The 223,373-nt window shown below is 71.7% G+C and carries 212 protein-coding genes and 4 tRNA genes (2 of these 216 cut by a window edge); 100 read left to right on the top strand and 116 right to left on the bottom strand.

Going from position 1 to position 223,373, the window contains the following annotated elements:
- Nucleotides 1-266, bottom strand: partial view of a DUF7344 domain-containing protein gene (locus E3328_RS10730; protein ID WP_135364552.1) — the 5' portion only. It extends 55 nt beyond the left edge of the window; only the first 266 of its 321 coding nucleotides appear in the window; its start codon is at nt 264-266; its stop codon lies beyond the left edge, outside the window.
- Nucleotides 267-472: 206 nt separating this feature from the next.
- On the opposite strand from E3328_RS10730, the gene E3328_RS10725 reads away from it, so the two are divergent.
- Nucleotides 473-1,243 carry a nucleotide-binding protein gene (locus tag E3328_RS10725; RefSeq protein WP_135364551.1) on the top strand — a complete coding sequence of 257 codons (771 nt, stop codon included), beginning with the start codon at nt 473-475 and terminating at the stop codon, nt 1,241-1,243.
- Nucleotides 1,240-1,833 carry a DUF8054 family protein gene (locus E3328_RS10720; protein WP_135364550.1) on the top strand — a complete coding sequence of 198 codons (594 nt, stop codon included), beginning with the start codon at nt 1,240-1,242 and terminating at the stop codon, nt 1,831-1,833. Before E3328_RS10725 ends, E3328_RS10720 begins: the two co-directional genes overlap by 4 nt.
- An 87-nt stretch (nt 1,834-1,920) precedes the next feature.
- Here the strand turns inward: E3328_RS10720 and E3328_RS10715 are convergent, their stop codons facing one another.
- The 3 genes from E3328_RS10715 to E3328_RS10705 form a co-directional block, all read right to left on the bottom strand.
- A complete protein-coding gene (locus tag E3328_RS10715; protein ID WP_135364549.1) occupies nt 1,921-3,312 on the bottom strand; it encodes a glycosyltransferase family 2 protein in 1,392 nt (463 codons plus the stop codon).
- 141 nt (nt 3,313-3,453) lie between these two features.
- Complete coding sequence (locus E3328_RS10710; RefSeq protein WP_135364548.1) at nt 3,454-3,897, bottom strand: DUF302 domain-containing protein; 444 nt, start codon at nt 3,895-3,897, stop codon at nt 3,454-3,456.
- 102 nt (nt 3,898-3,999) lie between these two features.
- Nucleotides 4,000-5,433 (bottom strand): FAD-dependent oxidoreductase, encoded by a 1,434-nt coding sequence (locus E3328_RS10705; protein ID WP_135364547.1) that lies wholly within the window; start codon nt 5,431-5,433, stop codon nt 4,000-4,002.
- Nucleotides 5,434-5,662: 229 nt separating this feature from the next.
- Here E3328_RS10705 and E3328_RS10700 point away from each other — a divergent pair, with 229 nt between their 5' ends.
- On the top strand, nt 5,663-6,058 hold the full coding sequence (locus E3328_RS10700; RefSeq protein ID WP_135364546.1) for a DUF7993 family protein: 396 nt from the start codon (nt 5,663-5,665) through the stop codon (nt 6,056-6,058).
- A gap of 40 nt (nt 6,059-6,098) precedes the next feature.
- On the opposite strand, the gene E3328_RS10695 is transcribed toward E3328_RS10700, so the two are convergent.
- Nucleotides 6,099-6,362, bottom strand: a complete 264-nt coding sequence (locus E3328_RS10695) for a DUF8075 family protein (RefSeq protein WP_135364545.1) — start codon at nt 6,360-6,362, stop codon at nt 6,099-6,101.
- Between the two features lie 124 nt (nt 6,363-6,486).
- Between E3328_RS10695 and E3328_RS10690 the strand changes: the two genes are divergently transcribed.
- Nucleotides 6,487-7,089, top strand: a complete 603-nt coding sequence (locus E3328_RS10690) for a sulfite oxidase-like oxidoreductase (protein WP_135364544.1) — start codon at nt 6,487-6,489, stop codon at nt 7,087-7,089.
- Nucleotides 7,090-7,128: 39 nt separating this feature from the next.
- Here E3328_RS10690 and E3328_RS10685 read toward each other — a convergent pair whose 3' ends face one another.
- Nucleotides 7,129-8,169, bottom strand: a complete 1,041-nt coding sequence (locus E3328_RS10685) for a DHH family phosphoesterase (RefSeq protein ID WP_135364543.1) — start codon at nt 8,167-8,169, stop codon at nt 7,129-7,131.
- Between the two features lie 149 nt (nt 8,170-8,318).
- Complete coding sequence (locus E3328_RS10680) at nt 8,319-9,629, bottom strand: hypothetical protein (protein ID WP_135364542.1); 1,311 nt, start codon at nt 9,627-9,629, stop codon at nt 8,319-8,321.
- Between the two features lie 223 nt (nt 9,630-9,852).
- Between E3328_RS10680 and E3328_RS10675 the strand changes: the two genes are divergently transcribed.
- The 8 genes from E3328_RS10675 to E3328_RS10640 all read left to right on the top strand — a co-directional run bounded on the left by E3328_RS10675 (nt 9,853) and on the right by E3328_RS10640 (nt 17,103).
- Nucleotides 9,853-10,860 (top strand): FkbM family methyltransferase, encoded by a 1,008-nt coding sequence (locus E3328_RS10675; RefSeq protein WP_135364541.1) that lies wholly within the window; start codon nt 9,853-9,855, stop codon nt 10,858-10,860.
- Nucleotides 10,861-11,109: 249 nt separating this feature from the next.
- Nucleotides 11,110-11,958, top strand: a complete 849-nt coding sequence (gene nadE, locus E3328_RS10670; protein WP_246022965.1) for an NAD(+) synthase — start codon at nt 11,110-11,112, stop codon at nt 11,956-11,958.
- Between the two features lie 156 nt (nt 11,959-12,114).
- Nucleotides 12,115-13,131: a DUF4129 domain-containing protein gene (locus tag E3328_RS10665; RefSeq protein WP_135364540.1), complete on the top strand. Its 1,017-nt coding sequence runs from the start codon at nt 12,115-12,117 to the stop codon at nt 13,129-13,131.
- On the top strand, nt 13,128-13,724 hold the full coding sequence (locus tag E3328_RS10660; protein ID WP_135364539.1) for a DUF7269 family protein: 597 nt from the start codon (nt 13,128-13,130) through the stop codon (nt 13,722-13,724). Before E3328_RS10665 ends, E3328_RS10660 begins: the two co-directional genes overlap by 4 nt.
- The gene (locus E3328_RS10655) at nt 13,717-15,273 is read left to right on the top strand and encodes a DUF58 domain-containing protein (protein ID WP_135364538.1); all 1,557 of its coding nucleotides are present in this window, start codon (nt 13,717-13,719) and stop codon (nt 15,271-15,273) included. The genes E3328_RS10660 and E3328_RS10655 overlap by 8 nt, the downstream gene beginning before the upstream one ends.
- On the top strand, nt 15,270-15,773 hold the full coding sequence (locus tag E3328_RS10650; protein ID WP_135364537.1) for a DUF7519 family protein: 504 nt from the start codon (nt 15,270-15,272) through the stop codon (nt 15,771-15,773). The genes E3328_RS10655 and E3328_RS10650 overlap by 4 nt, the downstream gene beginning before the upstream one ends.
- A gap of 89 nt (nt 15,774-15,862) precedes the next feature.
- The gene (locus E3328_RS10645; RefSeq protein WP_135364536.1) at nt 15,863-16,453 is read left to right on the top strand and encodes a hypothetical protein; all 591 of its coding nucleotides are present in this window, start codon (nt 15,863-15,865) and stop codon (nt 16,451-16,453) included.
- Nucleotides 16,450-17,103, top strand: coding sequence for a DUF2238 domain-containing protein (locus tag E3328_RS10640; RefSeq protein ID WP_135364535.1), 654 nt, complete (start codon nt 16,450-16,452; stop codon nt 17,101-17,103). Before E3328_RS10645 ends, E3328_RS10640 begins: the two co-directional genes overlap by 4 nt.
- Before the next feature lies 1 nt (nt 17,104).
- On the opposite strand, the gene E3328_RS10635 is transcribed toward E3328_RS10640, so the two are convergent.
- The 3 genes from E3328_RS10635 to E3328_RS10625 all read right to left on the bottom strand — a co-directional run bounded on the left by E3328_RS10635 (nt 17,105) and on the right by E3328_RS10625 (nt 20,533).
- Entirely contained in the window at nt 17,105-18,682 is a 1,578-nt protein-coding gene (locus E3328_RS10635; RefSeq protein ID WP_135364534.1) for a cryptochrome/photolyase family protein, read from the bottom strand.
- A gap of 156 nt (nt 18,683-18,838) precedes the next feature.
- Nucleotides 18,839-19,831, bottom strand: coding sequence for a DUF7972 family membrane protein (locus E3328_RS21980; RefSeq protein WP_167837363.1), 993 nt, complete (start codon nt 19,829-19,831; stop codon nt 18,839-18,841).
- Nucleotides 19,832-19,939: 108 nt separating this feature from the next.
- Nucleotides 19,940-20,533 carry an HdeD family acid-resistance protein gene (locus tag E3328_RS10625; RefSeq protein WP_135364533.1) on the bottom strand — a complete coding sequence of 198 codons (594 nt, stop codon included), beginning with the start codon at nt 20,531-20,533 and terminating at the stop codon, nt 19,940-19,942.
- Between the two features lie 399 nt (nt 20,534-20,932).
- On the opposite strand from E3328_RS10625, the gene E3328_RS10620 reads away from it, so the two are divergent.
- Complete coding sequence (locus E3328_RS10620) at nt 20,933-22,258, top strand: metallophosphoesterase (protein WP_135364532.1); 1,326 nt, start codon at nt 20,933-20,935, stop codon at nt 22,256-22,258.
- An 80-nt stretch (nt 22,259-22,338) separates the two neighbouring features.
- The gene (locus E3328_RS10615; protein ID WP_135364531.1) at nt 22,339-23,211 is read left to right on the top strand and encodes an amidohydrolase family protein; all 873 of its coding nucleotides are present in this window, start codon (nt 22,339-22,341) and stop codon (nt 23,209-23,211) included.
- A 15-nt stretch (nt 23,212-23,226) separates the two neighbouring features.
- On the opposite strand, the gene E3328_RS10610 is transcribed toward E3328_RS10615, so the two are convergent.
- The gene (locus E3328_RS10610; RefSeq protein ID WP_135364530.1) at nt 23,227-24,219 is read right to left on the bottom strand and encodes a hypothetical protein; all 993 of its coding nucleotides are present in this window, start codon (nt 24,217-24,219) and stop codon (nt 23,227-23,229) included.
- A gap of 185 nt (nt 24,220-24,404) precedes the next feature.
- On the opposite strand from E3328_RS10610, the gene E3328_RS10605 reads away from it, so the two are divergent.
- The 5 genes from E3328_RS10605 to E3328_RS10585 all read left to right on the top strand — a co-directional run bounded on the left by E3328_RS10605 (nt 24,405) and on the right by E3328_RS10585 (nt 30,569).
- Nucleotides 24,405-26,420 carry a hydantoinase/oxoprolinase family protein gene (locus tag E3328_RS10605; protein ID WP_135364529.1) on the top strand — a complete coding sequence of 672 codons (2,016 nt, stop codon included), beginning with the start codon at nt 24,405-24,407 and terminating at the stop codon, nt 26,418-26,420.
- Nucleotides 26,421-26,490: 70 nt separating this feature from the next.
- Entirely contained in the window at nt 26,491-28,107 is a 1,617-nt protein-coding gene (locus tag E3328_RS10600; protein WP_135364528.1) for a hydantoinase B/oxoprolinase family protein, read from the top strand.
- Nucleotides 28,108-28,832: 725 nt separating this feature from the next.
- Nucleotides 28,833-29,291 carry a DUF7109 family protein gene (locus E3328_RS10595; RefSeq protein WP_135364527.1) on the top strand — a complete coding sequence of 153 codons (459 nt, stop codon included), beginning with the start codon at nt 28,833-28,835 and terminating at the stop codon, nt 29,289-29,291.
- 81 nt (nt 29,292-29,372) lie between these two features.
- Nucleotides 29,373-30,011 (top strand): NUDIX hydrolase, encoded by a 639-nt coding sequence (locus tag E3328_RS10590; protein ID WP_167837362.1) that lies wholly within the window; start codon nt 29,373-29,375, stop codon nt 30,009-30,011.
- Nucleotides 30,012-30,107: 96 nt separating this feature from the next.
- Nucleotides 30,108-30,569 carry an MGMT family protein gene (locus E3328_RS10585; protein WP_135364526.1) on the top strand — a complete coding sequence of 154 codons (462 nt, stop codon included), beginning with the start codon at nt 30,108-30,110 and terminating at the stop codon, nt 30,567-30,569.
- On the opposite strand, the gene E3328_RS10580 is transcribed toward E3328_RS10585, so the two are convergent.
- The 3 genes from E3328_RS10580 to lonB all read right to left on the bottom strand — a co-directional run bounded on the left by E3328_RS10580 (nt 30,570) and on the right by lonB (nt 34,293).
- A complete protein-coding gene (locus E3328_RS10580; RefSeq protein ID WP_135364525.1) occupies nt 30,570-30,968 on the bottom strand; it encodes a hypothetical protein in 399 nt (132 codons plus the stop codon).
- 43 nt (nt 30,969-31,011) lie between these two features.
- Nucleotides 31,012-32,043 (bottom strand): CPBP family intramembrane glutamic endopeptidase, encoded by a 1,032-nt coding sequence (locus tag E3328_RS22530; protein ID WP_246022963.1) that lies wholly within the window; start codon nt 32,041-32,043, stop codon nt 31,012-31,014.
- 87 nt (nt 32,044-32,130) lie between these two features.
- Entirely contained in the window at nt 32,131-34,293 is a 2,163-nt protein-coding gene (gene lonB / locus E3328_RS10570) for an ATP-dependent protease LonB (protein ID WP_135364524.1), read from the bottom strand.
- 348 nt (nt 34,294-34,641) lie between these two features.
- On the opposite strand from lonB, the gene E3328_RS10565 reads away from it, so the two are divergent.
- The gene (locus tag E3328_RS10565) at nt 34,642-35,181 is read left to right on the top strand and encodes a nicotinamide-nucleotide adenylyltransferase (protein WP_135364523.1); all 540 of its coding nucleotides are present in this window, start codon (nt 34,642-34,644) and stop codon (nt 35,179-35,181) included.
- Nucleotides 35,182-35,203: 22 nt separating this feature from the next.
- Here the strand turns inward: E3328_RS10565 and E3328_RS10560 are convergent, their stop codons facing one another.
- The 4 genes from E3328_RS10560 to thsA all read right to left on the bottom strand — a co-directional run bounded on the left by E3328_RS10560 (nt 35,204) and on the right by thsA (nt 39,479).
- The gene (locus E3328_RS10560; protein ID WP_135364522.1) at nt 35,204-35,563 is read right to left on the bottom strand and encodes a 2Fe-2S iron-sulfur cluster binding domain-containing protein; all 360 of its coding nucleotides are present in this window, start codon (nt 35,561-35,563) and stop codon (nt 35,204-35,206) included.
- Nucleotides 35,564-35,643: 80 nt separating this feature from the next.
- Nucleotides 35,644-36,300, bottom strand: a complete 657-nt coding sequence (gene dps / locus E3328_RS10555) for a DNA protection during starvation protein (protein WP_135364521.1) — start codon at nt 36,298-36,300, stop codon at nt 35,644-35,646.
- Nucleotides 36,301-36,417: 117 nt separating this feature from the next.
- Nucleotides 36,418-37,764, bottom strand: a complete 1,347-nt coding sequence (locus E3328_RS10550) for an APC family permease (RefSeq protein WP_135364520.1) — start codon at nt 37,762-37,764, stop codon at nt 36,418-36,420.
- 158 nt (nt 37,765-37,922) lie between these two features.
- Nucleotides 37,923-39,479: a thermosome subunit alpha gene (thsA, locus tag E3328_RS10545; protein WP_135364519.1), complete on the bottom strand. Its 1,557-nt coding sequence runs from the start codon at nt 39,477-39,479 to the stop codon at nt 37,923-37,925.
- A 598-nt stretch (nt 39,480-40,077) separates the two neighbouring features.
- Here thsA and E3328_RS10540 point away from each other — a divergent pair.
- Both E3328_RS10540 and E3328_RS10535 read left to right on the top strand, forming a co-directional pair.
- Nucleotides 40,078-40,506, top strand: coding sequence for a hypothetical protein (locus E3328_RS10540; protein ID WP_135364518.1), 429 nt, complete (start codon nt 40,078-40,080; stop codon nt 40,504-40,506).
- A gap of 89 nt (nt 40,507-40,595) precedes the next feature.
- Nucleotides 40,596-41,417 (top strand): amidohydrolase family protein, encoded by an 822-nt coding sequence (locus E3328_RS10535; protein ID WP_135364517.1) that lies wholly within the window; start codon nt 40,596-40,598, stop codon nt 41,415-41,417.
- Nucleotides 41,418-42,089: 672 nt separating this feature from the next.
- On the opposite strand, the gene E3328_RS10530 is transcribed toward E3328_RS10535, so the two are convergent.
- The 3 genes from E3328_RS10530 to E3328_RS10520 form a co-directional block, all read right to left on the bottom strand.
- Nucleotides 42,090-42,992 (bottom strand): glycosyltransferase family 2 protein, encoded by a 903-nt coding sequence (locus E3328_RS10530; protein ID WP_135364516.1) that lies wholly within the window; start codon nt 42,990-42,992, stop codon nt 42,090-42,092.
- Between the two features lie 81 nt (nt 42,993-43,073).
- Complete coding sequence (locus tag E3328_RS10525) at nt 43,074-43,784, bottom strand: class I SAM-dependent methyltransferase (RefSeq protein WP_135364515.1); 711 nt, start codon at nt 43,782-43,784, stop codon at nt 43,074-43,076.
- Between the two features lie 106 nt (nt 43,785-43,890).
- Nucleotides 43,891-44,301, bottom strand: a complete 411-nt coding sequence (locus tag E3328_RS10520; RefSeq protein ID WP_135364514.1) for a pyridoxamine 5'-phosphate oxidase family protein — start codon at nt 44,299-44,301, stop codon at nt 43,891-43,893.
- Nucleotides 44,302-44,505: 204 nt separating this feature from the next.
- Between E3328_RS10520 and E3328_RS10515 the strand changes: the two genes are divergently transcribed.
- Nucleotides 44,506-44,778 (top strand): MarR family transcriptional regulator, encoded by a 273-nt coding sequence (locus E3328_RS10515; protein ID WP_135364513.1) that lies wholly within the window; start codon nt 44,506-44,508, stop codon nt 44,776-44,778.
- 132 nt (nt 44,779-44,910) lie between these two features.
- On the opposite strand, the gene psmB is transcribed toward E3328_RS10515, so the two are convergent.
- The 3 genes from psmB to pth2 form a co-directional block, all read right to left on the bottom strand.
- Nucleotides 44,911-45,666: an archaeal proteasome endopeptidase complex subunit beta gene (psmB, locus tag E3328_RS10510; protein ID WP_135364512.1), complete on the bottom strand. Its 756-nt coding sequence runs from the start codon at nt 45,664-45,666 to the stop codon at nt 44,911-44,913.
- Nucleotides 45,659-46,405 (bottom strand): archaeal proteasome endopeptidase complex subunit alpha, encoded by a 747-nt coding sequence (psmA, locus tag E3328_RS10505; RefSeq protein WP_135364511.1) that lies wholly within the window; start codon nt 46,403-46,405, stop codon nt 45,659-45,661. The genes psmB and psmA overlap by 8 nt, the downstream gene beginning before the upstream one ends.
- Before the next feature lie 110 nt (nt 46,406-46,515).
- Nucleotides 46,516-46,854 (bottom strand): peptidyl-tRNA hydrolase Pth2, encoded by a 339-nt coding sequence (gene pth2 / locus E3328_RS10500; protein ID WP_135364510.1) that lies wholly within the window; start codon nt 46,852-46,854, stop codon nt 46,516-46,518.
- Between the two features lie 108 nt (nt 46,855-46,962).
- Between pth2 and E3328_RS10495 the strand changes: the two genes are divergently transcribed.
- The 4 genes from E3328_RS10495 to E3328_RS10480 all read left to right on the top strand — a co-directional run bounded on the left by E3328_RS10495 (nt 46,963) and on the right by E3328_RS10480 (nt 50,770).
- Nucleotides 46,963-48,462: a glycoside hydrolase family 43 protein gene (locus E3328_RS10495; RefSeq protein WP_135364509.1), complete on the top strand. Its 1,500-nt coding sequence runs from the start codon at nt 46,963-46,965 to the stop codon at nt 48,460-48,462.
- Nucleotides 48,463-48,593: 131 nt separating this feature from the next.
- Nucleotides 48,594-49,181: a dCTP deaminase gene (gene dcd, locus E3328_RS10490; RefSeq protein WP_135364508.1), complete on the top strand. Its 588-nt coding sequence runs from the start codon at nt 48,594-48,596 to the stop codon at nt 49,179-49,181.
- Nucleotides 49,182-49,211: 30 nt separating this feature from the next.
- Complete coding sequence (locus E3328_RS10485) at nt 49,212-50,108, top strand: thiamine-phosphate synthase family protein (protein WP_135364507.1); 897 nt, start codon at nt 49,212-49,214, stop codon at nt 50,106-50,108.
- The gene (locus tag E3328_RS10480) at nt 50,108-50,770 is read left to right on the top strand and encodes a class I SAM-dependent methyltransferase (RefSeq protein WP_135364506.1); all 663 of its coding nucleotides are present in this window, start codon (nt 50,108-50,110) and stop codon (nt 50,768-50,770) included. Before E3328_RS10485 ends, E3328_RS10480 begins: the two co-directional genes overlap by 1 nt.
- 10 nt (nt 50,771-50,780) lie before the next feature.
- Here E3328_RS10480 and E3328_RS10475 read toward each other — a convergent pair whose 3' ends face one another.
- The 3 genes from E3328_RS10475 to E3328_RS10465 form a co-directional block, all read right to left on the bottom strand.
- Nucleotides 50,781-52,043 carry a glycosyltransferase family 87 protein gene (locus tag E3328_RS10475; protein WP_135364505.1) on the bottom strand — a complete coding sequence of 421 codons (1,263 nt, stop codon included), beginning with the start codon at nt 52,041-52,043 and terminating at the stop codon, nt 50,781-50,783.
- Between the two features lie 171 nt (nt 52,044-52,214).
- Nucleotides 52,215-53,321: a chemotaxis protein CheW gene (locus E3328_RS10470; protein WP_135364504.1), complete on the bottom strand. Its 1,107-nt coding sequence runs from the start codon at nt 53,319-53,321 to the stop codon at nt 52,215-52,217.
- Nucleotides 53,318-54,208: a ParA family protein gene (locus tag E3328_RS10465; RefSeq protein ID WP_135364503.1), complete on the bottom strand. Its 891-nt coding sequence runs from the start codon at nt 54,206-54,208 to the stop codon at nt 53,318-53,320. Before E3328_RS10465 ends, E3328_RS10470 begins: the two co-directional genes overlap by 4 nt.
- A gap of 229 nt (nt 54,209-54,437) precedes the next feature.
- On the opposite strand from E3328_RS10465, the gene E3328_RS10460 reads away from it, so the two are divergent.
- A complete protein-coding gene (locus tag E3328_RS10460) occupies nt 54,438-54,962 on the top strand; it encodes a FlaD/FlaE family flagellar protein (RefSeq protein ID WP_135364502.1) in 525 nt (174 codons plus the stop codon).
- A 46-nt stretch (nt 54,963-55,008) separates the two neighbouring features.
- Here the strand turns inward: E3328_RS10460 and E3328_RS10455 are convergent, their stop codons facing one another.
- Both E3328_RS10455 and E3328_RS10450 read right to left on the bottom strand, forming a co-directional pair.
- Nucleotides 55,009-55,791, bottom strand: coding sequence for a TrmB family transcriptional regulator (locus tag E3328_RS10455; protein WP_135364501.1), 783 nt, complete (start codon nt 55,789-55,791; stop codon nt 55,009-55,011).
- Nucleotides 55,784-59,650 carry an MMPL family transporter gene (locus E3328_RS10450; protein WP_135364500.1) on the bottom strand — a complete coding sequence of 1,289 codons (3,867 nt, stop codon included), beginning with the start codon at nt 59,648-59,650 and terminating at the stop codon, nt 55,784-55,786. Before E3328_RS10450 ends, E3328_RS10455 begins: the two co-directional genes overlap by 8 nt.
- A gap of 314 nt (nt 59,651-59,964) precedes the next feature.
- On the opposite strand from E3328_RS10450, the gene E3328_RS10445 reads away from it, so the two are divergent.
- Nucleotides 59,965-60,999 carry an actin-like salactin gene (locus tag E3328_RS10445; protein ID WP_135364499.1) on the top strand — a complete coding sequence of 345 codons (1,035 nt, stop codon included), beginning with the start codon at nt 59,965-59,967 and terminating at the stop codon, nt 60,997-60,999.
- On the opposite strand, the gene E3328_RS10440 is transcribed toward E3328_RS10445, so the two are convergent.
- On the bottom strand, nt 61,000-61,209 hold the full coding sequence (locus E3328_RS10440) for a hypothetical protein (protein WP_135364498.1): 210 nt from the start codon (nt 61,207-61,209) through the stop codon (nt 61,000-61,002).
- 164 nt (nt 61,210-61,373) lie between these two features.
- Between E3328_RS10440 and E3328_RS10435 the strand changes: the two genes are divergently transcribed.
- Both E3328_RS10435 and E3328_RS21975 read left to right on the top strand, forming a co-directional pair.
- Nucleotides 61,374-62,714, top strand: coding sequence for a hypothetical protein (locus E3328_RS10435; RefSeq protein WP_135364497.1), 1,341 nt, complete (start codon nt 61,374-61,376; stop codon nt 62,712-62,714).
- A gap of 150 nt (nt 62,715-62,864) precedes the next feature.
- On the top strand, nt 62,865-63,035 hold the full coding sequence (locus tag E3328_RS21975; RefSeq protein ID WP_167837255.1) for a hypothetical protein: 171 nt from the start codon (nt 62,865-62,867) through the stop codon (nt 63,033-63,035).
- Between the two features lie 138 nt (nt 63,036-63,173).
- Here E3328_RS21975 and E3328_RS10430 read toward each other — a convergent pair whose 3' ends face one another.
- Nucleotides 63,174-64,265 (bottom strand): M24 family metallopeptidase, encoded by a 1,092-nt coding sequence (locus E3328_RS10430; RefSeq protein ID WP_135364496.1) that lies wholly within the window; start codon nt 64,263-64,265, stop codon nt 63,174-63,176.
- A 76-nt stretch (nt 64,266-64,341) separates the two neighbouring features.
- A complete protein-coding gene (locus E3328_RS10425) occupies nt 64,342-65,808 on the bottom strand; it encodes a methyl-accepting chemotaxis protein (RefSeq protein WP_135364495.1) in 1,467 nt (488 codons plus the stop codon).
- Between the two features lie 227 nt (nt 65,809-66,035).
- Here E3328_RS10425 and trpD point away from each other — a divergent pair, with 227 nt between their 5' ends.
- The 5 genes from trpD (at nt 66,036) to E3328_RS10400 (ending at nt 71,482) form a co-directional block, all read left to right on the top strand.
- Nucleotides 66,036-67,061 (top strand): anthranilate phosphoribosyltransferase, encoded by a 1,026-nt coding sequence (trpD, locus tag E3328_RS10420; RefSeq protein WP_135364494.1) that lies wholly within the window; start codon nt 66,036-66,038, stop codon nt 67,059-67,061.
- A complete protein-coding gene (locus tag E3328_RS10415) occupies nt 67,058-67,753 on the top strand; it encodes a phosphoribosylanthranilate isomerase (RefSeq protein WP_135364493.1) in 696 nt (231 codons plus the stop codon). Before trpD ends, E3328_RS10415 begins: the two co-directional genes overlap by 4 nt.
- On the top strand, nt 67,750-69,486 hold the full coding sequence (gene trpE, locus E3328_RS10410) for an anthranilate synthase component I (protein WP_135364492.1): 1,737 nt from the start codon (nt 67,750-67,752) through the stop codon (nt 69,484-69,486). The genes E3328_RS10415 and trpE overlap by 4 nt, the downstream gene beginning before the upstream one ends.
- Complete coding sequence (gene trpG / locus E3328_RS10405) at nt 69,483-70,106, top strand: anthranilate synthase component II (protein ID WP_135364491.1); 624 nt, start codon at nt 69,483-69,485, stop codon at nt 70,104-70,106. The genes trpE and trpG overlap by 4 nt, the downstream gene beginning before the upstream one ends.
- Before the next feature lie 515 nt (nt 70,107-70,621).
- Nucleotides 70,622-71,482: a mechanosensitive ion channel family protein gene (locus tag E3328_RS10400; protein ID WP_135364490.1), complete on the top strand. Its 861-nt coding sequence runs from the start codon at nt 70,622-70,624 to the stop codon at nt 71,480-71,482.
- Nucleotides 71,483-71,493: 11 nt separating this feature from the next.
- Here E3328_RS10400 and E3328_RS10395 read toward each other — a convergent pair whose 3' ends face one another.
- From E3328_RS10395 to proS, 12 genes are all read right to left on the bottom strand, one after another.
- Nucleotides 71,494-71,688, bottom strand: coding sequence for a DUF8029 family protein (locus E3328_RS10395; protein ID WP_135364489.1), 195 nt, complete (start codon nt 71,686-71,688; stop codon nt 71,494-71,496).
- A 123-nt stretch (nt 71,689-71,811) separates the two neighbouring features.
- On the bottom strand, nt 71,812-72,879 hold the full coding sequence (locus E3328_RS10390) for a Gfo/Idh/MocA family protein (RefSeq protein WP_135364488.1): 1,068 nt from the start codon (nt 72,877-72,879) through the stop codon (nt 71,812-71,814).
- 62 nt (nt 72,880-72,941) lie between these two features.
- A complete protein-coding gene (locus E3328_RS10385) occupies nt 72,942-74,132 on the bottom strand; it encodes a DHH family phosphoesterase (protein ID WP_135364487.1) in 1,191 nt (396 codons plus the stop codon).
- Nucleotides 74,133-74,282: 150 nt separating this feature from the next.
- Complete coding sequence (locus tag E3328_RS10380) at nt 74,283-75,188, bottom strand: SDR family oxidoreductase (RefSeq protein WP_135364486.1); 906 nt, start codon at nt 75,186-75,188, stop codon at nt 74,283-74,285.
- Nucleotides 75,188-75,610, bottom strand: coding sequence for a DUF5791 family protein (locus E3328_RS10375; protein ID WP_135364485.1), 423 nt, complete (start codon nt 75,608-75,610; stop codon nt 75,188-75,190). The genes E3328_RS10380 and E3328_RS10375 overlap by 1 nt, the downstream gene beginning before the upstream one ends.
- Nucleotides 75,611-75,689: 79 nt before the next feature.
- Nucleotides 75,690-78,845 carry a DUF7286 family protein gene (locus tag E3328_RS10370; RefSeq protein ID WP_135364484.1) on the bottom strand — a complete coding sequence of 1,052 codons (3,156 nt, stop codon included), beginning with the start codon at nt 78,843-78,845 and terminating at the stop codon, nt 75,690-75,692.
- On the bottom strand, nt 78,842-79,729 hold the full coding sequence (locus tag E3328_RS10365) for a DUF7284 family protein (protein WP_135364483.1): 888 nt from the start codon (nt 79,727-79,729) through the stop codon (nt 78,842-78,844). Before E3328_RS10365 ends, E3328_RS10370 begins: the two co-directional genes overlap by 4 nt.
- Nucleotides 79,720-80,112, bottom strand: a complete 393-nt coding sequence (locus E3328_RS10360) for a DUF7285 family protein (protein ID WP_135364482.1) — start codon at nt 80,110-80,112, stop codon at nt 79,720-79,722. Before E3328_RS10360 ends, E3328_RS10365 begins: the two co-directional genes overlap by 10 nt.
- A complete protein-coding gene (locus E3328_RS10355) occupies nt 80,090-80,566 on the bottom strand; it encodes a DUF7283 family protein (RefSeq protein ID WP_135364481.1) in 477 nt (158 codons plus the stop codon). Before E3328_RS10355 ends, E3328_RS10360 begins: the two co-directional genes overlap by 23 nt.
- Before the next feature lie 34 nt (nt 80,567-80,600).
- Nucleotides 80,601-82,376, bottom strand: coding sequence for a type II secretion system F family protein (locus tag E3328_RS10350; protein ID WP_209452153.1), 1,776 nt, complete (start codon nt 82,374-82,376; stop codon nt 80,601-80,603).
- Nucleotides 82,376-84,328 carry an ATPase, T2SS/T4P/T4SS family gene (locus E3328_RS10345; RefSeq protein WP_135364480.1) on the bottom strand — a complete coding sequence of 651 codons (1,953 nt, stop codon included), beginning with the start codon at nt 84,326-84,328 and terminating at the stop codon, nt 82,376-82,378. The genes E3328_RS10350 and E3328_RS10345 overlap by 1 nt, the downstream gene beginning before the upstream one ends.
- Nucleotides 84,329-84,622: 294 nt before the next feature.
- Complete coding sequence (gene proS / locus E3328_RS10340; protein WP_135364479.1) at nt 84,623-86,077, bottom strand: proline--tRNA ligase; 1,455 nt, start codon at nt 86,075-86,077, stop codon at nt 84,623-84,625.
- A gap of 470 nt (nt 86,078-86,547) precedes the next feature.
- Here proS and pdhA point away from each other — a divergent pair, with 470 nt between their 5' ends.
- The gene (gene pdhA / locus E3328_RS10335; RefSeq protein WP_135364478.1) at nt 86,548-87,684 is read left to right on the top strand and encodes a pyruvate dehydrogenase (acetyl-transferring) E1 component subunit alpha; all 1,137 of its coding nucleotides are present in this window, start codon (nt 86,548-86,550) and stop codon (nt 87,682-87,684) included.
- A gap of 12 nt (nt 87,685-87,696) precedes the next feature.
- On the opposite strand, the gene E3328_RS10330 is transcribed toward pdhA, so the two are convergent.
- Nucleotides 87,697-88,248, bottom strand: a complete 552-nt coding sequence (locus tag E3328_RS10330) for a DUF7984 family protein (RefSeq protein ID WP_135364477.1) — start codon at nt 88,246-88,248, stop codon at nt 87,697-87,699.
- A 248-nt stretch (nt 88,249-88,496) separates the two neighbouring features.
- Here E3328_RS10330 and E3328_RS10325 point away from each other — a divergent pair, with 248 nt between their 5' ends.
- Nucleotides 88,497-90,416, top strand: a complete 1,920-nt coding sequence (locus tag E3328_RS10325; RefSeq protein ID WP_135364476.1) for a beta-CASP ribonuclease aCPSF1 — start codon at nt 88,497-88,499, stop codon at nt 90,414-90,416.
- A 94-nt stretch (nt 90,417-90,510) separates the two neighbouring features.
- On the top strand, nt 90,511-90,924 hold the full coding sequence (locus E3328_RS10320; RefSeq protein ID WP_135364475.1) for a disulfide bond formation protein B: 414 nt from the start codon (nt 90,511-90,513) through the stop codon (nt 90,922-90,924).
- Between the two features lie 77 nt (nt 90,925-91,001).
- Here E3328_RS10320 and E3328_RS10315 read toward each other — a convergent pair whose 3' ends face one another.
- The gene (locus E3328_RS10315) at nt 91,002-91,595 is read right to left on the bottom strand and encodes a response regulator (RefSeq protein WP_135364474.1); all 594 of its coding nucleotides are present in this window, start codon (nt 91,593-91,595) and stop codon (nt 91,002-91,004) included.
- A 186-nt stretch (nt 91,596-91,781) separates the two neighbouring features.
- On the opposite strand from E3328_RS10315, the gene E3328_RS10310 reads away from it, so the two are divergent.
- The 4 genes from E3328_RS10310 (at nt 91,782) to E3328_RS10295 (ending at nt 96,982) form a co-directional block, all read left to right on the top strand.
- Nucleotides 91,782-92,759 (top strand): aldo/keto reductase, encoded by a 978-nt coding sequence (locus E3328_RS10310; protein WP_135364473.1) that lies wholly within the window; start codon nt 91,782-91,784, stop codon nt 92,757-92,759.
- Nucleotides 92,760-93,008: 249 nt separating this feature from the next.
- Nucleotides 93,009-94,631 (top strand): alkaline phosphatase family protein, encoded by a 1,623-nt coding sequence (locus E3328_RS10305; RefSeq protein WP_246022961.1) that lies wholly within the window; start codon nt 93,009-93,011, stop codon nt 94,629-94,631.
- The gene (locus tag E3328_RS10300) at nt 94,628-95,722 is read left to right on the top strand and encodes a GNAT family N-acetyltransferase (RefSeq protein WP_135364472.1); all 1,095 of its coding nucleotides are present in this window, start codon (nt 94,628-94,630) and stop codon (nt 95,720-95,722) included. The genes E3328_RS10305 and E3328_RS10300 overlap by 4 nt, the downstream gene beginning before the upstream one ends.
- Nucleotides 95,723-95,794: 72 nt before the next feature.
- The gene (locus E3328_RS10295; protein ID WP_135364471.1) at nt 95,795-96,982 is read left to right on the top strand and encodes a carboxylate--amine ligase; all 1,188 of its coding nucleotides are present in this window, start codon (nt 95,795-95,797) and stop codon (nt 96,980-96,982) included.
- A gap of 47 nt (nt 96,983-97,029) precedes the next feature.
- On the opposite strand, the gene E3328_RS10290 is transcribed toward E3328_RS10295, so the two are convergent.
- Nucleotides 97,030-98,463, bottom strand: a complete 1,434-nt coding sequence (locus tag E3328_RS10290; RefSeq protein WP_209452152.1) for a hypothetical protein — start codon at nt 98,461-98,463, stop codon at nt 97,030-97,032.
- Between the two features lie 114 nt (nt 98,464-98,577).
- Nucleotides 98,578-99,825, bottom strand: a complete 1,248-nt coding sequence (locus E3328_RS10285; protein ID WP_135364470.1) for a glycosyltransferase — start codon at nt 99,823-99,825, stop codon at nt 98,578-98,580.
- A gap of 466 nt (nt 99,826-100,291) precedes the next feature.
- Between E3328_RS10285 and E3328_RS10280 the strand changes: the two genes are divergently transcribed.
- From E3328_RS10280 to E3328_RS10260, 5 genes are all read left to right on the top strand, one after another.
- Nucleotides 100,292-101,548, top strand: coding sequence for a nucleotide sugar dehydrogenase (locus E3328_RS10280; protein ID WP_135364469.1), 1,257 nt, complete (start codon nt 100,292-100,294; stop codon nt 101,546-101,548).
- Complete coding sequence (locus tag E3328_RS10275; protein ID WP_135364468.1) at nt 101,549-102,628, top strand: DUF354 domain-containing protein; 1,080 nt, start codon at nt 101,549-101,551, stop codon at nt 102,626-102,628.
- Nucleotides 102,629-102,734: 106 nt separating this feature from the next.
- Nucleotides 102,735-104,243, top strand: coding sequence for a right-handed parallel beta-helix repeat-containing protein (locus E3328_RS10270; RefSeq protein ID WP_135364467.1), 1,509 nt, complete (start codon nt 102,735-102,737; stop codon nt 104,241-104,243).
- Nucleotides 104,244-104,612: 369 nt separating this feature from the next.
- A complete protein-coding gene (locus E3328_RS22525; RefSeq protein WP_246022960.1) occupies nt 104,613-106,916 on the top strand; it encodes a right-handed parallel beta-helix repeat-containing protein in 2,304 nt (767 codons plus the stop codon).
- Nucleotides 106,917-107,257: 341 nt separating this feature from the next.
- A complete protein-coding gene (locus E3328_RS10260; protein ID WP_135364466.1) occupies nt 107,258-108,673 on the top strand; it encodes a right-handed parallel beta-helix repeat-containing protein in 1,416 nt (471 codons plus the stop codon).
- Nucleotides 108,674-108,841: 168 nt separating this feature from the next.
- Here the strand turns inward: E3328_RS10260 and E3328_RS10255 are convergent, their stop codons facing one another.
- Nucleotides 108,842-110,158: a sulfatase family protein gene (locus tag E3328_RS10255; protein WP_135364465.1), complete on the bottom strand. Its 1,317-nt coding sequence runs from the start codon at nt 110,156-110,158 to the stop codon at nt 108,842-108,844.
- 368 nt (nt 110,159-110,526) lie between these two features.
- Between E3328_RS10255 and E3328_RS10250 the strand changes: the two genes are divergently transcribed.
- The 4 genes from E3328_RS10250 (at nt 110,527) to E3328_RS10235 (ending at nt 116,464) form a co-directional block, all read left to right on the top strand.
- The gene (locus E3328_RS10250; protein WP_135364464.1) at nt 110,527-111,951 is read left to right on the top strand and encodes an oligosaccharide flippase family protein; all 1,425 of its coding nucleotides are present in this window, start codon (nt 110,527-110,529) and stop codon (nt 111,949-111,951) included.
- Nucleotides 111,952-112,285: 334 nt separating this feature from the next.
- Nucleotides 112,286-113,260, top strand: coding sequence for a glycosyltransferase (locus tag E3328_RS10245; RefSeq protein ID WP_135364463.1), 975 nt, complete (start codon nt 112,286-112,288; stop codon nt 113,258-113,260).
- The gene (locus E3328_RS10240; RefSeq protein ID WP_135364462.1) at nt 113,257-115,266 is read left to right on the top strand and encodes a hypothetical protein; all 2,010 of its coding nucleotides are present in this window, start codon (nt 113,257-113,259) and stop codon (nt 115,264-115,266) included. Before E3328_RS10245 ends, E3328_RS10240 begins: the two co-directional genes overlap by 4 nt.
- Before the next feature lie 4 nt (nt 115,267-115,270).
- Nucleotides 115,271-116,464, top strand: a complete 1,194-nt coding sequence (locus tag E3328_RS10235; protein WP_135364461.1) for a DUF1616 domain-containing protein — start codon at nt 115,271-115,273, stop codon at nt 116,462-116,464.
- 79 nt (nt 116,465-116,543) lie between these two features.
- On the opposite strand, the gene E3328_RS10230 is transcribed toward E3328_RS10235, so the two are convergent.
- Complete coding sequence (locus tag E3328_RS10230) at nt 116,544-117,371, bottom strand: endonuclease III domain-containing protein (protein ID WP_135364460.1); 828 nt, start codon at nt 117,369-117,371, stop codon at nt 116,544-116,546.
- A gap of 87 nt (nt 117,372-117,458) precedes the next feature.
- On the opposite strand from E3328_RS10230, the gene E3328_RS10225 reads away from it, so the two are divergent.
- Nucleotides 117,459-118,505: a methyltransferase gene (locus E3328_RS10225; RefSeq protein WP_135364459.1), complete on the top strand. Its 1,047-nt coding sequence runs from the start codon at nt 117,459-117,461 to the stop codon at nt 118,503-118,505.
- Nucleotides 118,506-118,550: 45 nt separating this feature from the next.
- Here E3328_RS10225 and E3328_RS10220 read toward each other — a convergent pair whose 3' ends face one another.
- Nucleotides 118,551-119,051 carry a DUF371 domain-containing protein gene (locus E3328_RS10220; RefSeq protein WP_135364458.1) on the bottom strand — a complete coding sequence of 167 codons (501 nt, stop codon included), beginning with the start codon at nt 119,049-119,051 and terminating at the stop codon, nt 118,551-118,553.
- A 58-nt stretch (nt 119,052-119,109) separates the two neighbouring features.
- Nucleotides 119,110-119,271 carry a hypothetical protein gene (locus tag E3328_RS21970; protein ID WP_167837361.1) on the bottom strand — a complete coding sequence of 54 codons (162 nt, stop codon included), beginning with the start codon at nt 119,269-119,271 and terminating at the stop codon, nt 119,110-119,112.
- Nucleotides 119,272-119,533: 262 nt separating this feature from the next.
- Here E3328_RS21970 and E3328_RS10215 point away from each other — a divergent pair, with 262 nt between their 5' ends.
- From E3328_RS10215 to E3328_RS10205, 3 genes are all read left to right on the top strand, one after another.
- Complete coding sequence (locus tag E3328_RS10215) at nt 119,534-121,396, top strand: glycoside hydrolase family 2 protein (protein ID WP_135364457.1); 1,863 nt, start codon at nt 119,534-119,536, stop codon at nt 121,394-121,396.
- 247 nt (nt 121,397-121,643) lie between these two features.
- Nucleotides 121,644-122,534: a coiled-coil protein gene (locus tag E3328_RS10210; RefSeq protein ID WP_135364456.1), complete on the top strand. Its 891-nt coding sequence runs from the start codon at nt 121,644-121,646 to the stop codon at nt 122,532-122,534.
- 135 nt (nt 122,535-122,669) lie between these two features.
- Nucleotides 122,670-124,082 (top strand): outer membrane protein assembly factor BamB family protein, encoded by a 1,413-nt coding sequence (locus E3328_RS10205; RefSeq protein ID WP_135364455.1) that lies wholly within the window; start codon nt 122,670-122,672, stop codon nt 124,080-124,082.
- 37 nt (nt 124,083-124,119) lie between these two features.
- On the opposite strand, the gene E3328_RS10200 is transcribed toward E3328_RS10205, so the two are convergent.
- On the bottom strand, nt 124,120-125,013 hold the full coding sequence (locus E3328_RS10200; RefSeq protein ID WP_135364454.1) for a MaoC/PaaZ C-terminal domain-containing protein: 894 nt from the start codon (nt 125,011-125,013) through the stop codon (nt 124,120-124,122).
- A 485-nt stretch (nt 125,014-125,498) separates the two neighbouring features.
- Here E3328_RS10200 and E3328_RS10195 point away from each other — a divergent pair, with 485 nt between their 5' ends.
- The gene (locus tag E3328_RS10195) at nt 125,499-126,590 is read left to right on the top strand and encodes a molybdopterin-dependent oxidoreductase (RefSeq protein WP_135364453.1); all 1,092 of its coding nucleotides are present in this window, start codon (nt 125,499-125,501) and stop codon (nt 126,588-126,590) included.
- A gap of 32 nt (nt 126,591-126,622) precedes the next feature.
- On the opposite strand, the gene E3328_RS10190 is transcribed toward E3328_RS10195, so the two are convergent.
- From E3328_RS10190 to E3328_RS10180, 3 genes are all read right to left on the bottom strand, one after another.
- On the bottom strand, nt 126,623-127,255 hold the full coding sequence (locus E3328_RS10190; protein WP_135364452.1) for an HAD family hydrolase: 633 nt from the start codon (nt 127,253-127,255) through the stop codon (nt 126,623-126,625).
- Between the two features lie 103 nt (nt 127,256-127,358).
- Entirely contained in the window at nt 127,359-127,778 is a 420-nt protein-coding gene (locus E3328_RS10185; RefSeq protein ID WP_135364451.1) for an RNA-binding domain-containing protein, read from the bottom strand.
- A 19-nt stretch (nt 127,779-127,797) separates the two neighbouring features.
- On the bottom strand, nt 127,798-128,403 hold the full coding sequence (locus tag E3328_RS10180; protein WP_135364450.1) for an AAA family ATPase: 606 nt from the start codon (nt 128,401-128,403) through the stop codon (nt 127,798-127,800).
- 141 nt (nt 128,404-128,544) lie between these two features.
- Between E3328_RS10180 and E3328_RS10175 the strand changes: the two genes are divergently transcribed.
- From E3328_RS10175 to E3328_RS10165, 3 genes are all read left to right on the top strand, one after another.
- Nucleotides 128,545-129,987 (top strand): cytochrome P450, encoded by a 1,443-nt coding sequence (locus tag E3328_RS10175; RefSeq protein ID WP_135364449.1) that lies wholly within the window; start codon nt 128,545-128,547, stop codon nt 129,985-129,987.
- Between the two features lie 547 nt (nt 129,988-130,534).
- On the top strand, nt 130,535-131,101 hold the full coding sequence (locus E3328_RS10170; protein WP_135364448.1) for an FxsA family protein: 567 nt from the start codon (nt 130,535-130,537) through the stop codon (nt 131,099-131,101).
- Between the two features lie 153 nt (nt 131,102-131,254).
- Nucleotides 131,255-131,328: transfer RNA gene (locus tag E3328_RS10165), tRNA-Ile, on the top strand.
- A 91-nt stretch (nt 131,329-131,419) separates the two neighbouring features.
- On the opposite strand, the gene E3328_RS10160 is transcribed toward E3328_RS10165, so the two are convergent.
- Nucleotides 131,420-131,965: a type IV pilin domain-containing protein gene (locus E3328_RS10160; RefSeq protein ID WP_135364447.1), complete on the bottom strand. Its 546-nt coding sequence runs from the start codon at nt 131,963-131,965 to the stop codon at nt 131,420-131,422.
- 408 nt (nt 131,966-132,373) lie between these two features.
- Between E3328_RS10160 and E3328_RS10150 the strand changes: the two genes are divergently transcribed.
- From E3328_RS10150 to E3328_RS10140, 3 genes are all read left to right on the top strand, one after another.
- Nucleotides 132,374-133,051: a hypothetical protein gene (locus E3328_RS10150; protein WP_167837254.1), complete on the top strand. Its 678-nt coding sequence runs from the start codon at nt 132,374-132,376 to the stop codon at nt 133,049-133,051.
- Nucleotides 133,052-133,141: 90 nt separating this feature from the next.
- Nucleotides 133,142-133,387 (top strand): DUF7120 family protein, encoded by a 246-nt coding sequence (locus E3328_RS10145; protein ID WP_006885692.1) that lies wholly within the window; start codon nt 133,142-133,144, stop codon nt 133,385-133,387.
- A 163-nt stretch (nt 133,388-133,550) separates the two neighbouring features.
- Nucleotides 133,551-133,625 (top strand) — tRNA-Val (locus E3328_RS10140).
- A 188-nt stretch (nt 133,626-133,813) separates the two neighbouring features.
- Here the strand turns inward: E3328_RS10140 and E3328_RS10135 are convergent.
- Nucleotides 133,814-134,761 (bottom strand): nucleoside hydrolase, encoded by a 948-nt coding sequence (locus E3328_RS10135; protein WP_135364444.1) that lies wholly within the window; start codon nt 134,759-134,761, stop codon nt 133,814-133,816.
- Nucleotides 134,762-135,053: 292 nt separating this feature from the next.
- Here E3328_RS10135 and E3328_RS10130 point away from each other — a divergent pair, with 292 nt between their 5' ends.
- From E3328_RS10130 to E3328_RS10120, 3 genes are all read left to right on the top strand, one after another.
- The gene (locus tag E3328_RS10130; protein ID WP_135364443.1) at nt 135,054-135,371 is read left to right on the top strand and encodes an RPA12/RPB9/RPC11 RNA polymerase family protein; all 318 of its coding nucleotides are present in this window, start codon (nt 135,054-135,056) and stop codon (nt 135,369-135,371) included.
- 892 nt (nt 135,372-136,263) lie between these two features.
- Nucleotides 136,264-137,427 (top strand): acyl-CoA dehydrogenase family protein, encoded by a 1,164-nt coding sequence (locus E3328_RS10125; protein ID WP_135364442.1) that lies wholly within the window; start codon nt 136,264-136,266, stop codon nt 137,425-137,427.
- Between the two features lie 219 nt (nt 137,428-137,646).
- Nucleotides 137,647-138,087 (top strand): DUF485 domain-containing protein, encoded by a 441-nt coding sequence (locus tag E3328_RS10120; RefSeq protein ID WP_246022958.1) that lies wholly within the window; start codon nt 137,647-137,649, stop codon nt 138,085-138,087.
- A 72-nt stretch (nt 138,088-138,159) separates the two neighbouring features.
- Here E3328_RS10120 and E3328_RS10115 read toward each other — a convergent pair whose 3' ends face one another.
- The 4 genes from E3328_RS10115 to E3328_RS10100 form a co-directional block, all read right to left on the bottom strand.
- Nucleotides 138,160-138,585 carry a universal stress protein gene (locus E3328_RS10115; RefSeq protein ID WP_135364440.1) on the bottom strand — a complete coding sequence of 142 codons (426 nt, stop codon included), beginning with the start codon at nt 138,583-138,585 and terminating at the stop codon, nt 138,160-138,162.
- A gap of 60 nt (nt 138,586-138,645) precedes the next feature.
- Nucleotides 138,646-139,809: an inorganic phosphate transporter gene (locus E3328_RS10110; RefSeq protein WP_135364439.1), complete on the bottom strand. Its 1,164-nt coding sequence runs from the start codon at nt 139,807-139,809 to the stop codon at nt 138,646-138,648.
- 120 nt (nt 139,810-139,929) lie between these two features.
- Entirely contained in the window at nt 139,930-140,223 is a 294-nt protein-coding gene (locus E3328_RS10105) for a DUF5789 family protein (protein WP_135364438.1), read from the bottom strand.
- An 84-nt stretch (nt 140,224-140,307) separates the two neighbouring features.
- On the bottom strand, nt 140,308-141,393 hold the full coding sequence (locus E3328_RS10100) for a tubulin/FtsZ family protein (protein WP_135364437.1): 1,086 nt from the start codon (nt 141,391-141,393) through the stop codon (nt 140,308-140,310).
- 80 nt (nt 141,394-141,473) lie between these two features.
- Between E3328_RS10100 and E3328_RS10095 the strand changes: the two genes are divergently transcribed.
- From E3328_RS10095 to E3328_RS10085, 3 genes are all read left to right on the top strand, one after another.
- Nucleotides 141,474-142,313: a DUF7310 family coiled-coil domain-containing protein gene (locus E3328_RS10095; RefSeq protein ID WP_135364436.1), complete on the top strand. Its 840-nt coding sequence runs from the start codon at nt 141,474-141,476 to the stop codon at nt 142,311-142,313.
- Nucleotides 142,314-142,315: 2 nt separating this feature from the next.
- Complete coding sequence (locus E3328_RS10090; RefSeq protein WP_135364435.1) at nt 142,316-142,804, top strand: DUF7311 family protein; 489 nt, start codon at nt 142,316-142,318, stop codon at nt 142,802-142,804.
- A gap of 139 nt (nt 142,805-142,943) precedes the next feature.
- Nucleotides 142,944-143,402: a plastocyanin/azurin family copper-binding protein gene (locus E3328_RS10085; protein ID WP_135364434.1), complete on the top strand. Its 459-nt coding sequence runs from the start codon at nt 142,944-142,946 to the stop codon at nt 143,400-143,402.
- Between the two features lie 43 nt (nt 143,403-143,445).
- Here E3328_RS10085 and E3328_RS10080 read toward each other — a convergent pair whose 3' ends face one another.
- From E3328_RS10080 to E3328_RS10065, 4 genes are read right to left on the bottom strand one after another with little or no spacing between them, the layout of a single operon-like run.
- Entirely contained in the window at nt 143,446-144,096 is a 651-nt protein-coding gene (locus tag E3328_RS10080; RefSeq protein WP_135364433.1) for a 30S ribosomal protein S3ae, read from the bottom strand.
- The gene (locus E3328_RS10075; protein WP_135364432.1) at nt 144,093-144,380 is read right to left on the bottom strand and encodes a KEOPS complex subunit Pcc1; all 288 of its coding nucleotides are present in this window, start codon (nt 144,378-144,380) and stop codon (nt 144,093-144,095) included. Before E3328_RS10075 ends, E3328_RS10080 begins: the two co-directional genes overlap by 4 nt.
- Nucleotides 144,377-145,516 carry a hypothetical protein gene (locus E3328_RS10070; RefSeq protein WP_135364431.1) on the bottom strand — a complete coding sequence of 380 codons (1,140 nt, stop codon included), beginning with the start codon at nt 145,514-145,516 and terminating at the stop codon, nt 144,377-144,379. Before E3328_RS10070 ends, E3328_RS10075 begins: the two co-directional genes overlap by 4 nt.
- Entirely contained in the window at nt 145,517-145,981 is a 465-nt protein-coding gene (locus E3328_RS10065; RefSeq protein ID WP_135364430.1) for a 30S ribosomal protein S15, read from the bottom strand. It abuts the gene before it with no gap.
- Nucleotides 145,982-146,404: 423 nt separating this feature from the next.
- Here E3328_RS10065 and E3328_RS10060 point away from each other — a divergent pair, with 423 nt between their 5' ends.
- Complete coding sequence (locus E3328_RS10060; protein ID WP_135364429.1) at nt 146,405-147,796, top strand: DUF7289 family protein; 1,392 nt, start codon at nt 146,405-146,407, stop codon at nt 147,794-147,796.
- A gap of 110 nt (nt 147,797-147,906) precedes the next feature.
- On the opposite strand, the gene E3328_RS10055 is transcribed toward E3328_RS10060, so the two are convergent.
- The 5 genes from E3328_RS10055 to E3328_RS10035 form a co-directional block, all read right to left on the bottom strand.
- Complete coding sequence (locus E3328_RS10055; RefSeq protein ID WP_135364428.1) at nt 147,907-148,743, bottom strand: DUF7289 family protein; 837 nt, start codon at nt 148,741-148,743, stop codon at nt 147,907-147,909.
- On the bottom strand, nt 148,740-149,270 hold the full coding sequence (locus E3328_RS10050; RefSeq protein WP_135364427.1) for a DUF7266 family protein: 531 nt from the start codon (nt 149,268-149,270) through the stop codon (nt 148,740-148,742). Before E3328_RS10050 ends, E3328_RS10055 begins: the two co-directional genes overlap by 4 nt.
- On the bottom strand, nt 149,263-150,219 hold the full coding sequence (locus E3328_RS10045) for a DUF7261 family protein (protein ID WP_135364426.1): 957 nt from the start codon (nt 150,217-150,219) through the stop codon (nt 149,263-149,265). The genes E3328_RS10050 and E3328_RS10045 overlap by 8 nt, the downstream gene beginning before the upstream one ends.
- Nucleotides 150,207-150,770 (bottom strand): DUF7288 family protein, encoded by a 564-nt coding sequence (locus E3328_RS10040; protein WP_135364722.1) that lies wholly within the window; start codon nt 150,768-150,770, stop codon nt 150,207-150,209. The genes E3328_RS10045 and E3328_RS10040 overlap by 13 nt, the downstream gene beginning before the upstream one ends.
- Nucleotides 150,771-150,853: 83 nt before the next feature.
- Nucleotides 150,854-151,465: a DUF7287 family protein gene (locus E3328_RS10035; RefSeq protein WP_246022953.1), complete on the bottom strand. Its 612-nt coding sequence runs from the start codon at nt 151,463-151,465 to the stop codon at nt 150,854-150,856.
- Nucleotides 151,466-151,697: 232 nt separating this feature from the next.
- Here E3328_RS10035 and E3328_RS10030 point away from each other — a divergent pair.
- Nucleotides 151,698-151,769: transfer RNA gene (locus E3328_RS10030), tRNA-Ala, on the top strand.
- A 61-nt stretch (nt 151,770-151,830) separates the two neighbouring features.
- Here the strand turns inward: E3328_RS10030 and E3328_RS10025 are convergent.
- A complete protein-coding gene (locus E3328_RS10025) occupies nt 151,831-152,079 on the bottom strand; it encodes a hypothetical protein (protein WP_135364425.1) in 249 nt (82 codons plus the stop codon).
- An 88-nt stretch (nt 152,080-152,167) separates the two neighbouring features.
- On the opposite strand from E3328_RS10025, the gene E3328_RS10020 reads away from it, so the two are divergent.
- Nucleotides 152,168-153,145, top strand: coding sequence for a hypothetical protein (locus E3328_RS10020; protein ID WP_135364424.1), 978 nt, complete (start codon nt 152,168-152,170; stop codon nt 153,143-153,145).
- A 49-nt stretch (nt 153,146-153,194) separates the two neighbouring features.
- Here E3328_RS10020 and E3328_RS10015 read toward each other — a convergent pair whose 3' ends face one another.
- The 5 genes from E3328_RS10015 to E3328_RS09995 all read right to left on the bottom strand — a co-directional run bounded on the left by E3328_RS10015 (nt 153,195) and on the right by E3328_RS09995 (nt 159,924).
- A complete protein-coding gene (locus tag E3328_RS10015) occupies nt 153,195-153,437 on the bottom strand; it encodes a DUF7127 family protein (RefSeq protein WP_135364423.1) in 243 nt (80 codons plus the stop codon).
- A gap of 109 nt (nt 153,438-153,546) precedes the next feature.
- Complete coding sequence (locus E3328_RS10010) at nt 153,547-155,643, bottom strand: type II secretion system F family protein (RefSeq protein ID WP_135364422.1); 2,097 nt, start codon at nt 155,641-155,643, stop codon at nt 153,547-153,549.
- Complete coding sequence (locus E3328_RS10005; RefSeq protein ID WP_135364421.1) at nt 155,640-158,159, bottom strand: type II/IV secretion system ATPase subunit; 2,520 nt, start codon at nt 158,157-158,159, stop codon at nt 155,640-155,642. The genes E3328_RS10010 and E3328_RS10005 overlap by 4 nt, the downstream gene beginning before the upstream one ends.
- A gap of 134 nt (nt 158,160-158,293) precedes the next feature.
- Nucleotides 158,294-159,439, bottom strand: a complete 1,146-nt coding sequence (locus E3328_RS10000; protein WP_135364420.1) for a pyridoxal phosphate-dependent aminotransferase — start codon at nt 159,437-159,439, stop codon at nt 158,294-158,296.
- Nucleotides 159,436-159,924 (bottom strand): Lrp/AsnC family transcriptional regulator, encoded by a 489-nt coding sequence (locus E3328_RS09995; RefSeq protein WP_135364419.1) that lies wholly within the window; start codon nt 159,922-159,924, stop codon nt 159,436-159,438. The genes E3328_RS10000 and E3328_RS09995 overlap by 4 nt, the downstream gene beginning before the upstream one ends.
- A gap of 244 nt (nt 159,925-160,168) precedes the next feature.
- On the opposite strand from E3328_RS09995, the gene E3328_RS09990 reads away from it, so the two are divergent.
- The gene (locus E3328_RS09990; protein ID WP_135364418.1) at nt 160,169-160,504 is read left to right on the top strand and encodes a hypothetical protein; all 336 of its coding nucleotides are present in this window, start codon (nt 160,169-160,171) and stop codon (nt 160,502-160,504) included.
- A 92-nt stretch (nt 160,505-160,596) separates the two neighbouring features.
- Here the strand turns inward: E3328_RS09990 and E3328_RS09985 are convergent, their stop codons facing one another.
- From E3328_RS09985 to E3328_RS09970, 4 genes are all read right to left on the bottom strand, one after another.
- A complete protein-coding gene (locus E3328_RS09985; protein ID WP_135364417.1) occupies nt 160,597-160,812 on the bottom strand; it encodes a hypothetical protein in 216 nt (71 codons plus the stop codon).
- Nucleotides 160,813-160,845: 33 nt separating this feature from the next.
- Complete coding sequence (locus tag E3328_RS09980) at nt 160,846-161,778, bottom strand: alpha/beta fold hydrolase (RefSeq protein ID WP_135364416.1); 933 nt, start codon at nt 161,776-161,778, stop codon at nt 160,846-160,848.
- 110 nt (nt 161,779-161,888) lie between these two features.
- Complete coding sequence (gene meaB, locus E3328_RS09975) at nt 161,889-162,971, bottom strand: methylmalonyl Co-A mutase-associated GTPase MeaB (RefSeq protein WP_135364720.1); 1,083 nt, start codon at nt 162,969-162,971, stop codon at nt 161,889-161,891.
- A 68-nt stretch (nt 162,972-163,039) separates the two neighbouring features.
- Nucleotides 163,040-163,459, bottom strand: a complete 420-nt coding sequence (locus E3328_RS09970) for a cobalamin B12-binding domain-containing protein (protein ID WP_135364415.1) — start codon at nt 163,457-163,459, stop codon at nt 163,040-163,042.
- 138 nt (nt 163,460-163,597) lie between these two features.
- Between E3328_RS09970 and E3328_RS09965 the strand changes: the two genes are divergently transcribed.
- The gene (locus E3328_RS09965; RefSeq protein WP_135364414.1) at nt 163,598-164,263 is read left to right on the top strand and encodes a DUF420 domain-containing protein; all 666 of its coding nucleotides are present in this window, start codon (nt 163,598-163,600) and stop codon (nt 164,261-164,263) included.
- Nucleotides 164,264-164,278: 15 nt separating this feature from the next.
- Here E3328_RS09965 and E3328_RS09960 read toward each other — a convergent pair whose 3' ends face one another.
- The 10 genes from E3328_RS09960 to E3328_RS09920 form a co-directional block, all read right to left on the bottom strand.
- Complete coding sequence (locus E3328_RS09960) at nt 164,279-166,264, bottom strand: sensor histidine kinase (RefSeq protein ID WP_135364413.1); 1,986 nt, start codon at nt 166,262-166,264, stop codon at nt 164,279-164,281.
- Nucleotides 166,265-166,401: 137 nt separating this feature from the next.
- Nucleotides 166,402-168,072: a helix-turn-helix domain-containing protein gene (locus E3328_RS09955; protein WP_135364412.1), complete on the bottom strand. Its 1,671-nt coding sequence runs from the start codon at nt 168,070-168,072 to the stop codon at nt 166,402-166,404.
- Between the two features lie 201 nt (nt 168,073-168,273).
- A complete protein-coding gene (locus tag E3328_RS21965; RefSeq protein ID WP_167837360.1) occupies nt 168,274-168,423 on the bottom strand; it encodes a hypothetical protein in 150 nt (49 codons plus the stop codon).
- Between the two features lie 35 nt (nt 168,424-168,458).
- Entirely contained in the window at nt 168,459-168,848 is a 390-nt protein-coding gene (locus tag E3328_RS09950; RefSeq protein ID WP_135364411.1) for a hypothetical protein, read from the bottom strand.
- Nucleotides 168,835-170,178 carry a signal peptidase I gene (locus E3328_RS09945; RefSeq protein WP_135364410.1) on the bottom strand — a complete coding sequence of 448 codons (1,344 nt, stop codon included), beginning with the start codon at nt 170,176-170,178 and terminating at the stop codon, nt 168,835-168,837. The genes E3328_RS09950 and E3328_RS09945 overlap by 14 nt, the downstream gene beginning before the upstream one ends.
- Complete coding sequence (locus E3328_RS09940) at nt 170,171-171,124, bottom strand: hypothetical protein (protein WP_135364409.1); 954 nt, start codon at nt 171,122-171,124, stop codon at nt 170,171-170,173. Before E3328_RS09940 ends, E3328_RS09945 begins: the two co-directional genes overlap by 8 nt.
- A gap of 148 nt (nt 171,125-171,272) precedes the next feature.
- Nucleotides 171,273-172,055 (bottom strand): hypothetical protein, encoded by a 783-nt coding sequence (locus tag E3328_RS09935; protein ID WP_135364408.1) that lies wholly within the window; start codon nt 172,053-172,055, stop codon nt 171,273-171,275.
- Nucleotides 172,056-172,266: 211 nt separating this feature from the next.
- Nucleotides 172,267-174,321: a vWA domain-containing protein gene (locus tag E3328_RS09930; RefSeq protein WP_135364407.1), complete on the bottom strand. Its 2,055-nt coding sequence runs from the start codon at nt 174,319-174,321 to the stop codon at nt 172,267-172,269.
- Between the two features lie 93 nt (nt 174,322-174,414).
- A complete protein-coding gene (locus tag E3328_RS09925) occupies nt 174,415-175,248 on the bottom strand; it encodes a hypothetical protein (protein ID WP_135364406.1) in 834 nt (277 codons plus the stop codon).
- A 175-nt stretch (nt 175,249-175,423) separates the two neighbouring features.
- The gene (locus E3328_RS09920) at nt 175,424-176,320 is read right to left on the bottom strand and encodes a SipW-dependent-type signal peptide-containing protein (RefSeq protein WP_135364405.1); all 897 of its coding nucleotides are present in this window, start codon (nt 176,318-176,320) and stop codon (nt 175,424-175,426) included.
- A 468-nt stretch (nt 176,321-176,788) separates the two neighbouring features.
- Between E3328_RS09920 and E3328_RS09915 the strand changes: the two genes are divergently transcribed.
- On the top strand, nt 176,789-177,322 hold the full coding sequence (locus tag E3328_RS09915) for a DUF7344 domain-containing protein (protein WP_135364404.1): 534 nt from the start codon (nt 176,789-176,791) through the stop codon (nt 177,320-177,322).
- Nucleotides 177,323-177,389: 67 nt separating this feature from the next.
- Here E3328_RS09915 and E3328_RS09910 read toward each other — a convergent pair whose 3' ends face one another.
- Nucleotides 177,390-177,977: a DUF7344 domain-containing protein gene (locus E3328_RS09910; protein WP_135364403.1), complete on the bottom strand. Its 588-nt coding sequence runs from the start codon at nt 177,975-177,977 to the stop codon at nt 177,390-177,392.
- 231 nt (nt 177,978-178,208) lie between these two features.
- Here E3328_RS09910 and E3328_RS09905 point away from each other — a divergent pair, with 231 nt between their 5' ends.
- Nucleotides 178,209-179,444 (top strand): RAD55 family ATPase, encoded by a 1,236-nt coding sequence (locus E3328_RS09905; protein ID WP_135364402.1) that lies wholly within the window; start codon nt 178,209-178,211, stop codon nt 179,442-179,444.
- A gap of 15 nt (nt 179,445-179,459) precedes the next feature.
- Here E3328_RS09905 and E3328_RS09900 read toward each other — a convergent pair whose 3' ends face one another.
- From E3328_RS09900 to E3328_RS09885, 4 genes are all read right to left on the bottom strand, one after another.
- On the bottom strand, nt 179,460-180,242 hold the full coding sequence (locus E3328_RS09900) for an ABC transporter permease (RefSeq protein WP_135364401.1): 783 nt from the start codon (nt 180,240-180,242) through the stop codon (nt 179,460-179,462).
- A complete protein-coding gene (locus E3328_RS09895) occupies nt 180,239-181,198 on the bottom strand; it encodes an ABC transporter ATP-binding protein (protein ID WP_135364400.1) in 960 nt (319 codons plus the stop codon). The genes E3328_RS09900 and E3328_RS09895 overlap by 4 nt, the downstream gene beginning before the upstream one ends.
- A gap of 351 nt (nt 181,199-181,549) precedes the next feature.
- Complete coding sequence (locus E3328_RS09890; protein WP_135364399.1) at nt 181,550-182,728, bottom strand: bactofilin family protein; 1,179 nt, start codon at nt 182,726-182,728, stop codon at nt 181,550-181,552.
- A gap of 85 nt (nt 182,729-182,813) precedes the next feature.
- Nucleotides 182,814-183,044, bottom strand: a complete 231-nt coding sequence (locus E3328_RS09885) for an Rdx family protein (protein ID WP_135364398.1) — start codon at nt 183,042-183,044, stop codon at nt 182,814-182,816.
- Nucleotides 183,045-183,262: 218 nt separating this feature from the next.
- Between E3328_RS09885 and E3328_RS09880 the strand changes: the two genes are divergently transcribed.
- Nucleotides 183,263-183,616, top strand: a complete 354-nt coding sequence (locus tag E3328_RS09880; RefSeq protein WP_135364397.1) for a DUF5789 family protein — start codon at nt 183,263-183,265, stop codon at nt 183,614-183,616.
- A 21-nt stretch (nt 183,617-183,637) separates the two neighbouring features.
- On the opposite strand, the gene E3328_RS09875 is transcribed toward E3328_RS09880, so the two are convergent.
- Complete coding sequence (locus tag E3328_RS09875) at nt 183,638-184,585, bottom strand: AAA family ATPase (protein ID WP_135364396.1); 948 nt, start codon at nt 184,583-184,585, stop codon at nt 183,638-183,640.
- A 125-nt stretch (nt 184,586-184,710) separates the two neighbouring features.
- On the opposite strand from E3328_RS09875, the gene E3328_RS09870 reads away from it, so the two are divergent.
- Nucleotides 184,711-184,795, top strand: a tRNA-Ser gene (locus E3328_RS09870).
- A gap of 57 nt (nt 184,796-184,852) precedes the next feature.
- Here the strand turns inward: E3328_RS09870 and E3328_RS09865 are convergent.
- The 4 genes from E3328_RS09865 to E3328_RS09850 all read right to left on the bottom strand — a co-directional run bounded on the left by E3328_RS09865 (nt 184,853) and on the right by E3328_RS09850 (nt 188,612).
- Nucleotides 184,853-185,323: a hypothetical protein gene (locus E3328_RS09865; RefSeq protein ID WP_135364395.1), complete on the bottom strand. Its 471-nt coding sequence runs from the start codon at nt 185,321-185,323 to the stop codon at nt 184,853-184,855.
- Between the two features lie 79 nt (nt 185,324-185,402).
- Nucleotides 185,403-185,924 (bottom strand): hypothetical protein, encoded by a 522-nt coding sequence (locus tag E3328_RS09860; RefSeq protein WP_135364394.1) that lies wholly within the window; start codon nt 185,922-185,924, stop codon nt 185,403-185,405.
- A gap of 64 nt (nt 185,925-185,988) precedes the next feature.
- Complete coding sequence (locus E3328_RS09855; protein WP_135364393.1) at nt 185,989-187,863, bottom strand: DUF2070 family protein; 1,875 nt, start codon at nt 187,861-187,863, stop codon at nt 185,989-185,991.
- 200 nt (nt 187,864-188,063) lie between these two features.
- Complete coding sequence (locus E3328_RS09850; protein ID WP_135364392.1) at nt 188,064-188,612, bottom strand: GMP synthase subunit A; 549 nt, start codon at nt 188,610-188,612, stop codon at nt 188,064-188,066.
- Between the two features lie 143 nt (nt 188,613-188,755).
- On the opposite strand from E3328_RS09850, the gene E3328_RS09845 reads away from it, so the two are divergent.
- Entirely contained in the window at nt 188,756-189,850 is a 1,095-nt protein-coding gene (locus tag E3328_RS09845; RefSeq protein WP_135364391.1) for a lysylphosphatidylglycerol synthase transmembrane domain-containing protein, read from the top strand.
- Between the two features lie 233 nt (nt 189,851-190,083).
- On the opposite strand, the gene E3328_RS09840 is transcribed toward E3328_RS09845, so the two are convergent.
- Nucleotides 190,084-190,968, bottom strand: a complete 885-nt coding sequence (locus E3328_RS09840; RefSeq protein ID WP_135364390.1) for a winged helix-turn-helix domain-containing protein — start codon at nt 190,966-190,968, stop codon at nt 190,084-190,086.
- 88 nt (nt 190,969-191,056) lie between these two features.
- Here E3328_RS09840 and E3328_RS09835 point away from each other — a divergent pair, with 88 nt between their 5' ends.
- Both E3328_RS09835 and E3328_RS09830 read left to right on the top strand, forming a co-directional pair.
- Complete coding sequence (locus E3328_RS09835) at nt 191,057-191,485, top strand: hypothetical protein (protein ID WP_135364389.1); 429 nt, start codon at nt 191,057-191,059, stop codon at nt 191,483-191,485.
- Between the two features lie 90 nt (nt 191,486-191,575).
- On the top strand, nt 191,576-192,523 hold the full coding sequence (locus tag E3328_RS09830; protein WP_135364388.1) for a universal stress protein: 948 nt from the start codon (nt 191,576-191,578) through the stop codon (nt 192,521-192,523).
- A gap of 6 nt (nt 192,524-192,529) precedes the next feature.
- Here E3328_RS09830 and mvaD read toward each other — a convergent pair whose 3' ends face one another.
- A complete protein-coding gene (gene mvaD, locus E3328_RS09825) occupies nt 192,530-193,510 on the bottom strand; it encodes a phosphomevalonate decarboxylase MvaD (protein WP_135364387.1) in 981 nt (326 codons plus the stop codon).
- Nucleotides 193,511-193,636: 126 nt separating this feature from the next.
- On the opposite strand from mvaD, the gene gfo6 reads away from it, so the two are divergent.
- Together gfo6 and E3328_RS09815 are read left to right on the top strand one after the other, a co-directional pair.
- The gene (gene gfo6, locus E3328_RS09820) at nt 193,637-194,707 is read left to right on the top strand and encodes a D-xylose 1-dehydrogenase Gfo6 (protein ID WP_135364386.1); all 1,071 of its coding nucleotides are present in this window, start codon (nt 193,637-193,639) and stop codon (nt 194,705-194,707) included.
- A gap of 77 nt (nt 194,708-194,784) precedes the next feature.
- The gene (locus E3328_RS09815) at nt 194,785-195,981 is read left to right on the top strand and encodes a sialidase family protein (protein WP_135364385.1); all 1,197 of its coding nucleotides are present in this window, start codon (nt 194,785-194,787) and stop codon (nt 195,979-195,981) included.
- 24 nt (nt 195,982-196,005) lie between these two features.
- On the opposite strand, the gene E3328_RS09810 is transcribed toward E3328_RS09815, so the two are convergent.
- Together E3328_RS09810 and E3328_RS09805 are read right to left on the bottom strand one after the other, a co-directional pair.
- Nucleotides 196,006-196,572 carry a thioredoxin family protein gene (locus E3328_RS09810; protein ID WP_135364384.1) on the bottom strand — a complete coding sequence of 189 codons (567 nt, stop codon included), beginning with the start codon at nt 196,570-196,572 and terminating at the stop codon, nt 196,006-196,008.
- 90 nt (nt 196,573-196,662) lie between these two features.
- Entirely contained in the window at nt 196,663-196,965 is a 303-nt protein-coding gene (locus tag E3328_RS09805) for a DUF8011 family protein (RefSeq protein WP_135364383.1), read from the bottom strand.
- A gap of 180 nt (nt 196,966-197,145) precedes the next feature.
- Here E3328_RS09805 and E3328_RS09800 point away from each other — a divergent pair, with 180 nt between their 5' ends.
- The gene (locus tag E3328_RS09800) at nt 197,146-197,952 is read left to right on the top strand and encodes an HpcH/HpaI aldolase family protein (RefSeq protein ID WP_135364382.1); all 807 of its coding nucleotides are present in this window, start codon (nt 197,146-197,148) and stop codon (nt 197,950-197,952) included.
- A 34-nt stretch (nt 197,953-197,986) separates the two neighbouring features.
- Here E3328_RS09800 and E3328_RS09795 read toward each other — a convergent pair whose 3' ends face one another.
- The 3 genes from E3328_RS09795 to E3328_RS09785 form a co-directional block, all read right to left on the bottom strand.
- On the bottom strand, nt 197,987-198,373 hold the full coding sequence (locus tag E3328_RS09795) for a Zn-ribbon domain-containing OB-fold protein (RefSeq protein WP_135364381.1): 387 nt from the start codon (nt 198,371-198,373) through the stop codon (nt 197,987-197,989).
- Nucleotides 198,370-199,536, bottom strand: a complete 1,167-nt coding sequence (locus E3328_RS09790; RefSeq protein WP_135364380.1) for a thiolase domain-containing protein — start codon at nt 199,534-199,536, stop codon at nt 198,370-198,372. The genes E3328_RS09795 and E3328_RS09790 overlap by 4 nt, the downstream gene beginning before the upstream one ends.
- Nucleotides 199,537-199,669: 133 nt before the next feature.
- Nucleotides 199,670-200,281: a hypothetical protein gene (locus E3328_RS09785; protein WP_135364379.1), complete on the bottom strand. Its 612-nt coding sequence runs from the start codon at nt 200,279-200,281 to the stop codon at nt 199,670-199,672.
- A gap of 74 nt (nt 200,282-200,355) precedes the next feature.
- Here E3328_RS09785 and E3328_RS09780 point away from each other — a divergent pair, with 74 nt between their 5' ends.
- On the top strand, nt 200,356-201,129 hold the full coding sequence (locus E3328_RS09780) for a methionyl-tRNA formyltransferase (protein WP_135364378.1): 774 nt from the start codon (nt 200,356-200,358) through the stop codon (nt 201,127-201,129).
- Nucleotides 201,130-201,168: 39 nt separating this feature from the next.
- On the opposite strand, the gene E3328_RS09775 is transcribed toward E3328_RS09780, so the two are convergent.
- Nucleotides 201,169-201,444 (bottom strand): DUF7111 family protein, encoded by a 276-nt coding sequence (locus E3328_RS09775; RefSeq protein ID WP_135364377.1) that lies wholly within the window; start codon nt 201,442-201,444, stop codon nt 201,169-201,171.
- Between the two features lie 126 nt (nt 201,445-201,570).
- Between E3328_RS09775 and E3328_RS09770 the strand changes: the two genes are divergently transcribed.
- Nucleotides 201,571-201,852, top strand: coding sequence for a PadR family transcriptional regulator (locus E3328_RS09770; RefSeq protein WP_135364376.1), 282 nt, complete (start codon nt 201,571-201,573; stop codon nt 201,850-201,852).
- A gap of 47 nt (nt 201,853-201,899) precedes the next feature.
- Here E3328_RS09770 and E3328_RS09765 read toward each other — a convergent pair whose 3' ends face one another.
- Complete coding sequence (locus E3328_RS09765) at nt 201,900-203,234, bottom strand: DUF6298 domain-containing protein (protein WP_135364375.1); 1,335 nt, start codon at nt 203,232-203,234, stop codon at nt 201,900-201,902.
- Nucleotides 203,235-203,329: 95 nt separating this feature from the next.
- On the opposite strand from E3328_RS09765, the gene E3328_RS09760 reads away from it, so the two are divergent.
- Entirely contained in the window at nt 203,330-204,421 is a 1,092-nt protein-coding gene (locus E3328_RS09760) for an aldo/keto reductase (protein ID WP_135364374.1), read from the top strand.
- A gap of 40 nt (nt 204,422-204,461) precedes the next feature.
- Here E3328_RS09760 and E3328_RS21960 read toward each other — a convergent pair whose 3' ends face one another.
- Nucleotides 204,462-204,632, bottom strand: a complete 171-nt coding sequence (locus E3328_RS21960; protein ID WP_167837359.1) for an HVO_0758 family zinc finger protein — start codon at nt 204,630-204,632, stop codon at nt 204,462-204,464.
- 164 nt (nt 204,633-204,796) lie between these two features.
- On the opposite strand from E3328_RS21960, the gene E3328_RS09755 reads away from it, so the two are divergent.
- The 4 genes from E3328_RS09755 (at nt 204,797) to E3328_RS09740 (ending at nt 210,345) form a co-directional block, all read left to right on the top strand.
- Nucleotides 204,797-205,972, top strand: a complete 1,176-nt coding sequence (locus tag E3328_RS09755) for an MFS transporter (RefSeq protein ID WP_135364373.1) — start codon at nt 204,797-204,799, stop codon at nt 205,970-205,972.
- Between the two features lie 96 nt (nt 205,973-206,068).
- Nucleotides 206,069-207,169, top strand: a complete 1,101-nt coding sequence (locus E3328_RS09750) for a glycosyltransferase family protein (RefSeq protein ID WP_135364372.1) — start codon at nt 206,069-206,071, stop codon at nt 207,167-207,169.
- 145 nt (nt 207,170-207,314) lie between these two features.
- Entirely contained in the window at nt 207,315-208,037 is a 723-nt protein-coding gene (locus E3328_RS09745) for a sugar phosphate isomerase/epimerase family protein (RefSeq protein WP_135364371.1), read from the top strand.
- 124 nt (nt 208,038-208,161) lie between these two features.
- Nucleotides 208,162-210,345, top strand: a complete 2,184-nt coding sequence (locus tag E3328_RS09740; RefSeq protein ID WP_135364370.1) for a hypothetical protein — start codon at nt 208,162-208,164, stop codon at nt 210,343-210,345.
- 28 nt (nt 210,346-210,373) lie between these two features.
- Here E3328_RS09740 and thiD read toward each other — a convergent pair whose 3' ends face one another.
- The gene (thiD, locus tag E3328_RS09735; RefSeq protein WP_135364369.1) at nt 210,374-211,732 is read right to left on the bottom strand and encodes a bifunctional hydroxymethylpyrimidine kinase/phosphomethylpyrimidine kinase; all 1,359 of its coding nucleotides are present in this window, start codon (nt 211,730-211,732) and stop codon (nt 210,374-210,376) included.
- A 139-nt stretch (nt 211,733-211,871) separates the two neighbouring features.
- Here thiD and E3328_RS09730 point away from each other — a divergent pair, with 139 nt between their 5' ends.
- Nucleotides 211,872-212,117 carry a DUF5789 family protein gene (locus E3328_RS09730; protein WP_135364368.1) on the top strand — a complete coding sequence of 82 codons (246 nt, stop codon included), beginning with the start codon at nt 211,872-211,874 and terminating at the stop codon, nt 212,115-212,117.
- A 128-nt stretch (nt 212,118-212,245) separates the two neighbouring features.
- Entirely contained in the window at nt 212,246-212,413 is a 168-nt protein-coding gene (locus E3328_RS21955; protein ID WP_167837358.1) for a DUF7331 family protein, read from the top strand.
- A 15-nt stretch (nt 212,414-212,428) separates the two neighbouring features.
- Here E3328_RS21955 and E3328_RS09725 read toward each other — a convergent pair whose 3' ends face one another.
- Complete coding sequence (locus E3328_RS09725; RefSeq protein WP_135364367.1) at nt 212,429-213,322, bottom strand: EamA family transporter; 894 nt, start codon at nt 213,320-213,322, stop codon at nt 212,429-212,431.
- An 87-nt stretch (nt 213,323-213,409) separates the two neighbouring features.
- Nucleotides 213,410-213,769 (bottom strand): hypothetical protein, encoded by a 360-nt coding sequence (locus tag E3328_RS09720; RefSeq protein WP_135364366.1) that lies wholly within the window; start codon nt 213,767-213,769, stop codon nt 213,410-213,412.
- A gap of 98 nt (nt 213,770-213,867) precedes the next feature.
- Between E3328_RS09720 and E3328_RS09715 the strand changes: the two genes are divergently transcribed.
- On the top strand, nt 213,868-215,568 hold the full coding sequence (locus tag E3328_RS09715) for an acyl-CoA mutase large subunit family protein (RefSeq protein WP_135364365.1): 1,701 nt from the start codon (nt 213,868-213,870) through the stop codon (nt 215,566-215,568).
- Nucleotides 215,569-215,616: 48 nt separating this feature from the next.
- On the opposite strand, the gene E3328_RS09710 is transcribed toward E3328_RS09715, so the two are convergent.
- Nucleotides 215,617-216,474, bottom strand: coding sequence for an ABC transporter permease (locus tag E3328_RS09710; protein WP_135364364.1), 858 nt, complete (start codon nt 216,472-216,474; stop codon nt 215,617-215,619).
- Nucleotides 216,471-217,433 carry an ABC transporter ATP-binding protein gene (locus E3328_RS09705; protein WP_135364363.1) on the bottom strand — a complete coding sequence of 321 codons (963 nt, stop codon included), beginning with the start codon at nt 217,431-217,433 and terminating at the stop codon, nt 216,471-216,473. Before E3328_RS09705 ends, E3328_RS09710 begins: the two co-directional genes overlap by 4 nt.
- Nucleotides 217,434-217,761: 328 nt before the next feature.
- On the opposite strand from E3328_RS09705, the gene E3328_RS09700 reads away from it, so the two are divergent.
- From E3328_RS09700 to E3328_RS09675, 6 genes are all read left to right on the top strand, one after another.
- Entirely contained in the window at nt 217,762-219,093 is a 1,332-nt protein-coding gene (locus tag E3328_RS09700; RefSeq protein ID WP_394345908.1) for a substrate-binding protein, read from the top strand.
- Between the two features lie 162 nt (nt 219,094-219,255).
- The gene (locus tag E3328_RS09695) at nt 219,256-220,245 is read left to right on the top strand and encodes a branched-chain amino acid ABC transporter permease (RefSeq protein WP_135364361.1); all 990 of its coding nucleotides are present in this window, start codon (nt 219,256-219,258) and stop codon (nt 220,243-220,245) included.
- Nucleotides 220,242-221,363, top strand: coding sequence for a branched-chain amino acid ABC transporter permease (locus tag E3328_RS09690; RefSeq protein ID WP_135364360.1), 1,122 nt, complete (start codon nt 220,242-220,244; stop codon nt 221,361-221,363). The genes E3328_RS09695 and E3328_RS09690 overlap by 4 nt, the downstream gene beginning before the upstream one ends.
- Nucleotides 221,360-222,121 carry an ABC transporter ATP-binding protein gene (locus E3328_RS09685; protein ID WP_135364359.1) on the top strand — a complete coding sequence of 254 codons (762 nt, stop codon included), beginning with the start codon at nt 221,360-221,362 and terminating at the stop codon, nt 222,119-222,121. The genes E3328_RS09690 and E3328_RS09685 overlap by 4 nt, the downstream gene beginning before the upstream one ends.
- Entirely contained in the window at nt 222,118-222,861 is a 744-nt protein-coding gene (locus tag E3328_RS09680) for an ABC transporter ATP-binding protein (RefSeq protein WP_135364358.1), read from the top strand. Before E3328_RS09685 ends, E3328_RS09680 begins: the two co-directional genes overlap by 4 nt.
- Before the next feature lies 1 nt (nt 222,862).
- Nucleotides 222,863-223,373: the 5' portion of a thioredoxin domain-containing protein gene (locus tag E3328_RS09675; RefSeq protein ID WP_342775080.1), read on the top strand. 227 nt of this gene lie beyond the right edge of the window; the window shows 511 of its 738 coding nt (coding positions 1-511); its start codon is at nt 222,863-222,865; its stop codon lies off the right edge, out of view.

Below are 223,373 nucleotides of genomic sequence, written 5' to 3'. Positions count from 1 at the left end.
GCGTAGCGGACGGTCCCCGACCGGGGGTCGAACACCACGATCCCCGCGTCGGCCAGTTTCGGCAGGTGGACGTGCTGGGCGCTGACGCGGAGCTGGTCCCGCTCGGCGGCCGTGTCGCAGCCGTCCGCCAGTGCGTCCGTCAACTCCTCGACCGATATCGCTTCCCCGTCCGTGTCCCGGAGGTAGCGAAGTATCCTGCGCCGCCTCGGATCAGCGACGGCAGTGAGTAGTTCTTCGGTCGTGGTGACCGCACTGTCGGTTTGCATTGGGTACTCTCCACATTCGCTGTGAAGTCCACCGCGGACGAACGTGGATCTAAATGTGGGTGCCGACCACGGAAGACGGTGGTGTTGACTCACATCGTCACACTGTCTTGGAGCGCGGACCGCTGTTCGAGTGCTGTCCGAACTGGATCGCCCGTACCTGTCGCCGGTCCGAACGTTTTTGAGGGAGGGGGAACCACCCCGGGATGATGGTCGAGGCGTTCGCGGTCGCCAGCGGGAAAGGGGGGACCGGCAAGACCACGAGCACGCTCGCGCTGGGGATGGCGCTGGCCGAGGAGTACGACGTGACGGTCGTCGACGCCGACATGGGGATGGCGAACCTGCTCTTCCACGCCGGCCTCGCCGACGTGGAGACGACGCTGCACGACGTGCTCGTCGAGGGGGGCGCGCCCGTCGAGGCGGCCGTCTACGAGCGCCACGGGATGGATGTCGTCCCCTGCGGGACGAACCTCGCGGACTTCGAGGCCGCCGACCCCGCACGCCTGCGCGAGGTGGTCGCGGCGCTGGCGGCCGACACCGACGTACTCCTGCTGGACTCGGCGGCCACCCTCTCCTCCCGGGCCGCGGTCCTCCCGGTCGTGCTGGCCGACCGGGTCGTGGTCGTCCTCGAACCGACGATCCCCGCGCTGTCGGACGGGCTGAAAGTCCAGGAGTACGCCAGTTCCTACGGGACCGAGACGGCGGGGATCGTCTTCAACAAGGTGCGCGACGCGGACGCCATCGAGCGCATCGCCCCGAAGGCCGAGCGCTACTTCGAGGGGCCGACGCTGGCGACGGTGCCGGCCAGCGAGCGGGTGCGGGCGGCCCGGCGGAACGGGCGGCCCCTGCTCGCCCACGCCCCGGACAGCGAGCCCGCCCGCGCCTACCGCGAGGCGGCGGCGACGCTGTCGGTCCGGGACGGCGACTCGGGGGCGGTCGCCGACCGGTTCCGCAGCGCGGTCGTCCCCGAGTCGCCATGAAGCTGCCAGAGGGCCGCCTGCTGCGGTCGCGGGTCGTCGCGGACCCGCGGACCGTCCTCGTCGACGCCCTGGACCGGGAACTCACCGGCTACGCCGTCTTCGAGCCCCAGGACGCGCTCCTGCTCGACGGGCGCGGCCGGGGCGTCCTCACGTTCCGCGCGGGCGTCCCGGTCGTCGCCTACCACACCGGAACCGACCGCGCGGGCCCGCCGGCGCTGGCCGACCTGGCCGCCGAGGGACCGTACCGGCTCGAACTGTTCGCGCTCGCGCCAGCGGACCTGGCCCCGGTCCACGACCGGACGAGCTTCCGCGTCCCGCCCGGCATGGCCGCGGAACGGCTCGCCGGCGACCAGGCGCTGGCCGACCGGACCCGCGACGCCGCGCCGCCCGCTCGCCTGTCGGACGGGCGCGGCGGGGATGCCGCCGAGGCGACGAACGGCGACGACGCCGGTGGCGACGCCGGCGAGCGCCAGCAGGGCGCGGTCGAGGCGTTCCTCGACGACGCCGAGAAGATCGAGGCGATCCGCGAGCAGGCCCGCGAGGAGGCCGCCGAGCGGGCCGACGAGTGGGGGTTCGACGACGTGGCATAGCCGCCGGACCGCGGGTGTCGACCGGCGACTCGCAGCCGCCGGTGGAGCGGTGGCCGGTTCGGCCGTGGTCGGCCGCCGTCCGGGCGGTCAGACGCCCTTGGCGACGCTGTACCACTCGCCGTCCCAGGTGAACAGGTAGGCGACGGCGGCGCGGATGCCGACGAGGCTGTACAGCGGGAGGACGAGCGGCGTCGCGAGCCACGCGAGACCCACGTCGTCGACCCGGTCGCGGCGGGCGTCGCTGACCCGCAGCGCGAGCGCGGCGCCGGCCAGCGTCGCGACCGGCAGCGCGAGCCAGGTCGCCGCGCCGCTGACGACGAGGACGGCCGCCTTCGAGACCAGCGAGAGCATGAAGACGTTGCCCAGCACCGAGCCCGCACAGAGCAGCGGGGCGAGCAGCGTCCGGTAGTTGCGCGGGGAGCGACACTCGGCCACGAGGTCGTGGAGCGTCTGGGCGTAGCCGGTCATCCAGCGCTTGCGCTGGCCCCACCAGTCGGCGACGGAGTGGGCGCCCTCGATGGTCGAGGCCTGCGAGAGCACCTCCTCGACGTCGAGGCCGGCCTCGTAGCAGTCGAAGGCGAAGGCGTAGTCCTCGGTGAGCATCGCGGGGTCGTAGCCGCCGACGGCCTCGAAGGCCGACCGGCGCATCACGACGGTCCGGCTGGCGGCCATCGTGAAGTCGGTCACCAGCGTCAGCAGCCGCTTGCTCAGGTCGCCCAGCACGACCGACTCGTAGTAGGCGACCGTCTCGACGAGGCCGTCGGGCTCGGGGACGGTCCGGCCCTGCACCACGTCGCAGTCGTCCAGCCGGGCGACGGCCGTCGAGACGAATCGGGGGTCGACCCGCTCGTCGGCGTCGAAGACCGCCAGGTACTCCGAGTCGGTCGCCTCGGCGGCGTAGTTGATGGCGCCGGCCTTGCTGCCGGGGTAGCGGGTGTTGACCAGCAGGTCGACCCGTTCCTCGCGGGCGGCGTACTCGCGGGCGCGCTCGATCGACGCGTCGTCGTCGGGCTCGGCGACGACGACTACCCGCAGGTCCTCGTAGCGGCCGGCGAGCAGGCTCTCGACGCTGCGGTCGAGGACGGCGGCGTCGCGGTGGACGGGGACGACGGCCGTGACGGTCGGGCCGGTCGCCGGGCGGCGGTCGTCGCACTCGACGGCGCGCTGGCCGAACAGGGCCAGCGCCGAGCAGCCGAACATGCCCGAGACGGACAGACAGGCCATCACGGCCTGGAGGACGGCGATACTGCCCAGCCCGATCCCGAGGACGGTCGGGACCGCGACGACGACGGTCATGCCGCCCTGGAGGTAGCCGGCGACGACGACGGCGGCGACGAGAGCGACGTACGCCGCCGCGTCGGCCGCCTCGCGGGCGGAACGCGGACGGAGACTCCCGGCCACGGCGCCGAGGCGGCGGACCGCCCGGCGAAGACGGCCGAGGCTGGGGCTATCGGAGGGGAAGGCGTTTCGGGGACGCATCGTATCTCGACGGTCGCACGCCGCTCACATAAAAATGTTCTCACGGCTTCAGGTTCGGCAACTCCGCGAAACCAGCGGGACACGGAGCGGTCGGTGTCCCCGGTCGGCGCGGTGGCCGTCGCCGCGGACGGGCCGTCGCGGTCACCCGAGGTTCTCGAAGGCCTCGTCGACGATCGCGCCGGTCTCGGCCACGATGTCCGCCATCTCCTCGTCGTCGGGGGCCATCCCGACGAGCCGAGCGATGCGCATGATCGAGACGTGGTAGACGCGCTGGACGCCCGGCTCTTCCTCCCAGACGACGACGTTGCAGGGCATCAGTGCGCCGAGCTTGCCGTCCGTCGCGTCGAGCGCTCTGTCGGCGATCGCCGGGTTGCAGGCGCCCAGCACGTGGTAGGGGTCCCGGTCCGCGTCGACCTTCTCGTTGAGCAGCTCCGACGGCGAGAACTCGACGGGGACCCCCATCCCGGCGTCGGTGAACACCTCGCGGACGTGTGCGACGGCCTCGTCGTGGTCCATCTCTAGCGTGGCCTGTGCCTCTCCGATGTCGTCCGGGTCGATCGCCGCCGGATCGATTGGAAGGGTCATCGTCGGGGCTTCGGGCGCTCGGGAGGAATACGTTCCGGCGATCGCTCCTCGGCTCCGGCAAACGGGCGGGCGTTCGCTTCCCACCCTGTAACTCGGCGGGCCTCACCCCAGGTCGCCGTCGACGGCCTTCGCCGCGGTGAGCACTGGGTCCCAGACCGGGCCGAACGGCGGCGAGTAGCCGAAGTCCAGGTCCGCGAGCTCCCCGACGGTGAGGTCGGTGTGCAGCGCCGTCGCGACGGCGTTGACCCGGTGGGCACACCCCTCCTCGCCGACGAGGCCGGCGCCGAGCAGCCGGCCGTCGTCGGCGCCGGCGGCCATCTCGACGACGATGCGCGACCCGCCGGGGTAGTAGTGGGCCCGCGAGATGGTCGTGACCGTCTCCGTGACGGGGTCGAAGCCGGCCTCGCGGGCCGTCTCGGCGTCGAGGACGCCCGAGCAGGCCACCTCCAGGTCGAACACCTTCATCACCACCGTCCCGACGACGGGGCCGACGCGGGTGGGCGTCCCGGCGACGGTGGCGCCGACCGCCCGCCCCCCGCGGTTGGCCGCCAGTCCGAGCGGCAGGTGGACCGGCTCGTCGAGCAGGTGGTGGTGTTTCTCCGCGCAGTCGCCGGCGGCGTAGACGTCCGGCGCGCTCGTCCGACCGTAGGCGTCGGTCGCGATAGCCCCGGTCGCGCCCAGTTCGATCCCGGCCCCGGCGGCCAGCTCCGCGTTCGGTTCGACGCCCTCGTCGACGAGCACGGCGTCGACGGGGATCCGCTCGTCGCCGGTCTCGACCGCGGTCACCGCGCCGTCCGCGCCGACGAACCGCTCGACGCGGCTGTCGAGGTGGAGCTCGACGCCGCGCTCGCGGAGCCGCTCCTCGACGATCCCCGCGGCGGCGGGGCCGAACGGCGGCAGCGTCAGCGGCCCCCGCTCGAAGACGTGGGCGCCGTCGTCGACGACGTGGACCGCCAGCCCGCGCGCGTCGAACGCCTCGACGAGTTCGAGGCCGATCTTGTTCGCGCCGACGACGGCGACGGCCTCGACCTCGCCGAGGTGTTCGTGGAACCGGTCGGTCGGCGGCGTCGGGACGCCCGGCCGCGTCCCGGCGCCCGGCGTCAGGTACTCCCGGAGCGCCCGCCCCTCGTCGAGGCTCCGGACGGTGAACACGCCGTCGAGGTCCCCGCCGGGGGCGTCCGGCGTCGCCCCGTGACCGCCCGTCGCCAGCAGCAGGTCGTCGTAGGCCAGCTCGTAGCGCTCGCCGCCCCCGTCGACGGTCACCCGACCCGCTTCGGGGTCGACGGCGGTGACCTCGTGGTGGCGCCGGAGGTCGATCCCGTACTTGCCGACGAGTTTCTCGGGGCTGGTCACCAGGAGGTCCTCCAGCTCGGGGATCTCCCCTTTCACGTAGTAGGGGATGCCGCAGGCGCCGAACGAGACCCACGCCCCCCGTTCGAGGACGACCACCTCCCGGTCGGGGTCGGCGCGACGGGCCTTCGCGGCCGCGCTCAGCCCCGCGGCGTCGCCCCCGACGACGACGAACCGCTCGCTCATCGACTCCTCCCGGTTCGCGACCGCCGTTGCTCCGCCGCGTCGGCCGTCCGCAGGTCGTCGATCATGGTCTCGGTCCTTCGCCCGGCGCCCGGAAAGAACCGGCCGACGGCAAACGAACGTAACCGGCTCCAGACGGCGCCATCCCGCACGTACTCGGCCCGTATCGCGCAGTCAGTCGGCGTGCTAGCCGAGCGGGATCGTTTTCCGGCCGCCGGACGGAGACGCGGATATGTCGGACGCTCCGGACGGACGGGACCTCGCCCGGCGACTCGCGGACGCGCTCGCGAGCGCGGAGGGCTCCGCAGGTGCGGACAGTCCCGCGGGCGCGGACAGTCCGTCGGTCGTCGACGAGCGGGCCGATCCGGCACCGACGGCCGACGGGACGGTCGCCTACGCGGTGGCCGCCGGGTCGCGGCGACTCGCGGAGGTGTCCGTCCACCCCGACCGGGCGCGTATCGAGTTCCGCGCGGCGCCCGACGAGGCGGCCGCGGCGGCGCGGGACGCGGGCCTGCGCGTCCGGCCGAAAGCGGTGCGGCCACCGCGGACGCTCGCGTTCGTCGAATCACCCGAGGAGGTCGAGCGAGCGCTGGACGTGGTCGAGGCCGTCGTCGCCGCCCTCGACTGACCGGCCGGTTCCCCCGGCTGTCGTCGGTGCCGCGCGCCGCTCACTCGCGCTCGGCGCGGGCGGCCGCGGCGGCCTCGTCGACGTGGTCGAGACAGCGGATCTCGCCGGACTCGGTGTCGAAGGCGAACGGGTCGCCGGGGGCGATCCGGCGGCCGTCGACGGCGCAGCCGTCGTCGTGGCGGAGGAAGTACCGCCCCTCCGCGCGGCCGGTCTCCAGCCGACCGGCCTGGACGGCGAACTTCACGAGCCCCTCGCCGATCTGCGTGCGCTCGGGCGAGTCGGCTTCGAGTCTGATGACCGGCATCGATGGTCGCCGAAGTGTACCGCCGGCGGACCGATAAATCGTCGGCCGGCCCGCGCAGGCGCCGCGGGCGGCGGGCGGCACTCTCAGACCGGTCGCTTACGGGTCGGCTCGCCCAAGGGGGCCCATGGGCGTCAGAGACGTGACCGACATCCACGAGGAGTTCGACGGCGAGCGGCTCCCGCCGGGCCAGCGCGAGACCGAGCGGTTCCCCGTCCTCTCGCTGAACCAGACTCCCGACTTCGACCCCGACGACTGGGAGTTCACCGTCCGGGGCGCCGTCGACGAGGAGCTGACCTACTCCTGGGCGGAGTTCCGGGACCTGCCCACCGAGACCCAGCGCCAGGACTTCCACTGCGTGACGGGCTGGAGCCGCTTCGACAACGAGTTTGTGGGCGTCCCGTTCCCCGAGATCGCCGAGCGTGCGGGCGTCGACGACGACGCCGTCCACGTCATGTTCGGCGCGATGGACGGCTACTCGACGAACCTGCCCCTGGAGGAGTGCATGCGCCGCGAGGTGCTGTTCGTCCGCGAGTTCGACGGCGACCCGCTCCCGTCGGACCACGGCGGCCCCCTGCGGGTGGTCACCCCGCACAAGTACGCCTACAAGGGCGCCAAGTGGGTCGACGGCGTCACCTTCCTCACCGAGCCCCAGCGGGGCTACTGGGAGAAACGCGGCTACTCGAACACGGCGAACCCGTGGGCCGAGGACCGGTACACGACCGTCTGAGCGGCGGGCGGGAGGGTCGACCGGCAGCGAGCCGCCCGCTCACCCCGACGAGTCGTCGGACAGCCGGAGTTCCGCGACGAGGCGGTCGCTGACGACCTGTTCGACCATGGCGAGCAGGTGCTCGTCGTCGTCGGTGTAGTCGGCGAAGACGCCGAGCGGGATCTCGCCGCCGGCCATGTCGCGGTGGCCGCCGGCGGTGCCTACGTCGCCGAAGGCGTCGTCGAGCGCGTCGCCGAGGTGGACGCGCGAGTCGACGGTCCGCCCGCTGAGGTGGATCGACCGGCCGACGATGCCGAAGACGATGGCGGTCTCGACGCCCTCCAGCGTCCGGAGGTAGTCGGCGGCCTGCGGGAGGGCGTCCCGCTCGGTCGTCCGGCCGACGTTGGAGATGAGCACCGCGCCGCGGGTCCGGCGGTTCTCGATGGCGGTGGCGATGGCGTCGAGCGTGGCGCCGGTGACCGACGGGCTGGCCAGCTGGCGGAGCAGGTCGGTGTCGGCCCGCTCGTGGAGGTAGCCGGCGGCCTCGTACTCGGCGCGGGTCGTCCCGCGGAGGAACTCCAGGGTCTCCCGGCGGATGGCGAACAGCAGCCCCGTCGCGAGCGCCTCGTCGGGCTCGGCGTCCAGCTCGCGGACGTACTCGGTGAAGATGGTGGCGGTGGCGCCGACCGCCTCGCGGTGGTCGACGAAGCGGGCGTCGATCTCCTCGGCGGGGTGGTGGTCGACGACGATGTCGACCGGCGTCCCCGGGGGGACCCGGTTGTTGCGGCCGGGGACCGAGTGGTCGACGAACGCGAGCAGCGACCCCGCAGGCCGGTCCCGGACTCGCTCGGGGTCGAACCGCTTCAGGTCGATATCGAGCAGGGTGACGAGCGCGCGGTTCTGCTGGTGGGAGATCTCGCCGCTGTAGCAGATGCGTCGCTCGTCGATGCCGGCCGCGGCCGCGAGTCGCCCGAGCGCGAGCGCGCTCGCGAGACAGTCCGGGTCCGGGTTGTTGTGACAGACGACGGTGATCGCCTCGCCCTCCTCGAGGAGGGCGCGGAGCTCCCGGGCCGGCCGCGCGGACGGCGATGACTGGCTCATCCGTCTGGATCGGGCGTCGTAGGGGACCGGCCGGCAAAACGCCCCGGCCGGCACACGCCACGCGGTCGGCCGGTCGCCCCCTCGACGCGCTACCGCCGGAGCGACGACGCGGACGAACGCGGGTCTCTCGCCGCGGGACGGGCGGCGAGCTACGAGCCGCCGGGCGCGAGCCGCGAGAGGTTCCGGTAGACCGGGTACAGCGACGCGTAGACGGGATACGGGAGGTGCCGCGCGACGGTCCGGGCCAGCCGCTCGCTGCGCCGCGGGCCCGCCTCGCTGGCGACCGCGGCCACGTCGACGCCCGCCAGCCACCGGAAGAACTCGGTCGCGCCGTCGACGGGGAACGTCCGGTCGATGTCGACGTGAGCCTGGATGTCCTCCCAGTGGAAGCGGGTGTGCTCGTCCATCACGAACGCCCGACGCTCGAAGGCCGCGCGGATCTCGTCGAACGTCCGCTCGTCGGCCTCGTAGCCGAACTCGTTGGGGTCGAGCCCCGCGAGGACGAGCCCGGCGATCGTCCGGTAGCACTTCTCGCAGTCGTTGCAGTTCCCGCCGGCGTCGTCGTGGATGCAGGTCCGCAGCGGGAACCGCTCGCCCGTCTCCGCGACGTAGCCGGCGATGCGCTCGACCTTCTCCTGGCGGGTGAGCCCGAACCCGTCGTGGTTCCCGCGGCAGTGGCCCCAGCGGACGCGGTCGTCGATCGCCGGGTGCGAGCCCCACGGCTCGTCGAACGCCGCCGTGTGGCTGGCCGCGATGTGGACCGTCCCGAGGCCGAGGGCGTGGGCCAGCGGCGCGCACAGGCCGAGCAGCCCCAGGCCGTGGCCGACCGAGCTGTACCAGGCGCCGTCGACGTAGCGCTTGTAGTGGGCCTGCAACATCGGCGTGTCGAGCACCGAGAGGGCGTTGGACCTGACGTAGCGACAGTCCAGGCCCCGGCGGTCGGCGAACGGTTCGACGTGCTCGCGGAACCCGCGCCAGCGGTCGTCCTCGTCGGGACCGACGACCCACCCCTGGACGCCGATCAGCGTCGGCTCCGCCTCGCGGTGGCGGACGTAGCTGGCGACGGAGTCGACCCCGCCGGTGAACAGCAGGCCGCTGTCGTCGAACGCCTCGGCCGGGTTCTGGTCGGCGGTCGGGACGACCTCGTCCGGCCGGATCTCCCCGGGGTCGACGAACTCGGGGTACATCCGCGCGAGCGTCTCACCCACCTCGTCGAGGGCGTCGAGGAACGCCCCGTCGACCGCCGGCGCCGCCACGTCGGCACCGCTGGCCCAGGCGACCGGCGCGACGTGGGCCAGCGCCGGGATGGCGGCGATCGCGGGCGGCACGTCGGAGACGTCGGCGTCGTAGTCGACGCGGACGGTGTCGCCGGCGAAGAACCGCCGGAGGTCCCGCGACGGCGTGACCTCGCACTCGATAGTCGACCCCTCGACGGTCGGTTCCCCGACGACGACGGTCATCGGCGTCCCCGCCGGCCCGGCTCGCCGCCGGCGCCACGGGGCCGCCTGACCGACTGATTCGCGTACATGCTCGTCGTACCCTTCGACGGTGTGGCGAAATAGTAAGTTCGGCGCTACCCGTCCGCACCGGCCGGTACGGTTTGCTGAACGGAGAACGTAGTCGTATAGAGCGGGTGTAAGCCATATATACTCATACGGACCTGCGCGGTGGACACGACCACAGATGCAGCGGGTGGTCTCCAAGCTACGAACGGCCCTGTCGAACCCGCGTGCGGCGCTGCCGTACGTCAGGTCGCGGCTGCGGGTGGCCCGCGGCCTGGCCGCGCTCTCGCGGTACCGCCTGGCGTCGCTGTACGTCACCGACCTGCTCGGGGGGACCGACCGGTTCCGCACCCGTCTCCGGGACAACGACGAGGAGCGCTACCTCGAACTCGACGTGCTGGACTTCCGGATGCGGGTGGACGCCCTCGACGAGGGGCTGTCCCGCGAGCTGCTGCGCGACGGCGTCAGGGAGCCGCTGGCGACGGAGGCCTACCGGCGGGAGCTCGCTCGACTCGAGGACGACCGCGGGCCGCTGACGGTGGTCGACGTGGGCGCGAACATCGGCTACTTCGCCCTCCAGTACCCGGCGCTGAGCCGGCGCGACGGCGAGGTGATCGCCGTCGAGCCGCTCCCGGACAACGTCGCGCTCCTGGAGGAGAACGTCGCGCTCAACGGGTTCGAGGGGTCGGTGTCGTGTCACCGGTGCGCCGTCGGGTCGTCGTCGACGCGGACGACGATGCACGTCTCCACGCACAGCAACTGGGGCACCGTCGGCGACACGATGGGGATGGACCACTTCGTCGACGAGGTCGAGGTGCCCGTCCGGCGGCTCGACGACCTGCTCCGCGACCGGGGGGTGGCCCTCGACGCCGTCGACGCAGTCCGGATGGACGTGCAGGGCTACGAGTACGAGGTAGTCCGGGGGATGTCGGAGCTGCTCGACCGCGGGGACCTCGGGGTGCTCTTCCTGGAGATCCACCCCTGGTACCTGCGGGAGACCGGCGAGTACGAGGAGTTCCTCGAGACGCTCGACGCGGCCGGCTTCGAGCCGGTCTTCGTCGCCGACGGCCGCACCGGCGTCCTCCGCTCGGAGAAGGCGAGCTACACCGAGCGGGAACTCGACGTCGACAGCCTCGACGAGCTGCGGTCGGTCGAGTTCACCACCGAGGTCGTCCTCCGGCGGGACTGAGCGTCGAAGCGGTCGCTCCCCGTGGAGACCAACCGGCGGTAGGGACACGCTATCCCGCCGGGAACCAGCCCAACGCTCCCACCCAGGCGACCAGCGTGCGGTGGACCGTGTATAAGGAGTATCAGGGGTGCAGGGGTTCCATAATAGGTATGTAGGTAACCGCTAAGGGCGGTCGGCGGCGCGGATCGAGTGTGACCGACCGACGCCACGCGAACGACGCGAACCGACCGACGCCGGCGGTGGTACGCCGTGAGTGACGCGGCCAGGCACCCGCGCGTGCTGGACCTGCCCCGCGACGAGACCGGGCTGGCGACGACGGCCGTCGCGCTCAGGCGGCTCCAGGAGCTGCTGCCGGAGTTTCTCGTCGACCTGGTCGCCGACGCCGACGCCGAGGGGCTGGTCGTGCCGCTGGACGGCGGGGTCGCAACCGCGACGGCGGCGGCGCTGGCCGTCGACGCGGTCGGCGCCGACGACGTGCTCGGGCTCGCGATGCCGGCGGGGCTGACCGACGAGGCGACCGCCCGGACCGCCGAGACGGTCGCGGAGATGCTGGGGATCGACCACCGGCGGCTGCAGCTGCAGCCCGTGCTCGCGGCCTTCCAGGAGACGGTCGGCGCGGCGGGCGGCCCCGCCGACGACCTGGTCGCGGCGGACAACGCCGTCGAGCGCTTCCGGACGGCGACGGCCTACTACTTCGCCAACCGCCGGGGGGCGCTCGTCGTGGGGCCGGTCGACCGCACGGCCCGGCTGCTCGGGTCGGCGACGAAGTACGGCGAGACCGGCGTCGACTGCCTCCTGTTCGGCGACCTCTACCGGACGGAGGTGCGCGCGCTCGCCGGGGCGATGGACCTGCCGGTCGACGTGCTCGACGGCGAGGACCGCGCGCCGCCGGGCGACGCGACCGACACGGAGCGACTCGACGTCGACGCCGAGACGGTCGACCGGGCGCTGCGCCTGCACGTCGACGAGGGGCGGGAGCCGCGGGCGGTCGCCGACCGCCTGGGGATCGACCGCTCGGTCGTGACCCGGCTGCAGGAGTGGTGCGCGGCGACGCGACACAAGCGACACATGCCGCCCAAACCGTCGACGAACCGCTGAGCGGACCGCTGGGCCGCGGCGGACGACGGCGGGTCGGCGGGCGCGACCCGTCGGACCGCGGCCGACGCCGGCGGGTCGGGGCCGGCGCTCGTCGAACCGGCCGTCACCGGTCGCCGCGCCCGGTACCCCTAAGGGTCGGAATCCACTAGAGCGGGTGTGGATCCGTCACGTCTGAGTCCCCGGACGGTCGCCCTCGCGGTCCTGTGCGTCGCGGTGATCGCCTTCGCCGCGGCGACGCTGGACTCGACGACGAACCCGGACCCGTCGGCCGGCGCCGGCTACACCGGCCCGGTCGACGAGCTGGGCGGCGACCGCACCCCCGCCGAGGAGTCGACCGGCGACAGCAGGAGCCGGTCGAACTCGCCGCTGGACCTCGACTTCGACTTCGAGGAGGGGACGCCGTTCCAGCTCTGCCAGCCGTGGCTCAAACAGCCGCTCGTCCAGCTGCTGTTGCTGTTCGGGGTCTTCGGGGTGTTCTCCGTCGGGCGCTGGCTCGACGACGCGGCGACGGGGCTGGCCGCCGTCTTCGTGGTCGGCTACCCCGGCTTCTTCCTCTACCTGCTCTTCACGACCTGCCGGACGGACCCGGGGCTGCTCTCGCTGGCCGACGGCGGGCGGCCCGCACAGGAGGGCGGCGGGCTGTTCGGCGGCCAGAGCACGGTCGCGGCGCCGTCGTTCTCGACGGCCGCGCTGCTGGTGCTCGTGGTCGCCACGCTGGTCGCCGTCGCCGCGCTGGTGCTGACCGGCAACCACGACCAGCGCGAGGAGTACGAGTCCGGCGGCGAGGACGAGGACCCCGAGCCGGAACCGTCGGCGGACGTGCGGGCGGTCGGCGCGGCCGCGGGGCGGGCGGCCGACCGCATCGAGGAGACCGACGAGTTCGAGAACGAGGTCTACCGGGCGTGGGCGGCGATGACCGAGCACCTCGCGGTCGACCGGCCGGAGTCGAGCACGCCCGCGGAGTTCGCGACGGCCGCGACGGCCGCGGGGATGGACCCGGCGGACGTGGCCCGGCTCACCGACATCTTCGAGGAGGTGCGCTACGGAGGGGCGGAACCGACCGCCGATCGCGAGCGGGCGGCCGTCGAGACGCTGCGGCGGATCGAGGCGACCTACGCCGACGCGGACGCCGGCGGTGACGCGGACGCCGGCGGGAGGGGCGACGGCGGATGAGCCGGAGCGTCACGGCGACGCTGGGGGTGATCCTGGGGGTCGTCGGGCTCGCCGCGCTCGCCGTCCCACAGATCACGACGCCGCTGCCGACCGGCGACCCGTTCGTCCTGGTCGTCGGGCTGGTCCTCCTCCTGGGGGCGGTGGCGCAGGTCCAGCGCCGGCGCCACACCGACCTCGACTACGCGGAGACGCCGGACGCGGAGCTGGCCGTCGACCTGCCGACGCCGGGCGACGACCTGGACCGGCGGCTCGGCCGGCTGCGGCTGACGCGGTTCAACGAGTCCGAGCGCCGCCGCATCAGCGACGAGATCGGCGACGTGGCCGCGGAGACGATCCGCCGGCGCGAGCGCTGCTCGCCGGAGGAGGCCCGGCGGGCGCTCGACGAGGGGACCTGGACGGACGACCCGTTCGCGGCCGCCTTCTTCACCGGCCGGGTACCGGAGGCGCCGACGACCGACCGCCTGCGCGAGCTGCTCGACCGGGAGTCGCCGTTCAAGCGCCGCGCCGTCCGGGCGGTCGACGCCATCGAGCGGCTGCTGGAGTCCGACGACCGGCGGGACGCCGGCGAGCGAACGGGGGACGACGATGAGTGAGGACGAGCCCGGACGGCCGGACGGCGAGCGGCCGGATCCGGAGGACTGGGACCCCGAGCGGGCGGCCCCGGAGCGGCCGGACGGCGGCCGTGCGGTGATGGACGAGGCCGGCGAGCCGTCGGTCGACGCTGGCGACGGGACCGAGTCGCCGTCGGCGGGAGCGGGCGGAAGGGACGGAGCGGGGGCGGAGACGGGAACGGCGGCCGCGGCGACAGCCGGGGGAGCGGCGGGCGCGGACGCGGAGACGCCGGGGCCCTCGGCGGTGTCGGTCCGCTCCTCGCGGGTCCGCTCGACGAACCACTGGGTGGGGTTCGCGGCGCTGGTCTTCTGCTCGGCCGGGCTGGGCGCGCTCGTCCGCTCGCGGCCGCTCATGCTCGCGGCCGTCGCCGGCGTCGGCTACCTCGCGTACGCGAACACGACGGAGGCGCCCGAGCCGGCGCTGGCCGTCGAGCGGCGCCTCTCCGAGGACGAGCCCGAGCCGGGCGACCGTGTGGAGGTGACGGTCGTCGTCGAGAACGTCGGCGAGGCGGTCCTGCCGGACCTGCGGGTCGTCGAGCAGGTGCCGGAGGCGCTGGCGGTCACCGACGGGCCGGCGCGGGCGGCGACCGCGCTCCGGCCTGGCTCGCGGATGACGTTCTCCTACGAGGTGCTCGCGCGGCGGGGCGCCTACCGCTTCGAGGGGCTGACCGTGCTCGCGCGCAACGCCAGCGGCAGCCGCGAGCGCGAGCTCGACGTCGAGACGGAACGGGCGGCGATCACCTGCCTGGCGCCGGTCGACGCGACGGACACGGTCCCGCTGCGGGGGCTCACCTCGCCGTACACGGGTCGGGTCCCGACGGACTCCTCCGGCGAGGGCACGGAGTTCGCGTCGCTGCGGGAGTACCAGCACGGCGACCCCCTCTCGCGGATCGACTGGAACACCTACGCCCGCGACCGGACGCTGACGACCATGGAGTTCCGCGAGGAGCGCATGGCGACGGTGGTCGTCGTCCTCGACCTGCGGCCGGAGGCGTACCTCCAGACCGGCGACGACGGGCCCCACGCGGTCGACCGCGGCATCGACGCCGCCCGGCGGGTGTTCAACTCGCTGCTGGACACGGGCGACCGCGTCGGGATCGCGGCGTTTTCGGCCGAGAGCGTCTGGCTGTCGCCGGGGTCGGGGCCGACCCACCGCGCCCGCGCCCGGGAGCTGCTGTCGACCCACCCGGCGCTGTCGCCGCTGCCGCCCGACGGGCGGGTGTACGTCCGGCTCCGGCTGCGCCGGCTGTCCCAGCGGCTCGACGACGACGCCCAGGTCGTGTTCGTCTCGCCGATGCCCGACGACACGAGCGCGGTGATCGCCCGCTCGCTGCACGCCCGGGGCCACGCCGTCACCGTGCTCAGCCCGGACCCGACGGCGTCGGACACGCCGGGGCGGCGGCTGGCGGCCGTCGACCGGTCGAACCGGCTGAACGACCTGCGGGGCAGCGACGTGCGGGTCGTCGACTGGGGCGGCGACGAGCGGCTGGCCGAGGCGCTCGAACGCGCGCGCAGGCGGTGGTCCGGATGAGCGGGACGGAGGTCACCCGCCGCCCGGGCCGGCACTCGCTGGTCGTCTCGGGCGTCGCGGGCGCGACGGCGGCGGCGATGGCGCTGGTCGCGAGCGCCGCGGGCGCGGCCGTGGCGGCGCTCGGGACGGCCGTGTTGCTCGCGGGAGTTCGGCGGGCGAACCACCGCGCCGTCGACGCCGGCGGGGCCGTCGCGTTCGTCGGCGTCGCGCTCGCGGCGCTGTCGGAGGCGCCCGCGGCCGCGGTCCTGTTCGGGACGGTCGCCGCCGTCGTCGCCTGGGACGCCGCCACCAACGCCGTCTCGCTGGGCCGCCAGCTCGGCGCCGAGGCCGACACAGTCCGCGCCGAGAACCTCCACGCGATGGTCGGCGCCGTCGTCGGCCTCGTCACCGCGGCCTTCGGCCTCGTCCTCTTCGCGGTCGGCCCGACCGGCCAGCCCGTCACCACGGTGTTCGTCCTCCTGATCGCCGCGACGCTGCTCGTCGTCGCGCTGAACCGGTAGCCGGACGCCCGTCCGAAACGTCGAACCGTCGCGCTCGACCCGGCAGGTTCCGGCCGCCGGCTTTTGCCCCCCGACCGCCAACAGCCCGCATGACACGACTCCGTTCGCTCCGCCAGGGTGAGCGAGCGAACGCCGCGCTCGCGTGGCTGCTGGCGGGCGCGCTGGTCGCGGTGGCGGTCGCGAGCGCGCTCGCTGGCGACCTCGCGTGGGCGCTGCTCGCCCTCGCGCTCGCGGTGCCGGTCGCGGCGCCCGCGGTAGCCGCCCGCGACCCGACGGCCACGGTCCCGTGGCCGCTGGCGCTGACGGCTGTCGCCGCGGTCGCCGGCCCGTGGGTCGGCCTCCCGTCCGAACTCGCTGGATATCTCGCGGTCGCGGCGTTCGCGACGCTCGCGGTCGTCGACCTGGTCGCGTTCACGAGCGTCGACCTGAGCCGGCGGTTCGCGGCCGTCTCGGTCGCGCTGACGACCATGGCCGCCCAGGCGGTCTGGAGCGTCGCGCAGTTCTACTCGGACGTGTGGCTCGGGACGGCCTACATCCCCTCGAAGGCCGAACTGCAGTGGGACTTCGTCGCCGCGACCGCCGTCGCGGCCGCCGCCGCCGGTGCGTTCCTGTGGTACGCCGGCCGGTTCGAACGCGCGGGACCCCGCGGGGACCCGCCGCGTCGGACGGGGGCACCATGACGCTCGGCGAGGCTGTCGGACTCTCGGACGGTCAGGAGCGGCTGCTGACGCGTGGGTTGCAGGCGGCGCTGGCGGCGCTGGCGGCCTACGGGGTTGCGACGGGCAGCTGGGGGACGGCCGTCAACGGCGCGGCCGCGCTGGCGGCCACGTTCCTCCCGGCGCTGATCCGCCGGGAGTACGGCTACGCGATGGACCCGGGGCTGGTGCTGTGGATCGCCGTCGCCGTCTTCCTCAACGCCCTCGGGTTCGCGGGGCTGTACGAGCAGTACCAGTGGTACGACGAGATCACCCACACCGTCTCGGGGACGATCATCGCGGGGATCGGGTACGCGTCGTTCCGGGCGGTCGAGGAACACTCCGGCGAGGTCGACGCGCCGCCTGCCTTCCGGGCGGCGTTCGTCGTCGTCTTCGTGCTCGCGGCCGGCGTGGTCTGGGAGCTGCTGGAGTTCGCGTCCGAACAGCTCGCGGGCGCTCTCGGTGCCGACGCGCCGCTGGTCGTCTACGGGGTCGACGACATCGTGACCGACATGATATTCAACGGGGTCGGCGGACTGGTCGTCGCGCTGTGGGGCAGCGACTACGTCGGCGGGTTCACCGGCTTCCTCCGGGACCGGCTCGGCGGGGGCGAGGACCCCCCGGCCGACGGGTGAGCTACAGGTCGCCCTCTCCTTCCATCGTGCGGAGTTCGCTGACGCGCTGGTAGACCTCGTCCATCTCGCAGTCCTCGCGCTTGTCGTCGACGTGGCCGTAGACGAGGCCCATGCGGTGGTTGCTCCGCAGCTCGTCCTCGTTGCGCGCGAGGAAGTCCCAGTACAGCGCGTTCAGCGGGCAGGCGCCCCTCCCGGTGGTCCGGTCGGGGTCGTAGGCGCAGCCCTCGCAGTAGTCGCTCATCCGGTCGACGTAGTTGGCGGAGGCGACGTACGGCTTGGTGGCGAAGACGCCCGAGCCGTAGGCCCCCATCTCGACGACGTTGGGCGTGGTCACCCAGTGGTAGGCGTCGACGTAGGCCGCGTGGAACCACTCGTTGAGGGCGGCGGGGTCGACCCCCCACAGCGTCGCGAAGTTCGAGAGCACCATCAGCCGCTGGATGTGATGCGAGTAGCCGCGCTCGCGTACGTCGCCGACGCTGCCGCCGACGCAGGCCATGTCGGTGTCGCCGCTCCAGAACAGGTCGGGCAGCGACCGGTCGGCGCCCAGCCGGTTCGCCTCGGCGAGGTCGGGCATCGTCCGCTCGTAGACGTGGCGCACGAACTCCCGCCAGCCGAGGAACTGGCGGACCGCCCCCTCCGCGGAGTTGAGCGGCACGTCCTCGCGGGACTCGTAGGCGTCCTCGATGGCGGTGACCGCTTCCCAGGGGTGGACGAGCCCGACGTTGACCGCCGGCGAGAGCAGGGCGTGGGCCATCGCCGGGTCGTCGGCCCGCATCGCGTCCTGGTAGGGGCCGAACTCGGGGAGCCGTTCGGCGACGAACTGATCGAGGGCGGCCAGCGCGTCCGCCCGGGTGACCGGCCAGGCGAAGCCCTCGGTCGACCCCCAGGTGTCGAACTCGTCGGCGACCCACGCGGCGACTTCGCGCGTGAGGTCGTCGCGTTCGGGCTCGTAGACCGGCGGCGCCTCCCAGTCGTCCGGCGGGAACTCGCGGTTGTCCTCGTCGAAGTTCCACTCGCCGCCGACGGGCTCGCCGTCCGCCATCAGGACGCCGCTCTCGCGGCGCATCCACCGGTAGAAGTCCTCGTGACGGAACTGGTCGCTCTCGCCCTCGCCGTCGGTCCACTCGTCGAAGGCCTCGGGGGTCGAGCAGAACAGCTCGTTGGTGACCAGTTCGAGGTCGCCGCCGGCGGCCTCGACGAGGTCGCGGAAGCGGTCGCCGCTGCGGTGGCTCGGCGAGCGCATCGCGACGAGCGTGTCGTCGGGGTGGCGGTCGAAGTACGTCGCCAGGCCCTCGCGGAACGTCTCGGCCCGCACGTACTCGACCTCGTAGCCGGCCTCGCGGAGTCCGTCCCGGAAGTGGCGCATCGCGGCGAAGACGAGCGTGAGCTTGTGGTGGTGGTAGGGCTTGCGCCGGGCGAACCCGCGGGCCTCGATCATGCAGACGCGCGACCCCTCGGGGGCGCGGTCGAGCGGGCCGACCCCGGGGTGGAGGTGGGTCCCGAGGACCCAGGGGACCCGGTCCGGGTCGTCCGTGTCGTACTCGTCGGGGGTGCCGACGACCGGGCGTGGCTGTGTCATGGCGGAGGGGGAGCCGATAGTTGCTCTAGCGGGACTCACATCATAGAGGCGGTACCCACACAGTTCGATCCCCGGCGGTCGACCGTGTGGGCTCCGCGACTGCGGGCCCACGCCGCAGGTCTCCGGGCCGCAGGTCCGCAGGCCGCGGGTCGCCGCTCACCCGTCGGTGATGAAGGAGTTGCGCAGCGGCGGGTAGCTCATCAGCGTCGACAGCCGGAGCATGTACGACAGCAGGAAGGCCAGCGGGCTGAACACGAGGGCGCCGAGGAGGGCGAACCCGAGGGCCGTCTCCACGTCCGACAGCGACTCCTCGACCGGACCCGCGTACCCGAGCATCACCAGCGAAGCGGCGAGCACGGCGACGAAGCCGACGTACAGCAGCAGCCGCGAGAGGGTCGCGATCTCCTTTTGCCCGTACAGCGTCTTCGCGTACTGGCGGGTGACGTTGAACAGCCGCAGCGTCTCCTGGAGCCGGTCGAACGGCTCGTCCGGCGCCCCCTCGCCGCAGTCGTGTTCGAGGTACTGGACGGTCTCGACGAGCCAGGCGCTGTTGACGCGCATCAGCGCCGCCAGCAGGTCGTAGGAGCCGAACTCCGACGCGTCGACCTCCCGCAGGACGCCCTCGGTGCTCTCGACGACCTCGTCGCGGAGGAGGTCGCCGCGTCGCGCCAGGTCCGGGTCGCCCGTGTCGGCGGCCGCCTCGGCGACGGCGTCGGCGCCCGCCCGGAGCGTCTCGACGAGCGTCCGGACGAACGCCGACGGCTGGGGCGGGATCAGCCCGATGTCGGCCTGGGTCTTGAGGTCGTCGCGGAGCTGTCTGATGCCCTCGTCGCGGCCGCGGAGCTCGTGGGGTTTGCCGAACTCCCGGGAGAGGACGAGCTGGTTGATCGTGATAGTGATCGGGACGAGCGTCAGGTTGCCGGAGATCAGGACGCTCAACAGCAGCGTCGCCGGGTCGTCGGAGCCGGGGTCGACGAGGCCGCTCAGGCCCGAGACGAGGAACGCGGCGAACGCGACGGCGACGAACAGGCCGGCGACGAGCCACCGGTTCGCGTCGAGCAGGAGCCAGCGGTTCGCCGACGAGTGGACGATCCCCTCCGGGAGGGGGCTCGTCGTCGACGCCTCGACGGAGTGGTCGGAGTGACTCACGGGCGGACTTGCGGCCCGACCGGCGAAAGCGGCCGCCCTGAAACTGCCACCGGACGGGCCGGCGCTCGACCGCCGCGGTCGGCCGTGGCGGTCCGCCCGGGTGTCCGTTCACCCGCTCCGGGGCTCGCCCGCCGACCGGCCGCTCGCGACGCCACTCCGGCGGCCCGCGTAGCCGACGTACGTCAGCAGGAGTCCGGTCGACAGCAGGTGGATCCCCGTGAGCAGTCCGACCGCCCACGCGGCCGTGCTCGGGAACCCCGCCCAGAGCAGGGCCGCCAGCAGCACCGAGACGGTCCCGCTCACGACGTACCAGGGCCAGCTGGGGTCGGACCGCGTCCCGAGCCCCATCGCGACCTCGATGACGCCCTCGATCGCGAAGTAGGCGATGAGCAGGATCGTCACCGTCGCCAGGCCGAGGACCGGATTGACCAGCAACGAGATCCCCGCGGCCGCGTAGAGGGCCGCGAGCGCGACCTGCCAGACCGTCCCGGTGGCTCCCTCGGCCGAAAACGCGTTGACGGCGTGTCCGAGCCCGCCGACGACGAGCAGCGCACCGAGCAGGATCGAGATCGCCACGCCGGTGACGAACGGCGCGGCGATCGCGAGCAGCCCGAGGAGGGTGATCAGGAGACCGGCGCCCATCAGGTAGCGCCAGCTCCGCCGTACGTCCGCCGAGACCGCCGAGGAACTGTCTGTGCTCATCGTCTCTCGGTCGAGCCTACGTCGACGCACGGCATAACCGTATTCGTGATGTTGTGTTGATATTGATACTGTCACACACAGTGTTGCGGACAGTTGAATAGGTCTACCGTGGAACGAGGGAGCTTACTCGACCGTCGGCGGGTCCGGTCGGCGGCAGGCGGGGGTCGCGGCGCGCCGAATTCGGACCGGCCGATGGTCCGTCTCGGCCGCTGGTCGCGGGGCTGGCCACGGACCCGCTTCCAGGTGGGAACAACCGACTTGCCGGCGCCGGCCCTCTCCCGGAAACGAGATGAGGCGGGGACGGTCGCCACCGGCGAGTTCCGCGGTGGTCCGGCGGTGGGCGGGCGCAGCCGTCGGAGACGGCGTTCGTTCGGCGGCCGAGCGGAGGGGCGCGGGCGAGTGACCGACGCGTACTACCTCGTCAGCGACCTCCACATCGGCGGCGACGAGCAGTTGCGCCACGTCGACTTCCGCGAGGAGCTGATCGGCTTTCTCCGGGAGCTGGAGCGGGGCGACGAGGACGCGGAGCTGCTGATCAACGGCGACGCGTTCGGGCTGTGGGAGTTCACGGAGGTCGACGGACCGGCGAAGCTCGACGCGCTGGTCGCCGACTATCCGGACCTGTTCGCACAGCTGCGGGCGACCGGCGAGCGGATCCCGATCACGCTCATCCCGGGCAACCACGACTACGAACTCGCCGCCCACGACGAGTACGTCGAGCGCCTCGCCGAGTACAACGTGACGCTCGACCAGTCGGTGTCGATCACCCGCGACCTCGGCGATTCCGTCGTCCACGTCGAACACGGGATGCAGGAGGACCCGAACAACCGGATCCCCGACTTCGGGAACCCCTACGCGAACCCGCCGGGCTACTTCGTGAACCGACAGATCACGAGCCGCGCCGGGCGGCTCTCGGACCGGGGCAAGTACAACTGGCTCAGGGACATCCAGGCGGTGACGCCGATGACCCAGATCCCTGACTGGCTCGTCTCCAACTACTTCTACCGGGAGATGAGCGCCTGGCTGCGGTTCGTTGTCCTCCCGTTCCTGCTCCTGTTCAACGCGGCGCTGTGGTACGTCGGGGTCGTCGCCCTCGACGCGACCGGGATCTGGTCGCTCCCCATGACCCTCGTGCAGGACGCGCTCGCGCTGTTCGGCCCGGTCGGGTATCTGGTCGACATCGTCCTCGCGGCCAACCTGGTGCTCGTCGGTCTGCTCGCCGCGGTCGCCGTCCCGCTGTACGTCTTCTTCAGGGACGTTCGGAAGACGCTCCGGCGGTTCGGGCTCGTCCGCGAGGGCGACGGCGAGGACCCCGTCGAGAAGTACCTCGACCGGGCGAGGGAGGTCTTTCGGACCGACCCCGCCGTCGCCGTGTACGTCTACGGTCACACCCACCGGCCGTCGACGACCGCGATGGACGGTCGGCTCGTGATCAACACCGGCACCTGGCTCAAGCGCCTCCATCGCGTCGATCCCCCCGTCGGCCTGCTCCCACCTGTGTACTACTCGTCGTACCGGCTCAACTACTTCCGGCTCACCGCGGCCGACGACGGGGGCGTCCGCGTCGACTACGAGGTGATCGACAAACCGGACCCCGACGACGAGACGCTCCTCCAGCGACTGCTCACCCGCCCGCCGGACCCCGAGGAGCCGATCCCGGAGACGACCGTCGTCGACCCGCCCGGCCCGCCCGACGCGCGAGTGTCCGAACCCGCCGAGGAGTGAGCGCCTGCGCGGACCGGTCACCGCCGCGACCGACTCGGTCCGGGCGACCGACCTATACCTGTGGCGTGCGAAGGACTCGCATGCCGATCGACGTTCTCGACGGGGAGGCTCGCGCCGTCGACACGCACGCCCACCAGCCGACATCGGTGTTCCTGGAGGACGCGGGCGGACAGCTCATGCGGGACGCCGCCGAGCGGTTCGGGACCGACCTGGAGACGTGGAGCTACGCCGAGATGGTCGAGGAGTACCGCGAGGCGGGGGTCGGGCGGGCGGTCCTGCTCGGGTGGGACGCCGAGACCAACACGGGCAACCCGCCGGTCCCGAACGAGCACGTCGCGGAGGTGCGCGACGACTACCCCGACTTCTTCGTCGGGTTCGGGAGCGTCGACCCGCGCAAGGACGACTGTGTGTCGGAGGCGCGCCGCTGTATCGAGGACCTGGACCTGTCGGGGTTCAAGTTCCAGCAGATCGCCCAGGGGTTCGACCCGAGCGACCCCGCCCACGACGAGCTGTGGGCGACTATCGAGGAGCTGGGCGTGCCGGTGGTCTTCCACGGCGGCAACACGACTCTCGGCGCGGGCGCGCCCGGCGGTCGGGGCCTGCGGATCGAGTACGGGAACCCGATGCTGGTCGACGACGTGGCGGCGCGGTACCCCGACCTGCAGATCCTGATCGCCCACCCCGCGTTCCCGTGGGAGAAGGAGCAACTCGCGGTCTGTCAGCAGAAGGGCAACGTCTACATGGACCTGTCGGGGTGGCGGCCGGCGTACATCGACGACCAGGTGCTCCAGTACGCCCGGACCGTGCTGCAGGACAGGGTGATGTTCGGGACGGACTACCCGATGATCCGGCCCGGCGAGTGGCTCGAGGGGTTCGCCGAGCACTGCGACTTCCCGGCGGCGGTCCAGCGGAAACTCCTCTGGGAGAACGCCGAGTCGTTCCTGGGGCTGTGAGCGGCGGCCGGGGCCTTACCCCGTCGGGGAGCTGGTGGGTTCGGCGTCGGTCGCCGTCGGTTCGGTCCCGGGGGTGGTCGCCGTACCGGGTGCGGCCGTGGCGTTCGGCGACTGGGCGGTCCCGACGGTCGCGTTCGCGTCCGGGGTGGTTGCGGTGACGACCTCGGGGCCGGGGACGCAGAACGCATCGGGGCGGCGGACGGTGACGCCGCCGACGCGGTCGACGGTGAACGTCTCGATCTCGGTGGTGTTGACGATCCCGTCGATGGTGTCGCGCTGGAGTGTCCGCTCCTGGCGGACGTGACGGACGACGCCGCGGCGGTCGACCAGGACGGTCGACTCGACGGTCAGCGCCTCGCCCGACCCCACGAGGATCTCGATGTCGCGGGCCTCCTCGAAGACGCGTACCTCGGTGCCGTTCCAGGTGCGCGTGCCGACCCGCGTGTAGTTGTACGAGCCGATCCGGTCGTCGAGCCAGTTCACGCCGGTCAGGGCGTCGCGGTACCAGGTCGACTGCGGCGAGTCGGGGTCGTACGGTTGGCGGTCGACGGCGACGCCGTCCTCGACCTGGCGGAGCCGGTAGACGGTGCCGGCGACGGCGAACACGTGGACCGACTGGAAGCCGAGCGTCACCCCCTCGTAGGCGAACGCGCCGGCGCCGGGCGTGGCCCGTACCCGCGTGCCGTCCATCCGGAGGGCGAAACTGTAGTTGTCCAGCGCGGCGCCGTGGCTGGCCACGAGGTCGGTGCCGGCGACCGTCCCGTCCGTCGTCGGGAGGGAAACGGGGCTTTCGGGGGTCGGCGGCGGGGTCCGGTCGTCGGCCGCCACCCGCGGGGCGAGACACTCCGTCGGCGTCGGCGTGGCCGTCCGCAGCGACTCCGCGGTCGGGACCTCGGCGGGCGTCAGCGTCGGCGTGTCGGGATCCGCGGTGTCGTCCGCGGGACCGCCGAAGGCGTTACAGCCCGCGAGGACGACCACCAGCGCGACGACGACGGTACGTCGATGCACGCTCGCCACTGAGGATTCGACCCGCAAAAACCTACGCACGGCAGTTCCGGGGGCGGGTTCGATCCCGGGGAGCGGGTCCGATTCCATGGCCGGGGATGCTGGTCGGCCGCCACCGCCCGATGGACGCGCGTCCACGCGCCGCGGCGACGGGGCAGGCTTATCGGCGCGCCGCCGCAGGGTCCGGTATGGACGCAGCCGACGCCGACGACGACCGCGACGCCCGCCTGGGCGTCGACGTGGGCGGCACCTTCACCGACGTAGCGCTGGTGGTCGACGGCGAGCTGACGACCGCGAAGGTCCCGACCACCGACGACCAGTCCCGCGGGGTCGTCGCCGGGATCGAGGCGGCCTGCGACGCCGCCGGCGTCGACCCGGGCGCAGTCGTCGAGTTCCGCCACGCCACTACCGCCGCCGTCAACGCCGTGCTCGAAGGGGCGGGCGCCGAGACGGCGCTCGTGACGACCGAGGGGTTCGCCGACGCCGTCGCGATCGGGCGCCAGGACCGCCCGGCCCTGTACGACCTCTCGGCGGAGAGACCCGCGCCGCTCGTCCCGGCCGAGCGCCGCTTCGAGGTCGACGAGCGGGCGACCACGGAGGGGATCGAGCGGCCCGTCGACCCGGCGGAAATTCGGGCGGTAGCGGACGCCCTCGACGGGGACTGCGAGAGCGTGGCGGTCGCGTTCCTCCACGCCTACGCCCATCCCGACAACGAGCGGCGGGCGGCGGAGGTCCTCCGCGAGGAACTCCCGGTTCCGGTCTCGGCCAGCCACGAGGTGCTCGCGGAGTTCCGCGAGTACGAGCGGACGGCGACGACCGTCGCCGACGCCTACGTGACCCCGGTCGTCGACGACTACCTCGCGCGGCTCGACGAGCGGGCCGCGGACCTCGGTCTGCCGCCGGTGCGCGTGATGGGCTCGAACGGCGGGATCGCCGACGCCGGGACGGTCCGGGAGCGGGCGGTCACGACGCTGCTGTCGGGGCCGGCGGCGGGCGTCGTCGGCGCCGGGCGCTTCGAGCGGGGCGGGGACGCCGGGCTCGTCACCTTCGACATGGGCGGCACGTCCTCCGACGTGAGCCTCGTCCGCGACGGCCGTGCCGAACGGACGACCGACGCGGAGATCGGCGACCACCCCGTCGGCGTCCCGATGGTCGACGTGCACACCGTCGGCGCCGGCGGCGGGTCTATCGCCCGCGTCGACGAGGGGGGTGCGCTCCGCGTCGGTCCACAGTCCGCGGGCGCCGAACCCGGCCCGGCCTGCTACGGGAAGGGCGGCGACGAGCCGACGGTCACCGACGCGGCCGTGGTACTGGGGTATCTCGGCGCCGACACGACGCTGGGCGAGGGGCTCGACCTCGACGCCGACCGCGCGGAGGAAGTCATGGAGGACCTGGCCGACGAGGCGGGACTCGACACCGTGATCGACGCCGCCCAGGGGGTCTACCGCGTGGCGAACGCGACGATGGCCCGCGCGATCAGGGGAGTTACCGTCGAGCGCGGCCACGACCCCCGGGAGTTCGCGCTCGCGGCGTTCGGCGGCGCCGGGCCGATGCACGCCGCGACGCTGGCCGACCGTCTGGGTATCGAGACGGTCCTGGTCCCGCCCGGCAACGGCGTCCTCTCGGCGCTGGGCCTGTTATCTGCCGACGAGCGCCACGACGCGACGCGGACCTACCGGACCGGCCTCGCCGACGCCGACCCCGAGGCGGTCGAGTCGGTGTTCGACGACCTGGCGGCGGACGCTCTCGGGAACGCCAGCGAGCCCGAAGCCGCGACGGTCGAGCGGGAGGCCGAGTGTCGCTACGCGGGCCAGAGCTTCGAACTCGCGGTGGACGCGCCCGAGCCGTTCGACGCGGCGACGGTCCGCGAGCGGTTCCACGACGCACACGAGCGCGCCCGCGGCTACCGCATGGACGAGCCGGTCGACCTGGTGACCTGCCGGGTGACGGCGACGGTCCCGGGCGAGCCGCCGGACCTGGCGTACGAGCCCGAGGGCGACCCCCTGCTCGGCAAGCGCGACGCCTTCTTCGAGTCGGGGTTCTACCGCGCGCCGGTCTACGACCGCGCCCGCGTCCCGGTCGACGTGACCGTGGAGGGCCCAGCGATCTTCGCCGGCGGCGAGAGCACGGTCGTCCTCCCGCCGCAGTGGACCGCGCGCGCCGACGAACAGGGAACGCTCGTGCTGGAGGCGAGCGAGGAATGACCGTGACCGAGACCTCACCGACCAACCGACACGCCGCCGACCGATACGACACCGAAGGAGGAGGCGACGAATGGTAGACCTCGACCCGGTCGAACTGGAGATACTGCGGAACCAGCTGGAGAGCGTCGCCGAGGAGATGGGACGGGTCCTCATCAGGGGCGCCTACTCGCCGAACATCACGGAGCGGCGGGACTGCTCGACGGCGGTCTTCGACGCCGACGGACGCATGATAGCCCAGGCCGAACACATCCCGGTCCACCTCGGCGCGATGCCCGAGGCGGTCGACGCCGTCCTCGACCGCGACCCCCGACCGGGGGATGTGTTCGCGCTGAACGACCCCTTCGAGGGGGGGACGCACCTCCCCGACGTGACGCTGGTCTCGCCGATCGCGCCCGAACGGGATCCCGACTCAGAGGACCCCGAGATACTCGGCTACGCGGTCTCGCGGGCCCACCACGCCGACGTGGGCGGGATGGCGCCGGGGAGTATGCCGGCCGGCGCGCGGGACATCCACCAGGAGGGGCTCCGCATCCCGCCGGTTCGGCTGGTCGAGGGCGGCGAGATCCGCGAGGAAGTCGAGTCGGTCCTGCTCGCCAACGTCCGCAACCCGGAGGAACGCCGCGCGGATCTCAGAGCCCAGATCGCCGCCAACGAGCGCGCCGAGGAGCGGATCGCCGACCTCCTCGCCGACCACGGCGACCGCCTGCTCGCCGCCTTCGACGCCGTGATCGACTACTCCCGCGAGCGCGTCGAAGCGGAACTCCGCGAGCTGCCCGACGGCACCTACCGCGCGACCGACGCCATGGAGGGCGACGGTGTCACCGACGACGACATCCCCGTCGAGGTGACGGTCACCGTCGACGGCGCGACCGTCGACGTGGACTTCGCCGGCACCGCCGACCAGGTCGCCGGCAACGTCAACGCGCCCCTCACCGTCGCCAAGAGCGCAGTATACTTCGTGATCAGGTGTATTACGGATCCGGAGATACCGCCGAATCAGGGCTGTTACGATCCGGTTACGGTCGAGGCGCCGGAGGGATCGCTGTTGAACCCCGAGCCGCCGGCGGCGGTGGTCGGCGGGAACGTGGAGACGAGCCAGCGGGTGACCGACGTGGTCTTCGCGGCGCTGGCGGAGGCGGCGCCCGACCGCGTCCCCGCGGGCGGGCAGGGGACGATGAACAACCTCGTCGTCGGCGACGCCGACTTCGCCTACTACGAGACCGTCGGGGGCGGCGCGGGCGCCAACCCGGACGGCGACGGCCTCTCGGGCGTCCAGGTCGGGATGACGAACACGCTGAACACCCCCGTCGAGGCGCTCGAAGCGGCCTACCCGCTCCGGGTCGAGCGCTACGCGCTCCGCGAGGGCAGCGGCGGCGACGGGCAGTACCGCGGCGGCGACGGGCTCGTCCGCTCGGTGCGGGTCGAGACCGACGCGACCGTCTCGCTGCTGACCGAGCGCCGCCGGCACGCCCCCCAAGGCATCGCCGGCGGCGCGGACGGCGAGCCCGGGATCAACCGCATCGACGGCGAGCGCGTCCCGGCGAAGGTCACCCGCGAGGTGTCGGCGGGCACGACCGTCACCGTCGAGACCCCCGGCGGCGGCGGTCACGGGCAGCCGGCGAGCGGGTCGGACGACGCCTCCGGCGGAGGCGGTGCCACCGACGACGGTTCGAGCGACTCGGCGTGAACAGTCGCGACTGGTCGGGTGAGGGCCGGCGCTGAGTGCAGGGGGACTGCCGCGGTGCGGTCGGCGCGCGCTAGAGCGTGCGTTCATGCGCGCGACCGTAGCCGCACGAGGTCTTCGTGAACTGTGTGAACGAAGGCTCGTCGAGCTTGCTCCAACGGTGGATTCGCGACTCGCGAGTCGCGAATCGGCTGGGGAGGCTCGTGGCCGTCTGCGGTGCTGTGCGGTCGTGGTGCGGTCGCTGTGTGGTTGCGGTTCCTGGTGGACTGAAAGGGCGAGGCGCGCTCGCGCCGATAGTCGCCTGAGCGACCCCTATCCGCGCGGGCAGTGCGGAGAGCGCGGATATGTCGCTTGGTTCGAGAGAGCTCCGCTCTCTCGTCACTGAGCGAATCGGAGATTCGCGAGGTCCGCAGGAGCTCCGCTCCTGCGAGATCCCGAAAATCTTCGATTTTCGGAGACAGCGACCGCGAGCGGGCCGAGGGCTTTCATCGCCTGCTGTCAGTTGCGGTCGCGTCCCCTGCGGTACCGACTCCAGCTAGCGAGCGGACCGAGGGCGTTCACCGCTCACCGTCGAGTGCGGTCGAGACGAGTACGGCCGAGACGAGTACGGGCACAGCCGTCCCCACTTCCCACGACAGATCGGCCGGAACCGCCCCCTCGACACACCCGTTCGAACACACGCGACGAGGAGGCGAACGCTGAAATGGGGCGGCGTCGTGACCCCGGGTATGAGTCTCGTCGCCGACGAACTGGCGGGCGTGGTCGACCTGTTCGGGGGGTTGACCCGGGCGGAACTCCACCGCGCGCTGGAAGAGCTGGCCTACAAGCGCGGCGAGGAGCCCGACGCCGACGCGGTCGCCGCGGCCGTCGACGCCGCCGTCGAGAGCTACCACCTCGTCCCCGTCGAGCGCGACGACGCGACGCTGCTCGTCGCCGGCCCGACCGCCTTCCCGACGCTGCCCGAGGGCGCGGAGGACCTCCCGCACATCATGGACGTGGAGGCGCGGTCGGTCGACCGCGAGACCGCCGCGGCCGCCGCCCGGGACCGCCTCGACGCCCAGGCGGTCGAGGTCGCCAAGGCGGGCGAGGCCGACCGCGCCGACGAACTCGTCGAGGTCTGCTACGACCTGGAGACGTGGGCCGCCGTCGACACCGCCGAGCTGCGCGAGCGACTCGACGACGTGTGAGTGCTCGCCCGGGCCGCCGTCCGCTGTCGTTCCTTCGAGGGTAACCCGTCAGTTAAGACCGCCCGGACCGTTCGGCCGGGTATGGACCTGTCGCGGCTGCGGGAGCGCGACCCGGTCGAGCTGACGGCCGAGGGGTCGCGAGCGGAGGGGAGCGACCGCCTCACCGGCGAAGAGCGCGAGGCGGCGGTCCTGGCGCCGGTCGTCGCCCGCGACGGCGCCGACCACGTCCTGTTCACGAAGCGCGCCGACCACCTCAGCGACCACCCGGGCCAGATGAGCTTCCCCGGCGGCGGCCGCGAACCGGAGGACACGGACCTGCTCGCGACCGCGCTCCGCGAGGCCGGCGAGGAGATCGGCCTGCGTTCCGAGGAGGTCGAGGTCGTCGGCCGCCTCGACGACATCCGGACGATCACCGACTACCTCGTCCGGCCGTTCGTCGCGCGCATCGCCGACCGGGAGTACCGGCCCAGCGACGAGGAGGTCGCGGAGGTGGCGGTCCTCCCCGTCGCCGGGCTCGTCGACCCCGACAACTACGAGAGCGAGCGCCGCGACCACCCCCACTACGGCGAGATCCGGCTGCACTTCTTCCGCGTCGACGGGTTCACCGTCTGGGGCGCCACCGCCAACATGCTCGTCCAGCTGCTCGAACTGGCGACCGACTGGGAACTGCCGCCCGAACCCGACCGGACCGTCGACGCCGACGCCGACCTGCCCGGATAGCGGACACCGGTCCGGAGCCGCCCGGCGCCGCCGGTTCGAGCCGGCCCGGCACGCGCGGAACAAATCTTCAAGTTCCGACCGGACGGACGGACCAGTATGAACGAGGACGCGGGGATCTACGCGCGCGAGTCGTCGTATCTCGACCGACACGTCCAGTTCGGGGCGGCACAGGGGCGGGTGCTCTCCGTGAGCTTTCCCGCGGAGCCCGACGACGAGGCGGCGGCCGACCACGAGCTGCTCGACCGGATCGAGGAGTACCTCACGGGCGCCGAGGACGACTTCGCCGACGTGACCGTCGCGCTGACGGTCCCGACCGACCGGCGCGGGGTGCTGGAGGCCGTCCGGGAGGTCCCCTACGGCGAGCAGGTGAGCGTCGCCCAGCTCGTCCGGATGACGCCCGACGGCGACCCGGACGACGAGGAGGACGTGCGCACCGCACGGAGCGCGCTGGCCGACAACCCCGCGCCGCTGCTGATCCCGGACCACCGCGTCCGCGACGGCCCCAGCGCCGCCCCCGCGGAGGTCGAGCAGCGACTGCGTTCGCTGGAAGGGCTGTAGTCAGGCCGCGGCCCCGTCCGCGTCGTCGCTCCAGTTCGCGAGGACCAGCAGCATCGCCGCGAGGATGGCGAGGTCCGACAGCAGCGAGAGCGTCTCCGCGGTGACCGGCGACCACCCGGCGCCGGCAGGCACCCGCCCGGAAACGACCGTCGAGGCCACGAGCGCGGTCCCGCCGGCGACGAGCAGGCCCCCGGCGAGCAGACGCGCCTGCGCGTCCGTCCCGGCGACGGCCACCGCGCCGACGCCCCCGAGGACGAGCGCCAGTCCGACCGCGAGGTCGGCCGGCGCGAACGCGAGGTCGCCGGTCGAGTCGGTCACGGCCACCGCGAACCAGCCGACCGCGAGCAGCGCCCAGCCCGCGAGGGTCGCGCGACGGACGAACGCGTCGTCGACGTTCATGCGCGACCGATCGAACGGCTGTCAGAAAACGCCACCGCACCGCTCACGACCAGACGGGGTCGGGCAGGCCGAGTCCCTCGTGGACGAGAAACTCCAGGGCGTTGACGAGGTAGTGGGCGACGACCACCATCAGGAGACTCTCGGTCAGGACGAACCCGGCCGCGAGCGCGAAGCCGAGGCCGCCGGTGACGAGGACGCCCACGCGGCCCTGGGCGCCGTGGCCGAGCGCGAACGCGGCCGACGAGACGACCGCCAGCAGCCACGGCGAGGCGTCCAGCGCGGGCGTCACCGCGCCGACGACCGCCGCGCGAAAGATAAATTCCTCGACGACCGCGATGGTCGGCAGCGTCGCCCCCAGCAGCAGTCCCCAGCCGCGGACGCCCTCCGGTGCGAGCAACTCCCGTAGCCCCTCGTCGTAGTCGGCGCCCGAGGCCGCCGCCAGCCCCGAGGCGAGCTCGTTGCCGACCCAGAGGACGAGACCGAAGCCCACGCCGACCGCCACCGCCGGGAGCCCCGTCGAGAGGGGGTCGCCGCTGACCCCCAGCACGTCGAGCGGGACGCCGAAGTACCAGGCGCCGCCAGCGAGGATCGCGCCGAACAGCCCCTGCGTGAGCGCCACGTTCAAAAGCAGGAGTCCGGGCGACATCGCCGGGTCCTCCCGGGCGTCGTGCGCGACCGCTGGTTCGAGCGGCTCCCTCGCCCGGTCGTCCTCGACGGTGCCGGGACGGTCCGCGTCCCCGTTCGGTTCCAGCGCCCCGTCGGGCGCCAGCGGGTGTGCGACCGGCGACGAACCCTGGGCGTCCCCGTCGTCGGGTTCGCCTGCCGCGTTCCGTCCGGTCGCGACCGGGTCGCGGCCGTCGAACCCTGACCGTCCCGCCGGACGCGGCCGCTCGGGAGTCGCATCCTCCCTGTGGTCACTGCTCGCCCCGTCGTCCCCGTCGCCGTCGACGACCCCCTGCGAGAGCCGCGCGAGGATCAGAAAGCCCGCGAGGACGGCGGCGACGAGCCAGGCGAACCCCGCCAGATCCGTCTCGGGGGCGGGCAGGGTCTGCGCGACGGCGAGCGGGGGACTCACACACGGAGTTGGGACTCGGCGGTCGAAAGTCGTTTCGAAGAAAGCGGGTTCGCGGTTCCAGCGGTCCGTCGAGTCGCCGAGGGGCGGTTACTGCGGGCTCGGCGAGCCGCCGGTCTGGCCGACCTCGCGCTGTTCGAGCGCCTTGCCCGTGATGGACTTGAGGCGGTCGACCAGCGAGTCCTTCTCGGGCTCGCCGGCCAGCGCGACCTCCAGCACCTCGGAGATGTGCTGGACGGGGACGATCTCGATCTCGTCTTTGAACTCGTCCTCGATCATCACGTCCTGCTCGTTGGCCTTCGGGATGATGACCGTGTCGAGGCCGGACTTCGCGGCGGCCTCGATCTTGTGGGTGACGCCGCCGACCGGGAGCACGTCGCCCCGGACGGACAGCGAGCCGGTCATCGCGAGGTTCTGCTCGACGGGCACGTCCTCCAGCGCGGAGATGACCGCCGTGGCGACGGTGATCGAGGCGGAGTCGCCGTCGACGCCGCCCTCGCCGGCCTGCACGAACTGGATGTGGACGTCCTTCTCGGAGATGTCCTCGTCGCTGAACTTCTTGATGATGGCCGAGACGTTCTGGACCGCCTCCTCGGCCATCTCCTGGAGCTGCCCCGTGGCGATCACTTCGCCCGGGCCCTGCGAGGGCGTGACCTCGGCCATGACCGGGAGGACGATCCCGCTGTCCTCGCCCATGACCGCGAGGCCGTTGACGCGGCCGACCACGTCGCCCTCGTTGACGGTCAGCTCGTAGTCCTTGCGCCGTTCGATGTAGTTGTCCGCGAGCTGCTGTTCGATCGAGCGGGAGCGGCGCTTGGCCTGGAGCACGTCCTCGCGCTCGGTGAACTCCTTGTCCTCGGCGCGGGCGATGTCGCCCGCGACGCGGACCAGCCCACCGAGGTCGCGCAGCTTCAGCGAGAGGTGGCCCTTGCGGCCCGAGCGGCGACGGGCCTCGAGGATGACCTCCTCGACGGCCTCCTCGTCGAAGTGGGGCAGGCGGCCGTCCTTCTCGACCTCCTGGGCGACGAAGCGGGCGTACTTCCGGCGCATCTCGGCGTCGTCCTCGATGGTGTCGTCCATGTACACCTCGTACCCGTAGCCCTTGATGCGCGAGCGCAGGGCGGGGTGCATGTTCTCCATGGCGTCGAGGTTGCCGGCCGCGACCATGATGAAGTCGGTCGGGACGGGTTCGGTCTGGACCATCGCGCCCGAGGAGCGCTCGGACTGGCCCGTGATGGAGAACTCGCCCTCCTGGATGGCCGTCATCAGCTTCTGCTGGCTGCGGATGTCGAGCGTGTTGATCTCGTCGACGAACAGCACGCCCTTGTTGGCCTTGTGGATGGCGCCGGCCTCGACGCGGTCGTGGCTGGGCGTCTCCATGCCGCCGGACTGGAACGGGTCGTGGCGCACGTCGCCCAGCAGCGCACCGGCGTGGGCGCCGGTGGCGTCCTCGAAGGGGGCGGTCTGCTGGTTGGCGTTGTTGACCAGCAGGTTCGGGATCATCGCGTCGTTGCCCCGCGAGCCGTAGCGGAAGGCGAGATAGACGACGCCGGCCGCGAGGATGCCCAGCAGGACGGAGCCCTGGATGAGCAGCGCGTACCCGATGATGATCGCGATGATGATCCACATCAGGAACGACCGCATCTGGTTGCGCTTGCGCGCCTCCTCCTTGTGCGCGTCGACGATCTGTTCGCCCTTCCCCGCCGGCACGGTGCGGATCTTAGGCTCGTTGCCGTCGTCGGGGTTGTGGTAGACGAGCACGTCCTGCAGCTCCTCCTTGGGGAGCAGCTGGCTCATCGCCTTCGCCAGCATCGACTTGCCCGTCCCGGGCGAGCCGATCATCATCACGTGGCGGCGCTGCTTGGCCGCCTTCAGCACCACGTCGCGGGCGTGGTCCTGTCCGATGACCTGGTCGACCAGCCGGTCGGGCACCTCGATGTCGGCGGTGGTCTCGACGTCGAGTCCCCCGAGCAGGTCCTCGTCGGCGTTCTCGACGACGGCCTCGTCGGCGTCGATCTCGACGGCGCTGCCGAGGTCGTCGTCCCCGGCCTCGTCGTCCTCGACCTGGACCGTCCCGCCGCTCCCGGACTCGTCGGCGGCAGGCTCGTCGCCGCCCTCGGCGTCGCCCGGCGACCCCGGCTCCTCCCCTCGCTCGTCGGGGGCGGAGTCCGGCGCCTCGTCGGCCACGCCGACCTCCTCGGTCTCGTCCGCCTCCTCGGCGGACGGATCGTCGGTGTCGATATTCTCACTCATATAAACGATTCTGACATCAGAAGCCAAGGGCTGTTTATTGATATACTTTCTCCCCTGACGCGTCCCGATAACGCCCTCAAACCGCCGGACGTGAGCGGTATCGGCGACTTCGGGGTACACGCCGCCTACCGGTCGGACTCAAAAAATCAGGGTGTGTCTAGATGTGGCACACGACGGGTGAGCGCCGGCCGGTCAGCGGCGCTCGTCCGTCGATGCCGCCGGTCGGCCGACCAGTACTGCTCGCCGTCGGTCGGGCTCGTCGGCCGGCGTCGTCCGGGCGGGGTCGGCACGCGCGGGTCGGCCGGCGAGACACGGGGGTTAATGTGGCCGCTCCGCACACCGTGGGGTATGACGCGCGGGTTCTACATCGGGCGCTTCCAGCCGTTTCACAACGGCCACCGGGCGATGGTCGAGCACATCGTCGACGAAGTGGACGAACTCGTCCTCGGTATCGGCAGCGCGGACGCCTCCCACACGGTCCGCAACCCCTTCACCGCGGGCGAGCGCGTGATGATGGTGAGCAAGGCCGTCCAGGACGTGGACGTGCCGACCTACGTCGTCCCCATCGAGGACATCGACCGCAACGCCGTCTGGGTCAGCCACATCCAGAGCATGTCGCCGAGCTTCGACGTGGCCTACTCGAACAATCCCCTCGTCGTCCAGCTGTTCGAGGAGCGGGGCATCGAGGTGCGCCAGTCGCCGATGTTCGACCGCGAGCGCCTGGAGGGCAGCGACATCCGCGCGCGGATGCTCGCCGACGACACCTGGACCGACCGCGTCCCCGACGTGGTCGCCGACGTGATCGACGAGTTCAGCGGCGTCCAGCGCCTCCAGACCGTCGCCAAGGACGACGTGTCCGAGCGGTGGGAAGCCGAAGAGGACGGCTGAACCGGCGGCTCCGGGGGCCGACCTACGGCGTCGGCTGCAGCCCGTTGGCCTCGCGGTGTTCCTTCATCGCGATCTCCGCGCAGGCGCGCAGCCGCAGGTCCGAGCGGGGCGTCGCGACGCAGGTGAGCGCGAACCCCGCCTGTGCGTCGACGGCGTAGTACCGCTTCGCGTCGCTGTGGTCCAGGTCGCCGTCCAGCACCTCGGCCGCGCAGGTCGTACACCACCCCTGCTGGCAGAAGGCAGGCAGCCAGACCCCCTGGTCGCGGGCGGCCGCCAGGACGTACTCCGACTCGTCGACCTCGACGGTGACGCTCCCGCCGGGGTCGACGCCCTCGATGTCGTGTTCGTCCGGCACCTCGATCTCGACCGAATAGGTGGTCACGGGCACGGTTGGGCCCGCACACCGTTGAGGGTGGCGGCCGCCGTGGAGGGGCAGTGGGACCGCCGTGGACCGTCGGTCGCTCAGGCGCTGTCGTTGATCCGGCGGTTCGTCGAGTAGGGCGCCTCGCCCGGCTCGCCCCGGACGAAGTGGCCGGCGGGGTTGATCTCGCCGTCGCGCTCCATCGAGAGGAGCTCGACGAACCACGCCTCGTGTTCGATCTCCTCCTGGAGGATCCGCTGGGCCATGTCGAAGGTCCGGCGGTCCTTGCCCTCGGTCATGTCACAGATCTCGTTCCACGTGCGGATCGCGCACCGCTCGGCCTCCAGCAGGACTTCGAGGGTGTCCTCGGCAGTCAGGTCCTCGGTGTCGGGGATGTCGCCCTCGTAGGGGACCGGGAGTTCGGCGTCGGGACAGGACGCGCCGTTCGCGAACTCGCGGATGTCGTTGGGCAGGGCGCCGCCGAGCTCGTAGATCCGCGGCGCGACGAGTTCGAAGTGCGCGCGGTCCTCCAGGCGGGCGTCCTCGGTGATCTCCTTGTAGTCCTCGTGGCCGGCGAGGTGCATCCGGAGGTTGGTGTAGTAGTAGTAGGTCGTGAACTCGGCGCCCGCGGCGGCTTTCAGCTTGTCGATCAGTTCGTCCACGTCGAGGCCCCGCTCCTCGAGGGTCGTCACGCCCACTCGCTGCGAGGTGTCTCCGGGTTCGATGCTTCCGCCGGCGTGGGGTTTGTCGTCGGACATACACGCCCCCACTCGGAGCGGCGCCACTTGGGTCGGTGTCCGGCGTTCGCAACCCACTCTTAGGTGGCCCGCTCGCGGGCGCCGCCGCGTCGACCCGGCCCGGGGAGTGCCCGGCGGTCAGACGAAGTCGGGGCCGACCGACTCGACCTCCTCCTCGATGGCGTCCCGTTCGAAGTAGAGCAACTCGACGGTGACGGCGACGACCGCGAGGACGACCACGACGTAGAAGGTGTGGCGCTGGTTCGTGAAGAGGTGCCAGAACAGCAGCGGCAGGAACGCGGCGGTGCCGACCAGCCCGACCGCGGGCGGGACGGGGTTGACCCGGTCGCGGTCCCGCTCCCGGAGCGCGAGGTAGCTCATCGACCCGAAGACGACGAGGAAGGCGACCGAGGCGAAGGAGGTGATCCCGCCGAGGCTCCCGACCGCCGCGAACGCCGCCGTGACGACGCCCAGGAGCAGGAGCGTCCGGGTCGGGATCCCCTCGGCCGCCGAGTCGCCGATCCGGTCGGGCAGCAGGTCGTCGGAGAGCATCCCCTTCGCGAAGTGGCCCGTCGAGAATAGCGTCGCGTTGATGGCCGACCCGGTCGAGAACAGCGCCGACAGCGAGATGGCGAGCATCCCCGCCCGGCGCAGGCCCAGCGGCTCGGCGATCGCGCCGGCGGCGTCGACCAGCGCGGTGTGGGGATGCGAGCGCAGCGCCTCGGGCGCCAGCGCGATGGTGACGACCGCGACCAGCGCGTAGACGGCCACCGCGACCGGGACGGAGACGTACACCGCCTTCCTGATCGTCTCGACCGGGTCCTCGATGCGCTCCTGGTCGTAAAAGAGTAGCTGCCACCCCTGGAAGGCGACGAACGAGACCGCCGCGGCGACGACCGGGCCGAAGGAGGTGAGCCGGGAGAGGCCGAGCGAGAGCGCCGCGCCGCTCGCCCCGGTGGCGACGTAGGCGACGCCGCCGACGCCGAACGCGACGAGGACGCCCACCTTCGCCGCGACGAGGACGTTCTCGGCGCTGCCGGTCGCCTGTGCGCCCAGCAGGTTCAGCCCGACGAACCCGGCGACGGCGAGCACGGAGACGACCGGTCGCAGCGGGACCGCCGCGACCGAGTCGGGCACCCCCCGGAGCGCGACCGTGAACTCGCCGAAGGCGAAGGCGTACATCGCCATCGACCCGACGTAACCGAACAGGAGCGTCCAGCCGACCATCCCCGCCAGCGTCGAGTTGCCGACGAACGACTGGACGAACGAGACCGACCCGCCCTGGTTGTCGTCGTCGATGTCGTTGAGGGCGTTGTAGGAGTAGCCCGCGCAGCCGGCGACCAGGCCCGCCAGCGCGAACGCCGCCCAGGTGGCCGGGCCGGTGATGCCGGTGACGACGCCGAGGACGGCGTAGATCCCGCCGCCGATCATCCCGCCCAGCGCCATCGACACGCTCTCTTTCAGCCCGAGTTGTGCTCCGGACACGACTGGGTCGGCGTTCGAGTCTCAGCCCGTTGAAGGTGGCGCCGGTGGTCCCGGGGGCGGACGGGAACGGCGGGCGGCTGCGCCGCTGTCCGGCGGGATCGGGCGGCGAAAGAATTCGCGGATTCGGGAGCCGGACGGCGAGCGTCCCGTGGTCGGCCCTAGCTCGCGGAGATGACGTCGTCGATGCGGACGATCATCGTCGCGGCCTCGGCGGCGGACTCGACGGCCTCGTGCTTGACGGCGACGGGGTCGAGGACGCCCAGCTCGACGGGGTCGTCGATGACGCCGGTCTGGCCCTCGGAGATGATGCCGGCGATGCCCTCGCTCTCGTACTCGGCGCGGAGGTCGACCAAGGCGTCGATGGGGTCCATGCCGGTGTTCTCCGCGAGCGTGCGCGGGAGCACGTCGACGGCGTCGGCGAAGGCCTCGACGGCCAGCTGCTTGCGGCCCTCGACGCTGGCGGCCTCGCTGCGGATGTGGTCGGCGACGGCGATCTCGGTGGCGCCGGCGCCGGGGACGACGCCGCCCTGGTCGAGCGCGGCGGTCACCACGTCCAGCGCGTCGCCGAGGACGCGCTCGAGTTCGTCGGTGACGTGCTCGGTGCCCCCGCGGGCGAAGACGGTGACCGACTGGCCGGCCGCGCCGTCCTCGACGAAGGTGACGTACTCGTCGCCGAACTTCTCGACGCCGATGGAGCCGGCCGAGCCCAGGTCGTCGGCCTCCAGCTCCTGGACGCCGGCGGCCCGCGAGAGGCCGGTCGCGTGGGCGAGCTCCTCGCCCTCGTCGTCGCCGACCTCGAAGGCGGCGACGCCGTTCTTGGCGAGGATGGCGGCGACCTGGTCGGCCACGTCGCCGTCGACGAACAGCACGTCGACGCCGAGGTCGAGGACGTGCTCGGCGTAGCCGCGGAGTTCGTTCTCCTCGGCCTCGATGGCGGTGTTGAGGTCGTCGACGCTGGAGACGTTGTACTCGGCGTCGATGGAGGCCTCGCGGACCTCGATGTCGTCGTTGACGAAGGCGATCTGCGGGTCCTCGAAGCTGCGCGGCATGTTGTCGTGGACCGGCTCCTCGTCGACGAGGACGCCGTCGACCAGACGGGTGGCCGACGAGGACGAACCCGTCTGCGTGTAGACGGAGATGTTGTCGCGGACGACGCCGCCGTCGCTCTCGACGCGGCGGACGGCGTCGACGACGACTTCGGCGAGCCGTTCGGCGGAGACGTCGCCGGTGCCCTTGCCGGTCATGCTGGACTTGGCGACCGTCTCCAGCAGGTCGTCGTCGAGCTCCTCGTCGAGCTTGATCTCGTCGACGGCCTCGTGGGCCATCGAGAGGGCCTCGTAGTACCCCTCGACGATGGTCGTCGGGTGTACGTCGTCGTCGAGCAGGTCCTCGGCCTGGCTGAGCAGTTCGCCGGCGAGCACCGCCGCCGTGGTCGTGCCGTCGCCGACCTCGCTCTCCTGGGTCTCGGCGACCTCGGAGATCATCTGGGCGGCCGGGTGCTCGATGTCCATCTCGTCCAGGATGGTCGCGCCGTCGTTGGTGATGACGACGTCGCCGCTGTCCGAGACGAGCATCTTGTCCATACCGCGCGGACCGAGTGTGGTCCGGACGGACTCGCTGACGGCCTTCCCGGCCGTGATGTTGGAGCTCTGGGCGTCTTTTCCTTGCGTGCGTTCACTGTCCTCGTTGAGGATGAACATCGGCTGTCCACCCATGCGTCGCTGGCCAGATGACATGGTTGAGTTTCATCTATTCATCGTTAGCGGTTCTATATAAAATTTTCCAAGCCAACCCCACAACCACCGCCAGCGGTGTGTGAGGAGTCACCACTCGCCCGCCCGGGAAGCGTTTATATACGATGAGTGTGGCCGGGGCGACACCACCGGATTCGGGCGGGGAGGCCGGGGGCAGTGCGGTCGGCGCGCGCTGTCGTCCCGGAATCGCTTGCGATTCCGATGGGCCGTCAGAGCTTGCTCTGACGTTGGCGGCCTCCGTGCCGCGACGACAGCGCGCGAGGGATGAGCGACGCTAGGAGCGAATCGGCTGGGGAGGCTCGTGGCCCGTTGCGGTGCTGTGCGGGGCGGTCGCGGCGCTGTTGCGGTCCTGGCGGAGTGAACGGGCGAGGCGCGCTCGCGCCGGGAGTCGCCTGAGCGACCTCTACCCGAGCGGAGCGAGAGTATGTCGCTCAGCGACCACGAGCGCGTCGAGGGTGTTCGCCGCTCGCTGTCGGCTGCAGTGGCGGTCACCGCGACCGAGTGTTCCCGGTCGTGATGCACAGAAGAACTACAACGAACGGGTGGAATCACACCGTCCGTGTCCGGCCGGATCCTCCCGTCCTGGGTGTTCGAGACCGACGAGCGACACAGCCGCCAGCTCTGGAACGCCACGATCTGCGCGGCGGTCGCCATCTGGCTGGTGCGGAGCGCGACCGTCTCACCCACGTTCCGGTCGGGACTGCGAATCCCGCTCGTCGTGGTCCCTGGGTCGTTCCCCGTCGAAGGGCTCGTAGCGGTCTCGGTCGGTCTGGTCGTCAGCTACTCCGGATTCGGGCTGGCGAGCTGTATCGGGGTCGAGTTCGTCCTCGTCACCGCGTACGTCGTTCCGCACTCCCGCCCGGGGATATTCGCGGGCCATATGTGGGTCATCGTCGGGGGCTACCTGCTTCTCGCCGGCGTCTACGCGTGTCTCGCGGGGACGGCCGGATTCGCTCTCGGACGGCTCTCCAGACGGCTCACCGGGTGACGCGACCAGGACCGGTCCGAACACCGATCCGACCACCGCCTCGCTCGCTCCGACAACCGTTTTAACCACGTCCACACATGGTAGGGTGAATGCTGGAGCTGGAGCACGGGTTCCGGGTGGTCGACGTGCACGCGCGGCTGGAGCCGGACGAGGACCGGCGCCAGCGGGAGGGGCTGGGCGACCCCGAGCGGCTGGAGCGGGAGATGCACCAGGCCGGCGTCGTGCGGTCGCTCGTGTTCCCGAGCGCACGCGAGGGCAACTACCTGCCGGCGAACAACGCCGTCGCGCGGATGAGCGTCGGCCGGCCGTTCGTCGCGGTCGCCCGCATCAACGGCGCCCGCGACCCCGCCGACACGACCGCCGCGAAACTGCGGAACCTCACCGCCCGCCGGGGGGACCACCACACCTCCCCCGGGGACGTCGAGCAGTACGCCTACGACGACCGCTTCGTCGGGTTCAAGCTCCACCCCGCCCGCGACGGCCTCCCCGACGAGGAGGTGCTGGCGCAACTCGACGAGGTGGGGCTGCCGACCGTCGTCCACGGCGGCCGCGGATTCCCCCCGGAGGCCGTCGAGGCGACGCTGCTTGAGTACGACTTCCCGGTCGTGCTCGCGCACTTCGGCGGCCACCCGCTCGACCGGGAGCTGATGGAGCGCAGCATCGACCTGCTGGACGCCGCCTCGTCGCTGTACCTGGACACGAGCTTCGTCCGCTACCGCGACCCGCTGGAGCGGGCGATCATGGAACACCCCGACCGCGTCTGCTTCGGCAGCGGCTCGCCCGCCGCCCACCCCAACGTCGCCGTCATGGAAGTGCTGACCCTCGACGTGCCCGAGGACGCCATGACCAAGGTCTTCTCGAACAACCCCGGCCGCGTCTTCGACGCGCTCGCACCCGCCGGCGACGGATAGGGAGTTTGGGTGATTGTCCCGGAGCTGACTTGCTGAGCGTCGGTCGTGTCCCCCGCAGGAGACGGCAGGCGATGAACGCCTTCGGCGCGCTCGCTAGCTGGAGTCGTCACCGCACTCGACGGTGTGCGCTGAACGCCCTCGGCGCGCTTGCTCTGAATCGACTACCTGGGACAGCAAGCGATGAAAGCCCTCGGTGCGCTCGCGGTCGCTGAGGCGGGATATCCGCGCTCTCCGCACCGCCCGCTCACGCCACAGCCGTTCGCTTCGAGGCGCCACGCGCCTCGCACCGCGCGGATAGTGCCCGCTCAGGCGACTATATAAACGCGAGCACGCCTCGCCCGTTCACTCCATCAGGACAGCGACCGCGCCGCGACCGCGCCGCGACCGCGCCGCGACCGCCCCGCACAGCACCGCAACGGGCCACGAACCTCCCCAGCCGATTCACTCCCCGCGGTCGCTCATCCACCGTCGGAGCACGCTCCGACGAGCCTTCGTTCACAGTTCACGAAGACCTCGCGCGGCTACGGTCGCGCGCACGAGAGCGCGCTCCAGCGCGCGCCGACCGCACCGCACCCGCTGCTCGCACCGCACCCGCTGCTCACACGGATTCGTCACGCGTGGCTGTCGAGTGGTTCGACGGGTCTCGCTCTCCGGCGTTCGACGGGGGATCGGTCAGCGGCGGTCGTAGACGGCGACGGCCCGCTCCGAGCGGGCCGAGCGGCCGTAGGGGTTACGGCGGGGGGAGCGGTCGAGCAGGCGCGCCCAGGCGCCGTCCTTGGCGCCGACGGCGAGCCCGGAGAGCACGTCCCGGCCGGTGGTGAGCCAGTTCGAGGGCGTGCCGTCGCCGCGGGCCACGTCCCGCAGCGAGTCGAGGGCGTCGCGGCCGGCGTGGGCGACCATCCGCGCGGCCACGCGCGGGCGGACGCCGTAGTTCTTGACGAGGCGGTAGGAAAGCGAGCGGTACTTCCAGCCGGGGTCGCTGGTCGGCCCGCCGCCGTCGGCGCCGACCTCGCGGGCGACGCCCATCCCGGACTGCCAGGTGACGGCGTAGTCGAGGTTCGCGAGCCGGTGGGCGCCGTCGCGGGCGCTGCCGATCTCGAGGTACTCGTCGAAGCCGTCCAGCGCGTCCAGGGCCGCCCGCGAGAAGGCGACGTTGCCGCCGTTGAAGTAGGTGACCTCGCGGCCGGCGAGCGCGTCGGACTCGACCTCCTCGGTGGTCATCCCGCCGCGCAGCCGCTCGTGGACCGGGCCGGAGACCACGTCGGCCTCGTCGAGGCCGGCGACGAGCGCGTCGTGCCACTCGTCGGTGACGGCCAGCCCCTGGTCGACCAGCGCGACGGCGTCGCCGGTGGTCTGCTCGATGCCGGCGTTGCGCGCGGCGGTGACGGTGCGGTCGGCGACCTCGACGAGCACGTCCACGTCGTCGCGCTCGCGGACCATCCCGGTCGTCCCGTCGGTCGACGGCCCGTTGACGACCACCACCTCGGCCGCGGGGACGTGCGCGGCCAGCGCGTCGAGCGTCCGGGCGAGTTGCTCCCGGCCGTCGAGCGTCGGAACCACCACCGAGAGCTGCATACAGTCCGTAGCAGACTCGACGCGTATAAAAGTCGTGGGACGAGCGGGCCCTGCGACGGCGAACCACGGTGCCCGGACGCGCTACTCGACGGTGGCGTCCCAGTAGGAGATCGAGGCGAGGCTGTCGCCAAGCGGCGTGCGGTCGAGCCCCTCCTCGACGCTGCGGAAGGCCTTCGCGACGCCGCCGGGGAGCTTGCGGTAGAGGCCGAACGGGACGACGAACTCGTGGGTCTCGTCGGTCAGCCGCAGGTCGGCGGCCGCGAGCATCCCGTCGACCTCCCGGCGGGAGTAGAGCCGCGACCCCATCGGGAGCGCCCAGTTGTACAGCGACCGGCCGGAGAAGCGGTTGTACGTCTCGAAGACGACCTGGTCGCTGGAGACGCGGGCCAGCTCGCGGAGGTACCGCTCGGGCTCGTCGACGAGGTGGAAAAAGCGGATGGCGAACACGGAGTCGAAGTGGTCGTCCGGGAACGGGAGGCGGGCGGCGTCCCCGCGCAGGAACTCCAGGTGGTCGTCGACGCCGGCCTGGCGGGCCTTCCGGCGGCCCTCGCCGAGCATCGGCGCCGAGATGTCGAGTCCGACCACGTCCGCCCCCTGCTGGGCGAGCATCACCGAGAACCGGCCGGTGCCGCAGGCGATCTCGAGTATCTTCCTGTCCTCGACGGGCGCGAGCGCCTCGCCGACCGCCTCCTTCTCCAGCCGGTCGGTGAGCCGACCCCCGCCGCGGGAGAAGCGTTTGTCCTCGTAGGACTCGACGACAGTTTCCTGCTGGTACCACTCCTGACCCTTCACGATACCGGGATTTCCCTCCGCAGGGGCCAAAAGAGTACTGAAAACCTCGCGGGCGGACGCGCCGTCGGCCGCGCCACCGACCGCCGGTCGCTCACCGCCGGGGTCGCTACGAGACGTCCGACGCGAACACCTCGTCGGGTCTGATCTCGACGATCACCCGGGGGCCGGGGTCGTCGTCGTAGCTGGGGTAGGTGTCCACGCCCAGGTACCGGGCCGCGAGTTCGTCGATGTGGGCCTCGGCGCCGTCCTCGGTCAGCGCCGTCACCTCGCCGATCACCGACAGGTAGCGGTACGCGTCGTCGGGGTCGACCATGCTCACGCCGACCCGGGGGTCCTCGCGCACGTTGCGCTCTTTCCGACGGCTTCGCGCCGTGTTGACCAGGACCCGGTCGTCCTCGGGGTCGTAGTCGACCCAGACGGGCGTGACGTGTGGGAACCCCTCCGGCGTCAGCGTCGCGAAGTGGGCGTACGTCTCCTTGTCGAACAGTTCGTGGTACGACTCCGGGATCGACGCCATACCGGACCGTCGGTCCACAGCGACGAAAACGTGTGGCCCGGGGCGACCGCGTCCGCTTTGTCCGCGGCGAATCCGGCCGAGACCGTCGCCTGCCGGCGACGCGTTCGACGAACGGGCAGAAATAATAGGTCTCCTTATATGGTTTGGACTGTATGGTCACCCATATAGCCAACTTTTACCAGTACCCTCGCGAGACGGGGAGACATGAGCACGACGATAGACGAGTCCGCAGCGGAGGAGGCGCTGGGTGAGGCGGAGTTCCGCGAGCGGCTCCGCGAGCTCCCCCCGAGCGCGAAGCTGGTGGCGAAGGTACTGGAGACGGACGCGCCGCTGTCGCAGGGCCAGCTGGCCGAGGAGTCGCTGCTGCCCGACCGGACCGTCCGCTACGCGCTGAACCGTCTCGAAGAGTCCGGCCTCGTGGGCTCGCGCTACAGCTTCCACGACGCCCGCAAACAGGTCTACTTCCTCAACAACTGAACGGTCGCCGCTCGCGCGCCTCCGAAACGGGTGGGTCGCGGGCCGGGCCGTCACAGAACCTCCGGGTCGCAAGAGGGTCGGGCGCGGAGTCGGCGGACCGCGGAACCGTCGCGGCCGCGTCCCTGTCCCCGGTTACCGCTCCTCGAGCGCCGCGGCGGTGTCGTCGAACCCCTCGATGTCGACGCCCTCGGCGGTGACCTCGGCGACGTAGACGCCGTTGCCCGAGCCCGTGTCGCGCTCGCTGGCGGCCTCGACGGCCCGCACCGCCAGGTCCCGCGCGTCGGCCAGGCTCATCTCGCGGTCGTACGCGCCCTCGATGGCCCCGTAGGCGAGCTGCATTCCCGAACCCGTGACGGTGTAGTCGTCGGCCATGACTCCGCCGGCGGGGTCGATGGAGTAGACGTGGCTGCCCTCGTCGTCGACGCCGCCGAGGACCGGATTGATCGCGAAGAACGGGCCGCCGCGGGCGAAGTTGCCCGCCATCGTCGCCAGCGCGTGAACGCTCATCGGCTCGCCCTTGCGCACCTCGTAGAGGTCTGCCTCCGAGCGGAGCGTCCGGATGAACGATTGGGCGCCGCCGACGGAGCCGACGAGCGTCAGCGCGGCCGTCGGGTGGATCTGCTCGACCTTCTGGACGGACTTGTTCGAGACGAACCGCCCGCCCAGCGAGGCGCGCATGTCCGTCGCGACGACGACCCCGTCCTCGGTGGCGATGCCGACGGTGGTCGTCCCCGTCTTGTTGACCGCGTCCTCGTCGCGGGTCCGGGCGTTGCCGGCTCCGCTCGCTCCGCCGGAGTGGTCGCCGCCGCCGAACCCGTCAGTGAGTTCCGGCGCAGTCGGGTCGCCGACCGCGTCGTCGCCGGTCAGCGGGTCGGTGAATCTACTCATCGGTCGCACCTCCGAGGTCCAGGTCGGCGAGGTGTGACTCGATCTCGTCCGGCGCCAGCGAGCGGACGCGATGGGTCTCGGTGTCGACCACGGTCACCTCGACCGCCCCGGCGTCGACCGCGCCGTCCTCATCGCCCTCGCCGATCGCCTCCAGCGCGAGAGCGACCCCGGCGTCGAGGTCCATGCCGTCGCGGTACTCGTCTTCGAGAAAGCCCATGAGCCGCTCGCGGTTCCCGCCGATGGCGGTCGCCTGCCACTCGTAGGGGGTCCCGGAGGGGTCCGTCTCGAAGAGCTTCGGCGTACCGTCGGGGTCGACGCCGCCGATGGCCAGCGCCACGCCGAACGGGCGGACGCCGCCGCTCTGGGTGTACTGCTGGATGTAGTCGGTGACCTCCTTGGCCAGCGCCTCCACGCCGATCGGTTCGTCGTAGCGCAGGCGGTTGACCTGCGCCTGCTCGCGCGCGAAGTCGACGAGCTGGCGCGCGTCGGCGACGTGGCCCGCGCTCGCGACCGCGATGTGGTCGTCGACGCGGTGGAGTTTCTCGATGCTCTCCTGCTCGACGAGCGGCGAGCGAACCTGGCGGTCCGCGGCGAGCACCACGCCGTCGGCGGTCCGAACCCCGACGCTGGCGGTGCCGCGCTTGATCGCCTCCCGAGCGTACTCGACCTGATAGAGGCGTCCGTCCGGCGAGAAGATCGAGGTCCCGCGGTCGTACGCCTGCTGGTTCTGATCCTGCATAGTGCGTCACTGAGTCGTCGTGACTAACCTGGGGTTAGGGATAGTCGTATAAAAACACTTGCCGGTTGTGCGAGTCGGACGACCGACCACGCGACCGTGGTCGCGTGGTTTCAGTACAGCGAGAGGTCCCCGGTCACCTTGTCGACGAGGTCGTCGCGGGCGGGGCCGACGGCCAGGGCGCTGGCGGTGCCCGGTTCGAGTTGCGTGTGGCCGGCGTCGCGGACGACGGCGTGGGGCAGCCCCTCGCGCTCGGCTTTGTCCGCGAGTTCGAACAGCTGGGACTCGCCGTCGGCCCGGAGGACGACCTTCTTCTGGCCGCTCCCCTTCCACTCGCTGGCGGCCCCCCGGTCGGCGTCCTCGTAGGCCATGAGCGAGGCGTGGGCGACCTGCGCGGCGAGTTTCCCCTCGCCCATCCCGAGGTCGGCGCGGGCGACGATGGCCTGCTTCATGGTCTCCCCGAGGCAGGGGGCGCGTAACTGCCTTTCTATCCCGCACCGACTCCCCGGGCGGTACGAGGGTCCGCAGGAGTTACCACCCGGCCCGCCGAGCGCTGTGGTATGCCGACCAACCCCGTCCTGCCCGGCTTCCACCCCGACCCCTCGGTCTGCCGGGTCGGCGAGACGTTCTACCTGGCGACGAGCTCCTTCGGGTACTTCCCGGGGCTGCCGCTCTACCGGAGCGAGAACCTGGTCGACTGGGCACCGATCGGACACGCGCTCGCGCGCGAGTCGCAACTGGATACCCGCGATGCGCGGGCCTCGGGCGGGATCTTCGCGCCCACCCTGCGCCACCACGACGGCACATTCTACCTCACGTCGACGAACACCAGCGGCGAGGGCCACTTCCTCGTCACCGCCGACGACCCGGCGGGGGAGTGGTCCGACCCCGTGTACGTCGACGCGCCCGGCATCGACCCTGACCTCTTCTGGGACGGCGACACCGCCTACTTCACCTACTTCACGACCGACACCGACCGCGGGATCGAGCAGGCCGAGATCGACCCGGAGACGGGCGAACTGGGCGAACGGCGCACCGTCTGGACCGGCCACGAGGACCCCCACGCCGAGGCGCCCCACATCTACGAGCGGGCGGGGACCTACTACCTCGTCGCCGCCGAGGGCGGCACCCACACCGGCCACTCGGTGACGGTCGGCCGGAGCGACGACCCGACGGGGCCGTTCGAGCCCCACCCCGAGAACCCGGTCCTCACCCACCGCGACGACTTCTACCGCGACGTACACGCGACGGGCCACGCCGACCTCGTGACCGACGCCGACGGCAACTGGTGGCTGGTCTGCCTGGGGATCCGCCCCCGCGGCGGCTTCCCCGGCTGGCACCACCTCGGCCGCGAGACGTTCCTCGCGCCCGTCGCCTGGGCGGACGGCTGGCCGGTCGTCGACGGTGCGGAGGTCCCGGCGGAGATCGACGCGGCCGCGCTACCGGGAGACGCCGACCCTGCGAACGCCGACCCGAACCCCGTCGAGCACACCGACACCGACTTCGCGGAGGGACGGCCCGTCGAGTTCTGCTACCGGCGGACGCCCGACCGCGACCGCTACGCGTTCACCGGCGACGGCCTCGTCCTCCGGGGCGGCCCCGAGACGCTCGACGAGAAGGGGACCACCTTCCTCGCGCGCCGGCAGACGCACTTCGACTGCCGGGTCCGCGCCGACATCGTATTCGACCCCGACCCCGGCGAGGAGGCGGGGCTGGCGCTCGTCATGGACGAGGAGCACCACTACGAACTGGGCGTCGTCTGTGACGGCGACGACCGGACGGCCCTGGTCAGGGTCACCGTCGGGGACGCGACCGACGTGCTCGCGCGCGAACCGGTCGGCGAGCGGGTGACGCTCGGTGTCGACGCCGCCGCCGAGTCCTACGAGTTCCGCGTCGACGGCGAACCGGTCGCCGAGGCGCGCCCGAAGTACCTCGCGACGGAGGTCGCGGGCGGGTTCACCGGCGTCGTGGTCGGCCCCTACGCCGTCGCCGACGAGGGGCCGGCCGAGGCGACGCCCGCCCGGGTCGAGCGGTTCGTCTACGAGCCCGTCGAGCGGTGACCGGCACTGTCCCGCTCGCCCACCGAGGACCAGCCCGTGGCGACGACGCCGGCCGCGTTCGTCGTCACCTCGATGGGATCCGGCCCGGCGACAACCGTGAGATTTTCACGCCAGCGGGGAGAGACACCTGTATGATACTGTCGGACGCCGATATTCTGCGACGCCTGGAGGCGGGGGATCTCGTCGTCGAACCGCTCGACGACCCGGACATCCAGATCCAGCCCGCCAGCGTCGACCTGCGGCTGGGTCGGGAGTTCCTGGAGTTCCAGCACGCCAACATCCCCTGTATCCATCCCAACAGCGAGCAGGAGACGGAGGACTACACCGACCGCGTCGAGGTCCCCGAGGACGGCGAGTACATCCTCCACCCCGGCGACTTCGTGCTCGGGACGACCCGCGAGCGCGTCGAGATCCCCGACGACCTCATCGCCCACGTCGAGGGGCGGTCCTCGCTGGGCCGGCTCGCCATCGTCGTCCACGCGACCGCCGGCCTGTGCGACCCCGGCTACAAGGGCCAGATCACGCTCGAACTCTCGAATCTCGGGACCGCGCCCGTCGCGCTGACGCCGGGGATGCGCATCTCACAGCTCACCTTCACGGAGCTGAAAACGGCCGCCGAACGGCCCTACGGCGAGGAACGCGGCTCGAAGTACCAGGACCAGTCCGGGCCACAGGCCTCGAAGATCCAGGGCGACAGGGAGTTCGGCGGGGATCAGTGACATGCTACCGAGAACGGCGGTGACCGGCCGATGAAGTTCGTCGAGGAGGTCGTCGTCGACGAGTTCCTGCCGACGTTCAGGTCGATGCTCGCCGAGGCGCTGCGCGAGCGGGACCTGACCCAGAGCGAGGTCGCGGAGCTGCTGGGGATCAGCCAGAGCGCCGTCTCGAAGTACGTCCACGGCGAGGTCGAGCGCAACGAGCGCCTGCTGGCCGACCGGCGCATGGACGAGCTGGTCGAGCGCCTCGCCGAGGGGCTGGCCAGCGGCGAGATGAGCCCGGTCCAGGCGCTCGTCGAGGCGGAGGTGTTCGTCCGCCGGCTGGAGCGGGGCGACCTGCTCGCCCAGCTCCACGAGGAGGAGATGCCCGGCCTCGCCGAGTACGGGGACGACCGCTTCGCCATCCACGACCCCGACAGCACCGTCCGCGCGGCCGAGCAGGTGCTCGCGTCGCTCCGGCGGGGCGTCCGCATCCTGGAGAACACCGACGACTTCCCCGAACTGGTGCCGGCGGTCGGCTCCAACCTCGTCGAGTGCCTCCCCGACGCCGACGGCATCGAGGACGTGGCCGCGGTGCCGGGTCGGATCCTCGACCTGGAAGGGACGACGGCGATCCCGGCGGACCCGGAGTTCGGCGTCAGCGAGCACGTCGCGAGCGTGCTGCTCGCGGCGCGGGCGGGCGGCAGCGACGCCCGCGCGGCGCTGAACGTCCGCTACGACCCGGCGATCGTCGAGGCGCTGGAGGCGGCGGGCTACACCGCCGTCGAGTTCGACGCCGAGCGGGACCCGACCGACGCCGTCGCCGACGCGCTGGCGGAGTCGCCCGACGCCGACGTGCTCTACCAGACCGGCGGGTTCGGCGTCGAACCGATCGTCTACGTGCTGGCCGCGGAGGCGCCGGCCGCCGCCCGCGCGGTCAGAGAGCTGTAATGGCCGACGACACTCGGGCGACCCAGGCGTTCTACGGCCGGTGGGCGACCGCCTACGACTGGCTGGCGACCGCGCCGGGCGTCGACTCCTGGCGCGACCGCGCGGCCGACCGGCTCGACCTCGACCCGGGCGATACCGTCGTCGAGATGGGCTGTGGCACCGGCGCGAACTTCGCCCAGTTGCGCGAGCGGGTCGGCCCGGAGGGTCGGGTCGTCGGGATCGACGTGACCCGGGGGATGTTGCGGAGGGCCGGCGAGCGGATCGACCGCGCGGGCTGGGACAACGTCCACCTGCTGCAGGCCGACGCCCGCCGGCCGCCGGTCGACGGTCCCGTCGACGCCGTCCTCGCGACGTTCGTCGTCGGGATGTTCGCCGACCCGCGCCCGGCCGTCGAGCGGTGGGTCGGGATGCTGGATCCGGGCGGGCGGATCGCCCTGCTGAACGCCGGCCGCTCCGAGCGGCGGGTGGCGGCGCCGCTCAACCTCGGGTTCCGGGCGTTCGTGCGCCTGGCGGCCCCGGGCGACGGCCGCGTCTCCCCCGTGGAGAGTCTGGAGCGGCGGGTCGCGACCGCCCGCGACGCCGTCTACTCGAACTGTGCCGACCACGGCTTCGAGGCGTTCGGGCTGGGGTACCTGGGACTGGCCTGGGGCGAACGGCCGTGAACGAGTTCGGTCAGGCGTCGCCGTCGCCGAGAACGCCCCGGAGCGGCGCGGGGACCGACAGCGCCCCCGATTCGACGCGGTAGACGAGACAGCCCGCGAGCGTGAGCAGGCTGCCCCACAGCACCGGCGTCCCGAGCCGGAGCACCGGGAGCGCGGCGTCGAGGATTGCCTGTCTGGCCGTGGGACCGACCGGGAGCGCCCAGAGGGTCTCCCGGAGGTTGCCGTAGGACAGCGAGACGTTGGCCAGCAGGGCGCCGGCGACGAACAGCTGTCGGCCGCGGCCCGCGGGGAGGTCGTAGAGGAGCACCACGAGCGAGAACGCGGTGTAGGCGTAGTACAAAAGCAGCGACGGGAAGGCGAGGACCATCGCGACCAGCGTCCCGTGGACGGCGACGTGGCGGTCGGTGACGGTCCGGGGCCGGTAGTACAGCGCGGCGAGGACGGGCGCCAGCAGCGCGGCCGCGCCGACGGCGTACCAGACCGGGTCGGCGTTCGGGAACAGCACCGACAGCGGCCGGCGGAGCGTCACGAAGCTCTTGCCCGGCGGCAGTCCGCCCACGAAGTCGGCCGTCTCGCGCTGGGGGAGCAGGGCGTCGGTGACGTACGTCCGGGTGGTGTCGACGCCGAAGACGACCAGCCCGAGGCCGAACAGGCTCGCTGCGGTCCCGACGGCCGCCCCGATGGCGCGCCAGGCGCGCCGGCGGAGCAGCCAGAGGCCGACCGCGGCGGGGAAGACCTTCACGAACGCCGGGACCGCGAGCGCGACGCCCGCTCCCGTCTCCCGGTCGCGGGCGAGCCCGACGAACCCCGCGACCAGCGCGAGTGTGAGGACGTGGTTCACCTGGCCGTAGCCCAGCGAGGGCGCCGAGTGGGCCGACGCGAGCAGGAACGAAAACAGGAGGACCCGTTCGAGGCGGCCCACGTCGTAGCCCAGCGACTCGACGTAGTCGGCGAGCAGGCGGGCGGCGACGGCGCTGGCGGCCACGGAGACGGCGGTCATGGCGAGGAAACCGGGGACCCAGCTCTCGAAGAGCGCCGAGGGGAGGAAGGCGAGGACGGCGGCGGGCGGGTAGACGTAGTGGTAGCCGCTGTCGGCCGGCGTGACGGCGTAGAGGTCCCCGCCGGCCAGCGCGGCCTCGGCGGCGACGTGGTAGACGCGGTAGTTGAGGCCGAAGGTGCCGGGCCGGTTGACGGCGTAGTTGCCCAGGATCGCGACCCCGAGGAGGGCGCCGGTCGCGAACACCGCCAGGGCGTCGCGGCTCCGGTCGGTCACGCTCGCGGGTGGGCCGGGGGGCCTCTTGGGCGTGTCGGATCGGTGCGGAACCGCTCGCGCTCCCGGGGCCCGTCAGAGCGAGCTCTGACGGTGTTTCTCCCCGCGATTTTCACGGGTGGTCGAAAATCGAAGCCGGCGACGTGTCCGCCCTCGGGCGTCGGTTCTAGCGGCTCACCCGGCCACTTCGTCCAGGTCGAGTTCGGGCGTCGTCCAGATGACGAACTCGCCGTCGCGGTCGACGACGCCGTTGACGTGGTCCTGGTCGACCGGGGAGTCGTTGACCTCCTCGTCGGTGATCGGCGTCACCTGGTTCACGTCGTCGACGACCCAGCCGACGGCGCCCTGGTCGTCGAACGCCTCCGGGTCGAAGACGACGATGAGGTCCTTGCTCCCGGCCTGGTCGATGTCCAGCAGCACCTTCGGGTCGAGGATGGTCGTGATCTGCCCGCGCAGGTCGACGACGCCCTCGACGCAGTCGGGGGTGTTCGGGACCCGGGTCACCGTCTCGCGTTTGACGATCTCCTCGACGTACTCGATGTCGAGGCAGTACTGCTCGTCGCCCAGCGCGAACTCCAGCACGCGGGTCTGCTCGCCGGTGTCGGCCTCCGCAGCCGCGGCCCGACCCGCCGCGCCGATACCCATCTCGGCCGCCCCGGGCTCGCCCTCGCCGTCACCCGCTTCCGACTCCGCCGACTCCAGACCGGCCTCGCGGGCCATCTCCTCGACGTCCACGTCCACGTCGCCCACGTCGGCGCCGGGGATGTGCATCGTGGCGTCGCCCTCGTCGCCCGACCCGCCGCTCCCGCCGACCGCCTCCTCGTTTATCTCCAGGTTCGCGACGGCCTCGGCGGCCTCGTCGGCGGACGATCCCGTCGCGGTTCCCGACGGCTCGTCGTCCTCGCCGGACCCGGACGGCTCGTCGTCCTCGCCGGACCCGGACGGCTCGTCGTCCGCCGCGGACTCGGTCGGACGGTCGTCCGCCGGGTCCGCGCCGGGGTCGTCCGCCGCTGAGTCGTCGGGTTCGGTGTCCTCCGCCGGTCCGTCGGCCACGGCACCCGCCGCTGGCTCGGCTTCCCCGGCGTCGGCAGCCGCCGCCCCGTCGCCCTCGTCGTCCGCCGCTCCGTCGGCTGCCGCGTCGTCGGATCCGTCGACCGGTGTGTCGTCGGGTTCCGCCGCGTCCGCGTCGGTCGTGTCGTCCTGTGCCTCGTCGTCCGGCCGGGACCCCTCGCGCATCTCGCGGATGCGCCGGGCCCGGTCCATGCGTTCGTCGTCGGTCATGCTGTTGCCTCCGCGTAGCCGAACCGCTCGTCTAGATCCGCCGCGATCGAGAGGAACACGTCGGCCATGTCGACCGACGGGTCGTAGGCGAAGATCGACTCGCCCGCCGAGAACGCCCGCTGGAGCGCCACGCGCTTGCGGACCTCCCAGACGGGGTCGTCGGCGAAGACCGCCTCGAACCACTCCAGCATCGCCTCGTCCTCGCCGGTGGTCTCGACGCGGTTGGCGACCACGCCGAGAGTGTCCACCGCGATGTCGGTCTGGCCCTCCAGGGCGGTCATCTGGTCGACGAGCAGCTCGATGGCCCGCTCGGAGGTCGCCTCCGTCAGCGCCGGGACGAGGATGTTCCGCGCCGCGTAGATGCCGGTGTCCGTGAGCTTGCCGTAGAACGGCGGCGAGTCGACGACGACGTAGTCGTAGTCGCCCTCGACGTGGGCGAGCGCGTCGTCGAGCGTGTCCAGCGCGTGGCCGCCCGAGACCGTGTCCGGGGTGACGTTGACCGCCAGCGCCGACAGCGCCGCCGGGTCGATGTCCGCCTCGCCCTCGGTCGCGCGGGCCACCAGGTCCGCGATGGTCAGCTCGCGCTCGGCCTGGAGCATGTCGATGTTGCTCGGGACCACGTCCATCTCGGGGTGCTCGACCACGAGGTCGGCCAGCCGGTCGCGCTGACTGCCGTCGGTCAGCACGTCGAACAGCGTCGGCGGCGCCGCGTCGTACTCGTCGAGCAACCCCAGGCCCTCGGTCGCGTTGCCCTGCGGGTCCAGGTCGACGAACAGCACGTCCCGTCCGCGCTCGGAGAGCGCCCCCGCGACGTTGATCGCGACGGTCGTCTTGCCGGTCCCGCCCTTCGCGTTGGTCACGCAGATGCGCGCTGTACTTCTCGCCACGTTGTCCCGGAGTCGACGCTACCGCCCTAAAAAGGTACGCGCCGGGCTATCAAACGTTGAAATCGGCCGACTGCGGGCGGGCCCGGGAGGGGGCAACGACCGGTCGGCCGGACCGGATCGCCAGCCCGCGACCGGCCGCGAGCGCGCCGAACGCCCCATAGACGCCGTCTGACGGGCGTCCGACCGTGTGCAAGATTTATCAGCACGGGGCGGGATAGAACCAGTATCGATGACGATCAACCCCCGCGACTACGACCTGAACGAGCTGCGCGAGATGGCGCGCAAGCGCGACGACCTCGACGACCCGCGGCCGGGCGACGACCGGCCCGACGATCCCCGACCCGACGACGCCGGCGAGGAGTGGGGCCCGCTCGACGAGGTCGGCGACGCGAGCATGTCCGCGGGTGACTCCTTCCGCGCGGGGCTGTACCGCGAGCTGCTCCCGCTGGTCGGCAGCCAGGGGGACATGGAGAAGCCGTACCTCCGCGGGGTGCCCGACACCTACGCCGCCGAGTTCGTCGTCTTCGAGTGGCTGGAGTTCCTGCTGATGCACGCCGGCTACAAGGGCGCCGCCGACGCCCTGGCGTACTACGAGTCGATCGACTGGATCACCGAGGACGTGGCCGGCCAGCTCAACGACTACCTCCTCGGCATCGACGAGACGGGGTCGAACGACGGCAACGACCTGGACGTGGACGACCACATGCTCAGCCTGGTCTACGTCGCGAAGCTCGCCGGCATGCAGCGGGACTGACGGAGAGTCCCGGGACCCGACCGGCCGGTCGCGGGGGTGACCGGCGCTACAGTTCTATCTCGGTGTCGTCGACGATGTGCCCGCGCAGCAGCTCCAGCAGGACCGTCGCGATGCCCGTGTCGGAACTCCAGATGGCGGTCTCGGCGCGGACGCCCGGCAGCTCCTCGCCGCCGAGGACGCTGAGCAGGACGGTGTCCCCGTCGACGGCGAGCAGCCGCCCGGCCGCGTCGTCGGTCGGGTCGTCCGGGAACGGCGCGAGCGTCACCGCGGAGTCGGCGAACGCCTCGACGAGTTCGGGGTCGTCGACGCGGGCGCTACAGACCCACACGTCGACCGCTTCGGCCCGCTCGCGCAGCGCCGCCGTGACCGCCTCGTCCAGCAGCCCCGGCCCGCTGGCGTAGAGGACCGTCTCCTCGGCGTCGGCGACGATCTGGCGGACCCGGGAGGCGACGTTGTCGCGGCCGTGGACCGTCCAGACGCCCTCCTGGTGCTCGTCCTCGTGGTCGGCCCCTCGCCGGACCTCCTCGAGGTACTCGAAGGCGCGGTCCTGCTCGCGCTCGAAGCGCTCGGCGAGCGTCTCGCGGGCCTCCGCCAGGGGGACCGCGCGGTACTGGATCGGGCTGGACTGCTGGAGTTCGACGAGGCCCCGCTCCTCCAGGTTCTCGGCGGCGCCGTACACCTGCGAGCGGGGCACGTCGGTCATCCGGTCCACGTCGCGGGCGGTCCCGGTCCCGAGGCGTTCGAGGGCGACGAACACCTGCGCCTCGTACTTCGAGAGGCCGAGCCGCTGGAGCGCCTCGACGGCCTCCGCCTCGCCGTCGTCAGTCATCGTCACCCCCGGTCCGTCGCTCGTCCGCCCGCGGGTCGGCCCGCGAGTCGCTCGCGTCCGTGCCGTTCGCGGTCGATCCGTCCCCCGGGTCGTCGCTCGCGTCCCATCGGTCGCTCGCGTGTTCGTCCAGCCAGCCGTGATAGACGCGCTCGAACGCCTCGGGCGAGAGCCGCCCGGCCGCGAGGTGGCGGCCCGCGTCGGCGAGGTCCCGCTCGTCGACGCCGTCGCCGGCCAGGATCGCGCCGGCCACGTCCGTCGTGACGGCCGCGGCGTCCGGCCCGGCCACCGGGACGACGTGGTCCGGCAGGAGCAACTCGCCGTCGAAGGCGACTGCGTCCCCCTCGGCCAGCCCCCCGGGCACCGCGAGCGTGTACTCGACCGCCGCGCGCTGCCCGTCCTCGCCGTCGAACTCCCAGAGGACGTACACCCGCCCGTCGGCGGCGACCCGCTCGACGGGCTCGGGCGAGACGCGGTCGAGCGAGACACGCCCGACCGACGGCGCCTCGCGGAGGACGACCCGGCCCGAGGCCGACGGCAGCGTGACCGTCACGCGGGCGGTCCCGCCCGGCGAGACCCGCGTCGGTTCCACGGAACGGGTCGCGTAGGGCACCCCCTCGCCGTTCGTCCCGGCGCTCGCGGCGGGAGCGGTCGCCGCGGCGGCGGTCCCCGTGGCGGCGGTTGCCGACGCCGCCGAATCGGTGCCCGCCGCGACGCCGTCGTCGGATCCGGCCGGAGCGTCGGCCGCCGGGGACTGCCCGTTCGCGCTCCCGGACAGCGGGTCCGCCGCCGGCGCGTCGCCGTCCGGTCCCCGGCCGTCGTGGGGGCTCCGGTCGCCGCGGGGTCCCTCGTCGCCCGCGTCGAAGGCGCCGGCCGGCCCGAGGTGGCGGCTCCAGACCGCCAGCAGGCTCGGCAGGACGAACACGCTCGCGAGGAACGCGTAGACGATCGTGAGCCCGGTGATGAAGCCGAACTGCTGGAGCGGCGGGAGGATGGCGAAGACGAGGACGCCGAAGCCGCCGACGGTCGTCGCCGCCGACCCCAGCAGCGCGCCGCCGGTCCCGGTGACGGCGGTGTGCATCGCCTCGCTGGCCGACCCCTGCCGGTCCAGTTCGAGGCTGAACCGCTCGCTCAGGTGGATGCTGTAGGCCACCCCGAGCCCGATGGTCAGGCTCGTGATCATCCCGGTCAGCACGTTGAAGGGGATGTCGAGGAGGTACATCGTCCCGAGGATCCACGAGACGTTGAAGACCACGGGGAGCAGCGTCACCAGCCCCAGGGTCGCCGACCCCTCCGCGAGCCGGTAGACGACCATCAGGAAGACAAAGGAGACGACCAGCGTGATGACCAGGCTCTCGACGACCGTGGTGAGCAGGTCCGACTGGACGATCTCGTTGACGATGGGGCGACCGGTCGCGGTGACGGTCACGTCGCCGCCGGAGACCGCCGCCTCGACGGCGTCCATCTGGGTCGTGACCGCCGACCCCGCGGCGCCGCCGCGCAGCGACGCCGTCAGCAACAGCGCCTCGTACTCGCCGCCGTCGCGCTCGACGTACTGACGGGCCTGGTCGGGCGCGGCGTCGTAGAGCGCGTCGTAGACGCCGGCGACGTTGCGGTCGGGGACGCCGTCGCCGTCGGTGTCGCTCGCCGCGAGGGTCTGGTTGAACGTCTCGTTGGTCGCCGCGACCGACTCCATCACCGTCAGCGGACTCCGCACGTCGGCCTCGCCGTTGGAGAGCGTGACGGTCACGCCCTTCTCGGCGGCGAGTTCGCCGGTCCGGTTCACCCGCTGGAGGGCGTCGGCGGTCGCCACCTCGCCCTCGAAGAGGAACTCCGCGGTCGAGTCCTCCCGCAGGAAGTTCTCGTTGACGTACTCGAAGGTCGCCCGCATCGTGTACTCGCCGGGCTGCATCGCCGCCGGCAGCTCGTCCATCCACTCCGGGGGTTCCTCCGCGATGAAGTCCTTCTGGGCGAAGGCGGTGTCGACGTTCGTGGCCCCGTAGGCGCCGCCCGCGCTGATCAGCAGCGTCAGGAGGATGACCGCCCACGGCGCCCGGTCGGCGGCGGTCGCCCCGACTCCGAGCAGGCGGCCGAACGCGCCGCCGCCGGTGCCGAACGCCCGCTTGCGCCGGTCGACGCCCCGGCCTTCGAGGACGGCGTCGATCTCGACCTTGACCGCGGGGATCAGCGCGCCGAAGACGACGAGCGCGCCGACGATCCCGACCGCGCTGACGACGCCGAACTCCCGGATCGGGCCGACGGGGCTGGTGAGGTTCGAGAGGAAGCCGATGACCGTCGTCGCGGTCACCAGCACCAGCGCCGTGCCGACGCCGGCCAGCGCCGTCCGCATCGAGCCCGCGACCGCCGCGGGGCCGCCGGTGTCGCCCTCCGTGCCGCGCGCCTCGCGGTGGCGCATGAACACGTGGATCGCGTAGTCGATCGAGAGCCCGATCAGCAGGACGGGGATGGCGACGAACAGCTGGTTGAAGGCGACCCCCATCCAGCCCATGTAGCCGAAGGTGACCAGCAGCGTGAGCGCCAGCCCGAACACGCCCAGCAGGATGTCCAGCGGGTCGCGGTAGGCGATCGTCAGCACGACGAGGACGAACAGGAGCGCGAACGGCCCGACGACCGTCAGGCTGTCCTGCATCGACCGGTTGGTCTCGTCGGCGATGATGCCCGCGCCGAACACCATCGCGTCGGCGCTCAGCTCACCCCGCGCGAGGCTCTGGATCGCCGTCTGGGAGTCCTGGATGCGCTCGCTCGCCGAGCCCTGGGCGACCGCCGACTCGGTGGTCTGCGTGACGACGACCATCGTCGCCGACGCGCTGGTCGATCCGGGCTCGTAGCTCGTCGGCATCAGCGCGAACGCCCGGCTCCCGCCGCCCTCGCTCAGCACCCGCTCGACGGTCCCCTCGACCGCCGAGGCGTTCATCGACGCCAGCTGGTCGATCTGGTCGGCCAGCGGCGGGGTCGACCCGTTCTCGGCGCGTTCCCGGAGCGCGTCCCGGTCTTCCTGCAGCGCCGCGGCCCGCTCCCGCAACGCGCGGGCGTCCGGCGCCAGCACGCGCTCGATCCCGCCGTACACCTCGCCGAACTCCGCCTCAATCTCCCCGGCGCGCTCCCGGTAGGTCGACTCGTCGATCTCACCCTGCGCGTAGGAGGCGTTCAGCGCGGCCAGCCGCGACTGGAGCGTCCGCGCCTGCGAGGTCAGGTTCGCGAACGTCTCGCTCTGTTCGGCCGACAGCCCGGCGGTCGCGTCGGTCCGGGCGGCCGTCAGGTTCCGCTCGATGGCCGCCGACCGCTGGCGGTAGGTCGCGTCGTCGACCTCGCCGGCGGCGTGCGAGCGGTTGAGTTCGACGTACTCCTGCTGAAGCCCCCGCGTCCGGTTCAGGGCGTCGCTCAGCCGCGCGCCCGTCTCGTCGAGCCGCTCCCGTTCGGCTGCCAGCGCCCGGCCGCGCTCCGAGAGGTTCTCGGCCCGCTCCTCCCGGATCGCCGCGGTCGCGACGACGTTCGCGATCCCGGTCGGCGGCTGGGAACCGTCGAGGGTCCGGTTTATCGCGTCGTCCTCGACGAGCGCGCGCTCGAAGCGCAACTGGTCGAGCAGCGACTCCCTGTCGAGGACGTCGTCCTCGCGGACGATCACCTGGACGGTCGTCGTGTTGCCGCCCGCCCCGAAGTTCGAGTCCACGTACTCGAGCTTCTCGGCCTCCTCGGAACTCGTCTCGAACTGCGACAGCGACGCCGAGTCCTCGACCTGAACCGCGCCGGCGCCGACCGCGCCGACGGCGACGAGCAGCGCCACGACGACCAGCCGCCGGTGGGCGACGACGGCGCCCGCCACGTCGTCCATCCCGGCCATCAGCGATCCCTCCGCCCGTCCTCCGCGCTGTATTCTCTCATCACGACAACTCTGTTGTTAGTATCCTACTAACGACTCGGCTTAAGGGCATCGAAGCGGCCGCCGGGGGGTCGGGCGGGGGCAGGGCAGTCGGTACCGGCGACCGAACGGCGGCGGGGCAGCCAATACCGGCGGCCAGTTCGGTCGGCTCGGCCGGCGAGTTCGCTGTCCCCTAATTTCCGGCCCGCCGGCCCCTAATTTCCGCGGGGGCCGACGTTCGCAGAAACGATAATTTCCGGGGTACATTTATCCGGGGTGGCGGTAAAGCCGGGGGCATGAGCGACGACGACCCGGTGCCCATCGGCGTGAAGCTCGGCAGTACCCGCACGGTGATCGCCTACCCCGACGACGACGGCGAGATCGAGACGATCCGGACGCTGACCTGTCTGGCGACCTACGAGGACCCCCTCACGGGCGAGGAACGGGTCCTCTACGGCGAGGAGGCCGCCACGGAGTACCCCGACGAGGTCCAGTTCATGCTCCGCTCGGGCCTGCCCGAGGACGAGGAGCGCGCCGAGTTGACCAAGACGTTCTTCGAGGAGGTCATCGACGCCAACGACGTGCCCGAGAACAGCGGCGTCGTCTACGCCATCCCGACCATCGACAACCCCGAGGGGCTGGCGAACCTCGAGGACGTGATCGAGAGCTCCTCCATCGGCGAGGCCCTGGTCGAGAGCTACCCCGAGTCGCTCTGTGGCTCGATCCCCGCTCGCGGCGACGACCTCGAAGCCATCGAGGAGATCTTCGTCGCCGTCAACATGGGGTCGACGAACCTCGAAGCGTCGGGCTACCGCCGCGGCGAGCAGCTGGCCCCGTTCACGACCGGCGCGGTCACGGGCAACGAGGTCGACCGGATGATCGCCAACTACGTCGAGGAGGAGACCCAGGGCCGGGTCAACATCGACACCCAGACCGCCCGCGAGTACAAGGAGGACCACGCCGACTTCGAGAGCTTCGAGCCGTTCACGGACATCATCCAGCAGCCCGGCGGCGGCTCCCACGAGTTCACCATCGAGCGCTCGGTCATGGACGCCTGCAACGAGTACCTGGACGACGCCGTCGAGGAGTTCTGCAACACCTTCCTCCCGGAACTCGCCAACGACTACATGAAGGTCTACCAGCTGGCGCTGGACAACCGCATCGTCCTCACCGGCGGCATGGCCTGCATCCCGGGGATCGTCGAGGAATTCGAGGCGCGGGTCAGCGAGGAACTCGACCGCGAGGTCTCCGCCGTCGCCGCCGACCACCCGGACATCTCGCCGTCGCTGGGCGCCCAGCGCATCGCCGGGCGGCTCGTCGACAGCCAGTAACTACGCCCCGGCCCAGCACTCGACCCAGGCGACGAACCCGCGGGTCGCCGCGTCGAGTTCGCCGTCCGCCGACTGGACCTCCCGGGAGTTCAGCGCGTTCGCGCCCGTCCGTTCGCTCGCGCCCGTCCGTTCCTCCGCGTCCGACCGGCCGCCCGTACCCGTTCCGTCGCCCGCCAGTTCCGCGGGCAACTGTATCGTGAATCGAGCCATCCACGGCTCCGTTTCGTGAGATCCCACGTAAATCTCAGTCAGACGCCCGTCTGCCGCAGACGCCGCCGAGCGACGATCCGTCCGGTTCAAGACCGGTACACACCTGGCCGCTTCTCGGCACGCGACCCTAGCCACTCATTACGCCCGGACCTGTACCCGGTACTATGGCCCCGATTATCAGTGGAGATACCGAGGGCGTCGACGAGGCGACTCTCGGGGGGACGGGGCGTGGGGGACTGCTGTCGGACGGGTACCTGCGGGAGGCGCCGCTGGCGTCGCACCTCGACGAGGGGGAACGGCCCGTGATGGTGCGAGCGAACGGGAAGAAGGGGGTACTCCGGAGCGAGGTCGGCAGCGACGAGCGCGAGCGGACGGCGCCGGGGGAGGGGTACCGCGCGTTCGCGCTGGCGACGGACACCCGGCTGCGCTTTCTCGTCGGCGATAGCGACGGCGGGGACTGGTCGACGAGCGTCCCGCTGGCCGACGTGGAGGTCGTCGAACACAGCGACGGCGTCCTCGCCGGGGAGTTCGTCGTCACGACGACGGCGGACGTGGAGTGGTACTTCCCGAGCCGCTCGGAGCTGGGACCGATGGTCGAGTACCTCGACGCGGCGTCGCTGTCGTGGATCGCGATCGAGGAGCGGCTGGACGACGCCCGGGCGGCGGTCGCCGAGGCCGACCGGCTGACCGGGGCGCGGCGCTACGACGACGCGATGGCGGCCGTCCGCGACGCGATGGGCGAGACCGACGCCGCCCGGCGGGCCGAGCGCGAACTCCACGGGGACGGCGTCGCCGCCGCGACCGAGCGCATCGAGCGCGCCGAGGAGCGGATCCGGGAGGCCCGTCTCGCCGTGCTGGAGGGGCGAGCGGCACACGCGATCGACCGCGCCGAGGCCGCGTGGCGCGACGGCGAGTACGAGCGCGCTCACGACGCCTACGGCCGCGCCCACGGCGACTACGAGGAGGCGCTGGCGGCGGTCGACGAGGCGGCCGCCGAGCGGCTCCGGACGAAGCTCGACCGCGTCGAGCGCAACGTCGCCGCGCTCGAACGCGCGCCGGTGGAATCGGCCGAGCAGGCCCGCGAGCGCGCCGACGAGACGGACGACCGCCGCGAGCGCGCCGACCGGCTGGAGTTCGCGCTCGAACGCTACCGGACCGCGCTCACGCTCGACTGGGGGCGGTCGACGCGCCGGTTCGAGGGCGACACCGAACGGATCAGGGACGCCGTCGACACCGTCGCGGGACAGCTCGTCGAGACGCGCCGGGAGTACGCGGCCCGGCGGATCCGTGCGGGCGACGACCACCGCGAGGAGGGACGGACCGCCCGGGCGGCCGCCTGCTACCGCGACGCCCACGACGCGCTCGCCGACACGATCCCGACGGCCCGCGAGCTGGTCCCCGAGGCGCTCGACGCCCTGACCGACCGGCGCGACGCCGTCGCGGACCGCCTGCGCCGCCTCGACACGGGCGACGACTGGACCCCCGTACCGAGCGGCTCGCACTGACGAGCCGGAAGTTCTCGCTGTTCTTGACTCCCTCGCCGTCCCCCCGATCTCGCCGTTCTCTCCGCCCTCACTGACTCAGAGCTGCGGGTATCGCTGTCGATACGCGGGAACGTAACTATTTATAGTGTGCACCACTGTATTAGGAATATAATGCCCGAGTGCCCGAACTGCGGCGAGCGCATGAGCCACAACGACGAGACGACGAAGCTGACGGAGTACGTCTGCGCTCGCTGCCACCGGACGGAGATCGTGCGAAAGCCCGCCTACCGCGTGACGGCCGAGGCGTCGGCGACGGCCGGCGCGGCCGCCGACGACGACTGACCGAAGGGGGATCGTACCGGACCGGGGACTCGTTTTCAGCGTTCGCGACGGTCGCGAGCGACAGCACCGGCGATAGCGGCGTGCGCGACTGTGGCGGCGAGCGCGACTCAGCGGTGAGAGAAGACAGGTAGCGACCGCTCAGCGATGGAGGACGGCGTGGCGCTCCATCTCGGGGCCGTCGCCGACCGGTTCGACCGTCTCGGTCGGCCAGTCGCCGGTGCCCGTCAGCAGTTCGATGCCCTCGTCTGTGACGAGGTGGGTGTCCTCGCTCTTGGCGCCCTGGACCGTCGGGTTGTAGGCGTAGGTCATCGGGACGTGGACCGGGGCCTCCGAGTCGGGCGTCCCGAACCACTCGCGGCCGGCGTAGGCCGCGGCGCCGCCCTGGTGGTGGTTGCGCCACTCGCCCTCGTAGCCCACCTCGGCGTAGGCCTCTTCGATGGCGTCGAACACGTCGCCGGCGACCCCGCCCTCGCGGCCGACGCGCTGGGTCGCAGCGAGGGCGCTGGCCTCGACGCGCATCGCGGCCTCGGTGCGCTCGTCGAGCCACTCGGGCGCGTCGAAGGCGACCGAGCGGGTGATGCTGGCGTGGAGGCCGTCGCGGACCGCGGTGACCGAGACCAGCGCGTAGTCGCCGAGTTCGCTGTCGCGGGTGGTGTAGTGGCGGTACTCCCGGGTGCGCTCGCCGCTCCCGACGAGGACGACCGGGGAGTCGATGCCGCGGGCGAACAGCCGGTCGCGCAGGCGGCCGCCCACCTCCCGTTCCTCGTCGTCGGCGCTCGCCTCGCGGACGACGCTTTCGACCACCTCGGCGGCGTCGGCGCCCAGCGACCGGAACCGCTCGACGTCGGCGTCGGTCAGCGGCTGGCGGAGGTCGGTCGGGTCGACCGATTCGAAGCCGGGCACGTCGAAGTCGGCGGCCGCCGGCGTCGGGCTGAACGCCGCGACCGCCTCGGCGAGGTCGGCCTCGTACCACTGGACGGTCTCGACGGTCGCGTCGTCGGGGAGTTCCTCGTCGACCAGTCGCTCCGCCTCGATGTTGTCGGTGACGACGGTGAGGCCGTCGCCGTCGTAGCCGGCGGCGGCGACCCCGATATCGGCGGCGCGGTCGACGACGTTGTTCCCGCCGGTCAGCCACGCGAAGGAAGGGGGTCGGGCGAACCAGACGGCTTCAAGGTCGTTGTCGGCGAGATACGCGTCGAGCCGCTCGCGGACCGCGTCGGTGTGGGACATGGTCGGTACTGCTCGGCTGCGGGAGTTAAAGGCGTCGCGAGCGGCAGGATGGACGCGAGGGTCGCGACGGCGCCGATCACTCGGTCTCGTAGCGCTCGAACAGCGCCGAGAGCTGCTCGGCGCGCATCGTGAGCATCTTCGCGTTGACGTACATCTCCGAGAGCGCGAGGTTCTGCTCCTCGGCGATGGCGGCGACCTGCTCGGCCTCCTCGACGTTCTCCTTGCTGGTCTCGGCGGCCTCGTCGGCGATGGCGGCGACCTCCTCGGAGGAGGCGGCCTGGTCGTCGGTGGCGTCGGATATCTCGGTGACGCCCGAGGCGGTCTCTTGGACGTGTTCGAGGATCGACTCCAGGGCGTCCAGCCCCTCGCCGACGGTCTCCTTGCCCTCGTCGACGGTCGACTGCATCTCGGTGATCTCCTCGACGGTCTCGTCGGTCTGGTCCTGGATCTCGCCGATGAGCCCCTCGATCTCGTTGGTGGCGTCCTTGGTCTCCTCGGCGAGGCTCTTGACCTCGTCGGCGACGACGCCGAAGCCGTTGTCGTTCGCGCCCGCCGAGGCGTGGGCGGCCTCGATGGAGGCGTTCAGCGCGAGGATGTTCGTCTGCTCGGCGATGTCGTCGATGAGGTCGACGATCTGACCGACCTCGTCCATCCGCTCGTCGAGTTCGGTCACCGTCTCGACGACGCCCTCGATCTGGTCCTGGGCCTCGTCCATGGTGTCCCGCGCCGAGCGGCCGGCTTCGATGCCCTCGACGGTCGAGCGTTCGGTCCTGTCGGCCATCTCCTTGACCTCGTCGGAGGAGGCGGCGATCTCCTCGATGGTCGCGGACATGTCGGACATCTCGTCGGAGATCTGGGTGATCTGCTGGTGTTGCTCGTGGAACACGTCGGCGATCTCCTGGACCCGGCGGGCGACCGTCTCGCTGGAGTCGGTGACGGCCTCGGTCGCCGTCGTCACCTGCTCGGAGGAGCCGACGACCTCGTCGCTGAACCCCGCCGCGGCGTCGAACGTCTGCTCGAAGGTCGCGGCCATCTCGTTGAACTCCGCCGCGAGCGCGGCGAGCGCTTCCGAGTCGTCCCCGGCGTCGAGCCGCCGGGTCAGGTCGCCGTCGCCGAAGGCGTCCAGCGCCGTCTCGACCGCCCGGACGCTGCCGTCGTAGTCGACGGGCCCGCCGTCGTCGGCCGCCTGGATCCCGCCGTCGGGCGTCGCCACCGGCGGTGTCGCCGGGCGGGCGTCGCGCTCGGCCCGGAGGTCCGCCAGGTCCGCCTTCGCGTCGTCCAGCCGCTCGCGGAGGTCGTCGCGCTCGCGCTCGGCCTCGGTCAGCGCCGTCTGGAGGCGCCGGCGCTCGCGCTCGCGGTCGTCGAGCGCCCGGCCGATCGAGCGATAGGCGGAGGCGAGTCCCCCCGCGGCCGCGAGAACGCCCAGTCCGCCGAGCACCGGCCACAGGTCCGGCGCGACCAGGAGGACCACCACCTGATAGACGGCGTGGGCGAACTGCCCGCCCAGCGCCGCACCGATCCGTCGCTTGAGGGTCGGTCGCATATCCCTACGGTATATCGAACGCTCTTATAGTCCCTCCCCCCGCGGTACAAACTTTGAGAATGGAATCCGCCGGCCGTCTCCGACTCGGAGGCCTCCAGGTCGCTTCGGGCCGCCGCGCCCGAAGCGACCACGGGCCGGTCGCGTCGACTCTTCGTCGCCACCCGACACCCTTAAGTGAATGTACTGATTCGTACATCGTAGAACTAAACCGTCCATCGGTGATACACATGGAAGCATACATCGAGTCAGTCACGAACGGGGAGGACCTGACGCTGGAGGAGGCCCGCGAGGCGGCGACGGCCGTCTTCGAGGACGCGACGGAGGCACAGATCGGCGCGCTGCTGGCGGCGCTGCGCGCGAAGGGCGAGACGGAGGCGGAGATCGCCGGCTTCGCCCAGGGGATGCGCGAGGCCGCCCGCACGATCGACCCCGACCGGGCGCCGCTGGTCGACACCTGCGGCACCGGCGGCGACGACTACGACACGATCAACGTCTCGACGACCAGCGCCATCGTCGCCGCCGGCGCCGGCGTCCCGGTCGCCAAGCACGGCAACTACTCCGTCTCCTCGTCGTCGGGGAGCTCGGACGTGCTGGAGGAGGTCGGCCTCGACATGGACACCGCGCCCGAGGCCGTCGAGGCGACCATCGAGGAGGCCGGCATCGGCTACATGCACGCGCCCGCCTTCCACCCGGCGATGAAGGCCGTCATCGGCCCGCGCCGCGAGGTGGGGATGCGGACCATCTTCAACGTGCTCGGTCCGCTCACGAACCCCGCCGGCGCCGACGCGCAGGTCATGGGCGTCTACGACCCAGACCTGGTCCCGCTGATCGGCCGCGCCGTCGCAGAGATGCCCGTCGACCACGCGCTGATCGTCCACGGCTCCGGCATGGACGAGATCACGATCCACGACGAGACCGCCGTCGCGGAGGTCGAGGACGGCGAGGTCACCGAGTACACGGTCACCCCCGAGGACCTCGGGCTGGAGACCCACGACATCGAGGCTGTCGCGGGCGGGACGCCCGAGGAGAACGCCGAGGACCTGCTGGGGATCGTCGAGGGCGACGTGCGCGGCGCCAAGCGCGAGATCATCCTCGCGAACGCGGGCGCCGCCGTCTACGTCGCCGGCGAGGCCGACTCGCTGGAGGCCGGCGTCGAGGCGGCCGCCGACGCCATCGACTCGGGCGACGCCGCGACCAAACTGGACGACCTGCGGGAAGTCAGTACCCGCGTCGCCGCCGACGGGGGCCGATGAGCGACGCGAACGAACCCGAAGCGGGCGGTCCGGCCGCCCGAGTCAAGGTCTGCGGCGTCACCCGCGAGGAGGACCGGGAAGCCGTCGTCGCCGCGGGCGCCGACGCCGTGGGCGTCATCTGCGACGTGCCCGTCGACACGCCCCGGGAGGTCGACGCCGACGCCGCCGCCGACCTGCTCGCGGGCGTGCCGCCGCTCGTGACCGGCGTGCTCGTGACGATGCCGACGACCGTCGAGGAGGCGGTCGGGCTGGTCGAGGCCACTGAACCGGACGCCCTGCAGGTCCACGGCGGGCTCTCGCCGGGCGAACTCGGCGCGCTCTCCCGTCGGCTGTCACAGGACCTCGTCGTCGCGGTCGACGCGGAGGCCGACGACATCCGGGAGTATGCCGAACCCGCCGACGTTCTGCTGGTCGACTCGGTCGACGCCGCGGGGGGCGGCGGCACCGGCGAGACCCACGACTGGGAGCGCACCCGCGAGGTCGTCGCCGACCTGACCGTGCCCGTGGTCCTGGCCGGCGGGCTCACGCCCGAGAACGTCGCCGCGGCCGTCGAAACGGTCGAACCGTTCGGCGTCGACGTGGCGACGGGGGTCGAACGGGTCGACGGCGACGGGACCCGTGTCGGCGGCGAGAAGGACCACGAGGCCGTCCGCTCGTTCGTCGCCGCGGCGCGGCGGGGGGTGGCCGCGTGAGCGACCCCGGTCCCGGAACCGACTTCGGACTCGAACCGTCGAAGGCGGAGTTCGTCGAGCTGGCGGACACCGACGGCGACGACCCCGTCGTCGTCCGCGCCGCGGTCGAGTTGGACACCGACCTGGAGCCGCTGGACGCGTACGCCGCGCTGTCGGGTCGGACCACGGACATCGAGGCGGCCGACTACACCTTCCTGCTGGAGAGCGCCGAGAAGGTCGCCTCCAGCGACCCGGACGGCGCGTTCGCGCCGACGACGGAGGACCGGCACGCCCGCTACTCCTTCGTCGGCTACGACCCGAAGGGCGTCGTCACCGTCGACGCCGAGGGCGCGACCGTCGAGACGTTCGACGACCGCTACGAGGCCTTCTTCGACGCCAACGGCGGCGACACCCTCGACAGCGTCCGCGGCGCGATGCCCGACGTACAGCGGCGCGGGTTCCCCGACATGGACCGCGAGCACTTCGAGGGCGGCCTCGTCGGCTTCCTCGGCTACGACGCCGTCTACGACTGCTGGCTCGACGAGGTCGGACTGGACCACCCCGACTCCCGGTACCCCGACGCCCAGTTCGTCCTCACCACGAGCACGCTCGTCTTCGACGAGGTGGAGGGCACCGTCTCGCTCGTGCTCACGCCGATCCTCGAACCCGGCGACGACGCCGCCGCCCGCTACGAGGAACTGGAGGCGGAGGCCGAGCGCGTCGCGGACCTGCTGGCGGGCGCCGCCGACCTGGAGACGGGCGGGTTCGTCCGCGACGCCGAGACGGCCGGCCCGAAGGACGAGTACGAGGCCGCCGTCGAGAAGGCCAAAGAGCACGTCCTCGCGGGCGACATCTACCAGGGCGTCATCTCGCGGACCCGGGAGCTGTACGGCGACGTGGACCCGCTCGGGCTCTACGAGTCGCTGCGGTCGGTCAACCCCTCGCCGTACATGTACGTCCTCGACTACGACGGCCTCTCCATCGTCGGCGCCAGCCCGGAGACGCTGGTGGCGGTCCGCGGGGACCGCGTGCTCTCGAACCCCATCGCCGGCACCTGCGCCCGCGGGACGAGCCCCGTCGAGGACCGCCGGCTGGCCGGCGAGATGCTCGCCGACGGGAAGGAGCGCGCCGAGCACACGATGCTCGTCGACCTGGCGCGCAACGACGTGCGCCGCGTGTCCGAACCCGGCTCCGTGCGCGTCGAGGAGTTCATGAGCGTCCTCAAGTACAGCCACGTCCAGCACATCGAGTCGACGGTGACGGGCACCCTGGCTGACGATTCGGACGCCTTCGACGCCGCCCGGGCCTCCTTCCCCGCCGGGACGCTCTCCGGTGCGCCGAAGATCCGCGCGATGGAGATCATCGACGACCTGGAGCGGACGGCCAGGGGTCCCTACGGCGGCGGCGTCGGCTACTTCACCTGGACCGGCGACGCCGAACTCGCCATCGTCATCCGCACCGCCACGGTCGAGGACCTCGATAGTCGGTACGGTGTCGGCGTCCCGGACGAAGCCGCCGACAGCGCCGACCGCGTCACGGTCCAGGCCGGCGCCGGCATCGTCGCCGACAGCGACCCGGCCAGCGAGTACGAGGAGACCGAGCAGAAGATGCGCGGCGTCCTCGACGCCTTGGAGGCCATCGAGGTCCCGGACTCGGCAGCCGCGGAGGGCGCCGACGGCGACGCCGAAGGCGCGACTGACGACAGCGAAGCGGAGACCGGGGACGCCGCCGAACCCGGGGAGGTGTCCCGATGAGCGCCGCCGGGCGCGAGCGCGCCGACGAGCGGCAGGTGCTGTTCGTCGACAACTTCGACTCCTTTACCTACAACCTCGTCGAGTACGTCAGCGAGCACGCCGACACCGAGGTCGTCCGCAACACCGCGTCGCTGGACGACGTGCGCGCCGCCGACCCCGACGCCATCGTCATCTCGCCCGGCCCCGGCCACCCGGAGAACGACCGCGACGTGGGCGTCACGCTGGACGTGCTCACCGAGATCAGCCCCGAAGTACCGACGCTCGGGGTCTGTCTCGGCCTCGAAGCCGCAGTCTACGCCTACGGCGGCGAGGTCGGGCGCGCGCCCGAGCCCATCCACGGCAAGGCCTTCCCGATCAGCCACGACGGCGAGGGCGTCTTCGCGGGACTCGACCAGGGGATCCGCGGCGGCCGCTACCACTCGCTGGTCGCCACCGAGGTCCCCGACTGCTTCGAGGTGACCGCCACCACCGAGGCCGAGACCGACGAGGGCGACACCGTGGACCTGGTGATGGGGATCCGCCACCGCGAGCACCCGATCGAGGCCGTCCAGTTCCACCCCGAATCGGTGTTAACTGCGGTCGGCCACGACGTGATCCGCAACTTCCTCGACGGCGTCTAGGTGTTCGAGACGCTTCGGTTCCGTATCTCGCTATTGCCGCCGGACGTACCGAGCAAACTCGCGTGACTCGCTCTGGATCGTCGACTGCACTCGACAGCGAGCGGTGAAAGCCCTCGACGCGCTCGCGGTCGCTGAGTCGGATATCCGCGCTCTCCGCACCGCCCGCGCGGATAGAGCCGACTCAGGCGACTGAACTGCACGCGAGCGCGTCTCGCCCTTTCAGTCCACCAGGACAGCACGGTACCGTACCCACCCCGCACAGCAACGCAGACGGCCACGACCCTCCCCAGCCGATTGCGCTCCGCGCGCCTGCGGCGTGCGGTGCTCATCCCTCGCGCGATGCTGTCGCGAGCCAAGACTCGCGACAGCGCGCGCCACCGCACCTCGGTCGCGAATCGGTGCCGGAACGGTTACGGCGGAAAGTCGCCCTGAGCGGCAACGATTCGCCGGATGAATCACCGGCTGCGAGCGACTCGCGTGACCACCTTTACCTGGGTGCCGTCGTTCGTACCCCTATGACCCCCCTGCAGTCGCTCTCGCAGCTGGGCGAGGAGTACGCCGCGCTGGGCTGGCAGCTCGCGGAGTTCGCGGCCGTCGCGGTCGTCGTCTACCTCCTCGGACGCTTCGTGGTCGAACCGCTCGCGGCGTTCGCGCTCGACCGCTGGACCCTGGAGTCGACGCTGGAACGGGCGCTGCTCAAGGTGCTCGGCGTCGCGGTGGTCGTCGTCGCGCTCGCGGCCGGCGTCGCGGCTGCGGGGTTCACCGCGCTTTTGGGCGGGTCGGCGCTCGTGGTCGCCGCGCTAACGCTGGCGGTCGGGTTCGCCGCCCAGGACGTGCTCTCGAACTTCGTCGCCGGCCTGTTCATCGTCCAGGACCGCAATTTTAACATCGACGACTGGATCGAGTGGGACGGCCGCGCGGGGTTCATCGAGGACATCGGCTTCCGCGTGACCAGGGTCCGCACCTTCGACAACGAGACGGTCACGGTCCCGAACACCGAGCTCGCGACGACCGCCGTCACCAACCGGATGAGCAACGAACAGCTGCGCATCTCCTACCCGTTCGGCATCGGCTACGCTGACGACATCGACGAGACGACCCGGATCCTCCTCGACGTGGCCGACGACCACGAGGGGATCCTCGACGACCCCGAACCGTCCGTGCGCGTCACGGACCTGGCCGACTCGGCGGTCCTCGTCCAGTCGCGGTTCTGGATCGACAGCCCCGACCGCGAGGAGTTCTCCGTCGCCCGATCGACGTACATCCAGCGGGTCAAAGAGCGCTGTGCGGACGCCGGCATCGACCTCAGCACGACCACCCAGCACGAGCTCTCCGGCGAAATCGTCGTCGAGGAGCCGTCGACGGTCGACCGCTGAGGGCGGCCGACTTACAGGACGGAGAAGCCGAGGACGCTGAGGATGTACAGCGTCCCCACGATGATGATGCCGATGATCACCAGCCGCCAGGCCATCGACAGCAGGAACCGGCCGACCAGGATGATCGCCGCCAGCAGGATGAGGACGCCGAGGATCCCGACGGGTTGGGTGAGAACGTCCAACTGGAGCGCCAGCGCGTTGAGCATACCCGGTAGACGCTCGCCCGGCACCATAAGCTTCCGGGGCCGTCCGACGCGCGTCCGACGGGCGAGCGGGTCGCTCGACGGTCGATTTTCGGTCGGTGGTTCCCGGAGAACCGATATCGGGATTCAGCCCTCGTCGGCGGGCTCTGGCGATAGTTCGCCCGATTCGACCATCGCTTCCAGCGGGTTGTCGTCGATCCGCAGGGGGAGCTCCACCCGGCCGCGCCGCCGCGAGGACTCCCAGGCGGCGAAGATCACCTCGGTCACCGACAGCGCCCGCCGGGCGGAGAACGCCGGTTCGACGCCGTCGCGCAGACACTCGACGACGTGGTCGATGGCCGGTGGGACCGCCGCCGCGTCCTCGACGCCCGAGACCAGCGGCTCCCAGTCTTCGCCGTCCCGGCGGACACGCGCCTGCGGCTCGGTCCACGGCGTCACCTCGATGACCCCGTCGGTGCCGTGCAGCCGGTGGTGGACGCCGACCCCGTCCTCGCCGAAGCCCGTCGTCGCGATGCCCTGGACCCCGCTCTCGTATTCCCAGTGGACGAGCCCCTGGTTCTCGTTGTGGGCGCCGTACTTGACGTACTCCTCGCGGTAGTCGACCTGGCCGATGACCCACTCGACCGGCGATTCGTCGGCGTACATGTGCGCCAGATCGATGTGGTGGGTGCCGTTGTCCAGCAGGGTGCTCGTGCCGACCTCGACCCGCTGCAGGTCGCCGATTGCGCCCTCGTCCAGCGCCCGCTTGGGCTCGCGCCACACCGGGGAGAACCGGCGCTGGTGGTTGAACGTCAGCTGCACGTCCCGGCGGCTCGCCTCCTGGGCCATCAGGCGCGCGTCGCCCCACGTCGTCGCCATCGGCTTCTCGCAGTGGACCGCCTCGGGGACGCCGCTCGCGATACAGTCGAGGACGATCTCCGCGTGGGTCGGCACGGGGGTCGAGACCGAGACGATGTCGGGATCGGCGGCGGCGAGCATCGTCTCGTAGTCTTCGAAGACCCCCGGGTCGTCGATGTCGAACTCGTCGGCGAAGGCGGCGACGTGCTCGCGGACGATGTCGGCGGCGGCGACGATCCGGCAGTCGTCGCGCTCGCGGTAGCCCTCGGCGTGGCGGTAGGCCATCGCCGCGCTCTCGCCCCAGACCGGATTGTCCGGCTCGGGCCCGGTGCCGACGAACGCGATGTCGTAGCTCATATCCGGCGGTGACCCCGCCGGGGCAAAAGTCCACGCCTCCCGGCAGGCCGGACCGACTCGGCCTAGATCTCGCCGGCCATAGCGTCGAACAGGCGGTCGACGAACTCCGCGCGGTCGAGGCCGTCGCCGGGGCCCAGCCCCTCCATGTGCTCGACGGAGAGCTGGCCGCCGCCCATGCGGGCGTGGCCGCCGGCGTTGGCCATGGGGATCTCGTCGACGACGGTCCGCAGCGTCTTGCCCATGTGGACCCGGTCGTCCCGCGAGCGGCCGGAGAGGTGTAAGGTGTCGCCCTTCTGGCCGATCACGACGACGGCGGTCACGCCCTCCAGCTGGCTCAGCTCGTCGGCGGCCTGTGGGATCGCGTCGGCGTTGGAGACCTCCCCCACGTCGGCGACGGCGAAGGGATTCTCGACGCGTCGCTGGTTGATGGCGCGGGCCTTCACGTCGAGCACCTCGGCGTCGACGTACGGGTTCGCGATGCGGTCGAGCCGGTCCTCGTCGATGCCCTCGTAGAGGTAGGCGCTGGCCTCGAACTCGGCGGCCGAACACCCCTTGGTCAGGTGCTTCGTGTCGGACTGGATGCCGTAGAGCAGGCCCGTCGCGGTGTCCGACGGGAGGATCCGGTCGGCGTCCTCGGCGACGTCGTCCTCCTCGTCGGGGCCGACGGGCTCCCAGTCCTGCTGGCGCAGGTACTCGGCGAGGATGCTGGCACAGGAGCCGTGGTCGGGGCGCACGTCGGTAAACTCCTCGCCTTCCCCGTCGCCGGGGTGGTGGTCGACGACGGCGAACGGGGCGACCGAGTCGGCGCCGGCGAACCCCCGTGGTTCGTTGTGGTCGACGAGCACCACGTCGTCGGCCAGCAGGTCGCTGGCGGTGTCGACGCGGTCGAACTCCAGGTCGAGGACCGTCTCGAAGGCGCGGTTCTCCTGGTGGCGGATCTCCCCGGGGTACTGGAGGTGGGCCTCGACCCCGGCCTCCGCGGCGAACTCGCCGACGGCGACCGCCGAGGCCATGGCGTCGGGGTCCGGGTTGGGGTGCATCAGGACCGACACCTCCTCCCGGTCCGCGAGGTGACCGACGAACTCCGCACCCGGTGTCCGGCGCAGCCGCCGGACCCCCCACCAGAGCGCGACGAGCACGACGAGCAAGCCGACGACGGCGGCCGCCAAGACCAGCGGGTCCTGCTCGGCGACCGCCGCGGCGGCGTCGCGGGGCGCGACCGCCCCGACGCCACCCGCGGCTGCGTGTGGCATACCCGGGCTGTCGACTTCGAGGGTCAAGTAGTTTCTCACTGTCTCTCCGTCGACCGTATCGCCGAAAATACCGAACGAATCGGACTGAAACGCCCGATTCAGACCGGGCGTATCACCGACATCTCGAACGCCGAATACGTTCGCCCGGGCTCAGGCCGCCCCGTCGGCGTCCGCGAGATACGCGTCGACCGCCGCCCGGTACCCCTCCCGGTAGGTCGGGAACGCGAACTCGTAGTCCAGCCCGCGCAGTCTCCCGTTCGAGACGCGCTTGCTCGTCCGCAGCCGCCGCTCGACGGTCTCCGAGAGGTCCTCCTCGGCGAGGCGGTCCTCGACCGTCCGCTTGGGCGGCTCGGGCTCGCCGCACTGCTCGGCCAGCCAGTCGGCGAACGCCCACTTCGAGACCGGCTCGTCGTCGACGACGTTGACGACCTCGCCGTGTGCCAGGTCCGAGTCGAGCAGGTACCGCACCGCGCCCGCGGCGTCGTCGCGGTGGACCATGTTCAGGTACCCCTCGGTCACCGGCCCCTCGACGTACCGGGCGAGTCGGTACCGGTCCGGGCCGTACAGCCCGGCGTACCGGGCGACCGTGCCGTCGACCCCGGACTCAGCGGGCCGCTCGACCGCGATCCGTTCGGCCTCGGCGAGTACCTCGGTCTTCTCGGTGGTCGGCTCGACCGGCGTCTCCTCGTCGACCCAGTCGCCGTCGTGGTCGCCGTATACGCCTGTACTCGACGAATACACGAACCGGTCGGGCGGGTCTTCGCGCCCGCAGAAGTGGTCGATCGCCGTCTCCAGCCCCTCGACGTACACCTCGCGGGCGGCCGCCGCGCCGCGCCCGCCGCTGCTGGCCGCGAAGACGACGGCGTCGGCGTCGGGCACGGCCGCCAGCGCGTCGGCGTCAGTCACGTCCGCCCGGACGCCCGCGAAGCCCGCGGACTCGATCGCTTCGACGCCCTGTTCCGAGCGGCGGACGCCGACGGCGTCGTGGCCAGCGGCGGTCAGCTGTCGGCCCAGTTCCAGCCCGACGTAGCCGCAGCCGAGGATAGCGACGCGCATTATCGAGCTTCGAGGAAGTGGTGGATCGCCGCGTACTCGGCGAGCGTGACCGGGTATCGCCCCTCCACCTTCTGCTGGATCTCCTTGGGGTCCATCTCGTCGTTCAGGCCGGCGGCGACGGCGTCGACGTCGACGACCGCGGTGGTCATCCCCATCAGGAGGATGTCCAGCGCCTCCGCCTTGATCGTCTCGCCGTCCGGACGCTCGGGGTCGGCCGCCAGGACGGCCGCCGCGGCCTCAAGCGTCAGCTCGGGTTCCTCGCCGGCCGCGATCGCCTCGACGATATCGCGGTCGACCCCCGACCGCGAGACGACGGTGTCGACCCCCACCGACTCGACGGTCTCTGCCAGTACGTCGCCGTACGCGCTACGCAACTCCTCGGCCGACCGCTCGGCCGCCGACTCGAACTCGCCTCTGAGCATACCCCTCTTTCGCGGTCGGCCTACAAGTCAGTGTCACTCTCGGTCGCCCGAGTCGAACCGGTTCGGTCGGCGCGCCGTCCTACCCGCTCCCGTCACCGGCCTCGGTCCCGTTGGTCGACAGCGGATACGCCTCGCCGGTCCAGGGCCGCTCCCGGGGGCTCGGACCGGGCTCGGGCCACCCGGCCGACTCCTCGACCATCGCGCCGTCGACGTCGCCGACGCCGGTGCCGCCGGGCGGGACGACGACCGTCACCGCCGTCCGCGACGTGAACCGCACCTTCGACGAGCGGCCCAGCGTCTCCGGGACGCCGTCCCCGTCGAGGTCCAGGGTCGCGTTCCCGCCGTCGCGGACGTACTGCAGCGACGCGTCGCCGACGGCGGGCGTCTGCCGGGGCACCTCGACGGCGAAGCGAGCGTACTGGCCACGGACAGTCACCGACCAGACGTTCGTCGTCGCCACCCAGTTGCCCAGCGGCGGCGCCAGCGGCAGCCCGGCCGGGATCTGGGTAATCGACCGGTTGAGCCGCTTCGCGGCGGCCGACGAGATCTCCGAGCGCACCTGTCGACGGACCCGCTCTTTCACGACCGCGGTCGCGCCCGTCACCGCCGGACCCGAGACCTTCCCGCGCTTCGACTCCAGCGCGTCGTAGAGCGCGGTTCGCAGCCGTAACCGGACCCAGTCGCGCCGGATCGTCGACCACCCGCCGTCGGTCCGCCGGACCGCGGCGGCGACGACCGGGTCGACGACCGACCCGTTCGTCATCGCGAGCGCCCGCGCGTCGAGCGCCGACCACCGGTCGAGTCCCGCCTCGACGACGGCACCGTGGTCGGTCGAGTCGTTGCCGACGCCGGCGTCCGCGAGCGCCGCCGCCAGGTCTCCTTCGACCGCCGCGACCGTGTCGTTCAACCCCTCCAGCAGGCGGTCGCGGCGCTCTCTGACGGTCGCGTTCGACCGGTGCTCCAGCGTCCGGTTGGCCGCCCGGAGCGCTCGCGCGGCCGTCGAGAGCCGCCGCTCGCGGCTCGTCCCGCCGGGCAGGAGCGCGCTCAGCGCCACGTCCGTCGCGTCGCCGTACGGGACCGAGAAGTAGTTGACGTTCCGGGCGGTCAGCGGGTGTGTCTCGTTGTCCACCGCCGCGACCTGCCCCGGTGTGACCTTCGTCAGCGTCAGGTACGGCGGCGCGCCGTCGACCGAGTACGCCAGGGCCGGTCCGTCACCGGCGCCCGCCGACCCTCCGGCGGCCTCACTCGACCCGTCCCCCGGCCCGGCGTCGCGCTCGTCGGCTCGCCGGGCGTCGTAGCTCGACCGCAGCCGCGACAGCGACGGCCCGCCGACGTTCCCGATGGCGCTCGCGAACGCGCCCTCGCGCTCCGACCGCTGCTCGGCCCGCCGCTCCAGCCGCTCGACCACCAGCGAGAGGTAGCGGCCGCGGACGGCCGCCCGGGCCTTCGCTGCGACGCTGTCGTAGGTGGCCGGCGCGTCGACGAGCTCCGCGCGCCGCTCGCTCAGGTTGGCGGCCAGCGCCGCCGCCGGCGCCGCCTCGTGAGTCCCCATCCGCCCGCGCGAGACCGGGACGGACAGTTCGCGGACGGTCTCCCGCAACCCGATCAGGTCGCGGTGGGCCCACCGCGCCACCTCGCCGGGCCACTCGCCGTCGATCCGCGTCGGCGTCCCCGGGAGCGAACCCCGGGCCGCGCGCCCGGCGAGCGCGTCCGGACCGCCCGCGAGTTCGACCGCGTCGCGGACCTTCGGCGGTACGTCGGCGAGGTTCGGGCCGCGGAACCGACCGCCGCGCTCGTGGACGGACGGGATGGGGTGGGCCGGAGCGTGTGGCGTCGGCGCGTGGCGACCGACGACGGCGACCCGCACCCGTTTGGTCTCCGTGCTCGTCCGCGTCGTCGCGTTCAGCGAGCCGTTGTGGTGCCACACGGCCTCCCGCTCGTGGCGCAGCCGTACGGTCCGGACGTACGTCTCCAGCCGGTGGTACCCAGACGGGTCCGAGACCGTCGGGGCGCGGGTCGCGTTCCACACGGCGAGTACCTCCGTGTCGGTCGACCCGACGCGGAACTGCCAGTCGTCGCCCGCGGGCGGGCCCGGCCGGGCGGGCGTCCCGCCGCCGACCCGCTCGGTCGCTGCCAGCGTCTGTATTCGGGCACCGAACACCGAGTCGACCGTCCGGTTGATCCCGTCGTCGCGAACGAACTCGCGGAACGCCCTGTCGGCTGAGAGCCCGACGGAGACAGTCACCGTCTCGTTGGGGGCCGGCGCGCCGGTCCCGCCCGCGGCGAGTCCCGGAACGCCCGCGCGTTCGGTGGGTCCGCCGGCGGCCCGGATCCGCTCCTGCAGGAGCGCACTCGTCGCGGGGTCGTTCGGGCCGCGCGCGGCGACGACCTTCTGGAGCCCGACGCGCGCGATGGCCTTCCCGAGCCCTCGCCGGCCGTCGGGGTCGCTCTCGCCGAACGTCGACCGCTGGACGCCCAGCATCGCCCCGTTGGTCATCAACTCGACGTGGCGGTTGGCGACGACGTTGTCGATGGGCGCGCCCCCGTACTGGGCGTAGCCCCGGGCCCAGGCGACGGCGTAGAGCCGGGCGGTCAGCCGCTGGCCAAGGCCCGGCTTCGTGACCCCGCGTCTGAGCCGCTCCTGGTAGGTCTCGACGCGCTCGTGGACGGCCAGTACCGGCGTCGGGACGACGACCGCAAACGAGACCCGCTCGGTCCCGACGACCCGGCCGTTCCGGGTCGCCTCGACGGTGACGTTCGCGACCTCGGCGCGGAGCTTCGTCCCGTCGGGGCCCGCCCGTTCGACGCTGACCCGGTCCATCGCCGCCCTCAGCGCCTCGGGCGTCCGCGCTGGCGGCAGCGACGCGTTCGCCCGGACCCCGCGGTGGGTCCGCGCAACCGTTCGCAGCCGTTCCCGCGCTGCGAGATAGACCCGGAGTTTCAGCGCGTCCCGGAACGCCGTGTCGGGGTCGAGCAGTTCGCCCCAGCGGTTGGTCGCCGGCGCGACGACGGGGTCGCCGGCCGCTGCGACGCCCGCTTCGGCGACGGCCGTCCGGACCGCCGCGCGGGCGTCCGCGGTCGTCCGCTCGACGGCCAGGTCGACCGCCGGCTCGGGCGTCGGTTGCGGGCGGTCGACGGCGCCCGCGAACAGCGCGCTCGTCAGCACCAGCAGGACGCCGACGAGCGCGAACGGGACCCGCCCGCGGGTGCCGAGTTCGAACCCGCGCCGGCTCATCCGGACCACGTCCTGACGACGATCCGAACTCGATGGGCCCGCACCGCCCGCGCGGCCTCCGTCGGCGAGTCGTACCGGCGCCGCAGGTCCGCCGCCAGCCGCTCGGCCAGCCCGCCGGAGAGACGACGATTCGCCCGTTCGACGCCCCCGGGCCGCAGAAACTCCGTCGCGTCGACGCCGAGGGCGGCCGATGCGTGCCGGTAGCGGTGCGCGACCAGCGCGCGGTCCGGTCCCTCGCTGTAGAGGGCGTCGCGCGTCTCGCCGGGCGGGAACAGCCCCGCGACGACCGCGTCGGCGAGCACGCCCGCGACGCCGTCGAAGCCGCCCGTCCGCGCCGATCGCTCGGCCGGGCCGGTGACGTTCGCCAGTCCGCTCGCAGCGGCGACGGTCGCCACCGACACGTCGGCGCCCCGCGGCGGCGCGTCGCCCGCGGTGAACGACGACCGCAGCGTCGCGTTCGGGTACGGGTACCAGGTCACCGCGACCTGCGCCGTCCCCTCGCGGGTGTGCAGCACGCACTCGGTCGCGTTCCGGGCGCCGACCCGCAGGTCCCCGCCGACCCCGGTGAGGGAGGCGCCGCCGAGCGAGGGATCGGCCAGCGCGGCAGCCGCGAGCAACTCGGCGTGCGTCCCGGCAGCCGTCCGGTCGACGGTGACGGTCACCGTCTCGGAGCCGTCCAGCAGCGCCGACGACGGGACCCGGGCAGAACGCGTGTAGGTCACCTCGGTCGTGGCCGTCGCCAGCAGGTCCGCCGTCTCCTCGGCGACGCGGTCCCCGCCGGGCGCCCGCCGGTCGCCGACGCCCGCGAGCGTCCCGACGGCGACGCCGACCAGCAGGACGAACAGGACGGTGTCCAGTGCCGTGCTCGACGCCCTTAGGTCCATACCCGTACCTCCAGCCGAGCGGGCGCGACTTCGCCCGGACCCGCCCGGACGCTCACCCGTCGGGACGCGGTGTCGGCCGTCCCCGGTGCGGCCGGCCCGGCCCGTTCCGTCCGCCCCCCGAAGTCGAGGGTGGCGTTGATCCGGTACCCGTCCGGCCCGCGGTCGAGCGCGGCGGCGAGGCGCTCCGGTCGGACGACGCCGCCGACGGTCAGCGCGCGCTCGACCCGGTCGGCGGCCGCCTCGGCGTGGTCGCGGTCGACCGGTCCCGGGAGGTTCGCCTCGAAGGCCCCGGCGTAGAGCGCGAGCGCCAGGGCGACGACCACGACCGCCACGACCGCCGCCAGCGGCTCGGTCTGGGCCTCACGCCCCCACGAGCGTCGCATTCGTGTCCCCCCAGGTCACCCGTCTGACGAGCAGTCGCTCCGGCGCGGGTCGCCACGACGGCTCCGTCGTCCGCGAGCGGTCGAGCGCCCGCGCGAACGTCGCCTCGCTGCCGAACGCCCGTTCGGGCGGGACCCCCCGGAGCACGCGCCGGAGGCGGTCGCCGTCGCCGCCGACGGCGGGGACGACCGGCCCGTACGCGAGCGACGCGTGCGCGTCGCCGCCGGGGCCGCGCAGCCCGACCCGGTGGGCGCCGATCCGGACCTGTCGGGCGTCGAGCGGGTGTCGCGCCGTCGCCTCGTGCGGGCTGGCCGCGACGCTGTCGACGGTGCGAGCGAGCCCGGTCGCGTCGGGCGGCGGCGCGGTCGGGACCCGTAGCGCGAGCCCGAGTATCCCGGCGCTCACGACCGCGAGGCCGAGCCAGACGTGCGTCGATTCGACGGCGGTGTCGAACATGGGCCGGCCTGGTCGCCCGTTTCGATTTAAAGTTTCAGACCAGCCATCCCGTCCCGACGAGGCCGGCGACGAAGACGGCGCTGGCGAGGCAGAGCGCGCGGCCGACGCGGTAGCCGACCAGCGAGCGGTCGAGGCCGCGCTCCAGCCCGGTCGCGAGGACCGTCAGGATCACGGCGAGCGCCATCACGTACGCGCCGACGGCGAGCCCGAGCGCCGCGGGCGAGACGGCGGCCGTCAGCGGCCCGTCGGTGCTCATCTGTTCGGCGAGCGTGACCGTCGCGCCGACGACGAGCGGGCCGAACACGGCGGCCGTGTTCGCGAGCGTCGACGTGACCCGCTCCAGGTCGCGGCGGATCGTCCGCTCGACGCCCTGCAGGTCGTCGAGGTGGTCGGCCATCGCGACGACCGCCGGCCCCGCGGGCCGGCCCTCCGAGGCGGCGACGGCGAGCAGCTCCGCCGTGCTCCGCGCGCGCTCGCTCGGGACCGTCGCGAGCGCGCCGTGCTCGCCGAGAAAGGACTCGCGGACCCCCGCGCGGACCTGGCGCTGCTGGCGGACGGCGTCCTCGAACACGTCGCCGGTCGCCGAATCGAGCAGTTCGACCGCGTCGTCCAGCGCCGCCTCGACTGAGCGTCCCCGGTCGACCTCGCGGCCCACGAGGTACAGCGCGTCGGGCAGTCCCGACTCGACGGCCGCGACGCGGTCGCGGACGGCGGTCATCGGTCGGTAGGCGACGACGAGGCCGACGCCCAGGCCGGCGGCCGGTGCAGTGACCAGCGCCGCCCACGGCGCGGCGATCCGGGCGACGACGAGCCAGGCGCCCGCGCCGACCGCCGCGCCGGCGACCGCGGCGGGCCACCGGCTGTCGGGCACGTCGGGGTGGGACCGGGACACGGGCGCGGGCGGGAACGCGACGGGGCGGCGGGCGAGCAGCCAGCCGCTGGCGACCACCAGTGCGGCGGGCAACAGCAGGTCGTAGCCGACGACGACCGCCGCCAGCGGGACCTCCAGGCCGACGGTGCCGGCGGTGGGGAGCAGGGCCACGAGCGCCAGCGGGAGGAGGACGCCGAACGCGTAGAGCGCGGTCGCCGGTCCCTGGACCCCGGCGGCGAACTCGGCCATCGCCTCCCGGGTCCCCTCCAGCGTCACGTCGAGCGCGCCGTCCAGCGCCCGCTCGCGTTCCTCCGGTTGTGCCGAGCCCGCCGACTCGACCAAGGTGAGCGCGCGCCGGAGCGCGGGGAACCACTCGGCCCACTCGTCGGCGAACGACGACAGCCCCGACCGGCCGGTCCCGCGCGCCCGCCGGACGTGCGCCGACAGGCACCGCGCCAGTCGCCCGTCGCTCGTCTCGGCCGCGAAGGCCGCGGCCGTCTCGGGCGTCGGCGCCAGCCGCATCCGCAGGACCGCGCTGGAGACGAGCTCCGGCGCCGCCCCGAGCGCGCGGGTCCGCCGGGCGGTCGCCAGCCCGCGGGGCAGGTACCGCGCGGCGGCCGCGACGGCGAGCCCGACCAGCAGCGCCGCGGGGACGGCGACCGACGGCGCCCCCAGAAACACGGTCAGGGATACCGCGACCGCGACGGCGGCGACGACGCCGGCGCCGTCGGCCGCTCGCAGGACCGTCTCCGCGTCGAGGTCCCTGCCGAGGAAGTCGACCGCCCGCCCGAGTTGCGGGTCGGTTCCGGGGTCCCACGGCGGGACGGTCGCGAGCGCCTCGACGGCCGCGACCAAATAGTCGTCGCCGTCGCGGGTCGGGTCCCTCCCACCTGCCGGTGATTTCGACCGCCGTCCGTCCGCACCGTCGGTGGCCGCCATCACGCACGCTCCCCGTCGACCCGCTCTCGTTCGACCCGTGCCCGTTCGACCGTCTCGGGGTCGGTCCGGCCGGTGGCGGCGAGGCCGTCGAGCCACTCGGTCCGGGCGGACAACTCGTCCCGCAGGTCGGCGTAGCTCTCCGCGGGTCGCGTCAGCGCGGCGACCAGCCGGCTGTTACCTCGCTCGATCCGGTCGGTCGACCCCAGGCCGTCGCCGTCGCGCTCGTAGAGCGTGACGAACTCGACCGACGCGGCGTCGCCGTCGGGACCTATCTCTCCGCCCGCGTCCGTGCCCCCACCGCCGGTCCGCTCGACCTCCTCGATGGCGCGGACGCGGCGCTGGGTCCCGTCGGCGCTCTCGGCGGCTTCGAGCGTGACCAGCAGGTCGGTCGCCGCGAAGGAGCTCTCGGGGACGCCCAGGTCGGCGACGACCCGCTCGCGGACGGCCGCGCCGCCGTCGCCGTGGATCGTACCGAGGACCGCCCCGTCGTTGGCGCCGACGCGCATCGCCTCGTACAGTGTCCCGGCCTCCTCGCCGCGGATCTCCCCGACCACGAGCGCGCCGCTGCCGAGCCGAAGCGCGGTCCGGAGCGCCTCGGTCGGTGAGGTCCCGCTCTCGTCGAGCGAACTGCGGAGCGCCTGCACGTCGCGGCCCTGCGACTGGAGCGCCTCCACGGGGAGTTCGGGCGTGTCCTCGACGACGACGCTGCGGGTCGCCGCGGGGACCTCCCACAGCAGCGCGCTCAGGCAGGTCGTCTTCCCCGCCCCGCGCGGGCCGGCGACCAGGCCGGCCGCGCCCCGCTCGACGGTGACCGACAGCAGGGCGGCGGCGTCGGCCGACATCGTCCCGTTCGCGACCAGCGCGGGGAGCGTCCAGGCCTCCCGGTCGCCGGCCCGGAAGGCGAAGGCAACCCCGTCGCTGACGGGGTCGGTCACCGCGGCCACGCGCACCCGTCGGTCATCCGTTGCGACCGCGGCGTCCAGCGTCGGGTCCGCGCCGGAGAACGCCCGCCCGCTCTCGCGGCGGAACCGCGAGGCCAGCGCCGCTGCGCCCTCGTCGGTGAGTCGGACGTTCGTCCGCATCGCCTCGCCGTCGACGCGGACCCGCAGCGGCCTCGCCGCGACCGGTGCCGTCGCGAACACGTCGGAGACCCGCGGGTCGGCGAAGAGATCCGCGACGACGCCGTAGCCTCGTGCGTGCTTGCGGAGGACGGCCGCGATGTCCTCGACCGGGTCGTCCGCGTCGGCGACCGCCCGGACGGCCCGGCCCGGCGCCCGCTCGGCGCCCGCGACCTCGCCGCCGGCCAGCCGCTCGTAGGCCGCCGAGAGCGTCGCCGTCGTCGCCTCGTCGAACCGCGCCTCGACCGGTTCGAGGTGGTAGGTCGCCACCGCGTCCCCCGGTCGTTCGTATATCCGGACGACGCCCCCGCCGTCGAGTTCCCGGCGGTCGCGCAGTCGGGCGTCGCCCGGCGGCCGGGCGGCGACCCTGGAGCGGCTGACCGTCGGCCCGACGAACGGCCGGAGCGCGTCCTCGTACCCCTCCGCGGCGGCCGCGCCCTCGGCCAGCCCCGTCTCGGCGGCGATCCGCTCGACCGGGCCGGCCCGCCCGGTCGCCTCCCGCGCGGCAGCCAGGGGGTCCCGGAGCGCCCGGTCGCCGAGCCGCTCGTCGCGGAAGGCGACGGCGCCGGCGAACCGGCCGGCCGCCGTCAGCAGCGCCGCGGCGTCGTCCTCGTACGCGCGGACGGTCCCGTCGGCGCGGGTCTCGACGGCCTCGGCGTCCCGCTCGGTCAGCGCCTCGACGACCGTCTCGCGGCACTCGGCCGCCGAGGCGAGCCGGCCGCCGCCCGGGCAGTCGCCCGCGTCGACGACCAGCCGGTCGCCCTCGAACGCGGGGTCACACTCGCAGGCGTCCCCGTCGTCGCTCCCGCGGAGTCGAGACAGCAGTGCGTCCATGGCCGCCGGTGGTCGCGTACCCGTACTTCAACCTTCGCGCCACGGAGCGGTTCGGACCGCGTGTAGCCTGCTGACGGAATGCGCCCGCGTAGTATCGGCGGACTCGGAAGATATACCGTGACCCTTCGAGCATCGGGCGTCGACCGAGCGTCCGGCGCCCGCGGCGCCGGTTCTCCGGACGCGAGCGAACGGAGTGAGCGAGTCGTCCGGCCCTTTTTCCCCAAGTTTTTGGCTCGGGGGTGCCCGCAGGTCGCTTTTAGCGACCGAGGACACCTCCGAGCGAAAAAGTGGGTCCTAGTAGGTCTTCGCCCAGTAGGCGGTCTCCTCGGCCTCGTCGCCGCAGATGGCGCAGTCGTCGTGGACGGGCTCCTCGTCGCGGTCGAGGGGAACCATCACGATCTCGGCGGCCAGCGCGTCCTTGATGGGCTCCTCGCAGTCCTCGTCGCCGCACCAGCCGGTCTTGACGTAGCCGCCGTGCTGGCCGATGGTGCCGAGGATCTCCTCGCGGGACTCCGCCTCGCGGATCTCCCCTTCCAGCGTCTCCTCGGCGCTGGCGTAGAGCTTGGCGTAGACGGTGTCGAGGTGCTCCTCGACGGTCGCGGCGATGTTCTCCCGATCTTCGACGCTGTTCTCCCCGTCGGGGCGGTGGACGAGCGTGAGTTCCCCGTCCTCGACCTCGTTGGGGCCGACCTCGACCCGGAGGGGGACGCCCTTGAGCTCCCACTCGTTGTACTTGAAGCCGGGGTTGCGGTTGTCGCGGTCGTCGAGGTTGACCCTGATCCCCGCTTCGTCGAGCTCGGCGGCGGCGTCGGCGGCGTACTCCAGCACCTCGTCCTTGTTGTCCTCCTGCCAGATGGGGACGACGACGACCTGCGTGGGCGCGAGCGTGGGCGGGAGCACGAGCCCCTGGTCGTCGGAGTGGAGCATGATGAGCGCGCCCATCGAGCGCCACGAGAGGCCCCACGAGGTGGTGTGGGCGGTCTGTTCCTCCTCGTCCTCGTCGGCGTAGGTGATGTCGAACGCCTCGGCGAAGGAGGTGCCCAGGTAGTGGGAGGTGGCGGCCTGGACGCTCTTGCCGTCGGGCATGAGCGTCTCGATGGTCGTGGTGGTGTGGGCGCCGGGGAACTTGTCGTGTTCGGGCTTGCGCCCCTTCAGCGCGGGCATGGCCATCACGTCCTCGTAGAGCCGCTCGTACTGGTCGAGGCGGGTCATCGTCTCGTCCCAGGCGCCCTCCTGGTCGGCGTGGGCGGTGTGGCCCTCCTGCCAGAGGAACTCCTTCGTACGGAAGAACGGCTTGGTCTCGGTGGCCTCCCACCGGACGACCGAACACCACTGGTTGAGCCGCATGGGCAGGTCCCGGTGCGAGCGGACCCAGTCGGCGATGAAGGGGGTGATGATGGACTCGCTGGTCGGACGGACCGCGAGGCGCTCCTCGAGTTCCTCGTAGCCGCCGTGGGTCACCCACGCGACCTCGGGGTCGAACCCCTCGACGATGTCCTTCTCCCGTTCGAGGTAGCTCTCGGGGATGAACATCGGGAAGTAGGCGTTGTCGACCCCGGTGTCCTTGAACCAGCCGTCGAGGTGGTCCTGGATGCGCTCCCAGACCGCGTACCCACGGGGGCGGGTGACGATGAACCCGCCCATGGGCGCGTAGTCAGCCAGCTCCGCCTTCTGCACGACTTCGGCGTACCACTCGCCCGTCGAATGCTCCTTGCTCTCGGTGATGCCGAGTTCCTGCTCGCCGCTCATTATCGATTCCTCGCCGAGCGCGCTCTTGAACCTGACGAAGCCCCGGTTCGCGTTCGCACGCCCCCGGCGCCGCCGACGGGGCCGACGAATACCGATCGGAGCTGTCGCCACACGGACAGACACGTCGGTGGACGGCCGTCTCCGGTGTCGACCGATCAGACCTGTCGTCTCTTGATCCGGCCGGAGACGGCCGCAAAGCCGGACGTTCGTTCGGTGTGTTTCGGAATACCACACAATAATTAAGTATAAACCGCGCTTCCGTACACGTATGTCCTCCGCCACTCCGGCGCGGACGGCGTCCGCTTCGCTGCGCAACCGACGCGACACCGCGGACCGACGTTTCCCGACACCGCTGGCGGAGTCTCTCGCGACAGGATAGTGCAGTTCGACGGCGTCCCCTGCGGTGCCGTCATCGGTCGACGCTACGTCCCTTCGACAGGCGACACTGCGGACGAACGGACAACGACACCATGAGCACGATACGAGACACGGACCTGATACGGACGAACGACTACGCCGACGACAGCGGCGAGGTGCGGGTCCTCGACCCGGACGGCCGGCTCCTCCCCGGCGCGACCGAACCGGATCTGTCGGACGAGGCGCTGGTGACGATGTACGAGGCGATGGTGACCGCCCGGCACTTCGACGAGCGTGCGGTGAGCTGGCAGCGCCAGGGCCGGCTGGCGACCTACGCGCCGATGAGCGGCCAGGAGGCCGGTCAGGTCGCGAGCACGCTCGCGCTGGCCGACGACGACTGGGTGTTCCCGACCTACCGCGAGCACGCCGTCCGGCTGGTCGCGGGGTTCGACCTGCCCGGGATCCTCCGCGGGCTGATGGGCGCGGAGTTGCCATGCGGGAGCGCCGACGGCCCGACGGTCGCGCCCGAGGCCATCCCGATCGCGACCCAGCTCCCCCACGCGACCGGCGCGGCGATGGCGGCCGGCCACCGGGGCGACGAGTCGGTCGCGCTCGCGCACTTCGGGGACGGCGCCACCTCGGAAGGGGACTTCCACGAGGCGCTGAACTTCGCGGGCGTGTTCGACGCGCCCGCCGTCTTCCTCTGTCACAACAACCAGTGGGCCATCTCCGTCCCGCGGCGGCGCCAGACCGCGAGCGCGACGCTCGCACAGAAGGCCGACGCCTATGGGTTCGAGGGGATCCGCGTCGACGGCATGGACCCGCTTGCGGTGTACTCGGTGGTCCGCTACGCCCGCGAGAAGGCCCTCGATCCGGACGCCGAGGACCTGCGGCCGACGCTGATCGAGTCCGTCGAGTACCGCTACGGCGCCCACACCACCGCCGACGACCCCGACGTGTACCGCGACGACGAGGAGGTCGAGTACTGGCGCGACCGCGACCCGATCGACCGCCTCGAGACGTTCCTCGTCGAGACCGGCCGGCTGGACGAGGCGGGCGTCGACGCTATCGACGCCCGGGTCGAGGAGCGCGTCGCCGACGCCATCGAGACGGCGGAGGCCGAGGCCGCGCCCGACCCGGACGACCTCTTCTCCGAGGTGTACGACGAGGTGCCCGACCACCTCGTCGGCCAGCGCGGGGACCTCCGGCGGCTGCGCGAGCGCCACGGCGACGCGCTGCTGCGGGACTGAGCGGCGCCGGCGTCACTCGCTCCCGCCGGTATCGCCGGTCGGCTCGACCGCGAACGGGCTCGCCCCCTCGCGCCACTCCCAGCCGGGGAGTCGCGTCTGGAACCCCGCGGCGAGCGCCGCGTCGAGGTCGTCCAGCCCCGCGGGGTCGCCGTCGTAGACGCCCGCGGACCCGTCGGCCCCCTCGACGGCCGCATCCACATCCTCTATCGCCACGTCCGCGTAGTGGAAGGTCGCCTCGCCGAGCAGGCGCAGCGGCTGGTCCCCCGCGATCGTCCCCGCGAGTTCCCGTCCGAGGAGTTCGTCGACGACGAATCCCGGGTAGTCGCCCTGTACGTCGAGGTCTCGGAGGATCCCGACGAGGGCGGCGACGTTGACGGCGCGGTCGCCGTCGGCGAACACCTCGTCGACGGCGCGGCGGTACTGCCCGCCGGTCACCTCGTCGACCTCGGTGTCGAAGCGCTCGCCCAGGTCGGCGCGGGTCGCGTTGATCAGCGCGACGACGACGGCGTCGCGTTCGCGGACCCACTCGTGCTGGTCGGCGACGGCGTCCGGCGTGAGTCGCATATCGGGTCCCTCGCGTCGGATCGCCTACTCGTTTGCGAAGGCTTTTATAACACCGGGAGGTTAGGAGGGAGTAAGCCGGTTTTCCGGACACTTCCGTCTAGGGTCCGGAGTGGATTCCCCCAGCAGGAAAACCGACCTATGAGTATTGCTCTCAGACCCCGGCGGGCACGCCGTGGCGCGCGCGACGACGAGCGGGTAGCCGTCGGCGCCGCCCGGCGACCGGCCGGTCCGACCCTGTTTTCGCAGCTATGAGTCAAGTAGACAAGCAACTCGACGATATCAGAGCAGAGATCGAACAGGAAGTCCCGGTCGACATCTCCATCACGGAGGTCGCCTACGAGGGGCCGGAGCTGGTCGTGTACACGCGCGACCCGAAGAAGTTCGCCAGCAACGGCGACCTGATCCGCGAGCTCGCCTCGAAGCTCCGCAAGCGCATCACCGTCCGGCCCGACCCCTCCGAGCTCTCGGAACCCAGCGACGCCAGGGCGACCATCGAGAGCATCATCCCCGAGGAGGCCGGCGTCACCGACCTGGACTTCCACCACGACACCGGCGAGGTCGTCGTCGAGGCCCAGAAGCCCGGCATGGTCATCGGCCGCCACGGCTCGACGCTCCGGGAGATCACCCAGGAGGTCGGCTGGACGCCCGAGGTGGTCCGCACGCCGCCAATCGAGTCCTCGACGGTCAAGAACGTCCGCAACTTCCTCAAGCAGGAACGGGACGACCGGCGGGACATCCTCGAACGCATCGGCCGCCAGATCCACCGCGAGGAGATGTCCGACGACGAGTGGGTCCGCATCTCGACGCTGGGCTGCTGTCGCGAGGTCGGCCGCGCCGCCTTCGTCCTCTCGACGCCCGAGACCCGCGTGCTCATCGACTGCGGCGACAAGCCCGGCGCCGAGGACGAGGTGCCCTACCTCCAGGTGCCCGAGGCGCTCGGATCGGGCCCGAGCTCGCTCGACGCGGTCGTGCTCACCCACGCCCACCTCGACCACTCGGCGCTCGTCCCCCTCCTGTTCAAGTACGGCTACGACGGTCCCATCTACTGCACCGAGCCGACCCGCGACCTGATGGGCCTGCTCACGCTGGACTACCTCGACGTGGCCGCCAAGGAGGGGCGGTCGCCGCCCTACGAGTCCGAGATGGTCCGCGAGGCGATCAAACACACCATCCCGCTGGAGTACGGCGACGTGACCGACATCGCGCCGGACATCAAGCTCACCTTCCACAACGCCGGCCACATCCTCGGGTCGGCCATCTCCCACTTCCACATCGGCGACGGCCTCTACAACGTCGCCTTCTCCGGGGACATTCACTACGAGGACACTCGCCTGTTCAACGGCGCCGTCAACGAGTTCCCGCGCGTCGAGACGCTGGTCCTGGAGTCGACCTACGGCGGGCGCAACGACTACCAGACCGACCAGGCCGACTCCGAGCGCAAGCTCAAGGAGGTCATCCGGAACACCGTCGAGCGCGACGGGAAGGTGCTCATCCCCGCGTTCGCGGTCGGCCGCTCCCAGGAGATCATGCTCGTCCTGGAGGAGGCGATGCGCGAGGGCGAGATCCCCGAGGTGCCGGTCCACCTCGACGGGATGATCTGGGAGGCCACTGCGATCCACACGACCTACCCCGAGTACCTCCGCGACGACCTCCGCGACCGGATCTTCCACGAGGACGAGAACCCGTTCCTCGCCGACCAGTTCAACCACATCGACGGCGGCGAGGACGAGCGACAGGAGATCGCCGACGGCGGGCCCTGCATCGTCCTCTCGACCTCCGGGATGGTGGAGGGCGGCCCCATCATGTCCTGGCTGCGCCACGTCGGCGGCCAGGACGACGGCACCATGATATTCGTCGGCTACCAGGCACAGGGCACGCTCGGTCGCCGCATCCAGAACGGCTGGGACGAGATCCCCGTCAACGACGGCGGCGGCCGCGCCGACACCCTCTCGCTGAACATGGACGTGGAGACGGTCGACGGCTTCTCCGGCCACGCCGACCGCCAGGGCCTGGAGAACTTCGTCCGCACGATGAACCCCCGCCCCGAGAAGGTGCTCTGTGTCCACGGCGACGAGTCCTCCACCCAGGACCTCTCGTCGGCGCTGTACCACGAGTTCAACATGCGCACCTTCGCCCCGAAGAACCTGGAGACGTTCCGCTTCGTCTGAGGCCGCTCGACGGTCGGTCGCGTCGCCGGACCGGACTGCAGTCCGCGCCCGCCGAACCGATCCGTATTTTGCCCCGCCCCGCGCAACGCCGCCCGTGAGCGCACGCCTCGACGCCCTCGACGCCAGGTATCCGCTCGCGGCCGGCGCTCTCGTCGCCGCCGTCGCCACCGCCGGGAGCCTCTATCTCTCGGTCGGGATGGGGCTGGTCCCCTGCGAACTGTGCTGGTACCAGCGGATCCTGATGTACCCGCTGGTGGTCGTCTTCGGCGTCGCGCTGGTCGAGCGCCGCCCGGGCGTCTCCCGGACGGTCCTGCCGCTGTCGACGCTCGGGACGGCCCTGGCGGCGTACCACTCCTGGCTGCAGGTCGCGGCGGGCGGCCGCTGCGCGTTCGGCGGCTGCGCAGCGGTGCAGCTGCGCGTGGTCGGGCTGACGATCCCGAACCTCTCGCTGGTCGCCTTCCTCCTGGTCACGGCGGCGGCCGCCGCGCTGTTCGTCGGCGACCGGTGACTACGCGAGGAGTCGGCGACCGGTGACAGCGGCGGCGCGGCCGTGTGGCGGCGCGAGCGGGCGGCAGCGCCGCGTGGTCAGCTCGGACCCTCGTAGCCGAGGCGCTCGTCGAACTCGGACTCGATCTCGTCGAGTTCGGCCTCCAGCTCGTCGATGCGGTTCTGGAGGCGGCGGAACTCGGCGCTGTCTTCGAGCGCCGAGGGGTGTTTCTCGACCTCGAGGACGTTGCGCTTGACCCGGAGCGCGCTGAGTTCGCGACGGGCCTCGTCGTACTCGTCGAGCAGTTCGAGGCGCTCGACGGTCCCGATCAGGTCGTCGCGGTCGACCGGCTTGACCAAGTAGTCGTCGCAGTCGATCGTGACGATGTCGAAGTCCGGGTCGACCGCCGTGACCAGGGCGATCTGGCAGTCGATGTTGCGGGCGCGGATCTCCTCCAGGACCTCGTCGCCCGACCGGTCGGGCATCCGGCGGTCCAGCAGGACGACGTCGACGTCGTCGTCGACGGCCGCCAGCGCGGCCCCGCCGCTGTCGGCCGTCCGGACCGCGTAGCCCAGCGGTTCGAGATACAGCGCGAACGACTCGCGGACCACCTCCTCGTCGTCGACGACGAGGATCGTCGTCCGGTCGTCGGCGAACCCGTCTCGTGGCTTCGTCCCCCCGCCGTTCGGCATCGACCGGTGGTAAGCCGCTTTGGTAAAAAAATGTATTCGTCTCGGAATCCCCGCTTCGCGATCCCCTCGACCGGTCGTACGAGCGGCCGGCCGTCGACCGGTCGAACGGGCCGCTCGCCGCCCGCTCCGCCGGAAGCCGCTTCCGGTACCCGACCGGTTAACACGCGGCCGGTCGATCGGACGCGCATGGAGTACGTCCGACTCGGCTCGACGGGACTGCAGGTATCGCCCATCTGTCTCGGCACCTGGCGGTTCGGCCTCGAACACGAGGACAGCGGCGTGATGGAGACCGACCGCGAACAGGCCCACGAACTGCTCGACGCCCTCGAGGAGCGGGGCGGCAACTTCATCGACACCGCCAACGGCTACGGCGGGGGCCGCTCCGAGAAGTGGATCGGCGAGTGGCTCGACGAGCGCGACCGCGAGGACTACGTGGTCGCCTCGAAGTGCTACTGGTCGGACGTGTCCCGCTTCCAGGAGAACCTCTCGAAGAAGAACGTCAAGGCGGAGGTCGAGGGCTCGCTGGAGAAGCTCGGCACGGACTACCTGGACATCCTCTACCTGCACCGCTTCGACGACGAGACGCCCATCGAGCAGACGCTGCGGGCCGTCGACGACCTGGTCTCGGAGGGCAAAGTCCACTACGTCGGCATCTCGACCTGTGACGCCTGGAAGCTCACCAAGGGCCTGTGGCAGGCCGACGTGAACAACTACGAGGCCTTCTCCGTCACCCAGCCGCAGTACTCGGCCACGTATCGGGACCCCGTCTCGGAGTACCTGGATGTCTGTGCCGACCAGGACATCGCAGTCTGCCCGTACTCGCCGCTGCACGGCGGCTTTCTCACCGGCAAGTACGAGCGCGTGGGCGACGGCGAGGTGAAGACGCCGGACGGCTCGCGGGGCGACCTCGACGAGCACTTCACCGACTGGTACCTCGACGACCAGGCCTGGGAGGTCCTGGACGAGATCCGGGCCGTGGCCGACGAGGTCGACGCCACGCCCGCGCAGGTGTCGCTGCGCTGGCTGATGGACCACGAGCGGTTCACCTGCGTCCCGATCGTCGGGGCCCGCACCGTCGACCAGCTCGACGAAAACCTCGACGCCATCGAGGTGTCGCTGTCCGACGACCAGTGGGCGCGCATCGACGACGCGACCGAGGCCTGAGCGCCGGCCCCCCGCCCACGGTCGCGGGGGCGCCGACCCTCCCCTGGGACCGCGGTAACCTGAACTGAACGAGGATATCGTCCGCCTACCCGGACGGACCGGGGTCCGGGGCCCGACAGGACCCGGACACGGTCGAACGGACCCGGTGGCGTGATTTCCGCGCCGCCCGCGCGGAATAAACCGGATATTTCCCCCGACACGACCGATACCCACTCAATTACAATTCCGGGTTAGTGTCAACGGGGGAATATGGTAGCAGACCGAGACGGCATGGACTGCCTCGTCGTCGGGCTCGACGCGGCGTGCAGACGGGTCCTGACGCCGCTGTTCGAGGGGGGACAGGTACCGACGCTCGAATCGCTGTTCGACAGGGGGGCGAGCGGGCCGCTGCGGTCGGGGATCCCGCCGTGGACGCCGAGCGCGTGGCCCTCGCTGTACACCGGTACGAACCCCGGCAAGCACGGACTCTTCGACTTCCTCGCGTTCGACGGCTACGACTGGGACGTGGTCGACGCCACGCGCCTGCGCGAGCGGCCGGTCTGGGAGTACCTCGCCGACGCGGGCCACCGGAGCGTCGTCGTCAACGTCCCGGTGACTCACCCGCCCCGGTCGTTCGACGGCGCGCTGGTCCCCGGCTACACCGCGCCGGAGGACCCGCCCTGCCACCCCGAGGGGCTGCTCGACGACGTGCGCGACGCCGTCGGGGAGTACCGGGTGTACCCCGACGCCGAGGGCGACGGCGCCGACACCGGCTACGCCGCCCACCGCGAGGTCGTCCGGATGCGCGGCGACGCGTTCACCTACCTCGCGGACCGGTTCGACCCCGACTTCGGGTTCCTCCAGTTCCAGGTGGTCGACACCGTCTTCCACCGCTACCCCGACGAGTGGGCGGCCGTCGAGGCCGTCTACGGGGCCGTCGACGAACAGCTCGACCGCGTTCTGGACCGGGTCGACCCGGACACCGTCGTCGTCGTCAGCGACCACGGCATGGGCGAGTACGACGACTACGAGTTCCGCGTCAACGAGTTCCTCCGCGAGGCCGGCTACGTCGAGACGGAACGCGGCGGCGAGGGGATGCCGACGTGGGCGACCGTCCGCGACTCGAAGCTGCGCCGCGGCGAGACCGGCGACGTGGACCGGAGCGCCCTCGACGCCGCGATGGCCGGACTGGCCCGCGCGGGCGTGACAACCCAGCGGGTCGTCCGCGTCCTCGACGCCGTCGGCCTGACCGACGCGGTGGGCCGGGTCGTCCCGTCGTCGGTCGCCGAGTCCGGCGCCGAACAGGTCGACTTCCCCGCCTCGACGGCGTTCGTGCGCTCGCGGAGCGAACTCGGCGTCCGGATCAACGTCGAGGGGCGCGAGCCGGACGGGGTGGTCCCGCCCGACGAGTACGAGCGGGTCCGATCGGAGCTGATCGACCTGCTCTCGGGCGTGGAGACGCCGGACGGCGACCCGGTCTTCGAGGCCGTCGAGCCCCGGGAGGCGTACTTCGAGGGGCCCGCCGCCGGGGAAGCGGTCGACATCGTCCTCGTCCCCCACGAGTTCGAGCAGTTCCTCTCCGCGCGGCTGGCCGACGACGCCTTCGGCGAGCCGTCCGAGCCGTGGAACCACAAGCGCGAGGGGATCGTCGCGGTCGCGGGCGAGGGCGTCGACACCGGCGCGTCGCTGTCGGGCGCGCACATCTACGACGTGGCGCCGACGCTCCTGGCGCTGTTCGGCCTGCCGCGGGCCGAGCGGATGGACGGGGACGTCCTGCCGGTCGTCGACGACGCCGGCGCCCGCGAGTACGCGGACACCGAACGGATCGAGGCGACAGCCCGCGAGGGGGCGGTCGAGTCGCGGCTGGAAGACCTGGGGTACATCGAGCGATGAGTATCGACGTGACACGGCTCGACGCCGACGAGTTCGACGAGTGGGACCGCGCGGTCGACCGGTCGCCGGAGGCGACGGTGTTCCACCGCTCGGCCGTCCTGGAGCGGCTCGCCGACTACACCGGCGCGGAGCTGCACGCGCTGGTCGGCTACAAGGGCCAGGAGCCCGTCGGACTCCTGCCCCTGTTCGAGGTGGAGAAGGGGCCGATGCGGGCAGCGTTCTCGCCGCCGCCGGCCGCGTGGGCGGAGTACCTCGGCCCCGCGCGGCTGAACATGGCGAAGCTCTCCCGGCGGAAGGCCGAGCGGCGCCACCAGGGGCTGCTCGACGGCTGTTTCGAGTACGTCGCGGAGACGATCGACCCGGCGGTCACCCGCATCGACACCGGCCCCGGCTACGACGACGTGCGGCCGTTCCAGTGGGCCGGCTACGAGGTCGAACCACAGTACACGTACGTCGTCGAGCTGACCGACGAGGCGGACCTGCTCGACCGGTTCAGCAGCGACGCCCGGTCGAACATCGACGCCAGCTACGACGTCGACTACGCCGTCCGCGCGGAGGGCGAGCGGGCGGTGGGGCGCATCCTCGACCAGGTCGAGCGCCGCTACCGCGAGCAGGACCGGCCGGTGTCGATGCCGACGGCGTTCGTCGACGACCTGGTCGGGGCTCTCCCCGACGGGGCGCTCCGCCCGTACGTCTGCCGGGTCGACGGGGAGTTCGTCGGCGGGATCCTGGCCCTCGCCGACGACGACACGGTCTACCGCTGGATCGGCGGCGTCCGGCCGGAACGGGACGTGCCGCTGCCGGTCAACGACCTGCTGGACTGGCGGGTCATGACCGACGCGCTGGCCGACGGGCGGAGCCGCTACGACCTCGTCGGCGCCGGCGCCGAGCGGATCAACGAGTACAAGGCGAAGTTCGCCCCCGACCTGGAGACGAGCTACCGGGTCCACAGCAACCCGATGCTGTTCGACGCCGCCAGCTGGGCCTACGAGCAGTTCGAACGCCGGCGGCTGTCGATGGCCGGCGACGGGACCGACGGCCGGTCGGGCCTGCTTTCGGGCGTCGCGGCGGGTCTGTTCGACCGGAAGTGACGGCAGTAGGCACCCATTTCTCGCCGTCCGGCGGTGAATACTAACGGTACGCCCTCGACAACGGGCGGCCAGATGAGCATCGATCCAGCCGACGGGCCGAGCGCGGTCGTCGTCCCGGCGATCGCCGCGCCGAGCAGCGTCGCCTGCGTGCGCTCGCTGGGGAGCCGCGGCATCCACACCGTCGTCGTCTCGGAGGACGAGGACGCCGCCGCCTTCCGGTCGCGCTACGCCGGCGAGACGGTCGTCGTCCCCGACCCCGCCGAGGACCTGGTCGCCTACAAGGACGCCCTGCTCGCGCTCGCGATGCGGCCGGACGTGCTGACGATCCTGCCCGTCCGCGAGGAGGACGTGTACGTCCTCGCGCGGTACCGCGACGAGTTCGAGCCCCACGTCGAGACGCTGTGGCCGACCGCCGAGGGGCTGCGCCGGGTCCAGGACCGCGTCGAGCTGTTCGACGCCGCCGAGCGGGCGGGCGTCGCCGTCCCCGACACCCGCCTGCTCGACGAGGTCGACGACTGGGACCGCGAGTGGGTCGTCAAGGGCCGGTACACCCTGCTCGCCGACGCCTACGTCGACGACATGCCGTCCGGGCGCTCCCGGGACCCGCCCTCGACGCAGTACCTCAACGGGAACAAACCGGACGTGGAGACGATCCGCCGCCGGAACGGCCACACGCCGATCGTCCAGGAGTTCCTCCCGACCACCGACGAGTACGGCTTCTTCGCGCTGTACGACGAGGGCGAACCCGTCAGGACCTTCCAGCACCGGCAGGTCCGCGCGTACAACTACGCCGGCGGCCCCAGTTCCTTCCGCGAGTCCGTCTCGATCCCCGAACTCGGCGAGTCCGGCCGCGCCCTGCTGGACGAGCTGGAGTGGCACGGGCTGGCGATGGTCGAGTTCCTGCGCGACGAGGACGGCGAGTTCCGGCTGATGGAGATCAACCCGCGGCTGTGGTCGTCGCTGCCGTTCTCCGTGCGGGCGGGCGCGGACTTCCCCCACGACTACTGGCTGCTCGCCCGCGGCGACGGCGACCGGATCGTCGACGACTACGAGGTGGGCACGGCGGGCCACCTCGTCCGCGGCGAGCTCTCTTACCTCCACAGCGTCCTGTTCGACGAGGAGGAACTGGTCGAGCGGCCGGGCCGCCGCGAGGCGTTCTCGGCGGTCGCCGGGTCGCTCCGCGAACACCCTCGCTTCGATTACTTGCGCCTCGACGACCCGCGACCGTTCGTCCGCGACGCGCTGAACGCGCTCCGGTGAGCGGCGTCGGTCGCGTCGGTCAGTCTCTGCCGGTCAGTTCTCGGCGGTCAGTCCCCGCGGAGGCGCTCTTTCAGAGCGCCGTAGACCGGATAGACCCTGGCGTAGACGGGGTAGGGCGTGTGTCTGGCGGCGGTGCGCACGAGCCGGTCGCGGGTCGGCGACCCGGCCATCGACTCGATGTCGGCGTCGAGCAACCAGCGCACGAACGCGTCGGACCCGTCCATCGGCAGGTCGGCGTCCGCCGGGAGCCGCTCCTGGAACTGCTGCCAGTAGTACGGTGAGTGGTGGTCGTCGAGCCACTCTCCGGCCTCGAACTTCCGGACCGCGCGGGCGAACGAGCGACGGTCGAGGTCGTAGCCGTGGTCGGCGGGGTCCAGCCCCGCCAGCGCGAGGCCCATCGCGGTGCGGAGACACTTCTCGCAGCGCCCGCAGTTCTCGGCCTCGTTGGAGGCCGAACAGGAGTACACGGGCAGGGTCGGGTCGTGCTCCCGGACGTACGCTGCGATGGCGTCGATCCGGCCCTGACGGTCGAGTTCGAACCCGTCGTGGACCGCCTCGGTGTCGGCCCACGCGATCCCGTCGTCGATGTCCGGGTGCGAGCCCCACGGCATGGCTGGCCCGTCCCAGTCGTCGAACATCGACGGCGCCTCCATGCCCTCCCAGAAGGACGCGGCGATGTAGATCCGTCCCATCCCCCGGGCGACCGCGAGCGGCGCGCAGAGGCCGAGCATGCCGAGGCCGCAGCCGACGGCGCTGTACCACGCGCCGTCGTGGTAGGGCTTGTAGTGGGCGTCGAGCAGCGCGGTGTCGAGGAACTCGAGCATGTTCGAACGGACGAACGCCGCGTCGACGCCGAACCGTTCGGCGAACCGCTCCGTCCGCTCGCGGAGCCGGCGCCACCGCTCGGTCTCGTCGGCGCCGACGACCCACCCCTGGACGGTGATCAGCGTCGGCTCCTGCTCGCGGTGGCGGACGTACGTCGCCAGCGAGTCCACCCCGCCCGTGAACAGCATACCCGCCTCGCCGGTCGACTCGGGGACGCTCGACGGGGACGCTCGGTCCCGACCGACCGCCGTCTCGTCCCACTCGGGCGCCCGCTCGGCGATGACTCGCCCACCCTCCATGAACGGGTACATATCACAGAGCGTGTTGCCGACGCGTTCGAGAGCGTCGAGGAAGCGTCGGTCGACGGACGGCACCCGCACGTCTGCGCCGACCGCCCACGCCACCGGGCAGACGTGTGCCAGCACCGGGATCGTCAGGATCGACTCGGGCAGGTCGGAGACGTCGACGCCGTACTCGACGTAGAACGGGGAGTCGTCGAAGAACGGCCGCAGTTCGTCGTCGTAGGAGACGGTCGACTCGACGCGGCGGCCGTCGGCGGTGACCGAGTCGACGGTGACGACCGGCGAGCGACCGCCTCCGGACGCCCCCGTCGTTCGATCGGCGACAGATGGAAGTGATTCGCCTTTCGATGACACGGATCAGACGACTCCTGCTACCGGATAAAGTATTTTTCAGCTACGTGGGATACCGAACGGGTTACCCGCAGTAACCGGATCACAACCGGGATCACCAAACGAGTTGGGGAGTTCCTACGCCGGCACCGGCTGCGCTCGCGGTCGCCTGACGGTCCGGTCGAACAGCACCGCCTCGTGTTCCGCGACGACGGCCGCCCAGTCGTGGGCCTCCGCGGTGGCGCGGGCCGCCCGGCCCAGCGCCCGGGCGTCGACCTCGCCGCCGATCACGTCGTCGAGCGCGTCGACGAGGCCGTCGGCGCTCCCGTCGTACAGCAGTCCGTTCTCCCTCGGCTCGACCAGCCGCCGGTGGGCGGGGATGTCGGTCGCGACCACGGGGGTCCCGGCGGCCATGTACTCCAGGAGCTTCGCGGGGAAGCTGATCCGGTAGGACTCGATGTCGGCCAGCGGGGAGACGGCGACGTCGGCGTCGGCGAGGACTTCGGGGACCTCCTCGTGGGGGACGATCCCGAGCCAGGTGACCCGGTCGTCGATCCCGAGGTCGCGGGCCCGCTCGCGCAGGGAGGTCATGTAGTCGTCGCCGCCGCCGCCGGCGACGCGGAACTCGACGTCGCGGTCGCTCTCGGCGACGGCGTCGAGGACGTGTTCCAGCCCGCGCGGCGGGCCGATCGAGCCGACGTAGGTGACTACCCAGGTGTCGTCCGGACCGCGGGCGGGCTCGCGCGTCGACTCGACGGCGAAGCGGTCGGTGTCGACGCCCATCCCGATGACGTGGGCGCCCGAGAGGTCGACGCCGTACTCCAGTTCCGTCGCATCGCGGATCCCGTCGGTCAGGCAGACGACCTCGTCGGTCCGGTCGAGCAGCCGGCCGACCGCCCAGGCGTACCGGGCCAGAAGCGCCACGCGGACGCGCTTCCGGAGCGGGAGCCGGCCGTGGGCGGCGTCCGAGAGGTCCCGCTTCTGGCGGACGGGGACCGACTGGAGGCCGACGACGAACCGCGAGCCGCCGGCGCGGGCGGCCGGCCACCCCTGGATGATCGTCTGCTGGAAGGCGTAGACGGCGTCGAAGCGGTGGCGGGCGCCCAGGGCGGCGGCGTACAGCGTCGAGACGACGACGAACAGCAGCCCCGAGAGGATCGGCACCTGTCCGGTCCCGACCTCGTGGTGGACCACGTCGTCGGGAAACCCGCCGTCGCCGTCGCCGGCGCCGTCGGGGCGGCGCCGACTGAGGACGTGGACGGTCCCGGAGTCGGCGAGTTCCCGCGCGAGGTAGTGCGGGACGGTCGCGCTGTACGGCGAGGCGATCGCCCGGTGGTGGACGAGCAGCACCGACCCGCGGTCGCCGTCCCCGCCGGGCCGGCTCACGGCCGTCCCCTCCCCGGGCCGCGAGTTCGGAGGCGCGCCCTCGGCTGGTCCCGGTGCGGTCGAGTGACTGTCCGGCGGGTGCCGCCGGCGGCCGCCGCGAGCGGCCGCTCGACGACTGGCGACGGCCGCTCGGCGGTCGCCAGTGACCGGTCGACGGCGCCGCGAGTCGCGGTACCTGACATCGGGCGTTCCAACCGGACGGCAGCCAATAAGTAAGAGCCGGATAACGCGCTCCCCGCCCCGGTCACCCGCCCGTGGTCGCCCCGCCGGCGACCGCCGGACGGCGGCCAGAGCGACCCAGCGGACCGCGAACGCCGCCGGTCGCCACCGGTTCCCGCCCGGAGACCGCCCGTCGGGCGGGAGCGCGCCGCTAGAGGCGGTATACCGGTCCGGCCCGGTCCGTCGACGCCGCGTAATCGTCCGTAAGCTGATAATAACATTCCCGGCCGCTCCGGTGGGGTGGCGTATGAGCATCGGCATCTACGGCGTCGGGTTCGTCGGCAAGGAGGTCGCGGAGCTGGCCGTCGAGCGCGGCCGGTCGGTCGCCTGCGTCGACGTGGATCCGGCGGTCGTCGAGCGGATCGAGGACGGGGAGTACCTGGCGGTCGACGAGGACGAGCGGGTCTCGGCGACGACGGACGGCGCGGCGGTCGCCGCGGAGGCGGACACCTGCGTCGTCACGGTCCCGACGCCGGTCGACGGGGCCGAGCGGGTCGACCTCGGGCCGCTCCGGGCCGCCAGCGAGACCATCGGCGAGGGGCTGCGGAGCCGCGAGGCCGCCGACCCCTGTCTCGTCGTCGTCGAGTCGACCATTCCGCCGGGGACCGTCCGACGGGAGATCGCCGAGGTCTTCGACACCTACGGGCTGGAGTCGGGGACCGACTACTACCTCGCGGCCGCGCCCGAGCGGGTCGACCCCGGCAACGAGGCGTGGCCGCTGGAGGCCATCCCGCGCGTGGTCGGCGCGCTCACCGACGAGGGGCGCGAGCGGGCGACCGCGTTCTACGACCGCCTGCTCGACGCCGAGGTCCACCCGGTCGAGAGCGTCGAGGTCGCGGAGGTGTCGAAGATCGTCGAGAACGCCTTCCGCGACATCAACATCGCGTTCGCCAACGAGATCGCCGTCTCGCTGGACTCGCTGGACGTGGACGCCCGCGCGGCCATCGACGCGGCGAGCACCAAGCCCTTCGGCTTCATGGGCTTCGAGCCGGGCGCCGGCGTCGGCGGCCACTGCATCCCCGTCGACCCCCACCTCCTCATCGGCGAGGCCGAGGACGCCGGGTTCACCCACGAGCTGCTGACCGTCGCGCGGACGATCAACAACCAGATGCCCGAGTACGTCGCGGACATGACCGTCGACGCGCTGACGCGCGAGCGGGTCCTCCCGCAGGACGCGACCGCGCTGTTGCTCGGCCGCGCGTTCAAGCCCGACCTCGCCGACGACCGCAACAGCCCCTACTTCCCGATCCGGGAGGGGCTGGCCGACTACGACGTGACCGTCGAGACCTACGACCCGGTCCTCGACGAGGCGTCGTCGGTCGCGTCGCCGTACCAGCCGGTCGACGCCGTCGTCGTCGTCACCGACCACACCGAGTTCGCCGACCTGGACCCCGAGCGGTTCGCCGAGCTGGGCGCGTCGGCGGTCGTCGACGGCCGCGACGTCTTCGACGCCGAGGCCGTCGAGGCGGCGGGACTGCGCTACGAGGGCGTCGGGGAGGTCTGAATGCGGGTCTTCGTGACCATCCAGCACCCGGCCCACGTCCACTTCTTCCGCGAGGCCATCGGGGAGCTGGAGGCGGCCGGCCACGAGGTCTCGGTGTTCATGCGCGACGTGGAGCTGGCCGCCGACCTGCTTGAGCGCTACGGCATCGACTACGAGGTGCTCGCGCCGACCAGCGACTCGCTGCCCTCGCTGGCGAAGTCGCAGCTGCGCTACGAGCTCGCCCTGCTCCGGCGGGCCCGCCGGGCGGACCCGGACGTGCTGACCGCCATCGGCGAGCCCGCGGTCGCCCACGTCGCGACGCTGCTTTCCTGCCGGTCGGTCGTGTTCACCGACACCGAGCACGCGACGCTGGGGAACCGGCTCACGTTCCCGTTCGCCGACCGGGTCTGCACGCCCGAGGCGTACACCGACGACCTCGGCGACAAGCAGGTCACCTACCCCGGGTTCCACGAACTCGCCTACCTCCACCCCGACCGGTTCGACCCGGACCCGTCGGTCGTCGCCGACGCCGGGATCGACCCGGACCAGCGGCTCGTCGTCCTGCGGCTGGTCGCCTGGGAGGCGCTGCACGACGTGGGCGGCGGCGGCTTCGCGGACGCCCGCGCGGTCGTCGACGAGCTCGAACGCCACGGCGCGCGGGTGGTGATCACCGCCGAGGCCGACCTGCCGCCGGACCTCGCCGACCGGCGGGCGACCGTCCCGCCCGAGGACATGCACCACCTGCTGGCCCACGCGGATCTGTTCGTCGGCGAGAGCGCGACGATGGCCGCCGAGTCGGCCGTCCTGGGGACGCCCGCCGTCTACGCCTCGACGCTCGAACTCGGCTATCTGGAGGCGCTGGAGTCGGAGTACGGCCTCGTCGTCAACACGACCGGCGAGGACCGCCAGGCCGAGGCGCTGCGGCGGGCGAGTTCGATCCTCGCCGACCACGACGAGATCGACTGGGCGGGCCGCCGCGAGCGGCTGCTCGCCGACTGCGTCGACACGACTGACGTGATCCGCTCGCAGCTCGCGGACGCCGCCCCCTCCCGCCGGTCCGCCGAGGTCGACGCCCCGCGGCCGGTCGCCGAGCGGCAGTGACGGCGGCCGCCGCTGCCGACGCCCGTCCCCGATATCGGCGGGTAAACGGTTCCTACGGAAATTATCGCGGACATAACAAATGTGCCGAAGGGCTACGAACAAGCAAATGGTTCCCGATCGGCTGTCACGGCGACGGTTCCTCAGAGGGACAGCAGCGGCCGCGCTGGGGGTCGGCGCGGCCGGGTGTGGGTCGAACGATCGCGAGCAGACCGACCGGGAGGGGGCGGGGACGCGGGCCGGCCCCGTCAGACTGACCGAGTCGCCGACCCCGACGGCCGAGCCGACGCCAACCGGCACGCCGACGGCGACGCCGATCCCGGAGGTCGTCGCCGAGTACGGCGACCAGTTCGACTCGATCGTCAACGCCGTCGACGCCGGCGCCGACCCGGAGGGAGAGGAGCCGGTCAACGACGTGCTCACCGACACGATCGCCGACGACACGCTCGTCTACTTCCCCGCCGGCCGCTACGCGCTCGACTACATGGAGATCGAGGACGTCTCCGAGTTCGGGCTCGTCTCGATCCCCCACGAGCGAGCGGTCCTCGTCCCGAGCGGGCCGATCGACGAGATCGGCAACCACTTCATCGACTTCAGGGGGGTGGGCGACATCCTCCTCGACGGCCTGGAGTTCGACTTCACGGAGTCCGGCGTCGGCGGCGCCGTCAGGACCATCTCGGAGGGCAACATCGTCGCCCGGAACCTCCGGACCCACGGGAAACTGCCCGACCGGAACACGGAGCGCAAACACGTCGCCTACCGGTTCGAGGTGCAAAACCCCCGGGGGAAGGGGCTGGTCGAGCGGGTCGTCGCCCGCGGCGGCGGCCACGACGGCGGCAACGGCGTCGGCATCTTCGTCGGCAAGGACCACGCGGGCTCGCTGACCTTCCGCGACTGCGAGATCGCGAACTTCCCGAACAACGGGCTGTACGCGTCGGCGCCGGGTCAGACGCTCGACGGGTACACCGGCAACAACGGCGACATCCACGTCCGGGGCGGCCGCTACGAGAACAACAACATCGCCAACGTCCGGATCGGCTCGACCGGGTCGACGGTCAAGGACGTGCTCGTCGTCGTCGACGAGGTGCCCCCGAGCCCCTCGGACCACCACCTCAACGTCCGCGGGATCCGGCTGCGCGCCCGCAGCGACCAGCTGGTCGAGAACTGCGAGGTCAGGATCGGCGAGAACGCCGGCCCCGGGTTCGGCGCGATCTCCTACCACCCCGAACACGGCAGCTCGGTCGTCCGGAACACGACGATCAGGGTCGACCGCGACGACTTCAACGCGATCGACGCGACCGACGCCAGCAACGGCGGGTCGAGGGCGCCGCTCACCTTCGACGACGTCACCGTCACCGGGAGCGCCAGCGGGGGCGCGGCCGTCGAGATCGCCGACCGCCCGGGGACGACCCTGCGCGACTGCCGGATCGAGCAGTCCGGCGCCGACCGCCACGGGATCGTCCTCGTCGACTCCGAGAACTGCACCGTCGTCGGCTCGACGATCCGGGTGACCGGCCGCCCGATCGAGACGGAGAACACCGCCGTCGAACGCCGGAACCTCTCCATCGAGACCCTGCGACCGGGCGGGAACACCACGCCGGCCGCCGACGGGGAGTGAACCCCCGCGACCCGCGGGCGCACCGCTCGCCGACGGCAGGCAGGACGGTTGCGGACGACGGGTGAGAACGCTCGCCGGCGGGCGAACCGGTTCCGGGACCGGGCCGCAGAACCGGATATCCGGTGAGTAACGACCGATTACCGCTCGCGTGGGCGCTCGAAACAGGCCCTTACCGGCCGCCCGTCCGCGGCGGGCGACGGCGGTCGCGGTCGGGTCGCGGGTCGCGCCGATCGACATAAATCCGCCGCGATCCGGTACGTATCCCGTAACCGACCGGCACGGAACCGAAGGCAACGCCCCACGATCCGGGGGTATCGGGTAGCCTCCCTGCAGGTAGCCTTTTCTCAGTAGATCGGGCTTACCAGCGATATGGTGAACGGTAACCAGAACGAACCGGATAGTACGAGCGAGGAAACTCGGCGCAACCGGCTACCACCGGGCGAGGGGTTCGACCGTCGCTCGTTCCTGAAGATCGGGGCGGGGGCCGCGGCGGCCGGCGCGCTGTTCGGCGGCGAGGCCGCCGGCGCGCCGGCGACGCGCCACCTCGAGATCGTCTCGACGGGCGAGACGACCGAGACGGGCGACCTCGCGGTCGACTACGAGTTCACGGCGACCGGGGAGATCACCCCGGACACCGGGAACGGGCGCAACTCCGCGGAAAGCAACGACGCCGTCGTCGAGAACGACGACGGGACCTGGACCGCGACCGGCACGACCGGCAACGGCTTCGGCGACGCCTACACCGTCACCGGTCGCGTCGTCGACTTCTCCGCGACGGGCGCCTACGAGCTCTACCTCGACGGCGAGGCCGTCACCGTCGACGACCTCGTCGCCGAGTACGAGCACACGATCGAGGTGCTCACCACGGAGGACCCCTCCGAGCTGGACTACACCTTCACGACGACCGGCGAGATCGAACCGAACTACGACGCCGAGGAGAACGCCGCCGGCGACAACGACAGCGTCTCGCAGAACGACGACGGGACCTGGACCGCCGACGGCTACACCGGCAACGGCTACGGCGACACCTACTACTTCGACGGCGACCTCACCGACTTCGGTCCGGTCGAGGACTTCGCCGAGGTCCGGGTCGACGGCAGCGCCGTCGACCTGAGTCGGTTCGTGTCCGCGTCCGACTCCGAACCCGAGCGACACACGATCGAGGTGCTCACCACGGAGGACCCCTCGCAACTGGACTACACCTTCACGACCACCGGGGAGATCACGCGAGTCACCGACGCCGAGGAGAACGCCGCCGGCGACAACGACTCGGTCACCGAGAACGACGACGGGACCTGGACCGCCGACGGCTTCACCGGCAACGGCTACGGCGACACCTACACCTTCGAGGGGGAACTGACCGACTTCGGCCCCGTGACGGACTACGCGGAGGTGCGCGTCGACGGCAGCGCCGTCGACCTCGAACAGTTCCGACCGGAGCAACGCACGATCGAGGTGCTCACCACGGAGGACCCCTCGGAACTGGACTACGCGTTCACCACCACCGGGGAGATCACGCGAGTCACCGACGCCGAGGAGAACGCCGCCGGCGACAACGACTCGGTCACCGAGACCGGCGACGGCACCTGGCGCGCCGACGGCTACACCGGCAACGGCTACGGCGACACCTACCGGTTCCGCGGCGAGCTGCTGACGTTCGGGCCGGACGTCGACCACGCCGAAGTGCGGGTGGACGGCGACGCGATCGACCTGAGCCAGTACGAGGCGCCGGAACCGACCGCCGTCGTGGGCGGCGGCGAGGGGTACTCGGGGACCGTCCCCCAGTCGGAGGCCGACGCCGTCGTCTCGACGCGGGGCGAACTCGAATCGGCGCTGGACGACGCGTCTAGCGGCGACGTGGTGTACGTCGAACCGGGCGCGAGCATCAACGTCCCCGACCGGGAGCTGACGGTCCCCGCGGGCGTGACCCTGGCCTCGAACCGCGGTATCGACGGCGCCCCCGGCGGCGAGATCCGCGCCGACGAGGTCTACGGCGAGGGACCGCTCCAGACCGAAGACGACGTGCGCGTCACGGGCCTGCGGGTCACCGGCTCGATCGACGAGTACGTCGAGTTCGACCGCCCGGTCCACAGCGGCGTGACGGTCAAGGGGACCGGCTGCGAGGTCGACAACGTCGAGATCTCCGGGTTCAGCTACGGCGGCGTCAAGCTCCAGGAACCCGCCTACGTCCACCACTCGCACATCCACACCAACGCGATGGGCGGGCTCGGCTACGGCATCGTCTGCAACCAGGAGGGCGGCGACACCCTGATCGAGTACAACGAGTTCAACCTCAACCGCCACTCCGTCGCCAGTCGCGGCTACGCGGGCTACGAGGTGCGCTACAACCACTTCGGCGAGGACGCCATCGCCTACCAGGTCGGGACCCACCGCCCGGGCGGGACGACCCTCGAGATCCACCACAACACGTTCGTCCCCACCCTGCACCTCAACTCCGGGGAGGACCCCGAGTCCCACGTCAGTATCCGTGGGGTCCCCGACGACGTGGCCGACATCCACCATAACTGGTTCCACAACCCGCAGGAACCGGCGCCGGGCCGGGGCACCGAGTCGATCATCCAGCCCCACGTCGAGGAGTTCACGAACCTCGACTACCGGAACAACCACTACGGTGCCGACGAGCCGTCCGACGACGACATCGGCTGTCCCTGACGCCGCCGTCCCGCTCTGTCGCCGACGGGCCCGGCCCGTCCTCTCTGACGCCTGACGGTGCCGGTTTCTCCTTCGACTCTACGGTCTCCGCGCGCGCGCGTAGCTCGCGCGAGTAGCCGCACGTTTCCTGCGGCGACGCGCGGGTACCGCCGGCCTTCTGACGAGCCGGCGAGCGGGCGCGTTCCCCGCTCGTCGGCCGTCTCGGGTAGGCCGTTCCTACGCAAGGGCGCGTGAAGCCGCAACCAACCGGACGGATCCGGTACGGACCAGGCGAGCAAGTGCGGGCTCCGCGCACCGCCTCCGCAGGTAGCCTTATCCCAGAACGGGAGGCTTACCGCGATATGGTGTTCGGAAACCATAGCGAACCGACGGACGACGAAGGGCGAGACGACCGTAACCGCGGCCTACCGGGGCGTTCGGGCGGGCTCGGGCGACGGTCGTTCCTGACAGCGGCCGCGGCCGCAGTGGGGGCGCCGCTGCTCGCGCGGGGCGGGCGGGCCGCGCAGGGGTCGGGCGGTCGCCGCCGGATCGAGATCGACAGCACCGGCTCGGCGGCGGTCGACTACGAGTTCACCGCGACCGGTGCGGTCGAACCGGTCCGCGGCGACGCCGAGGGCAACGACACGGTCGCGGAGAACGGCGACGGCACCCAGACCGCGACCGGCGCGGTCGGCTCGTGGGGGCGCGACACCTACACGTTCCAGGGCCGGATCACGTCGTTCTCGCCGACGAGCGGCGACTTCGAGGTCCGAATCGACGGGACGCGCGTCGACCCCGGTGCGGTCGCGAAGGGGAAGACCGTCCAGTCGCTGCCCGCGGCGAGCGACGTGCTGGGCGGCGGCGACGGCTACCCCGACGCGGTCCCGCAGTCGGCCGCCACCACGGTCGTCTCGACGCTGAGCGAACTCGAATCGGCGCTGAACAGCGCGTCAAGCGGCGACGTGGTGTACGTCGCGCCCGACGCGAGCATCAACGTCCCCGACCGGGAGCTGACGGTCCCCGCGGGCGTGACGCTCGCCTCGAACCGCGGCATCGACGGGGCGAAGGGCGGGGAGATCCGCGCCGACGAGGTCCACGGCGAGGGCCCGCTCCACACCGAGCACCAGGTCCGGATCACGGGCCTGCGGGTCACCGGCTCGATCGACGAGTACGTCGAGTACGACCGCCCGGTTCACAGCGGCGTGACGGTCAAGGGCAAGGGCTGCGAGATCGACAACGTCGAGATCTCCGGGTTCAGCTACTCGGGCGTGAAACTGCTGCACTCGGCCCGGATCCACCACTCGCACATCCACACCAACGCGATGGACGGGCTCGGCTACGGCATCGTCTGTATCGGCGGCGGCAGTACGCTGGTCGAGTACAACCGCTTCAACCTCAACCGCCACTCCGTCGCCAACGAGGGCACCGCCGGCTACGAGGTGCGCTACAACCACTTCGGCGAGGACGCCATCGCCTACCAGGTCGGGACCCACCGCCCGGGCGGCGCGACCCTCGAGATCCACCACAACACGTTCGTCCCGACGAAACATCTCAACTCCGGGGAGGACCCCGAGTCCCACGTCAGCATCCGCGGAGTCCCCGACGATATCGCGGACATCCACCACAACTGGTTCCACAACCCGAAGAAACCGGCGCCGGGACGGGGCACGGAGTCGATCATCCAGCCCCACTCGAACGAGTTCAAGAACCTGAACTTCGACACCAACCACTACGGCGCGAAGCAGCCGTCCGACCCGACGATCGGCTGTCCGCGGTAGGCTGTCGACCGCCGGGACACCGACCGTCACCTCCGGGACATCGACCGTCGACTCTCCGCGAGACGACTTCCGGCTGTCCCCGGATCGCGACTGTCCGGCATGCACTCGCGGCGCGGTTCCCGACGCGGTCCCCGCTCCGGTCCTCCGTGGATTCTCCGTTTCGACGCGTTACAGGTAGCCCAGGTCTTCGAGCCGGCTGGTCATCCGCTGTTCGGCGCCCTCGGAGACCGACGCCGTCTCCAGCTGGCGCTCGCGGGCGACGTGCTCGTCGACGATGTCGCGCAGTCGCTCGACGACCTCGGGGTGGTCGTCGGCGACGTTCTCCAGCTCCTTCGGGTCCGATTCGAGGTCGAACAGCTGGCACAGCTCGCGGTCGCGGCCCTGGACGTACTTCCAGCCGTCGTAGCGGACGCCGTCGAGCCACCGCTCGCGCTCGCCGGAGGCGCCGACCGCGCGGACGTGCGCCGGCCGGTGTTCGATCGGTTCCGAGAGGATGTCCTGGCCGGACACGTCGGCGGGCCGGTCGACGCCGGCCGCGTCGAGCAGCGTCGGGAAGATGTCGACCGAGCGGACCTGGTCGGTCACGCGGCCCTCGGCGGGAATCCCGGGGCCGGCGACGGCGAAGGGGACCCGCGTGAGGAAGTCGTAGACGTGGTAGCCGTGGCCGATGCGGTGGAAGGCGTTGGGGAACTCGGTCGCGCTGGCCTTCCGCAGGGAGTTGTACCACTCCTCGGTCTCGATGCCGCGCGGGCGGAGGTACTGGTCGTACACGTCGCTGCGGACGTTGCGCGTGCGCTTGTCGGTGAAGGGGATCGGGACCTGGTTGAACCCGACGATAGAGGCGCGGTGGCGCCAGGTGCCGTCGCGGAACGCCTCGCCGTGGTCGCCGGTGACCGCCACGACCGTCTCCGAGAGGTCGACGACCTCCAGGAGGCGCTGGAGCTGCTCGAAGACGCCGCGGACGGCCGCGTCGTAGTCGATCTCGTCGTCGTCGGCGTCCGGCGGCAGGTCCTTGTGGACGTGGGCCTCCCAGAGGTGGAGGTACCTGAACCACGGCCCCTCGGCCTCGGCGAGCTCGCGCCGGTACTCGTCGAACCAGTCGGTGTAGACGGTGGTGTCGCGCTCGCGGTAGTCGTAGCGGTCGAAGCCCGCGTCGAGGCCGGTGTCGTCGGTGATCGGGCCGGTGACCGACGCCGACGTGTCGTAGCCGGCGGCGTCGAACGCCTCGGCGAGCGTCGTGACGCCGTCGGAGAGCGAGAAGTCCCGCAGCGAGAGGACGCCGTGCTCGGGCGGGTAGGTGCCGGTCATGTAGCTGGCGACGCACGGCGTCGTCGACGACGCCGCGGCGACCATCGTGTCGAAGGCCGTCCCCTCGCGTTCGAGGAACTCGAAGAGGGGCTTGTCGGCCCCGTAGTCGCCGAAGGCGAAGTCGCTCCGCAGCGCGTCGACGCAGACGAACAACACGTTGGGGCGCTCGCTGTCCATACGCGGTCCGACCGGACTCTCGCCATTAGCTATGATGGCCGTACTCCCGCGGTACGTCCGGCCTACTCCGGGGTAACGGGCTTTTAACAAGGGGGAGCGCTCGTGGACGGGCGAGGTGAATGACCTGCATCCGCGCGAGCCGGTGGACGCCGCCCGGTCGATTCGTTCCTCCCTGCCGGTCCGTCCCCGCCGGTCAGCCCGTCCCCGGTGGACGGCCGACCGGCGAGGACGAGCCGACCGACGGCCGGGACGAACCGGTCGGCTGCGGCCGGCACGCACGGGACTCCGGTCGGACAGTGTCGACAGCCCTCTCCGCCCGCGGTCGGTCGCTGGGCCTCGGACCGACGGCGGGTGCCGCGACGTAGCCCATGGACCTGCGCGACTCCGTCCTGAAGCTGTTCTCCGGCAGCATCGTCCTCGCCTTGGTCGAGTTCGCCGCGATCGCCTGGTTCACGCAGACGCTCGGCACCGGCCCCATGGGGTCGTTTTTCGTCTTCCAGGCGGTCGTCGGGATGCTCGGCATCCCGATCGACCTCGGCGTCTCGAAGGCCAGCGAGAAACAGCTCTCCGCCGATGGGGCGACCGGCGAGATCCTCACGACCGCCGCCTGCACGAAGGGGTTGCTGATGCTCCCGTGGATCGGCGCGCTGGTGTTGCTGGCTCCCCGCGTCGAGTCGTACGTCGACGTGGCCGGCGTCGTCCCGCTGGTGGTCCTCGGACTGCTCGCCGCTCAGAGCCGCGGGCTGACCCTGCGGCTGCTCGCCGGGCAGATGCGCGTCGACAAGAACGCCGCGCTGAAGGTGCTCGGCAAGCTCACGTGGGTCGCGGTGGGCGTCGCGCTCGTCGAGTACGGCTGGGGGGCGAAGGCGCTCATCGTCGCCTACAGCGCCGGGCGGTTCGCGACGGCGCTGGGCGCGCTCGTCCGGATGGACCTGGCGGTGGGGCTGCCCAGCCTCTCGCGGGCCCGGAGCCTCGTCGACTTCGGCCGGTACGTGTTCGTCGGGAACGTCGGCGGCTTCGTCTACCAGTGGATGGACGTGGCGATCCTCCGGCTGTTCGTCGGGGTCGAACTCGTCGGCGCCTACGAGATCGCCTGGCGGGTCGCCAGCGTCGCGATGATGCTCACCGAGGCGATCCGCACCTCCCTGTTCCCCCAGATCTCCGAGTGGCACGCCGAGGACCGCCTCGACCGGATCGAGTCGGCCTTCGAGCAGTGGCTGCAGATCCCGCTGTACCTGACGATCCCCGCGTTCGCCGGCGCGGTCGTCCTCGGCCGGGAGGTCCTCGGCACGCTGTTCGGCCCGGAGACGGTCGTCGCCTACCCGGTCCTGGTCGTCTTCATGACCGAGAAGATCCTGCGGTCGGTCCAGCTGGTGTTGGGCCCGTCGCTGTTCGCGATGGACAAGCCCAGCCTGGGCTATCGGGGGAGCATGGCGGCCATCGTGACGAACCTCGTGCTGAACCTCGCGCTGGTGCCGCAGTTCGGCATCCTGGGGGCCGCGGTCGCAACGACGCTGTCGGCGGCGACCGCCGCGGTCGTCGCGCTCACCTACGTCACGCGCTTCGTCGACGTGGTCGTCCCCTGGCGGCGGGTCGGCTGGAGCGTCGGGTCGGCTGCGATCATGGGGCTGTCCGTCTACGCCCTGCGGCCGCACCTCCCGACCGGCTGGCAGCGCGTCGCCCTCGGCGTCGGGGCGGGCGTCGCCGTCTACGCGCTCCTGTTGCTCGCCCACGGGGGGATCCGCCTGGAGATGCGCGGCGCGCTCGAAGACGTGACCGGGTCGTGGTCCTGAGACCGGCTCGCACTCCCGACCGCGCCGCCGATCGCCGACCACCGCTCGCCGCCCGCCGCCCGGGGAGATCGGCGGTCCCAGCGGCGTTATATGCTCTCTTCCGGCCGAACCGGATCGCCCGCGATCGGGCGCGGGCGCCGTTAGTCCGGGTGATCGGGGGCGTAGTCGCATCATTACAATGGGCGAACCGGGGAACGGTCTTGGTGTGAACGGGTTCGACAGCACAGCACAGCCGGGGGGTTCGAACCGACCGGTCGGCCGGGAGAGCGGTCCCCGGCCGCCGGTCTCATCGGCACCCGCGTCGCGAGGGCCGCGACGGACGGTGTTCCGATAGATGGTCCGAACCCTTCAGCTGGTCACGTCGCGCAGACCGTTTTTCGAACAGCAAGTGGAGGTGCTGGAACGCAACGGCGTCTCCTGTACCGTCGTCCCGGTGCCGGGGGAGAGCCGCGAGCGGTCGCTGGCGGAGTACGCCCGCTTCTACGCCCGCGTGCTCAGAGCCGCCCGCGGTCCCGACATCGACCTCGTCCACGCCAACTACGGGTTGACCGCGCCGGCGGCGCTGGCACAGCCGGTGCGACCGGTCGTCCTCTCGCTGTGGGGGTCGGACCTGCTGGGTCCCTACGGGACACTCAGCGAGCAGTGCGCCCGCTTCGCCGACGAGGTGGTCGTCATGTCCGAGGAGATGGCCGGCGCCCTCGACCGCGACACGACGGTCGTCCCTCACGGGATCGACACCGACCGCTTCGCCCCCGAACCCCGCGAGGCGGCCGTCGACGCGGTCGACTGGGACCCCGACGCCAGGCACGTCCTCTTCCCGTACGACACCGGGCGGACCGAGAAGAACTACCCGCGCGCCGAGCGGGTGGTCGAGCGGGCGCGGACCGCGGTCGACGCGCCCGTCGAGCTCCACGCGGTCTCGGGCGTGCCCCACGAGGCGGTGCCGACGTACATGAACGCCGCCGACGCCATGCTTCTGACCTCCGAGCGCGAGGGGTCGCCCAACGCCGTCAAGGAGGCGCTCTCGTGTAACCTGCCGGTCGTCGCGACGCCCGTCGGCGACGTGCCCGACCTGCTCTCGGGGGCCGAGTGCTCGGCGGTCGCCGACACCGACGCGGGGCTGGCCGACGCGCTGGCCGCGGCGCTCGCGCGGACGACCGAACCCACGGGCCGTAAACGCGCCCGGGAGTTCGGCCTCGACCGCATGGGCGAGGACCTGCTGGGCGTCTACGAGCGCGCGCTCGGCGGGGACGACGGCGGGATCGACGGCGACGACGGCGCGCTCGACGGGGAGGTGACCGCCGCATGAACCGGCGCCCGACGAGCTGGCTGCCGAGCGCGCGCTTCGACGTGGCGGTCGCGGTCCTCGGCCTCGTCGTCGCGGTGGGGCTGCTCCCGCTGGCCGTCCTGACCTCTTCGGTGTACGTCCGGACGATCCCGGTCGTCCTCGGGGCGGCCTGCGGCCTCTATCTCGTCTCGGTCCGGCGGGACACCGCCGCCGAACGGCGGCGGCCGACGCTCGACGCCGGCGGCGTCGCGGCCGCCGAGCTGACCGGGATCGCGCTGGTCGGGATCGCGACCTGGGCCGCCCTGGCCGGGACGCGGACGCTCGCCGTCATCGTCGCGAGCGGCGCGGTCGGCGCGTTCGTCCTGCTGCAGACCGTCTTCCTGTCGCCCGAGGCGCTCGACGAGCGGCTGGTGCTCGCGCAGGTGCTCGCCCACGCGTTCGTCGTGCGGTTCACCGGCCTGTTCACGACGCCCGGGTTCGTCGGCGTCGACAGCTGGGAGCACACGACCCAGTACGCGGCGGCCGTCGGGGCCGCCGACTCGCTCGCGCCGCTGGCCGGCGCGAAGTACCTCTTCGCCCCGTTCCACCACCTGACCACCGTCGTCGGCTCGGACCTGCTCGGCGTCGACCTGCGCCTCTCGCTGTACCTGGTCGTCGGGAGCACGGTCGTCCTCTCGGTGCTGCTCGTCTACGGCACCGCCCGGTACTTCGTGGACACCCGCTGGGCGCTGTTCGCGGCCGGCGCGTTCGCGATGACCGACCAGGCGATCCGCTGGGGGATGCACGTCATCCCGACGAGCCTCGGGCTCGTCTTCTTCCTCGGGGTCGTCTTCGCGGTCGCGCGCCTGCTGCACGCCGAGACCGGCCGGGCCGACTGGGCGCTGCTGGCCGGGTCGATCGTCGCGGTCACGCTCACCCACCAGGTGGCGGCGTTCGTCTCGCTGGTGTTCGTCGGCTCGGCCGTCCTCGCGCAGGTGCTCGTCGGCCGCGTCGGCTGGGCCACCCCCGCCGGCGGGCTCTCGGGCTCGATGGGGCTCGGCCCCGAGTCCGGCGACCCGATCACCGACGGCGCCTCCCGGACCTCCCCGGGGGTCGTCGGCCTCCACTGGGCGTTCGCCTTCCACCTCCTGTTCACGGGCGGGATCTGGATGGCCACGCCCTGGGGTGGCGAGCCGTTCCTCACGCGCATGGTCGGGCTGGTCGCGCTGACGCTGCGGACCTCCGCGGGCTTCCTGAACCTCGCCGGGAGCGAGGGGGCCGGCGTCGCGGTCGCCGGCAGCGCGCCCGCGTCGGAGCTGATGCGCCGCGTGGCGACGTACCTCGACGCCGTCGGCTTCCTCGTGCTCCTGTTCGCGGCGGTCCTCGGGGGGCTCGCGCTGGTCCGGCGCCACCGCTCGCCCCAGGCCGCCCACACGCTCGTCGTCGCCATCGGCGCGATGCTGTTCTTCTCGCTGGGGCTGCCGCTGTTCGGGATCCGCACGTTCCTCCCCGGCCGGTGGTTCGCGTTCGCCTACGCGCTGATGGCGGTCGTCGGCGCCGTCGGCCTGCGGTACCTCGGGACGCGGTTCTCGGGGCGCGTCGCGGCCGCCGGTCTGGTCGTGCTCCTGCTGGTCTTCCCGTTCGCGATGGTCGCCGGCGAGAAGGCGACGCTCGACGACCCGACCTTCGACGAGCAGTGGCCGAAGTACGCCTACTCCGAGTCGGAGATCGTCGCCATGCACTCCATCGGCGAGACGACGCCCGCCAGCGTCGACGCGGTCTTCACCGACCACCCCTGGCGGACCGCGTTCAAGAGCAGCGGCGCGCACTTCAGCGACACGATCAACCTCACGCGCGTCGACGGGACGGACCCCCCCTACGACAGGGTGGTCTACCGCGACTACCAGTCGACGGGCGCGCCCCAGTTCACCGCCGCCGGCGGCGCCGTGGTGACCCGCCAGGTCGACCGCGACCAGATCTGCCCCGTCGGGAGCAACCAGGTCTACGAGAACCAGGACGCCGAACTGTGCACTCGACCGGGGGCCTGAGACCATGAGTCTCCAGTCATCCGCACGCGGCGGCGTCGCCGACCTCGCGCTGGTCGTCGCGGGCGTCGCCGCCTTCGACCTCGTCGTCGCGCTGTCGGTCGACGTGCCCGCCCTGCGGCTCGCGCTGGGGCTGCCCGTCGTCCTGCTGGCGCCGGGCTACGCGGTCGTCGCCGCGCTGTACCCGCGCGGGGGCGGCCGGGCCGACCCCCGGCGGCCGCGCGCGACCGCCTCGCCCGCCGACGGCTCGTCCGTCGACGCGATCGACCCTGCCGTCCGGGCCGGGCTGACGGTCGTCGCGAGCGTCGCCGTCGTCGCCGCCGTCGCGCTGGCCGTCAACGCGAGCCCCTGGCCCATCCGACCGCTCCCGGCCCTCGCGGGGCTCACTCTCGCGACGCTGGCCGCCGTCGCCGCCGCCGCCTACCGGCGCCGGCGGGTGCCCGCGCACCTGCGCTACGCCCCGTCGCTCCCGCTGGGGTCGGTCGCCGGCGCCTTCCGCCCGCGGCTCTCGGCGACCTTCGTGCTCGCCGTCCTGCTGGTCGCCAGCGCCGTCGGCGCGACGGCCGTCCTCGCGACGACCGACACGAACGGGGCCGGGACCGACGAGCAGTTCACCGAGTTCGCCGTGCTGACGCAGAACGCCACCGGCGAGTACGTCACCGCCAACTACACCGACGCCGTCGACGCCAACCGGTCGCTGTACTTCGAGGTCGCCAGCGACGAGGGCGAGCGCACCGACTACACGGTCGTCCTCGTCCGCGAGACGGTCGTCCGCGAGGACAACGTGACCACCGTCCGCTCGGCGACGCGACAGGCCCGCGCGGAGCTCTCGCTGCGCGACGGCGCCGTCCGGTACCTCGCGTTCGAGCCCGAGCCGGCGCCCGGCGACGCGCCGAGCCGCCTGCGCGCGTACCTCTACCGCGGCGACGCGCCCGAGGTGCCCTCCCGCGCGTCGGCCTACCGCTCGCTACAGGTCTGGTACACCGACGACCCGATCGAGGAGGCGACCGCCGCCGCGAACGCGACGGCCGCGAACGCCACCGCCGGCAACGCCACGGCTGCGAACGCGACCGTCCGCAACGGAACCGCGGCCGGGAACGTGACCGCGGCCGGGAACGGAACTTCCGCGGACGACGCAACCACGACCGACGGCGGATCCCCGTTCGGCGACGTGACCGCTCCGCTCGCCGCGAGAGACTGACGGACCCCCTTCACACTCGTCCGCAGCGGTCCCGCTTCCCCTGACCGCTCCGCGCCCGTCCCGTCGCCAACTCCGTTTCTCAGTCGGCGGCCGCTTCGGCCGGGTCGACCACCTCTCCCGTCGCCGGCGTGACCCCGACCCGGTCGCAGAGACCCGCGAGCGGACAGGCCTCCGGGTCGTCGAGACAGGCCGGCTTGCGCGCCGAGCAGTACTCCCGGCCGAACTGGATCATCGCGGTGTGGCCGAAGCCGCACTTCCCCTCGGGGACCGCGGCCTCCAGCGCCTCGCGGACGCCCTCGTGGTCGGCGTCGGCGGGCGCCAGCCCCATCCGCCGGGCGATCCGGTGGACGTGCGTGTCGACGGGGAAGACGCCGCCGCGGCCGCCCGAGAACAGCAGGACGCAGTCGGCCGTCTTCGGCCCGACGCCGTTCATCTCCAGCAGCGTCTCGCGGACCTCGTCCGGGTCGCCCGTCTTGACGAACTCGTCGAAGCCGTCGGCGCCGCCGTACGCCTCGCAGACCCGCTCGGCCAGTGCGATAATGCGCTCGGACTTCTGGTTGTACAGTCCCGCCGAGGAGATGGTCTCGGCGAGAGTCTGCTGGTCCGCTTCCGCGAGCGACTCGGACAGGTCGTCGCCGCCGGCCTCGCCGTCCGGCCCGTAGCGGTCCATCAGGGCGTCGTGGGCCGGCTGGCTCGCCACGTCGGAGGTGTTCTGGCTCAGGATCGTGCGGACGAGACACTCGAAGCCGTCGCGGCCGCCGTAGGCCTTCTGCCAGTAGATGTCGCCGAGGCGGTCGACGACGGCCTCCGCCCGGGTGTCGGCGTCGCCGGGCTCGAAGGCCACGGCCTCGCCGCCGCCGGCGGCGCCGCCGCTGATGTTCTCCTGCGGTTCCGGGTCCTCGGTCATACCCGGAACCGAGTCCCGCATCGCCTTAACGGTACAGACCGCGGCGCACCCGAACGGCTATCCGCGGCCGCCCCCCAGTTCGAGGGGATGCCCGTCCGCCCGAACGTCCTCGAACGGCTCGCGCTGTTCCGTCTCGACCGCGCGCCGTCCGCGATGCTCGACCTGCTCGGGGCCGGGAGTTTCCGTGCGGTCGCGCTCGCCCACGACCTCGGCGTCTTCGACGCGCTGACCGAACCGCACACGCCGCCGGCGCTCGCCGACCGGATCGACGCCGACCCCGCGGCGCTGGGCGACCTGCTCGCCGTCCTCGCGGCGAACGGCTACGTCGAGCGCGACGGCGAGGCGTTCGTCCGGAGCGACTCGACCGCGCGCTGGCTCACCGACGACGGCGAGGCGAACCTCGCGCCGTGGTTCGTCTTCTGGCGGGACGTGGTGTTCCCGTTCTGGGACGACCACCTGGAGACGGCCGTCCGGGAGGGCGGCCCGCCGCTGACGATCTACGAGTGGCTCGACGACGAGCCCGAGCTGTGGCCGACCGCCCAGCGGGGGTTCCGGGCGGCCGCGACGCTGGTGGTCGACCCCGTGGCCGACGAACTCGACCTTCCCGGTGGCGCGACGACGCTGCTGGACCTCGGCGGCGGCCACGGCCTGTACGCGGCGGAACTCTGCGAGCGCAACCCCGGACTGTCTGCGACGGTCTTCGACAACCCCGCGGCGCTGGACGTGGCCGAGGCGGAGGCCCGCGAACGCGGCCTGACCGACCGGCTAACCACCCGCGGCGGCGACTACCGCACCGACGACATCGGGAGCGGCTACGACGCGGTCCTGCTGTTCAACGTCCTGCACGGCCACGACGCGGCCGAGGTACGGGCGCTGTTCGAGCGAGTCCACGGGGCGCTCGCACCCGGCGGACGGATCGCCGTGCTCGACCAGTTCGAGGGCGGCGGCCGGATGAACGTGGGGCGCGCGGCGGTCGCGCTGATCTCGCTGACCTACCGGGCGACGCTCGGCCGGGGCGTCCACGACGCCGACGCGGTCGCCCGCTGGCTCCGGGCGGCCGGCTTCGAGGGGATCGAGCGGACGGGGCTCCGGCGGGACCCGGGGAGCGAACTTCTCCAGGCGACCCGTGCGTGACGCTGAGGAGGTCGGGTCCCGCTCGCGCTGGAACCCGCCCGGGCGTCACGCGGGGTCGACCCGCAACCGGAGCGTCGCGTCGGCGCCGTCGGCCAGCGCCGCCACGAGGTCGCGGTCCACGTCGGCGGCCGCGCCGTCGGCGCCCACGAGGACGGTCCGGTCGTCGACGTAGTCGCTCGTCCGGATCACGTGGCTGCGCTCGTTCTCGAAGGACAGGTCGGGGTGGCCGCGGCCGGTCACCTCGTGGGTGTGCCCTCCGGCCTCGATGGTCGCCGTGATCGTCGCGCCGTGGGAGCTGCAGGCGTCGACGAACGCATCGTCGAAGTCCGCGGGGACGCGGTCGGCCTCGACCGCGAGGATGCAGTCGCCCGCCGGCGTGAGGAAGTCGTCGCTGGTGAACTCCAGCGTGCTGACGTGCTCGGCGGTGACGTTCTCGTGGCCCTGGGCGCGCACGACCTCGACGAGCGCCTCGTCGTCGGTGTCGCCATCGCGCTCGACCGCGGACTCGTCGGTCGCGGACCCGTCGGGAGCGGCGTCGTCGGTCATGCGGGAGGGTTCGGGCGCCGCTACTTCAGGGAGTCGAAGTCGGCCCGCGGGAGGCGGTTCACTCGCCGGTCGCGGCGACGGTGACCGTGACGTGTCCGCACTCGCACTCGTAGGCGCGGCGCTCCCCGCCCTCGGTCCGGAAGACGAGCATGCAGTCGCCGTCGGTGAGCTTCCGCGAGCAGTTCGCCGCCTCGCACCGGCAGGCTATCTCGCTCAACATACCCCGAAGTTCGACCCGGGGACATATCAACCCGAGCCGTACCCTGAGTGAAAGTGTAATCGCGCGACTGCGACGGGGTACCCGTCCCCGTACGGTGGTCGTGCGAGCGAAAGTGAAACGGGGTGAAGGGAGGCCCGGAGAGTGACGGTCGGGGAAGGGGTGGGGAGGAGTCGGGACAGATCGGGGCGGGAGCGGGTCGGGCGGGGCGGCTCGCCGACCGTCCGACGTAACTGATATACCACCGGGGGACGCGGACGTTGGTATGCCGAGTGAGTGGAGCGGTGCGGCGGTCGACCCCGGCGGCGGCAAGCCGACGCCCGGCGAGTGGCAGCCGGTCGAGGTCCCGGGCCGCCCGGCCGCGTTCGCCGGCGAGGACCGGGTCGCCTACCGGACCGTCTTCGACGACCCGCGCGACCCCGACGACGACCTCGCGCTTTTGGAACTGCGGGGCTGTTACGCCGCCGCCGAGGTCTGGCTCAACGACGAGCTGGTCGCCGAGCCCGACGCCGTCTTCGAGCCCGTGCGGGTGCCCTTCGAGCCCGAGGCGGAGAACGAACTCGTCGTCGAGTGCCGGGCGCCCGAGGACCGGTTCGGCGGGATCCACGACACCGACCGGGTCCCCGCCGACCGGTCGGTCCCGGGGATCTGGTGGGGCGTCGACGTGACGGCCCACCCCGACCCGTTCGTCGTCGACGTGGACCTGCGGCCGCGCGCGACCGACGAGGGGGCGGCGATCGACGCCGCCGTCGAGGTGTACGCCGGCGAGTCGATCGACGACCGGCTGACGCTCACCACCAAGCCGGCGGGCGACCGCAGGGGCCGCGGGATGATGGACCGGGCAAGCGTCACGGCGGCGGCCGGCGAGCGGGCGGTCGTCGAGAAGTCCATCGAGGTCCGGGACCCGTCGCTGTGGTGGCCCCGCGGGATGGGCCACCAGCATCGCTACGAGGTGCGCGCGAAGCTCGACGACGCCGCGCGGACGAGCACCACCGGGATCGCGACCGTCGAGGCGACCGGCGGGGGCGGCCTGCGCGTCAACGGCGAGGAGGTGCCCGTCCGCGGCGTCGCGCTGCAGGACGCGACGGTCGCGGACGTCGACCGTGCGGTCGAGGTGAACGCCAATCTCGTGCGGGCGCACGCGCACGCGCTTCCGGAGGCGATGTACGACGCCTGCGACGAGGCGGGCCTCCTCGTCTGGCAGGACCTGCCGCTGACCGGACCCGGCGTGTTCGACATCGCGCGGGGAGAGGAGCTGGCCGAGCGGCTCGTCGGGACGTACGCTCACCACCCGAGCCTGGCGGCGGTCGGCGTCCACGACGAGCCGACCGACACGTTCGCCGGGCGGGTCGGGTCGGGACTGCTCGACCGGCTGCGCTTCCGCTACCGGGTCTGGCGGGCCGACTACGACCGCGGCGCCGCCGAGGCGGTCGCCGAGGCGGTCCCCGACGGCGTCGCGGTGTACCCCGTCGTCGGCGAGCCCGGCACCGACCCCGACGCGGCTGCGCTGTACCCGGGGTGGGACTACGGCGGCGTCGACGACCTGGAGTGGGTCCGCGAGCGCTACGATCTGGACGGCGCCGTCGGCGAGTTCGGCGCGGGATCGCTGCCGGAGGGCGTCGACCCTGACGACGCGGATGTCGAGTTGGCGGGCTTCGACCGGGCGAAACACGACGCGGTCGTGGGGGGCGACGACCCCGAGGCCTCCCAGGCCTACCAGGCCGAGCTGGTCCGCGGGGTCGCCGAGCGGCTGCGGACCGACGGCGCGCCGGTCGTCGTCGCGAACGCGCTCCGGGACGCCGGCGACGCGGGGATGGGCGTCTACGCCCGCGACGGCACGCCCAAGGAAGCGGCCGACAGCCTCGCGTCGGCGTTCGAGCCGGTCCAGGCGTTCCTCGTGGGCGCCTCCCCCGGCGAGTGCGACGTGGTCGTCGCCAACGACGCGCCCGAGGCGATCTCGGGGACCGTGCGCTGGGAGGCCGGCAACGAGTCCGGCGAGGTCGATGCGACGGTCGAGGCCGGCGCCCGGGCGGTCGTCGGGACCGTCTCCGTCCCGGAGTCGGCCTCGTCGGTCGAACTCTCCGTCCGGGTCGGCGACGCCGGCGTCGAGAACGTCTACCGTTTATAAGCCCATCCTACCGTGTGGTAAGACCTGACGCGCCGTTCTCGGGCGCGTCGGGGTGTGAAACAGCCACATAGGCCACCGGAATATTTAAACAGGGGGAGGCGCAATGTCCTGATACCAGAACGTCTCCGGCGTTCAGGCTGTATCGCACTCCGACCAGCATGACAGGACACCCTTGTTGTCGGCGTCAGCCACTTCGTAGCGGTGGCCCTGTCGGTCGCCGGAGCGGGTATGGCATAGAGGTACAATTATGGCAGACTCGATAGACGAATCCAAGAACGTATCGGTCACAGACGACGATCTCGAGAACAAGTCCAAGGGCGAGCTCATCAAGCTCGCGGGACAGCTCCGGGATCGACGGAACGAACTCAACCAGATGGCCTCCGAGCGGGCCTCCGAGCGCGACGACCTGAACGCGAAGACCCGCGAGAAGGTCGACGAGGCCCAGGAACACCGCGAGAAGCGCGACGAGCTCAACCAGCAGGTCCAGGAGCACAAGGAGAAGCGCAACGAGCTCAACGCCGAGGCCAACGAGCTGTTCGACGAGGTCGAGGAGCAGCGCGACGAGCTCGAGCTCGACGAGGGCAAGGACATCGAGCAGCTCGAGGACGAGATCGAGGACCTGGAGTTCAAACAGCAGACGGAGGTCCTCTCCGCCGAGGACGAGCGCGAGCTCATCGAGAAGATCGAGGAGAAGCGCGAGAAGCTCGCCGAGAAGAAGGAGAAGCTCAACCAGGGCGGCGACCTCGAACAGCTCAAGGAGGAAGCCGAGGAGATCCGCTCGGAGGCCTCCAAGCACCACCAGAAGGTCACCGAACTCGCGGACGAGGCCCAGGAGCACCACAACCAGATGATCGAGGCCTACCGCGAGGCCGACGACATCCGCGACGAGGCCGACGAGATGCACGAGAAGTTCGTGGAGGCCCAGGAGGCCGCCGACCAGCACCACGAGGACTTCGTGCGCGTCCAGAAGCGCCTGCGCGAGCTCGACAAGAAGGAAGAGGAGGAGGAGCGGGAGGCCCGCCAGGAGAAGGAAGAGGCCGCCCGCGAGGAGGCCGAGGAGATCTACCAGAAGTTCAAGGAAGGCGAGACCCTCGACACCGAGGACCTGATGAAGCTCCAGAAGACGGGGCTGCTGTAACTGCGACCGGTTCTTCTGCGATTTTCGACGCCGCGTAGCCGCCGCTCCGGCGGTACCGGCGACAACGGCGGCCGCGGCCGGGTGCGCTCGCACGCGGCCCGCGACTTTTTGCCGACGGCCCGCGAGAGGGTTCACATGGTCCGGGGTGCGGACGAGGACGGGGACGACCCGGTGTGGTCGCGACGGCGGTTGCTCCGGTGGGGGCTGGCGGTCGGCGCCGGCGCGCTGAGCGGCTGCTCGCTGTTCGACGCCCCCGACGGGTCGACCGTCACGCCCGCCCCGGTCGAGGGCGCGGCGACGGACGAGGGCGACCCGCAGGCGGACACCCCTGCGCCCGGTAGCGGACGGGCGGGTGGGGAGACGGCGACATCCGGGGAGGGACGGACCGACGAGCGGACGGCGACACCCGCGCCGCCGGACGGATGGCCGGTGGTCCAGGGCGACGACGCCCACACGGGGTGGCGGCCCGAGAGCACGGGACCCACCGCCGGTCCGGGATCGGCGGTCGAACCGGCGTGGTCGGTCGGTCTCGGCGGGGCGGTCCGGGGGTCGGTCGCGGTGGCCGGCGGGACCGCCTACGTCGGGAGCGGGGACGGGACGGTCACCGCGCTGGCCGCGTCGGGGACCGGAACGTCGGGAACCGGCGCTCCAGCGGCGTCCGACGACACGTCCGGAGCGGAGCGCTGGACCCGCGAGACGGGCGCGGCGGTGCGCGCGACGCCGACGGTCGCGGGCGGGGTCGTCTACTGCGGCGACGAGGGCGGGACGCTGACGGCGCTGGAGGCGGACGACGGGCGCGAGCGGTGGTCGTTCGCGGTCGCGGGCGACCGCGCCGGGCCGTCGGCGGTGCGGGGCGGGCCGGTGGTCGCGGACGGCACGGTCCGGTTCGGCGCGACGGACGGGCGCGTCTACGCCGTCAACGCCGCCGACGGGTCGGAGCGGTGGCGGTTCGACGCGGGCGGGTTCCTCGGCGTCGCCGCCCCGGTCGCGCTCGCCGACGGGCGGGTGTTCGCCGGGAGCTACGCCGGCCGTATCTACGCCCTCGACGCCGACACCGGACGGGAGGAGTGGCGCTACGTCGGCCCGGGCGGGGTCCGGACGTGGTCCGGCCCGACGGTCGCCGACGGCGTCGTCTACGCGGGCGCCAGCCCGGGCGGGATCGCCGCTGTCGACGCGCTCGACGGCACCGAGTGGTGGCGCCGCGAGACCGACGGCCCGGTCTTCTCCTCGCCCGCGGTCGCCGACGACACCCTCTACGTCGGGACCGACGGCGGGTCGGTGCTGGCGCTCGACACCGCCGACGGGACGGAACGCTGGCGCCACGAGACCGACGGGGCCGTCAAGTCCTCGCCCGCCGTGGTCGACGGACGCGTCTACGTCGGCACCGACGGCGGGTCGGTGCTCGCGCTCGACGCCGGCGACGGGACGGAACGCTGGCGGGCCGCGCTCGGCGGTCGCGTGACGAGTTCGCCGGCCGTAGTCGACGGGCGCGTCTACGTCGGCGACGGGACGGGGGATGTCCACGCGCTCGGCGCTGTGGACCGGTGAGTCGACTGGCCGTCGCGCCGCCGCGCCGCAACCCCGCTCAGGCGGTTTCGGGGATCGGGTCGGCGAGGACGACCGCCTCCCCGTCGACGACCGTCTCGTCGCCGCCGTCGGTGACGGTCGTCGTGAGCCGGTAGCGGTCCTCGCCGACCGCCTCGACCACCTCGCAGGCGGCCGTGACCCGGTCGCCGATGTCGACCGGGCCGAGGTAGCTGACCTCCTGGGAGAGGTAGACGACGAGCCCCGGGAGCCGGGCGAGCGCGGCGCTGACGACGCCGGCGACGAGCGTCCCGTGGACGATGCGCCGGCCGAAGCGGGTCCCGCGGGCGTACTCGTCGTCGAGGTGCAGGCGGTTGGTGTCGCCGCTGGCGTCGGCGAACGCCTCGACCTCCGCCTCGTCGAGCGGCTTCGAGAACCGCACCACGTCGCCCACGTCGATGCTGTCGGGGTGGCCGACGTACTCGAACGACCAGTCGGCCTTCTCGTAGGCGGTGTCGGCGCGCTCGGTCTCGCGGACGCGGTCGTCGTCGCCCCCCGCTTCCGGCGCGGCCCGGCGGACGTGCGGGAGGTACTGCGAGCACAGCGTCGTCGTGACGACGCCGCGAAGTTCGCCGCCGTCGACCACCGGCAGCGCCTCGATCCCGTGGGCGCGGAGGCGCTCGGCGGCGTCGACGACCGACTCGTCGGGCGCGGCGGTGTGGACCGGACTCGACAGCACGTCCGCGGCCGTCAGCGCCTCGGGGTCCCGGTCCTCGACGACCAGCGCGACCACGTCCGACTCCGTGACGATGCCGACGACCTCGCCGGCGTCGACGACCACGACCGCCTCGACCCCGGGTTCGTCGAGCCGCCGCGCGACCGCCAGCGCGTCCTCGTCGGGCGGCGCCGTCTCCGCGTCCTCCATCAACTCCGTGACTGCGGGCGGGCGAAGCATCGTGTCGCCCGTTCGACCGGATCCCCCTTGAGAATGCGGACGCTACGAGGTCGACCGCCAGTGGGCCGACGGTTGCGGTGGCGATGTGGTAGCGGTGCGGTTGCAGTGGTGGTGCGGTTGCGGTGCTGTGCGGTCGCGGTGCTGTTGCGGTGCTGTTCCTGGTGGACTGAAAGGGCGAGGCGCGCTCGCGCTCGTGTAGTCGCCTGAGCGGGCACTATCCGCGCGGGCGGTGCGGAGAGCGCGGATATCCCGCCTCAGCGACCGCGAGCGCGGCGAGGGCTTTCATCGCCCGCTGTCGGGTACGGTAGACACGTCGGCTAGCGAGCGCGGCGAGGGCGTTCAACCCTCACCGTCGACTGCGGTCGCTGTCGTGTCCGTCTATCACCCACCGACTCGAACGGAGCCAGCCGAGACTCCGACAGACGATCCGAACGCGGGTCGAGCCGATCCCGCCAGTCAAGCCGATCGAGTCCTAACGACGACCGATGAGCCGGCTCCCGCGGATCGAACCGCCGCCACGGGTCGTCGACGCGTCGCTGCTCGCGGCAGTGGTCCTGCTGCTCGCGACGGGCGGGGTGAGTCTCGTCTCCGGCCGTCCCGCGGGCGCCTGGGTGTTCGACGTCCACGCGGTGGCGGGGCTGGCGACGGTGGTCCTGCTGGCCTGGAAGCTCCGGCGGGTGCGCCACCGGCTCCGGCCGGGCGCCCTCGACGCGACGCGGCTGCTGTCGGCGCTGCTGGGCGTCGTCGCGGCGGCGGCGCTGGCGACCGGCGTCTGGTGGGTGTTCGGCGGGCGACTCGACCTGGGTCCCTGGGGGCTGTTGAACCTCCACATCGGACTGGGACTGCTCGTCCCCCTCCTGTTGCTCCTCCACCTCCGCCAGCGGTTCGCGCTGCCGACGCGGGAGTCCGTTTCCGACCGGCGCAACGCGCTGCGGTACGCCGCGCTGGTCGGGTCGGGCGCCGTCGCGTGGCAGGCGCAGGAGGTCGCCAACCGCGTCTTCGACACGGCGGGGGCCGAGCGGCGGTTCACCGGATCGCGCGAGCGCGGTAGCGACGCCGGCAACGGTTTCCCCGTCACCTCGTGGGTCGCCGACGACCCCGACCCCGTCGACCGCGAGGCGTGGTCGCTGACCGTCGAGGGCCGGGTGCGCGAGCCGCTGGAACTGTCCGACGACGACGTGACGGGCGGAGAGGATCTGGATTCCCCGATAGCGCCAGCCGAGCGGCGGGCCCTCCTCGATTGCACGAGCGGCTGGTACTCCGAGCACGACTGGCGGGGCGTCCGCGTCGGCGACCTCCTCGACGCGGCCGACCCCGAGGAGGGGGCGGCCTGGGTGCAGTTCCGGTCGGTGACGGGCTACCGGTGGAGCCTCCCGCTCTCGGAGGCCGGCGACGCGCTGCTGGCGACCCACGTCGACGGCGAGCGGCTCAGCCACGGTCACGGCGCGCCGCTGCGGCTGGTCGCGCCCGGGCGCCGCGGCTTCCAGTGGGTCAAGTGGGTCGAGTCGGTCAAAGTGACCCGCCGGCGCGAACTCGGCGAGTGGATCGCCGTCTTCGTCAGCTGGTACGACGGCTGATCGCCGTCGGCGCGGGCGAGAGAACGGACGAGTCAGAGCAGCGTGGCCAGCGTCCGGAAGTCGGGCGCCGACAGGTCCGTGGCGGTCGCGTCGACGTGGATCGTCTCGAAACCGTGCTCGCGAGCGCCGTCGATGTCGGGTTCGCGGTCGTCGCCGACCATCACGTACCGCTCGGCGTCGACCCGGGCCTTCGCCGCCGCGTAGATGTCCCGGTCTGGTTTGGTCGCCTCGATTTCGGGGTCGTGGGAGGCGACGCGAACGTCGAAGCGGTCGAGCAGTCCGATCTCGTCGACCTTCCCGAACTGCACGTCGGGGATCCCGTTCGTCAGGATGCCCAGCGTGTGGGTGTCGGCCAGGTTCTCGACGGTCTCGGCGACGCCGGGGACCGGCTCGACGGCGTCGAACTCCGCGGCGACGAGCGCCTCAGCGAGGTCTCCGGGGCGGGCGTCGACGGCGTGGTCCTCGCAGACCTCCGCGAACGCCCGGTGATACGGGTCGCCAGCGAACGCACCGAAGTGCTCGAAGAAGTGCTCGTCGTACGACTCCAGCCACGCGTCGTCCGGGTCAGCGATACCCGCTCGCTCGAAAGCGTCGCGCAGTATCTCCGCGTAGTCGCCCGACCAGCGCACCAGCGTTCCGTCCACGTCGAAGAAGACCGCTGCCATATCCGTTCGTCCGCGGTGCCGGTGATAAAGCTGACCGAGCCGTGTCGGTCGGTGACAGGGCAGGCGCTACGCGTCGGGGACAGGACCGGGGTCGGGGAACGCCCTACCCGTCGGGGTCGATCGGTTTGCCCTCTTTCGTCGGCGGGGCGACGTGGTCGATGTACGACTCGGCGTCGGGTTCGTTCACGCGCACGCGGACGTGGATGTCGCCGAGTTCGCTCGGGTCGCCGACGGCGAAGTTGACGACGCCCTGGAAGGCGGCCTGCTTCTTCAGGTCGAACGAGAAGGTGTCGCCGCGCAGGTCCTCGAAGAAGGCGCCGCGGGCGGTGTCGAGGATCTCCTGGCGGTGCAGCGACTCCGAGAGCGTCTCCATCTCGTGGGCGGTGGCGACGATCTCGCCGTGCTCGTGGTCGACCTCGGCGCCGGGGAAGAGGTTCGTGACCGCGTCGGCGACCCTGTCGGTCACCTCGGTATCGTTGACCGGCGCGGTGATCTGTACGTCGACTGAGTAGACGGTGCTCATGGCTGTGTCTCCCGTGTGGTCATTCGTCGGTGTCGGTCTCGTCCGTGTCGCCCTCGTTCGTGCCGTCCGCGACCGCCCCGGGACCGTCGGCGAGCAGGCGCTCGATGGCGGCCTGGAACTCCGCGAGACTGCCGTCGTTCTCGACCGTCAGGTCAGCCATCGCCATGGCCTCGCCCATGCCGAAGCCGAGTTCGCGCTCGTCGCGCTCTTCGAGGGACTCGCCGCCCTCCTCGGCGGAGGCGTCGCGGCCGCGCAGGTCGAGGCGCTCCGCGCGCAGCTCGGCGGGCGCGTGGACCTCCACGAGGGTGAACTCGTCGCCGAACGCTTCGACGAACCGCTCGACCTCCACGTCCGAGCGGATGCCGTCGACGACGACGGTGTCCGCGTCCTCGAGGTGGTCCTCGATGAGCGGGAGCGACTCCCTGGCGATGGCGTCGGGGCCGTTCTCCTCGCGGAGGGTGCGGGCCATCTCCCCGTGGTGGGTGGCGGGGTCGAGCCCGCGGTCGCGGCAGGCCTGGCGGATCACGTCGCCCATCGTGACGACGGGGACGCCCGCCTCCCGCGCGACCGCCGCGGCCTCGCTCTTCCCGCTGCCGGGCAGCCCGACGATCCCGATGACTGTCATCGCCGGATGTACTGGAACGGCCCGCATAAGGACTGCGTTGTCGGTCCCGCGCTCACCGCCTCGCCACCGCCCTCCCGGTATTTAAACGGTCGAGCGTACTCGGCCGAAGGACGATACCGCTGGCGCGCCTACGTCCACCCGATGGCAACCCACGACGCCGCCGACGGGGCCGGGGGGACGGACGCCGAAGCGCTCCGGCAGTCCACGGCCGGCGACCGGCCGCCCGGCCCCGACGGGATTCCGGTGGTCGGCAACACCCTCCAGTTCCTCCGGGACCCGCTGGCGTTCTACGCGCGCTGCGCCGCCTACGAGGACGACGTGGTCGCCTACCGCGTCGCCACCAGCGACGGCTACATGCTCAAACACCCCGCCGACATCGAGCGGGTGCTCGTCACCGACGACGCCGACTACCGCCGCGCGTCGATCATCCGCGACTCGCTCGGCCAGATCGCCGACGGCGGCCTCTTCCTGATGGAGGGGGAAGCCTGGCAGGCCCACCGCGGCGCCCTCCAGCCCTCCTTCTACCGCGACCGCGTCGAGTCCTACGCCGACATGATGGCCCGCTTCGCCGACGAGCGCGCCGCCGAGTGGGCCGACCGCGACGCCGAGGCCGGCCCGCTGGCCGTCAGCGAGGAAATGCGGACGCTCACCCTCGAAATCCTCGCGAAGACGCTGCTCGACGTGGACATCCGCGGCCGGGAGTCGGCCATCCGCGACGCCGCCGCGGCCATCTCCGACCGCTTCGACGCCGGCTCGCTTTCCGCGCTGCTCCCGCTGTGGGTCCCCACGCCCGCCAACCGCCGGTGTCGCCGCGCCGTCTCCGAGTTCGACGACGCCATCGCCGACATCGTCGCCGAGCGCCGCGCCAGCGACGACGAGTTCGAGGACCTCCTCTCCATCCTGCTGTCCATCGACCCCGACGACGGGACCGAAGGGGAGGGCCTCTCCGAGCAACAGATCCGCGACCACCTCTTTACCTTCCTGTTCGCCGGCCACGAGACCACCGCGCTCACGCTCTCGTACGCCATCACCCTGCTCGCGAACGACCCCGAGCGGCAGGCCCGCCTGCACGAGGAACTCGATTCGGTGCTGGGCGACGGGAGCGATGGCAGCGCCGCCGACGCCGAGCGGCCGGGTGCGGCGGACCTGTTCGAGCTGGACTACCTCGACCGGGTCGTCGACGAGGCGCTGCGGCTGTATCCGCCGGCCTACACCGTCTTCCGCGAGCCCACGCGCGACGTGGAACTCGGCGGCTACCGGATCCCCGAGGGGTCGACCATCTCGATGCCCCAGTGGGTCGTCCACCGCGACGAGCGATGGTACGACGACCCGGACGCCTTCCGCCCGGAGCGGTGGACCGACGACTTCCGCGAGTCTCTGCCGGAGTACGCCTACTACCCCTTCGGCGGCGGCCCGCGCCACTGCATCGGGATGCGCTTCGCCCTCATGGAGGCCAAGCTCGTGCTCGCGACGCTCACTGCCCGGTTCGCGTTCGACGCGGTCACCGAACCGCCGCTGGACCTCTCGATGCAGATCACCCTCCAGCCCGAGGAACCGCTCGAAGTGACTCTCCGCGAGCGGTAGCCCGGGACCGAGTGTCCCGTCGAAACGGGATGGGACACCCCCGCGGGGAACACGCCGGGGTCCATCTCTCTGCCGTGGCGCGCGCTGTCGCGGCCTCCGTGCCGCGACGGAATCGCGCGAGGGATGAGCACCGCACGCCGCAGGCGCGCGGAGCGCAATCGGCTGGGGAGGCTCGTGGCTGTCTGCGGTGCTGTGCGGAGCGGTCACGGCGTCGTGCGGTCGCGGTCCCTGGCGTCCGCGCGAACGTGTGAGCGCGGGCTCGGGAGAGCTTGCTCTCCCGGCGGACTGAAAGGGCGAGGCGCGCTCGCGCTCGTGTAGTCGCCTGAGCGGGCCACTATCCGAAGCGGCCGAAGGCCGCGAGGATATCCCGCTCAGCGACCGCGAGCGCGCCGAGGGCTTTCATCGCTTGCTGTCGAATGCGGTAGCGTCTCCTGCTAGCGGGTCAAGGGCTTTCACGACTAAGAGAGGATATCACAGGGTGACCGGACCTCGAAGGCCGGATCGAGCGCCTCGAAAAGTGTTTGGGGCGTCGGTGACAAGTCGGGGTATGCTCCGGTATCTGGGGTTGCTGTTGCTGGTGCCGCTTTTGGACTCGCTGCTCCTGCTCTTCCTGGTGACCCAGACCCAGATCAGCGCCCCGCTGATGGTGCTCGTCGTCGTGTTGACCGGTCTCCTCGGGATGTTGCTCGTCCGCGCCGAGGGGCGCCACACCGTCAGGAAGATACAGCAGAAACTCGCCGCCGGCGAACTCCCGACCGACGAGCTGATCGACGGAGCCTTCCTGCTCGTGGCCGGCGCGCTGACGCTCACGCCCGGCCTCGTGACCGACGCCATCGGCATCCTGCTGGTCGTTCCGGTGACCCGCGCACCCATCCGCTGGGTGGTCAGGGAGAAGATCCTCGTCCCCTACATGGACAAGAAGAGCGGCGGGTTCGCCACCGGCAACGTCTACATCGGCGGCTTCCCCTTCGGCGGCGACGGCGGCCCCAACGTCGGCGGTCAGGGCCCCGGCCCCGCCGGCCCTCCCGACGGCGACGCCTACGACCTCGACGAGGAGGCCTACGACATCGACTTCGAGGACGACGATTCCGGCGACCGGCGCGGCTTCGACTGACCGACGACCGGCGCGGCTTCGACGGAGCGACACCACCACGGCGCACGGCGACCCTGTGGGACCGTACCACAGAACCGCCACACGGCGCGGCTATCGAGGCCGAAGGGTAACTGTTAAAGTCCCCCATCGGGAAGGTATGGATGCGCCGAGCACGGGCCAATAGCTCAGTTAGGTTGAGCGCTCGGCTGATAACCGGGAGGTCCGCGGTTCAAATCCGCGTTGGCCCACTCAGTTTCTGGACGGTCGTTAGCCGAGGAGCGCAGCGGCTTCGAGCGGAGCACTCGACGGACGACCCGCCCGGAGAGAGAACCGTCCCGGTCAGGCGCCGGGGCCTTCGGCGGTGTAGACGATAGACGAGGTCCCGTCCTGGGGAGAGCGGTACACCAGCGTCAGTTCGTAGTCGCGGTCGACGGGGACGTTGATCGAGTCCTCGGAGACGATCCGGCTGTCCTCGCCGGAGGTGCGGTCGGCGGGCCAGAACCCGGTCTCGTTGACGTGGAGCCGGACCTCCGTCCCGTCCTCGTAGAACTCGTCCTGCACGTCCAGCGAGTCCGAGGACTGCACGTTCCCGTGGGCGGTGTCCGAGGTGTTGAACCCCGACCCGCGGACGTACAGCGTGTCGAACGCGACCGAGTCGCCGCCGGCGTGTGCGATCGTCGCGTAGCCCGACCCCGCGTGGTCGGGGGCCGGCGTGTACTCGTCCTCGAAACTCGTGGTCGGCGTCTGCGGTCCCGTCTGGTTCCCGTACCCGAGGACGAGCGACGCGATGACGGCCGCGAGGACGACCGTGATCGCGACCATCAGTACGACGCCGATGACCGGCGACACCGCGTCGTCGTCCGAACGTAGCCCGTTGATGTCCATGGATGTCCCCGCGGGTTGCGCGGTGGTACCCACACGCTTCTCGGTTACCCACATAAACCCGGGGTTGCGTTTCCCCGGACCGCCGGTTCAACCGGAGGTTTCGCAGTTCAGGCCGGCGCTGAAGGGTAGTTACGGAGTTCGAGAACGCCGCGGAAACCCACCGACACGCGCGGGCCGGCGGTTCGGGACCCCTCTGCCGGCCGACACCGGCCGTGGTCGACACGCAGTCGGTCGGTTCGAATCCCGTGGGGAACGCGGGGATCGCCGGACGGGTGCCGCGAACGGGCGGGAAGGGACCCGGTCGTCGGTAGCGTGACCGTACCCGGGCGGAAGGCACACCGTTCCCGTCCGCTGACGCGTGTGTTAGTGGTCGACACATATTTGTAATGGAAGGCGGTAACTGGCCCCATGGCTCGAACACGTCGTGCAGTCCTGGCGATGGGTGCAGCAAGTCTCTCGGCGCTTGCGGGGTGTGGAAACGGTGGCTCCGCAGGCGGCGGTGGCGGTGGTGGCGGCGGTGGCGGTGGCGGTGGCGGCGGCGGTGGGGGAGGCGGCGGTGGCGGTGGTAACTCGGGGCCGTTCCCCGAGCACACCGACGTGAACGAGGTCTTCGAGGAGATCGACGAGACGATCGAGATCCCCGCGGGGGAGCACAAGGCGTACGAACTCTCCTTCCCGGACGGCGGCGCACTCAAATACGAGTTCACCGTCACGAGCGGGCCGGCGATCGACGTGCTGATGATCCGCGAGGGCGAGTTCGACTACTTCGAGCAGGGGTATCAGGTCAACTACAACTCCGCGCACACGGTTCAGGAGAACATGGAGGGGTCGTCCTCCGCGGACATCAGCGAGGGGACGTACTTCCTGACCTTCGACAACTCCGAGATGGGGCGGGCTCAGCCGCCGACGCCCGAGCCGACGCCGACCGCGACGCCGGAGCCGACCGATTCGGCGAGCGGGAACTCGACGGCGACGGCATCGACGGAGACCGAGTCGATGGACGGGGGGTCGGAATCGACCGACTCCTCAGGCGGTTCGAGCGGCGCGACGGCGACCGTCGAGCTGTCGATCACCGCCGGTCAGTAACCGGTCCCATCGGTCGCTCGGGTGAGCGGTGAGGTCGCTCACAGCCCAAATACTCAAAACACTTGACTCCCGAGTGTAAACCGACAACCCATGCCCACAGTCGAAGTATCACTCCCGGAGGACGTATTCACGAAGCTCGAACGCATGACCGAGGAGGAGTTCGTCAGCCGCGAGGCCGCGGTCGAGGAGCTGCTCTCGATGGGACTGGACGCCTACACCCGCGACACCGGCGAGGAGGTCGCCGAGACCGACATGGCCGACGAGTTCGCCGACGACATGTGGGACACCGCCGAGGACCCCGGAATGCGCGAGGAGGACGACGACTTCTCGTTCTGAGCGGCGTCGACCGCGCCAGGCCGGTCCTGCCCGGCCGCGTCCTGAAAGCGATCGAACTGGATGCGGGTGCCGTCCCGCGGATCGACCCCCGATCGGCGGCCCGTCTTCGAAACCTTCAATTATCCCTGCCGTCAACGCGTAGATGCAGCAGGCAAGCACGCGAGGGTTGGTGGTCTAGGTTGGTTATGACACCTCCTTGACATGGAGGAGGCCGGCGGTTCAAATCCGCCCCAACCCACTTCTGACGGCGCTACTCTGTGAGCGAGTTCTATGTCGCTCGCCACAGCCTCGGTTGGACTGGTTCGGCGGATTTGAACCCTGGCAGTCGCGCGCAGCCGAGCGAGCACGTCTGCCTTCGGTTCAAATCCGCCCCAACCCACTTCTGACGGCGCTACTCCGTGAGCGATGTGGCCGTCGGACGAGGAGTTACTCCAAGGCGGCGTCGGGGTCGCGGTCGCGGAGCATCGCCAGAGCGACCGCGGCGAACCGCTCGGAATCGGCGGCTTCGACGATCCGGGTGTCCGCAGGCTCCCCGGTCACGCCCTCGAAGTCGACGCTGGTGTACCCCCGGGTGAGACCCTCGCGTTCGTCCACCGCCACGGGGTACGACTCGACGCGCTCGCGGAGTTCGGGATAGGCCAGCAGCGCGGCGGCCAGCCCGTCCGGCTGGGTGATGCCGTCGAGGCCGCCGGCTTCGCCCCGCTCGCGGACGACCCTGGTCACCTCGCGGAAGAACTCGGCCAGGTCGGTGTCCATCGCGTCGATCTCCTCGAGGGTGTCGGGGCCGAGCGCGGTCCGCAGGCAGAGTCCCCAGTCGACGAGCGTCACGTCGAAGCCGTCGAGGACGCGTTTCGCGGCGTCGGGGTCGGCCCAGAGGTTGAACTCGGCGGCGGGGGTGACGTTGCCCCGGCACTCGACGGCGCCGCCCATCACCCACACCTCGTCGACGAGCTCCGGGAGGTCTTCCGCGCGGGCGTGCGCGAGCGCGAGATTCGTGAGCGGGCCGATACAGAGCAGGGTGATCTCGCCCGGTGCCTCGCGACAGCGGGCGACGATCTCGTCGGGCGCGAACCCCTCCGCGGAGTCGATGTCGGTGTCGGGAAAGAGGTCGCCGCCGAGCCCGCCTTCGCCGTGGATCTCGGTGGCGTGTTCGTGGGACTTCACCAGCGGCGAGCGGGCGCCCTCGTAGACGGGGACATCGGTCGCGTCGACCAGCGAGAGCGTGTACTTGGCGTTCTCGACCTGGCGGTCGAACTCGACGTTGCCGGCGACGACGGTGACGGCCTCGACGGACAGCCGGTCGGTCAGGACCGAAAGCGCCAGCGCCTGGGTGTCGTCGCCGGCCGTGTCCGTGTCGACGATGACGCGTCGCATACCCCGACATCGCACCCCGGACGTAAGCCGTTGGGGTCGACAGCGGCGGGGGCCCGGTGGTGTGGGTGCTGCTGCGGACCGCGAGCGACGGAAGCCCTCGAACGCTCGCTCGACGAGGTGACGAATACGGGGGACGAGGGTGTCAACAGCGGTTTTCACACCCGTCCTCGCTCCCTCGATCTGCTCCCGTGGCCAGTTGATGACTCGGGACGGTCAGCGCGAGCGGTTGCCCCGCATCCACGACGGATCGGAAGTTAACACATATATTCGACAACGTGTATCCCTGTTTTATATGCAATTCTGTGACGAGTGCGGTTCGATGATGCACACGGAGGGCGGCGCCTGGGTGTGTCGCTCCTGTGAGAACGAGGTGGCGCGGGACTCGCAAGCGGAAGCGGCGATGACGACCCAGGACGGACAGCGGGACGACGAGGCGCCCGCCGTGGCCGACGCGACCCAGGACTCCTCCGAGACGATGCAGGAGCCCTGTCCGGCGGAGGACTGCGACAGCGACCGGGCCTACTACGAGATGATGCCGAAGCCGGGCGGCTCCTACGAGGTCCGGCTGTTCACCTGCGTCGAGTGCGGCCACAAGTGGCGCGAGTCCTGACGGCGCACCTCGCGACCCCCGCCGCTTACACGCACAGACCGCCACGTCGAACTCTCGACTCCCGGAGGTGTCGGTCTCACGTGGAGCCACACACCGACTCTCTACTGGCTCTACAACGTTCTCGACGCTCCCGACGACCGCTGTCACAAGAGCCTCTCCTGGACTGTTCACTCCCTCGATTATCGGTGCGGTAACCCGAAACACTCAGTTCAGGCTGTAGCCGTTGCAGTTGCGGTAAGCGGCTGCGGTGCGGTCGGCGCGCGCTGGAGCGCGCGTTCATGCGCGCGCCGACGCCGCGCGAGGGATGAGTAACGCAGGAGCGAAGCGACGAGTAACGCAATCGGCTGGGGAGGTTCGTGGCCGTCTGCGGTGCTGTGCGGGCTTGCGGTCGCCGTGCTGTGCGGTGCCTGGTGGACTGAACGGGCGAGGCGTGCTCGCGTCCAGTTTAGTCGCCTGAACGGGCCACTATCCGCGCGGTGCGAGGCGCTGGGCGCCTCGAAGCGAACGGCTGTGCCGTGAGCGGGCGGTGCGGAGAGCGCGGATATCCCGCTTGGTTCGAGAGAGCGGAGCGCTCTCGTCACTGAGCGAATCGGAGATTCGCGAGGTCCGCAGGAGCTCCGCTCCTGCGAGATCCCGAAAATCGAAGATTTTCGGAGACAGCGACCGCGAGCGCGGCGAGGGCGTTCATCGCTTGCTGTCATCTGCGGTGTTGACTCCAGGTAGCGAGCGCGCCGGGAGCTTTCATCGCTCGCTGTCGAGTGCGGTCGCTCTCGCGAGGCTTCGTTTCACATCAAAACAACCAGAAACACCCGCTCAACTCAAACACGAACTCGACACTTCGTCTTCCGCGGACTGGCGAACAATCAAGGGGCGAGCCGCGCTATCGAACCACATGGAGTTCGCCCTCACGCAGGAGCAGCGCCAGATCCGCGACACGGTCGCGGAGTTCGTCGACGAGGAGGTCGTCCCGCGGGCCGCCGAGATCGACGAGACCGACGAGTTCCCCGCCGACCTGGTCGACCGGATGGCCGACCTGGGCCTGATGGGGATGCCGATCCCCGAGGAGTACGGCGGCGCCGGCCTCGACTACCACGCCTACCCCGAGGCGCTCGTCGAGATATCCCGTGGCTCCGGCGGCCTCGGGACCGTCGTCGCGGCGCACGTCTCGCTGGCCTGCAACATGGTCTACGAGTTCGGCGACGAGTCACAGCGCGAGCAGTATCTGGTCCCGATGGCCGAAGGCGAGGAGATCGGCGCGTTCGCGCTTTCCGAACCCGGTGCGGGGAGCGACGTACCGGCGATGGAGACCACGGCCGAACCCGTCGGCGACACCGCGGGTGGCGAACCCGATAGCTACGTCATCGACGGCGGGAAGCTGTGGATCTCCAACGGCTCCGTGGCCGACACGGTGGTCGTCTTCGCCAAGACCGACCCCGAGGCCGGCGGCAAGGGAATCTCCTCCTTTGTCGTCCGCCCCGACGAGGACGAGGGGTTCCACGTCGAAGGGACCGAGCACAAGCTCGGCGACAAGGGCTGCCCGACGGCGGAGCTGCGCTTCGACGAGATGGAGCTCCCCGCCGACCGCCGACTCGGGGAGGAAGGCGAGGGGTTCGTCCAGGCGCTCAAGACGCTCAACGGCGGACGGATCACCATCGCCGCACGCTCCATCGGGCTCGCGCAGGCCGCGCTCGACGACGCGCTCGAATACGCACAGGACCGCGAGCAGTTCGACCAGCCCATCTCGGAGTTCCAGGCGATCCAGCACAAGCTCGCGGACATGGACACGAAGATCCGGGCGGCTCGCTATCTCATGCACGCCGCCGCCGACAGGAAGATGCGCGGCGAGCGCTACGTCAAGGAGGCCGCCCAGGCGAAGCTGTACGCCTCCGAGATGGCCCGCGAGGTGTGCAACGAGGCCATCCAGATCCACGGCGGCTACGGCTACACGCGGGACTTCGCCGTCGAGCGGTACTACCGCGACGCGAAGCTATCGGAGATCTACGAGGGCACCAGCGAGGTGCTGCGGAACACGATCGCCGACCAGCTGCTGGAGTGAACGGGTCCGGGAGCGGGTTCACCGCGGTCGGTCGGGGCGGAACGGGGGACCGCCGTCGACCGATCGGGCCCCGGGGCCGACCCTGGCACGGACTAATCCGTCCGCATCACGTACGAGCGATCGAACCGCCATGAACTTCGACGGGAATTCCCACCCGAGAGGGAGCCGACAACCGACCCTGCCCGGCTGGGCCGACTGTGGAGGAGGTCGCCGGCCGTGGTGAACCCCGTTCGCGCCGACGCACTGGTCGACCTCGCGTACGGCGGGCTGATCGGTCTCTCCATCGTGCTGATCGCGACGGTGAACACGAACGTCGGGGTCGCGTTCGGCGTCGGCGTCTTCGCGGCGTACGTCATCCACGTCGTCTGGAAGATGGCCCGGTTCGACCCCGACTGGATGACCCGAACAGTCAGGGAGACCGTCGAGGAGACGGTCGGGGACTCCGTCGAGGAGACGATGGAGGAGACCGTCGAGGAGATGGTCGGGGACTCCGTCGAGGAGACGATGGAGGAGACCGTCGAGGAGACGATGGGCCAACAGCTCGACCAGGTCCAGGCGCGGGTCGAGTCGCTCGACGAACGGATCGGTCGCGGTCCCCGGCCGAACGAGACCGGCGACACACCGGCGTCCGACGAGACAACCGACGACGGCCGCGCCTGATACGGGCGGTTAGCACGCCGAGCGGCCGCGGGACTGCGGCGTCGCTCGGGGACTCGACAGCCCGCCGTCCGCTCACCGGACGACGACCACGGGGACGGGCGACCGGCGGAACACCTTCTCGGCGACGTTGCCGACGAACAGCCGCTCGGCGACGGTGCCGCCGTGGCTGCCGATGACGACCGTGTCGTACTCGTCGGCCCGGTTGATGATCGCGCGCACGGGGTGGCCGAGCGCGACCTCGGTGTCGAGGGCAGTGTCGCCGTCGGCGTCGTCGACGATCGCCCGGGCGCGCTCGAATATCGGTTCGGCGAGTTCGCGAGCGGCCGCGTCGATGTCGTCGGCGACCGCGATCCCGGCGGCCTCCCCCCACAGCGGCGACGGCTCGCCGACCACGTTCAGGACCGTGAACTCCGCGTTCGGATAGGCTTCAGCGGCGTATTCGAGCGCTCGTTCACTCATTTCCGAACCGTCCATCGGCACGAGGACGCGCGCGATCATAGCCACCCTACGAGCAGGGCCCGTAAAAACAGGCGGTCGGGGGGGACGCGCGTGGTCCGCTCAGGCGATCGGAACCAGCGTGAAGAAGACGTAGGCGAGCAGCGTCGACATCGTCGGGCCGATTATCCACATCGAGACGTACTTGACGACCGCGCGAGGGTCGAACAGGTCGCCCGCGTCGAGCACCTCGGCGGGTTCGGCCTCGCCGATCCCCGTCACCGGAGCGTCCGGCCCGGCGGTCAACGCCGCCGGTTCGATCTCGGCGTCGAGTTCCCCGCGGAGCGCGTCCCGAGCGGCGATAGGACGCGTCGCCCGCCCCCAGCCGAGGCCGACGATCGTCATCACCGACGCCATGACGAGGCTGATCGGGATGCCGATGTAGGACAGGGCCGTCGTGACCGTCGACGCCGTGATCATGACGACGAGCGCCGCGAGCAGCGGGATGTCCGAGAGTTCCGACCCGACCGACTCCATCGTCCGCCGGGCGATCGTGAACCCGCCAAGTCCGATGGCGACGGTCGCGATCCCGATCGCCAGGTCGGGGTCGAGCGCGCGGCCGCTGACCAGCGGTGCGACGGCGTTGGGGACGTTGCTCGCGCCCGCCGAGAAGGCCATGTAACAGCCGATGACGAGCACGACGACGGTCCCGGCGAGCTCGCCCGGCGTCGTGTTCGGCCCGAGCGCTGGCCGCGGGACGGTGCCGCTCCGGTCGAGCGCGAGCGTGGGGCCCTCCGAGACCTCGACCCGGACGCGCCGGTTGAGCTCCGGGTAGACGTACCGGCCGACGGTCACCCCGACCCAGAACCCGACGACCGGCGTCACGATCCACCAGGAGACGATCCACCCGATCGTCTCGAAGTTCGCCGTCCCGGTCGCGAGACCGAGTCCCGCGATCGCGCCGACCGTCGTCATCGAGGTCGGCACGGGAACCCCGAACACGTTGGCGATCAGGATTCCGAACCCGATGAAAAAGAGGACGGCCACGCCCGCCCCGAGCGATATCTCCGTCGTGACGATGTCGCCGCTGAGCGTGTCCATGACGTTCCGACCGACGGTCCAGCCGCCGAGGAACACGAAGACCGTCATCAGCGCGGCGGCCGTGACCTTCCGGAGGATCCCGGCGCCGACTGCTGGCCCCCAGGCGATCCCCGTCGACGAGCCGCCGATGTTGAACCCGACGAACACCGACGCGATCACCCCCACGAGGAGCACGGTCTGGACCATCGATCGGCCATAGACGTGTCACGGCAAAATAACCACACGTCGGCCCGCTGTGGCGCCTCCGCGAACCCGGTAGCCAGCCCGGTACTCGGCGACCGGCCGAGCGTCCGGAGAGTCAGCGGCTCACTCGTCGGCAGTGGGGATCGGTCCGGTCCCGATAACCTCGCGGACGGCCTCGGTGAACTCCCGGCGGGTCTCGAAGTAGGGGGTGTCGACCTCGTCCATCACGTCGGCCAGCTGCCGGGGCCCGTCGGGGGTGCGGATGGTGGCGTCGCCCTCGCGCTCGACGATGTCGCTGTGGGCGGCGCCCCAGTTCAGCCGCGAGGCGACGCGCGCCAGCGGCGCGCCCTCGACCGGTTCGCCCTCGCCGAGTTCGACCGCGAGCGTCTCCTCCTCCTCGGAGTCGTCGTCAGCCATACCCTGCAGTTCCCCGGCCCGGCGATTAGAGCTTTCGCTTCCGGGCAGGGGGAGCGCCGAACGCGACCGACGAGCGACGGCGGCTCAGAACAGGTCGTCGAGCTCCTCGTTGACGAACGCTTCCTTGGCCTCGCCGCGGTCGTCGTCGTTCGCCTCGTGGGCCTCCTTGGCCCGTTCCATGAACTCGTCGATGCGGCTGGAGCGCTCGACGCCGCCCAGCAGGACCAGGGCGGCGATGCGCTCGGAGTCGAGCGGGAAGTCGCCGCCCCGTACCTGCATGCTGCCGGTCTCCTCCTCGATCCACGAGCGGGCGCGCTCGACGCCCTTCCGGGAGATGCGCTCGGGCTGGCCGGCGACGACGAGCAGGCCCGTCTCGGCCTCGACGACGTTGGGGACGCTGGTCCCGGTCAGGAGGGCGTTGCGCGTCGTCGAGGTGATCGCGTTGACGTTCTCGCCGGCGTCCTCGCTGGCGGCGGCGCTGGCGTAGCCGAGCACCGCCATGCCGCCCGGCCGGAGCGTGTTGATGATCTCCGAGGAGTCGACGACGCTCTCGGCGACCTCGTCGACGGCCTCGATCTCGCCGGAGGCGAACAGCAGCCCCAGCCGCTGGGCGATGTTGTCGTTGATCTCCGCGAAGCCCTCTTCGAGGCTCTCGCCGGCGCTGCGCCAGGCGTCGTTGTCGATGAGCAACAGCGAGTCGGCCTCCCGTGCGACGGTCTTGAGCGAGCGGCCGGCGTTGGCCTGGTAGATGGCCCCCTCGTCGCGCCCGGGGAGGATGCCGACGACGTAGACGGGGATGTTGTGGATGCGCTTGAGCTCGCGGGCGAGGGCGGGCGCGCCGCCGGAGCCGGTGCCGCCGCCGAGGCCGGCGACGATGACGACGGCCTCGGCGTCGGTCGAGAGCTTCGCGTCGAGGCCGTCCATCACCTCCGTCGCCTCGTCCTGCATGATCTCCGCGCCGAGCTCGTTGTCGCCGCCGACCCCGTGGCCCTTGACGCGGTCGCGGCCGATGAGCATCGTGTCGATGTCGAGATTCCGCAGGTCCGCTTCGGCGGTGTTGACCGCCATGGCGCCCTGGACGGCGCCGAACCCCATATCGTAGTCGTACTCGGCCAGCCGTTGGGTCACCTTCCCCCCGGCCTGACCGACACCAATCAGGACGACTTTCATACCCGTACCCTCGGAGTAGTGGTTATTCAACGTTGGGTACGGCCGAGGGTTCAAGTGCGGTGACGGGACCACCCCCGTCCATGTCCGAGCGAGACCTCGACGCGCGAGTCGACGCCGTCGAACGCGCGCTGACCGACGGCGACACCGACCTGAGCGACCTCCGCGACCGCAGCGGCGTCGTCGACGACCTCCAGTCCCTCGAAGACCGCCTCGACGCCGTCGAGTCGCGGCTGGACGAGCTCGAAGCCGGTCTGCAGGCCGTCCGCGGCTACGCGGGCAACGTCCGCGCCGTCAACCGCGAGGTCGAACGCCGCGCCAGCGCCGCGCTCGCGAAGGCCGAAACCGTCGAAGCCGCCGTCGACGGCGACGACCCGGCGGCGGGCCGGCCGCCGGACCAACCACGCGAGCGCTCCCGCGAACGCGCGGACGGATCCGACCGAACCGACCGGGTGAACGCCGACCGGGCCCCGACGAACCCCGGGCGAACCGACCCCGCCGGTCCCACGGAACGCGCCGACGGCACCGACCGCACCGGCGCCAGTCCGGCCGACCGCACCGACCGCGACGGCTCGCCGAACGGTTCGTCCCCGGGGCGGCCGCCCGGACGGTCGGCCGCGGAACCCGCCGGGACGGCGAGCGCGGACCGCGACCACCACCGGAAGGACGGGGCCGATCACCCCGATACCGGGCGAGGCCCCCACCGCGGCCGACCCGACGCGCCCGGCGAGCGTGACGCGCCCGGCGAACCCGACGCGGCCAGCGCACCCGACGCGCGCGGCGCCGGCGACGGTCGCCGGGGGAGCGACCCCGTTGCCCGCGACGACCGGTCCCGGAGTGGCGGGTCGGGTGAGACGAGCGGGAAGTCGTCGTCGGCCAGCGGGACCGAGCAGTTCATCGAGCGGGTCCGCGACGCGCTGTAGCCGTGGTCAGAGTCGCGTTCACCGTCGCGCTGCTGGTCGCCGTGGCCGGGGTCGCAGTGCCGGCCGTCGAGTACGCGGGCATCCAGCGGAGCGACACCGCCGTCCGGGACGCGGTCGACCGGATCGTCGCCGAGGCGCGGGCGCTCGCGGCCGGCAACGACGCGCTCCCGCCCGACGCCCGCCCCGCGCGACGGACTGTCTCGGTGGCGTTCCCGACCGGAGGATTCGCGAGCGCCGGGATCGAGCGGTTCGGCGTCGCCCGGCCGCCGCGGACGGCGGGCCCGGACGCCGCAGTTCGGACGGCCGAGCGCGCCGACCCGGCCGCCACCAGGTTCACCTGGCGGGTCGCCGGCGGGACCGAACACGCGGTGGTCGCCGACGGCGTCCGCGTCCGGACCGCGCCGGCCGAGCGGCTCCGGGTCGACGGGGAGACGCGGCTCGTCCTCGAACTCGTCGCCGTCGACGGCCGCCCCGTGGTCCGGATCCGGTGACACCTCGGCCAGCGCCGACTGACGGCGGCCCGGTCCCGAACGGCGGGTGACACCGGCCGGTCCCGTCCCGAACGCCGACCGGTCCCGGTCACCGACCGATACCGAGTCCTCTATGCCGTCGGAGGCCCGAGCCCGAGACATGGACAGACGGGCCTTCCTCGGGAGCCTGGGAAGCGTCGCCGTCGCGGTCGGGCTGGCCGGCTGCGGGCAGGGAAGCGCCGACTCGGGGGACTACGACGTGGGGATGACCACCCGGAAGTTCACCCCGGCGCAGGTCGAGGTCCCGCCGGGCACCACCGTCCGCTGGCGGAACACCAGCACCCACGCCCACACCGTCACCGCCTACGAGGACAGTATCCCCGACGGCGCCGCGTTCTGGGCGACCGGCGAGTTCGACTCCCAGGCCGCCGCCGAGGAGGGGTGGCTCGGCGGCAACGAGGGCGCGATCTACGAGGGCGAGACCTACGAGCACACGTTCGAGACCGTCGGGACGCACAGCTACTTCTGCATCCCCCACGAGGCCAGCGGGATGGTCGGCGCCGTCGTCGTCAGCGAGGACGCGACCGCCGGCGGGGCGGACACGCCGACGGACGCGTAGCTCGCGGCGACCGGTCGGCGAAAGAAATCGGAAACGAGTGGCCTCAGTCGGCGGATTCGTCGACGGCGACCTCGTCTTCCTCGACGTCGACGGAGGTCTCCTCCTCGGCGGCGACTTCCTCGGGGCGGGCCTCGAGGGTCAGCTTCTGGATCTCCACGCGGCGCAGCGGGTAGATCGTCTTCGCCTCGTTGTAGATGGCCGAGGAGAGCCGGCCCTCGACGACGCTGTCGACGAGCTCGGCGTAGGTGCGCTCGCGCGCGCTCTCCTCGACGAGGTCGATCATCTGACGGCGGATGGCCTTCTCCTGGCTCTCGTCGGCGCTCTTGGTGGTGAGCGCGACGGGCTGGATCTGGACGCGGTAGTCGTCCTCGGTGAGGACGGTGATGTACGCCTCGATCTTCGAGGACCCGCGGCGCACGAGCGAGCGCAGGTAGTCCCGCGTCAGCTCGTGTTTGATGAACTCGGTGTACGCCGAGTCCGAGGCGACCTCGTCGACCTTGAAGGTCAGCTTGGTGTTGTTCTCGCTGGCCTCGTTGCGCAGCTCGCCCAGCGTTGTCTCGATGGTGCGTCCGAGCACCTTGTCCGGTTCGTCCGCGACGGTCTCACCCAGCTCCTCCCGGTCGAACTGCTCGGGGGCGATCAGGGTGTACCATCGCTTCTCCTGCTTGCGTCGTGAAACTGATCGTTCGCTCATGTGTTGGTGTCTGTGTCGGTGTCGTCTGTCCGCGCTGTACTGTCCGCGCTCCCCGCGAGTGGTCCGTCGTCCCCGCCCAGCCGGTCGGCGACCCGGCAGTTGACGACGTAGTCGTCGACCGTCGACCGCAGGCCGCGCGTCCCCTCGCGGGCGACCGTCGTCACGACCGCCTCGCCCTCGACCCGCGTCGCCATCTCGGCGGTGTTGTCGGGGGCGACGGCGGCGGCGACCCGCTCGGCGGCCTCGTCGTCGCCGTGGGTCGTCGTGATCGTCGCCCGTCTCATAGCGCCTCCCTGACCGCGGTGATAACGGCGCCGGTCTCCACGTCGAAGCGGGCGCGGCCGGTCGTCCCGGTCGCCGCCGCAGTCCCGTCGACGCCCTCGGCGGCCGTCGCCAGGGGCGATTCGAGGTCCCGGTCGTCGGCGACGAGCGCCGCCGCGCCGTCGGTGACGGCGAGCGTCACCGGTTCGGGCGAGCGGTAGTCGTGGACGAGCCGGGCGAGCGTGCCGACGGGCGCGCCGGCCGTCTCCGCGCGCGCGACGAACAGCCCGTCGTAGCGGCCGGTCGTCGCGTCGGCGACGGCGGCGTGGGCCCGGCGGGCGTGGGTCCGCCACGCGTTGAGCGCGGCCTCGCCCACGTCGTGGCCGAGCGCGAGCGCGACGCCGGTGCCGGGCCGTTCCCGGGCGACGGCGTCGAGCACGTCGGCGTAGCCGCCGACCGTCGCGAACGGCCCCCCGTCGAAGGGGCGCAGCGCCCGCTCGACCGCGTGCCCGCCCCGCGGCGGGACCGCGTCGTCGCCGACGGTCCGCAGCGCGACCAGCGAGGCGAGCCGTCGCCGGCCCCCCTCGTCGAGGTCCGCGGCGTCGGCACCGTCGAGTCCGAGGTCCGCCAGCGCGTCGGCGACCGCCTCGGGCTCGCCCGAGAACGGCGCGCGGACGAGCGTCGAGTGGGCGAGCCCGTCGACCAGGTCGGTCGTCGGGACGGCCACGCCCGGCCGGCGTTCGATCCCCGCGGCCTTGGCGGCCTCGGCGACCGACCCGCCGACGGCGCGTCCGTCGGCGACGCAGCCGGCGAGCGCGAGTGCCACGTCCGGGTCGGCGTCGAGTTCGCGCGCGACCGCGAAGGCGGTCTCGCTGGCCGGTTCCGCGGCGCCCGTGATCGAACAGTCGGCGACCGGGTCGGCGCGACCGACGGCGACGGTCAGGTCGGCGTCGGTCGCTCGCTCGGCGTCGGCGGGCAGGTCGGCGACCGAGACCTGGAACGGCTGGTCGCGGTCGGCCAGCGCCCGCGCGAGGACGCCGCTGGCGGCCAGCGCGTCGCCGGCGGCGGCGCCGACGAGGCGGACGAAGCCGGCCTCGCGGAGCCGTCCGGCTACGTCGCCGGCGGCGGGAGCGTCCTCGGAGCGGGCGGTGGTCGACATCTATTCGAGGAGTTCGGCGACCTCGTCGTAGCTGTAGGTGAACTCCTCGTCGAGCTCGTCGCCGCGGTAGTAGTCGACCAGCCGGCGGATCTTCGACTCGGTGTTCTGGAGCGCGCGCTTGTTCTGGTGGTCGCCGGGGTTCTCGTCCATGTGCTCGTGCAGGCGGACGGCCCGCTCGAACAGGTTGCGCAGGTCCTCCGGCAGGTCGGGCTCGGCGTCGTTCTCCTCCAGGATCTCGGTGATCTTCTTGCCGGTCGCGAGGGAGACGTCGGGGACGGGCGTCCCGTTGACGCCCTCGTCGCGCAGCTTCAGGCCGATCTGGCTCGGGTCGTGGCCCTGCTCGGCGAGCTCGACGACGCGCTCCTCGATCGCTTCTTCGTCCACGTCACTCCACTCCGGGGGTTCGTCTGCCGCCGGCTTGTCCGAGCTGGACGAGCCGCGACGGCGGGTGTGCATTCGTGCCATAGTTGTGGTTGGAACGCGACTGACCGCTGGTCGCCGGTCGCGGGTCCGCGGCGGGTGCCGCGGCCTCGACCGCGCGATGCGTGTGTGCGCCGCGCGTTTCGCGGGAGCGAAACGGACGGATCGGCGCGAACACGGCCGCAATCCCGAGCTGTGCAAGGACACAGCGAGTCAGATTTGCGGTCGTGCGTTCCCACCGGAGAGTCCCGCCTGCGACACTAAACAGTTTCCATCGCCCCCGGGCGAGCCCGCGACCGTCCACCGCCTCACCGGGACCCGAGTGTCCGCGCCCCCGCCCCCGCCCCCGCCCGACCGGACGCTTCGGGACGGGGACGGCGACATCGTATCAACTATCGAATAATAGAATTTTCAAATCTGATATCCAGGTCCGCGTGCTTATTGACCCCGGGGCGGAACGGGGGACAGATGCCGACGAGTCACGACAGGCGGGGCGTGAGCAGCGTGCTGGGGATCGCGCTGCTGTTCGCGATCGTCGTCGGGGGAACGGCGGTCGTCGTCACGGTCGGGGCGACGGCGCTGGACGACACGCGCGGGCAGCTGGACACGAGTCGCGCGGAGAAGGCGCTGACGCAGTTCGACTCCCGGAGCGCGATGGTCGCGCTGGGCAGCACGAGTTCCCAGGGGGTCGGGCTGGCCACCGGCGAGGATTCGGGGTACTACGTCGACGGCGACCGGGGCTGGATGAACGTCTCCATCAGGAACCAGTCGACGGGGACGACCGAGACGGTCGTCAACGTCACCATGGGCGCGGTCGCCTACGAGAACGACCGGACGGCGATCGCCTACCAGGGCGGCGGCGTCTGGAAGCGGACGGAGGGCGGCGTCTCGATGCTGTCGCCGCCGGAGTTTCACTTCCGCCAGCAGACGCTGACGCTCCCGATCATCCGCGTCGACGGCTCCCCGACGCTCGGGTCCGGCGCCAGGGTGACCAGGGACGGCCCCACCTCGATCAGGTACCCGAACACGACCGGGACCAACGACTTCGTCAACCCGCTGGACCGGGGGCGGGTCAACGTCACCGTCCACAGCGAGTTCTACCAGGCGTGGGGGCGGTACTTCGAACAGCGCACCGACGGGACCGTCTACTACGACCACGCCAACGAGACCGCCCGGACCGAACTGGTGGTCCCGTTCAACGAGGAGTTCAACGACATCCTCGCGACGACCGACCCCGCCGGGATCACCGGCAGCGGACGGAGCGCACCCGAACCCTACGAGACCGGCGTCCAGTACCCGCTGGCGGACTCGAAGATCGAAGACCGGATCGAGGAGTGCGAGGCCGGGGGCTGTGACACCTCGACCCCGTTCGACAGCATCTCCAGCTCGGGGACCTACTACTCCAACGGCCCGTTCGACGAGACCCTGGACGTGGACACCTCCGACGGCGACGTGACCGTCGTCGTCGACGGGGCGTTCGAACCGAGTTCCGTCTCCGTCACCGGCGACAACGCGACCACCGTCCTCGTCAGGGACGACTTCACCATCGGCTCCGACCTGAACGACGGCGGCGACCCGAGCGCGTTCCGCGTCGTCGTCCACTCCGACGGCGACATGCACGTCACCGGGAACCGGGCGTTCACGGGGTTCATCTACGCGCCGGGCTCGCACTGTCACCTCAGCGGGAAGGGGTACTTTGAGGGCGGCGCGAACTGCAAGAGCATCCACATCAGCGGCAAGCCCAACGACTTCCACTACGACGAGTCGATCGAAGACGTGGACCTCGACCTGACCGGCGACGTGACCAAGCTCACGTACCTCCACGTGACGGTCAACCCCGTCAACGTCACGAGCCCGTAGCCGACGCTCGGGCCCAGTATTCGGACCTCAGTCCTGTATCCGAGTCCCAGTCCTGTCTCCCGGCCTCAGCTCCGTATCCGGGCTACACCTCCCGCAGGGCGAACCGGCGCTCACTTCTCGAAGTCGACCGCGATCCGGTGTTCGACGACGTACAGGTCCTGCGGGTCGACGGTGACCTCGCACTCGACCGTCTCCGGGCCGGCCGTCGAACAGTCCATCGCGGGGTGGTCGTCGAGCATCCGGTTCCAGAGGTCGCGCCGCGGCGACGTGACGTTGATCCGGATGTCCTCGTAGGCGCCCGTCTCGTCCGCGGCGACGACGACGCGCTGGTTGGCGTTGGCCCGCACCAGCACCGTCGAACTCTCGATCAGCTGCAGGCCGTCGGTCGCCGAGCCCGTGTTGACGACCTGGACCATCATCCGGTCCGCGTCGACGACCGGCGACCACGGCTGGACGACCGTTCCGCCCTGCCGCTCGTCCCGGAAGATCGCGCCCATCACGTACACCAGCTGCGTGTCGCCGTCGTCGTAGACGATCGGCCGGACGTTGAACGTCCGGGTCGTCAGGAACGACTCGTCGGGCGGTCCGGTCGGGTCGCGGACCTCGATCTGGATCGGGTCGGCGAGCGTGAGCGACGCGTCCGACAGGCTGATCTCGGTCGCGCGACTGGGCGCGCCCCGCTCGGTGATGTCGGCGACGTTGTCCGAGAGGACCTCCATCGCCAGCTCCGCGTTGTCCGTCTGCTGGGCGTCGCGCGCGTCCTCGAGCGAGGCCAGCCCCGCCAGCGACACGATCGAGACGACCGCCGCGATCAGCGAGAACACCAGCACGAAACCGACCAGGTCGCTGACGCCCCGCTCCTCCGATCCCCGTTCGCCCGGTCCGACCCGGCCCCAGCCGCTGTCGCTCCGCCGTTCGGCCGCTCCGGGCGGTCGACGCGGCGTCATCCGCGCACCTCCAGGCGGTCGGCACCCGCGTCGTAGACCAGGGTGACCCGCCCGCCCGGCACGGTGTCCGGGCGGAGGTCGGTTTCGGTCTCCAGCCGGACCGTCACCGTGATATCCGGATCCTGAGAGGTGAGGTTGAGCCACTGCCCGGTGGCCCTGTCGTCGACCGCGATCGTGTAGCTCGCGCCCGCGACCGTCTCCGGGAGCGACGCCTCGAGCGACAGCGAGTCGGTGTCGCTGGCCCGGACCAGCCGGTCGGCCGCGGCGACCTCGCCGGCCAGCTGCTCGCCGACGACGCCCAGTTCGGTCCGGACGACCCCGTCGCGCTGGTCGGTGACGAACTCGCCCGCCGCGAGGAACAGACCGGTGATGACCAGCGACGCCACCGCCAGCGAGAGCGTGTACTCCAGCGCGGTCGACTGGCCGCGCAGCCCCGGGATCCCGACCGTGCGCTCGCGACCGCCGCTCGCGGTCGCTGCCCTGTGACCGCGGGCGCGGCCGCGACGCCGCGGCGGCGGGTCACCCATCGGTCTCACCCGGGGCGACCCGGATCGTCGTCCGGTACTGCAGCTCCGGCGTCCGGTAGGTCAGGTCGACGGTCATCGCGTAGAGCACCTCGTCGTACTCGGTCGTCGTCAGCGCCGACCCGGGGTTGCCGTCGACGACGACCGTGTAGTCCCCGTCGGCGACCGACCCGTTCCGTATCTTCAGGTCGTAGGGCCCGCCCACGTCGCCGAGGGTCAGCGCCGCGCACTCGTCGCCGTTGACCGTCCCCTCCGAGAAGTCGATCTCCACGTCGCTGGCCCCCGTCGTCGTGCAGGCCGTGTAGGTCGCCGACTCGTTGACGCCGACCTCCCACTGACCGCCGTCGTTGGAGACGTTCAGGTACCAGTCGTTCGCGTCGCCGGCGACGACCCACAGCTCGTCGTCCGGCCCGCCGTTCCAGTCTTCCACGTCGAGCCGGAACGACCGGGTTCCGGTCACGTCGCTCGCGACCGTCCAGTCGGGGTTGCCGCCGTCGGGACTCTCGAACACCGTGTCCGTCTCCGTGATGTTCGCGCCCGCTGGCGTCGACGCGACCGTCACGTCGACGAGCTGTCCCCCCGCGGCCTGCTGGGTCCGGGTCACGTTGTGGTAGGCGTGCATCGCCTGCGTGACGTTCCGTTCGAGCGCCGCGTGGCCGCTGGAGTCGCTGGCGTTGACCTCGTGTGCGTAGCGGAACGCCCGCTCGGCGGCCGTCGTCGTCGCGCGCTCGAACGCGTGGGCGTCGGCCGTCCCCGCCGACTCGCTGCGGGTCGCCAGGTTCTCCGTGTAGATGGCCGCGTTCATCACCAGCGCCAGCGCGACGAAGATGACCGCCAGCGCGAACGCCCCGACGAGGATGAGCTGCGCGCGGTCGCGACCGGACCGACCGCCCGCGCCCGCTCCCGCGGAGCGAGCGCCTCCGGCCCGCCCGGCGGGGCTCAGATCCGCCACACGACCACCTCCACGCGGACGACGTTGTACACCGCGCCGTCGGACGCCGGCGGCGCGAAGAACGTCGACTCCTCGCTGACCGCCGTCCCCGTCGGGTCCCCGTCCGCGTCACGTATCCGGTCGTTCTCGAACAGCGTCAGCGTCCACGTGGCCTGGACGGCGTTGTCGCTCGGCCGGCCCTGATAGGCGTACCGCCGGCTGTCGGGGGTCCCGTCGTCGTCCCGGTACTGCAGGTAGATGTTGTAGGCGACCCCCCGGCGGTTGAACGACCGGTCGAGCATGTCGCCGAAGTCGTTCGGCGGCGCGTCCGACGTGAAATATCCCAGGTCGCTCGTCTCGTGGAACTGCTCGCTCGTCTCGTCCCACGACAGCACGGCCCGCTCCAGCGCGCCCGTCTCGGCCGCCGACGCGAGCACGCCCCGCGCCGTCGCCTCCTGCTGGTTCTCGATGTGCTGGCTGGACGTGCTCGCCGACAGCGGCGTCACGGCCGTCATCTCCAGCGCGAACACCACCGCCGACAGCAGTATCAGACTCGCCACGACGCCCTCCAGCGTGTGGGCCTGCCCGCGGTCCCCGCGCGCCCCGCGCCGGCCGGGGGCCTCCCCGGCCCCGCGACGCGGCGGACGCTGCGGCGTCACCACATCACCACCTCCACGGTCACGTCCTCCCCGTCGAGCAGCGCGACCCGCCGCGCGCTGACGGTCTTCCCGCCGCTCCCGGCGGGGTTGGATCCGCCGGTTAACAGCGGGCCACACCCGGACTCCCCCCGCTCGGCCAGTTGCCCGCCGGGGACGCTCGTGTCCCAGCAGAGGATGCTGTCGGTGCCCGAGCCGTCCAGGTCCCCCCGGATCGTCACGTTCACCGGCGTCCGCTGGAGGACCCCGACCCTGTCGGACAGCGTCGCCCCGTCGTAGCGACACTGGGCCGGGACCCCGGCCGTGAACAGCTCGACGGTACACGTCTCGTCGAGGACGTACGGCGCGCTCGCGTTGCCCAGCGTCCCCTGGGTCAGCCCGTCGGCGACCCGGTTGACCGCCGGCGTCTCCGACTGGGCCCCGCCCGCGAACGGCTCCAGCATCCCCGGGACGAACGCCACCACGAAGACGAGCGTCAACAGGAAGAGACTCGTCCCGATGGCGAAGTCCAGCGTCGTCTGTCCACGCCGGTCGCGTCGCTCGTCGCTCCCGATCCGCCGTGCGTCCCCGGCCCGCGTCGCGGACCCGGTGCTGTCCCCGAATGCTGACATCGTGTGTTTCCGACGGTCGCCGCGGGCGCCGCCGTCGTCCCCCGAGCGACGCCCGGACCGAACCGTGTCTGTCCCGAGCAACGCGATTCCCGGTTATATCCGTTGGCCCCTCGTTACAGTATTTGATACTGCAGAGTTCGTGCGGCTGACACTACGCGCGTGGTAGTCGCTGGCGAAGCTCCGGCGCTTCGATGGGTTTATGAAACAGACCCGGCTACCGTGATTTGCGTGCGGGCTCGTAGATCAGTGGTAGATCATCCCCCTGGCACGGGGAAGGCCCCGGGTTCAAATCCCGGCGAGTCCATGCCACCTTCTCCGGCGGAGCGTTCTTCGCGAGCCGGTGGCTCGCTGTCGGGTGCGGCGAGTCAGTTCCCGGCCAGCCAGTCCGGCGACTCCTCGTAGGTGTCGCTGGCGTCGGTCGCGGCGCGGTCGTCGGCGGCGTCGACGAGCGCCTCGATCTCGGCGCGCGTGGCGTCGGGCCGCCTGTGCAGGACCCACTCGACGAGTTCTTCGCGCGACACGTCGTCGAGCAGCGCGTCCGAGACACGCGTCGACCACAGCACGTAGCGCTTCGGTCCGCGCCTGTACGCCCGCAGGTCGAGGTCGTCGGCCATGGCTCGGCGGTCCCAGGGGCCGGACCGGCATGAGGGCTCGCATCTCGGCGTCGAAGGCGTATTGTGCACCAGGGCCCAAGCGGGAGTGATGCGACGGGGGGCCGCAGTCGTCGTGACGCTCGTGTTGGTGGCCGGGTGTAGCGCCGTCCCGTTCGGGAGCGACGACCCCCGGCGCGGGCCGACAGAGACCGTGACGCCCGTCCCGGTCACCGACGGGCCGACGCCGACCCGGACGCTCCCCGACGACCTCCCGCCGGGCGTGCTGGCCAACGGGACCGTCGACGCCGGCGCGCTCACCCGCGCACACGCCGCCTACCTGACGAACAGGACCTACACCTGGTCCGTCAGCTACGACACGGACGGGGCCGACGGGGACCGGCTCGTCCGGCGACTCGTCGTCGGCCGGGAGACGTTCACCGTCTCGCAGACCCGGGGCGCGACCGGGCGCAACGTCTCGCTGTACGTCAACGCGACGGGCGGGTACCTGCGGGCGGTCGAGGCCGGGGACACCAGGTACGACCTGCTCCCGCTGCCGGGCCGGGCGGAGGACTACGACTTCGCGACCGTGCCGGTCCGGCAGATGTTCACCGACCGGACCGTCGCCGTGTCGACCGTCGAGCGACGGAACCGCACGTACTACCGGCTGTACGCGGCCGGCGGCCCGCCGCCGGCCGTCGGGCCCGCGGAGGCGACGATCTCCGAGTTCAGCGCGACCGCCTACGTCACGCCCGAGGGGTTCGTGCGGTCGATGGCCGCCGAGTACGACCGGGTCGTCGACGGCGAGCGCGCGCGGGTCACCATGCGCTACGACTACAGCCGCCTGGGCGAGTCGAGCCCGACCCCGCCCGACTGGCTCGGCGAGGTCCCGCGGCGGTCGACCCCCACGCGCGTCGACCCCGGCGCGACACCGGCGGGAACGGCGACGCCCGACGGAACTGCAACTCCGAACGGGACCGGTGCGGCGGCGCCGGACGGTACCGCGACGCCGTCGTCGAACGGCACCGCCGCGCCGACGCCGACGGACGAACTCGACGGGTCGCCCGCCGGGACTCCCGCGAGCGGCTGAACGGCGGAGCGGACCGGCGGGCGGTCGGGCGAGTCGGCGCCGGCGGACCTCACGACCGGATCGTGAGCATCCCGTCGTTGACCGACAGGTCGGTCACTTCGTCGGCGATCTCGAACTCGAACTGGCGGTCGCCGGCGACGACGATGGCGGTGTCGCCGAGGACGTCGAGCTGTGCGTCGACGCCCTCGCCGAAGTCGACCACGACGACGGCCTCGCCGTCGCGCTCGCGGCGAGTGATGGCGATGTCGTCGTCGTCTGCCGCCGCCGACCGGAGTTCGCTGGGTGCCTCCATGGAGGCGGTTGCCCGCTCGCGCACCTGAGCGTTGGCCCGGCCGCTGCAGGCGCGGGCGGAACCGAGAAGGGACGACGGGAGCGGCCGTCTGGATATCGGCGGGCGGCCGTCAGGACATCAGCGTGACGACGTACCAGACGATCAGCGCGATCGTCGGGAGGATGACCGCGAACTTGACGCCCGAGAGCAGGTTCACGTCCCGGATGTAGCCGGCGATGAACGACGACAGGAGCGCCTGCAGGACGACGGCGTGGAAGAACAGCACCGAGAGCATCTGCGTGTTGACGCCGCTGAAGCTGCCGCCGCCCACGGCGCTGTTGGAACCGCTGGAACCCGTCTGGGTCGCGAGGTCCGCCATGACCGTCAGGAACCGGACCTTCAGCAGCGCCATCACGCCCAGCAGCGTGAGGTAGGTCATGATGATGATGACCATCTGCATCCGGGTGCGGGACTTCCGTTCGAGGTCGATGTCGTCCTGGTTCTCGGAGGCCTGGGCGGCCGTCGAGAGCACGTCCTGGATCTGGCTGGAGGCCTCCTGGGCCTCGCTGATGAGCTTGACCGTCCGGGCGAGCCGCGGGATGTGGTAGCTGTTGTTGAACTCCCGGAGGGCGCTCTTGAGGCTGGTCCCGTAGTTGACCTTGGCGTGCATCGTCTCCAGCTCGTCGGCCATCCGTCCGGAGGAGGTGTCGGCGACGACCCGGATCGACTCAAGCAGCGTCATCCCGGTGTCGTTGGCGGAGGCGAGCTTGCGGAGGTTCTCCGAGAGGTTGCCGATGACGCTGCGCCGGGTCCGCAGGTTCCACTCGTAGAAGACCGCCAGCGGCAGCAGGTTCAGGTAGATCGGGACGTACACCCACATGAACGTCCCCGTGATGACGGGGTAGGTCCACCGCTTCGCCGGGTCCGAGAGCCCCTCGGGCACGTCCCCGCCCTGGGGGACCACCAGCTCGGAGATGGTCATCGGCGCCATGTGGAAGATGACCACGACGGCGAAGAAGGCGATCGTGACCGGGATCGTCACGCCGAGGACGTACAGCGGGTTGTCGCGGAAGAAGATGTGGGGTCGCCGGAGGATCTGGGTCGCGCGGTAGGTCCCCTCGCGGCTCTTGATGCGGTCGAAGACGCCGTAGGTGCCGGTGTAGCTCTCGACGAGGCCGAGGTTGAGGAAGCCGGCGTCGGCCTCCGAGTAGGTCCGCTCGTCGCCCCGGTCCGGGCGGAGGTAGCCGTCGCCGATGGAGTCCTGGGTCACCGTCGAGGTGAGCACGAGGAACCCGACCCCGGTCAGCGGGATGAGCCCGTAGACGGTGCCGACCATCATGTCCATCTTCGACCCGGAGGACATCATCGACATGATGACGAGGATGATGATGAGAAGCAGCGGGAACAGCGAGAGGGTCATGTACATCTCGCCGAACAGCTCCAGCGTGTCCAGCATCTTCTGCTGTTCCTGCTTGGCCGTCCGCATGTGCTTGTCCTTCTGGTCCTCGAGGAACGAGGTCATGTCACCCCCGGAGTCGACGATCGACAGCATGTCCGTGAGGAACTGGCTCAGCTCCTCGCTGGGCGTCTCGATGGACTGGTTGCGGATCGCCGTCCGGTAGTCGGTGTCGAAGTACTCCGTCTCGAGGACGATCGACTGGAACTCCTTGGCCACCTCGCCGTAGGTGTCGTCGGCCTGGGCCATCGCCTGGAGGATCTCCAGCTGGTTCAGCCCGCCCACCGAGAGGGCGTACATGAACGCGACCGAATCGGAGAGGAGGACGTTGATCTCGCGTTTGCGCGCGTTCGACCGGAAGTAGGGGATCGAGAGCAGCGACCCGAAGCCGACGCCGAAGCCGACGGCGCCGAAGACGATCCCGGAGACGAAGACGAGCGCCGGGACCTTCAGCGCCAGCACGACCGGCTCGATCGCGTCGGGGATGCGCAGCCCGAGCAGCGGCCCCTCGGCGAGGCCGAGCATCTGGACGAGCAGGAACCCCAGGAGCATCCCGAGCAGCCAGAGGGTCAGCCCGGCGACGGTGCCGACCGCGAGCGCCCGCGAGATGTACATCTCGACGTTGTCGCCCATCCGGGCCTCGGCGAGCTTGTCCTCGATGCCGGAGACGAAGTCGCCCTCCTCGTCGAACAGCACCTGGTAGAGGGGGTAGAACGTGTCCCCGACGGTGTTGGAGCCGCCGAGCTGCTGCGAGGACCGCCCGAGGCTCATGCCTCGTCAGCCTCCGCACCGGCCGCGGGGACGAACTCGCTGAAGTCGATGTCCTCGTCGTCCTCGTCCTCGACGGGCGTGATGTCCGTCTCCTCCTCGTCGAACCCCGACCCGGTCAGGGCGCTGACGATGTCGGAGGTCTCCTTCTCGCGGAAGCGCTCGAACAGCGGCCCGGCGTTCTCGAGGATGTCGCCGGCCTCGTCGAGCATCTCCGCCGGCGGGTCCGGCCGCGGGACCATCTCCTCCTTCTCGGGGTCGATGTTGATCTTGACCGACTCCATCTCCCGCAGGTCCTCCAGCGACCGCTCAAGCTTGTCCTCGGCGATCAGCGCCATGATCGTGTCCGGGTCGTTGATGAACGCCTGCACGGCCGCCGCGACCTCCGTGTAGGTGTTCAGTCCCTGCTCGATGAGGTAGGCGAGCACCACCTTCCGCATGAACAGCTCCTCGTCGAGGCGCTCCTGTTTCCAGCCGCGGTCGAACTTCAGCTCCTCCAGCGTGTTGGAGTTGCCCATCTGGAGGAACTCGTCGGTCTCGGCCTGCCACTCGTAGACGTCCCGGACGTTGATCTCGTCGTGTTCCGCCGAGTACTCGTTGATCTCGGTGAGGTTCTTGTTCCGGCGGACCTTCTTGCCGTCGACGCGGGTCTGGGTCTGGATGGAGACGAGGTCCAGCGCCGTAAAGAGGGTCTTCGAGACGTTGATCGGCTCGGTCGTGAACCGCTTGATGACCTCGCCGACGGTGTCGGCGTGGAAGGTGGAGTAGGCGGTGTGCCCCGTGGACATGACCTGGAAGAGGTCCCGCCCCTCCTCGCCGCGGACCTCGCCCATGACGATGTAGTCGGGGCGCTGGCGGAGCGCGGCCTCCAGCAGGTCGAACTCGTCGACGTCGCCCTTGTCGTCCTCGCCGAAGGAGGGGCGGGTGACGCTCGCGACCCAGTTGCGCTGGGGCAGTTCGACCTCGCGGGTGTCCTCGATGGAGACGATCTTCGCGTTGCTGGGGATAAAGAGGGAGATGGCGTTCAGCGAGGTGGTCTTCCCCGAGGCCGTACCTCCGGCGAAGATCATCGACTTGTTGTTCTCGATACAGAGCCAGAGGAAGGCCATCTCGTCGAGCGAGAAGGTGTTCCAGTTGATGAGGTCGACGGGGGTGAACGGCACGTCCTTGAACTGGCGGATGGTGTAGTTGGTCCCGTGGTCCGACACTTCCTCGCCGAGGGTCAGCTGGGCGCGCGACCCGTCGGGGAGGGTGGCGTCGACCTGCGGCTGGCGCTTGGAGATGCCCTTCCCGGAGCGCTGGGCGAGCTTGACGACGAAGTCGTCCAGCGACTCCTTGCCGTGCTCGACGTTCGTGATGATGTTCTCGTACTCGGTGTGGTAGACGAACACCCGGGAGTTGTACCCGTCGCAGGAGATGTCCTCGACGTTGATGTCGTGTTTGACCGGGTCGATCCGCGCGTAGCCGATGAAGTCGCGTTTCAGGCGGTAGAGGAGCTTCTCGACCTGGTACTCGTTGAGCGTCTTCGGGTCGTCGCCGACGACCGCCGGCTCCGGCCGGGCCTCGATGCCGTCGAGCGCGGCCCCCTGGGTCTCGACCTCGATCTCCATGCCCAGCGCCCCTTTGAGCTGGTCGACCACCCCCAGGTCGCCCTGCTGGCCGGGCGTGTAGAGGTCGTAGCGTTCGAGCAGCCGCTCGGTCTCGCGCTGGATGACCCCCGCGCGGTCGGCGTCGCTCCCCTCGACGACGACCTCGTCCTCCGAGTACTTGATCGCCGACTTGAGCTTCCCGGAGAGGAAGTCGATCAGCCGGGACTCGATGTCGTTCTCGTAGGGCTCGATCGCGTAGTACTTCTTCTCGTTTTCCTTGCGCGAGTGGAAGATGACCACGCAGGCGTACGGTTCGTTCACCCAGTAGCGCTCGACCTCGACGAAGTGGGCCTTCTTCTCCTGGGGGACCGCCTTCTCGAGGTCGTAGCGGTTGACGACCGTCGTGTGCCCGTCGGCGGTCGAGAAGAAGTCGTCCTCGTCGAGCTCGGGGTTGACGTCGACCGTGCGCTCGTCGACGACGTCGGCGAGCCGTTCGGCCGCCCCCCCGGCCTCGCTCAGTCGGTCCTCCGTCTCGTCGGGGTCGAACCCGAGGTACTCCTCGGGCTCGAACGGGACCTTCTCCCCGTCGCTGTCCCGCGGGATCTCGCCGTCCTCGTCGTAGTAGTACTCCTGTTTGAAGTGCTCCCAGGTGTAGCGGTCCTTGACGACGAACGACCGCTCGGCCTCGATGCGGTCGTCCCACACCTGTTCGAGCGTCTTCGCCGCGCTCGCCCCCGATTCCAGCCGGTCCTCGACGTCGAGCGGGTCGAACCCGAGGTACTGGCTGCGGTCGAAGCGTCCACCCGTATGTACGTCCCTGCGGAGGTCGTTCCACGTGTATTCGCCGACGGTCGCACCGCCCCCCGAGAGCTGTTCGCCCCCCGACGCGACCTGGTCAGAGTCGTTGCCCCCCGTGCCATCGATAGCCATTACAGGCTAACTGCTAGTAAGACGGAAAAAGCTTTACGCCCAAACGAAGGGAACCGATAATCGGCGCCGACCGCCGATCGCAGGCGGTACCGGGGCTGTGACGTGTGTTCCGCCGAACGTGTAATCGAGTAATGCTATGTGATAAATGATTCTATCCGGGCCATCGCCTCCTTGAGGTCGCCGAGGCTCGTCGCGTAGGAGACCCGGAGGTGGCCCTCGCCGCCGGCGCCGAAGACGTTCCCCGGGACCACGGCGACCCGTTCCTCCTCGATGAGCGCCTCGGCGAACTCGTCGCTGTCCGCCCAGGGGCACTCGGGGAACGCGTAGAACGCGCCGGCGGCCGGGAAGCAGTCGATGCCCATCTCCTCGAACCGCGAGAGGACGAAGTTCCGCCGGCGGTCGTACTGGGCGCGCATCTCGCGGACCTCGTCGCCGCAGGAGTCGAGCGCCTCGACGGCCGCGTGCTGGGCGGTCGTCGGCGCCGACAGCATCGTGTACTGGTGGATGCGGTTCATCGCGTCGACGGCGTCGGCGGGCGCCAGCGCGTACCCCAGCCGCAGCCCCGTCATCGCGTAGGCCTTCGAGAAGCCGTTGAACACCACCGTCCGCTCGCGCATGCCCGGCAGCGTCGCGATCGAGGCGTGGTCGTGCTCGTAGGACAGCTCCGAGTATATCTCGTCGGAGAAGACGAGCAGGTCGTGCTCCCGGGCGAACGCGGCGACCGGCTCCAGCTCCGCGCGGGTCATCGTCGCGCCGGTCGGGTTGTTCGGGTAGCACATGACCAGCGCGTCGGCCTCGGCCGCGCCCGAGGCTTCGAGGGCCTCGCGGGTGAGTTTGAACTCGTCGGCCGCGCGCGTGGGCACGTCGACCACGTCCGCACCGGCGAACTGCACGCCGGGCATGTAGGAGATGTAACACGGCTGGGCGACCGCCACGCTGTCGCCGGGGTCGAGGAAGGCTCTGAAGGCCAGGTCGACCGCCTCGCTGGCGCCGGACGTGACGATGACCTCCTCGTCCGGGTCGTAGCTCAGGCCGTACTTCTCGTCGGCGTCGACGGCGATCCGCTCGCGCAGCTCCCGCATCCCGCGGTTGGCCGTGTAGGAAGTCTGGCCCCGCTCCAGCGAGGCGATGGCGGCGTCGCGGGCGGCCCACGGCGGCGCGAAGTCGGGCTCGCCGACCCCGAGCGAGATGATGTCGTCGTACTCCTCGGCGATCTCGAAGAAGCGGCGGATCCCCGACGGTGGCACGCCCGCGACCCGCTCGCTCGGCTCGAACGTCATGGCGAGATCGACAGGCGGTCGTCGTCGTGGCCGTCGCCGAACTCGACGCCCCGCTCCTTGTAGCTCTCCATGATGTAGTGGGTCACCGTCTGGGTGATCTCCGGGACGGGCGCGACCTGCTCGCTGATGAACCGCGACACCTCGCTCATCGAGTCGCCCTCGACCTCCATGGCGAAGTCGAAGTCGCCGCTCACCAGCCGCAGCCCCTGCACCTCGGGGAACTTCGCGAGGCGCTCGGCGATGTCGTCGTAGCCCGTCTCGCGGTCGAGCGTGACGTTCAGCTCGACGGCCGCGCGCACCCGCTCGGGCTCGACCTTCTCCCAGTCGACGACGGCCTGGTACCCCTTGATCACCCCGTCGGTCTCCAGCTCCTCGATGACGGCCTCGACCTCCTCGGGGGCGAGGTCGGTCTGTCGGGCCAGGTCCTCCGTCGAGTACCGCGCGTTCTCGCGCAGCAGCGCCAGGATCTCCTCGCGGTCGCTCATACCTACTCTCCGGCCCACTGCGACCAAAAGGGTTTCTCCATCACGCCAGCCCGTCGCACACCGGCTGGCGACCCGCCCGGGCTCGCCGGCGCCGCGTCCACCCGGGACTGCCAGCCTCGCGTCCACCCGGGACTGCCGACGCCGCGTCCACTCGGGACTGCCGGCGTCGCGGCTACGGGAGTCGCGCGGCGCCGCGGCCGCCGAGACGTGCGGTTTTATGCGGTCTTCTCCCATAGACGGGGCCATGCTCGACACGGACCCGTCGGACGGGTCGGACGGCTCGCCGGACGGCGGCTGGGCGTTCGTCGCCGACAGCGACGGCGCCGCGGATCTGCTGGGAGTGCTCGTCGACTGCAACGACGAACGGGCCTACACCCGCTCGGACCTGGCCGAGCGGTCGGGCGTCCCGCTCAAGACGCTGTACCTGAACGGCCTGCTCGACGAGTTCGTCGACCTCGGCGTGCTCGTCCGCGCCGACGACCCGGACGACGGGGAGACCGAACCGCAGTACCGCGTCGCCGGCGACAGCGACCTGCTCGCGGCGGCCCGGACGTTCGACGACGCCTACCCCGCGGACTGACACACGCGCGGGGCAGACCGGCCGTACCGGTCGTGGTCACACACGCGTTCTCCCGAAAGCGTTCGAGCGGCGTCTCGGCCGCGACAGTTCGGTCAGGCGACCAGCCCCCAGGCGACGACCGCCAGTCCCGTCAGGACGACCGCGGCGCCGACGGCGTAGGCCCAGATACGCTGGTACAGCTCCGCTCGCTCCGGGTCGCGTTTCCACGTCCGACCGGAGACGAAACTCCGGATCCGGAGCGGGTTGGCGATCGCGGCCGCTCCTATCGCCGCCAGCACCAGCCCGGAGGCGACTAGCGTCGCGTTCATGTGAACGGAAGACCCCGCGTACCTCTCGGCGGGTCAGACGGACTCGACGGGCTCGCCGCGGACCACGTCGAGGAACTCGGCGGGGTGTTCGACGTGGGGGAGCAGCGCGGAGTCGCCGATCGAGACCAGCTCCACGTCGGCGGCCTCGGCGAGTTCGCGGCCGGTCGACAGCGGCGGCATGTCCGTCTCCGTGCCCCAGACCAGCGTCACGGGGACGCCCAGGTCGCCAAGCACCTCGGCCAGGTCGATGTCGGGGTCGAGGTGGCCGCTCACGAAGGAGGCGGGCGCGAACCGCGCGCCGGGCTGGTGGGCGCTCTCCCACTCGTAGCGGACCGTCTCGTCGTTGAGGTTCGACATATCGTGGTAGCCGTGGTCGTCGTGGAAGTAGCGGATCGACCGTTTGCTCACGATCCCGTTGTGGATCGCCTGGCCGACGACGGGCGCGCGGATCAGCGACCGGAGCCAGACGCGCCGGCCCGGGACCGTGTCGGCGGTCGGGCAGACCAGGACGAGCCGCGACACGTCGGCGTCGCGAGCGGCGTCGGCGGCGTAGGCGCCGGTCAGCGACGACGCGACGACGACGGCGTCGTCGCTCGTGTCCGTCAGGAAGTCGCGGACGAACGTGGTGTACAGCGACGCCGAGTAGGTCAACGGCGGGCGGTCCGACCGGCCGAACCCCGGCAGGTCGGGCGCGATCACGTGGTAGTCCTCGGCCAGCCCCTCGAAGACCGCGCGCCACTCGTTGCTGGTCGCCGCGGCGTTGATGCCGTGGAGGAGCACCAGGTCCCGGTCGTCGGGGTCACCGGCCTCCGTGTAGGCCACGTCGAACCCGCGCCAGCGGTAGGTGCCGGACTCGCCCGCCAGTGGAGGACCGAGCTCGCCGGCCCGCCGACCGAGCACCCGGTTGGTCGCGGCTGCCGCGCCGACTGCGCCGAGCGTCGCTCCGACGACTGTCCGCAGTTTCATACCAGCAGGTTGGGGCCTCGACCGCTTATAAGTGATGCTAGACGAACAGTCCGAGGGGCGAGCCGGGCTCCGTCCGCGGCTTCTGCCGAGCGGGCTCGGTCGGCGTCGGGCTACTCCCGGCCCTCGCGCCGCTCGGTCACGCAGTCGGCGAGCGGTTCGAGGAGCTCCTCGGCCACGGTGTAGGGGTCGGTCTCGCGGCGCAGGACCGCGTCGACGCGCTCGTCGAGGCCGCCGCGGGCCTCGATCTCCTCGGCGAGCAGTTCGCGGGCGTCCTCGCGCAGCAGGGTCCGGATCTCCTCGGCGTAGCGCGTCCGGGCCTTCGACTCCAGCTGGCCCGACTCCACGAGGTGCGTCCGGTGGTCGTCCATCGCCGCCACGAGGTCGTCGATCCCCTCGCCGCGGTCGGCGACCGTCTCGACGATCGGCGGGTCCCAGGGGTCCTGCGAGGGGGCGTCGGCATCGGCGTCCTCGGACCCGGGCGATTCAGAGTCCGCGCCGTCACCCACGTCGACGGTCGTCTCCGCGAAGCCGTGGTGGCCGCCGACCTCGACCTGGCCGTCGCGCAGCTGGAGCATCTCCCGCAGTTCCTGGACGGTGCGGTCGGCGCCCTCCAGGTCGGCCTTGTTGACGACGAACAGGTCGGCGATCTCCAGGATCCCGGCCTTGAGCATCTGCACGTCGTCGCCGCTGCCTGGGGGTACCAGCACCACGACCGTGTCGGCCGTCCGGACGATGTCGACCTCGTTCTGGCCGGCGCCGACGGTCTCGACGATGACCTTGTCCTTGCCGAACGCGTCCAGCGCCTTCACCGCGTCCGTCGTCGCCGTCGAGAGCCCGCCCAGCGTCCCGCGGGCCGACATCGACCGGAAGAACACGTCCATGTCGCCGACGTTCGATGCCATGCGGATCCGGTCGCCGAGGACGGCACCCCCAGTAAAGGGCGAGGCGGGGTCGATGGCGATGACGCCGACGGTCAGCCCCGCCTCGCGGTAGGTCGCCGCGAGCTTGTCGACCAGCGTCGACTTGCCGGCGCCGGGGCTGCCGGTGATCCCGATCACGTCGGCGTCGCCGGTGTGGGCGTGGAGCTGGGAGACCAGTTCGCGGTAGCCCGGCGAGCGGTTCTCGATCTTGGTGATCGTCCGGGCGAGCGCCCGGTGTTTCCCGTCGAGCAGGTCCGCGATGAGGGGGTCCAGATCCGGGTCCGGGTCCGGGTCCGAGTCCGCGGGGTCACTGTCCGCGTCGGCTCCCTCCTCCCCGCTCGTCATCGTCGCTCGGGCGCGTGCTCGCGGATGTAGTCGATCATCTCGTCCATCGACGCGCCGGGGCCGAAGATCTCGGCGACGCCCTCCTCGCGCAGACGCTCCTTGTCGTCGTCGGGGATGATCCCGCCGACCAGTACCAGCGTGTCCTCGCGGGCGCCGTACTCCTCGAGGCCGTCCATGATCTTCGGGACGAGCGTGTTGTGCGCCCCCGAGAGGATGGAGATGCCGAGCACGTCCACGTCCTCCTGGACCGCCGCCTGGACGACCTCGTCGGGCGAGCGGTGCAGGCCGGAGTAGATGACCTCGAACCCCGCGTCCCGCAGCGCCCGCGCGATGACGTGCGCGCCCCGGTCGTGACCGTCGAGCCCGACCTTGGCGACGAGACAGCGGATCTGCCGTTGGCCCTGCTCTGCGCTCATGCCCCCTAGTTGGCCCGTTTGAGGTTTCACGTTTGCGGTGATTTTTGCGAGGGGCGGGAGCGACGCGCTTGAGACAGCGCGCGAAGCCGGCCCCCGTGATTCCGAAGCGGGTATACCGGCGGCGTCCACAGATCCGGTATGGCAGTCGCCGACATCAGGTCGCGGGCGCGAGCGAACCCGCGTCGGGTCACCGCCGTCCTCTCGGCGATCGGGTACGTGCTCGTCGTCGGCGCGTTCACGCCCTACGCGCCGTTCCCGACGATCAGCGACGACCTCGTCATCCTCCTGGGGGACGCCATCGCCGTCGTCAACTCGCTGGCGCTGGTCTCGATCCTCCTCGGCGTCCGCTACATCAGGCGGGGCGAGGTCGCGAAACACCGCCGGGCGATGCTGACGGCGTTCTCGCTGATCATGGTCTTCCTCGTGATGTACCTGCTGAAGGTCGGCGGCGGCTTCGAGAAGGCCATCCTCGCCGAGGGCGCCGTCTACTACGCCTACCTGGCGATGCTCGCGGTCCACATCGTCCTGTCGGCGGTGGCGGTGCCGGTCGTCCTCCACGCCGTCGTCCTCGGGCTGACCCACAGCCCCGGCGAGTTGCGCGACACCTCCCACGCCAGGGTCGGCCGGATCGCCGTCGCGGCGTGGTCGCTCAGCCTCTTCCTCGGCATCGTCACCTACGTCATGCTCAACCACGTCTACATGTGGGAGCCGCGCGGCCACAGCGCGGCCCTGTTGCTCGCAGTCGGGCCGGCGTGGCGGCGGGTCGCCCGCCGCGTCCGGCCGGACGAGACGCGGCGCGACTGACCCGGTCGCTGTCGCTCACTCCCCGGTCCGCACCTCGAAGCGCGCGCCGCCCTCGTCGCTTTCGGTGACCGAGAGCCGCCAGCCGTGGGCCTCGACCGTCGTCCGGACGATCGCCAGCCCGTACCCTCCCTTCCCGTCGTCAGCGCCGTACGCGAGCGCGCGCTCCCGGCGCTCCGACGGGATCCCCGGGCCGTCGTCCTCCACGTAGAACCCCGCGTCGTCCCCGAGAGTCCCGACGCGGACCGTCGTCGCCGACTCGTCGGCTCCCCGGTCGGTCTTCGGGTCGGTCCCCGAGTCCGGATCGCTGTCGGAATCGGTTACCGACCCGGGACCGAGGTCGGGGTCGCGGTCGAAGTCCGGATCGCCGGACCCGCCGCGGAACAGCGGCTCGGACCGAGTCGGTCCGTCGGTCCGCGACTCCGAGGCGTCGCTCGCAGCGTCGGGGCCCGAGGGGCCGGACGGATCGGAGTGGTCGGCGGGCTCGGACCGGTTCGCCGGCGGGCCCGCCGCGCCGAACGGTTCGACGGCGTGGACGGCCGCGTTCTCGAAGAGGTTCTCCAGCGCCTGCTGGACGCGCGAGGGCCTGCCGCGGAGCGTCGTGGTCCCCTCGACGACGAGCGAAAGCGACCCGGTGTCGACGACGGTCCAGGCGTCCCTGGCTACCGCCTCCAGGTCGAACGGCGTCTCGGTCTCGACGGCCAGGCTCTCGCGTGCGAGGTCGGGGATCCGGTCGGCGAACTCGCGGAGCCGCGCGTGGACGGTCTCCAGGTCCGACAGCGACCGCCGGACCGACGGGTCGGCGTCCCCGAGGTCCGCCCGGATCAGCTCGACCAGCGACCCGGCCGTCGCGAGCGGCGTCCGGAGGTCGTGGGCGACGATGTCGGCCAGCCGTTCGAGCTGGTCGTTCTTCCGGCGGAGCTGCGCGGTCGTCCGTTCGAGCTCCCGGTTCTTCGTCGCGAGCTCGCACTCCCTGCGCCTGTGTTCGGTCACGTCGCGGGCGACGACGACCCATCCCGTCCGGGCGGGGCCCAGCGGCAGCGGGGAGACGTTCAGGCTGTAGTTGCGGGTCTCGGCGCTCTCACCCCCGCCCTCCTCGCGGGCGACGAGTTCGACGGTCCGGGCCGCGTCCGGGTCCTCGGGGAGCGCCCGCTCGACGGCCGGCCAGTAGTCGGCGACGGGGTCCCCGAGGACCGGTTCGGCCCCGAGCAGCGCGTCCGCCCGACCGTTGGCGTCGATGATCCGCGCCTCGTCGTCGAGGGCGACGAACGGGTCGCGCATCCGGTCGACGGCCGTCCGGCGCGCGACCGGCACCAGTTCCAGGAAGCGGTAGCGGAACAGCGCCCACGCCGCGACCAGTCCGCCGAAGACGAAGCTCAGCGGCGTCAGGTCCACCCGCGGGCCGAGGACCGACAGGGTGACGTGGCCGACGTCGGCGAGCAGCGGCCCGACGCCGGCGAGCGCCATCGCGCCCGCCTGCTTCCGGAAGACCCCCCGCCGGCGCAGCGCGTGGCGGAGCAACAGCGCGGTCGCCGCGGCGACCAGCACGTAGCTGTACGCCGCGTGCGGGTAGAACAGCGGGCCGTAGACCCTGTCGAGCCCGCCGCCCGGCAGGGGCGTCGTCCCCGGCGCCCAGAACTGCTCGTGGACCGAGTTCGTCCACGCGAAAACCTGCGTCGCGGTCGGGACCGCGAACAGAGCGGCCAGCCCCCGGCGCGACGGGAACCGCTGGCTGGTGTACTCCAGCGCCATGAGGAACCAGCCGACCGTGCCGACGCCGGCCGCGAGGATGACGAAGTTGTAGGCGACGACCGGCGAGACGACCGTCTCGAAGCCCAGCGCGGCCCCGTAGGCCGCGAGCCACACCGTCATCCCGCCCATCGAGAGCGCGAGCCCGCGGGCACCGACCTCCGACCGATGGGACAGCGCGACCCTGACCAGCGCCGCCGAAACGACGGCGCTCGCGACGGCTAGCCCCGCGACGACGTCCACGAACTCGACCATCTGACAGTGTATCCCTCGGACGCAGATAATTATAAAACTGGCTACCACTTCGCCGGCGACGGGGTCCGAAACGGGCGGAGAGCACCGGAGACAGGCGTCGACGACGCGAACCCGGACGGACGGCGCGGGCGGGGTCGTCAGTCGGAGTCGAACAGTCGCGCGAAGACCTTCCGTTCGGCGGTCCGGAGGTGCTGGGTGAACGTGACCCGGTTGATCCCGAGCGCGTCGGCGACCTCGGTCGCGTTGTGGTCGCGGGGCCGTTCGAAGTACCCCTTGTGGTACGCGATCTCCAGCGCCTGCCGCTGCTTGTCGGTGAGGTCCGCCGCGAGTCCCTCGTCGACGACCGGCTCCACGCCGGACTCGTCGGTCCTGATGCGCCCGACGTCCACCCGGGAGAACTCGTCGCGGAGCGCCCGGGAGAGCGCCTGGATGTCCCCCTCTCTGGGGTACGACACCGAGACCGTCACCGCGTCGTTCTCGACGGCGGTCCCCGTGACCTTCGCTCCGCGGTTCGCCAGCAGGCGTTCCGGCGTCAGGCCGTCGGCGACGAGTTCGACCCGGACGGGCGTCACGTCGTCGTCGACGCGCACCGACTCGACGCCCGGTACCGACGCAGCGTCCGGGATCGCCGACCCGGGAACGCCCGACACCCGGAGGAGATACAGCAGCGACCGGTCGCTCTTGACCGCCGTCGAGGCCAGCGACACCGACGCCCCGTCGGGGAGTCGGCGGCCGAACGCGACCAGCGGCACCTCGTCGCCGGCGAACCGGAACTCGACGGACACCGGCACCGAAGACACCAGCGACCGCTTCCAGCTCGCCGTCCGCAGCGCGTAGGCGATAGTCGCCGCGTAGTCCGACAGCAACCGACACTCCCGGTCGTCGAACGCCCCCGGCTGGGCCGCGAAGACCGTCAGGACGCCGACGCGCCCGCCGTCCTCGCCCAGGGGGACGGCCGCGGCGCTCCGGAAGCCGGCCGCCAGCGCCGCCGACCGCCAGTCGGGGTCGTCGGTCCCGGCGGCGCGGTCGCCCTCCGCCGGAGCGGTCGCGTCGGAGTCGTCCGATTCGATCCGGTCGACGACGCAGGCCTCGCCCCGGTTCCGCGCGATCAGGGCCGGGGACTCACCGTCACCGGCCCGCTGGGTGGAGCCGACGCGGTCGAGGTAGCCGCCGCAGTCGACCGCCGCCCAGGGGTCGAGCCCGTCGACCCCCTCCTCGATCCCGATCCACGCGCCGGCGTAGCCGTGTTCGTCGACGAGGAGGTCGCAGAAGGCCTGGCAGAGCGTCTCTCGCGAGGCGGTCGTGGTCACGATGTCGAGCATCGCCTCCTTGCTCCGGCGCTCGCGGGTCAGCGCCCGTCGGGTCCGGTACGCCTCGACCGCGGAGGTCACTCGCTCGGCCAGCAGCCCCGGGTCGTCGCTGTGGCGGCCCTTGCGGACGTAATCCGTCGCACCCCGCCTGATGGCCTCGCTGGCGACCCCCTCGTCTCCCTCGCCGGTCACGAGGACGAACGGCCGGTCCGAGTCGGCCCGGCGCACGGTCGAGAGGAGGTCGAAGCCGGTCGCGTCGTCGAGCCGGTAGTCGCAGACGACGCAGTCGGGATCGAGGCGTTCGAAGGCCGCCTCCGCCTCCGAGAGCGTCGTCGCCGTCGTGACGGAGAGCCGTTCGCGCTGGCGTTCGAGGAGGCGGGCCGCGGTCCGGCCCCACAGTTCGTCGTCGTCGACGACCAGCACCGTCGCCCGTGAGGAGAGGCCGTCGCCGGCGTCGGCCCCGTCGGTATCGGTGCCGTCGGGGGTCTCACCGGTCATCGACACCTCCCCCGGGAGACGGGAGCGGTCCCCGAGGACGACCCGTGACGGGCGGTGTCGGGCCCGCGGCCGGCCGACGGTACCCCTCAGGAAGCCCCTCGAACCTGCCGTCTGTGACCGGTTCCGGCGTCGCGGCGGCCGGTTCGCGGCCGGGTCGGTCGAACACTGGTTGAACCGTTGGCTTACGTACAGGTTCCCGACTCATATTACCGTTCGCGTCGCGGCGAAGGTCCCCGCCAGCAGCAGATCGGCCGCGACCGTCAGCCCCGACAGCGCGATGCCCAGCAGCAGCAGGTACGTCAGGAGGACGATGATGTTCCGTTTCGGCGTGTTCGTCCGGACACCCGGCACGACCGTCGCGACCGACCGCCGAGGCCGTCGCTCCGTCACTTCGGGCCACCCCTGGCACCGCTCGGCCCGCCGCGAGCGCGACCCCGTCGCTCGACGGGGTTCGGGCGCACTACCGGGGCTTCGACCGGGGACCCGCCCACGAGGAGCGGGGGACCCCCGCTCCCCGGAGCGTTCCCGGCACCGTCCGGTCCGTCTCCGGGGCCGCTCGGCCCGTTCTCGACGCCATCGGGGGTGTTCCCCGCTCCCAGCGGTCCGGGGACTGGGGCGTTCCCGGCGCCGGCGTTGCCGGCCAGCGTCGCGCTCACCGACTCCCGGTCGATCAGGACGCCGTGAGTGAGCCCGCCGGTCGCCGCGGCGAACAGCAGCGCCGCCGCCAGCGCGAGCGCCGCGAGTTTCGCCTCCGTGGGGCGGTCACTCCGGCCCATCGTCGCACTCCCGACCGTCGCGGCTTCGCGGCCCGTCGGCGGCGTCGCCGGTGCCGACCCCGCCGTCGGCCCGCCCCGCGACCGCGTCGTCCCCGCCAGCGCCGCCCGCGGTCACATCGTCCGACCCGGCGAGCGGGTCGCCCGCTTCGGCGCTCGGCGGCCCCTCGTCTCGGTCCGCCGGCCCGGTCGCCGCGGTCGCCGGGTCCGCCGGATCGGTCGCGACGAACGTCACGCCGTCTTCGAGCAGCGCGTACTCCCCGGCGACCTCGTCGTGGACGACCCACGCGTCCGAGTCCGCCGCGAGCTCCCGGAACGCGGCGATCTCGCGGACTTCGACCCGCCTGGCGCGCGAGCGGTCCGAGACGACGGTCCCGGCGACGACACGCTCGCCGCCGTCCGACGCCGCGTCCGAACCGCCGTCGGGGACCGTGTTCCGGTCCGGGCCGCCGCCGGGTCCGGATCCTTCGTCGGCCGCCTCCTCGGGCGTGGCACCGGCGAGAAACGCCACCAGCAGGAGCGCGCCGACGCCGGACCCGACGGCGACCACCGCCGCGAGCGGGCGGCGCGCCTGGAGAGCGTAGCGCCCGGCGACGACCGCCAGCGCCGCCAGCACGACGGCGAGCAGTCCACCGGCCCGCGGCGAGAGGGTCACGACCGGGCCGGACTCCCCACCGGTGGACCCGTCCGTCGACACGCCGGCAGGCGTCGCGTCCGCCCCGTTCTCGGGACCGTCGCCGCCGGCGTCGTCCGCGGCGTCGCGCCGGCGGACGAACGCGTTCCACGCCTCCGAGAGGACGAGCAGCGACAGCGGCGCGACCACCAGCGCGGCGAAGCCGTGGGTCGTGTTGGCGAAGCGGACGACGAACCCGAGGTAGGGGACCGCGAACAGCGTCGGGCCGAGCCCCGGCAGCGACGGCTCCATCACCCGCCCGGTGAGCTCGCCGGCCGACACCCGCTCGGGGTCGGGCGCCTGGTTGTTGTCGCCTTTCGTCTCGAAGACGAGCTCGCCGGCCTCCCGTTCGACCCCGATCACCCTGTGGGTCGTCGGCGGCTCGGTCGAGCCGCCGCCGAACGTGATCACGTCGCCAGCGGAGATCGCTGCCGGCGATACGTCGTCGACGATCACCACGTCGCCGGGGCTGATCGCCGGCTCCATGCTCCCGCTCAGGACGACGTAGCTGGCCTCGGCGCCCACGACCTGCGGGACCGCGAAGACCACGAACGGGACGACCGCCGCGACGAGCAGCGCCACCAGCGCCGCCCTGAGGAAGCTCCACCTGTCGTACGATGCGACCCGCGCCTGCACTCTGGTTCGGAAATTGTCAGTCATTGGCACACCCGTTTGATTCGAACTCGCCGCCGTCGACGTCGTACTTCAGTCCGCAGCGGCCGGGACACGGCGTCGGATTCGAGCGGCCGGACCCGGGGAAGCCGGGGCCGCGCTGGTCGTACGTCTCGCCGGTCCCCGCGACGAACCGCCCCGGCGAGGCCCGCTCGAAGACGTCCAGACTCGTCCCGTACTTGAGCAGGACCGTCCGGAGGGCGGCCGGCGCGTCGGTCAGTTCGAGGACCGACCCGTCGACCGCGAAGCGCAGGTCCGCCGGGCGGAGCCGCTCGCCCGAGGCCGCGCAGAACCCGACCCAGCTGATGTCGGCCGTCCCCGGCGGGCGGTCGCCGCACCCGGCCGGACAGGCCCACCCCGGGCCGAAGGTCCCGGGGTCCGCGACGTTGCGCGTCTGGACCGCGTAGAACTCCAGGTCGATCGAGACCGCGGCGTCGGCCGTCAGCGGCTCGCGGAGCTCCCACTCGACGGTCAGCCGCCAGTCGTCCCCCGGCGCGATCGAGCCGTCGAGCCGAACGCCGTCGCCCAGGCTCGCCCGGGCGTCGCCGAGCCGACCGCTGAACAGCCGCGTCTCGGTCCCGTCGGCGACCAGCGAGAGCGCGACCCGGAGTTTGCGCTCGATCTCGGAACACCGTCGACACCGCGTCCGGACCCAGACGTACGCCGGGTTGCTCGCGGGCGCCAGCGACAGGGCGACCGCGTCGCTCCCGCCGTCGCCGACCGCGCCGACCGTCCCGAAGGAGGCGTCGACCCCGCCGCTCGCCCACGACGCGCGGAGGTCGACGACGCCGCTGTCGGCCGACCCCTCGACCCGCTCGTCGTCGCGGAACACCGCCCTCGTCCCGACGCCGGCGCCGGTCGCCGCGACCGCGCCGGCCGAGGTGAGCCCCGCGAGGACGGCCCGCCGGGACAGCGACCCGTCGTCGTCGCTCACGGTCGACCACCCCGCCGCTCGGCGCCGCCCGGTCGGCGTCGCCTGGACCGGCCGGTGACCGCGACTACGGGGTCGGACCGGCCGGTCCCCGCGACACCGGCGTCGACCGCGCGCGATCCGGGAGTCGTGGCCTGGCGAGACACGGCGGTCACCTCGCGACCTCGAAGCCGTCCGAGTCGGCGTCGCCGGCGCCGCCGAACGTCACGGTTCGCGAGTCGGTCACGGCCCATCCGAGCCCGTCGTACAGCGGTCGGGACCGCTCGGCGTCGCCGCCCAGGTCCGCCCACAGCGTCGCGGTGACCTCGACGCGTCGACCGGCCCCCGGCTCGGGCGCGAGCCCGGTGTCCGTCCAGTCCGTCCGCGGGCGCTCGCCGACCGCGCTCGGCGCGGCGATCGGGAAGGGGTTCGCCTCCCAGACGGGGACCGGCACCGCCCGGTACTCCCCGGGCGCCAGGACGCGGACGCCGACGAGCGACGCAGGCGAAGTCGGGTCCCCGTCGCCGACCGACGCGGCGTGGACGCCGAGGACGAACGAGTCGCGCTCGCCGGCATCGGCCGCCATCCCGGGAGGCTGGTCGGCCAGCCCCCGGTCCCCGCCTGTCTCCGGCGCGTCCGTGGCGTCCGTCGCCTCCGGGGCGTCGGCTGCGTCCGGGGCGTCCAGCGCGTCCGGCGCGTTCGGGGCCCCCGGTGCGTCCGGGGCCCCGGCGTCGGGGCCGAGCGACACCGACGGCTCCGCGGGCGGCGAGGCATCGGGCCCGACCGCGGTCCGCGGCAGCAGGGCGCTTCCCCGCCAGTCGTCGGCGAGCCGGCCGATCGCCGTCTCCTCGGCGACCAGCGCGGCCAGCGGCAGCACCGACGGTCCCGGCCCGCGGGGACAGACGACCCGCGGGACGACGAACACGTACCCCGTCCCGGACTGGACGCACGCCACGGTCGTCACCTCCGCCCGCCGCTCGCCCGGCGTGGGGGGTCCAACGGCCGCGCGCGGCGGTCTCGACGGCCGAACGCGGCCGACGGCTCTCCGTCTCCCGAACGGTGCGAGTGATCCCGGATCATGCTTGTGCGTACCGGTCTCCCGGTGCAGGCCCACCGGCGGAGTCGAACCGCCGTGCTCCGAGTGGGCGAGTCGCCGCGTCGCGCCGCTATATCGTCACCTGGTCCGTCGAGTCGACCGCGCTGTCGTCGTCGTCCTCGAAGACGAAGTCCACGTCGTAGGTCCCCGACGGCGCCGCGATACCGCTCACCGTCAGCTCCAGGAAGGTGTCCGACGTGTACGTGTTCGAGTTGTCGGGGTAGTCGAGCTCGACGGTGGTCCCGTCGACCGCGACGACCTCCGAACCCGAGGGACCGACGCTCCAGGAGGTGTCGTCGACCGACGCCCCCGAGAGGGCGAAGGGGAACTCGACGTCGACCGTCTCGATGGTCGCCCCGAGGTCGTCGTCGCTGGGAAAGCCCTGCACCGTCACGGTCGCGGCCTCCTCCTCTTCTTCCTCCTCGCCGTCGCCGCCGTCGTCGACGGTGCTCGTGCCGCCGCCGTCGTTGCCGCGGCACTGCTCGGTGTAGAAGCCGAAGTCGAAGCTCACGGCGTCGCTCTGGACCTCGTTGCCGGCGTCGACCGGGAGCCACCAGCCGAACCCGATAAAGTGGTTGACGCCGGGCTGGAAGCACTCGCGGTCGGCGCTGTCGTCGGGGTCCGACAGCTCGTCGAAGCCGGTTTCGAGTCCCGCGTCCAGCGGGATCCCGGCACCCGAGGACAGCGCCGCCAGGTCGTCGGCGAGGGTCCCGCGGTGGAACACCTCCTCGTCCATGGCGATCGCGTCGGTGATCGCGCTCAGGACGCCCGACACCGCGCCGGGGTCGTCGCTGCTGAAGTAGTCGCCCTGCCCCCCCGCGATCTCGTCGCGGAGGTACGTCGAGAGCAGCGGGACGCCGGACTCGCCGTCGCGACCCGACGGCGCCCGGCCGTCGTTGATCCCGACGGCGAGGATCCGGTGATCGTTCCGGACGGTGTCGGCGATGTCCGCCGTCTCGTCGAGCTCCGCGTCCTCGACGACGGCGTTGTCGCTGTCGCCACCGCTGTACGGCCCGACTTGATAGCCGCCGACCTCGTAGGGCCCGTTGCCGTAGTTCGGGCCGCCGTCGGTGAACAGCACGACGAACGTCTCGGCGCCCGAGCGCGCGTTCGCGTCCAGTTCGGCCGCAGCGATCTCAAGCGCGGCGGGCATCGCGGTGCTCCCGTTGGCTGAGAGCCCGGAGAAGGAAACCGGTCCGTCGGTGAGCGCGGTGAAGTTGCTCACGTCGTCACCGAAGGACACGCCGCCCACGCGGGCGTCGGCGTTCGCGTCAAGACCGGCTGCGAGGTCGTTTGCCGCGGTCTCGAGCGCGCCCACGTCGTCGCCATTGAGTGACCCCGACGTGTCCACCGCGATCATCACGTCGACCGCCCCGACCGAGTCGTCGACGACGTTGTTGCCGTCGGTGTCGTACCACCAGATGGTCCGGATCTGCTCTGCCAGTTCCGGGTCGGCGGGGCTGTCGTCGACGGTCGCCTCCGGTCCGGTCAGGCCGTTCTCGGACTCGGAGACGCCGCGGGCCCGCAGCCAGACGTAGCCGGGGTTGTCACAGAGGTGGAAACTCAGCGTGAGTTCGCCGAAGTCCCCCGGTTTGATGTCGTCGAGGCTGACCAGCGGTTCGACCTCGCCGTCGACCAGCGTGTCCGCGTTGTTCGTCCGCAGCCCGCCGACCGGGTCAAAGTGCTCGTCGAGGTCGGCGCCGTCCCGGCAGGGGGAGTAGGCGAACTCGCCGTCCTGCATCTCCTGGACCCCGTCGTCGTTCGGGTCGGGGAACGACTCGATCGACGTGTTGGCCATGTACGCCGGGAGGTCCCCCTCGGCGACCCAGACCGCGGGGTTCTCGGGATCGGGGAGGCCGACGTAGCCGTCGCCGTCCGGTTCGACCCGGGTCACGTCCAGGTCGGCCGCGGGGTCGTCGAACCCGTAGCGTTGCGGGTAGGAGTAGTGTTCCTCCCAGTCGACCTTGAGGTCGAGTTCGCCCGCCGCGAACGTAGTGCTCTCGAACGATTCCTCGTCGCTGAACAGCGCGGACGTACCCAGTCCGGCGCCGGCGCTCGCGAGCCCGACCGCGCCGAGCCCGCCCAGCAGTTTCCGCCGTGAGAGTTCCATCGGTTCGTCGGTCATCGTACCACCCCGTCAGGGGCAGGCCCACCGGCGGAGTCGAACCGCCGCCGCGTCTCGCGGGCGCCAGCGTGGGCGTCGTCGGTCATCCCGCGGTCACGCCCCGTCGAACGGCGTCGCGTTGTTGCGGGTCTGTTCGGCGTCGAACCGAAGGGTGAACGTCACCTCGTCGCCCTGCACGTCGTTGCCGACGCGCAGCGGCAGTTCGAGCAGCTGGTAGAACCAGGCGGCGTCGGCGTTGCTCCCGACCGTCAGCGGCTCGCCGCTCCCGTCCCGGAGCACCACGCCCGACCGATAGACCTCGTGGGCCTCGTTCATCGTCGTGTAGTGGGCGCCGCTGGCGGTCACGCCGTCGCGGTCCGGCAGCTCCCAGGCCGAGAGGCCGGTGTCCTCGTTGTCGGTCGTCGTATCGAGTCCGGCGAGGTCATCCCGGCTGAGCCCGCCGCTGAGGTCCTCGTACGACGCCCAGACCGTCGACAGGAGCGCGTCGCCGAGGTCGCCCGGCGCGTCGGTGTCCGTCTCGGAGTCGGGGGTCAGGCCCTCGGTGTTCGAGTAGTCCTCGTCGACAGAGGTGACCCGCACGTACCCCGGGTTGGCGATCACCTCCGGGTTCCACTCCAGGAGGAGCCAGTCGCCCGGCTTCAGGTCGGACACCGCGATCGTGACCGCCTCGCCGTCGGCCGTGTCCTTCGGCGTGACCTCGGTGTTGTCCCGGACGGCGGGGGTGCTGTGGGCGATGTTGTCCACCGTGACGCGCAGGTTCAGCGCGCCCGCGCTCAGCTGGGAGTCCGCGAACGATTCCTCGTCGCTGAACAGCGCCGTCGTCCCGAGGCCCGCGCCGGCGCCGGCGACACCGATGGTGCCGAGTCCGGCGAGCAGCGAGCGCCGCGTGAAGCGGACGCCGTCCGTCGAGTCGTTGTCTCCGGTCATGGTTACTACACCCGTGTATCGGGCGAGGCCCGCCGGCGGAGTCGAACCGCCGTCGTCGCGGTGACGAGTCCCGGCGCGGGTCCCGGCGGCCGTGCCGCCGGAGCGGTCGCGCCGTCCGCGGGCGCGACCGAAGTCGCAGGGGGTGTGTGGGGTCGGGGGAACGGTTACCCGAGGCTCACTCGGGCGCGGCGGTCCCTTCGGGGGTCGAGGTCGGGTCCGGCGTCGCCGTGGGCTCGGGCGTCGCGGTCTCGCTGACCGCGCTGTCGCCGTCGAACGGCACGTCGTTGTTCCGGACCTGCTCGGCCTCGAACACGAGGTCGAACGACAGCGTGTCGCTCTGGATGATGTTGCCCACGTCCTCGGGGACGTACAGCAGGAGACACCACTCCGCCGAGCCGGCCCCCTCCGGAGTGCCGTCGGGCGTCTCCTCGGGGTCAGCGCCGACCACGAGCGGCTCGCCGTCGCCGTCGCGCATGATCACGCCGTCGGAGAACGTGTCGTAGGTCTCCTGCAGCGTCGATCCCTCGGAGGTGACGGGATCGAGGTTTTCCACGTGGTCACGAGGGTCGTCGCTGTCGGCGTCGACAGAGCTCTGGTAGACCTCGGCGAGCATGAAGTCCTGCAACTCGCCGGCCCCCTCCTCATCGCCGGGGTCGTTTTCGGCCTCGCTGTCGGTGGGTTCGGGCTCGGTGTACCCGTTCTCGTTCGTCGTGAGACCCTCTGCCCGCGTGCGGACGTAGCCGGGGTTGTCGCCGACCTCGAACTCGAAGCAGACGACGCCCCAGTCGCCGGGCTTGACGTCCGAGACCTGGATGCCGGTGACCGCCTCGCCGTCGGCGGTCGCCTCCAGCTCGGCCAGGTCGACCTGCTCGGCCCAGTACTCGTTTGCGGCCTCCACCGACGCGGTCACGCTCAGGTCGAGCGTCCCGGCGGTGATCGAGTTCCCGGTGAACGATTCCTCGTCGCTGAACAGCGCCGTCGTCCCGAGCCCGGCGCCCGCGGACGCGACACCGATGGTGCCGAGCCCGGCGAGCATCTGCCGGCGGGACAGTCCGAATTCCTTGTCTGACATGATTTGTCTCCACCCGTTCCGCGGGACGGCACGGGCTTGCTACGACCCACAGCGGGACGCCCCATAGGTAATTGCCGGATTTTTTATCAATCGTCCCGTTCGACGGGCTCGAACCCGTCGTTTGTCGGGAACAACCGGCGATTGTCCCACCAATGGAGTCGTTTGGCGGCTTAACCACGGGTTCAATCGGTGCGGGCGGGGTCGAACGGGCAGGTCGGTCCCGTGAACGGCGGGGTCGGGCGGCGGCGTCCCCGGAGCTCGACTGTCTGCGGACGGTTTCGGGATCGGTCCGGCGGTCGTCGACGGGGTTTAACCGACCGTTCGGCCGTCCGAAACGACCGGTTCGGTCGTAAACCGCCCGATAAGCCGAGTCGAACGATCGGGCCTTTCGGAGCCTGTCGGGCAGAAATTCGGCAAAGCGGGTCGATAATTAAGCGGGTGGGGGGCGTGGCCACCTCCGGGAAGGGTATGGGTACGTTACGAAACACGCGGTCGTTAGCCGAGGAACAGATCCACGACGTTCTCAGGAACGAGCGGCGACGGGCGGTACTCACGCACCTCCAGCGGACCATCGGGTCGGTCTCGCTGCGCGAGCTGTCGGTCTCCATCGCGGAGCGGGAGTCGGGCGAGTCGCCGCCGCCGACGGACCTCCGCGAGAGCGTGTACAACTCCCTCCACCAGACGCACCTGCCGAAACTGGACCGGGAGGGCATCGTCGTCTACGACAGGGACCGGAAGACGGTCACCCTCGACGAGTTCGCTCGCGAGGTCGACATCTACATGGAGGTCGTCTCGCCGTACGGGATCACGTGGGCGTCGTTCTACCGCGCGCTGGCGACGATCGGGCTGATCGTCCTGCTGAGCGTCGAACTGGAGTTTCCGGTGTTCGCGCGGCTCGACCCGATACTCCTGATCACGGTCATGCTGCTCGCCGTCGCCGTCTCGACGAGCTATCAGCTCTGGAACCGACGCTGGTTCGTCCTGTGGGCACTCACCGACTGACCACGGCCACCGCGACCCGGCGAGTCGCCCGACCACCCCTCCGGCGGTCCCCGGCCCGCTCGCGCGGTCAGCCGTGTCGTCCCTTCTGATAGACCAGTACGAGCAACACCGCAAGCAGCGACAGCTCCGCGTAGACGCCGTTCAGCACCGCGGGCGTCGGCGTCCACGACGACGGGTCGGCCACGGCGAGCACGAGCCCGACCGCGGCGACGGCGATGCTCCACTCCAGGCGGACCGGATCCGCCGACTCCGCCCCGTTCGAACCCGTCGTCTCCCCCGCGTCTACCCCGTCGCGTTCCGAGCCGACGATGGCGAGGCCGCGCGGCTCCACCGTGACGGTCTTGCGCTCTGAATCGTAGTCGACGACGTCGTGGTGGGCCAGTTTCGGCAGGTGGGTCTGGTGGAGCGTCACGTAGACGCTCTGGCGCTTGTTCCGCGGGGGCGGCCGCTCGCCGGTCTCGGCGGCCGCGATCTCCTCGGCGAGATCCGAGAGGTCCCACGTCCGTTCTCTCCCCAGCAGTTCCAGCACTCGCATCCGCCGCTCGTTGCTCAGTAGTTCGTGGACCGTCGTGCGGTCCAGTTCGTCGCACCTATCGTCCCCACCCGGCGGCCCGAGCCCCGGAGACGACGCCTGTGGCGTGATCGGTCGTGACATGTGTAGCGGTCCCTGCCAGTTGCCACTGGCCGTGGCGCTGGCGGTGTTCCCTGACCGTTCCGGCCGGCTATCCACACCCGTAGAACCCACCGGAACGTCGCCTGTTCGTTTGCCGCCTACCGACTAATCGCTAGTGACTACATGCGTAGTATGATCGGTTACTATTCTGATTGTTTCCCGTCCGGGGCCCCGGCCCGCACGGTTTTGTCCACGGGTGCGGTACGTTGACACATGGAACGGGCCAGCACTGACGGCGGCCGACGACCAGGGGACGACGGACCCGACGGACGCACTCGCCACGGCGGCTCGGGTCACCGCCCGGACGGGAGCGGGCGCTGTGACTACTGTCGGCTCCCGGTCCCGGGCGACCCCGTCGTCGCCGAGCGCGACGGCCACCGGTACACGTACTGCTGTGTCGCCTGTCGGGAGGCCGCAAGCGAGGGCGACAAGGTCTTCACCCAGTACCACGGCTTCCGGCGAGTTCCCACGGGCGTCGACCCGCTGGACGAGAGCCTCCCGCAGGGGATCCCCCGCAACTCGTTCGTCCTCCTGACGGATCTTGCGGGCACCCGGACGGAGTCGATCCAGGCCGAACTCGTCTGGCGCGCGCTCCAGCGGGGCGAACCCGCCGTCTTCGTCTCCTTCCTCGAACCGCCGATGTCGGTCGTCCAGGAGTTCGTCACGCTGGACTGGAACGTCCTCCCCTACCTGGAGTCCGGCCAGCTGCAGATCCTCGACTGTTTCACCTACCGCCTCGAGAACCGCGAGCGGATGTACGACCGGCTCAACGACTGGAACACCTTCCTCTCGGAGACGGCCGCCGACGCGACCACGCAGGTCCGCGACCCCACCGAACTGGGCGAACTCCACAACCGCATCGACGACGTGCTCGAATCCCGCGACATGGAGGACCGGGGGATCGTCGTCGTCGACTCGCTGACGGAGTTCGGGTCGCTCGTCCAGCCGGTCCAGGCCTACGACTTCCTCAAGGACGTGCGCGCGGAGGTGTGCAAGAGCCGGTTCGTCCCCATCTACGCCGGCGCCACGGTCACCGGCGAGGACCAGCAGTTCCCCCACGACCTGAACTACATGGTCGACGGCATCGTCGAACTCAACCTCGACGAGGAGCTGGTCGAGGGGTCGCTGATGAAGCAGATCCGCGTCCGCAAGATGAGCGGCGTCCTCACGCTCCCGAAGTGGACGCTCTACGAGTACACCGCCGGCGAGGGGATCGTCACCATCGAACTCCACGAGGGACCGCCCGGCGAGGGCGACGGCGAGCAGAGCGGCCCGGTCGACCCGCAGCAGGACGGAGAGCCGTCAACCGGGTCCGGCGACGGGGCGGCGGGCGGCGGTCTCGGCCAGGGACCGCCCGCCGGCCAGTCGGCCGAGGGCGGGCCGGTCGACGACTCGCCGGCCGGCGGGTCCGACGGGAGTCAGGCGGCCGGTGACGGCGACGAGGAGTGACCGCGGCGGGGACCGTCAGTCGGTCCGCGGGAGTGCCACCGCACCGGCGGCGACGGCGACGGCGGCGAGCGCGACGAGCGCGAGCAGGTAGCCGAGTTCCGGGGCGAGCGGGCCCGTCGGCGGGACCGCGCCGCCGTCGGTCGTCGCGCGGACGCCGCGGGCGAAGTAGGTCAGCGGCGAGAGCATGGTCGCCGGCTCGAACCACCCCGGGAGCAGATCCAGCGGGACGAACGTCTCCGAGAGGAAGAGCAGGGGGAGCGCGATGGTGTTGCTCGTCGCGATGACGCCGTCCTGGGAGTCGGCGGTCGCGCCGATGACCGCGCCGACTCCGCAGAACAGCGCGACGCCGACGACGACGTAGGCGACGAGCAGGAGGGCGACGGCCGGCGACAGCGGGATCGCTGCGCCGGTCAGCGCGACGACCAGCGCCAGGAGCATGAGCGCGGCGAGGCCGATGACGACGACGTTGACGACGGTCTGTGCGAGCAGCCACTCGGCCCGCGTCAGCGGCGTCGTCGCGAGCTTCTCGAAGCGGTTGCCCTCGCGGTGGCGCGCGACCTCGCTGCCGACCCGCGACAGCGGCGTGAACAGGACGACCACGGCGAGGTATCCCGGGACGTAGTAGACCGCCGGTTCGGTGAACAGCCCGCCCCCGGTCGGCTGGGTCTGGACCAGCGCGCCGAAGATGACGACGATGAGCAGCGGGAAGAGGAAGGTGAAGAACACGGCCGTCCGCCGGCGGAGGAAGGAGCGCCAGCCCGCGCGGACCGACGCGGTCACCCGACCGGTCCGGGTCATCGCTCGCCCTCCGCGGAGGGGTCGCCGCCGGCCCCGCCCGCGACCGCCGCGCGCTCGCGGCGCCGGCCGTCGTAGGCCCCGCCACCGCCGGCGAGTTCGAGGTACACGTCCTCCAGGTCCGGCTCCGACCAGGTGAGCGCGTCGTAGCTGGCGCCGGCCGCGGCCAGCGCGTCGACCACGTCGCCGATGGCCTCCGGCGGCACGTCCGAGACGACCAGCGAGTCACCCGCCCGCTCGGCCGGGAACGACAGGTCGAGCGCGGCGGGGTCGGCGTCGGTCTCGACGACGAGGCGGCTCTCGCCGCCGTACTCCGCAACGAGCGCGTCGGGGTCGTCCGCTGCGACGAGCCGGCCGTCGGCGAGCAGCCCGACGCGGTCGGCCAGCCGGTGGGCCTCGGTCATGTCGTGGGTGGTGAGGACGATGGTCGTCCCGCCGTCGGCCAGCGATTCGAGGAGGTCCCACAGCGCCCGTCGGCCGGCGGGGTCGATGCCGGTCGTCGGCTCGTCGAGGAAGAGCAGGTCGGGGTCGTTGACCAGCGCCGAGCCGACGCAGGTCCGCCGCTTTTGGCCGCCCGAGAGGTTCTCGTACCAGGTGTCGGCGTCGTCGGACAGTCCCACGTCGTCGAGGACCGCCTCGACTGACCGGGCATCGTCGTAGAGGCCGGCGTAGTAGTCGAGCAGTTCGCGGGCGGTGAGCCGCGCGGGCGGGTCGAACGCCTGCGGGAGCAGGCCGACGCGCTCGCGGTCCACCTCGCGCGGGTCGGCGCCGAACAGTTCGACCGACCCGTCGGCGTCGGTCGTCCCCGTCAGCGCGCGGACGAGCGTCGTCTTGCCCGCGCCGTTGGGGCCGACGAGCGCGAACACCTCGCCCGCGTCGACCGAGAGGGAGACGCCGTCGAGCGCGACCGTCTCGCCGTAGGACCGGCGCACGTCCTCGGCGACGAGCGTCGCTGTCATGGGCGAATCGACGGCAGCGCGGCGCAAAGGCGGTTCGGTTCGGGAGTGCCCGGGCCTGCCCGGACGAACGGAGGGCAGAAACGGATTCGGAGGGGAGGACGGCGTCAGCGGGGGAATGGAGAGGCGAACGGCAGCAGAGCGGGATGGAGGGCCGAACGGCAGCGGGGAACTCGGACGGGAGGGCCGAGCGTCGGCGGGGGAGGGACGGCGACGGGGCGAGGGGAGGGGCGCGTCAGCGGGGAGTCGGTGGAGGGGAGCGTCAGCGGGGAGTCGGATGGAGGGGAGCGTCAGCGGGGAGTCGGATGGAGGGGGACCGTCAGCATGGGGATCCGGGTCGCAACGGGCGGGGAGTCAGGCCGCGCCGGGGGAGGGGTCCGGCGGCGGCGTCTCGGCGGTCCCGTCGTCGCCGTCGCGGCGGCGGGCGGCGATCGTGAGCGCGCCGGCGCCGAGGCCGAGCAGGGCGACGCCGAACGTCAGCAGGTCGCCGAAGAGGGGGATCCGCGCCAGCAGCTCGATACCGACGACGCCGACGACGAGCGCGGCCCAGCGGTCGTCGACGCCGGCCTCGGCGAGCACGCGCCGCCCGACGAGGTACTCGCCGTAGACCAGCGCGACCCAGGCCGCCAGCGCGAAGACGGCGCCGCCGGCGAACGCCAGCGGCAGCCCGATGACGGTCATCGCTATCGCGAGCAGGGCGGCCGGGACCGCGATCATCGTCGCCAGGCCGGCGGCGACCGAGCGACCGGGCTGGTCGGTCACCGTCTCGACCATCTCCCCCGAGAAGTCGGGGAAGACCACGAGCAACAGGGCGCCGACGGCCAGGGCCCCGACGGCGGTGAGGAGGCCGACGACCGGCGAGGGCAGGAACGCCAGTTCGTCGAGCGCTTCGAGGTCGTCGACGGTGATACCCCACTGGAGGCCGTCGAGGCTCAGGCTCTCGTCGTGGGTCACCGTCCCGTCGACGGTGGCCCCGTCCGCGCGGTCGAGGCTCTCGCCGTAGGCCACGTCGCCGTGGACGGTCGCGCCGTCCTCCAGGCGAACGGTCTCGGAGCCGGTCACGTCGCCGTCGACCGTCCCGGCGACGGTGACCGTCCCGGCCGCGGCCTCCACGTCGCCGCCGACCGCGGCGTCGGGGCCGACCTCGACCGAGCCGGCGGCCGCCTCGACCGTGCCGCCGACGCGGCCCTCGACGGTGACCGAGCCCGCGGCGGCCTGCACGTCGTCGGTCACCTCGCCGGTGACCCGCACGGAGCCGGCGGCGGCTTCCACGTCGCCCTCGACGGTCCCGTGGACGACCACGTCGCCGCTCACCACCTCCAGGTCGGAGACCGTCTCGTCGGGCCCGACGACCACGTCGCTGCCGACGGTCTGGTCGGCGAACTGACCGTCGGTCGGCGCTTCAGCGGCGGGGGCGCCGTTCGCGAACGGTACTGCGGCCGCCGCGCCGGGGACCAGCGCGGCGGCGAGGGCGAGCGCACAGACGAGCGCGACGAACCGCGTCGCGCCGGCGGGGGAGTCGGTCCGGCTCATGCAGTTCCACGTAGCCGCCGCTATCCCCTATATAAAGGTGGAGAGTTTCCGACCCGGTAGTCCGGGGCAAGGCTTATATAGTAATTCAGAGAGTGGCCCGCACGTCTCGGACGATGGCGTCGACGTCGAAGGTGTCCCGCTCCTTGTCGTAGACGATCTCGTCGCCGACCTCGACGCGGAAGACGCCGTGGTCGCCCATCACGAGTTCGAAGCGGTCGATCTCGCCTTCGAGGCTCGAGAGGATCGCCTCCTGGGTGTCGAGCGCCCGCTCGCGGAACCCGCAGGGGACGCAGTACTCCAGCGTGACTGTGGTCATGGATCCCCGTAGGCGGCTCTCGGCGATAAAGGTGTGCGACTCCTCCGGGAGCGTTCGGTGCAGGCGAGAGAGATGGGCGAGGCGCGCTCGCGCCGAGGGCTTTCACCGCCTGCTGTCGACTGCGGTCGATCCGATTCAGAGCGAGCCCACACCGGGAATAGGACTCACCCGTCGAATGCAAGGTCAACGCAGTTGTCCGCTACGGCCCGACTACACCCATGGCCGAGAACGACACCGACCACGAGCAGGGCGTCGAGTTCGGGTCCATCGAGTCGGTCTTCGAGGAGGTGTCCTACCCGGTGACGGCGGGGGACCTCGCCGAGGAGTACGGCGACCGGGAGGTTCAGCGCACCAGCGCCGACCCCATCGCGATCCGTGACCTGTTCGCGGGCGCCGGCGACCAGTCGTTCGAGTCCGAGGAGGAACTGCGCCAGGGGATGCTCAACATGATGCCCGCCGAGTCGGTCGGCCGACAGCGCTACTCCGACCGGGGCGGCTCCGACCGGGAGGACATCGACTCGGCGGAGATGGCCGACGACAACGAACAGCAGAGAGAGGACCGCGGCGGGTGACCGGTCCCGGAGCGACCGGCCTCAGACCGTCGGGACGGGCACTTCGTCGAGCACCGAGTCGACGACCGAGGACTTGCGGACCTCGTCGACGCGGGCGTCGGGCGTCAGGACGACGCGGTGGGCGAGCACCGGCTGGGCGACCCGCTTGACGTCGTCGGGGGTGACGTACTCGCGGCCGACCATGGCGGCGCGGGCCCGGGTCGCCTCCAGCAGGCGCTGTGTCCCGCGCGGGGAGACGCCGACCTCGACGCGGCGGTCCTCGCGGGTCGCGCGGGCGATGGCCGAGACGTAGGTCACGAGGTCGTCGTCGACGCGGACGGACTCGGGGGCCTCACGGAGGTCCGTCACGAGGTCCTGGTCGAGCACCGGCGAGACCGACGGGCTCTGCTCGCTGCGGCCCAGCCGGCGGTGGAGCAGCTCCTCCTCGCCGGCCTCGTCGGGGTAGCCGATGGAGCTCTTGACGAGGAACCGGTCGACCTGCGCCTCGGGGAGTTCGAAGGTGCCCTCCATCTCGACGGGGTTCTGCGTCGCGAGGACGAAGAACGGGGAGGGCAGCTCGTAGGTGTCGCCGTCGACGGTGACCTGTTCCTCTTCCATCGCTTCGAGGAGGGCGGACTGGGTTTTGGGGGGTGCGCGGTTGATCTCGTCGGCCAGCACGACGTTGGCGAAGAGCGGTCCCTCGTTGAACTCGAACTCGCGCTCGCGCTCGTTGAACACGTGGGTACCGGTGATGTCGGCGGGCAGCAGGTCGGGCGTGAACTGCACGCGCGAGAACTCGAGCCCCAGGGCGGTGGCCATGCTGCGAGCGGTGAGCGTCTTCCCGGTCCCCGGCACGTCCTCCATGAGGACGTGGCCGCGGCCGACGAACCCCAGGAGCACCGTTTCGAGGAACTCCCGGTCGGCGATGACCGCCGAACCGATCTCGTCGAGGACCCGGTCGCACTCCGCGCTCGCTTCGCTTACGTCCATGGAGTCCCGTGAGCGCGCCGACAAGTTAGGCGTTGGGTCTGGCGGCGGGCCAGTGCCGTCGATCCCCCGACGCCGACGGGACGGATCGTAACCGATAAAGTCGCCCTGCGTGTAGCGGGAGGTGAGCCGAGGTAGCCTAGCCTGGCCAAGGCGCCTGCTTCGAGAGCAGGTCTCCGCAAGGACTCAGGAGTTCAAATCTCCTCCTCGGCGTTTCTCACCGTCACCGACCGCGTAGCGGCCGCTCGCGGGTCAACCGGACTGTCACCGTCACGCGACCGCGAGTCCGACGGCGACGAGCGCACTCGCGACGAGGAGATAGGCGGCGGCCGACAGCGCCCAGTCGCGGCGCACGGGGCCGACCCGCTCGTCGGGCACCCGGCCGTAGGTGGGGACGACGACGAACGAGAAGAACCAGTTCATCAGGACGAACAGCGCCGCGGCCGCCGCGACGACCGCGGGGGCGATCCCGTCCAGCAACCACCGGGCCGCGGTCACGCCCGACAGGAAGAGGACGCCGGTCGCGACGCCGGCGCCGTAGTGGGCGGCCGTCGCGACGCCGTCGGGCGCCGAGTCGAGGGTCGCGTCCGAGAGCGTCCCGGCGGCCACCCGCGGCGCGGTGGGTCCCTCCGGGAGGCGGCCCATCGGCAGGTCCATCCCCAGCGTCGCGACCAGCCCGACCGCCGCGCCGGCCAGCAGGCCGACCGGCAGCCAGTCGACCGTCAGCGTTCCGACCGTCATGGCGGCGGTGAGGCCCGGACCGGCAAAACGGGACCGACCAACTGGTTGGGCCAGCGGGCCGGCGTCTCGGGCACTGCGCTCAGTCGCCGGTCCCGGGGTTCTGGTAGACCGCGGTGACGATGCCGGCGGTCTGGCCGAGGCCGACGGCGGCGATGCCCACCGCGGCGTCCACGCCGGAGCCGGCCAGCCCGTAGGTGGCGGTGCCGGCCAGCGCGAGGATGGCGCCGGCGAGGTAGATCCGGTTGAACGGCGGCGCCATCTCGGCGGCGGTCGCCACGTAGGCCAGCGCGGGGATCACCATCCAGCCGTACAGCGTCACCGGGAGGACCGGGTCGGCGCCGGGCGTGACCGCCAGGTCGACGGCGCCGACGAGCGTGATGACGAAGCCGAGGACGATCACCCCCTGCCAGACGGCCAGCACGGGCCCGGTCATCTCGTCGCGGGCGACGACGGCGAACGCGCCGAGCAGGACGGTCATCACCGAGAGCCCGACGAGCAGGACGTGGCGGGAGACGACCGGCGAGACGTGGGCGGCGAGGGTCAGCGCCCACGCCGCCGGGACGAGGACGGCGGGAGCGACGTCTGTCAGCGAGCGGCTCACGGCGAGCGCTACGGCGGACTCCGTGTTCGGCGTTTCGGTCTCCCGAGAACACGAGGTTGCGATTTCAGAGCCGCGCGAGGAGGAAGATCAGCGCCGACACCGACAGGGCGGCGGTGATGATGGCGCCGGCCAGCGGCGCGCCCATCGAGACGGCGGCGTTGGCCGTCGAGGCGAGCATCTCCGTGCGGTCGTTGCCGAAGACGGTCACCTCGGCGTTCTCGGTCTCCATGCCCGCCTCGACGGGTTCGAGGTCGTCCTTCGCCGCCGCGACGAGGTCCTCGATGGCCGCGACGATCTCGGACTCGGGGAGGGCGTCGCCGACCTGGTTCTCGGCCTCCATCGTGTTGACGACGTGGGTGTCGGTCGTCAGCACCTCGACGCGGTCGACGGCGTCGACGGCCTCGACGATCCGCTCGCGGAGGCCGGGGACCATGTTGTTGCCGTCCACGAACACGTAGGCGGTCTGCTGGCCGTCGACCTCGAAGACGGCGACGCGGATGCCCAGCGGGCCGATGCCCTCCTCGGGCTCCCAGTCGGTCTCGTCCCAGGCGACGCCACAGCGGAAGGGCTTGCGGGTCGCGGCGGCGAGCCGGGCGCCGGCGTCGCGGGCGCCGTCGATCATGTCGAACGAGCGCTTGCTGCCGGGGACGACGTGGCCCAGGTCCTCGCCCGCCAGCCCGTTGTTGCAGTTGTGCGCGTCGGCGAGCATCACCTCCTCAAGGTCCTCGCTGCGGGCCTCGGCGACCGCCGAGAGGCCGACGGCGTACTCCACGTCGTCGGCGAACTCGGGGGAGAACGTCGACGCGAGGAAGGCGCCGTCGCCGAACGCCTGGCCGGTCAGGGTGGCCTCGCCGGACTCGACGCGGACCGATTCGGTGGCGGTCGGGCCGTACTCGATGCGCTGGTAGGCCGTCTCGGCGGTGTCGATGACGGTGTCGACCTCCCGCTCGGTGACGAGGTTGAAGTCGTGGCCGGCGGTGGCGTGGGGCGGGAAGGCGAGGCCGTCGGCCTGCTCGGCGATCCGCCGGGGGAGGTTGCCGCCGCCGATGTCGCCCATCGGCCCGGGGTGGAGCATCGGGAGGACGAACCGCGCCTTCTCGCCGCCCTCGGGCCGGCGCACCGAGAGGACGGTCACCGGGACGATGGCGTCCTCGCCGATGTCCTCGAAGAACGTCTCCAGCTCGCGCGACCCCTCGGCGACGTGGCCGATGAACCCGCGGACGAAATCGAGGACGGAGACGCCGAGGCTGCGTTTCCAGGGCTGGTCGATGACGGTGAGAAAGAGCCAGACGCAGCCGGCATAGACGAGACAGATGAGCGCGAGCAGGCCGAACTTCCCGGGGTCGATGTACTGCATCTCGGCGATCCGCTGGGGCGCCTCGTCGGGCCGGAAGAGGAACGCGCGGGCGACCGGACCGCCGCCGAACTCCATGTAGCGCATCGTCCCGCTGTAGACGAACAGCAGGAGCGCGGCGGAGGCGGTCTGGATGCTCGCGGCCGCCGACGCGACGACCAGCCGCTGGCGGGAGACGGCCATGATGATGAAGAGGCGCAGGGCGAAGATCGACGCCAGCGCGACCAGCAGGGCGTCGACGACGAACTCCTGACCCAGCGGCGTCGCCACCGCGACGACCGCGGCGACGGTCAGCACGCCGATGGTGATGAGCTCGCAGGCAAGCGCCAGTAGCGACGCCTGGTTGCGCGAGAGCTGGCCGCCGAGCTTGCGGTCGACGTACGGCGTGAACACGCTCGCCGCGACGGTCGGGATACCGATGTAGAACAGCCCCTCCCAGGCGTCCTCGAAGACGAACCGGGAGTCGAAGGCCGCCACGCCGGCCACCGCCGCGATGAGCAGGGCGAAGCCGACGCTGGAGTACCAGCTGGGCGCGCGGAAGACGAACCGCGAGAGGCTCGCGAGGTTGCCCTGGGTGGTCGTCATGACTAACCTTGTCCACCAATGACCGTACGATCACTTCAAACGTGGGAGTTCCGTCAGACGCCCGTCAGCGGTCGGTTCGGGCGCCGAGACTCCGAGATCTCCGGTCGGAATCGCGCAGTCGTGCGGAGAAATAACACGCCGCAGGAGGGCGGCCGTCCGCGGTCACCTGACGGCGGTCGGCGTCGGTCGTCCGCGGTCGACTACTCGCAGATGTCGAGGAAGTTCTCGAAGACCTCCTCGCCGCGCTCGGTGTGGGCGACCTCGGGGTGCCACTGGACGCCGTACAGGTCGCGGTCGGTGTCGCTCATCGCCTCGACGCCGCAGACGTCGCTCTCGGCGGTGCGCGCGAAGCCCTCGGGGACGCGGACGACCTCGTCGGCGTGGCTCGCCCAGACGCGGGTGCTCGGGGCGAGCGAGCCGATCAGGGGGTCCGCGTCGTCGAGCACGTCGACGGTCACGTCGGCGTAGCCGCCGTAGTCGCCCTCGCCGACCTCGCCGCCGAGTTCGCGGGCGATGACCTGGTGGCCCAGGCAGATACCGAGGACCGGGATATCGAGGTCGAGGTAGTCGGGGCAGTTGCCGATGCGGTCGATCGAGGGGCCGCCCGAGAGGACGAGCCCGTCCGCGTCGATCTCCGCCGGTGGCGTCTCGTTGTCCACGAGTTCAACGTCCACGCCCATGTCCCGGAGCGCGCGCTGCTCCAGGTGGGTGAACTGGCCGTGGTTGTCGATCACGTCGATGCGGGTCATTACGCCCCCGTAGCCCACCGGGCGGTAAAAGGCGTCCGGAACGCGCAGAACCCGCCAGCGGCGGGACACTCGCGACGGGACACTCCTGGGGCCGCGCGACCGTGTCACCGCACTTATGCCCGGTCCCCGGGACCGGTCGGTAGATGCGACGCATCCTCCGGGTCGTCGTCGGCTTCGCCGTCGCGCTCCTCGCGGTCGGCGGGTTCCTCTGGGTCGTCGGGCCGCGGCGCGTCCTCGCCGAACTGGCGGGCGCCGACCCGGCGACCTACGCGGCGGGCTTTCTCGCGGTTGTCGCCGCCTTCTACTGCTGGAGCGAGGCGCTGGGGCGGCTGCTCGCGGGCGTCGGCCACGACGTGGGCGGCGCCCGCTACCGCGCGGCGTTCATGAGCGGCGAGTTCGCGAAACAGGTGGTCCCGATGGGCCACTCCGGCGGTCCGGTCTTCGTCTCCTACGCGGTCAGCCGCGAGACCGACACGCCCTACGAGGCGGCGCTGGCCGCGGCGACGGTCGTTGAGTTTGTCAACGTCGCGGCGTCGATGGGGCTCGCCGGCGCCGGCCTCGCGGTCGTCCTGCTGAGGAGCGACGGGCCGGTCACGCCGCTGTTCGCGGCGCTGCTCGTCGGCTTCGCGGTCGCCGTCGTCGCGCTCGGCGGCGCCGCGCTGGTGGTCAACTCCCGCCGGGCGCTCGTCGAGCGGCTCGTCCTCCGGGCCGCCGGCGTCGGCCGGGCGACCCTGGGACGAGTCTCCGCCCGCGCGCGCTCCGCGCTGGCGGCCGACCGCGTCGGGGGGACCTTCGGCACCTACTACGCGGCGTTCGACCGGGCGCTCGCCGACCGGGCGGCGGTCGGGCGAGCGGCCGTCTTCTCGCTGGCCGGCTGGGCGCTCTTTCTCGCGCCGATGTACACGAGCTTCCGAGCGATCGGCGAGCCCGTGCCCTACGCGCTCGTCGTCTTCGTCGTCCCCGTGTTGAGCCTGGTCAACGTCGTGCCGCTCCCCGGCGGGCTCGGCGGGTTCGAGGTGGCGCTGGCCGCCGTCGTCGTCGCGCTCGCCGGGCTGGAGCTGCCGGCGGCGACGGCCGGCGTCTTCCTCTACCGGCTGTCGAACTACTGGTTCGTCGTCCTGCTGGGCGGGGTCGCCGCGGCCTGGGTCTCGGTCCGCCTCGCCGACCCGCCGAGCCCGCTCGCGCCGACCCCGGAACCCGACGGAGCGTCCGCGGAGTCGGCGACGGACGGCGAGTGAGGCGCTGTTCGGTCTTTCGTGCGTACTTACCGTCGGCATCCGCGCGCCTGTGGCGCGCGGTTCGACCACCGGAGCCGTCGGAGACGGCGGAGGTGGCCTTTTTCACCCCTGTTTTTGCCGGCGGTTCCCCGCAGGGAGCGGAGCGACCGAGGAAACCCCGCCGGCAAAAAGATGGTCTGAACTGAGCAGTACCAGTCCGTCCCGCAGGGGCGGTCCGAGACGGTCCGAGCCGTTCAGACGCGGGTCGCCTCGACGGACAGCTCCTCGTCGACGACGAGTTCGAGGGTCTCGCCCTCGCAGGGGATCGCGAGTTCGACGGTCCAGGGGTCGGTCGAGCGGACGGTGAGGTGGCGGTCGGTCATCGCCCACTCGAACTCCCAGTGGGGACGGCTCGTCACGTCGACGCCGTGGTCGTGGAAGAAGGAGACGACGGCGGGGTGATAGAGGAGCGCGAGGCCGACCGACATGTACTGGCTGGCGCCGCAGTTGTCGCAGTCGGTGCCGACGAAGGCGTCGAACCGGTCGCTGCCCTCGCTCCAGACGGCCTCGCCGGGGACGAACTCGGTCTCCAGGGGGTTGACGCAGGTCGGGCAGACGCCGCGGGCGTAGGCGAGCATCTCGTGGCGGTTGTACTGGTCGACGCGTTCGAGCACGTCGCGTCTGTCGCCCGTCTCGACGGCGCTGGGGGGCACCTGCGTGTGCGAGTAGAGGTGGTCGCAGTCCGGACAGCGAAGCTCGAACGTGCCCTCGTCGTAGTACCCCTCGACCGGGGCCCCGCAGAAGTAGCAGTCGAGTCCGATCTCGAACGCGTCGAGGGAGACCCGGCGGTTGACGCTCCCCGCGCGGACGAGGCGGTAGAGGGCGAGTCCCTCCGAGCGGAGGGTGTAACCGTCCTCGCCGCGGTCGACGAACTCGCCGACCAGCTGCGAGAGGTGGTAGTTGAACTGCCCGCTGTCCATCCCCGGGTCGACGCGCTCGCGTAGCTCGGAGAAGGCGATCCCCTCGTGGGGCCGCTCGCCGAGCGCGCGGAGGATCGCCGCGCGCGTCTCGTTGCCGACCAGCGCGAAGGCGTCCTCCGGCGCGGCGTCGGCCGACGGGTCCGGGTCGTCGTCCGGCATATCGGGTCCTTCCCGAGTCACCGCGAAATAGGTTGGGGCCGTTCCGGCACCCGACCACTTACCCGTCTGGACCTCTCACGTCGGATCGATGCCCGACGAGGAGCGCCCGCGGTCGGGACCGGGCGGACGCGGCGACCGGCCCGCCGTCGGCTGCGACGCCTGCCAGTCGGTGATCGACGACGAGAGCGACCGGACCGTCTCCTTCCTGCTGCTCGACCACCTCACGATCCCGGTCCGGAGCTGCGAGACGCACCTCGACCGCTTCTCGACGATCTGCGGCCTGACCAGCGAGGACGCCGCCCGCGTGCTCGACCACTATCCGGCCGGCGGCGTGGCCTGCCCCGCCTGCCGGAACGCCCGCTACGACACGACCCACCCGATGGTCGCCGTCGACGACGGGATGGTCGTCGTCACCGCCTGCCCGGACCACCAGTCGCAGATACTCCAGCGGTTCGACACGGGCCTGGAGACCCGCGACCAACTGACGAGCAGTCTCGACGGCCACGGGGCGCTCTGAGGCCCCGCTCCCCGATGTGTCTCGGTTCGTCGAGGGTCTGCAGGGGGTCGCCGGCCTGTCTTTGAAACGGCCGGCGATCCAACCGGGCGTATGTACGAGTCGATCCTCGCGCCCACCGACGGGAGTCCGACGGCCGACCGGGCCGCCGACCACGCGCTCGCGCTGGCCGCAGCGCTCGACGCGTCCGTAGAGGTACTCGGCGTCGTCGACCTCGACGAGGCCGCGGGGCCGTTCGACGCCGGCGGCGTCGACGAGGAGTACCGCGACCGCCTGGAGACCGAAGCGCGGCGGTCCGTCGACTCCGTGGCCGAGCGGGCCACCGACCGGGCGGTGGAGACAGCCGTCGTCGAGGGCGACCCGGCGGAGACCATCCTCGACCGGGCGGCCGACAACGACCTCGTCGTCCTCGGGACCCACGGGCGCTCGGCGGTCGACCGCGTGCTCACGGGCAGTACGAGCGCGCAGGTGGTCCGCGAGTCGCCGGTCCCGGTCGTCACGGTCAGGGAGACCGGAGGCGAGTCCGCGACCGGCGACGCGGCGGCCGGTGGCGACCCCGCTCTCGATTACGACGACGTGCTGGTGCCCACGGACGGCAGCGACGCGGCCGAGGCGGCGGTCGACCACGGGATCGCCGTCGCCGACGCCTTCGACGCCACCGTCCACGCGGTCCACGTCGTCGACGTGAGCGCGGTCGCGGGCGGCGCGGGCGTCGCGGCCGGCGCCGGCGGAGCGGGGGCGACGGCCGCGGCCGGCGGCGACCTGCTGGAACCCATGATCGAGAACGGCGAGGAGGCGACGGAACGCGTCGCCGAGCGCGCCCGCGAGGCGGGCGTCGACGCCGTCACCGAGGTCGGGGAGGGGTCGCCCGGGTCGATGCTGGTCGACTACGTCGACGACGCGGGGATCGACTTCGTGGCGATGGGGACCCACGGCCACTCCGGCCTCGACCGGGTGCTGCTGGGAAGCACGACCGAGCGGCTGATCCGCAACGTCGCCGTCCCCGTGCTGTCCGTGCGGCCCGAAGACGACGGGGAGTGAGTCCGCTCAGAACAGCGCTTCGCTCTCGTCGAGGATCGCGGCGGGGCCGCCGACCTCCCAGACGCGGGTGTCGACGCCGCAGCCGGCGACGGCCTCCTCGACGCGGCCGACGTGTTCGGCCGTGGTGTTGACGTAGACGCTCGCGCCGGTGTCGACCGAGAAGTAGACCGGCAGATCCTCCTCGGCGCGCAGCTCGCGGACCGTATTGAAGATCTCGATGGTGCGGGGCTGCCAGTACACCCACCCGGAGGGGCCGGTCATCGTCGTCGCCGCGAGCGACAGCGAGTCGTGCTCCGCGCGCTCGAAGGCGTCGTGGAAGTCGCCGTCGCGGAGTTCGCTCCGCATCTTCGCGATCTGGCCGTGGATGTGGGCCATCCGGCCCTCGAACATGTGGCTCTCGGCGGCCTCGGCGTGGGCGGAGTCGGTCTCCTTGTAGCTGGGGACCATCCCGGCGACGACGCGGACCTCCTCCTCCAGTTCGTCGGCCACGTCGATGCGCTCCGAGCGGCAGTCCTCGTCGTCGGCGCCGGTGCGCAGGTGCGAGTAGGCGCCCGTGACCGCGCGGGCGGCCGAGGCCGAGCCACGGCGGGCGATGGCGGAGACCTCCGGTCGAGTCAGGTCCAGCCCCGCGGCCTCCGAGAGGGCCATCGCGGCCGCGGCGAACCCGGAGGCCGAGGAGCCGAAGCCGATGTTCGTCGGGAAGGAGTTCTCCGAGACGAAGCGGACGCGGTGGTCGATACCGGCCCGGTCGCGGACCTCGTCGACGACGGTGCGGATGCGGTCGGCGCCCTTCCCCTCGACGGGGTCGCCGTCGACGACGTACTCGTCTCCGTCGAGCGCGGGGTCGAACTCGGCGGTCGTCTTCGTGTGGCTCGGCGCGGTGCAGAGGCTGATGGAGTCGTGGTACGGGTGTCGCAGCTGTTCGTCGCGCATCCCGTGGTACTTGACCAGCCCCTGGATCGGGTGGGCCTTCGCGGTCGCCTTCATACCCGGGGATCCGCGGGTCCGCACTTTGCTGTTGTGGCTCCGGTCCGTCTGGGGCGCACTGTTGTTCGCGCGAGCGTCGCAGTGGTTGCGTGAAGATTATCTGTGGTGGGCAGCGAGTCCTCGCGCATGGGAGTCGACCTCGACAGCTTCAGTGCCCGCGACTGGGAGGAGCCGACCGACGCCGACCCGATCCGGTTCGCCATGGTCGGGCTCGGGTGGTGGACGCGCGAGCAAACGATCCCCGCCGTCGAGAGCGCCGACCACTGCACGACGACGGTCCTGGTCAGTTCCAGCACGGAGAAGGCCGAGGACGTCGCGGCCGACGTGGAGGGGATCGAGGCGACGCTCACCTACGAGGAGTGGGCCGACGGCGCGGCCACCGACGCCTACGACGCGGTGTACATCTGTACGCCGAACGGGCTCCACCGCGACAACGTGGCGGCCGCGGCCGCACACGACAAGGCGGTCCTCTGCGAGAAGCCCCTGGAGGCGACCGTCGAGGACGCCCGTGCGGCCGTCGACGCCTGTCGCGAGGCGGACGTGCCGCTGATGGTCGCCTACCGCCTGCAGACCGAACCGACCGCTCGTCGCGCCCGGGAACTGATCCGGGCGGGCGCCATCGGCGACGTGGTCTCCATCGTCGGGCACATGTCGGACACGATCCTCGACGCCGTCGACGAGACGAGCTGGCGGTTCGACCCCGATCTTTCCGGCGGGACGACGCTCAACGACATCGGGATCTACCCGCTGAACACGATCCGGTTCATCCTGGAGGAGGACCCCCAGGCGGTGTACGCCCGGACGGAGTCCGAACAGCCGGCCTACGAGGGCACCGACGAGCACGGGGCCTTTCAGCTCGAGTTCCCAGACGGCAAGCTCGCCTCGTGTACGGTCTCCCACAGCGCCACCGTCACGTCGAGCCTCCGGTTCGTCGGCACCGAGGGCGAACTGACCATCGAGGGGCTGTTCTTCCCGAACACCCGGAAGGTGCTCCGCGTGTCCGGTCCGGACATCGAGGGCGAGTACCGGCCGGAGCCGGTCGACCAGATGCGCGAGGAGTGTGACTACTTCGCCAACTACCTCCAGCGCGGGCTCGACCCCGAACCCGACGGCGAACACGGCATGGTCGACATGCGCGCTATCGAAGCCCTCTACGAATCCGCCGAGAGCGGCCAGCGCGTCGAACTCGACCTGTGAGCGAGGCGGAACGGGAGCCCTGCAGCTTTCAGCTCCGGACCACCCGGAGCTTAGTGGCCGGCCGCGGACGGGCCGGTATGACCCGATCACACGACGGGGACGTACTGTACGCGCCGCCCGACGACGCGCCGGCCGCGGGCGCGATGTACCCCCGTGTCGAGCGGCTGGACCACGACGGCGCTAGCGGCGAGACGCTGCTGGCGACGTTCGAACACTACGCGAGCGCCGATCCCGACTGCACCGACCCGTTCGCCGACGAGTACGACGGGTCGGTCCCGGACGACCGGCCGTACTTCCCGGTCTACCGAAGCACCGACGGCGGGGAGACGTGGGAGCCGTTCTCGGCGATCCGCGACACCCAAAACGGCTGGGGGCTGCGCTACCAGCCCGTGCTGTTCGAACTCCCGCAATCGGTCGGTCCCTGGGACGCGGGGACGATACTGGCCGCGGGCAACTCGATCCCCGACGACCGCTCGCGGACGAGCATCGACGTGTACGCCAGCGAGGACGGCGGCCGTTCGTGGTCGCACGTCAGCGCGGTCGCCGAGGGCGGGCGCGCGGTCCCGCAGGCCGACGAGACGCCGGTCTGGGAACCAGAACTCGCGCTCGACGCCGGCGGCGACCTGGTCTGTTACTTCGCCGACGAGCGCCACCGCGAGGGGGGCTACGACCAGCTCGTCGGCCACCGGCGCTCGGTCGACGGCGGGCAGACCTGGGACGAGGAGGTGTTCGACGCGGCCGTCCCCAACGGCGCAGACCGGCCGGGGATGCCCGTCGTGGCGCGACTCCCGGACGGCCGCTACGTGTTGACTTTCGAGGTCGTCGGGCCGACCCACGAGGGGGCCATCTTCGTGAAGACCTCGCCCGACGGGCGCGACTGGGGCGACCCGGCGGACCTCGGGTCACCCGTCCGCACCGCCGAGGGTCACCGACTCACGAACGGGCCGTACGTGACGTGGACGCCCGCCGGCGGGTCCGACGGAACGGTCGTGGCGTCGGCGAAGACGCTCCGGACCGACGACGGCGAGCAGGCCCCCGGAAGTGGGCGGACACTCCTGGCGACGGCCGACTTCGCGGAGTTCGCCGACTGGAGTCCCGTCGAGGCGCCGCTGGCGTTCGCCGACGAGTTCGACACGGGCCACGGGACCGTCGGCTGGACGACGCCCCTGGTCCCCGTCGCCGGCGGGGAGGAGCTACTCCAGATGACCTCGACGCACGTCGCCGACGGTCGCTGCGAGATCCGCTACGCGTCCGCGTCGCTGGGCCTCGATTGAGGACGGAACCGCGGTTCCGACTCCCTACTCGTCTCTCCACTTGATCGAGCAGCCCCGACTCGGTTTGAACTCGTCGTCGATCGCCTCGCCGGCGAGCACGCGGTCGATGAGCTGTTTCATCTCCCGCTCGGTGGGCTCGTCGTCGGGGTTCAGCGCGTCGTCCAGCCGGCCGTGGTACGCCAGGCGGAACTCGCCGTCCTCGCGGGCGAACAGGAACGGGTCCGGCGTGCAGGCCGCGCCGTACTCCGCCGCGACTTCCTGGCTCTCGTCGCGCAGGTAGGCGTCGTACTGGACGTTCCCGCTCTCGACGTACTCGACCATCTTCTCGAAGGAGTCCTCCGGGTACTCCTCGGCGTCGTTGGGGTTGATCCCGACGACGGCCGCGTCGTCGTACTCGTCGGCCAGGGCGTTCAGCTCGTCGAACTTCGCCCGGGCGTACGGGCAGTGGTTGCAGGTGAACACCACCAGCAGGGCGTCGCTGTCGGCGAAGTCGTCGAGCGTGTGGGTCTCCCCGTCGACGCCGGGCAGTTCGAAGTCCGGTGCGGCGTCGCCGCGGTCGAGCGCGTCCTCCTCGGAGTCGAGTGCGACCATGACAGAGATGGGTACGGACGCCCGGAGAAAGTGGCTTTGGGTGTGGGAAACCGACGGTGCACGGTTCCTCGCCACGGCGACCGGGAGAACCTACTGCGACCCGAGGACGGCCTCGGGAGCGAGGACGAGGAGCGCGAGAAGCCCGGTCAACCAGAGGATCGCGGCGATACGCAGTCCGCCCGCCAGCCGCCGGCGCTCGGCCGGGAGGCCCTCGGCGACCCCGGAGAGGGCGAACCCCACCGCCATCACGAGCGAACTGGCGGAGCTCCCGCCGAGCAGGAGGTCGTAGTAGACGTAGATACTCAGCATGGCCAGCGCGCCGGAGAACATCACGAGTGCGTGAACGCGTCCGGGGGGCTCACTGAAGACGACCTCCTCGACCCTGGAGGGCATAGATCGGCCTATCATCCTGGCAATACAAAAGGGTGTATCGGCGCGGGTCGTCCGCTCACCGCCCGTCCGCAGTGACGGACGGGCCCGCCGCCGACCTGAGATTCGGGGAGACCGGTGACCGGCTCTCCCCGTGGCTGTCGCCGGCACCACGCTTACGGCCGCGCCGGCCGACTCGGACGCATGGTCGACGACCACCGCGGGAACGCAGTCAGGGACCGCATCGAGGCCGGCGAGGTCGCGCTGGGCGTCCTCGACAACACGTACAGCCCGACGCTCGTCGAGTTCTACGGCGAACTCGGCGTCGACTTCGTCTGGCTCGACTTCGAACACGGCGGCCCCAGCCCGTGGGACGCGACCGCGATGGAGGACCTGCTGCGGGCCGCCGAGGGGACGGGAACCGAGGTCCTCGCGCGCGTGCCGACGACCGAGCCCGCGCTGGTCCGGAAGGTGCTGGACGCGGGCGTCCGGAACGTCTTCCTCTCGCGGGTCAGCGGCGTCGAGGAGGTCGAGCGCGCCGCGCGGGCGACCCGGTTCGAGTACGACGGCGAACCGGGCGACCGCGGCATGGCCAACCCCCGGGCGCGGCGCTGGGGGCTGGCCGACGACTACGTCGCCACCGAGGACGAGGAGGTCTTCTTCGGCGTGACCGTCGAGAACAGCGAGGCCGTCGACGCCATCGACGACATCGTCGCCGTGCCGGAACTGGACTTCGTCTTCGCCGGCCCGCTCGACCTGTCCGTCTCGCTGGGCCACCCCGGCGAACTCGACCACCCGGAGGTCGAGGAGGGCATCGAGCGGATCCGCTCGACGGCGGTCGAGTCGGACGTGGCGCTGGGCGGACTGGGTTTCGGGATGGACGACGTGAACGAGAAGGCCGAGGAGGGCTACCAGATGCTCCACGTCGGGAGCACGACCGGCGCCGTGAAGTCGGCGGTCGACGGGTGGCTCGGCGGGTTCGACGGGCCGCGGTCGGCGGACCCGGAGTAGACCCTCGGCCGTCCCACGAGCGCGGCCGTCGCGGCTACCGCGGACGGAAGACGACCGCGCGGTCGCCGGTGGTCTCGCGCTCGCCCACGCCGACCCCGACGGGCATCCCCACCTCGACCTCGTCGGGGTCGACGCCGCGGAGCAGGCCGGTCACGCGGACGGGGCCGTAGTCGACGATGGCGGTGACGTAGGGGGTGTCGGCGCTGAACTGCGGCGTCGCGACCGACACCTCGGTGTAGGTCGCCACCTCGCCGGCGTCGGGCAGCGGCGTCTCCGAGAGCTCGCGGCTCCCGCAGTCGGGGCAGACCCGCCGCGGCGGGAGCCAGCCGTGGCCGTTCTCGCACTCGACGTAGTACCCCTCGCCGTCCTCGACGCTGTCGAGCCAGTCGTCGAACGCGCCGTCCCTGGCTTTGTCGCTCATTCTACCACCTCCAGGACGTGGACGGTCGCGCTCGCGACGGTGCCGCCCGCGTTGTGCGCGACGCCGACGCGGGCGTCGCCCACGTCGTCGGCCCAGGCGGAGTCGCCCTCCAGGACCCTCGCCAGCGAGACGACCTGCGCGACGCCGGTCGCGCCGACGGGGTGGCCCTTGGCCTTCAGCCCGCCCGAGAGGTTGACGGGCGTCTCGCCGGTCGCGTGGGTCTCGCCCTCGCGGGCCGCGGCGATGCCCTCGCCGGGGTCGTACAGGCCCAGCGACTCGATAGCGAGCACCTCGGCGATGGTGAAACAGTCGTGGACCTCGGCGATGTCCACGTCCGCCGGGCCGAGGCCGGCGTCCTCGTAGGCCTCGTCGGCGGCCTTCGCGGCCGCGGGCGACCGGGCGAGGTTCTCCCGGTCGTGCAGCGCGAGGTTGTCGCCGCCCTGGCCGGTCCCGGTGACGGCGACCGTGGCGTCGAGGTCGTGTTCCGCGGCGTACTCGGCGCTGGTCAGGACGGCGGCGCTGGCGCCGTCGGTGATCGGGCAGGCGTCGTACAGCCCCAGCGGGTCGGCGACCATCGGGGCCTCCAGGGCGTCCTCGACGCTGATCTCCTTGCGGAGCTGAGCGTGTTCGTTCGGGAGTGCGTGGTCGTGGTTCTTGACGGCGACGTGGGCGAGGTCCTCGCGGGCGCCGCCGAACTCCCGGAAGTACGCCCGGGCCATCAGCGCGTAGGCGCCGGGGAAGGTCATCCCGGCGCGGATCTCGTAGAGGTCGTCGGCGGCGATCGAGAGGGCGTCCGTCGCGCCGGCGGTGCCGATGTTCGTCATGCGCTCGCTCCCCCCGACGAGGATCACGTCCGCCTCGCCGCTGCGGAGGTGTCTGACCGCCTCGCGGACCGCCGCGCCGCTGGAGGCGCAGGCGGCCTCGTAGCGTGTCGCCGGCACGTCGAGGCCGACGGCCTCGGCCATCAGCGGGGCCTGGTGGCCCTGGTGTTCGGCGAGTTCGCCCATGAAGTTACCATAAAATAGCGCCTCGACGTCGCCGGGGTCGACCCCCGAGTCGTCGAGCGCCGCCAGGCCGGCCTCCGCGAACAGGTCCCGGCCCGTCCGCTCGGAGTGCTCCCCGAAGTCGGTCAACCCGACGCCGGTGACGCGTGGGTGGCTCATCGACTACCCGTAGGGACTCCAGGCGGTAAAAGACGCGCGTTCACGTGTAAACCGGACGCACGATCATGTCGTACTCCGGCGGTCCGTGCGGCCGTGTGACGACGCGTCCGCGGCTGGCGGTTCCGCTCGCCCGTCAGTCGGCGACCCGTTCGAGGTGTCCGTCGTGGAGCCAGGCCCGGTACGCCCCCCGGAGTCCCCGCGGGTCGCGCAGGCGGAGGAACGTGTGGGGGAACTTTCCGGGGAGCATCACGTCGGCGGTGTGTAGCGGTTCGTCGGGGAGCCCGCCGTCGCCGCGATAGTCGGCCGCCAGCGGGTCGAAGGCGGCGCCGAACTCGGGAGTGTGGCCCGCCTGGTGGACCCGGACGACGGTCGGGGCCCGCGGGACGACGTACACGTCGTCGCCGAGGGTGTACCCCCGCAGGAAGTCCGACTCGACCCACAGCCGGACGCCGCGGAACAGCGACCCCTCGTCGGGACCGGCGTCGGCCGACCCTTCGGGGCTGTGGTGGGCGTCGAACCCGCGGAGGTAGTCGGGCCAGGACCGCTCGTGTTCGGTCACCGCCGGGGCGTCGGTCGAGTGGTCGGCCGCCGAGGTGTCGGTCGCCGGTCCGCTCGCGGTCGGGGACGACCCGGCGGGGGGAACCGGCTCGCGGGCGGTGACGACCCGGTTCCAGGCGGCGACGACCGGGACCGCCAGCAGCCCGACCGCCGTCAGCAGGAGGGCGCGGACGGTCGAACGTGTCATACCTGCTATCGCTCGACAGTCCGGCATATGTCTTGTGGCGTGACAGCTATGTCGGCGGCCGCCCTCGTACCGCCGTGCGCGTCGTCCTGTTCACCTCGGCGGAGCCGCTGTACCTCCCGCGGTACCTCCGGCCGGTGGTCCGCTCCCACGCCGACTCGATCGCCGCGATCGTCGTCGCCCCGCCCCGGAAGCCGCGACACGAGCAGGTGCGGGACTACATGCGAGCCCTCGGCCCGGGCGCCTTCCCGCGGATGGGCCTGCGCTTCGCCCGCGGGGCGGTCTTCGACGCGCTCCCGCCGGGGCTCCAGCGGGCCGCGACCGGCCGCTACCACGGCGTCGCCTCGCTCGCCCGCGACCACGGCGTCCCGGTCCGGCGCGTCCCCGACACCGCCGACGGGGAGTTTCTCGACTGGTATCGCGGGGTCGACCCGGACGTGGCGCTCTCGATTATCTGCGGACAGCGGTTGCCCCGGGCGGTCCTCGACGTGCCCGACTACGCCGTCAACGTCCACGGGTCGCTGCTCCCGAACTACCGCGGACGCGCGACGGCGTTCTGGCCGCTGTACTACGGCGACGACGAGTCCGGCGTCACCGCCCACCTGATGACCGACGAGTTCGACGCCGGCCCCATAATCGAACAGCGCTCGTTCCCGATCGCCGACGGCGACTCGATGCACGACCTGTCGCTGAAGATCGCGGAGACCGGCGGGCCGCTGGCGGTCTCCCTCCTCGACCGCTACCCCGCGTTCGAGACGCGCCCGAACCCCACCGGCCCCGAGGACTACCACACCCTCCCGACGCCCGCCGAACGCCGCGAGTTCCGCCGGCGGGGCAACGCTTTCCTGTGAGCGTCGCCGCCCGACCGACCTACACCCCGTGTCGCCGCCCTACATCCCCATGTCCTCGGCGGCCTCGGGGACCGGCAGGTCGTGCGGGGCGACGCCGAGCAGTTCGGCGGCGTGGTCCAGCGCCATGTCGAACCCGTAGTACCGCTCCAGTTCGTCGCCGTCGGCGGTCGGCCGGACCTTCAGCATGGCGTACCCCTCGGTGTTCTGGGCGACGGCGGCGGTCGCCCCGTCGCGCTCGAAGGTCAGCAGGCGCTCGGTCTCGGTCTCCTCGTAGCGGGCCGTGATCCCCTCGTTCGTCGCGGTCGCGTCGGTCATTGGCGGATCTGTGGACCGGTGATAGTCGTAGCCTTCGATCCCCGGTCGCAACACCCGCGTTCTCCGGTCCACCTCGTACGGCCTCGAATCGCAAGAGTCGAACGGCCCCGGTGCGACACTCGACCCATGACCAAGTGGCTCCAGAGCGGGCGCCGTCGGGATCTGTGCGTCATCCTCGCCGGGGAGGGACCGCTCAACGGCCAGGCGCTCAAGTCGCGGCTCGAATCCCACTACGACGAGCGGATCGACCCGAAGTCGTTCTACGGCGCGCTGGACACGCTCGTCGACAACGGCCACCTCGAACTCCGGGAGTCGGGCATCCACGACGAGTACGCGCTGACCGACGCCGGCCGCCGGATGGTCGACGAGCAGTTCGCGTGGATGGCCGACCACCTCGACGGGGAGTAGGTCGGCTCTCGGCACGCGCCACCCCGTCGCGGGTCACGACTCGACGGTCACGTCTCGGCGGTCAGGACGACGACCTGATTGGGCCGCTCCGGGGGGTCCAGCGGAAGGTCCGTGTCGCCCTCGACCGTCTCGTCGTCCGTCCACGCGGCCGACTCGGCGTCGAGGGTCCGGCGTCGATACGACCCCGCGTCGAGGTCGAGTGTCGCGTTCCCCCCGTCGGGGACGTAGACCACGTAGGCCTCGCCCGGGTCGGCCGCGCAGTAGGCTTCGTCGGGAGCGGCGTCTCCCAGAAGGTCCCCCCGCGGCGGCAGGGCGGTGAGGTCGACGACTTCCTCGATCGCCCGGACCGACCGGATCTGGGTCAGCGCCCGCTCGCTCCCGCCGATCCCCCAGCCCTCGTCGCCCTCGGCGACCCGCCGGTGGAACCGGCAGGCGGCGCACCCGCCGAGGACGTTCCGCCAGAACCACCGCACCGCCTGGTCGGCGGTCCCGGCGGCCTCCTTCCCGCCGTCGAACCCCCCGTAGATCTTCACGTTGTTGAACGGCCGCGGCCCGACGGCGTCTTCGACCTCCCCGCGCCACGCCTGGAGGTTATCCCAGTGGTCCTGCCCGGTCGCTCCCGCAGAGAGCTGGTTGTGCTGGGACACCTCGACGTACGAGAACGCGTCAGGGTGCTCGACGACCTTTTCGACCGAGTCCTCCGGCGTCATGTTCATGTTGGCGACCTCGACGCCGACGCCGCGCTCGTCGGCCCGGTCCAGCACGTGCTCGGCCCAGTGCAGTTCCCACTCGATCCCCGCCCATCCCTCGTTGGTGACGTTGTAGAGGACGTGCCCGTGGTCGAACGTGTGGTCGAGGACGCGGTCGACGAACCGCTCCTGGTGGGCGAGCACGGGGTCGTTGCCCTCCTCGACCGTGCGGAAGAAGGCGATCCGGTCCCGCCAGTGGTCGCCGCCCGTCTCGGGGAGCGAACCCTCGGGGAGCGTGTCGTTGTTGACCGGGTTCCAGGCGTGGGACTCCCACCTGTCCCCGACGAGGTCGTGCTGGTCCCAGAGCGTCAGTTCGACGACGATGTCGCGCTCGGCGGTCGCGGCGAGGAACGCATCGAGCCGGTCCCAGTACTCGTCGTTCCACCGTTCGAGGTCGTACGTGCCGTCGTCGTGCCGTGCGAACGGCGACACGTCCCCGTCCTTGCGGTCCGACATGGTGTTGCGGACGAAGTTCCCGCCGGCGTCGACGAGGTCGTCGAGGTGGGCCTCCAGTCGCTCGCCGGTCCACTGGAAGAGGTTGTCCCTGTCCGTCCCGCCGAGGAGCAGCGTCGGTCCGTCGCCGTCCGACCAGTACCACGGGTTCTCGGGGTTCGGCCTGACGCGGTCGGTCATAGGCCGACCGTCGCGGGAACTCGGCATAAATCGCCCGCTGGCGCACAGCCTCTCCGAGATGGCACGCTTTTACCCGCGGCGACCCCAGTTCCGGTATGGTCACCAGGGACGCCACGTGGGCGTACCGCGACGAGTTCGGCGACGAGTTCGCCCGCACGTACTTCCGGCGGTTCGGCGAGGGGGTCGTCTCCAGCGTCGGCGTCGGCACCTACCTCGGGGACCCGACCGACGAGGCCGACGACGCCTACCGCGAGGCGATCGTCGAGGCGCTCCAGTCGGGGATCAACGTCGTCGACACGGCGATCAACTACCGGAACCAGCGCAGCGAGCGGGTCGTCGGCGAGGCCATCGACGCGGCCGAGGTCGACCGGGAGGCCGTCCTCGTCGCCACGAAGGGCGGGTTCGTCCCCTTCGACGGCGAGCGTCCGGAGAACCCCGGCCGGTGGATCCGCGAGGAGTACGTCGACACGGGGATCGTCGACGCCGACGACCTGGTCGCCGGGCAACACTGCATCGCACCCGGGTACATCGACGACCAGCTCGACCGCTCGCTGGACAACCTCGATCTTGACACGATCGACCTGTACTACGTCCACAACCCCGAGACGCAGCTGGCCGACCGCTCGGCCGAGGCGGTCTACGACCGGCTGGAGGACACGTTCACGCGGCTGGAGGAGCGGGCCGCCGAGGGGGACATCCGCCAGTACGGCGTGGCGACGTGGGAGGCGCTACGCGTCCCCGCAGAGGACGACAGCCACCTGTCGCTGGCGGAGATAGTTTCGCGGGCCCGCGAGGCGGCCAAGCGGGCGAACAACGCGGCGACGCACTTCCGGGCGGTCCAGCTCCCGTTCAACGTCGTGATGGCCGACGCGTTCACCGTCGAGGCCCAGGAGGGGTCCGAGGGCGCCCAGTCGACGCTGTGGTTCGCCCACGACGCGGGGCTGAACGTGTTCACGAGCGCGTCGCTGGCCCAGGGGAAGCTCGCCCGCGCGGGGCTGCCCGAGGAGGTGGCCGAGCGGGTCGAGGGCGAGACGAGCGCCCAGAAGGCGATCAACTTCGCCCGGAGCGCGCCGGGGGTGACGTGCTCGCTGGTCGGGATGGGCTCGCCCGACCACGTCGCGGAGAACGTCGCGGCGGGGACCCACCCGCCGCTCGGCGCGGATTCGTTCGACGCCGTCTTCGAGTAAGTAGCGCGAAGGCGTCCCCCCGGCGTCACCCGGCGAGCGGTCACCCCACCTGCTTCCACTTGCTGTCGCACTCCGGACAGACCCGGACGGTGCCGACCTCGTCGGGGTCGTTCTCGGTCGCGAGCTCCTCCCCGCACTCGCTGCAGGCCAGGCGTTCGTAGACGTCTTTCTCGATCTCGCCCGAACGCAGCCCCTTCCGGACCGATTTCATGCGCGGGGGTACGACACCGACTCTGAAAAACCCCATGCATAGATCCGACACACCACGGTCGGACGCGGTCGCCGACCGTCCGAGTGCGGTCGGACGACAGCCCGTGTCGCGGACGGTGCCGCCGAGTTCGCAACCCTTGAAGGGCAGCGGACGAACCCCGTGGTGTGACGCGCCGCCAGCTGTTCGGGTCGCTCTGTGCGATGGTGTTCGTCGTCAACCTCGGGCGGGTCGTCTTCGCGCCGCTGCTGGACCCGCTGCGAGCGGCGCTGACCGTTGACGCCGCGGCCGTCGGCCTGCTCGCGTCGCTCGTCTGGGTCGGCAGCGCCGTCCCGCGGATCCCGACGGGCTACCTGCTCACGCGGGTCCCGCGCCACTACGTCGTCTTCGCGACGGGCGCGACGCTCACCGCCGCGACCGCGCTGGCGTCGGTCGCGCCGGGCATCCGCGCGCTCCAGGCCGCCGCCCTGCTGATGGGGGCGGCCGGCGGCGCCTACTTCATCGCCGCGAACCCGCTGGTCAGCGAGCTGTTCCCCTCGCGCGTCGGCTCGGCGCTGGGGGTCCACGGGACGGCGGCGCAACTGGCCGCGGTCGGCGCGCCGCTGTTCGTCACCGCCGTCCTCGCGCGCGGGGAGTGGCCGCTGACCTTCCGGATCATGGCCGCGGTCACCGCCGTCGCGACCGTCCTGTTCACCGTCGCGGCCTGGCGGACGGACCTGCCGGCCGCCGGCACCGAGGACCGACACCTCCTCGTCGCTGTCCGCGAGCAGTGGCGGCTGGTCCTCGCCGGCGTCGTCATGCTCGGCGCCACCGGCTTCGTCTGGCAGGGCGTGTTCAACTTCTACCCCACCTACCTCGCCGAGACGAAATCGCTCACGGAGTCGACCGCGCGGACGGTCCTCTCGGTGGTCTTCGGCGCCGGCGTCCCGGCGATGGCGCTGTCGGGCCGGCTGGCCGACCGCCTCGACATCGTCCGGTACATCCTCGCGCTCCTCGGCGGCTTCGTCGTCACCGTCCTCGCGCTGACGACCGTCTCCGGGCTCGTCGCCGTGGTCGCGGTCAGCCTCGTCCTCGGGTACGTCACCCACAGCCTGTTCCCGGCGATGGACACCTACCTGCTGGGGTCGCTGCCGGATCGGCACCGCGCGAGCGCCTACGCCGCCTACTCGGGGACGATGATGTTCGTCCAGGCCGGCGGCTCCTACGCCGTCGGGTTCCTCCGGGACGCGCAGGTGGCGTTCGACCTCATCTTCCGGTCGTTCGCCGGCGGCCTCGTCGTCGTCCTCGCCGCGCTCCTCGTCGCCCACGCGATGGGACGGCTCCCCCACGGCGCGCGATCGTGACCGACCGCGACCGCGAGGGGCCGCGACCGCCCGGAGGCCGGTCCGTACTCGCCGGAATAGCGGGCTATATGGGCGTCGAGTCGCTAGCCGGCGTCGATGGAGTACGTCCAGGAGCGGGTGGCGACGCTGCACGACTTCGGCGGCGCGGCCCCCGAGGCGCCGGTCGACCGCGCGACGGTCGTCGTGCCGCTGACCGACCGCGACCACGCCAGCCTCGCCGCCGAGCGCGTGCTCTCGACGCTCGGCGAGGTCGGTCCCGAGTCCGTCGTCGTCGCGCTGCGCGCCGACGAGGGGAAAGTCGAGGCGGTCCGCGAGTGGGTCGACTCCCTCGGCGTCGACGCCGACATTCTGTGGTGCAACGCCCCCGCCGTCCGCGAACTCCTCGGCGACCACGGCCTCAACGGCGAGGCGGGCAAGGGCCGGGACGTGTGGCTCGCGCTCGGCGTCGCCGCCGCCCGCAGCGACCTCGTGGCGGTCCACGACGCCGACGCGACCACCTACGGCCCCGAGCACGTCCCCCGACTGCTCTTCCCGCTCGCCCGCGACTACGAGTTCGTCAAGGGCTACTACGCCCGCGTCGAGAACGACCGCCTCTACGGCCGGCTCTGTCGGCTGTTCTACGAACCCGTCGTCGCCGCGCTCGCCGAGACGACCGACGACCCACTGGTCGAGTACCTGGGCGCGTTCCGCTACGCGCTGGCCGGCGAGTTCGCCGCCACGAGCGACCTCGTCCGGCAGCTCCGCCCGCCCCGCGGGTGGGGGCTGGAGGTCGCCACGCTCGGCGACGCCTTCCGGACGGCCGGCTTCGAGGGCACCGCGCAGGTCGACCTGGGCATCCACGAGCACGACCACCGCGCCGTCAGCGGCCGCGGCGGCCTCTCTGACATGGCCGACGAGGTCGCCGCCGCCCTCTTCGCCGCGCTCGACGACGGCGGGGTCGCCGTCGACTACGACGACCTCCGCGAGCGCTACCGGGCGACCGCCCGCCGTCTGGTCGACCAGTACGCCGCCGACGCCGCGTTCAACGGGCTCGACTACGACCCCGCCGACGAGCGCCGGCAGGTCGACGCCTACGCCGAGTCGGTCCGCGCGCCCGCGGCCGCCGACCGCCTCCCCGCCTGGGTCGAGACGGACCTCGACCCGGACGCGGTCCGCCGGGCCTCCCGCGACGCGCTCGCCGACGCGACCGGCCGCTGAGGACCCCGGACTCACCGGCGGTCCGGCCCGACATGGTGGCCCCGGTCCGCGCAGGAGCGGTGCGGACCCGGCGGTCGTCGCCTCTCCATCCGGAGAGTCGCGCCCCGACCCGTGGACTGAAAGCCCGCGGGGCCGACGGGCCGCCATGGTACGCACCGCGATCAACCTCTACTCGGTTCGCGACCTGGACCTGCCGATGGCGGAGATCCTCGACCGCTGCGCGGCGGCCGGCTACGACGGCGTGCAGTTCTCCGGCGACTTCGGCGGGCTCTCGCCGGCGGAACTGCGCGACGAACTCGACGACAACGACCTCGGCGTGACCGCCTCGCACGTCGACCTCGACGACATGGAGGCCGACGCCGCGAGCGTCGTCGAGGCCCACGAGACCATCGGGGCCGACGGCGCGGTCGTCCCGTGGCTCGACGCCGAGCACTTCCAGTCCCGCGAAGCGGTCGCGGAGACCGCGACGCGGCTGGAGAACGTCGCCGCGAACCTCGCCGACCACGACTTCTCGCTGCACTACCACAACCACGACCACGAGTTCGCCGAGTTCGACGACACCAACGGCTACGACGCCTTCGCCGAGGCCTGCAGCCTCCTGCTGGAGCCCGACGTGGGCTGGATCGAGACGGCGGGCCACGACCCCGTCGAGTACATCGAACGCTACGGCGACCGGGTCGAGATCGTCCACATGAAGGACATGGACGACGGCGAGTTCTGCGAGATCGGCGACGGGGACGTCGACATGCAGGCCTGCGCCGACGCCGCCCGCGAGGCCGACGCCGAGTGGCTCGTCTACGAACACGACGACCCCGAGGACCCGGCCGCGTCCATCGACACCGGCGCCGAGTTCCTCGCCGGGCTGTAGGGCGGCGGGCCGGCGACTGCCGACACCCGCCGGGAGCGGCGGCCGGTCGGCGTCCGCCCGGGGTGCCCGGTTGGCACCCGCCCGCGGCGGGAACCATTAAGTCGGGCGTTTCCAAAGCCCGTGTATGGCACGGGCTGGCGGGCGTCGAGTCGTCGCCGCGGCGGTCGCGGTGTTGCTTCTCACGAGCGCTGTCACCGGGGGCGGCGTCGCGGCCCCCTCGTCGGCCGGGAGCGGTGACACCCGCTCGACCGGGAACGCCTCCGCGTCCGAACCAGGAGCGTTCGCGGCCGACACCGCCGCGGCCGCCGAACTCAGCGAGCCCCCCGAGCGGGTCTCGAAGTCGGTCACGGCGTCGGGCGGGCGCGCGTCGGCCGCGGGGACCGACGCGGTGTTCGCCGACGCGGCGGCGAACATCACGGCGGTCCAGGAACTCCGGCTGACGCCGGGTGAGCGCGGCCAGATCACCGTCGTTCAGCGCTACCGGGTGCCCGACCGGGTTGCGTCGCTGAAGCCCCGGCTCCCCGAGGACGTGACCGTCACGGGGACGACCGGGTTCTCGCGGGGGGACGGGACCGTCTACGAGTGGGACGGTAACACGTCGGCGCCGTCGGTCACGTTCGCGATGGCGGTCAACGAGACGGTCGACCTCGCGGGACCGGAGGGCGCGCGGGGCCGATACCTCTTCGTCGACGCCGGCGAGTGGGCACTGTTCCGCCGGCCGGCGGTGCCGACGAGCTGGTCGTGGAGCGGCGCGGCGCCGGTCGGGATCACGCGCGAGCCGCGGGTCGCGGGCGAGGGCTACGTCGGCGAGTGGCTGGCCTACCTCGGCGCCGTCGAGACGCGCGAGCGGCGGGCCCACGGCCAGCGGTTCGAGCTGGTCGTCCCCGAGCGGGCGACGCTCACCGAGTCGCCCGATGCGGTCTTCGACTCGCTGGCGGCGGCCGGCGACCGGATGCGGGTCGGCGACCGCGACCCGGTCGTGACCGCCTTCGCCGCGCCGACGACGAGCGTCGGCTGGGGCGTGCGCGGGCTGCAGTACGGCGACAGCGACATGTGGGTGCGCGACGCCGAGCCGCTGGCGACCGCCGAGAACACCTGGCTCCACGAGTACGTCCACACCCGCCAGGGCTACGAGGCGGCGCCCTCGGCGCGGTGGACCGACGAGGCGTTCGCCACCTACTACGCCGCCCTGCTGGCGCTGGAGCAGGGCCACGTCGACTACGCGGCGTTCCGCGAGACGCTGCGGCGCGGGACGGCCCGCCCGCAGTCCGACGCGATCCTGACCGAACCAGGGTCGTGGGTCAACGCCGCCAACTACCTGAAGGGCGCGCTCGTCGCCGGGGACACCGACCGCCGGATCCGGCTGGCGACCGACGGGACCCGGTCGCTCCAGTCGGTCTTCTCCGCGATGAACGCCCACTCGGGCCCGGTCGACGCGCGGGTCGTCTTCGGGTCGGTCGGGACGGTCGCCGGCCCCGAGGTCCGGCGGGCGGCGGTCACCTACGCGAGCACCGAGCGAACGCCGGACCTCTGGTCGGCCGAGGTGCACGCCGAGGCGTTCGCGCCGACGCCCGCGCTCGTCGAGGTCGGCCTCGCCGCCGACCCGGACGCGCTGGCCGTGAGCGGTCCCTACCGCAACGCCACCCTCTCGGGGCCGGACCTGACGCTCTACACCGGCGAGACGCTGACGATGACCGGGGGAGTCACGAACGCGGGCGGCGCCGCCGGCGAGTACGAGGCGCGGTTCGTCGTCGACGGGTCGGTCGCCGCGACCGAGAGCGGCACCGTCGCCCCCGGCGAGCGGGTGACCCACCGGTTCGAGCGGGCCTTCGACGAGCCGGGCGAGTACACCGTCGCCGTCGGCGGCGACAGCGTGACCGTCGAGGTGTACGACCCGCCGCGGGCGACCGTGACCGCCCTCTCGGCCAACCGGACGGCCCTGTCCGGCCCGGGCGCCGTCGCGTTCACCGCGACCCTCTCGAACACCCACGGCGTGCCGACCCGCGGGAACGTCACGCTCCGGGGGCCCGACGGCCCGATCATCGACCGACAGCTCGCGCTCGGACCCGGGGAGAACCGGACCGTGACCGGCGTCGCGCGCCTCGACCGCGGCGAGTACGAGTTCACCCTCGGGGAGGCCGACTCGCTGGTCGTGACCGTCGGCGACGTGGGCGGGGAGAGCGGCGACGGCGGCGACGGCGAGTCCGGCGAGGGCGGGAGTTCCGGGTTCGGCCCCGGGTTCGGCCCGCTCGCCGCGCTGGCGGGACTCGCGGGCGCGCTCGCGCTGCTCGCCCGGCGGCGGGAGTGACGGGACGGTCGGGGACCGAGCGGTGCCGTCAGTCTCCGCCCTCGACGGCGTCGAGGACCGCCAGCGTCCGGTCGACGAGCGCGTCGGGCGCCCGCGCGAGGACGAAGGCGATCGGTTCCGACCCGTAACTGCCGCGGTCGACGACGGCGGCGGGCGTGCTCTCGACCGCGTCGAAGGCCGTCTCGACCCCCCACTCGACCGAGTCGGCGCGGTCGTCGGCCGGGTCGAACTCCGCGACCGGGCCGTCGAGGTCGGCCAGCGCCGCGGCGACCGCGTCGCCGTAGCGGAGGTTCGCCGCGAACCGCAGGTCGGGGTCGTGCTCGCGAGCGGCGAGCAGGAGGCGAGCGACGTTGGTCGACGCGCCGAAGCGCACCCCGCGGTTGGGCTCGGCGCCCGACCGCGTCCGGGTGATGCGGCCCTCGACGGCGGCGGTCTCGTCCGGCCGCTCCGCGTAGGGGGTCGCCCCGGCGACGTTCGTCCCGACCTCGGGGACCAGCGGGCCGACGTTCCCGTCGACGAACGCGCGGACGATCCCCTCGACGGCCTCGGCGGTGTCGTCGCGGGCCGCCCGGTCGCGCAGTTCGACCGCGTGGTGGACCGCGCCCGGCCCCTCGCCCACGTCGAGGTTGTAGCGGACCGCCCGCGCGAGGAGGTCGATACCAGACGCGACCGCCGCCTCGATGTCGCCGCCGTGGGCCAGCCGGGTGGCGACGGCCGAGGAGAGCGTGCAGCCCGAGCCGTGGGTGGCGTCGGTGTCGACCCGCGGGTGCCGGAACGTCTCGACGCCGTCGCCGGTGACGAGCACGTCGACCACGTCGTCGGACTCGCCGCCGTCGATGTGTCCGCCCTTCACGAGCGCGGCGTCGGCGCCCGTCTCGACCAGCCGTTCGCCCGCCTCGCGGGCCTCGGCCTCGTCGTCGGGGTCGACTCCGGTCAGGACGGCCGCCTCGTCGGCGTTGGGCGTGACCAGCGTCGCCTCGGCGACCAGGTCCTCGTAGGCCGACTCCGCCGCGCTGGCGAGCAGGCGGTCGCCCGAGGCGGCGACCATCACCGGGTCGACGACCGCCGGCGCCGCGGTCTCGGCGACGCGGTCGGTGACGAGTTCGACCACGTCGGCGGTGGCGAGCATCCCCGTCTTGACCGCGGCCACGTCGAAGTCCGAGACGACGGCGTCGCACTGGGCGTCGATCTCCGCGGTCGGGAGGACGTGCGTGCTCTCGACGCCGGTCGTGTTCTGGGCGGTGACGCTCGTGACCGCCGTCGTCCCGAAGGCGCCGCCGGCCTCGATCGTCTTCAGGTCGGCCTGGATGCCGGCGCCGCCGCCCGAGTCGCTGCCCGCGATCGCGAGGACGACCGGCGGCGAGACCGGCGCTTCCCGTCGTGTCATGTCCGGGTGTTGCCCCGCCGACACCAAATGGCTGACGAGAGGCGCCGCCCGGCGGACCGCGGACCGGCGAGACACGGCACATCCTCCCCGCAGGCGCCTGGCAACTACGCACTAACGGCCGCCGCCCGAAGGTCGGGACATGGAACTGGCCGAACTACAGGAGTACCTCGAACAGTTCGACTACCCCGTCGCCAGCGACGAACTCGCCACAGCCTGCGAGGGCGTCACGATCGAACTCGCCGAGGGCGAGCGCGACCTGGGAGGGCTGCTGGCCCACGCGAGCGCGGACCGCTTCGAGTCCGCCGACGACGCCTACACCGCGGTCCAGAACGACCTCCCGCGCGAGGCCGTCGGCGAACCCTACCAGTCCGAGGGCGAGGGGTAATCGAGCGGACACCGACCGGCGGCGACCCGACGTTCGCCCGTGACTAAGCCCCCTTATACTATATTGAGGATGTGTACCACACCCACGGCAAGGTTTAACTCCCTCAACGACTGGTATCGAAGCGAGCGATGTCCGAGACGCAGCGGCCACCAGAGCGCGCGGCGGAACAGTGCGGGAGCTTCGAGACCATCGACGGCGACCTGGTGCTCTACGACCGGGAGAACGCCAACGCCTGGATCCAGACGAGCTACGCCATCGACTTCGAGGACGTACGCGCGTCGGGACCGGCCGAATAGCCCCGCCTGCCCTTCTCAGCCGACCGTTATCATCGTCACGCCGGCGACGGCGAACGCCGCCGCGGCCAGCCGGACGCGCACGTTCTCCTCGCCGAGGACGACCCCGCCGAGCAGCACCGCGACGACGGCCTGGGTGTTGACCACCGGCGACGCGAGGCTCGCCGACAGCGTCGAGAACGCGAGCATCACGAAGTGCTCGGCGACCGCCAGCAGCAGTCCGACGCCGGCGAACAGGTGGAGGTCCGCGCGGACGCCGCCCTCGCCCCGGTCGGGCCAGCGCCGGGCCGCCAGCGGCGCGAGCGCCAGCGGCACCGCCGCGAACATGACGAGGTTGAACGTCTCCGGGGGCACCCGCAGCTCCTGGGTCAGCACGCGCTTGCCCACGTCGACGACGCCGAATATCGCGGCGCTGGCCAGCGCCAGCTGGGCGGGCCGGGAGTGGACCGCGCGGGCGAACGGGGCCAGTAGCTTCCCCGGCTCGTAGTTGGCGACGTACACCGCCGCCGTCGCGACGAGCACGCCCGCGACCTGGACCGCAGACAGGTGCTCGTCCAGGAAGACGAGTTCGATGGGGAGGACGAACACGGCGACGATCTTGCTGATCGGCGCGACGTAGGACACGTCGCCGACGGCGATCGCCCGGAAGGAGGCGAGGAAGGCCAGTATCGACCCGCCGACGGTGAGCGCGAGCATCCCGACGCCCGGCGCGCCGAAGCCGGCCGGGAGGAGGCGCCCGTCGTTCGCGACCGCGGCGATCGGCAGGTACCACAGCAGCGACGTGGCGAACGTGACCGTGACGTACACCGTCGAGGGGTAGTCGCCGAAGTAGCGCTTGATACAGAACAGGTAGACGCCGAGGATCAGCGACGCCGCGACCGCGTAGCCCAGTCCCGGTTCGAGCCCGAACACGGTCGGGGATTCGCCTCGGCGCCAAAGAGCGTTCCCGTCCGCGCCCGGTCGTGACGACCGACCGAAACCCCGGATTCGGCGCCGGTCCTACACCCCGGGGACGCCGACCCCGGAGAAGACCCCGAGGCCGAGCGGCCCGAGGACGGTGAACACGACGACGAGCGTCAGCCAGGCGACCACCGCGATGGCCGCGGCCTCGACCCAGCCGCCGTCGTACATCAGGTTCAGGACGGCGAGGTAGGCGACGAACGTTAGCGCCGGGCCCAGAAGCGGGATCCAGCCGAAGAAGGTCCCCACGAGCGCCCAGACGAGCGCGCCGACGATGGCCGTCGTGACCGCCTTCTCGTAGCTACTCCCGCCGCCGACCAGCTCGGCGCCCACGTAGATGCCGAACCCGCCGACCAGTACGCCGACGACGAACGTGATCAGTCCCGTAACGAGTCCCATGCGCGAGGACACGATCCCCGCGCTGAAAAAGGTGGGCGTCGGGAACGGGCGCGACTCGCGCCCGAACCCTTATGCGCGCTCCGGCAATATTTGCGAGCATGTTCGACGACGAGGACCTCGCCGCGATCCGGGCGGCCCGCGAGGAGTGGGAGGCCGAGACGCTCGACCCCGTCCTCGACGGCTACGGCGAGCGCTCCGGGCGGTTCGCGACGGTGTCGAACCACGAGGTCGACCGCCTCTACACCCCCGAGGACGTGGCCGATCTGGACTACGAGGAGGACCTGGGCTTCCCCGGAGAGCCACCCTACACCCGGGGAGTGTACCCGACGATGTACCGCGGGCGGACGTGGACGATGCGGCAGTTCGCCGGCTTCGGGACGCCGAGCGAGACCAACGAGCGGTTCCACTACCTCATCGAGGAGGGACAGACCGGCCTCTCGACGGCCTTCGACATGCCGTCGCTGATGGGCCTCGACTCGGACGACCCGATGAGCGACGGCGAGGTCGGCCGGGAGGGGGTCGCCGTCGACACCCTGCGGGACATGGAGATCATCTTCGACGGCATCGACGTGGGCGAGGTCTCCACCTCGTTCACGATCAACCCGAGCGCGCCGGTGATCTACGCGATGTACGTCGCCATCGCCGACCAGCAGGGGGTGCCCCGCGAGGAGATCCGGGGCACCCTCCAGAACGACATGCTCAAGGAGTTCATCGCCCAGAAGGAGTGGGTCGTCCCGCCCCGGCCCTCTCTGGACATCGTCGTCGACACCGTCGAGTTCGCCGTCTCCGAGACGCCGAAGTTCAAACCGATCTCCATCTCCGGCTATCACATCCGCGAGGCCGGCTCGACGGCGATCCAGGAACTCGCGTTCACGCTCGCCGACGGGCTGGCCTACGTCGAGGCCTGCCGCGACCGCGGGCTGGCGGTCGACGAGTTCGCGCCGCAGCTATCCTTCTTCTTCAACTCGCACAACGCTATCTTCGAGGAGGTCGCGAAGTTCCGCGCGGGCCGGCGGATCTGGGCGCGACTGATGGACGAGTGGTACGGCGCCGAGGACGACGCCAGCAAGGCGATGAAGTTCCACACCCAGACGGCCGGCCAGTCGCTGACCGCTCAGCAGCCGCTGAACAACGTCGTCCGGGTGACCATCCAGGCGCTCGCCGGGGTGCTGGGCGGCACCCAGAGCCTCCACACCAACAGCTTCGACGAGGCGCTGGCGCTACCCAGCGAGGACGCGGTCCGGGTCGCTCTGCGCACCCAGCAGATCATCGCCGAGGAGTCCGGCGCCGCCGACATCGTCGACCCGCTCGGCGGGAGTTTCGCCGTCGAGGCCCTGACCGACGAGGTCGAGGAGGAGGCGATGGCGTACATCGAGGAGATCAGGGAGATGGGCGACGGGTCGATGCGGGAGGGCGTCCTGCGGGGCATCGACGAGGGCTACTTCCACCGGGAGATCCAGGACGCGGCCTACGAGTACCAGGAGCGCGTCGAGGACGGCGAGGAGGTCGTCGTCGGCGTCAACGCCTACACCGTCGAGGAGGACACGGAGCCCGAGATCCTGACGGTCGACGAGGAGGTCCAGGCGAAACAGCGCGATCGGCTGGCAGACGTGAAGGCCGAGCGCGACGACGAAGCCGTCGAGGACGCGCTGGCCGCGCTCGACGACGCGATCGAGGCCGACGAGAACGTCATGCCGTACGTCGTCGACGCCGTGAAGGCCTACGCGACGATGGGCGAGATCATGTCGCTGTTCGAGGCCCACCACGGGAGCTACCAGGAGTCGGCCAGCGTCGCCTGAGCGGGGTTCGGGGTAGCGGCCGGGCGGGGGGAGCGCGGCGAGCGGGTCCTACAGCACGTCCTTGTCGACGAACAGGAGGTAGCCGACGACGGGGACGACGACCAGCCAGACGGCCAGCGCGGCGACGGCGTAGGGCGTCGAGACCGCGAGGTAGTCGACCTCGGCGGCCTGCGGGTTGGTGATCAGCGGGTGGAACCGGTCGTCGTTGAACAGCACGTTCACGACCTTCACGTAGGCGTTCAGCGGGTCGAGCCGGCCGAGGTAGAAGTACCACTCGGGGTACGGTCGGACGCCCAGCTCGCCGTCGGGACGGGTGACGTAGAGGCCGCCCCACTGGAGGACGGGCCACAGCCCGCGAAAGAGGACGTAGGTGCTGATGATGCCGGTCGTGACCTGCGTCTCGGAGTCCAGCGTCGCCGAGAGCGCGAGGCCGAAGCCGACGAACAGCAGGCCGAACGCGACGGTGGCGACGGCGAAGAGGAGGAAGGCGGCGGCGTCGGGCTCGCGGAGGACCCCGAAGCCGACGGCGGCGACGACCAGCAGGCCGACCGCGGTCGCCGCGACCAGCAGGGCGGAGCGGCTGAGGTACTTCCCCGCGTAGGCGTCGAACCGGGAGTTCGGGAGCCCGAGGAGAAAGCGGACCGAGCCGCTCTCGCGCTCCTGGATGATCGCGCCGTAGCTGCCGAGCATCGCGATGAACGGGAGGATCACCGAGAGGAGGCTCCCGACGAGCAACATGATCGTGTCGAACGGCGGCGGGTCCCCGCCCGGCGAGGAGAAGTGCGCGAGCGCGACGAGGACGGCGATGCCGGCGGTGAACACGAACATCGTCGCGGCGACGCCCTGGCCCAGCCGCGACCGTCGCACCCCCAGCAGGTCGTCGCGCATGACCGTCCGCCAGCTCATGGCTCGCCCTCCGCCGACGCCGCGGCGGCGTCACGGCCGCCGCGGTCCCCGCGGGGACCGAGCGTCGCCACCTCGAAGATCTCCTCAAGCGAGGGGTCGTCGGTCGTGAAGTCGGCGAAGCCGACGCCGGCCCGCTCGACGCGGTTCAGGGCCCGCAGCTTCGCGTCGCCGCCCCGCGCCGAGACGATGACCTGGTTGTCGGTCGCCTCCGCGGTCTCGACGCCGGAGATGCCGCGCAGGTCGTCGAGGAGGGATTCGGGGGCGCGCTGCTCGACGGTGACGGTGACCGTCGCGGCGTCGAGCTGCGCCCGGAGGTCCGAGACGCTGCCCTCGGTGACCATCCGGCCGTCCTTGAGGATGCCGACGCGGTCGCAGACGGCCTCGACCTGGTCGATGAGGTGGCTGGAGAAGAAGACGGTCGCGCCCCGCCTGTTCTCCTCGCGGATCACGTCGCGCAGCTCGCGGGTGCCGTTGGGGTCCAGCCCCGTCGAGGGCTCGTCGAGCACGAGCAGATCCGGGTCGCCGACCAGCGCCATGCCGATGGCCATCCGCTGGCGCATCCCCTTGGAGAAGCCGCCGGCCGTCCGGTCGGCGGCCTCGGGGATGCCGACGCGTTCGAGGATCGCCATGGGGTCGTCGTCGGCGTCTTTCGCCCGGATGGCGCGCTCGACGTGCTCGCGGGCGGTGATCCGCTCGTAGACGCCGTAGCCCTCCAGCAGGGCGCCGGTTCGCTGGCGGATCCGCTTGCTCTCGGCGCCGGCGTCGTGGCCGAACACGCGGGCCGACCCGGCGGAGGGGTGGGTGAACCCCAGCAGGATGTTGATCGTCGTCGACTTCCCCGCGCCGTTGGGGCCGAGGAAGCCGAATATCTCGCCCTCGGGGACCGAAAAGGACAGGTCGTCGAGGGCGGTCACGTCGCCGAACCGCTTGGTCAGGTTCGCTGTCTCGATGGCGGACATGGGTGGAGGTGTGTAGCGGGAACCGCGTCCGACCGGACGCTCCGGCGGCCGACGGATAAACGTATCGTCCGTCTGCCCTGTCCCCGGCCGCGTCGGACCGGCGGCCGCCGCTTCTCGACGGTCGTCGGACCGGAGACGAAACCGGCTGTGTGGAGCGCGAGCCGCGTCGGAATCGCAATTTCTCACGAAGGCACCACCCCGCTCCCCGCGGGCGATCCGAACGGCGTTCGACTGGCACTTTTTATAATTATGCACAACTATTATGAGGGAGGTCGTCCCCTGATAGAGCATGTCACACAGTGACAGTGGAGTGTCGCGGCGTGGACTGATGAAACGAGCGGGTGCAGCGGGTGCGGTCGGTCTGGCCGGGCTGGCGGGCTGTACGGAGGGCGGTGGCGGCGGCGGTGGCGGTGGGGGCGGTGACGGGACCGACTACCCCTCGCTGGGGAACTACCCGATCGACGGCGACACGGCGACGTTCGGGTTCAACGTCCCCCAGTCGGGGCCGTACTCCTCCGAGGGTGAAGACGAGTTGCGCGCGTACGAACTCGCCGTCGACCACCTCAACAACGGCGGCGGCTGGGTCGACGAGTGGGAGGACCTCTCGGGCGACGGCGTCCTCGGCTACGAGATCGACTACGTCGAGGGCGACACGGCGACGGACGCATCGACCGCCGAGCAGTCGGCCTCGCGGATGATCGACCGCGACGGCGTCATCATGTTCGCGGGCGGCTCCTCCTCGGCGGTGGCGATCGCCCAGCAGGGGCTCGCCCAGCGCGAGAAGGTGATGTTCACCTGCTGTCTGACCCACTCGAACGACACGACCGGCGGCGACTGCGTCCGCTACAGCTTCCGGGAGATGTTCAACGCGTACATGACCGGGCAGGCGCTCAAGCCCGTCCTCGTCGACGAGTACGGGGAGGACCTGGACTTCTACCAGCTGTACGCCGACTACTCGTGGGGCCAGACCGTCCAGGAGTCGATGCGGCAGTTCATGACCGAAGCCGGCTGGAACGAGGTCGACAGCGTCGCGACGCCGCTGGACACCAGCGACTTCTCGTCGTACCTCTCGGAGGCCCAGAGCTCCGAGGCCGACGTACTGTTCCTCGACCACTACGGGCTGGACGGCGCGAACTCGCTGACCGACGCCATCGACGCCGGGATCGACGAGGACATGGAGATCGTGATGCCGCTGTACAACCGCCCGATGGCCGAGGCCGCCAGCGGGGCTATCGACGGGATCTTCGGCACCGTCGCCTGGGACTCCCAGATCGACAACGAGCCGTCGAACTCCTTCACGGAGTTTTTCGGCGAGGAGTACGACGGCCGGGTCCCCTCGGGACCGGCCCAGCTGGCCTACTCCGGGACGCTCCAGTACGCCGCCGCGGTCGAGCGCGCCGGCACGTTCTACCCGCCGGAGGTCATCCGCGAGCTGGAGGGCTACGAGTACGACAACATCGGCATGGGCGAGGAGACGATGCGCGCCTGCGACCACCAGGCCCAGCGGGCCATCCCGGTCGTCCGCGGCCTCCCCGAGTCCGAACAGGGCGACGGGCAGTTCTTCGAGATCGTCGACATCACCGCGCGCGAGGACGTGGGCTACGGGTGCGACGAGGGCCCCGCCGCGGAGTGCGAACTCGGCGACTACGGCGACGAGTGAGCCCCCGCGCGACTAGGCCCTACAGTTATGTACGTGATTCCCGGATCCGCTACACAGAATGAGTGACAATCACACCCAAAACGACGACCCGCACCGCCGCCGGGCGCCGGGCGACCGCGACGGGCGCCCCGGCCGGCGCGTACCAACCGAGGTGACCGCCGAGTGAACATCGTCGGCGAACTCATCGTCCTGCTGGTCAACGGCCTCCAGACGGGCGCGATCTACGTCCTGCTGGCGATCGGGCTGTCGATCATCCTCGGGACGCTCAAGTTCGTCAACTTCGCCCACGGGGCGCTGTTCGTGATCGGCGCCTACGCCGGCCTGCTCATCACACAGGAGATATCGATCTCGAACGGGCGGCTCGCCGAGTGGGGCTACCCCACGATCGGCCTGGAGTGGGGCTTCTTCGCCGCACTCGTCATCGTCCCCCTGTTCGTGTTCGTCGTCGGGCTCGCGATGGAGCGGTTCGTCGCGCGCCCGTTCTACGACCGTCCCGACACCGACCAGATACTGGTCACCTTCGGGCTGGCCATCGTCGTCCAGGAGGTCATCCACGCGCTGATCGGCCCCCGGACCTACGGCTACGAGGTCCCCACCTCGGCGTTCGGGCTCCTGCCGATGACGGGCCCGATCCCCGTTCCGCTCTCGGACGTGACGATCAACGTCTGGCGGCTCTGGGTCATCGCGATCACCGCGGCGCTGGTGATCGCCGTCTACGCCATCGTCGAGTACACCGACTTCGGGCTGGTCGTCAAGGCCGGGACGCGCGACCCCGAGATGGTCCGCCTGCTCGGCATCAAGATCACGCGGCCGTACCTCGTGATGTTCGGGATCGGCGCGGCGCTGGCGGGGATCGCCGGCGTCGTCGGCGGCCCGCTGCAGAACATCAACCCCGAGATCGGGATGACGATCCTCGTCCCCGCCTTCCTCACCGTCGTCATCGGCGGCGTCGGCTCCATCAAGGGCGCCGTCCTGGGGGGGACGCTCATCGGGATGGTCCAGGTGACGCTCATCTCGCTCGGGAGCGTCGGGGTCGGCGGGTTCACCGTCAACTTCAGCCCCTGGTCGCAGGTCGGCATCTACGTGCTCGCGGTCATCGTCCTGCTGACGCGGCCCCAGGGCCTGCTCGGCTCCGAGGAGGTGAGCGCATGAGCGACGAGGTCAAGTCCGCCGAGACGGGCGAGCCCGCCGAGGTCGAGTCGCCGTCGCTGTACGACCGCTGGCTCGCCGTCCGCGAGCGGGAGGTGACCGTCGCCGTCCTCACCTTCCTGGGGGTCTTCCTCGCGCCGTTCGCGCTGGTCGCCCTCCCGGAGATGCTCGGGATCCCGACCCAGTACGTCTGGTACCGGAGCCTGGTCGTCCTGGCGCTCATCTGGGGGATCTTCGCCATCGGCTACGACCTCCTGCTGGGCTTTACGGGTCTGCTGTCCTTCGGCCACGCGATGTTCTGGGGCGTCGCCGCCTACGCGGCGGGCATCTTCAGCGCCAACGTCACCGGCAGCCCCATCGCGATGATCCTCGTCGGCACGACCACGGCGGTCCTGCTCGCGTGGGTCATCGGCTGGATCTCCCTGCGCCGGGGCGGCATCTACTTCGCCATCCTCACGCTGGCGTTCGGGCAGATGATCTACTACATCTTCCTGTCGCCGCTCGGGTGGCTGACCGGCGGGGAGAACGGGTTCAACGAGGTCGCCGTCGACCCCCTGCTGGGCTTCCTGCCCCTGGGCGCTGAGGTCGCCGTCGTCCCCGATATCCTCGTCCAGACGTGGATGTACGTCTTCGTCGGGATCGCGGCGGTCCTCGCGGTCGTCGTCGCCAACCGGGTCCTCAACTCCCCCTACGGGATCGTCCTGCGGGCGATCCGCGAGAACGAACAGCGCGCCGAGTTCGTCGGCCTCAACGTCTGGCGCTACAAGCTGATGGCCTTCATCATCTCGGGCGCGTTCGCCGGCGTCGCCGGGAGCCTCTACGTCATCCAGCGGTCGTTCGTCCCGATCGAGAACACCCTGAACTGGACGGTCAGCGGCGAGATCGTCATCATGACCGTGCTGGGCGGCGTCGGCTCGCTGTTCGGCCCGATACTCGGCGCGGGGCTGTACATGTACGTCGCCAACATCGTCAGCGGGATGCCGGCGATCGGCCACTTCTGGCACATGATCCTCGGGCTCGTGTTCGTCTTCGTCGTCGTGCTCCTGCCCAACGGCATCTGGGGCGGGGTCGACTGGCTCCGCGAGCGCGTCGGCGACGCGCTGGGGGGTGACGAGCGATGAGCGCCATCCTCGAGACCGACGGGCTGGTCAAGGAGTTCGGCGGCCTCACCGCCACCGACGACGTGAACCTCTCCATCGAGCGCGGCGAGCTGCTGTCGCTCATCGGCCCCAACGGCGCCGGCAAGTCGACGCTGATCAACCTCATCACCCGGATGTTAGAGGAGACCGAGGGCGACATCCGCTTCGAGGGCGAGTCCATCGTCGACCTCGAACCCCACGAGGTCGTCCAGCGGGGGATCGGCAAGTCCTTCCAGACCGCGTCGATCTTCCCCGAGCTCACCGTCGAGGAGAACGCCAACATCGCCTCGCTCGGCGCCGAACACGGCTCGTTCCGCTTCAACTTCCTCACCCACCGCAACAGCTACCCCGAGGTCGAGGAGCGGACCCTGAGCATGCTGGAGGCGGTCGGCCTGCGCGACCAGCGGGACACCCGCGCCGCCGACCTGCCCTACGGCGACAAGCGCCGCCTGGAGATCGGGATCGCCCTGGCGAGCGAGCCCTCGCTGTTGCTGATGGACGAACCCACGGCGGGGATGTCCCCCGAGGAGACCCAGGCCACCGTCGAGCTCATCAAGGACCTCCAGGAGCAGCTGGACCTGACGATCCTGCTGGTCGAACACGACATGGAGATCGTCTTCAGCATCTCCGACCGCATCGCCGTCCTCAATCGCGGGTCGATCATCGCGGAGGGGCCGCCCGACGAGGTGCAGGGCGACCCCAGCGTCCAGGAGGCGTACCTGGGAGGTGTCGAGCTGTGAGCCTGCTCGAACTCGACGGCGTCGACAGCTACTACGGCCAGAGCCACATCCTGCGGGACGTGTCCATGCACGTCGAGGAGGGCGAGATATGCGCCCTGCTCGGCCGCAACGGCGCCGGCAAGACGACGACGCTGCGCAGCATCGCCGGCGCGCGTCCCCCGGAGGTGCGGGAGGGGACGATCACGTACAAGGGTCGGGACATCACCGACATGGAGACGGAAGACATCTCGGTGCTTGGCATCTCGCACGTCCCCGAGGAACGGCGGGTGTTCGGCAACCTCACCGTCGAGGAGAACCTCCACCTCGCGGACGTGGTCCAGAACCGCTCGAACACGATCGGGCGGGACCTGCAGTTCGAACACGAGGGGCTCTCGATCGAGCAGATCCTGGAGGACTTCCCGCGGCTGGCCGAGCGGCAGAACCAGCTGGCTGGGACCCTCTCGGGCGGCGAACAGCAGATGCTCGCCATCGCGCGGGCCCTGAAGCAGAGCACCGACCTGCTGATGCTCGACGAGCCCTACGAGGGGCTGGCCCCCCAGATCATCGAGACCGTCGAGGGCGCCATCGAGCGGATCCGCGAGGAGGGGACGACCGTCCTGCTGGTCGAGCAGAACGCCGTCGCGGCGATGAAGATCGCCGACCGGTGTTACATCGTCGACCAGGGCGGGGTCGTCTTCGAGGGCACGGCGGCGGAACTGCGCGAGGACGACGAGACGCGCGAGCGGTACCTGGGGGTCTAACATGCCAGGACAGACCGACGAACCGACGGCGGAGGGATCGACGGCCGAGCAACCGACGATGGACGAGTCGACGGTCGACGCCCACGTCGACACGCTGGTCGCGGAGGGCGTCCTCGACCACGACGAGTCGACCGACGCGGTGGCGACGACCGACGGCTTCGAGCACCGGCGCCACGTCTACCTCGACACCTACCTCGACCTGGACGACGCGGCGTTCCACGAGTCGGTCGCCGACGCGTTCGATCTGCCCTCGGCCGAGGCGGCCGCCGAGCGCGTCGACGAACTGGGGGTCAGCCGCGAGGAGTTCGCGACCTACCTCGCGCTGTCGGCCCACCTCGACGGCTACGGCGTCGGCGAGCTGACCCAGATGGCCGCCATCGTCGCCGAGGTCGGCCCGCAGTCGCCGGTACCGGACGCGCTCGACGAACTCGACGACGGCTCCTGGGGGGCGTTCGTCGCCGACCACGACCGCGCGATCGTGACCGTCTGGAAGCGCCGCTGCGAGCCCTGCG

Origin of the sequence: Halosimplex halophilum (assembly GCF_004698125.1) — an archaeon.
In the GTDB taxonomy this organism is placed as follows: Archaea; Halobacteriota; Halobacteria; order Halobacteriales; family Haloarculaceae; genus Halosimplex; species Halosimplex halophilum.
The sequence above is the reverse complement of the archived record's forward strand: the minus strand, read 5'-3'. Positions and strand labels throughout refer to the sequence as shown.

Coding starts and splice junctions, on each gene's coding strand:
- E3328_RS10050 (WP_135364427.1), bottom strand. CDS start 149,270: ATGGGTGACCCGCCGCCGCGGCGTCGCGGCCGCGCCCGCGGTCACAGG.
- E3328_RS09960 (WP_135364413.1), bottom strand. CDS start 166,264: ATGGTCGAGTTCGTGGACGTCGTCGCGGGGCTAGCCGTCGCGAGCGCC.
- E3328_RS09745 (WP_135364371.1), top strand. CDS start 207,315: ATGGTACGCACCGCGATCAACCTCTACTCGGTTCGCGACCTGGACCTG.
- E3328_RS10605 (WP_135364529.1), top strand. CDS start 24,405: ATGGACGCAGCCGACGCCGACGACGACCGCGACGCCCGCCTGGGCGTC.
- E3328_RS10415 (WP_135364493.1), top strand. CDS start 67,058: ATGAGCGACGCGAACGAACCCGAAGCGGGCGGTCCGGCCGCCCGAGTC.
- E3328_RS09900 (WP_135364401.1), bottom strand. CDS start 180,242: ATGACCCGGACCGGTCGGGTGACCGCGTCGGTCCGCGCGGGCTGGCGC.
- E3328_RS10720 (WP_135364550.1), top strand. CDS start 1,240: ATGAAGCTGCCAGAGGGCCGCCTGCTGCGGTCGCGGGTCGTCGCGGAC.
- E3328_RS10635 (WP_135364534.1), bottom strand. CDS start 18,682: ATGACACAGCCACGCCCGGTCGTCGGCACCCCCGACGAGTACGACACG.
- E3328_RS10105 (WP_135364438.1), bottom strand. CDS start 140,223: ATGGCTGACGACGACTCCGAGGAGGAGGAGACGCTCGCGGTCGAACTC.
- E3328_RS09950 (WP_135364411.1), bottom strand. CDS start 168,848: ATGGGCCGGAGTGACCGCCCCACGGAGGCGAAACTCGCGGCGCTCGCG.
- E3328_RS09785 (WP_135364379.1), bottom strand. CDS start 200,281: ATGACACGTTCGACCGTCCGCGCCCTCCTGCTGACGGCGGTCGGGCTG.
- E3328_RS09715 (WP_135364365.1), top strand. CDS start 213,868: ATGTTCGACGACGAGGACCTCGCCGCGATCCGGGCGGCCCGCGAGGAG.
- E3328_RS10375 (WP_135364485.1), bottom strand. CDS start 75,610: ATGCTCAGAGGCGAGTTCGAGTCGGCGGCCGAGCGGTCGGCCGAGGAG.
- E3328_RS10600 (WP_135364528.1), top strand. CDS start 26,491: ATGGTAGACCTCGACCCGGTCGAACTGGAGATACTGCGGAACCAGCTG.
- E3328_RS10235 (WP_135364461.1), top strand. CDS start 115,271: ATGAGTCTCCAGTCATCCGCACGCGGCGGCGTCGCCGACCTCGCGCTG.
- E3328_RS09750 (WP_135364372.1), top strand. CDS start 206,069: ATGGAGTACGTCCAGGAGCGGGTGGCGACGCTGCACGACTTCGGCGGC.
- E3328_RS09805 (WP_135364383.1), bottom strand. CDS start 196,965: ATGCCCTCCAGGGTCGAGGAGGTCGTCTTCAGTGAGCCCCCCGGACGC.
- dcd (WP_135364508.1), top strand. CDS start 48,594: ATGATACTGTCGGACGCCGATATTCTGCGACGCCTGGAGGCGGGGGAT.
- E3328_RS10330 (WP_135364477.1), bottom strand. CDS start 88,248: ATGCGACTCACGCCGGACGCCGTCGCCGACCAGCACGAGTGGGTCCGC.
- E3328_RS10395 (WP_135364489.1), bottom strand. CDS start 71,688: ATGCTCAACGCGCTGGCGCTCCAGTTGGACGTTCTCACCCAACCCGTC.
- E3328_RS10180 (WP_135364450.1), bottom strand. CDS start 128,403: ATGACAGTCATCGGGATCGTCGGGCTGCCCGGCAGCGGGAAGAGCGAG.
- E3328_RS10005 (WP_135364421.1), bottom strand. CDS start 158,159: ATGGCTATCGATGGCACGGGGGGCAACGACTCTGACCAGGTCGCGTCG.
- E3328_RS10640 (WP_135364535.1), top strand. CDS start 16,450: ATGACGCTCGGCGAGGCTGTCGGACTCTCGGACGGTCAGGAGCGGCTG.
- E3328_RS09965 (WP_135364414.1), top strand. CDS start 163,598: ATGGCAGTCGCCGACATCAGGTCGCGGGCGCGAGCGAACCCGCGTCGG.
- E3328_RS10450 (WP_135364500.1), bottom strand. CDS start 59,650: ATGGCCGGGATGGACGACGTGGCGGGCGCCGTCGTCGCCCACCGGCGG.
- E3328_RS10245 (WP_135364463.1), top strand. CDS start 112,286: ATGGTCCGAACCCTTCAGCTGGTCACGTCGCGCAGACCGTTTTTCGAA.
- E3328_RS10195 (WP_135364453.1), top strand. CDS start 125,499: ATGAGCCGGCTCCCGCGGATCGAACCGCCGCCACGGGTCGTCGACGCG.
- E3328_RS09915 (WP_135364404.1), top strand. CDS start 176,789: ATGGGTACGTTACGAAACACGCGGTCGTTAGCCGAGGAACAGATCCAC.
- E3328_RS10125 (WP_135364442.1), top strand. CDS start 136,264: ATGGAGTTCGCCCTCACGCAGGAGCAGCGCCAGATCCGCGACACGGTC.
- E3328_RS10615 (WP_135364531.1), top strand. CDS start 22,339: ATGCCGATCGACGTTCTCGACGGGGAGGCTCGCGCCGTCGACACGCAC.
- E3328_RS09765 (WP_135364375.1), bottom strand. CDS start 203,234: ATGACCGACCGCGTCAGGCCGAACCCCGAGAACCCGTGGTACTGGTCG.
- E3328_RS10385 (WP_135364487.1), bottom strand. CDS start 74,132: ATGCCACACGCAGCCGCGGGTGGCGTCGGGGCGGTCGCGCCCCGCGAC.
- E3328_RS09910 (WP_135364403.1), bottom strand. CDS start 177,977: ATGTCACGACCGATCACGCCACAGGCGTCGTCTCCGGGGCTCGGGCCG.
- E3328_RS21970 (WP_167837361.1), bottom strand. CDS start 119,271: ATGTTGAGCGAGATAGCCTGCCGGTGCGAGGCGGCGAACTGCTCGCGG.
- E3328_RS10655 (WP_135364538.1), top strand. CDS start 13,717: ATGAGTGAGGACGAGCCCGGACGGCCGGACGGCGAGCGGCCGGATCCG.
- E3328_RS09980 (WP_135364416.1), bottom strand. CDS start 161,778: ATGAAACTGCGGACAGTCGTCGGAGCGACGCTCGGCGCAGTCGGCGCG.
- E3328_RS10515 (WP_135364513.1), top strand. CDS start 44,506: ATGAGCACGACGATAGACGAGTCCGCAGCGGAGGAGGCGCTGGGTGAG.
- E3328_RS10025 (WP_135364425.1), bottom strand. CDS start 152,079: ATGGCCGACGACCTCGACCTGCGGGCGTACAGGCGCGGACCGAAGCGC.
- E3328_RS10095 (WP_135364436.1), top strand. CDS start 141,474: ATGTCCGAGCGAGACCTCGACGCGCGAGTCGACGCCGTCGAACGCGCG.
- E3328_RS10055 (WP_135364428.1), bottom strand. CDS start 148,743: ATGACGCCGCGTCGACCGCCCGGAGCGGCCGAACGGCGGAGCGACAGC.
- E3328_RS10455 (WP_135364501.1), bottom strand. CDS start 55,791: ATGACTGACGACGGCGAGGCGGAGGCCGTCGAGGCGCTCCAGCGGCTC.
- E3328_RS10145 (WP_006885692.1), top strand. CDS start 133,142: ATGCCCACAGTCGAAGTATCACTCCCGGAGGACGTATTCACGAAGCTC.
- E3328_RS10305 (WP_246022961.1), top strand. CDS start 93,009: ATGGTAGCAGACCGAGACGGCATGGACTGCCTCGTCGTCGGGCTCGAC.
- E3328_RS09970 (WP_135364415.1), bottom strand. CDS start 163,459: ATGAGCGCAGAGCAGGGCCAACGGCAGATCCGCTGTCTCGTCGCCAAG.
- psmA (WP_135364511.1), bottom strand. CDS start 46,405: ATGCAGGATCAGAACCAGCAGGCGTACGACCGCGGGACCTCGATCTTC.
- gfo6 (WP_135364386.1), top strand. CDS start 193,637: ATGGGAGTCGACCTCGACAGCTTCAGTGCCCGCGACTGGGAGGAGCCG.
- E3328_RS10070 (WP_135364431.1), bottom strand. CDS start 145,516: ATGTCGACCACCGCCCGCTCCGAGGACGCTCCCGCCGCCGGCGACGTA.
- E3328_RS10135 (WP_135364444.1), bottom strand. CDS start 134,761: ATGCGACGCGTCATCGTCGACACGGACACGGCCGGCGACGACACCCAG.
- E3328_RS10645 (WP_135364536.1), top strand. CDS start 15,863: ATGACACGACTCCGTTCGCTCCGCCAGGGTGAGCGAGCGAACGCCGCG.
- E3328_RS10065 (WP_135364430.1), bottom strand. CDS start 145,981: ATGGCACGAATGCACACCCGCCGTCGCGGCTCGTCCAGCTCGGACAAG.
- E3328_RS10590 (WP_167837362.1), top strand. CDS start 29,373: ATGGACCTGTCGCGGCTGCGGGAGCGCGACCCGGTCGAGCTGACGGCC.
- E3328_RS10300 (WP_135364472.1), top strand. CDS start 94,628: ATGAGTATCGACGTGACACGGCTCGACGCCGACGAGTTCGACGAGTGG.
- E3328_RS10100 (WP_135364437.1), bottom strand. CDS start 141,393: ATGAAAGTCGTCCTGATTGGTGTCGGTCAGGCCGGGGGGAAGGTGACC.
- E3328_RS09830 (WP_135364388.1), top strand. CDS start 191,576: ATGTACGAGTCGATCCTCGCGCCCACCGACGGGAGTCCGACGGCCGAC.
- E3328_RS09885 (WP_135364398.1), bottom strand. CDS start 183,044: ATGACCACAGTCACGCTGGAGTACTGCGTCCCCTGCGGGTTCCGCGAG.
- E3328_RS10460 (WP_135364502.1), top strand. CDS start 54,438: ATGACGATCAACCCCCGCGACTACGACCTGAACGAGCTGCGCGAGATG.
- E3328_RS10595 (WP_135364527.1), top strand. CDS start 28,833: ATGAGTCTCGTCGCCGACGAACTGGCGGGCGTGGTCGACCTGTTCGGG.
- E3328_RS09705 (WP_135364363.1), bottom strand. CDS start 217,433: ATGTCCGCCATCGAGACAGCGAACCTGACCAAGCGGTTCGGCGACGTG.
- E3328_RS10440 (WP_135364498.1), bottom strand. CDS start 61,209: ATGGCTCGATTCACGATACAGTTGCCCGCGGAACTGGCGGGCGACGGA.
- E3328_RS10480 (WP_135364506.1), top strand. CDS start 50,108: ATGGCCGACGACACTCGGGCGACCCAGGCGTTCTACGGCCGGTGGGCG.
- E3328_RS10035 (WP_246022953.1), bottom strand. CDS start 151,465: ATGTCAGCATTCGGGGACAGCACCGGGTCCGCGACGCGGGCCGGGGAC.
- E3328_RS10535 (WP_135364517.1), top strand. CDS start 40,596: ATGCTGGAGCTGGAGCACGGGTTCCGGGTGGTCGACGTGCACGCGCGG.
- pth2 (WP_135364510.1), bottom strand. CDS start 46,854: ATGAAGCAGGCCATCGTCGCCCGCGCCGACCTCGGGATGGGCGAGGGG.
- E3328_RS09700 (WP_394345908.1), top strand. CDS start 217,762: ATGAAACGAGCGGGTGCAGCGGGTGCGGTCGGTCTGGCCGGGCTGGCG.
- trpD (WP_135364494.1), top strand. CDS start 66,036: ATGGAAGCATACATCGAGTCAGTCACGAACGGGGAGGACCTGACGCTG.
- E3328_RS10215 (WP_135364457.1), top strand. CDS start 119,534: ATGCCGAGTGAGTGGAGCGGTGCGGCGGTCGACCCCGGCGGCGGCAAG.
- E3328_RS09890 (WP_135364399.1), bottom strand. CDS start 182,728: ATGAGCCGGACCGACTCCCCCGCCGGCGCGACGCGGTTCGTCGCGCTC.
- E3328_RS10495 (WP_135364509.1), top strand. CDS start 46,963: ATGCCGACCAACCCCGTCCTGCCCGGCTTCCACCCCGACCCCTCGGTC.
- E3328_RS09800 (WP_135364382.1), top strand. CDS start 197,146: ATGGTCGACGACCACCGCGGGAACGCAGTCAGGGACCGCATCGAGGCC.
- E3328_RS10200 (WP_135364454.1), bottom strand. CDS start 125,013: ATGCTTCGCCCGCCCGCAGTCACGGAGTTGATGGAGGACGCGGAGACG.
- E3328_RS10470 (WP_135364504.1), bottom strand. CDS start 53,321: ATGACCGACGACGAACGCATGGACCGGGCCCGGCGCATCCGCGAGATG.
- E3328_RS10660 (WP_135364539.1), top strand. CDS start 13,128: ATGAGCCGGAGCGTCACGGCGACGCTGGGGGTGATCCTGGGGGTCGTC.
- E3328_RS10255 (WP_135364465.1), bottom strand. CDS start 110,158: ATGGACAGCGAGCGCCCCAACGTGTTGTTCGTCTGCGTCGACGCGCTG.
- E3328_RS09945 (WP_135364410.1), bottom strand. CDS start 170,178: ATGACTGACAATTTCCGAACCAGAGTGCAGGCGCGGGTCGCATCGTAC.
- E3328_RS10000 (WP_135364420.1), bottom strand. CDS start 159,439: ATGACGTTCGAGCCGAGCGAGCGGGTCGCGGGCGTGCCACCGTCGGGG.
- E3328_RS09810 (WP_135364384.1), bottom strand. CDS start 196,572: ATGGTCGCACTCGACTCCGAGGAGGACGCGCTCGACCGCGGCGACGCC.
- E3328_RS10325 (WP_135364476.1), top strand. CDS start 88,497: ATGAGTCAAGTAGACAAGCAACTCGACGATATCAGAGCAGAGATCGAA.
- mvaD (WP_135364387.1), bottom strand. CDS start 193,510: ATGAAGGCGACCGCGAAGGCCCACCCGATCCAGGGGCTGGTCAAGTAC.
- E3328_RS09690 (WP_135364360.1), top strand. CDS start 220,242: ATGAGCGACGAGGTCAAGTCCGCCGAGACGGGCGAGCCCGCCGAGGTC.
- E3328_RS21960 (WP_167837359.1), bottom strand. CDS start 204,632: ATGAAATCGGTCCGGAAGGGGCTGCGTTCGGGCGAGATCGAGAAAGAC.
- E3328_RS10150 (WP_167837254.1), top strand. CDS start 132,374: ATGGCTCGAACACGTCGTGCAGTCCTGGCGATGGGTGCAGCAAGTCTC.
- E3328_RS10530 (WP_135364516.1), bottom strand. CDS start 42,992: ATGCAGCTCTCGGTGGTGGTTCCGACGCTCGACGGCCGGGAGCAACTC.
- E3328_RS10295 (WP_135364471.1), top strand. CDS start 95,795: ATGAGCATCGATCCAGCCGACGGGCCGAGCGCGGTCGTCGTCCCGGCG.
- E3328_RS10310 (WP_135364473.1), top strand. CDS start 91,782: ATGGAGTACGTCCGACTCGGCTCGACGGGACTGCAGGTATCGCCCATC.
- E3328_RS10170 (WP_135364448.1), top strand. CDS start 130,535: ATGCTCCGGTATCTGGGGTTGCTGTTGCTGGTGCCGCTTTTGGACTCG.
- E3328_RS10315 (WP_135364474.1), bottom strand. CDS start 91,595: ATGCCGAACGGCGGGGGGACGAAGCCACGAGACGGGTTCGCCGACGAC.
- E3328_RS10425 (WP_135364495.1), bottom strand. CDS start 65,808: ATGCGACCGACCCTCAAGCGACGGATCGGTGCGGCGCTGGGCGGGCAG.
- psmB (WP_135364512.1), bottom strand. CDS start 45,666: ATGAGTAGATTCACCGACCCGCTGACCGGCGACGACGCGGTCGGCGAC.
- E3328_RS10565 (WP_135364523.1), top strand. CDS start 34,642: ATGACGCGCGGGTTCTACATCGGGCGCTTCCAGCCGTTTCACAACGGC.
- proS (WP_135364479.1), bottom strand. CDS start 86,077: ATGAGCGGCGAGCAGGAACTCGGCATCACCGAGAGCAAGGAGCATTCG.
- E3328_RS21955 (WP_167837358.1), top strand. CDS start 212,246: ATGTCCGAGACGCAGCGGCCACCAGAGCGCGCGGCGGAACAGTGCGGG.
- E3328_RS10130 (WP_135364443.1), top strand. CDS start 135,054: ATGCAATTCTGTGACGAGTGCGGTTCGATGATGCACACGGAGGGCGGC.
- E3328_RS09930 (WP_135364407.1), bottom strand. CDS start 174,321: ATGACCGACGAACCGATGGAACTCTCACGGCGGAAACTGCTGGGCGGG.
- E3328_RS10650 (WP_135364537.1), top strand. CDS start 15,270: ATGAGCGGGACGGAGGTCACCCGCCGCCCGGGCCGGCACTCGCTGGTC.
- E3328_RS10350 (WP_209452153.1), bottom strand. CDS start 82,376: ATGGCGGCCACCGACGGTGCGGACGGACGGCGGTCGAAATCACCGGCA.
- E3328_RS10175 (WP_135364449.1), top strand. CDS start 128,545: ATGGCAACCCACGACGCCGCCGACGGGGCCGGGGGGACGGACGCCGAA.
- E3328_RS09995 (WP_135364419.1), bottom strand. CDS start 159,924: ATGAGCGACCGCGAGGAGATCCTGGCGCTGCTGCGCGAGAACGCGCGG.
- E3328_RS10675 (WP_135364541.1), top strand. CDS start 9,853: ATGCAGCGGGTGGTCTCCAAGCTACGAACGGCCCTGTCGAACCCGCGT.
- E3328_RS10060 (WP_135364429.1), top strand. CDS start 146,405: ATGCCGACGAGTCACGACAGGCGGGGCGTGAGCAGCGTGCTGGGGATC.
- E3328_RS10185 (WP_135364451.1), bottom strand. CDS start 127,778: ATGAGCACCGTCTACTCAGTCGACGTACAGATCACCGCGCCGGTCAAC.
- E3328_RS10240 (WP_135364462.1), top strand. CDS start 113,257: ATGAACCGGCGCCCGACGAGCTGGCTGCCGAGCGCGCGCTTCGACGTG.
- lonB (WP_135364524.1), bottom strand. CDS start 34,293: ATGAGTGAGAATATCGACACCGACGATCCGTCCGCCGAGGAGGCGGAC.
- E3328_RS10275 (WP_135364468.1), top strand. CDS start 101,549: ATGCGGGTCTTCGTGACCATCCAGCACCCGGCCCACGTCCACTTCTTC.
- E3328_RS10370 (WP_135364484.1), bottom strand. CDS start 78,845: ATGAGCCGGCGCGGGTTCGAACTCGGCACCCGCGGGCGGGTCCCGTTC.
- E3328_RS22525 (WP_246022960.1), top strand. CDS start 104,613: ATGGTGAACGGTAACCAGAACGAACCGGATAGTACGAGCGAGGAAACT.
- E3328_RS10685 (WP_135364543.1), bottom strand. CDS start 8,169: ATGAGCCAGTCATCGCCGTCCGCGCGGCCGGCCCGGGAGCTCCGCGCC.
- E3328_RS10430 (WP_135364496.1), bottom strand. CDS start 64,265: ATGTCCCACACCGACGCGGTCCGCGAGCGGCTCGACGCGTATCTCGCC.
- E3328_RS09845 (WP_135364391.1), top strand. CDS start 188,756: ATGCGACGCATCCTCCGGGTCGTCGTCGGCTTCGCCGTCGCGCTCCTC.
- E3328_RS09710 (WP_135364364.1), bottom strand. CDS start 216,474: ATGAGCTGGCGGACGGTCATGCGCGACGACCTGCTGGGGGTGCGACGG.
- E3328_RS09850 (WP_135364392.1), bottom strand. CDS start 188,612: ATGACCCGCATCGACGTGATCGACAACCACGGCCAGTTCACCCACCTG.
- E3328_RS10445 (WP_135364499.1), top strand. CDS start 59,965: ATGAGCGACGACGACCCGGTGCCCATCGGCGTGAAGCTCGGCAGTACC.
- trpG (WP_135364491.1), top strand. CDS start 69,483: ATGAGCGCCGCCGGGCGCGAGCGCGCCGACGAGCGGCAGGTGCTGTTC.
- E3328_RS10020 (WP_135364424.1), top strand. CDS start 152,168: ATGCGACGGGGGGCCGCAGTCGTCGTGACGCTCGTGTTGGTGGCCGGG.
- E3328_RS10710 (WP_135364548.1), bottom strand. CDS start 3,897: ATGACCCTTCCAATCGATCCGGCGGCGATCGACCCGGACGACATCGGA.
- E3328_RS09775 (WP_135364377.1), bottom strand. CDS start 201,444: ATGACCGACGCGACCGCGACGAACGAGGGGATCACGGCCCGCTACGAG.
- E3328_RS09795 (WP_135364381.1), bottom strand. CDS start 198,373: ATGAGCGACAAAGCCAGGGACGGCGCGTTCGACGACTGGCTCGACAGC.
- E3328_RS10010 (WP_135364422.1), bottom strand. CDS start 155,643: ATGAGCCTCGGGCGGTCCTCGCAGCAGCTCGGCGGCTCCAACACCGTC.
- E3328_RS10680 (WP_135364542.1), bottom strand. CDS start 9,629: ATGACCGTCGTCGTCGGGGAACCGACCGTCGAGGGGTCGACTATCGAG.
- E3328_RS10520 (WP_135364514.1), bottom strand. CDS start 44,301: ATGGCGTCGATCCCGGAGTCGTACCACGAACTGTTCGACAAGGAGACG.
- E3328_RS10260 (WP_135364466.1), top strand. CDS start 107,258: ATGGTGTTCGGAAACCATAGCGAACCGACGGACGACGAAGGGCGAGAC.
- E3328_RS09855 (WP_135364393.1), bottom strand. CDS start 187,863: ATGACGACCACCCAGGGCAACCTCGCGAGCCTCTCGCGGTTCGTCTTC.
- E3328_RS10380 (WP_135364486.1), bottom strand. CDS start 75,188: ATGCGCGTCGCTATCCTCGGCTGCGGCTACGTCGGGCTGGAACTGGGC.
- E3328_RS10345 (WP_135364480.1), bottom strand. CDS start 84,328: ATGGACGCACTGCTGTCTCGACTCCGCGGGAGCGACGACGGGGACGCC.
- E3328_RS10015 (WP_135364423.1), bottom strand. CDS start 153,437: ATGGAGGCACCCAGCGAACTCCGGTCGGCGGCGGCAGACGACGACGAC.
- E3328_RS10280 (WP_135364469.1), top strand. CDS start 100,292: ATGAGCATCGGCATCTACGGCGTCGGGTTCGTCGGCAAGGAGGTCGCG.
- E3328_RS09770 (WP_135364376.1), top strand. CDS start 201,571: ATGACCAAGTGGCTCCAGAGCGGGCGCCGTCGGGATCTGTGCGTCATC.
- E3328_RS09955 (WP_135364412.1), bottom strand. CDS start 168,072: ATGACCGGTGAGACCCCCGACGGCACCGATACCGACGGGGCCGACGCC.
- E3328_RS09865 (WP_135364395.1), bottom strand. CDS start 185,323: ATGACGGTCGGAACGCTGACGGTCGACTGGCTGCCGGTCGGCCTGCTG.
- E3328_RS09790 (WP_135364380.1), bottom strand. CDS start 199,536: ATGAGCCACCCACGCGTCACCGGCGTCGGGTTGACCGACTTCGGGGAG.
- E3328_RS10250 (WP_135364464.1), top strand. CDS start 110,527: ATGGACCTGCGCGACTCCGTCCTGAAGCTGTTCTCCGGCAGCATCGTC.
- E3328_RS10210 (WP_135364456.1), top strand. CDS start 121,644: ATGGCAGACTCGATAGACGAATCCAAGAACGTATCGGTCACAGACGAC.
- E3328_RS10230 (WP_135364460.1), bottom strand. CDS start 117,371: ATGACCGAGGACCCGGAACCGCAGGAGAACATCAGCGGCGGCGCCGCC.
- E3328_RS09840 (WP_135364390.1), bottom strand. CDS start 190,968: ATGCCGGACGACGACCCGGACCCGTCGGCCGACGCCGCGCCGGAGGAC.
- E3328_RS10690 (WP_135364544.1), top strand. CDS start 6,487: ATGGGCGTCAGAGACGTGACCGACATCCACGAGGAGTTCGACGGCGAG.
- E3328_RS10715 (WP_135364549.1), bottom strand. CDS start 3,312: ATGCGTCCCCGAAACGCCTTCCCCTCCGATAGCCCCAGCCTCGGCCGT.
- E3328_RS10360 (WP_135364482.1), bottom strand. CDS start 80,112: ATGCGACGCTCGTGGGGGCGTGAGGCCCAGACCGAGCCGCTGGCGGCG.
- pdhA (WP_135364478.1), top strand. CDS start 86,548: ATGAGCACGATACGAGACACGGACCTGATACGGACGAACGACTACGCC.
- E3328_RS10580 (WP_135364525.1), bottom strand. CDS start 30,968: ATGAACGTCGACGACGCGTTCGTCCGTCGCGCGACCCTCGCGGGCTGG.
- E3328_RS10485 (WP_135364507.1), top strand. CDS start 49,212: ATGAAGTTCGTCGAGGAGGTCGTCGTCGACGAGTTCCTGCCGACGTTC.
- E3328_RS10400 (WP_135364490.1), top strand. CDS start 70,622: ATGACCCCCCTGCAGTCGCTCTCGCAGCTGGGCGAGGAGTACGCCGCG.
- E3328_RS09720 (WP_135364366.1), bottom strand. CDS start 213,769: ATGGGACTCGTTACGGGACTGATCACGTTCGTCGTCGGCGTACTGGTC.
- E3328_RS10110 (WP_135364439.1), bottom strand. CDS start 139,809: ATGGTCCAGACCGTGCTCCTCGTGGGGGTGATCGCGTCGGTGTTCGTC.
- E3328_RS10390 (WP_135364488.1), bottom strand. CDS start 72,879: ATGAGCTACGACATCGCGTTCGTCGGCACCGGGCCCGAGCCGGACAAT.
- E3328_RS09875 (WP_135364396.1), bottom strand. CDS start 184,585: ATGGACGTAAGCGAAGCGAGCGCGGAGTGCGACCGGGTCCTCGACGAG.
- E3328_RS10075 (WP_135364432.1), bottom strand. CDS start 144,380: ATGAGACGGGCGACGATCACGACGACCCACGGCGACGACGAGGCCGCC.
- E3328_RS09880 (WP_135364397.1), top strand. CDS start 183,263: ATGGCCGAGAACGACACCGACCACGAGCAGGGCGTCGAGTTCGGGTCC.
- E3328_RS09730 (WP_135364368.1), top strand. CDS start 211,872: ATGGAACTGGCCGAACTACAGGAGTACCTCGAACAGTTCGACTACCCC.
- thsA (WP_135364519.1), bottom strand. CDS start 39,479: ATGGGTGGACAGCCGATGTTCATCCTCAACGAGGACAGTGAACGCACG.
- E3328_RS09835 (WP_135364389.1), top strand. CDS start 191,057: ATGCCCGACGAGGAGCGCCCGCGGTCGGGACCGGGCGGACGCGGCGAC.
- E3328_RS09895 (WP_135364400.1), bottom strand. CDS start 181,198: ATGACAGCGACGCTCGTCGCCGAGGACGTGCGCCGGTCCTACGGCGAG.
- E3328_RS10205 (WP_135364455.1), top strand. CDS start 122,670: ATGGTCCGGGGTGCGGACGAGGACGGGGACGACCCGGTGTGGTCGCGA.
- E3328_RS10725 (WP_135364551.1), top strand. CDS start 473: ATGGTCGAGGCGTTCGCGGTCGCCAGCGGGAAAGGGGGGACCGGCAAG.
- E3328_RS10270 (WP_135364467.1), top strand. CDS start 102,735: ATGGTTCCCGATCGGCTGTCACGGCGACGGTTCCTCAGAGGGACAGCA.
- E3328_RS10225 (WP_135364459.1), top strand. CDS start 117,459: ATGCCCGTCCGCCCGAACGTCCTCGAACGGCTCGCGCTGTTCCGTCTC.
- E3328_RS10695 (WP_135364545.1), bottom strand. CDS start 6,362: ATGCCGGTCATCAGACTCGAAGCCGACTCGCCCGAGCGCACGCAGATC.
- E3328_RS10435 (WP_135364497.1), top strand. CDS start 61,374: ATGGCCCCGATTATCAGTGGAGATACCGAGGGCGTCGACGAGGCGACT.
- E3328_RS10365 (WP_135364483.1), bottom strand. CDS start 79,729: ATGGACCTAAGGGCGTCGAGCACGGCACTGGACACCGTCCTGTTCGTC.
- thiD (WP_135364369.1), bottom strand. CDS start 211,732: ATGACACGACGGGAAGCGCCGGTCTCGCCGCCGGTCGTCCTCGCGATC.
- E3328_RS09905 (WP_135364402.1), top strand. CDS start 178,209: ATGGAACGGGCCAGCACTGACGGCGGCCGACGACCAGGGGACGACGGA.
- E3328_RS10585 (WP_135364526.1), top strand. CDS start 30,108: ATGAACGAGGACGCGGGGATCTACGCGCGCGAGTCGTCGTATCTCGAC.
- E3328_RS10190 (WP_135364452.1), bottom strand. CDS start 127,255: ATGGCAGCGGTCTTCTTCGACGTGGACGGAACGCTGGTGCGCTGGTCG.
- E3328_RS09685 (WP_135364359.1), top strand. CDS start 221,360: ATGAGCGCCATCCTCGAGACCGACGGGCTGGTCAAGGAGTTCGGCGGC.
- E3328_RS10160 (WP_135364447.1), bottom strand. CDS start 131,965: ATGGACATCAACGGGCTACGTTCGGACGACGACGCGGTGTCGCCGGTC.
- E3328_RS10705 (WP_135364547.1), bottom strand. CDS start 5,433: ATGAGCGAGCGGTTCGTCGTCGTCGGGGGCGACGCCGCGGGGCTGAGC.
- E3328_RS10115 (WP_135364440.1), bottom strand. CDS start 138,585: ATGATCGCGCGCGTCCTCGTGCCGATGGACGGTTCGGAAATGAGTGAA.
- E3328_RS10220 (WP_135364458.1), bottom strand. CDS start 119,051: ATGACCGACGACGCCGCTCCCGACGGGTCCGCGACCGACGAGTCCGCG.
- E3328_RS09760 (WP_135364374.1), top strand. CDS start 203,330: ATGGTCACCAGGGACGCCACGTGGGCGTACCGCGACGAGTTCGGCGAC.
- E3328_RS21975 (WP_167837255.1), top strand. CDS start 62,865: ATGCCCGAGTGCCCGAACTGCGGCGAGCGCATGAGCCACAACGACGAG.
- E3328_RS09920 (WP_135364405.1), bottom strand. CDS start 176,320: ATGTCAGACAAGGAATTCGGACTGTCCCGCCGGCAGATGCTCGCCGGG.
- E3328_RS09815 (WP_135364385.1), top strand. CDS start 194,785: ATGACCCGATCACACGACGGGGACGTACTGTACGCGCCGCCCGACGAC.
- E3328_RS09925 (WP_135364406.1), bottom strand. CDS start 175,248: ATGACCGGAGACAACGACTCGACGGACGGCGTCCGCTTCACGCGGCGC.
- E3328_RS09985 (WP_135364417.1), bottom strand. CDS start 160,812: ATGAACGCGACGCTAGTCGCCTCCGGGCTGGTGCTGGCGGCGATAGGA.
- E3328_RS10625 (WP_135364533.1), bottom strand. CDS start 20,533: ATGAGCACAGACAGTTCCTCGGCGGTCTCGGCGGACGTACGGCGGAGC.
- E3328_RS10700 (WP_135364546.1), top strand. CDS start 5,663: ATGTCGGACGCTCCGGACGGACGGGACCTCGCCCGGCGACTCGCGGAC.
- E3328_RS09740 (WP_135364370.1), top strand. CDS start 208,162: ATGGCACGGGCTGGCGGGCGTCGAGTCGTCGCCGCGGCGGTCGCGGTG.
- E3328_RS10355 (WP_135364481.1), bottom strand. CDS start 80,566: ATGTTCGACACCGCCGTCGAATCGACGCACGTCTGGCTCGGCCTCGCG.
- dps (WP_135364521.1), bottom strand. CDS start 36,300: ATGTCCGACGACAAACCCCACGCCGGCGGAAGCATCGAACCCGGAGAC.
- E3328_RS09990 (WP_135364418.1), top strand. CDS start 160,169: ATGCTCGACACGGACCCGTCGGACGGGTCGGACGGCTCGCCGGACGGC.
- E3328_RS10080 (WP_135364433.1), bottom strand. CDS start 144,096: ATGAGCGAACGATCAGTTTCACGACGCAAGCAGGAGAAGCGATGGTAC.
- E3328_RS10085 (WP_135364434.1), top strand. CDS start 142,944: ATGGACAGACGGGCCTTCCTCGGGAGCCTGGGAAGCGTCGCCGTCGCG.